At 61.8% G+C, this 226627-nt stretch carries 217 protein-coding genes, 5 pseudogenes and 1 CRISPR repeat array (1 of these 223 cut by a window edge); of the genes and pseudogenes, 127 read left to right on the top strand and 95 right to left on the bottom strand.

What is annotated here, in order from left to right; all coding sequences use genetic code 11:
• Together AC0L3L_RS13930 and AC0L3L_RS13925 are read left to right on the top strand one after the other, a co-directional pair.
• Positions 1 to 1732: the 3' portion of a protein-L-isoaspartate(D-aspartate) O-methyltransferase gene (locus tag AC0L3L_RS13930; protein WP_473637995.1), read on the top strand. The gene continues 263 nt to the left of window position 1, outside the view; the window shows 1732 of its 1995 coding nt (coding positions 264-1995); its start codon lies off the left edge, out of view; the stop codon is at positions 1730 to 1732.
• A 200-nt stretch (positions 1733 to 1932) separates the two neighbouring features.
• On the top strand, positions 1933 to 2139 hold the full coding sequence (locus AC0L3L_RS13925; RefSeq protein WP_027151394.1) for a hypothetical protein: 207 nt from the start codon (positions 1933 to 1935) through the stop codon (positions 2137 to 2139).
• 21 nt (positions 2140 to 2160) lie between these two features.
• On the opposite strand, the gene AC0L3L_RS13920 is transcribed toward AC0L3L_RS13925, so the two are convergent.
• The 4 genes from AC0L3L_RS13920 to AC0L3L_RS13905 all read right to left on the bottom strand — a co-directional run bounded on the left by AC0L3L_RS13920 (position 2161) and on the right by AC0L3L_RS13905 (position 8123).
• Positions 2161 to 2781 (bottom strand): DUF1772 domain-containing protein, encoded by a 621-nt coding sequence (locus tag AC0L3L_RS13920; RefSeq protein WP_473637994.1) that lies wholly within the window; start codon positions 2779 to 2781, stop codon positions 2161 to 2163.
• Between the two features lie 485 nt (positions 2782 to 3266).
• Positions 3267 to 4835 (bottom strand): SpoVR family protein, encoded by a 1569-nt coding sequence (locus AC0L3L_RS13915; protein WP_473637993.1) that lies wholly within the window; start codon positions 4833 to 4835, stop codon positions 3267 to 3269.
• Between the two features lie 11 nt (positions 4836 to 4846).
• Positions 4847 to 6154 (bottom strand): YeaH/YhbH family protein, encoded by a 1308-nt coding sequence (locus tag AC0L3L_RS13910; protein WP_473485551.1) that lies wholly within the window; start codon positions 6152 to 6154, stop codon positions 4847 to 4849.
• Positions 6155 to 6173: 19 nt separating this feature from the next.
• A complete protein-coding gene (locus AC0L3L_RS13905; protein ID WP_473637992.1) occupies positions 6174 to 8123 on the bottom strand; it encodes a PrkA family serine protein kinase in 1950 nt (649 codons plus the stop codon).
• A gap of 394 nt (positions 8124 to 8517) precedes the next feature.
• Here AC0L3L_RS13905 and AC0L3L_RS13900 point away from each other — a divergent pair, with 394 nt between their 5' ends.
• Positions 8518 to 8697, top strand: coding sequence for a hypothetical protein (locus AC0L3L_RS13900; protein WP_473485550.1), 180 nt, complete (start codon positions 8518 to 8520; stop codon positions 8695 to 8697).
• Between the two features lie 141 nt (positions 8698 to 8838).
• Here AC0L3L_RS13900 and AC0L3L_RS13895 read toward each other — a convergent pair whose 3' ends face one another.
• Positions 8839 to 9276 (bottom strand): DUF2267 domain-containing protein, encoded by a 438-nt coding sequence (locus AC0L3L_RS13895; RefSeq protein WP_473485549.1) that lies wholly within the window; start codon positions 9274 to 9276, stop codon positions 8839 to 8841.
• A 210-nt stretch (positions 9277 to 9486) separates the two neighbouring features.
• Between AC0L3L_RS13895 and coxB the strand changes: the two genes are divergently transcribed.
• From coxB to AC0L3L_RS13865, 6 genes are all read left to right on the top strand, one after another.
• On the top strand, positions 9487 to 10464 hold the full coding sequence (gene coxB / locus AC0L3L_RS13890; RefSeq protein WP_473637991.1) for a cytochrome c oxidase subunit II: 978 nt from the start codon (positions 9487 to 9489) through the stop codon (positions 10462 to 10464).
• The gene (gene ctaD / locus AC0L3L_RS13885) at positions 10461 to 12977 is read left to right on the top strand and encodes a cytochrome c oxidase subunit I (protein WP_473637990.1); all 2517 of its coding nucleotides are present in this window, start codon (positions 10461 to 10463) and stop codon (positions 12975 to 12977) included. The genes coxB and ctaD overlap by 4 nt, the downstream gene beginning before the upstream one ends.
• A gap of 7 nt (positions 12978 to 12984) precedes the next feature.
• Positions 12985 to 13365, top strand: a complete 381-nt coding sequence (locus AC0L3L_RS13880) for a hypothetical protein (RefSeq protein ID WP_192362765.1) — start codon at positions 12985 to 12987, stop codon at positions 13363 to 13365.
• On the top strand, positions 13362 to 13985 hold the full coding sequence (locus tag AC0L3L_RS13875) for a cytochrome c oxidase assembly protein (RefSeq protein ID WP_473637989.1): 624 nt from the start codon (positions 13362 to 13364) through the stop codon (positions 13983 to 13985). The genes AC0L3L_RS13880 and AC0L3L_RS13875 overlap by 4 nt, the downstream gene beginning before the upstream one ends.
• Positions 13985 to 15070: a c-type cytochrome gene (locus AC0L3L_RS13870; RefSeq protein ID WP_473637988.1), complete on the top strand. Its 1086-nt coding sequence runs from the start codon at positions 13985 to 13987 to the stop codon at positions 15068 to 15070. The genes AC0L3L_RS13875 and AC0L3L_RS13870 overlap by 1 nt, the downstream gene beginning before the upstream one ends.
• Positions 15071 to 15176: 106 nt before the next feature.
• Entirely contained in the window at positions 15177 to 16451 is a 1275-nt protein-coding gene (locus AC0L3L_RS13865; protein WP_473638006.1) for a PQQ-dependent sugar dehydrogenase, read from the top strand.
• 95 nt (positions 16452 to 16546) lie between these two features.
• Here the strand turns inward: AC0L3L_RS13865 and AC0L3L_RS13860 are convergent, their stop codons facing one another.
• The 3 genes from AC0L3L_RS13860 to AC0L3L_RS13850 form a co-directional block, all read right to left on the bottom strand.
• On the bottom strand, positions 16547 to 17677 hold the full coding sequence (locus AC0L3L_RS13860; protein ID WP_473637986.1) for a GNAT family N-acetyltransferase: 1131 nt from the start codon (positions 17675 to 17677) through the stop codon (positions 16547 to 16549).
• Positions 17674 to 18669: a sterol desaturase family protein gene (locus tag AC0L3L_RS13855; RefSeq protein ID WP_473637985.1), complete on the bottom strand. Its 996-nt coding sequence runs from the start codon at positions 18667 to 18669 to the stop codon at positions 17674 to 17676. The genes AC0L3L_RS13860 and AC0L3L_RS13855 overlap by 4 nt, the downstream gene beginning before the upstream one ends.
• A 245-nt stretch (positions 18670 to 18914) precedes the next feature.
• A complete protein-coding gene (locus AC0L3L_RS13850) occupies positions 18915 to 20816 on the bottom strand; it encodes a heparinase II/III family protein (RefSeq protein ID WP_473637984.1) in 1902 nt (633 codons plus the stop codon).
• A gap of 117 nt (positions 20817 to 20933) precedes the next feature.
• Here AC0L3L_RS13850 and AC0L3L_RS13845 point away from each other — a divergent pair, with 117 nt between their 5' ends.
• Together AC0L3L_RS13845 and asnB are read left to right on the top strand one after the other, a co-directional pair.
• Positions 20934 to 22175: a glycoside hydrolase family 5 protein gene (locus tag AC0L3L_RS13845; RefSeq protein WP_473637983.1), complete on the top strand. Its 1242-nt coding sequence runs from the start codon at positions 20934 to 20936 to the stop codon at positions 22173 to 22175.
• A gap of 327 nt (positions 22176 to 22502) precedes the next feature.
• The gene (gene asnB, locus AC0L3L_RS13840; RefSeq protein ID WP_473637982.1) at positions 22503 to 24392 is read left to right on the top strand and encodes an asparagine synthase (glutamine-hydrolyzing); all 1890 of its coding nucleotides are present in this window, start codon (positions 22503 to 22505) and stop codon (positions 24390 to 24392) included.
• 76 nt (positions 24393 to 24468) lie between these two features.
• Here asnB and AC0L3L_RS13835 read toward each other — a convergent pair whose 3' ends face one another.
• Positions 24469 to 25587: a glycosyltransferase family 4 protein gene (locus tag AC0L3L_RS13835; RefSeq protein WP_473637981.1), complete on the bottom strand. Its 1119-nt coding sequence runs from the start codon at positions 25585 to 25587 to the stop codon at positions 24469 to 24471.
• A 152-nt stretch (positions 25588 to 25739) separates the two neighbouring features.
• Between AC0L3L_RS13835 and AC0L3L_RS13830 the strand changes: the two genes are divergently transcribed.
• Entirely contained in the window at positions 25740 to 27179 is a 1440-nt protein-coding gene (locus AC0L3L_RS13830; protein ID WP_473637980.1) for a lipopolysaccharide biosynthesis protein, read from the top strand.
• A gap of 83 nt (positions 27180 to 27262) precedes the next feature.
• On the opposite strand, the gene AC0L3L_RS13825 is transcribed toward AC0L3L_RS13830, so the two are convergent.
• Genes AC0L3L_RS13825 through wecB form a run of 3 tightly spaced genes read right to left on the bottom strand, consistent with a single transcriptional unit; the run spans position 27263 to position 30547 of the window.
• The gene (locus tag AC0L3L_RS13825; RefSeq protein ID WP_473637979.1) at positions 27263 to 28066 is read right to left on the bottom strand and encodes a WecB/TagA/CpsF family glycosyltransferase; all 804 of its coding nucleotides are present in this window, start codon (positions 28064 to 28066) and stop codon (positions 27263 to 27265) included.
• Positions 28063 to 29400: a UDP-N-acetyl-D-mannosamine dehydrogenase gene (gene wecC / locus AC0L3L_RS13820; RefSeq protein ID WP_473637978.1), complete on the bottom strand. Its 1338-nt coding sequence runs from the start codon at positions 29398 to 29400 to the stop codon at positions 28063 to 28065. The genes AC0L3L_RS13825 and wecC overlap by 4 nt, the downstream gene beginning before the upstream one ends.
• On the bottom strand, positions 29393 to 30547 hold the full coding sequence (wecB, locus tag AC0L3L_RS13815; RefSeq protein ID WP_473637977.1) for a non-hydrolyzing UDP-N-acetylglucosamine 2-epimerase: 1155 nt from the start codon (positions 30545 to 30547) through the stop codon (positions 29393 to 29395). The genes wecC and wecB overlap by 8 nt, the downstream gene beginning before the upstream one ends.
• A gap of 285 nt (positions 30548 to 30832) precedes the next feature.
• Here wecB and AC0L3L_RS13810 point away from each other — a divergent pair, with 285 nt between their 5' ends.
• The gene (locus tag AC0L3L_RS13810) at positions 30833 to 32188 is read left to right on the top strand and encodes a glucosamine inositolphosphorylceramide transferase family protein (RefSeq protein WP_473637976.1); all 1356 of its coding nucleotides are present in this window, start codon (positions 30833 to 30835) and stop codon (positions 32186 to 32188) included.
• Between the two features lie 18 nt (positions 32189 to 32206).
• Here AC0L3L_RS13810 and AC0L3L_RS13805 read toward each other — a convergent pair whose 3' ends face one another.
• Both AC0L3L_RS13805 and AC0L3L_RS13800 read right to left on the bottom strand, forming a co-directional pair.
• Complete coding sequence (locus AC0L3L_RS13805) at positions 32207 to 33520, bottom strand: VpsF family polysaccharide biosynthesis protein (RefSeq protein ID WP_473637975.1); 1314 nt, start codon at positions 33518 to 33520, stop codon at positions 32207 to 32209.
• Positions 33517 to 33813 carry a hypothetical protein gene (locus AC0L3L_RS13800; protein ID WP_473637974.1) on the bottom strand — a complete coding sequence of 99 codons (297 nt, stop codon included), beginning with the start codon at positions 33811 to 33813 and terminating at the stop codon, positions 33517 to 33519. The genes AC0L3L_RS13805 and AC0L3L_RS13800 overlap by 4 nt, the downstream gene beginning before the upstream one ends.
• Here AC0L3L_RS13800 and AC0L3L_RS13795 point away from each other — a divergent pair.
• The 6 genes from AC0L3L_RS13795 (at position 33812) to AC0L3L_RS13770 (ending at position 41003) form a co-directional block, all read left to right on the top strand.
• A complete protein-coding gene (locus tag AC0L3L_RS13795; protein WP_473637973.1) occupies positions 33812 to 35257 on the top strand; it encodes a GumC family protein in 1446 nt (481 codons plus the stop codon). The two genes, AC0L3L_RS13800 and AC0L3L_RS13795, sit on opposite strands and share 2 nt — an antisense overlap.
• Before the next feature lie 8 nt (positions 35258 to 35265).
• The gene (locus tag AC0L3L_RS13790; protein WP_473637972.1) at positions 35266 to 36372 is read left to right on the top strand and encodes a glycosyltransferase; all 1107 of its coding nucleotides are present in this window, start codon (positions 35266 to 35268) and stop codon (positions 36370 to 36372) included.
• A gap of 198 nt (positions 36373 to 36570) precedes the next feature.
• Positions 36571 to 37779 carry a mannonate dehydratase gene (gene uxuA / locus AC0L3L_RS13785; RefSeq protein WP_473637971.1) on the top strand — a complete coding sequence of 403 codons (1209 nt, stop codon included), beginning with the start codon at positions 36571 to 36573 and terminating at the stop codon, positions 37777 to 37779.
• A 181-nt stretch (positions 37780 to 37960) separates the two neighbouring features.
• Complete coding sequence (locus AC0L3L_RS13780) at positions 37961 to 38932, top strand: tripartite tricarboxylate transporter substrate-binding protein (RefSeq protein WP_473637969.1); 972 nt, start codon at positions 37961 to 37963, stop codon at positions 38930 to 38932.
• A 78-nt stretch (positions 38933 to 39010) separates the two neighbouring features.
• Positions 39011 to 39484 (top strand): tripartite tricarboxylate transporter TctB family protein, encoded by a 474-nt coding sequence (locus AC0L3L_RS13775; protein ID WP_473637968.1) that lies wholly within the window; start codon positions 39011 to 39013, stop codon positions 39482 to 39484.
• A gap of 10 nt (positions 39485 to 39494) precedes the next feature.
• Positions 39495 to 41003 carry a tripartite tricarboxylate transporter permease gene (locus AC0L3L_RS13770; protein WP_473637967.1) on the top strand — a complete coding sequence of 503 codons (1509 nt, stop codon included), beginning with the start codon at positions 39495 to 39497 and terminating at the stop codon, positions 41001 to 41003.
• 6 nt (positions 41004 to 41009) lie between these two features.
• On the opposite strand, the gene AC0L3L_RS13765 is transcribed toward AC0L3L_RS13770, so the two are convergent.
• The 10 genes from AC0L3L_RS13765 to AC0L3L_RS13720 all read right to left on the bottom strand — a co-directional run bounded on the left by AC0L3L_RS13765 (position 41010) and on the right by AC0L3L_RS13720 (position 49613).
• Positions 41010 to 42086: an ABC transporter ATP-binding protein gene (locus AC0L3L_RS13765; RefSeq protein ID WP_473637966.1), complete on the bottom strand. Its 1077-nt coding sequence runs from the start codon at positions 42084 to 42086 to the stop codon at positions 41010 to 41012.
• A 5-nt stretch (positions 42087 to 42091) separates the two neighbouring features.
• The gene (locus AC0L3L_RS13760; protein WP_473485525.1) at positions 42092 to 43138 is read right to left on the bottom strand and encodes a carbohydrate ABC transporter permease; all 1047 of its coding nucleotides are present in this window, start codon (positions 43136 to 43138) and stop codon (positions 42092 to 42094) included.
• Entirely contained in the window at positions 43135 to 44271 is a 1137-nt protein-coding gene (locus tag AC0L3L_RS13755) for a carbohydrate ABC transporter permease (RefSeq protein ID WP_473637965.1), read from the bottom strand. The genes AC0L3L_RS13760 and AC0L3L_RS13755 overlap by 4 nt, the downstream gene beginning before the upstream one ends.
• Positions 44272 to 44344: 73 nt before the next feature.
• Positions 44345 to 45817 carry an ABC transporter substrate-binding protein gene (locus AC0L3L_RS13750; protein WP_473637964.1) on the bottom strand — a complete coding sequence of 491 codons (1473 nt, stop codon included), beginning with the start codon at positions 45815 to 45817 and terminating at the stop codon, positions 44345 to 44347.
• A 308-nt stretch (positions 45818 to 46125) separates the two neighbouring features.
• Positions 46126 to 46632, bottom strand: coding sequence for an SIS domain-containing protein (locus AC0L3L_RS13745; protein ID WP_473637963.1), 507 nt, complete (start codon positions 46630 to 46632; stop codon positions 46126 to 46128).
• Positions 46617 to 47357 (bottom strand): orotidine 5'-phosphate decarboxylase / HUMPS family protein, encoded by a 741-nt coding sequence (locus AC0L3L_RS13740; RefSeq protein ID WP_473637962.1) that lies wholly within the window; start codon positions 47355 to 47357, stop codon positions 46617 to 46619. The genes AC0L3L_RS13745 and AC0L3L_RS13740 overlap by 16 nt, the downstream gene beginning before the upstream one ends.
• 309 nt (positions 47358 to 47666) lie before the next feature.
• Entirely contained in the window at positions 47667 to 47996 is a 330-nt protein-coding gene (locus AC0L3L_RS13735) for a DUF3592 domain-containing protein (protein WP_473637961.1), read from the bottom strand.
• A 320-nt stretch (positions 47997 to 48316) separates the two neighbouring features.
• Positions 48317 to 48700 carry a hypothetical protein gene (locus AC0L3L_RS13730; protein ID WP_473637960.1) on the bottom strand — a complete coding sequence of 128 codons (384 nt, stop codon included), beginning with the start codon at positions 48698 to 48700 and terminating at the stop codon, positions 48317 to 48319.
• Positions 48701 to 49079: 379 nt separating this feature from the next.
• Entirely contained in the window at positions 49080 to 49454 is a 375-nt protein-coding gene (locus AC0L3L_RS13725; RefSeq protein WP_473637959.1) for a hypothetical protein, read from the bottom strand.
• A gap of 12 nt (positions 49455 to 49466) precedes the next feature.
• Complete coding sequence (locus tag AC0L3L_RS13720; RefSeq protein ID WP_473637958.1) at positions 49467 to 49613, bottom strand: hypothetical protein; 147 nt, start codon at positions 49611 to 49613, stop codon at positions 49467 to 49469.
• A 62-nt stretch (positions 49614 to 49675) separates the two neighbouring features.
• Here AC0L3L_RS13720 and AC0L3L_RS13715 point away from each other — a divergent pair, with 62 nt between their 5' ends.
• From AC0L3L_RS13715 to AC0L3L_RS13700, 4 genes are all read left to right on the top strand, one after another.
• Positions 49676 to 49846, top strand: coding sequence for a hypothetical protein (locus tag AC0L3L_RS13715; protein ID WP_473637957.1), 171 nt, complete (start codon positions 49676 to 49678; stop codon positions 49844 to 49846).
• Positions 49847 to 50029: 183 nt separating this feature from the next.
• Positions 50030 to 50671, top strand: coding sequence for a glucose-6-phosphate isomerase (locus AC0L3L_RS13710; protein ID WP_473637956.1), 642 nt, complete (start codon positions 50030 to 50032; stop codon positions 50669 to 50671).
• Between the two features lie 73 nt (positions 50672 to 50744).
• A complete protein-coding gene (locus AC0L3L_RS13705) occupies positions 50745 to 51698 on the top strand; it encodes a shikimate dehydrogenase family protein (RefSeq protein ID WP_473637955.1) in 954 nt (317 codons plus the stop codon).
• 72 nt (positions 51699 to 51770) lie between these two features.
• The gene (locus AC0L3L_RS13700) at positions 51771 to 53294 is read left to right on the top strand and encodes a xylulokinase (RefSeq protein WP_473637954.1); all 1524 of its coding nucleotides are present in this window, start codon (positions 51771 to 51773) and stop codon (positions 53292 to 53294) included.
• Between the two features lie 138 nt (positions 53295 to 53432).
• Here AC0L3L_RS13700 and AC0L3L_RS13695 read toward each other — a convergent pair whose 3' ends face one another.
• The 7 genes from AC0L3L_RS13695 to AC0L3L_RS13665 form a co-directional block, all read right to left on the bottom strand.
• Positions 53433 to 56042, bottom strand: a complete 2610-nt coding sequence (locus AC0L3L_RS13695; protein ID WP_473637953.1) for an arsenate reductase (azurin) large subunit — start codon at positions 56040 to 56042, stop codon at positions 53433 to 53435.
• 12 nt (positions 56043 to 56054) lie between these two features.
• Complete coding sequence (locus AC0L3L_RS13690) at positions 56055 to 56582, bottom strand: arsenate reductase (azurin) small subunit (RefSeq protein WP_473637952.1); 528 nt, start codon at positions 56580 to 56582, stop codon at positions 56055 to 56057.
• Positions 56583 to 56734: 152 nt separating this feature from the next.
• On the bottom strand, positions 56735 to 58078 hold the full coding sequence (locus AC0L3L_RS13685) for a sigma-54-dependent transcriptional regulator (RefSeq protein WP_473637951.1): 1344 nt from the start codon (positions 58076 to 58078) through the stop codon (positions 56735 to 56737).
• Positions 58068 to 59525 (bottom strand): sensor histidine kinase, encoded by a 1458-nt coding sequence (locus tag AC0L3L_RS13680; RefSeq protein ID WP_473637950.1) that lies wholly within the window; start codon positions 59523 to 59525, stop codon positions 58068 to 58070. Before AC0L3L_RS13680 ends, AC0L3L_RS13685 begins: the two co-directional genes overlap by 11 nt.
• Positions 59522 to 60424 carry a substrate-binding domain-containing protein gene (locus AC0L3L_RS13675; protein WP_473637949.1) on the bottom strand — a complete coding sequence of 301 codons (903 nt, stop codon included), beginning with the start codon at positions 60422 to 60424 and terminating at the stop codon, positions 59522 to 59524. Before AC0L3L_RS13675 ends, AC0L3L_RS13680 begins: the two co-directional genes overlap by 4 nt.
• A gap of 142 nt (positions 60425 to 60566) precedes the next feature.
• Positions 60567 to 61160, bottom strand: coding sequence for a DJ-1/PfpI family protein (locus tag AC0L3L_RS13670; protein WP_473637948.1), 594 nt, complete (start codon positions 61158 to 61160; stop codon positions 60567 to 60569).
• A 191-nt stretch (positions 61161 to 61351) separates the two neighbouring features.
• The gene (locus tag AC0L3L_RS13665) at positions 61352 to 62053 is read right to left on the bottom strand and encodes a GntR family transcriptional regulator (RefSeq protein ID WP_473637947.1); all 702 of its coding nucleotides are present in this window, start codon (positions 62051 to 62053) and stop codon (positions 61352 to 61354) included.
• A gap of 143 nt (positions 62054 to 62196) precedes the next feature.
• On the opposite strand from AC0L3L_RS13665, the gene AC0L3L_RS13660 reads away from it, so the two are divergent.
• The 3 genes from AC0L3L_RS13660 to AC0L3L_RS13650 are packed head-to-tail and all read left to right on the top strand — an operon-like array spanning position 62197 to position 65765.
• Complete coding sequence (locus AC0L3L_RS13660; protein ID WP_473637946.1) at positions 62197 to 63423, top strand: iron-containing alcohol dehydrogenase; 1227 nt, start codon at positions 62197 to 62199, stop codon at positions 63421 to 63423.
• An 18-nt stretch (positions 63424 to 63441) separates the two neighbouring features.
• Entirely contained in the window at positions 63442 to 64929 is a 1488-nt protein-coding gene (locus AC0L3L_RS13655) for an NAD-dependent succinate-semialdehyde dehydrogenase (RefSeq protein ID WP_473637945.1), read from the top strand.
• 11 nt (positions 64930 to 64940) lie between these two features.
• The gene (locus tag AC0L3L_RS13650; RefSeq protein WP_473637944.1) at positions 64941 to 65765 is read left to right on the top strand and encodes an alpha/beta hydrolase; all 825 of its coding nucleotides are present in this window, start codon (positions 64941 to 64943) and stop codon (positions 65763 to 65765) included.
• A gap of 58 nt (positions 65766 to 65823) precedes the next feature.
• On the opposite strand, the gene AC0L3L_RS13645 is transcribed toward AC0L3L_RS13650, so the two are convergent.
• The 5 genes from AC0L3L_RS13645 to AC0L3L_RS13625 all read right to left on the bottom strand — a co-directional run bounded on the left by AC0L3L_RS13645 (position 65824) and on the right by AC0L3L_RS13625 (position 70750).
• Positions 65824 to 66633, bottom strand: coding sequence for a formylmethanofuran dehydrogenase subunit C (locus tag AC0L3L_RS13645; protein WP_473637943.1), 810 nt, complete (start codon positions 66631 to 66633; stop codon positions 65824 to 65826).
• Entirely contained in the window at positions 66630 to 67538 is a 909-nt protein-coding gene (gene fhcD / locus AC0L3L_RS13640; RefSeq protein WP_473637942.1) for a formylmethanofuran--tetrahydromethanopterin N-formyltransferase, read from the bottom strand. Before fhcD ends, AC0L3L_RS13645 begins: the two co-directional genes overlap by 4 nt.
• Entirely contained in the window at positions 67526 to 69157 is a 1632-nt protein-coding gene (locus tag AC0L3L_RS13635) for a formylmethanofuran dehydrogenase subunit A (RefSeq protein ID WP_473637941.1), read from the bottom strand. Before AC0L3L_RS13635 ends, fhcD begins: the two co-directional genes overlap by 13 nt.
• Positions 69151 to 70251, bottom strand: coding sequence for a tungsten formylmethanofuran dehydrogenase (locus AC0L3L_RS13630; protein ID WP_473637940.1), 1101 nt, complete (start codon positions 70249 to 70251; stop codon positions 69151 to 69153). The genes AC0L3L_RS13635 and AC0L3L_RS13630 overlap by 7 nt, the downstream gene beginning before the upstream one ends.
• 118 nt (positions 70252 to 70369) lie before the next feature.
• Complete coding sequence (locus AC0L3L_RS13625; protein WP_473609305.1) at positions 70370 to 70750, bottom strand: 4a-hydroxytetrahydrobiopterin dehydratase; 381 nt, start codon at positions 70748 to 70750, stop codon at positions 70370 to 70372.
• 160 nt (positions 70751 to 70910) lie between these two features.
• Between AC0L3L_RS13625 and AC0L3L_RS13620 the strand changes: the two genes are divergently transcribed.
• The 7 genes from AC0L3L_RS13620 (at position 70911) to fae (ending at position 77443) form a co-directional block, all read left to right on the top strand.
• Complete coding sequence (locus AC0L3L_RS13620) at positions 70911 to 71879, top strand: beta-ribofuranosylaminobenzene 5'-phosphate synthase family protein (RefSeq protein ID WP_473637939.1); 969 nt, start codon at positions 70911 to 70913, stop codon at positions 71877 to 71879.
• Between the two features lie 41 nt (positions 71880 to 71920).
• Positions 71921 to 72814: an NAD(P)-dependent methylenetetrahydromethanopterin dehydrogenase gene (locus AC0L3L_RS13615; RefSeq protein ID WP_473637938.1), complete on the top strand. Its 894-nt coding sequence runs from the start codon at positions 71921 to 71923 to the stop codon at positions 72812 to 72814.
• A 13-nt stretch (positions 72815 to 72827) separates the two neighbouring features.
• Positions 72828 to 73922: an ATP-grasp domain-containing protein gene (locus tag AC0L3L_RS13610; RefSeq protein ID WP_473637937.1), complete on the top strand. Its 1095-nt coding sequence runs from the start codon at positions 72828 to 72830 to the stop codon at positions 73920 to 73922.
• Positions 73919 to 74875 (top strand): methenyltetrahydromethanopterin cyclohydrolase, encoded by a 957-nt coding sequence (gene mch / locus AC0L3L_RS13605; protein WP_473637936.1) that lies wholly within the window; start codon positions 73919 to 73921, stop codon positions 74873 to 74875. The genes AC0L3L_RS13610 and mch overlap by 4 nt, the downstream gene beginning before the upstream one ends.
• 86 nt (positions 74876 to 74961) lie before the next feature.
• A complete protein-coding gene (locus tag AC0L3L_RS13600) occupies positions 74962 to 75918 on the top strand; it encodes an ATP-grasp domain-containing protein (RefSeq protein WP_473637935.1) in 957 nt (318 codons plus the stop codon).
• The gene (locus AC0L3L_RS13595; protein ID WP_473637934.1) at positions 75915 to 76769 is read left to right on the top strand and encodes a triphosphoribosyl-dephospho-CoA synthase; all 855 of its coding nucleotides are present in this window, start codon (positions 75915 to 75917) and stop codon (positions 76767 to 76769) included. The genes AC0L3L_RS13600 and AC0L3L_RS13595 overlap by 4 nt, the downstream gene beginning before the upstream one ends.
• 167 nt (positions 76770 to 76936) lie before the next feature.
• Entirely contained in the window at positions 76937 to 77443 is a 507-nt protein-coding gene (gene fae / locus AC0L3L_RS13590; protein WP_123148516.1) for a formaldehyde-activating enzyme, read from the top strand.
• 251 nt (positions 77444 to 77694) lie between these two features.
• Here fae and AC0L3L_RS13585 read toward each other — a convergent pair whose 3' ends face one another.
• Positions 77695 to 78393: a HisA/HisF-related TIM barrel protein gene (locus tag AC0L3L_RS13585; protein ID WP_473526834.1), complete on the bottom strand. Its 699-nt coding sequence runs from the start codon at positions 78391 to 78393 to the stop codon at positions 77695 to 77697.
• Between the two features lie 56 nt (positions 78394 to 78449).
• Between AC0L3L_RS13585 and AC0L3L_RS13580 the strand changes: the two genes are divergently transcribed.
• A complete protein-coding gene (locus AC0L3L_RS13580) occupies positions 78450 to 79499 on the top strand; it encodes a hydantoinase/oxoprolinase family protein (protein WP_473637933.1) in 1050 nt (349 codons plus the stop codon).
• A gap of 14 nt (positions 79500 to 79513) precedes the next feature.
• On the opposite strand, the gene AC0L3L_RS13575 is transcribed toward AC0L3L_RS13580, so the two are convergent.
• Genes AC0L3L_RS13575 through AC0L3L_RS13560 form a run of 4 tightly spaced genes read right to left on the bottom strand, consistent with a single transcriptional unit; the run spans position 79514 to position 83891 of the window.
• On the bottom strand, positions 79514 to 80104 hold the full coding sequence (locus tag AC0L3L_RS13575; protein ID WP_473637932.1) for a DUF447 domain-containing protein: 591 nt from the start codon (positions 80102 to 80104) through the stop codon (positions 79514 to 79516).
• Between the two features lie 3 nt (positions 80105 to 80107).
• Complete coding sequence (locus AC0L3L_RS13570) at positions 80108 to 81502, bottom strand: DUF6513 domain-containing protein (protein ID WP_473638005.1); 1395 nt, start codon at positions 81500 to 81502, stop codon at positions 80108 to 80110.
• A complete protein-coding gene (locus AC0L3L_RS13565) occupies positions 81495 to 82046 on the bottom strand; it encodes a flavoprotein (RefSeq protein WP_473637931.1) in 552 nt (183 codons plus the stop codon). Before AC0L3L_RS13565 ends, AC0L3L_RS13570 begins: the two co-directional genes overlap by 8 nt.
• Before the next feature lie 3 nt (positions 82047 to 82049).
• On the bottom strand, positions 82050 to 83891 hold the full coding sequence (locus AC0L3L_RS13560) for a (5-formylfuran-3-yl)methyl phosphate synthase (protein ID WP_473637930.1): 1842 nt from the start codon (positions 83889 to 83891) through the stop codon (positions 82050 to 82052).
• A 222-nt stretch (positions 83892 to 84113) separates the two neighbouring features.
• Between AC0L3L_RS13560 and AC0L3L_RS13555 the strand changes: the two genes are divergently transcribed.
• The 6 genes from AC0L3L_RS13555 (at position 84114) to AC0L3L_RS13530 (ending at position 89298) form a co-directional block, all read left to right on the top strand.
• On the top strand, positions 84114 to 85364 hold the full coding sequence (locus tag AC0L3L_RS13555) for an ABC transporter substrate-binding protein (protein WP_473637929.1): 1251 nt from the start codon (positions 84114 to 84116) through the stop codon (positions 85362 to 85364).
• Between the two features lie 66 nt (positions 85365 to 85430).
• Positions 85431 to 86357: a YVTN family beta-propeller repeat protein gene (locus AC0L3L_RS13550; RefSeq protein ID WP_473526999.1), complete on the top strand. Its 927-nt coding sequence runs from the start codon at positions 85431 to 85433 to the stop codon at positions 86355 to 86357.
• 95 nt (positions 86358 to 86452) lie between these two features.
• Entirely contained in the window at positions 86453 to 86908 is a 456-nt protein-coding gene (locus tag AC0L3L_RS13545) for a cupredoxin domain-containing protein (RefSeq protein ID WP_473637928.1), read from the top strand.
• Between the two features lie 100 nt (positions 86909 to 87008).
• A complete protein-coding gene (locus tag AC0L3L_RS13540; protein ID WP_473485495.1) occupies positions 87009 to 87797 on the top strand; it encodes an ATP-binding cassette domain-containing protein in 789 nt (262 codons plus the stop codon).
• Between the two features lie 41 nt (positions 87798 to 87838).
• A complete protein-coding gene (locus tag AC0L3L_RS13535; protein WP_292185303.1) occupies positions 87839 to 88669 on the top strand; it encodes an ABC transporter permease in 831 nt (276 codons plus the stop codon).
• A complete protein-coding gene (locus tag AC0L3L_RS13530) occupies positions 88669 to 89298 on the top strand; it encodes a hypothetical protein (protein WP_473485494.1) in 630 nt (209 codons plus the stop codon). The genes AC0L3L_RS13535 and AC0L3L_RS13530 overlap by 1 nt, the downstream gene beginning before the upstream one ends.
• A gap of 27 nt (positions 89299 to 89325) precedes the next feature.
• Here the strand turns inward: AC0L3L_RS13530 and AC0L3L_RS13525 are convergent, their stop codons facing one another.
• From AC0L3L_RS13525 to AC0L3L_RS13510, 4 genes are all read right to left on the bottom strand, one after another.
• Positions 89326 to 89526: a hypothetical protein gene (locus AC0L3L_RS13525; RefSeq protein WP_095518885.1), complete on the bottom strand. Its 201-nt coding sequence runs from the start codon at positions 89524 to 89526 to the stop codon at positions 89326 to 89328.
• Between the two features lie 269 nt (positions 89527 to 89795).
• Positions 89796 to 90608 (bottom strand): oxidoreductase, encoded by an 813-nt coding sequence (locus AC0L3L_RS13520; RefSeq protein WP_473485493.1) that lies wholly within the window; start codon positions 90606 to 90608, stop codon positions 89796 to 89798.
• Positions 90609 to 90677: 69 nt separating this feature from the next.
• Positions 90678 to 91982, bottom strand: coding sequence for a beta-ketoacyl-ACP synthase II (gene fabF / locus AC0L3L_RS13515; protein ID WP_473485492.1), 1305 nt, complete (start codon positions 91980 to 91982; stop codon positions 90678 to 90680).
• A gap of 47 nt (positions 91983 to 92029) precedes the next feature.
• Positions 92030 to 92608, bottom strand: coding sequence for a TetR/AcrR family transcriptional regulator (locus AC0L3L_RS13510; protein ID WP_473637927.1), 579 nt, complete (start codon positions 92606 to 92608; stop codon positions 92030 to 92032).
• Between the two features lie 124 nt (positions 92609 to 92732).
• Here AC0L3L_RS13510 and AC0L3L_RS13505 point away from each other — a divergent pair, with 124 nt between their 5' ends.
• The 5 genes from AC0L3L_RS13505 (at position 92733) to AC0L3L_RS13485 (ending at position 99076) form a co-directional block, all read left to right on the top strand.
• Positions 92733 to 93191: a nuclear transport factor 2 family protein gene (locus tag AC0L3L_RS13505; protein ID WP_473485490.1), complete on the top strand. Its 459-nt coding sequence runs from the start codon at positions 92733 to 92735 to the stop codon at positions 93189 to 93191.
• Positions 93192 to 93636: 445 nt separating this feature from the next.
• Entirely contained in the window at positions 93637 to 94062 is a 426-nt protein-coding gene (locus AC0L3L_RS13500; protein ID WP_473637926.1) for a hypothetical protein, read from the top strand.
• A 79-nt stretch (positions 94063 to 94141) separates the two neighbouring features.
• The gene (locus AC0L3L_RS13495) at positions 94142 to 95206 is read left to right on the top strand and encodes an efflux RND transporter periplasmic adaptor subunit (protein WP_473638004.1); all 1065 of its coding nucleotides are present in this window, start codon (positions 94142 to 94144) and stop codon (positions 95204 to 95206) included.
• Positions 95207 to 95208: 2 nt separating this feature from the next.
• Positions 95209 to 98319 (top strand): efflux RND transporter permease subunit, encoded by a 3111-nt coding sequence (locus AC0L3L_RS13490; RefSeq protein ID WP_473638003.1) that lies wholly within the window; start codon positions 95209 to 95211, stop codon positions 98317 to 98319.
• A 142-nt stretch (positions 98320 to 98461) separates the two neighbouring features.
• Positions 98462 to 99076 carry a TetR/AcrR family transcriptional regulator gene (locus AC0L3L_RS13485; RefSeq protein ID WP_473485488.1) on the top strand — a complete coding sequence of 205 codons (615 nt, stop codon included), beginning with the start codon at positions 98462 to 98464 and terminating at the stop codon, positions 99074 to 99076.
• A 41-nt stretch (positions 99077 to 99117) separates the two neighbouring features.
• Here AC0L3L_RS13485 and AC0L3L_RS13480 read toward each other — a convergent pair whose 3' ends face one another.
• A complete protein-coding gene (locus AC0L3L_RS13480; protein ID WP_473526825.1) occupies positions 99118 to 100074 on the bottom strand; it encodes a LysR family transcriptional regulator in 957 nt (318 codons plus the stop codon).
• Between the two features lie 123 nt (positions 100075 to 100197).
• Between AC0L3L_RS13480 and AC0L3L_RS13475 the strand changes: the two genes are divergently transcribed.
• The 10 genes from AC0L3L_RS13475 to gph all read left to right on the top strand — a co-directional run bounded on the left by AC0L3L_RS13475 (position 100198) and on the right by gph (position 110193).
• The gene (locus AC0L3L_RS13475; RefSeq protein WP_258122936.1) at positions 100198 to 101244 is read left to right on the top strand and encodes a class 1 fructose-bisphosphatase; all 1047 of its coding nucleotides are present in this window, start codon (positions 100198 to 100200) and stop codon (positions 101242 to 101244) included.
• A gap of 5 nt (positions 101245 to 101249) precedes the next feature.
• A complete protein-coding gene (locus tag AC0L3L_RS13470; protein ID WP_473485486.1) occupies positions 101250 to 102122 on the top strand; it encodes a phosphoribulokinase in 873 nt (290 codons plus the stop codon).
• Between the two features lie 10 nt (positions 102123 to 102132).
• Positions 102133 to 104139, top strand: a complete 2007-nt coding sequence (tkt, locus tag AC0L3L_RS13465) for a transketolase (RefSeq protein WP_473637925.1) — start codon at positions 102133 to 102135, stop codon at positions 104137 to 104139.
• Between the two features lie 14 nt (positions 104140 to 104153).
• Complete coding sequence (gene fba, locus AC0L3L_RS13460) at positions 104154 to 105233, top strand: class II fructose-bisphosphate aldolase (RefSeq protein ID WP_287076246.1); 1080 nt, start codon at positions 104154 to 104156, stop codon at positions 105231 to 105233.
• 21 nt (positions 105234 to 105254) lie between these two features.
• Positions 105255 to 106748, top strand: coding sequence for a ribulose-bisphosphate carboxylase large subunit (locus tag AC0L3L_RS13455; protein ID WP_095496323.1), 1494 nt, complete (start codon positions 105255 to 105257; stop codon positions 106746 to 106748).
• Positions 106749 to 106766: 18 nt separating this feature from the next.
• The gene (locus AC0L3L_RS13450; RefSeq protein WP_473485484.1) at positions 106767 to 107201 is read left to right on the top strand and encodes a ribulose bisphosphate carboxylase small subunit; all 435 of its coding nucleotides are present in this window, start codon (positions 106767 to 106769) and stop codon (positions 107199 to 107201) included.
• Positions 107202 to 107209: 8 nt separating this feature from the next.
• Positions 107210 to 108148, top strand: coding sequence for a CbbX protein (gene cbbX / locus AC0L3L_RS13445; RefSeq protein WP_473637924.1), 939 nt, complete (start codon positions 107210 to 107212; stop codon positions 108146 to 108148).
• Between the two features lie 62 nt (positions 108149 to 108210).
• Positions 108211 to 108897: a ribulose-phosphate 3-epimerase gene (rpe, locus tag AC0L3L_RS13440; protein ID WP_473637923.1), complete on the top strand. Its 687-nt coding sequence runs from the start codon at positions 108211 to 108213 to the stop codon at positions 108895 to 108897.
• A 40-nt stretch (positions 108898 to 108937) separates the two neighbouring features.
• On the top strand, positions 108938 to 109495 hold the full coding sequence (locus AC0L3L_RS13435; RefSeq protein WP_123148281.1) for a thioredoxin family protein: 558 nt from the start codon (positions 108938 to 108940) through the stop codon (positions 109493 to 109495).
• Positions 109492 to 110193 carry a phosphoglycolate phosphatase gene (gph, locus tag AC0L3L_RS13430; RefSeq protein WP_473637922.1) on the top strand — a complete coding sequence of 234 codons (702 nt, stop codon included), beginning with the start codon at positions 109492 to 109494 and terminating at the stop codon, positions 110191 to 110193. Before AC0L3L_RS13435 ends, gph begins: the two co-directional genes overlap by 4 nt.
• 110 nt (positions 110194 to 110303) lie before the next feature.
• Here gph and AC0L3L_RS13425 read toward each other — a convergent pair whose 3' ends face one another.
• Entirely contained in the window at positions 110304 to 110684 is a 381-nt protein-coding gene (locus tag AC0L3L_RS13425; RefSeq protein ID WP_473637921.1) for a c-type cytochrome, read from the bottom strand.
• A 507-nt stretch (positions 110685 to 111191) separates the two neighbouring features.
• Between AC0L3L_RS13425 and AC0L3L_RS13420 the strand changes: the two genes are divergently transcribed.
• From AC0L3L_RS13420 to AC0L3L_RS13385, 8 genes are all read left to right on the top strand, one after another.
• Entirely contained in the window at positions 111192 to 112814 is a 1623-nt protein-coding gene (locus AC0L3L_RS13420) for a DUF1254 domain-containing protein (RefSeq protein ID WP_473637920.1), read from the top strand.
• 56 nt (positions 112815 to 112870) lie between these two features.
• Positions 112871 to 113749 (top strand): alpha/beta fold hydrolase, encoded by an 879-nt coding sequence (locus AC0L3L_RS13415; RefSeq protein ID WP_473637919.1) that lies wholly within the window; start codon positions 112871 to 112873, stop codon positions 113747 to 113749.
• Between the two features lie 469 nt (positions 113750 to 114218).
• Positions 114219 to 114428, top strand: a complete 210-nt coding sequence (locus tag AC0L3L_RS13410; protein WP_473637918.1) for a hypothetical protein — start codon at positions 114219 to 114221, stop codon at positions 114426 to 114428.
• A gap of 38 nt (positions 114429 to 114466) precedes the next feature.
• Positions 114467 to 115453, top strand: a complete 987-nt coding sequence (locus AC0L3L_RS13405; RefSeq protein ID WP_473637917.1) for an ABC transporter substrate-binding protein — start codon at positions 114467 to 114469, stop codon at positions 115451 to 115453.
• A complete protein-coding gene (locus AC0L3L_RS13400; protein WP_473637916.1) occupies positions 115450 to 116277 on the top strand; it encodes an ABC transporter permease in 828 nt (275 codons plus the stop codon). The genes AC0L3L_RS13405 and AC0L3L_RS13400 overlap by 4 nt, the downstream gene beginning before the upstream one ends.
• Positions 116246 to 116986 carry an ABC transporter ATP-binding protein gene (locus AC0L3L_RS13395; RefSeq protein ID WP_473638002.1) on the top strand — a complete coding sequence of 247 codons (741 nt, stop codon included), beginning with the start codon at positions 116246 to 116248 and terminating at the stop codon, positions 116984 to 116986. The genes AC0L3L_RS13400 and AC0L3L_RS13395 overlap by 32 nt, the downstream gene beginning before the upstream one ends.
• Before the next feature lie 37 nt (positions 116987 to 117023).
• Positions 117024 to 117995, top strand: coding sequence for a quinoprotein relay system zinc metallohydrolase 2 (locus tag AC0L3L_RS13390; RefSeq protein WP_473637915.1), 972 nt, complete (start codon positions 117024 to 117026; stop codon positions 117993 to 117995).
• A gap of 117 nt (positions 117996 to 118112) precedes the next feature.
• Positions 118113 to 118970, top strand: coding sequence for a quinoprotein dehydrogenase-associated SoxYZ-like carrier (locus AC0L3L_RS13385; protein ID WP_473637914.1), 858 nt, complete (start codon positions 118113 to 118115; stop codon positions 118968 to 118970).
• A gap of 187 nt (positions 118971 to 119157) precedes the next feature.
• Here the strand turns inward: AC0L3L_RS13385 and AC0L3L_RS13380 are convergent, their stop codons facing one another.
• Positions 119158 to 119511 carry a hypothetical protein gene (locus AC0L3L_RS13380; RefSeq protein ID WP_473637913.1) on the bottom strand — a complete coding sequence of 118 codons (354 nt, stop codon included), beginning with the start codon at positions 119509 to 119511 and terminating at the stop codon, positions 119158 to 119160.
• Between the two features lie 673 nt (positions 119512 to 120184).
• Here AC0L3L_RS13380 and AC0L3L_RS13375 point away from each other — a divergent pair.
• From AC0L3L_RS13375 to AC0L3L_RS13360, 4 genes are all read left to right on the top strand, one after another.
• Positions 120185 to 122083 (top strand): methanol/ethanol family PQQ-dependent dehydrogenase, encoded by a 1899-nt coding sequence (locus tag AC0L3L_RS13375; RefSeq protein ID WP_473637912.1) that lies wholly within the window; start codon positions 120185 to 120187, stop codon positions 122081 to 122083.
• Between the two features lie 180 nt (positions 122084 to 122263).
• Positions 122264 to 122788: a c-type cytochrome, methanol metabolism-related gene (locus tag AC0L3L_RS13370; RefSeq protein WP_473637911.1), complete on the top strand. Its 525-nt coding sequence runs from the start codon at positions 122264 to 122266 to the stop codon at positions 122786 to 122788.
• 1 nt (position 122789) lies between these two features.
• Positions 122790 to 123653 (top strand): quinoprotein dehydrogenase-associated putative ABC transporter substrate-binding protein, encoded by an 864-nt coding sequence (locus tag AC0L3L_RS13365; RefSeq protein ID WP_473637910.1) that lies wholly within the window; start codon positions 122790 to 122792, stop codon positions 123651 to 123653.
• A gap of 10 nt (positions 123654 to 123663) precedes the next feature.
• A complete protein-coding gene (locus AC0L3L_RS13360) occupies positions 123664 to 124221 on the top strand; it encodes a PQQ-dependent catabolism-associated CXXCW motif protein (protein ID WP_473637908.1) in 558 nt (185 codons plus the stop codon).
• Positions 124222 to 124279: 58 nt separating this feature from the next.
• Here AC0L3L_RS13360 and AC0L3L_RS13355 read toward each other — a convergent pair whose 3' ends face one another.
• Positions 124280 to 124417, bottom strand: a complete 138-nt coding sequence (locus AC0L3L_RS13355) for a hypothetical protein (protein WP_165848570.1) — start codon at positions 124415 to 124417, stop codon at positions 124280 to 124282.
• Between the two features lie 202 nt (positions 124418 to 124619).
• On the opposite strand from AC0L3L_RS13355, the gene pqqB reads away from it, so the two are divergent.
• The 4 genes from pqqB to pqqE are packed head-to-tail and all read left to right on the top strand — an operon-like array spanning position 124620 to position 127724.
• Positions 124620 to 125558, top strand: a complete 939-nt coding sequence (gene pqqB, locus AC0L3L_RS13350) for a pyrroloquinoline quinone biosynthesis protein PqqB (protein WP_473637907.1) — start codon at positions 124620 to 124622, stop codon at positions 125556 to 125558.
• A complete protein-coding gene (gene pqqC, locus AC0L3L_RS13345; RefSeq protein ID WP_473637905.1) occupies positions 125555 to 126313 on the top strand; it encodes a pyrroloquinoline-quinone synthase PqqC in 759 nt (252 codons plus the stop codon). Before pqqB ends, pqqC begins: the two co-directional genes overlap by 4 nt.
• Entirely contained in the window at positions 126310 to 126606 is a 297-nt protein-coding gene (pqqD, locus tag AC0L3L_RS13340) for a pyrroloquinoline quinone biosynthesis peptide chaperone PqqD (RefSeq protein WP_123148295.1), read from the top strand. The genes pqqC and pqqD overlap by 4 nt, the downstream gene beginning before the upstream one ends.
• Entirely contained in the window at positions 126603 to 127724 is a 1122-nt protein-coding gene (gene pqqE / locus AC0L3L_RS13335) for a pyrroloquinoline quinone biosynthesis protein PqqE (RefSeq protein ID WP_473637904.1), read from the top strand. Before pqqD ends, pqqE begins: the two co-directional genes overlap by 4 nt.
• Before the next feature lie 9 nt (positions 127725 to 127733).
• Here the strand turns inward: pqqE and folP are convergent, their stop codons facing one another.
• Positions 127734 to 128567, bottom strand: coding sequence for a dihydropteroate synthase (folP, locus tag AC0L3L_RS13330; RefSeq protein ID WP_473637903.1), 834 nt, complete (start codon positions 128565 to 128567; stop codon positions 127734 to 127736).
• 209 nt (positions 128568 to 128776) lie between these two features.
• Here folP and AC0L3L_RS13325 point away from each other — a divergent pair, with 209 nt between their 5' ends.
• Entirely contained in the window at positions 128777 to 129247 is a 471-nt protein-coding gene (locus tag AC0L3L_RS13325) for an SRPBCC family protein (protein ID WP_473637902.1), read from the top strand.
• A 24-nt stretch (positions 129248 to 129271) separates the two neighbouring features.
• Entirely contained in the window at positions 129272 to 129688 is a 417-nt protein-coding gene (locus AC0L3L_RS13320) for a GFA family protein (protein ID WP_473637901.1), read from the top strand.
• 323 nt (positions 129689 to 130011) lie between these two features.
• A CRISPR array of direct repeats spans positions 130012 to 131764; the repeat unit is 32 nt; unit sequence GTTTCGATCCACGCCCCCGCGAGAGGGGCGAC.
• A gap of 200 nt (positions 131765 to 131964) precedes the next feature.
• Here the strand turns inward: AC0L3L_RS13320 and cas2 are convergent.
• The 7 genes from cas2 to cas3 are packed head-to-tail and all read right to left on the bottom strand — an operon-like array spanning position 131965 to position 139761.
• Positions 131965 to 132255, bottom strand: coding sequence for a CRISPR-associated endonuclease Cas2 (cas2, locus tag AC0L3L_RS13315; protein WP_473637900.1), 291 nt, complete (start codon positions 132253 to 132255; stop codon positions 131965 to 131967).
• 8 nt (positions 132256 to 132263) lie between these two features.
• Positions 132264 to 133298, bottom strand: a complete 1035-nt coding sequence (gene cas1c, locus AC0L3L_RS13310; protein ID WP_473637899.1) for a type I-C CRISPR-associated endonuclease Cas1c — start codon at positions 133296 to 133298, stop codon at positions 132264 to 132266.
• Complete coding sequence (gene cas4 / locus AC0L3L_RS13305) at positions 133295 to 133975, bottom strand: CRISPR-associated protein Cas4 (protein ID WP_473638001.1); 681 nt, start codon at positions 133973 to 133975, stop codon at positions 133295 to 133297. The genes cas1c and cas4 overlap by 4 nt, the downstream gene beginning before the upstream one ends.
• 2 nt (positions 133976 to 133977) lie before the next feature.
• Entirely contained in the window at positions 133978 to 134934 is a 957-nt protein-coding gene (cas7c, locus tag AC0L3L_RS13300; RefSeq protein ID WP_473637898.1) for a type I-C CRISPR-associated protein Cas7/Csd2, read from the bottom strand.
• Positions 134931 to 136679, bottom strand: a complete 1749-nt coding sequence (gene cas8c, locus AC0L3L_RS13295; protein WP_473637897.1) for a type I-C CRISPR-associated protein Cas8c/Csd1 — start codon at positions 136677 to 136679, stop codon at positions 134931 to 134933. Before cas8c ends, cas7c begins: the two co-directional genes overlap by 4 nt.
• Positions 136676 to 137344 (bottom strand): type I-C CRISPR-associated protein Cas5c, encoded by a 669-nt coding sequence (gene cas5c, locus AC0L3L_RS13290; protein ID WP_473637896.1) that lies wholly within the window; start codon positions 137342 to 137344, stop codon positions 136676 to 136678. Before cas5c ends, cas8c begins: the two co-directional genes overlap by 4 nt.
• A gap of 47 nt (positions 137345 to 137391) precedes the next feature.
• Positions 137392 to 139761 carry a CRISPR-associated helicase Cas3' gene (gene cas3, locus AC0L3L_RS13285; RefSeq protein WP_473637895.1) on the bottom strand — a complete coding sequence of 790 codons (2370 nt, stop codon included), beginning with the start codon at positions 139759 to 139761 and terminating at the stop codon, positions 137392 to 137394.
• A gap of 174 nt (positions 139762 to 139935) precedes the next feature.
• Here cas3 and AC0L3L_RS13280 point away from each other — a divergent pair, with 174 nt between their 5' ends.
• The gene (locus AC0L3L_RS13280) at positions 139936 to 140628 is read left to right on the top strand and encodes a hypothetical protein (protein WP_473637894.1); all 693 of its coding nucleotides are present in this window, start codon (positions 139936 to 139938) and stop codon (positions 140626 to 140628) included.
• A 566-nt stretch (positions 140629 to 141194) separates the two neighbouring features.
• On the opposite strand, the gene AC0L3L_RS13275 is transcribed toward AC0L3L_RS13280, so the two are convergent.
• Positions 141195 to 141914: a DUF899 domain-containing protein gene (locus tag AC0L3L_RS13275; protein ID WP_473637893.1), complete on the bottom strand. Its 720-nt coding sequence runs from the start codon at positions 141912 to 141914 to the stop codon at positions 141195 to 141197.
• A 456-nt stretch (positions 141915 to 142370) separates the two neighbouring features.
• Here AC0L3L_RS13275 and AC0L3L_RS13270 point away from each other — a divergent pair, with 456 nt between their 5' ends.
• Positions 142371 to 142955, top strand: a complete 585-nt coding sequence (locus AC0L3L_RS13270; RefSeq protein WP_473637892.1) for a GNAT family N-acetyltransferase — start codon at positions 142371 to 142373, stop codon at positions 142953 to 142955.
• Here the strand turns inward: AC0L3L_RS13270 and AC0L3L_RS13265 are convergent.
• Complete coding sequence (locus AC0L3L_RS13265) at positions 142914 to 143996, bottom strand: S-adenosylmethionine:tRNA ribosyltransferase-isomerase (protein ID WP_473637891.1); 1083 nt, start codon at positions 143994 to 143996, stop codon at positions 142914 to 142916. The genes AC0L3L_RS13270 and AC0L3L_RS13265 overlap by 42 nt on opposite strands.
• Entirely contained in the window at positions 143993 to 144715 is a 723-nt protein-coding gene (locus AC0L3L_RS13260; RefSeq protein ID WP_473637890.1) for an SDR family NAD(P)-dependent oxidoreductase, read from the bottom strand. The genes AC0L3L_RS13265 and AC0L3L_RS13260 overlap by 4 nt, the downstream gene beginning before the upstream one ends.
• An 86-nt stretch (positions 144716 to 144801) precedes the next feature.
• Here AC0L3L_RS13260 and soxR point away from each other — a divergent pair, with 86 nt between their 5' ends.
• Entirely contained in the window at positions 144802 to 145236 is a 435-nt protein-coding gene (gene soxR, locus AC0L3L_RS13255) for a redox-sensitive transcriptional activator SoxR (RefSeq protein WP_095518917.1), read from the top strand.
• Positions 145237 to 145491: 255 nt separating this feature from the next.
• On the opposite strand, the gene AC0L3L_RS13250 is transcribed toward soxR, so the two are convergent.
• From AC0L3L_RS13250 to AC0L3L_RS13225, 6 genes are all read right to left on the bottom strand, one after another.
• Positions 145492 to 146328, bottom strand: coding sequence for a 3-oxoadipate:acetyl-CoA acetyltransferase (locus AC0L3L_RS13250; RefSeq protein WP_473637889.1), 837 nt, complete (start codon positions 146326 to 146328; stop codon positions 145492 to 145494).
• 9 nt (positions 146329 to 146337) lie between these two features.
• The gene (locus tag AC0L3L_RS13245) at positions 146338 to 146772 is read right to left on the bottom strand and encodes a type II 3-dehydroquinate dehydratase (RefSeq protein ID WP_473485449.1); all 435 of its coding nucleotides are present in this window, start codon (positions 146770 to 146772) and stop codon (positions 146338 to 146340) included.
• Positions 146769 to 148079, bottom strand: coding sequence for a TRAP transporter large permease (locus tag AC0L3L_RS13240; protein ID WP_473637888.1), 1311 nt, complete (start codon positions 148077 to 148079; stop codon positions 146769 to 146771). The genes AC0L3L_RS13245 and AC0L3L_RS13240 overlap by 4 nt, the downstream gene beginning before the upstream one ends.
• Positions 148076 to 148594: a TRAP transporter small permease gene (locus AC0L3L_RS13235; RefSeq protein ID WP_473485447.1), complete on the bottom strand. Its 519-nt coding sequence runs from the start codon at positions 148592 to 148594 to the stop codon at positions 148076 to 148078. Before AC0L3L_RS13235 ends, AC0L3L_RS13240 begins: the two co-directional genes overlap by 4 nt.
• A gap of 80 nt (positions 148595 to 148674) precedes the next feature.
• Positions 148675 to 149661 (bottom strand): TRAP transporter substrate-binding protein DctP, encoded by a 987-nt coding sequence (gene dctP / locus AC0L3L_RS13230; protein ID WP_473637887.1) that lies wholly within the window; start codon positions 149659 to 149661, stop codon positions 148675 to 148677.
• A gap of 48 nt (positions 149662 to 149709) precedes the next feature.
• Positions 149710 to 150618, bottom strand: coding sequence for a shikimate dehydrogenase (locus AC0L3L_RS13225; RefSeq protein ID WP_473637886.1), 909 nt, complete (start codon positions 150616 to 150618; stop codon positions 149710 to 149712).
• 176 nt (positions 150619 to 150794) lie between these two features.
• Between AC0L3L_RS13225 and AC0L3L_RS13220 the strand changes: the two genes are divergently transcribed.
• From AC0L3L_RS13220 to AC0L3L_RS13190, 7 genes are all read left to right on the top strand, one after another.
• Positions 150795 to 151481 (top strand): TetR/AcrR family transcriptional regulator, encoded by a 687-nt coding sequence (locus AC0L3L_RS13220; protein ID WP_473637885.1) that lies wholly within the window; start codon positions 150795 to 150797, stop codon positions 151479 to 151481.
• An 85-nt stretch (positions 151482 to 151566) separates the two neighbouring features.
• Positions 151567 to 153459 (top strand): bifunctional sugar phosphate isomerase/epimerase/4-hydroxyphenylpyruvate dioxygenase family protein, encoded by a 1893-nt coding sequence (locus tag AC0L3L_RS13215; protein ID WP_473637884.1) that lies wholly within the window; start codon positions 151567 to 151569, stop codon positions 153457 to 153459.
• Positions 153460 to 153464: 5 nt separating this feature from the next.
• The gene (gene pcaD / locus AC0L3L_RS13210) at positions 153465 to 154265 is read left to right on the top strand and encodes a 3-oxoadipate enol-lactonase (protein WP_473638000.1); all 801 of its coding nucleotides are present in this window, start codon (positions 153465 to 153467) and stop codon (positions 154263 to 154265) included.
• Complete coding sequence (gene pcaC / locus AC0L3L_RS13205) at positions 154262 to 154666, top strand: 4-carboxymuconolactone decarboxylase (RefSeq protein WP_473637883.1); 405 nt, start codon at positions 154262 to 154264, stop codon at positions 154664 to 154666. Before pcaD ends, pcaC begins: the two co-directional genes overlap by 4 nt.
• Positions 154663 to 155421, top strand: a complete 759-nt coding sequence (gene pcaH, locus AC0L3L_RS13200; protein WP_473637882.1) for a protocatechuate 3,4-dioxygenase subunit beta — start codon at positions 154663 to 154665, stop codon at positions 155419 to 155421. Before pcaC ends, pcaH begins: the two co-directional genes overlap by 4 nt.
• Positions 155421 to 156035, top strand: coding sequence for a protocatechuate 3,4-dioxygenase subunit alpha (gene pcaG, locus AC0L3L_RS13195; protein ID WP_192355342.1), 615 nt, complete (start codon positions 155421 to 155423; stop codon positions 156033 to 156035). Before pcaH ends, pcaG begins: the two co-directional genes overlap by 1 nt.
• Positions 156032 to 157090, top strand: coding sequence for a 3-carboxy-cis,cis-muconate cycloisomerase (locus tag AC0L3L_RS13190; protein WP_473637881.1), 1059 nt, complete (start codon positions 156032 to 156034; stop codon positions 157088 to 157090). Before pcaG ends, AC0L3L_RS13190 begins: the two co-directional genes overlap by 4 nt.
• A 193-nt stretch (positions 157091 to 157283) precedes the next feature.
• Here AC0L3L_RS13190 and AC0L3L_RS13185 read toward each other — a convergent pair whose 3' ends face one another.
• Positions 157284 to 158408: a Gfo/Idh/MocA family protein gene (locus AC0L3L_RS13185; protein ID WP_473637880.1), complete on the bottom strand. Its 1125-nt coding sequence runs from the start codon at positions 158406 to 158408 to the stop codon at positions 157284 to 157286.
• 9 nt (positions 158409 to 158417) lie between these two features.
• A complete protein-coding gene (locus AC0L3L_RS13180) occupies positions 158418 to 159095 on the bottom strand; it encodes a GntR family transcriptional regulator (RefSeq protein ID WP_473637999.1) in 678 nt (225 codons plus the stop codon).
• A gap of 131 nt (positions 159096 to 159226) precedes the next feature.
• Here AC0L3L_RS13180 and AC0L3L_RS13175 point away from each other — a divergent pair, with 131 nt between their 5' ends.
• Positions 159227 to 160384 (top strand): LLM class flavin-dependent oxidoreductase, encoded by a 1158-nt coding sequence (locus tag AC0L3L_RS13175; RefSeq protein WP_473637879.1) that lies wholly within the window; start codon positions 159227 to 159229, stop codon positions 160382 to 160384.
• A gap of 67 nt (positions 160385 to 160451) precedes the next feature.
• Entirely contained in the window at positions 160452 to 160997 is a 546-nt protein-coding gene (locus AC0L3L_RS13170) for a flavin reductase family protein (protein ID WP_473637878.1), read from the top strand.
• 38 nt (positions 160998 to 161035) lie between these two features.
• On the opposite strand, the gene AC0L3L_RS13165 is transcribed toward AC0L3L_RS13170, so the two are convergent.
• A complete protein-coding gene (locus AC0L3L_RS13165; protein ID WP_473637877.1) occupies positions 161036 to 162079 on the bottom strand; it encodes a LacI family DNA-binding transcriptional regulator in 1044 nt (347 codons plus the stop codon).
• 129 nt (positions 162080 to 162208) lie between these two features.
• Between AC0L3L_RS13165 and bglB the strand changes: the two genes are divergently transcribed.
• The 11 genes from bglB to AC0L3L_RS13110 all read left to right on the top strand — a co-directional run bounded on the left by bglB (position 162209) and on the right by AC0L3L_RS13110 (position 175053).
• Positions 162209 to 163288 carry a beta-galactosidase BglB gene (gene bglB / locus AC0L3L_RS13160; protein ID WP_473637876.1) on the top strand — a complete coding sequence of 360 codons (1080 nt, stop codon included), beginning with the start codon at positions 162209 to 162211 and terminating at the stop codon, positions 163286 to 163288.
• Positions 163285 to 164121, top strand: coding sequence for a 5-dehydro-4-deoxy-D-glucuronate isomerase (gene kduI, locus AC0L3L_RS13155; RefSeq protein ID WP_473637875.1), 837 nt, complete (start codon positions 163285 to 163287; stop codon positions 164119 to 164121). Before bglB ends, kduI begins: the two co-directional genes overlap by 4 nt.
• Positions 164118 to 166643, top strand: coding sequence for a hypothetical protein (locus tag AC0L3L_RS13150; RefSeq protein WP_473637874.1), 2526 nt, complete (start codon positions 164118 to 164120; stop codon positions 166641 to 166643). The genes kduI and AC0L3L_RS13150 overlap by 4 nt, the downstream gene beginning before the upstream one ends.
• An 82-nt stretch (positions 166644 to 166725) precedes the next feature.
• Positions 166726 to 167988 carry an ABC transporter substrate-binding protein gene (locus AC0L3L_RS13145; protein WP_473637873.1) on the top strand — a complete coding sequence of 421 codons (1263 nt, stop codon included), beginning with the start codon at positions 166726 to 166728 and terminating at the stop codon, positions 167986 to 167988.
• 15 nt (positions 167989 to 168003) lie between these two features.
• On the top strand, positions 168004 to 169029 hold the full coding sequence (locus AC0L3L_RS13140; protein ID WP_473637872.1) for a carbohydrate ABC transporter permease: 1026 nt from the start codon (positions 168004 to 168006) through the stop codon (positions 169027 to 169029).
• Positions 169026 to 170078, top strand: a complete 1053-nt coding sequence (locus tag AC0L3L_RS13135) for a carbohydrate ABC transporter permease (protein ID WP_473637871.1) — start codon at positions 169026 to 169028, stop codon at positions 170076 to 170078. Before AC0L3L_RS13140 ends, AC0L3L_RS13135 begins: the two co-directional genes overlap by 4 nt.
• Before the next feature lie 8 nt (positions 170079 to 170086).
• Entirely contained in the window at positions 170087 to 171169 is a 1083-nt protein-coding gene (locus AC0L3L_RS13130; protein WP_473637870.1) for an ABC transporter ATP-binding protein, read from the top strand.
• A gap of 536 nt (positions 171170 to 171705) precedes the next feature.
• Positions 171706 to 172674, top strand: coding sequence for a helix-turn-helix domain-containing protein (locus AC0L3L_RS13125; protein ID WP_473637869.1), 969 nt, complete (start codon positions 171706 to 171708; stop codon positions 172672 to 172674).
• 146 nt (positions 172675 to 172820) lie between these two features.
• A complete protein-coding gene (gene adh / locus AC0L3L_RS13120; RefSeq protein WP_473637867.1) occupies positions 172821 to 174338 on the top strand; it encodes an aldehyde dehydrogenase in 1518 nt (505 codons plus the stop codon).
• A gap of 65 nt (positions 174339 to 174403) precedes the next feature.
• Complete coding sequence (locus AC0L3L_RS13115; RefSeq protein WP_473637866.1) at positions 174404 to 174742, top strand: DUF779 domain-containing protein; 339 nt, start codon at positions 174404 to 174406, stop codon at positions 174740 to 174742.
• Between the two features lie 95 nt (positions 174743 to 174837).
• Positions 174838 to 175053 carry a DUF1858 domain-containing protein gene (locus AC0L3L_RS13110; RefSeq protein WP_473637865.1) on the top strand — a complete coding sequence of 72 codons (216 nt, stop codon included), beginning with the start codon at positions 174838 to 174840 and terminating at the stop codon, positions 175051 to 175053.
• Here the strand turns inward: AC0L3L_RS13110 and AC0L3L_RS13105 are convergent.
• Complete coding sequence (locus AC0L3L_RS13105) at positions 175050 to 175754, bottom strand: Crp/Fnr family transcriptional regulator (RefSeq protein WP_473637864.1); 705 nt, start codon at positions 175752 to 175754, stop codon at positions 175050 to 175052. The genes AC0L3L_RS13110 and AC0L3L_RS13105 overlap by 4 nt on opposite strands.
• A gap of 238 nt (positions 175755 to 175992) precedes the next feature.
• Between AC0L3L_RS13105 and AC0L3L_RS13100 the strand changes: the two genes are divergently transcribed.
• From AC0L3L_RS13100 to AC0L3L_RS13075, 6 genes are all read left to right on the top strand, one after another.
• The gene (locus tag AC0L3L_RS13100; RefSeq protein WP_473637863.1) at positions 175993 to 177228 is read left to right on the top strand and encodes an NnrS family protein; all 1236 of its coding nucleotides are present in this window, start codon (positions 175993 to 175995) and stop codon (positions 177226 to 177228) included.
• A gap of 124 nt (positions 177229 to 177352) precedes the next feature.
• The gene (locus AC0L3L_RS13095; RefSeq protein ID WP_473637862.1) at positions 177353 to 177799 is read left to right on the top strand and encodes a pseudoazurin; all 447 of its coding nucleotides are present in this window, start codon (positions 177353 to 177355) and stop codon (positions 177797 to 177799) included.
• A gap of 233 nt (positions 177800 to 178032) precedes the next feature.
• Positions 178033 to 179136, top strand: coding sequence for a copper-containing nitrite reductase (gene nirK / locus AC0L3L_RS13090; protein ID WP_473637860.1), 1104 nt, complete (start codon positions 178033 to 178035; stop codon positions 179134 to 179136).
• Between the two features lie 72 nt (positions 179137 to 179208).
• Positions 179209 to 180081: an SUMF1/EgtB/PvdO family nonheme iron enzyme gene (locus tag AC0L3L_RS13085; RefSeq protein WP_473637859.1), complete on the top strand. Its 873-nt coding sequence runs from the start codon at positions 179209 to 179211 to the stop codon at positions 180079 to 180081.
• Between the two features lie 22 nt (positions 180082 to 180103).
• Complete coding sequence (locus AC0L3L_RS13080) at positions 180104 to 180613, top strand: group III truncated hemoglobin (protein ID WP_473637858.1); 510 nt, start codon at positions 180104 to 180106, stop codon at positions 180611 to 180613.
• Between the two features lie 9 nt (positions 180614 to 180622).
• Positions 180623 to 181051 carry an ion channel gene (locus tag AC0L3L_RS13075; protein ID WP_473637857.1) on the top strand — a complete coding sequence of 143 codons (429 nt, stop codon included), beginning with the start codon at positions 180623 to 180625 and terminating at the stop codon, positions 181049 to 181051.
• Between the two features lie 12 nt (positions 181052 to 181063).
• Here AC0L3L_RS13075 and hemN read toward each other — a convergent pair whose 3' ends face one another.
• Positions 181064 to 182413 (bottom strand): oxygen-independent coproporphyrinogen III oxidase, encoded by a 1350-nt coding sequence (hemN, locus tag AC0L3L_RS13070; protein ID WP_473637856.1) that lies wholly within the window; start codon positions 182411 to 182413, stop codon positions 181064 to 181066.
• A 152-nt stretch (positions 182414 to 182565) separates the two neighbouring features.
• Between hemN and AC0L3L_RS13065 the strand changes: the two genes are divergently transcribed.
• Complete coding sequence (locus tag AC0L3L_RS13065; protein ID WP_473637855.1) at positions 182566 to 183294, top strand: Crp/Fnr family transcriptional regulator; 729 nt, start codon at positions 182566 to 182568, stop codon at positions 183292 to 183294.
• Here AC0L3L_RS13065 and AC0L3L_RS13060 read toward each other — a convergent pair.
• On the bottom strand, positions 183291 to 183710 hold the full coding sequence (locus AC0L3L_RS13060) for a hemerythrin domain-containing protein (protein ID WP_473637998.1): 420 nt from the start codon (positions 183708 to 183710) through the stop codon (positions 183291 to 183293). The two genes, AC0L3L_RS13065 and AC0L3L_RS13060, sit on opposite strands and share 4 nt — an antisense overlap.
• 274 nt (positions 183711 to 183984) lie before the next feature.
• Here AC0L3L_RS13060 and ccoN point away from each other — a divergent pair, with 274 nt between their 5' ends.
• The 9 genes from ccoN to AC0L3L_RS13015 all read left to right on the top strand — a co-directional run bounded on the left by ccoN (position 183985) and on the right by AC0L3L_RS13015 (position 192859).
• Positions 183985 to 185595 carry a cytochrome-c oxidase, cbb3-type subunit I gene (gene ccoN / locus AC0L3L_RS13055; protein ID WP_473637854.1) on the top strand — a complete coding sequence of 537 codons (1611 nt, stop codon included), beginning with the start codon at positions 183985 to 183987 and terminating at the stop codon, positions 185593 to 185595.
• A gap of 11 nt (positions 185596 to 185606) precedes the next feature.
• The gene (gene ccoO / locus AC0L3L_RS13050) at positions 185607 to 186338 is read left to right on the top strand and encodes a cytochrome-c oxidase, cbb3-type subunit II (protein WP_473637853.1); all 732 of its coding nucleotides are present in this window, start codon (positions 185607 to 185609) and stop codon (positions 186336 to 186338) included.
• Between the two features lie 11 nt (positions 186339 to 186349).
• Positions 186350 to 186499, top strand: a complete 150-nt coding sequence (locus AC0L3L_RS13045) for a cbb3-type cytochrome c oxidase subunit 3 (protein ID WP_473637852.1) — start codon at positions 186350 to 186352, stop codon at positions 186497 to 186499.
• A 2-nt stretch (positions 186500 to 186501) separates the two neighbouring features.
• Complete coding sequence (gene ccoP, locus AC0L3L_RS13040) at positions 186502 to 187365, top strand: cytochrome-c oxidase, cbb3-type subunit III (protein ID WP_473637851.1); 864 nt, start codon at positions 186502 to 186504, stop codon at positions 187363 to 187365.
• 215 nt (positions 187366 to 187580) lie between these two features.
• Positions 187581 to 189140 carry a cytochrome c oxidase accessory protein CcoG gene (gene ccoG / locus AC0L3L_RS13035; RefSeq protein WP_473637850.1) on the top strand — a complete coding sequence of 520 codons (1560 nt, stop codon included), beginning with the start codon at positions 187581 to 187583 and terminating at the stop codon, positions 189138 to 189140.
• The gene (locus tag AC0L3L_RS13030) at positions 189137 to 189634 is read left to right on the top strand and encodes a FixH family protein (RefSeq protein WP_473637849.1); all 498 of its coding nucleotides are present in this window, start codon (positions 189137 to 189139) and stop codon (positions 189632 to 189634) included. The genes ccoG and AC0L3L_RS13030 overlap by 4 nt, the downstream gene beginning before the upstream one ends.
• The gene (locus AC0L3L_RS13025) at positions 189631 to 191919 is read left to right on the top strand and encodes a heavy metal translocating P-type ATPase (protein WP_473637848.1); all 2289 of its coding nucleotides are present in this window, start codon (positions 189631 to 189633) and stop codon (positions 191917 to 191919) included. Before AC0L3L_RS13030 ends, AC0L3L_RS13025 begins: the two co-directional genes overlap by 4 nt.
• Positions 191916 to 192068 carry a cbb3-type cytochrome oxidase assembly protein CcoS gene (gene ccoS / locus AC0L3L_RS13020; RefSeq protein WP_258122836.1) on the top strand — a complete coding sequence of 51 codons (153 nt, stop codon included), beginning with the start codon at positions 191916 to 191918 and terminating at the stop codon, positions 192066 to 192068. Before AC0L3L_RS13025 ends, ccoS begins: the two co-directional genes overlap by 4 nt.
• Before the next feature lie 92 nt (positions 192069 to 192160).
• Complete coding sequence (locus AC0L3L_RS13015) at positions 192161 to 192859, top strand: CBS domain-containing protein (RefSeq protein ID WP_473637847.1); 699 nt, start codon at positions 192161 to 192163, stop codon at positions 192857 to 192859.
• Positions 192860 to 192935: 76 nt separating this feature from the next.
• On the opposite strand, the gene AC0L3L_RS13010 is transcribed toward AC0L3L_RS13015, so the two are convergent.
• The 3 genes and pseudogenes from AC0L3L_RS13010 to AC0L3L_RS13000 form a co-directional block, all read right to left on the bottom strand.
• Positions 192936 to 193586: a hypothetical protein gene (locus tag AC0L3L_RS13010; RefSeq protein WP_473637846.1), complete on the bottom strand. Its 651-nt coding sequence runs from the start codon at positions 193584 to 193586 to the stop codon at positions 192936 to 192938.
• Positions 193567 to 193836, bottom strand: a complete 270-nt coding sequence (locus tag AC0L3L_RS13005; RefSeq protein ID WP_473637845.1) for a DUF6455 family protein — start codon at positions 193834 to 193836, stop codon at positions 193567 to 193569. The genes AC0L3L_RS13010 and AC0L3L_RS13005 overlap by 20 nt, the downstream gene beginning before the upstream one ends.
• Positions 193837 to 193979: 143 nt before the next feature.
• A pseudogene (locus AC0L3L_RS13000) lies at positions 193980 to 194812 on the bottom strand (universal stress protein).
• A 112-nt stretch (positions 194813 to 194924) separates the two neighbouring features.
• Here AC0L3L_RS13000 and AC0L3L_RS12995 point away from each other — a divergent pair.
• Complete coding sequence (locus AC0L3L_RS12995) at positions 194925 to 196439, top strand: PAS domain S-box protein (RefSeq protein WP_473637844.1); 1515 nt, start codon at positions 194925 to 194927, stop codon at positions 196437 to 196439.
• Entirely contained in the window at positions 196426 to 197040 is a 615-nt protein-coding gene (gene fixJ / locus AC0L3L_RS12990; protein ID WP_473637843.1) for a response regulator FixJ, read from the top strand. The genes AC0L3L_RS12995 and fixJ overlap by 14 nt, the downstream gene beginning before the upstream one ends.
• Here fixJ and AC0L3L_RS12985 read toward each other — a convergent pair.
• On the bottom strand, positions 197037 to 197261 hold the full coding sequence (locus AC0L3L_RS12985) for a hypothetical protein (protein ID WP_473637842.1): 225 nt from the start codon (positions 197259 to 197261) through the stop codon (positions 197037 to 197039). The genes fixJ and AC0L3L_RS12985 overlap by 4 nt on opposite strands.
• Positions 197262 to 197470: 209 nt before the next feature.
• On the opposite strand from AC0L3L_RS12985, the gene AC0L3L_RS12980 reads away from it, so the two are divergent.
• The 3 genes from AC0L3L_RS12980 to AC0L3L_RS12970 all read left to right on the top strand — a co-directional run bounded on the left by AC0L3L_RS12980 (position 197471) and on the right by AC0L3L_RS12970 (position 200050).
• Positions 197471 to 197917 (top strand): pyridoxamine 5'-phosphate oxidase family protein, encoded by a 447-nt coding sequence (locus AC0L3L_RS12980; RefSeq protein WP_473637841.1) that lies wholly within the window; start codon positions 197471 to 197473, stop codon positions 197915 to 197917.
• Between the two features lie 107 nt (positions 197918 to 198024).
• Positions 198025 to 199278: an MgtC/SapB family protein gene (locus tag AC0L3L_RS12975; RefSeq protein ID WP_473637840.1), complete on the top strand. Its 1254-nt coding sequence runs from the start codon at positions 198025 to 198027 to the stop codon at positions 199276 to 199278.
• A gap of 124 nt (positions 199279 to 199402) precedes the next feature.
• Positions 199403 to 200050: a helix-turn-helix domain-containing protein gene (locus AC0L3L_RS12970; RefSeq protein ID WP_473637839.1), complete on the top strand. Its 648-nt coding sequence runs from the start codon at positions 199403 to 199405 to the stop codon at positions 200048 to 200050.
• Positions 200051 to 200553: 503 nt separating this feature from the next.
• Here AC0L3L_RS12970 and AC0L3L_RS12965 read toward each other — a convergent pair.
• The gene (locus AC0L3L_RS12965; RefSeq protein ID WP_473637838.1) at positions 200554 to 200709 is read right to left on the bottom strand and encodes a YjiS-like domain-containing protein; all 156 of its coding nucleotides are present in this window, start codon (positions 200707 to 200709) and stop codon (positions 200554 to 200556) included.
• A 234-nt stretch (positions 200710 to 200943) separates the two neighbouring features.
• Between AC0L3L_RS12965 and AC0L3L_RS12960 the strand changes: the two genes are divergently transcribed.
• Positions 200944 to 201813, top strand: coding sequence for a LysR family transcriptional regulator (locus AC0L3L_RS12960; RefSeq protein ID WP_473637837.1), 870 nt, complete (start codon positions 200944 to 200946; stop codon positions 201811 to 201813).
• Positions 201814 to 201816: 3 nt separating this feature from the next.
• Here the strand turns inward: AC0L3L_RS12960 and AC0L3L_RS12955 are convergent, their stop codons facing one another.
• Positions 201817 to 202002, bottom strand: a complete 186-nt coding sequence (locus AC0L3L_RS12955; protein WP_473637836.1) for a hypothetical protein — start codon at positions 202000 to 202002, stop codon at positions 201817 to 201819.
• 71 nt (positions 202003 to 202073) lie between these two features.
• On the opposite strand from AC0L3L_RS12955, the gene AC0L3L_RS12950 reads away from it, so the two are divergent.
• Entirely contained in the window at positions 202074 to 202325 is a 252-nt protein-coding gene (locus AC0L3L_RS12950; RefSeq protein ID WP_023797634.1) for a DUF6074 family protein, read from the top strand.
• A gap of 240 nt (positions 202326 to 202565) precedes the next feature.
• On the opposite strand, the gene AC0L3L_RS12945 is transcribed toward AC0L3L_RS12950, so the two are convergent.
• The 9 genes and pseudogenes from AC0L3L_RS12945 to AC0L3L_RS12905 form a co-directional block, all read right to left on the bottom strand.
• The gene (locus tag AC0L3L_RS12945; protein ID WP_473637835.1) at positions 202566 to 204071 is read right to left on the bottom strand and encodes an Ig-like domain-containing protein; all 1506 of its coding nucleotides are present in this window, start codon (positions 204069 to 204071) and stop codon (positions 202566 to 202568) included.
• Positions 204072 to 204600: 529 nt separating this feature from the next.
• Positions 204601 to 205593, bottom strand: coding sequence for an FAD binding domain-containing protein (locus AC0L3L_RS12940; RefSeq protein ID WP_473637834.1), 993 nt, complete (start codon positions 205591 to 205593; stop codon positions 204601 to 204603).
• A gap of 22 nt (positions 205594 to 205615) precedes the next feature.
• Entirely contained in the window at positions 205616 to 208024 is a 2409-nt protein-coding gene (locus AC0L3L_RS12935; protein WP_473637833.1) for a xanthine dehydrogenase family protein molybdopterin-binding subunit, read from the bottom strand.
• Positions 208024 to 208683 carry a 2Fe-2S iron-sulfur cluster-binding protein gene (locus tag AC0L3L_RS12930; protein WP_473485402.1) on the bottom strand — a complete coding sequence of 220 codons (660 nt, stop codon included), beginning with the start codon at positions 208681 to 208683 and terminating at the stop codon, positions 208024 to 208026. Before AC0L3L_RS12930 ends, AC0L3L_RS12935 begins: the two co-directional genes overlap by 1 nt.
• A 487-nt stretch (positions 208684 to 209170) precedes the next feature.
• Complete coding sequence (locus AC0L3L_RS12925) at positions 209171 to 209737, bottom strand: type II toxin-antitoxin system VapC family toxin (RefSeq protein ID WP_473637832.1); 567 nt, start codon at positions 209735 to 209737, stop codon at positions 209171 to 209173.
• Complete coding sequence (locus AC0L3L_RS12920; protein ID WP_473637831.1) at positions 209727 to 210017, bottom strand: hypothetical protein; 291 nt, start codon at positions 210015 to 210017, stop codon at positions 209727 to 209729. Before AC0L3L_RS12920 ends, AC0L3L_RS12925 begins: the two co-directional genes overlap by 11 nt.
• A gap of 245 nt (positions 210018 to 210262) precedes the next feature.
• Positions 210263 to 210715, bottom strand: a complete 453-nt coding sequence (locus AC0L3L_RS12915) for a hypothetical protein (RefSeq protein ID WP_473637830.1) — start codon at positions 210713 to 210715, stop codon at positions 210263 to 210265.
• Positions 210716 to 210910: 195 nt separating this feature from the next.
• Positions 210911 to 212521, bottom strand: coding sequence for a 2OG-Fe(II) oxygenase (locus AC0L3L_RS12910; protein ID WP_473637829.1), 1611 nt, complete (start codon positions 212519 to 212521; stop codon positions 210911 to 210913).
• 259 nt (positions 212522 to 212780) lie between these two features.
• Positions 212781 to 212974, bottom strand: a pseudogene (locus AC0L3L_RS12905) (transposase); the annotation flags it as partial.
• A gap of 849 nt (positions 212975 to 213823) precedes the next feature.
• On the opposite strand from AC0L3L_RS12905, the pseudogene AC0L3L_RS12900 reads away from it, so the two are divergent.
• Together AC0L3L_RS12900 and AC0L3L_RS12895 are read left to right on the top strand one after the other, a co-directional pair.
• Positions 213824 to 214990 (top strand): annotated as a pseudogene (locus AC0L3L_RS12900) (efflux RND transporter periplasmic adaptor subunit); the annotation flags it as partial.
• Positions 214991 to 215030: 40 nt separating this feature from the next.
• The gene (locus AC0L3L_RS12895; protein ID WP_473637828.1) at positions 215031 to 218213 is read left to right on the top strand and encodes an efflux RND transporter permease subunit; all 3183 of its coding nucleotides are present in this window, start codon (positions 215031 to 215033) and stop codon (positions 218211 to 218213) included.
• A gap of 810 nt (positions 218214 to 219023) precedes the next feature.
• On the opposite strand, the gene AC0L3L_RS12890 is transcribed toward AC0L3L_RS12895, so the two are convergent.
• From AC0L3L_RS12890 to AC0L3L_RS12880, 3 genes are all read right to left on the bottom strand, one after another.
• Positions 219024 to 219236 (bottom strand): KTSC domain-containing protein, encoded by a 213-nt coding sequence (locus tag AC0L3L_RS12890; protein ID WP_473637827.1) that lies wholly within the window; start codon positions 219234 to 219236, stop codon positions 219024 to 219026.
• Positions 219237 to 219514: 278 nt separating this feature from the next.
• Positions 219515 to 219763 carry a DUF982 domain-containing protein gene (locus AC0L3L_RS12885; RefSeq protein ID WP_473637826.1) on the bottom strand — a complete coding sequence of 83 codons (249 nt, stop codon included), beginning with the start codon at positions 219761 to 219763 and terminating at the stop codon, positions 219515 to 219517.
• A gap of 8 nt (positions 219764 to 219771) precedes the next feature.
• Entirely contained in the window at positions 219772 to 219918 is a 147-nt protein-coding gene (locus AC0L3L_RS12880) for a DUF982 domain-containing protein (RefSeq protein WP_473637825.1), read from the bottom strand.
• A gap of 607 nt (positions 219919 to 220525) precedes the next feature.
• On the opposite strand from AC0L3L_RS12880, the gene AC0L3L_RS12875 reads away from it, so the two are divergent.
• Positions 220526 to 221350: a class I SAM-dependent methyltransferase gene (locus AC0L3L_RS12875; protein ID WP_473637824.1), complete on the top strand. Its 825-nt coding sequence runs from the start codon at positions 220526 to 220528 to the stop codon at positions 221348 to 221350.
• 154 nt (positions 221351 to 221504) lie between these two features.
• Here the strand turns inward: AC0L3L_RS12875 and AC0L3L_RS12870 are convergent, their stop codons facing one another.
• Together AC0L3L_RS12870 and AC0L3L_RS12865 are read right to left on the bottom strand one after the other, a co-directional pair.
• Positions 221505 to 221633: a hypothetical protein gene (locus AC0L3L_RS12870; protein ID WP_473637823.1), complete on the bottom strand. Its 129-nt coding sequence runs from the start codon at positions 221631 to 221633 to the stop codon at positions 221505 to 221507.
• Between the two features lie 8 nt (positions 221634 to 221641).
• The gene (locus tag AC0L3L_RS12865; RefSeq protein ID WP_473637822.1) at positions 221642 to 221893 is read right to left on the bottom strand and encodes a DUF982 domain-containing protein; all 252 of its coding nucleotides are present in this window, start codon (positions 221891 to 221893) and stop codon (positions 221642 to 221644) included.
• A 48-nt stretch (positions 221894 to 221941) separates the two neighbouring features.
• Between AC0L3L_RS12865 and AC0L3L_RS12860 the strand changes: the two genes are divergently transcribed.
• The 4 genes from AC0L3L_RS12860 to AC0L3L_RS12845 all read left to right on the top strand — a co-directional run bounded on the left by AC0L3L_RS12860 (position 221942) and on the right by AC0L3L_RS12845 (position 224378).
• Positions 221942 to 222139 carry a hypothetical protein gene (locus tag AC0L3L_RS12860; RefSeq protein ID WP_473637821.1) on the top strand — a complete coding sequence of 66 codons (198 nt, stop codon included), beginning with the start codon at positions 221942 to 221944 and terminating at the stop codon, positions 222137 to 222139.
• Between the two features lie 197 nt (positions 222140 to 222336).
• Positions 222337 to 223035: a Crp/Fnr family transcriptional regulator gene (locus AC0L3L_RS12855; RefSeq protein ID WP_473637820.1), complete on the top strand. Its 699-nt coding sequence runs from the start codon at positions 222337 to 222339 to the stop codon at positions 223033 to 223035.
• Positions 223036 to 223220: 185 nt separating this feature from the next.
• The gene (locus AC0L3L_RS12850; protein WP_473637819.1) at positions 223221 to 224084 is read left to right on the top strand and encodes a LuxR C-terminal-related transcriptional regulator; all 864 of its coding nucleotides are present in this window, start codon (positions 223221 to 223223) and stop codon (positions 224082 to 224084) included.
• A 168-nt stretch (positions 224085 to 224252) separates the two neighbouring features.
• A complete protein-coding gene (locus AC0L3L_RS12845; RefSeq protein WP_473529444.1) occupies positions 224253 to 224378 on the top strand; it encodes a hypothetical protein in 126 nt (41 codons plus the stop codon).
• Here AC0L3L_RS12845 and AC0L3L_RS12840 read toward each other — a convergent pair.
• The 3 genes and pseudogenes from AC0L3L_RS12840 to AC0L3L_RS12830 form a co-directional block, all read right to left on the bottom strand.
• Positions 224379 to 224767: pseudogene (locus AC0L3L_RS12840) on the bottom strand (transposase); the annotation flags it as partial. It abuts the gene before it with no gap.
• Positions 224766 to 225076 (bottom strand): annotated as a pseudogene (locus tag AC0L3L_RS12835) (DegT/DnrJ/EryC1/StrS family aminotransferase); the annotation flags it as partial. The pseudogenes AC0L3L_RS12840 and AC0L3L_RS12835, both read right to left, overlap by 2 nt.
• Positions 225077 to 225340: 264 nt before the next feature.
• Positions 225341 to 225577 (bottom strand): hypothetical protein, encoded by a 237-nt coding sequence (locus tag AC0L3L_RS12830; RefSeq protein ID WP_473489131.1) that lies wholly within the window; start codon positions 225575 to 225577, stop codon positions 225341 to 225343.
• Between AC0L3L_RS12830 and AC0L3L_RS12825 the strand changes: the two genes are divergently transcribed.
• Complete coding sequence (locus tag AC0L3L_RS12825) at positions 225558 to 226544, top strand: right-handed parallel beta-helix repeat-containing protein (RefSeq protein ID WP_473489132.1); 987 nt, start codon at positions 225558 to 225560, stop codon at positions 226542 to 226544. The genes AC0L3L_RS12830 and AC0L3L_RS12825 overlap by 20 nt on opposite strands.
• Positions 226545 to 226627: the final 83 nt, after the last annotated feature.

The raw sequence follows: 226627 nt of genomic DNA, 5'->3' as shown, positions 1-226627 counted from the left end.
CTCAGGGTACGCGGCTGCCGTGTTGAGCCGGATCGTCGAACGCGTTTACACGATCGAACGCCACGCCGGGTTGGCGGAAACGGCGAAACAGCGGTTCGAAGAGCTTGGCTATGACAATATCGAAGTCCGCACCGGCGATGGCACTAAAGGCTGGCCCGACGCAGCGCCCTTCGACGCCATTCTGGTCGCAGCCGGCGGACCCGGTGCGCCGCTTGCCCTTCAGGAACAGCTCGACGTCGGCGGCAGGCTCGTCATCCCGGTCGGCGACGAACCGCATGATCAGCGCCTTCTCAAGGTCACCCGAACCGGCGCTGCAACTTACAGCGAGGAGGATTTCGGCGGTGTGCGGTTTGTCCCGCTCATCGGCGAGCAGGGCTGGCCCGAGAGCGGCAACCGTATCGCGAACGATCGTCCGTCCCGACGCGCACGCACGCGCAGTCTGCCGGAGTTGATCGCGGCAGCGGCCGAACCGTTGCCGGGCTTCGACGATCCGGCGTTCGGCGAATTGTTCGATCGGTTTGGCGACCGGCGCGTCGTCCTGCTCGGTGAAGCGAGCCACGGCACGTCGGAGTTCTACCGGGCCCGCGCAGCGATCACCCGCAGGCTCATCGAGAAGCACGGCTTCACCATCGTCGCTGTCGAGGCCGATTGGCCGGATGCAGCGGCGATCGATCGCTATGTCCGCCACCGGCCGCCACGGGTCAACGCCGATCCGCCGTTCCAGCGGTTTCCCACCTGGATGTGGCGCAACACCGACGTTGCCGCATTCGTCGACTGGATGGGACATCACAATATGCGCATCAGGCTATCGTCCCGACTGGCGGGGTTCTATGGCCTCGACATCTACAATATGAGCGGATCGATCGCCGCGGTTCTCCAATATCTCGATCGGGTCGATCCGCAGGCAGCAAAGATCGCGCGTGAACGCTATGGCTGCCTGACGCCTTGGCAACATGAACCATCCACCTACGGCCGTGTCGCGCTCACATCGGGTTTCGAGAAATGCGAGGAGGCCGTGCTTGAACAATGCCGCGAGCTGCTTGCCAAGCAGCTCGACTATGCCCAGCAGGACGGCGTCGATTTCATGGATGCCACCCAGAATGCCCGGCTGATCGCCTCCGCAGAACGCTATTATCGGATCATGTACTATGGCGGCGCGCAGTCCTGGAACCTGCGTGACACCCATATGTTCGAGACGCTCGAGCATCTGCTGGAGGCCCGCGGGCCGAACGCCAAGGCGGTCGTGTGGGCGCATAATTCCCATATTGGCGACGCCCGCTATACCGAAATGGGAATTGTCAGGGACGAAGTGAATATCGGCCAGCTCTGCCGCCAGCGTTTCGGCGACGAGGCAGCCTTGATCGGGCTCAGTACCCATTCCGGGACAGTCGCCGCAGCCTCCGACTGGGACAGCGAGATGGAAATCAAGCGGGTGCGGCCTTCCCATAGCGATAGCTACGAACGGCTTTGCCATGATTGCGGCGTCTCGCGTTTCCTGCTCGACATCAAGCGCGACGACGATCTTCGCGATCGGCTTCTGGAGCGTCGGCTGGAGCGCTTCATCGGCGTGATCTATCGGCCGGAAACCGAACTGCGCAGCCATTACGCGGATGCCTCACTTTCCCAGCAGTTTGACGCGTTCGTCTGGTTTGACGAAACCGTCGCGGTGACGCCGCTTGGGCCGGAGCATGTGGGAACGGGCGTTCCTGACACCTATCCGTTCGGGCTCTAATGCATGTCGTGCAAAAGTGTGCAGCGGTTTTGCGATAACGACATGCATAAAACAACAAACTAAAGCGCGTCGCGTGAGGCCGGTCAAATGCGGCGCGCTTTAGCCGCCTCTCGGACAGGCCGCGTCAAGGTGAGTTTCGGCGGAACATTCATCGCGCCCTGCTGTTTCTGGAACAGGACCCTTTTCGAAGGAGTTGTGCCATGAGCGGAACCAAACATCCAAAGTGGAAAAAGCCGAGCGATGCCGATCTGAGGAACAATCCCGGTATCGGGACCTCGAAAGGCACGATCAAGGAAGGCGACGAACTCGTACTCGAAGGCGAAAACACGATCGAGGGCGACGTCGAGAACGACACCAACGCCCTTGGCGGGATCAATCCAAGGCAAAAGATGCGGACGAACAAGTAGCGTCGCTGCGCATCCCGCGCGCTATTCACTCCCAGCAAAAAATGTCGCGGCGACAGTTATTGAGATCAGGCTCAGCATCGCCAGGCCTGCCCTGGCGACGTGCGAGGCTTCCCAAACATCGCGCAAGTCTTTCCAGTCGCCGCTTTGCTTCCGACGGAGCATTGAAAAAAACGTCGCGGCTGGTTTCGACACAGCGACATCCTGCAGCCAGAAATTGTTGACGGGATGCGTTACCAGCCAATAGGTCGCATGCTCCGCCACCAAGAAGACAAGGGCCGCCAAGGTCCACCAGAATCGAGCGCCTGGATAAGGCGTGAGGTAAAGCAGGATGGCGAGTGCAATGATGCCGCCGATCTCGGCAAACCCGCCGATCGTGAAGCCGGGATAGTAGATCGCCTGCACAGATTTGTAGGTGGCCTCCTTGAGGCGCAACTTGCCGGGCAACTCCAACGCGTGCGCGAGCGAGAGCGCCATTGTGATTGCGACCAGAAGAAGGGTGACAACCATGAACGCGCGCATGCTGTTGCTCCCTGAACCGTCCTGGTAATACGCGGCGTAGATAGCGTGCTCGCCGACACGGTAAAATGCGACGAAGGTGGAGCCGCCGCTCCATTTTTCAACGCCGCTGGCATTGAGCCCCACCGCAACGGCAGGGAACCATCGTTAGGCGCGATGGTTGTCACCCTGGATGATCCTCCTCCGAGGAAATCCCGCTGCGAACGACCCACGTCCACGCCGGGGTCGACAGCAAAAACGAGCTACTCATGGGCGCCGGAGCTGTTGAATTGGAAACACATTGGCGCCGAGGAGATGTGAAGCAAGCTTCGGGGAGTGTCCATGACCGATCCTGATCCTGATCCGAACAATCCCGTGCCGATACCGGATAATCCCAATCCTGAGCCTGCCCGGCCGCCTGCTCCGCCGGAAACTCCGCCGGATGAACCTCCGGGCGTTCCTCCGCCTTCTCCTGATCCCGTTCCCAGCCCGCAAAGGCAGCCCGTCGAAATTCCTCCCGAGACACCATCCGAAATTCCCACGGAACCGACCTTCCCGGGTCCGACGGCCAGAGCATTGGACCCAAAAGCGGAAATCGGCTAGGAGGCCGTCGCCGGCCATCCCGGTTTTGGTCATTCGCCGATTTGGCTGGTCGAACGTTCGTTGAGCGTCCCGCCCGTTTGTGCATCGATCGCCGCCAGGCTGACCTCATAGCCCCACAGGCGACGGATATGGCGCAGTGTCGCGTCGCGACTGGCCTCCTCCAGCACGATGCCGTCCTTCACCTTGTGCTCCAGTCGCAACTGTCGGTCGCCGAGCAGATCGACATCCACCACCTGGATATCCGGCCGGCTCGCGCCGATGTCGTAGCTTTGGGCGAGCCCGGCGCGTATTTTTTCGTAGCCACGCTCATTGTGTATCGACGCAACTTCGTAATGCGGTTCGCTGGCGGCATCGGCGAGGATAAAGAACCGCCACTTCCGCATCAGAGCGGGGCTCAGATACTGGCGGATGAAAGATTCGTCGCGATGGTTCGCCCATGCGTAGAGCAGGGTTTCGCGCCAATTGCCGTTGCCGGCGATATCGGGGAACCAGTCACGATCCTCGGCGGTCGGCTCAGTCGATATGCGCTGGATGTCCTGCATCATGTCGAGGCCCAGGGCATAGGGATTGATGCCGGAAAAACGCGGGTCGTCGAAGCCCGGCTGAAAGATCACGTTCGAATGGTTGCGCAGGATTTCCAGCATCGCGCCTTCGGTGATCAGACCGCGATCGAACAGCATGTTCATGAGTGTGTAGTGCACAAACGTGGCGCAACCTTCGTTCATCACCTGCGTTTGCCGCTGCGGATAGAAGTATTGCGCGACGACGCGGACGATCCTGATGATTTCACGTTGCCAAGGCTCCAGGACCAGGCTGTTTTTTTCCAGGAAGTAGAGCAGGTTTTCCTCTGGCAGGTTGAGCGTTTTCTTCCGCTCCGCCATGCCGAGGTCCGTCTCGCTGGCCTTGGTCCCGTCCTTCGAACGCGGGAGCGTGCGCCACAGGTCATTGTAGGAACGCTCTTCGTACTCCAGGCGCTCGCGAACGCCTTCACGCTGCCGCTCCGACGACAGCTTCGGCGGCCGATGGTATCTGAACACGCCCTGTTCCATCAGCGCGTGGGCCGAGTCGAGGATCGCCTCCACCGCGGCCACACCGTGCCGCTCCTCGCAACGGGCAATGTAACCCTTGGCGAAATCGAGATAGCTCAGGATCGCGCTGGCGTCCGTCCACTGCCGGAACAGATGATTGTTCTTGAAGAAATGATTATGGCCAAGCGCTGCATGAGCTGTCACCAGGGCCTGCAGGGCCATGGTGTTTTCCTCCATCAGGTAGACGATGCAAGGATTGGAATTGATGACCAGTTCATAGGCGAGCCCCCGTCCGCCTTTGCGATAGAGCATTTCCTGGTAGAGGAAATGCTTGCCGAAAGACCAGTGGCGATACATCAGCGGCATGCCGACCGAGGAATAGGCGTCGAGCATCTGCTGGGACGAGATGATCTCCATCTGCACCGGATAGACGTCGAGGTGAAGCTCTTCGATCGCGATCGCCTCGATTGCTTCGTAGGCGCGCGACAGTGTCTTGAAATCCCAGTCGGACCCTGAAAAGAGCAAACCGGAGTTGCTGGTTTGGCTGGATTTGCTGGCCTGGTTCGCCATCAGTTCCCCCCTCAAGCACTTTTCTGGAAGGCCGGCTGCCTGGCAAAGAGCTGGCGAAAGACCGGATAGATGTCGGCTGCGTTGGCGATACGGCTCATCTGGAAATTCGGCCATCTCTGGTTGACAGCGCTGTAGGCGCGCCAGAGCGAGGTTCCATTGTCGGTGCTGCCGAAAATATGGCTCTCGCGTTCGTCAATGATCTCGACATAGGCGAAATACTGGCACAGGCGCATGATCTGGCCGTCCATGAGACCGATGCAGCGCTCGGAATCGGTTACGAAATTGTCGCCGTCCGATGCCTGGGCGGCATAGATGTTCCACTCGTTGGAGGGATAGCGTTGCGCGATGATGCGATGCATCTCCTCGAGTGCCGTGGAAACGACCGTACCGCCGCTTTGGGTATTGTAGAAGAAGGTCTCCTCGTCCACCTCCTGCGCCTCGTGCGTATGGCGGATGAAGACGATTTCGGTGCGGTCGTAGCGCCGTTTCAGGAAGAGGTGCAACAGCACGAAGAAGCGCTTGGCCAGATCCTTCTCGCGTTCGCCCATCGAGCCGGATACGTCCATGAGACAGAACATGACCGCATTGGCATTCGGCACAGGCTGGGCGTCGAAACGGTTGAAGCGGATGTCGACGGGGTCGACATAGGCGATCCGCTTGCGGCGGCGCTCAAGTCGCTCAAGCTCTTCCCGCAACGCTGTAATGCGCTGGTGTGCCGCCGCGCTCTGGGGCTCTGCCTCCAGGATTGCGAGTTCCTTCTCAATCGCATCAAGTTCCTCGCGCCTAGGACGCCTGAGCGCAATCCGGCGACCATGGCTGTGTCGCATCGTGCGCCCGACATTGATATTGGTCGGGGAACCGGTCGCGGCGAATCCGGCCCGGCGCGGCTTAAAGGCAAGTATCTCCTTGAGGTTGAGCTTGACCATGTCGGGAAGTTCGAGATCCTCGAAAAAGAGGTCGAGCACCTCCTCGCGTGAGAGCACGAAACGAAAATCGTCCTCCGAGACCGTTTTCCCCGGAGACGAGCCGCCGCCGCCCTGGCCGGGCTTGGGAACCCGGTCGCCCGGGGCGAAATGCTTGTTGCCCGGCAGGATGTGCTGCCGCCTGCCGCTGTCCTTCGCATCGCTGAAGCTCGGCTCTGCTGTGCCCCTCGCCGGCATCGAGACGGCGTGCTCGCTATCGACATCGGCGATCTTGCCGATACGGATCCGATCCCGGATGCTTCGCTTCAGCTCTTCGCGCGCACGCTTCAGGAAGCGCTGGCGGTTGCCGAGGCTCTTGTCCTTCGGGTTCAGTCGGCGATCGACAAAGATCGGCATGAAACCATCCCGGCCGGACTCAGCCCGCCTTGTTCACCCGCATGTACCAGTCCACCAGCCGGCGGACCTGACGTTCGGTGTAACCGCGTCCGACCATCCGATGCACGAACTCGGTATGCCGCTTCTCCGTTACGCTGTCCTGCTTGGAGCCGAAGCTGATCACCGGGAGCAGATCCTCGACTTGGCCGAACATCCGCTTCTCGATGACTTCGCGCAGCTTTTCATAGCTTGTCCATGACGGGTTGCGGCCATGGTTCCTCGCCCGGGCGCGCAACGTGAACTTCACGACCTCGTTGCGGAAGTCCTTGGGATTGGCAATGCCGGCCGGCTTTTCGACTTGCGACAGTTCGTTGTCTAGCACCTCGCGGTTGAGGATCTGGCCTGTATCGGGGTCTTTGTAGTCCTGATCCTCGATCCAGGCATCGGCGTACGCGATGTAGCGGTCGAACAGGTTCTGGCCGTATTCGCTGTAGGATTCCAGATAGGCCTTCTGAATCTCGTGTCCGATGAACTCGGCATAACGCGTCGCCAGTTCCGACTTTATGAAGTCGAGATAGGCGGCTTCCGTTTCCTTCGGGAACTGCTCGCGCTTGATAGCCTCCTCCAGAATGTACATCAGATGCACAGGATCGGCGGCCACTTCCTTGGTGTCGTAGTTGAATGTCTGCGACAGGATCTTGAAAGCAAAGCGTGTGCTGACGCCGGTCATGCCCTCGTCGACTCCAGCGGCATCGCGGTATTCCTGAACCGACTTCGCCTTGGGATCTATGTCCTTGAGGTTCTCGCCGTCATAAACGCGCATCTTCGTGTAAAGCGGCGAATTGTCGTGCTCGGCCAGACGGGTCGAGACCGTGAACCGGCTGAGAATGTCCAGCACCTCCGGTGCACAGGGACTGGAAGCCAACTCGCTTTCGCGCAGCAGCTTTTCGTAGATCTGCCTTTCTTCGGTGACCTGCAGGCAGTACGGCACCTTGACCACCAGGATACGGTCGAGGAACGCCTCGTTGTTCTTGTTGTTCTTGAACTGCAGCCATTCCGACTCGTTGGAATGGGCTACGACGATGCCCTGATAAGGGAAAGATCCGAAGTTTTCCGTACCGTTGTAGCTGCCTTCCTGGGTAGCGGTCAGCAACGGATGGAGGACCTTGATCGGCGCCTTGAACATCTCGACGAACTCAAGCAACCCTTGCGTGGTCCGGTTCAGGCCGCCGCTGTAGGAATAGGCGTCCGGATCGGATTGGCTGAAATGCTCGAGTTGTCTTATGTCGACCTTGCCGACCAGGGCCGAAACGTCCTGGTTGTTCTCATCGCCCGGCTCGGTCTTGGCGATGCCGATCTGGCGCAGCCGCGAAGGCGTCAGCTTCACGACGCTGAACTTGGAGATGTCGCCGGACAGTTCATCGAGACGCTTGGCCGCCCACGGCGAGATCAGGCCGTTCAGCCGGCGCCGCGCGATGCCGTATTTGTCCTCCAAAAGGTCGCCCATGCGGTCAGGATTGAAAAGCCCGAGCGGCGATTCGAAAACCGGGCTGATCTGGCCGCCCACCTTCAGCGTATAGATTGGACGCTGCTCCATCAGCTTCTTCAGCCGTTCGGCGAGCGAGGACTTACCGCCGCCGACAGGGCCAAGCAGGTAGAGGATCTGCTTGCGTTCCTCGAGCCCTTGAGAGGCATAGCGGAAATAGCCGGCTATGCGCTCGATCGTGTCCTCCATGCCATAAAACTCGGAGAAGGTGGGATAAATCTTGATTGTCCTGTTCGCGAAAATGCGGCCGAGCCGCTCATCCATGCTGGTGTCGACCAGGGTAGGCTCGCCGATCGCCTCGACCATCCGTTCGGGTGCCGAGGCATACATCGATTTATCCTCGCGGCAGGCAAGGAGATATTGCTGGATGCTTATCTCCTCCTGCGCCACATTCGTGTAAATCTCCGAAAACAGATCGAAGACGTCGGACTGATTCTCACGCATGGTATCCTCGCCCCGGCCGGTCTGGTTGCTGTCGCCCTTCATTCAACTGTCGGAAAGCCTTTGTGGTTCCCTATCATCACGTAGTGCGTCTGCGACCGGATGTTAGGGGTCCAGACAGATATAGTGAACGCCTGGAAGCCAGCCAGCGAATGGCTCGCACAATGGAACGTTTCCGAGGGATGTCCATTCTTCCATCAGCGCTTGCCGAGTGCAACAGCCCGCTGTGAACAAGCTGTTTTTCTGGAGGAATGAACCATGCCGCCTGCGCCCAGCAGTTGAATTGGCGGCGCACGGGTCATTCGGTGAAGGTATCGACGCCGCGCTGTCCACCCCTGCACCGGGAGGGAGCAACGGTTTCGCTCCTTCTCGGTAACGAGGGGAAAGGAGATGTTCCATGTTCGAGAACAGCATGTGGTTGATCGTCGTTGCTGGCGGCCCGCTACTGCTGGCAATCCTGATCGCCTACGCCCTCCTCACGTGGCGCCATCGGGGGCCTGCAGAGCGCAGAGAAAGCGATCGGGCCACTGAGCGACTGTATCGCGAGGAAAAAGACCGGCCGGGCGGAGGCAGCTGAGAACCGTATCGGCAGCCCGACTTTTGTCTTGCTGCCGCTAATGCATGTCGCGCAAAAGTGTGCAGCGGTTTTGCGACAACGACATGCATGAAAAAAACAACCTAAAGCGCGTCGCATGAGGCCGGTCGAACGCGACGCGCTTTAGACTCCGACACTTTCGGGCCAAAGCGCCCGGATCTGCTTCGGCAACGCGTCCCGCACCTTGGCCGACTGGCCGAGGTCGACATGCCTGGCGAGTACCTTGAACACGGATCTCGTCGCATCCTCGGGATTCACGGGTCGAGTGGATTTCATCTCCTCGGCCACCCGCTGGAGGAATTCCTCCAATGAACGGCTGGTGGCCGGCAGATCACGCGGCCTATACCGATCATAATAGGCTCCGCGCACGAGAAGCGGCAGTTCCGCTCCCAAATTGGCAGCCAGTTCGATCTGCAGCCAATCCCGCAAGGTGCGTAAAACGGCTCCCAGCATATGCCAGGCAACGCGCCTATCGGGCCCGTGGTCGGCCATGATCTCGTCCAGCCAGATGTTTGTCGTCTGCAGGGTTTTGTCAAAAACTTCCAAGCCGGTTGCGCTCATCGTCGCCTCCTTTGGCATGGGCGATCCCAACACCCGCCCCCAACATTCCCCCCAACACTCGCTATGACGGGCAAACGGGGATCGAGCGCAATTGTTTCGTCACACGTTGAAAAATTGCCCAAAGAGCAGCGGCGAATGCAGCTTGGTTCGAAAGCTCAGTTGCCCGGAACCTTCCGCCCCTCTCGCCGGTTTACGGCGGAGGGGTTGGAAATGGGTCAATATTTCAGCCTGTCCGCTGCGTCATTATTGCTCGCGAGCGGCTATGCCGGCGCCCGGTCGGTACTTGAGCCCGCGGGAGCGGAAGCGCAGCAGATAGCCATATTGTTCTGGGTAATGCTAAGCGGCGGCGCCGTCATCTGGCTGGGCGTGGTCGGCCTGCTTCTTCATTCAGCCCTATTCAATCGCCGCAGGCTGGCCGAAAAGTCTGCCAGCAGCATCATCCTTTGGGGCGGCGTGGTCTTCCCGTCGGTCACGCTTTGTGCCCTGCTCGCCTATGCACTGTGGCTGATGCCTGGCCTTCGGCCCTTCGCGCAGGCGAGCTCCGCCGCCCTGCGGATTGAAGTCACCGGCAGGCAGTTCTGGTGGGAAGTTGTCTACCGCCCATCTCAGCGTCCGCCGATCGCTTCCGCCAACGAGATCAGGCTGCCGGTCGGCGAGCGGGTCGAATTGACCCTGAAAAGTGCCGATGTGATCCATTCCTTCTGGATCCCACCGCTCGGCGGCAAGATGGACATGATCCCCGGCCGCACCAACAGGCTTTCGCTCATGGCCACGAAACCCGGTATCTTCCGCGGGCCCTGTACGGAATATTGCGGCACGTCTCACGCGCTGATGGCGTTCTCGGCCGTGGCGATGGAGCCCGAAGCATTCCGGTCCTGGCTCGCCGCCCAGGCAATTCCCGCGGAAGGGGCCGGCGCGAGCGGCGGCGCGCTATTCCTGCGCCATGGCTGCGGGTCGTGCCATTTCGTCGCGGGCACCGATGCGCGCGGCCTGATCGGCCCGGATCTTTCGCATCTCGGTTCCCGCGTTACCGTCGGAGCCGGCATCCTGCCCAACACCGAAGACGCCGTCGCCCGCTTCATCGCCCGGCCCGACCTGATCAAGCCCGGCTCCAGCATGCCGGCCTTCGAGATGTTGCCGCCGGACGACATTCGCGCCATAGCCGCCTGGCTGAGAGGCCTGCAATGAGCGCTGCGATCAAGGAGCGTTCGCGGGAGGAATACAAGGCGCAGGAAGAGCGGCTGCGCGCCGTCTGGGCCAATCCGGCCGGCTGGCGCTACTGGACCTCGGTGAACAATTTCCAGATCGGCCTCTGGTACGGCTCGGCCGCCTTCGCCTTCATGCTGTTCGCCGGCGCGCTCGCGCTGCTGATGCGGCTGCAGCTCGCCGTGCCCGACAACGACTTCCTGTCGGCCGACTTCTTCAACCAGGCGTTCACCCTGCATGGCACGGTGATGATGTTCCTGTTCGCGGTGCCGATCTTCGAGGCGGTCGCGATCTTCCTGCTGCCGCCGATGCTGGGCGCGCGCGAGATGCCGTTCCCGCGCCTCGGGGCGTTCAGTTTTTGGAGCTTTCTCCTCGGCGGTATCTTCGTCTGCGGCTCGATCTTCTTCAATGCGGCGCCGTCGGCAGGCTGGTTCATGTATCCGCCGCTCGCCACCGACAAGCAGCTCTCCGGCATCGGCGCCGATATCTGGCTGCTCGGCCTTTCCTTCATCGAAGTCGCCTCGATCGCGGCCGCCGTCGAACTCATCGTCGGCATCATGAAATGCCGCGCGCCGGGCATGCGCATCAACCTGATGCCGCTCTTCGCCTGGTACCTGCTGATCGTTGCCGGAATGATCCTGTTCGCCTTCCCGCCGCTGATCGCCGGCGACCTCCTTTTCGAGATGGAACGGATGTTCGACTGGCCGTTCTTCGACGCAGCGCGCGGCGGCGACCCGCTGCTGTGGCAGCATCTGTTCTGGATATTCGGCCATCCGGAAGTCTACATCATCTTCCTGCCGGCGATCGCGCTGATGGCGATGATCGTGCCGACTTTTTCCCAGCGTCCGATCGTCGGTTATTCCTGGATCGTGCTCGCGGCAGTGGGGACGGGGTTCCTCTCCTTCGGCCTGTGGGTGCACCATATGTTTGCCACAGGCCTGCCGCAGATCTCGCTGGCCTTCTTCTCGGCGGCCTCCGAGGCGGTGGCGATCCCGACGGGCGTGCAGATCTTCGTCTTCATCGCCACCATGCTGGCCGGCCGGGTGATCTTCTCGACCCCGATGCTGTTCGGCACCGGAGGATTGGCCATCTTCGTCATCGGTGGCCTGACGGGCGTCATGGTGGCGCTCGCACCCTTCGACTGGCAGGCGCACGACACGTATTTTGTCGTCGCGCACCTCCATTATGTGCTGATCGGAGGCATGCTTTTTCCGGTCGTGGCCGGGCTCTATTACTACTATCCGCTGATCGACGCGAAGAAGCTCTCCGACCGTCTCGGGCGGCTCGCCTTCTGGCTGATGTTCTGCGGCTTCAACATCGCCTTCTTTCCGATGCATCTGAGCGGGCTGCGCAGCATGCCCCGGCGCGTCTTCACCTATCCGGCCGAAATCGGCTTGGACTGGCTGAACCTGATCTCGACGGCCGGAGCCTTCATCTTCGCCGCCGGCGTGCTGGTGGTCGTCTTCGACGTGCTCAGGCCGAAGCACAGGGAGCCGCGCGGCGAATTCAACCCATGGAACGCCGGCACGCTGGAATGGATCTCCGAGCCGGAGGAGAACTGGGGCGTCCGCTCGATACCCATCGTTCGCAGCCGCTACCCCCTCTGGGACCAGAAGGATCTTGCGCGCAAGGTCAATGGCGGCCGCTATTACCTGCCCGACGCGGAAGAGGGATGGCGCGAAGGCCTGGTCACCTCCGTGCTCGACGCCGAGCCCATCCAGGTGCTGCGGGTCGGCGGCACGTCCCATGTCACGATCGTCTCGGCCCTCACGCTCGGGGCCGCCTTCATCGCGCTTACCTTCCACTGGTGGATCGCGACGGCGCTGGCCGCAATCACCTGCTTTTGCGCCGTCATCTATTGGCTCTGGACGGGCACCGGAGAAATCCCAGAGAAGCCGGAAAAGGATGTCGGTCTGGGGCTCAGCCTGCCGCTTTATGCCTCCGGCCCCGATTCGGTCGGCTGGTGGGCGATGTTCATCACCATGGTGGGCGACGGCACGGCCTTCGCCAGCCTCGTCTTCGGCTATTTCTTCTACTGGACGATCCATATCGACTTCACCGCGGGGATTGCCGGGCCTGACGCAGCCTGGTCGCTGGCGGCTGCCATCCTGTTCGCTGCAGCGTGGGGATTGATGGTGGCGGCCCGCATGTTCAACAGGCGCGGCGCCACGGCCGCTATGCGCGGCTTGCTGCTGCTGTCCCTGCTGACGACCGTTGCCGCGTCCGCCGCAGGCTTGGCCGCGCCGTGGTCTCGCGGCATGGACCCGACGCGCCACGTCTATCCCGCAATCGTGTGGATCCTCGTGATCTGGGTGCTCGCCCATGCGGCGCTCGGCACGGTCATGCAGGCCTATTGCCTGGCTCGCTCGCTGGCCGGCCGACTGACGCCGAAGCATGACATGGATCTAAGCAATGTGGTGCTCTACTGGCATTTCCTGCTAATTACCGCCGTCATCACCTTTGCCACTATTGGCCTCTTTCCGGCAGCGATGTGAGGCGGCGATGCGGCTCATTCCGAGAGAGATCGAAACGCTCTGGACGCTGTTTACCGCGCCCGTGGTGTGGGTTGCGCATTTCCTCGTTTGCTACATAGGCGCGGCGATCTATTGCGCTAAGCCCGAGCTTGTCGGGCTGAGTTTCAGCGCTGTGCGCGCGGGCATCGCCGCCGCCACTGTGATCGCCCTTTCACTCATCGCGCTGTCCGCATGGCTCGCTTGGCGGCAATGGGGCTTCGGCACCGACGATCCGCCGCATGACGATCCGACGAGGCGGGACCGGACCCTGTTCCAGGGTTTTGCGACGCTGCTGCTCTCGGGTCTCAGCTTCATCGCCGTGATCTTCACCGCGATGCCCGCGTTGTTCCTGACGGAGTGTATCCGGTGAGACGCGCATGCCTCATCCTCGGTCTCTTTGTCCTTGCCCTGGTCTGGCTCGGACCGCTGCTCGACGCCTGGCAGGATTCGTTTTCGGCGCACATGCTGGCGCATATGGGAGTGGTGGCGATCGCTGCGCCGCTGATGGCGATTGGGATCCCGCTCGGCCCGACACCAGATGCAAGCCGGGCGTTCACCCTCGCCCTTCCCGCCTCCCTCGTCGAACTCATCGTCGTCTGGTCCTGGCACGCGCCGGCCTTGCGGACGCTGGCGGAAAGCTCGCTGTTTGCGACCGCCATCGAGCAGGCCACGTTCCTCGCCGCCGGGCTGTTCTTGTGGCTGACCTGCCTGCCGCGCCGCGACTCGGATACCGCAGGCAATGCCGCCGGCGCTTTCGCCCTGCTTCTCACGTCCATCCATATGACCTTGCTCGGCGCGCTGCTGGCGCTGACCCCAAGGCCGCTTTATGGGACAGGCGAGGTAAGCTGCCTCGGCGTCGCGCTTTCCGCGCAGCAGGATCAGGAGCTTGGCGGCGTAGTCATGCTTGTGGTCGGCGCCGCGGTCTATCTGGCCGGCGGTGTGACGCTTTTTGCGCGCATGCTCGCCGCCCCGCCGCGAAAGGCGGTCTGATGCATATCAGCTGGAAGAAGCTCGCCATCGCGCTTGCCATTCTGCCCTTTGTCGTGGTGCTGGCGGCCTGGATCGGCTTTTTCAATGTCGGTGCCTCAAGCGGCCATTGGAAGATCACGGAATGGTTTCTCCATTTCGCCATGCGATCGGCTGTGCGCACCTATGCCCTGGCGGTCGATGTTCCGGAAGCTTTGCCGCGCCATGCGGTCCAGCCGGCCGCCGGGCATTTCGCGCGCGGCTGCGCCATCTGTCACGGTGCGCCGGGCGAACCGCGATCTCCTGTCGTCATGAGGATGCTGCCGCAGCCGCCTGACCTTGCCGGGACCGTCGGCGAATGGTCCGACGCGGAGCTTTTCCGCATCGTCAAGCACGGCGTGCGCTTTACCGGCATGCCGGCTTGGCCGACTCAGGAACGCGACGACGAGGTCTGGGCGATGGTCGCCTTCCTACGCGAACTGCCGTCGATGGACGAAGCCATCTATCGTGATCTCGCCTATGGAGAAAGGCTTGCGCCTCCTGCAGGCGCAGCCGGAGCCCTCAGGCAGGCGCTCGCGGATTGCGCCCGCTGCCACGGTGCGGACGGGCTCGGGCGCGCTCCCGCGATACCCGTTCTCGCCGGGCAGAGCGAGGCCTATCTCCTTGAAAGCCTGCGTGCCTATGCCGAGGGAGGCCGGGCAAGCGGGTTGATGAGCCTGCCCGCAACTGAGGCAAAGCCTCAGTTCTGGCCGGACCTGGCCAAGCATTTCGCCGCCCTGCCGACGATGCACCCCGGCGTCGGGGGCGATCCCGCACTTGTGCGGCGCGGCAGGGAAATCGCCGAGAAAGGGGTGAAGGACGCCGGCGTGCCTGCCTGTCTCGGCTGTCACCGGAGACACGACCGCAGCCCGCTCTATCCCTCCATTGCCGGCCAGCCGGAGCGCTATATCGAGGCGCAGCTTGGGCTGTTCAGGGCGGGAAAGCGTGGCGGAACGCGCTTCGGCCATCTCATGGCCAATGCCGCGAAGGGCCTGACAGACGACGACGTCCGTGCGCTTGCGGCCTACTTCTCCCTATCGGCCGCTCCGTCCGCAACCGGAACGCGATAAGCGCGTTTGCGTTCATTCGACCTTCCGAGGTCTGGTGAAAAACTTGCTTACCGCCCTTCTCGTGCTGATCATTCTTCTTGTCGTCGCCGGCGGGGCCGTCTTCTTCCTGTCCCGCGAAGAGGCGACAGTTCCGATCGCGGAGACCTATGGCCCCAACCCGACCCTGCCGGACCCCAATCCGACCTGGCTGCCGACCGTCCATGTCGCCAAGGCCAGGCCGTGGCCGCAGGGCACGAAGCCGACGGCGGCCCAGGGATTTGCGGTCAACGAGTTTGCCGGCGGGCTCGACCATCCGCGCTGGCTGTACGTGCTGCCAAACGGCGACGTGCTGGTGGCCGAGAGCAATGCGCCGCCCAAGCCGGACGAGGGCTTCAGCATACGCCGCTTCTTCGTAGATTTCTTCCAGAGTCAGGCCGGCGCGGGAACGCATAGCGCCAATCGCATTTCGCTGCTGCGCGATCAGGATGGCGACGGGGTGGCTGAAACCAAAACCGCCTTTCTCACAGGGCTGTTCTCGCCATTCGGCATGACCCTGCTCAACGGCAAGCTCTATGTCGCCAACGCCAATGCAATTGTGGCCTTTCCCTACCAGGAGGGCGCGACCGAGGTCACCGCACCGGCGGAGAAGATCGTCGACCTGCCTGCGGGGAGGAACCACCACTGGACCAAGGACGTGACCGCCTCGCAGGACGGGACAAAGCTCTATGCGACGGTCGGATCCAATTCCAATGTCGGCGAGAACGGCTTGGAGGAAGAGGAGAACCGCGCCGCCGTGCTGGAAATCGATCTCGCCTCGAAACAGACGCGTCTCTTCGCCTCCGGGCTGCGCAATCCGAACGGCCTGTCCTGGAATCCGGAAAGCGGCGAGCTCTGGGTCGCCGTCAATGAGCGTGACGAGATCGGCAGCGATCTCGTGCCGGACTACATGACTTCGGTGCGGGATGGCGGCTTCTACGGCTGGCCCTACGGCTATTTTGGCCAGCATGTCGACGATCGCGTCGAGCCGCAGCGGCCCGACCTCGTCGCCGAGGCGATCAAGCCGGACTATGCGCTCGGGGCGCACACGGCTTCATTGGGCCTGACCTTCAACACGGGCGACCTGTTCGGTCCTCAATACAGGAATGGCGCCTTCGTCGGGCAGCATGGCTCGTGGAACCGCAAGCCGCACAGCGGCTACAAGGTGATTTTCGTACCGTTTACCGGCGGCAGGCCCTCCGGTCCGCCTCAAGACATCCTCACCGGCTTCCTCAGCGAGGACAACAAGGCTTTTGGCCGTCCTGTGGGGGTGGCGATAGACCGGAGCGGCGCCCTGCTGGTGGCGGATGACGTCGGCAACAAGGTCTGGCGGGCTGTTCCATCTCAGACACAATCGACACTTTGAGCGGTTGGTGCTGCCGGCGACCCGATGAGGAAGCGATAGGACACCGCTTGCCATTGCCTGTCGGACACGGTGTTCCGGCGCCGATCAAGCCGAAATCAAGATGTCGGCACCGGTCCGCGCCCGCGTACGTGCCGGACCCTCTGACGCATACGATCGGCAAGGGAAGCGATCGAGCCTTGCGCCGTACGCGCCCCAAGAACGGATTGCAGGACGACACCCTGCGTTGCGAATTTGTGCTTGAACGACTCTGCGCCGCACAGGAAATCGACCGTGCCCAGGCCGTGATCGATCGACCACTGTATGTAGTCCATCATCAGGATCATGCCGGGCGACGCCTGGCTGAAATCCGGATCGAAAGTGGTCACGAACGCCATCATGGTGTGGTGCTGGACGAAGTTGATGGAGACCGCGACCATCGCGCCATCGCATTCAAGTACGAAAATGCGCAGCACGCCGGCGCGCGCCAGCGCCTCGACGAGTGCCGCGAGCACTGGCGCTCCCTCTTCAAAAAGTTGGGATTCACGCTTGCGCTCCACCAGCCATCTGCGCTTCAGGGCAGAGAGCCGGTCTAGTACCGGCTGCAATGGCTCGTCTGGCGCAAGCAGGCGAAATTTTATTTTCCCCGCTTCTTCCAACGTCTTGACGCCGCGCCGATAGTTCTGCCGCGTCTTTTTCGATTGCTCCGCGAACCACGCGGCTCCGCTCTGCCACTGTCCAGCCACGCGATAACTGACTTCCTCTCTGTGATTGGGGCGAAGCCTGATCCCGCCGGAGGTATCCGGAGTGAAAATTTTGCGAACCGCCGCACCCGGCAAGAGATGATTGAGAAAGGCAATATCGAAGCCACCGGCGTCACAGATCTGGGCCCATACGTCCTGCAGGGCCGATAACGAGCATTCCGGAGCAACGAGGATATCCCCGTAATCGGTATAGCTGCTGGCCGCCCATTCGAGAAACCGCAGCCCTTTGCGCTTGCCGATCGTCAGGGGAACGACGGCAACCAGCCTGTCACCGTTCCAGACCAGGCCGATCCGCAGTGCGCGCTGGTCACGGTCCGCCACGGTACTCCACCATGCCGAAATCCAGGCATGACTCTGAAAGATCAGCCCGTCGGTGCGATGCCAAAGATGCATCCAATCGGCTTCGATCGCAGCCAGGCGATCCGCCGAACGGACAACTTCCAGGCGCTCTGCGCTCGAAGCGTCAATCGAAACAATGGTGTTCATGAAGGGGAACGATCCTGTGGCTGAGCGATGACATCGGGACGCCTCGGGAACAGTCGGACGACATGCCCTCCCATCTTCTTGAGCGGCAGGATGTAAAGCCCAAAGAGCGACTGATAGTCGCGCACATCGCGATCTATCAGGCCAAATTTGAGGTCTTCATCCGGATCCGGGACAAACTGCGTCCCGAAGAGGCGATCCCAGAACGAAAACAGCAGGCCAAAATTTTTGTCGTAGTGGCGAGGGTCGATGCTGTGGTGCACCTGGTGCCAGTGCGGACACAAGATGATGCTGTTCAGCGGGCCGAAGGAAATCTTGAAATGGGTATGGCGAACGAAGTCCATCATCAGGATGTTACGGATGACATAGACGTTGATGCCGAAGATAGCGATCTCTACTGGATCGAGCGCGATCAGGCTCCAGATGCCGAAGCAGATCCCCGGGATGACGCCATCCCAGATACGGTTCATCAGGTCGTCCAGCGGATGAACTCGATCCTTGGTGATTCCCACCATCACCTCGGCCGAATGATGCACTTTGTGCAATTCCCACAGGAACGGGAAGTGGTGCTGGGCGACATGGTAGAGATAGTACGAAATATCGTAGGCGATCAGCATGGTTGCGGTGAAGATGACGATCGTCACCGGTCCGGCCGGGCCGTCGATGAGAGGCGCCTGGATATCAAAGAGCCAGCCGATTGCCTGGTGTGTCCCATAGCCCACGGCGGCAACGAAGGTGACGCCGGCAGGGATGAGCAGGAAAGGCATTATCGCCCGTTTGGTGACCCAAAATAGAACATCCACTCGCGCCGACGGGTGCAGGATGACTTCCGCCGGGAAAGCGAAATCGAAAAAGTCCCTGAGGGATTTATGCTCGACGGTTCGCCAGTAAGCAATGACCGCGCTGCCCAGTGCTGTGAAAAAAAGCAGGCCGAGCGTCAGCAGATTGACGTTCGCAAGCTTTTCCACAATCAATCTGGCGAATTCAGAAAACATCGGTGCAGTGGCTCCTGGGCCGTGAGATGGCGATCCGGCGAATTGCGAAGCAAAAAACTTGCCAAATCCACTGCATGTTGCCCGCAACCAGGTGGCTATTGCGGCTGCAACGAGCAAAGCACGCCGGATTTGTGCCAGAACTAGCAGATCAACCGTAACAAAACGCTAAATGCCCTGATGTAATTAATCTCGAATACGGCCGGAACACCGGATAGGCCGCTCTGCAGCGGCGCCGGGCGCTGTCTTTACGACGGGGGGATTGCCGCCAGGTGGATCTTAATTCCGTCTTCGCCCACTTCGCCGTGCCAGGCGATGCGTTCGGCTGGCTGCCTGGCGCCAAAACGCGGTGAAACCCAGCCGCCTTGCCCCGGTGCGTCGCCGCCGGCGCGGATCTCGACCGCAGCGTCCGGAAAGCGAATGGCCATCAGCGGCTCATCGCCGCGCAGCACCATGATCGTGCTTCCGTCCCGGTTGGTGCCGAGGCCGGCTGCGAGTTGAAAGACGACCTCGGCCACGCGCCTGCCGCCGAGTAGTTGGTCGGTCACGACGATCCCGTCGGCCTGGTGCATCACGGTGCGCTGATGCACAACGCCGAAGCGGCTTCTATACCCGTCATGCTGGGCGCGCAGCCTCCAGTGCGTTCCCGGCTCGCTCTCTACCAATGCCGCAGCCGCCTTGTGCGACCAGTTGAACATCCCGGCGATGATGCTTTGGCTTTTGCCCTCGATATTCAGCGTGTTATGCGCCGGTGTAGAGCGGAGCCAGTCGCGCCAGACGCCCCCCGAACCGTAGAGCCAGGTGCCGGGGTCGACCAGCACCGGCTCGCCATCGACGCACAAGGTGAGCGACAGCGCGTCGGCATGGCCGTGAGCCGCTATCGAGAGATAGCCGAGCGGGCCGTGGTCGAATGTCAGATCGATGCTGCGGCCGTTCATCTCACCGCGCCAGACGGAGAGCCCGCCTTGCGTGAACGTTTGCAGCCCATGCGACGCCGGTGCCGGTTCCGACGGCGTGCCAAAGAAAAGCGCACGAAAATCGTCTGGCGCCGCCGCGTTGCCCGGCATCCATAGAAAGCCAAGGATGGCGGCGGCGACGGATCGGACATAGTCCGGCTCATCCCCGAGCGTCAGCACGCGACCTTCATCGTTGTCGCCAAAGCCGGCGGCTGGTGGGAGCCAGGCGACGAAGTTGGCAAATGCGGCCAGACGCGCTTCGACGGGCGAGGGAAATGGCGTTCCGGCCTGGCGTGCCGCAGCGGCGCACAGCAAGATGAGTTCGACGGTGAAGGCCGCATATGTCGGGGTCTGCTCGGCACCGGCGCCATCGGCGAGAATCTGCTTGCGCGCCTCAGCCAGGAGGGCCCCGCGTGCAGCGTCGGGTGCGGTCCCCAACGCCAGGCCGACCAAATACTCGCCAGCCAGTTCTGCGACGAGATGGTTGTTGGCGGAGGAAAATCGAGAAGGGAACCGTGGCAGCCAATAGGCGCTTGCCGCCAGTATTTCACCCACTTGCTGCCGTGTCGCCGCGCCCAGTCGGTCGCCGACGAGGTCCATGGTGACAATCAGGCTGATGGCTCGCAGCGCTACTTCGATGCCGGAGGCCCAGCCAACCCCTCGAAACGGCGGATTGGCTGAATGCCAGCTGCCGATCGCCGCCTCTATGGCCATCCGGGACCGGTCGTCGCCGGCGAGAAGCAGGTGGGCGGCCAGTGGCGGCAGCTGCTGCAGCCGGTTGATCTCCCAAACGTATTTTACATCGCCGCGGCCGCCGCCATGGCGAAAATCGATATCGAAAGTATAGGTCTCGGGGCCCGGCCAAAGCCTGCCGGTCACCGGATCAAGGCGCCAAAGCTCGGGAGGAAACAGCCGATCGCTGTCGCGCCGTGGCCATGTCCGCCCAAGTGCGGAAAACTGGCCCGCAAGCGTGTTTTGCGCCGCCGCCGCTATGGCTTGCCGTTGTGCCGGTATCGCAGCCAGCGCGGCATCGCGCAATCCATGCAGCACCGGGTGCAACTGGGGCGAAGCAAAGCGCTCCCAGCCATCGTCTTGACGGCGCGAAGCGATCCTTCGACGCTGCTCGCCCAGCCGGTGCAACACCTCAGCCAGCTCCATGCTGCGCAACCGGTTGATGTACCAGCCGATTCTCATACGCGCTCCGCCAAGGTTTCGATTCTTATATACCATGCTGTCGAAAAGCCCTGCGACGGCAATCCTCCTTTTCCGATCCTGCGGTTAATATCTCCGACCATGAGACGGAGAGTGGCGATGAGAAGGATGGCGTGTGTTGCAGCGTGGGTGCTCGGCATGGCGATAGCCGCCAACGCTGCGCCGATCCCGCTCCAGCGCGGCGTCGGCGTGCATGAATGGCTGAACTGGTCGTCGGTAGACGACGATGGATCCTACCGTTGGCCGCCCTATCGCAGCGAGGAGGAGTGGCGCGCTGGACATAGGCCGCTCACCGATTGGCCCGGCGGCGACGCGTTTGCGCGCATTCGATCGATGGGCTTCGACTTCGTCCGGCTGAGCGTCGACCCCGGCCCTCTGCTTGCCAGCGAGGGCGCCAAACGGCAGCAGGCGTTGGACATACTTGCCGCCGCGGTCGAGCGGGTCACGTCGGCCGGCCTCAAGGTGGTTTTCGACCTGCACGGCGTCACCCAGGTTCCGGCCTACAGCATGGAGATGATCTATGACGGTGCCGACAGCGAGGGCGTTGCCAGCTATCGCGAAATGGTTGTGGCGGTCGCCACCATGCTGGTCAAGGTTGGCACCGACAAGGTAGCCCTCGAGCCTTATAACGAGCCGGCGTATTACCCTTGTGATTCGAGCGGGAGCAATGACTGGCAGCGGATCATGGCAGACACGGTCCGCGATATTCGCGCAGTCAGCAGCGAACTCACCATCGTCGCAACAGGCGCCTGTGGCGGCAGCATTGCCGGACTGGTCAATCTCACCCCGGGGTTTGACGATCCGAACCTCTACTACAGCTTCCACATGTATGAGCCGCACAGTTTCACGCACCAGCGGCCCGACGGGACAGGTGCCTTCGCCTCGGGCCTGCCCTGGCCGGCCGACAGCAGCACGCCCGAAAAGGTGACCGAAACCCTTAAGGCGCAGATGGACGCGGCCGGCTTGAGCCCGGTCGAACAGGTGATGAACATGGTCGCGGCGCGTGAAGCAATCACCCGATATTTCGAGCACAATTGGGGCCCGAGCCAACTCGAAGCGAGCTTCCGTCAGGCGGTCGACTGGGCCGAGGCGCAGGGCATCCCAAGCCGGCGGCTCTTCATGGGCGAATTCGGCGCCATCCTCATGTCTTCGGACGGCCGAATGGGCGCGTTCGACGCTGACCGTCTGCGCTATCTCACGGCGGTGCGCCAGCTGGCGGAACGCTTCGCGATACCATGGTCTGTCTGGGAATTCTCTAATCCCTATGGAATGACCGTCATCCGGCCCGAAGGACCTGCGGTCCCGGACCAGGAGATGTTGCGGGCACTGGGCCTGCCATAGGTGCCATTACCCTCTGCGGGTAGGCAGCCGGGCGGCAACGCCACCTGTCCCCGCCGCATTGGATCGAGATCGGTCTGCCTTCGTTAAATGGCCCGTCTAGCCAGCATTCTCGCTGGCTATCAATCAAGCGACGGCAGGAGCTACGGTCTGCGGCCGCAACGGTCGGTGGTACTTAAATAAGGCCGGCAGAGTCTGATCGAACCGATCAACCTCTGCCTTGAATCACCTTGGCGGCTTTTTCCTCGCGATCCGGTTTCGTCGGCAACCAAGTGTTTAATACATTCGTCGTAAATAGCGGCGCCAATACGCGCGCCCAGGGAAGAGATAATGTGTGGAATTGCCGGCTGGATCGGGCCGAGGGTCGAGAATCCACAAGATCGGGCCGCCGGAATGTCCAACGCATTGCGGCATCGTGGTCCCGATGCCGAAGGCACCGAGTTCTTGGACTTGAACACCGGCGAGAACCAATTGGCATTGGTGCATCGCCGGCTGGCGATTATTGACCTAAACGCCGAATCAAATCAGCCGATGCATATCGACGACGGCCGTCTCAGAATTATTTTCAACGGCGAAATATACAACTATATCGAGTTGCGCCAGGAACTGATCGGCCTCGGTCACCAATTTCGAACGCGCTCCGATACCGAGGTGCTGCTCAGAGCTTATGATCAGTGGCACTTGTCCATGTTTGACCGATTGAGCGGCATGTTCGCCTTTGCGCTCTGGGATGCTCAGAGGCACGAATTGATCCTCGGCCGGGATCCCTTCGGCAAAAAGCCACTTTACCTCATGCAAAGCAAGAAATTGCTGTCCTTTGCCTCAGAGATCAATGCGTTGCTGTCATCGCAGGCAAATGCGCAGCAGCTCGATCTGGACGCCGTGCACGAGTATCTGCGCTGGCGTTACGTGCCTGGACCACGCACGCTTTTTAAACAGATCCGCAAACTTAACCCCGGAAGCTATGCCGTTTGGTCGCAAGGGACAGTGACGGAAACGCGCTATTATACGCCTCCAGATCAAACGGAGCTGACCGAGGATATCGACGACGAAACCGCCAAGCGACGATTCCTGGAACTGTTCGACCATTCCGTCGAAATCAGAATGCGCAGCGATGCACCCTTTGGCGCCTTTCTCTCCGGAGGCCTCGACTCGTCAGCAATCGTCGCCCTTATGACCAAGCACAGCGACAAGCCCATTCGTACATTTTCGGTCGGATTCAGCGAACCGGCTTATAGCGAACTCCCATTCGCCCGACGCGTCGCCGACCATTTCAAGACTGATCATTGCGACCTGGTCATTGAAGCGGACGACCTGATTGACCACCTGCCCAAGTTGATTCGCCATCTGGGGGCGCCGGTTTCACAAAGTTCGGATATTCCAATTTACCTGATGTCGGAGCGAGCCTCGCAGGACGTCAAGATGGTGCTCACAGGGGAAGGGGCAGACGAGGTCCTCGGCGGGTATCCCAAACATCGCGCAGAGTCGCTGGCTGGAATCTACCGGTCGCTCGTTCCAGTCTTGCTCCACGACAACCTCCTCGCCCCTTTGATCCGCGCTATGCCTGGCGCATCGGCCAAGTTCGATACATTTGCCCGAAGCGCGGGCGAAAGGGACTTTGCCACCCGGATGATCTCCTGGTTTGGAGCCATGACGGCGCGGCAACACGGTCGCCTCACCGGTGCGCCGGCCAATTGCCGCAATCAGCGTAACAACCTCCCGTTCTCCTCAAGCGCGAAGGCATCCCATCTTCGCCGGGCGCTGTTTTTCGATCAGACATCGTGGTTGCCCGACAATCTCTTGGAACGAGGCGACCGGATGATGATGGCCGGTTCAATCGAAGGAAGAATGCCGTTCCTCGATCGCGATCTGGTTGCGTTCGTCAGCAAATTGCCGGATCGCTACAAGGTGGGTTGGCGGATGGGTAAGCTGATCTTGCGCAACAGCATGGCCAACATGCTTCCTGAGGAAATTCTCAACCGCCGCAAGATCGGGTTCAAGGTGCCCGTCGCCGAATGGTTCCGCGGGTCGATGAGGAACTACGTGCACGACCATCTTTGCTCCTCTCATTCCGTCATTCGCAGCTATTTGAGCGCGAAATACCTTGATCAAATCGTCTCGGAGCACACCAAGGGCGCCGCAGACCACGAAAAGCTGATATGGGCGCTGTTGAATTTGGAGATATTCCATCGCGAGTTCGAGCTTGGGGCGCCGCAGTGACGCCAATGGGATCGGATGTCGCACTCGACCTACAGCTGCTCGTCGTAACCTCAGCGTCCGCGTTTACAGGACAGCGTCAGCGCTTGACCGATTGAGCCTTTAACGCGACCGACCTCCAGACGTCGCAGATCGCGCCGACAAATGGTGCGAGCTCAAGCCGTTCCCGATGCACGGCCATCGCGGCAGCACCAAGCCTGGCTCTCAATGCCGGATTCTCGACCAGCCGTGTCAGCGCCTCGGTCAACGCCGCAACATCGCCGGGCGGCACCAGCAACCCGGATTGCTCGTTGGTGATGATGTCCTCCACGGCGCCGACAGGCGTCGTCACTACCGCGAGACCTGCAGCCATGCCTTCGATGACCGAGACGGGCAGGTTTTCGGCAAAGGAGGGCAGCACCAGAATGTCCGCCGAAGCGATCAGCGAAGCGACCTCGTCGGGCCCGACCCAGCCAGGAAGGGCAACGCGCTCGGCAAGGCCCAGTTCGGCCGTTCTCATCCGTGCCGCCTCGACGTCGCCATCGCCGGCGATCGTGGCGCGCCAACCCTCGATGGGTTTCATGCGGTGTAGCGCATCGATCAATTGCGGCACGCCCTTGCGGTCGCCGATGCGGCCAAGGAACAGGATATGGACATGGTCGCCGCCACCGACATGCGCCAAGGAGGGAACCGCCGTGGCGTTGGGAATGATGACAATATTTCCGGCCGCCCTCGGTGCCCGGCTGGCGACGAAGTCGCGCCAAAGCCCGCCTAAGACGATCACCCGACCGGCACGCTCGAACAGAGCCTCGATGCGGCGGCTCATGAAACTGCGATCGTCCTTCCAGAATGTCTCATACTGCGCCCCGTGCAGATGCAGGACATAGGGTATCGACAGCAGCCGTGCGCAGGCGGCGATCACCAACTTGCGATAGGTGCTGCCGGAGACCGATATATTGATGTGGATGACATCGGCGCGCTTGGCCAAACGCGCCGTGAGCATCCGCAAGCAAAAGTCCAACATATAGAAGATCGAAAATCCGACATGCCCAGGGCCGCGGCTGGCAAGGAAGCGCACATCGATGTCGGCGATCTCCTGCCGCTCGAACTCCTGCTTCAGCGCCCCCATGATGCGGTCGATGCCTCCCTGCCCCGAAACGCCCGAAGGCGTCGCGACAAGCACATGGACTTTTCGATTGTGAACCAGACGCTGCAACATGAGCCCATTTCAGAACGACAAGGCAAAGGTTTCAAATAGGTCTACGACGAATCCGTTAGTTCAAACTGAATCTGTTCACCCTTTGCCGTCATCGCACTGGATTTTCCGCCGGTCGACGGTTAATCGAAGATGAATTTCCCGGGGACAACCCTTTGCTGCTCCGCTCCACGCTCATCTATGCCCCGGCGATCCTGCTGACGCGGATTTCCGCGCTGCTCCTGCTGGTCATCGTGACGCGGTTGATCGATCAGACCGAGTATGGCCTGCTGACCCTGGTGGTGACCGTCGGCGAAATGACCGACATTGCCGTCACCAACTGGCTGCGCATCGCTTTGCTCAGGCTTGGCGGCAAAGGCGACGTCAGCCGCGGCAGCCTGATGCTGGCCGGGCGGGTGTTGCTTGCCAGCACCGCACTGGCGCTGATTATATCCGTGGTCGCCTCCGCAGTGATCGTGCCGGAGCGCTGGGTCGGGTTCGCGATCGCCGTCTGCAGCTACCTGATCGCCGGCTCCATCGGCCGCTTCGCGCTGACGGTGCTGCAGATGCAGCAGCGTCATTCGGTCTATTCGATGCTCGAGTTCCTGCGCGCCGTGCTGCAACTCGCGCTGCCGATCGGCGCCATCGTCATGTTTCAAGACTCCTTTCTGACGGTATCGCTCGGCTCGAGCCTCGGCGTTTTAATCGCCGGAATCGTGGCGGGCCTAATGGCATCCCGACGCGTCGTTGCCGGTCCGCCACGCTTCACCCAAAAGGAGTTCTTCGTCCTCGGTGTGCCCCTGGTCATCATGGCGCTGGTAGGCTTCGGCCTGCACAGCGCCGAGCGTGTGTTCCTCAAGATCTACTACGATGCCGGCGCAGTGGCGATCTTCGCGGCCGCCTACGCACTGGCCCGCCAGCCCATCGATATGGTCGCCAACTCCATCAACATGGGCGCCTTTCCCGAGGTGGTCAGCCGGTTCGACGACGACGGGCCTGCGGCGTCGGGCCGGCTGCTGTCGCAATTGATGGCCTTGATGATCCGCCTTTGCCTGCCGGTTGCGGCAATGCTGGTCGCACTCAGCAGCGATATCACGCAACTCCTGCTGCCCTCCGAATATCACGGTCGTTTCGGCCTGCTCTTTCCGATCATCGCCTTCAGCGTGCTGTGTGCCAATCTCGCGAGCTTCGTCTATGGCACCGTGGTGCATGCGCACAAGCGTCCGTGGCTGCTGATCATCGCCAATTCCTTCGGCTCGGTGGCGACAATCGCACTGTCCGTGCTGTTGATCCCTCCAATGGCGGAGGTCGGCGCTGCTTTAGCGCTGGCGGGCGGATCGCTGGCAGGCCTTTTAGCCTGCATCATCATCAGCGAACGGCTCACGCCGGTGCCGGTGCCATGGCGCGACATCGGCGTTTCGGTCGCCATCTCGCTCAGCACGGGGCTGGCCGCCAGCCTTGCCAGCGCTCTGCTCGGTGATATGCCGGCCATCTTCTCGCTCGTCGCCGGCGGCACCGCTGGCGCAGTGGTTTTCTTCGGGCTGACCTGGCTGTTCTACCCTGCCGCCGCGATGCAATTCGTAGCCAAGCTGAGGGCGCGGCTACGGCTCGCATAGACCCGCGATGGCATTTTGAATTTGCCGTTCGGACCGATGCTGTAGCCCCAGGCGGTCGCCCTGTTTGCTGGGGAAATCGCTACTTAAAGATCGACCTTTCGGCGTCCCCGACGGTCCCTTAGCTCCCGGCACAGCAGCGCTGCGTAGGCAGTGTTGGTGTCATAGTAGCGGCGCCACAAGCGTCGCGGCTCCTGTGCCACGCGAAACAACCACTCCAGACCGGCCGCCTGAACCACTCTTGGCGCCCGGGCAACCTTGCCGCCATAGACGTCGAAACTGCCGCCCACGCCCATGACGAAACTCGGGGTGAGTTCGTCACGATAGCGCTTGAGAAAGCGCTCCTTGCGCGGCGTCGGCATCGCCACCAACAGGCAGTCGGCGCCCGAGGCGTTGATCGCCTCGACGATGCCGGCCTCGTCTTCCGGTTTGAAATAGCCATTGCGCATGCCGGCGACGACGAGGCCCGGATGATCCCTGGCAAGTCTCATTCTAACGGCATCGAGAACGGATTGTTCGGCGCCGAGAAGGAAGGGCCTGAAGCCACGCTTCGCGCAGAGGCTCAACAGATTGATCATGATGTCGACGCCCGCCACCCGCTCCGGCAGCACGACGCCGCAAAGACGCGCCCCCCAAAGCACGCCGATGCCGTCGACGTTAATCACATCCGCCGTCGCAACATCCTCCCGCAGCTCGGTATTGTTGCGCATGTTCACAAGCTTGGCGACATTCACCACCACATGATGCAGCGGCCGCCGCAGGGTCATCGCCTCATCGGCGATGGCCAGCGTCTCGGCCATGGTCAGCGCATGGATCGGCGCGCCAAGGAACTCCCGGCGCCGCGACGCCAACAGGCGATGCTGCGCCCATGCCGGGTCGTGCGCGGTCATGCGGCCTCCTCTGCATTTGCAGGAAGCGCCAGGTGTTCGATCGTCGATTTCTTGCCTTCGATGCGGGCGTCGGGCTTACGTGCCTTGCGCCAGGTCCACAAACCCCTTGTGTCGATGAGCTTCTTGTCCTTGAGCGCTTCGGGATCAACCAGATTGAACTGCCGATGGTCGACCAGCAGGACGACGATATCGCACTGGTCGATGGCGGAAAGCGCATCGGAAAAGACGATGCCTTTGCCCTCGAGCTCATGCGGCAGCCTGTGTGCGTTGGGTTCAGCCGCAATGATCTTCAGGTTGGGAATATCTGACAAAAGCTTCACCACCTCGACAGCCGGGCTCTCGCGCATATCGTCGATATTGGGTTTGAAGCTGAGGCCAAGGCAAGCGATCGTCTGCTTGCGGGAAGGATCGAGCAAGGCTTCTATGTCCCTGACCACCGACAAGGGACGCTCGGAATTGATCCGGCGTGCCGAAGCCATCAGCCGCGTGCTGTTAGGCGCGGCGTCGATGATAAAATACGGATCGACCGCAATGCAGTGGCCGCCAACGCCCGGGCTCGGCTGGAGGATGTTCACGCGGGGATGCCGGTTAGCCAGATCGATCACCTCCCAGACGTTGAGCGACAGATCCTGGCACACCGCCGCAAGCTCGTTGGCAAAGGCGATATTGACATCGCGGAACGCGTTCTCTGTCAGCTTCACCAGTTCCGCGCTTTCGGCCTGGGTCGTGAACAGGTCGCCGGCAACAAAGGTCGAATAGAGTGCCGCGGTGCGTTCCGACGACTTGCGCGACAGGCCGCCGATCGAGCGATCATTGTTGATCAGTTCGGTAAGGACCTTTCCCGGCAACACGCGCTCGGGCGAATAGGCGACCAGGACATCGGCCTGTTCGCCATGCACGACAGGAAATTTGAGATCGGGCCGCAACTCGGCAAGCAGTCCCGCCATGATGCGCGTCGTGCCGACCGGTGACGTCGATTCCAGCACCACAAGATCTCCCCGTTTCAGCACGGAGGCGATGCTTCGTGCCGCCGCGAGCACATAGCTCACGTCAGGCTTGTGGTGCTCTGTCATCGGGGTCGGCACTGCGATGATAAAGGCGTCCGCCGGCTGCGGCGTACTGAAAGCCCTAAGCTTGCCGTTGGCTACAACCTTCTGGATCAAACCATCGAGGTCCGGCTCGACGATGTGGATTTCGCCGCGATTGACTTTCTCGACCACCGCTTCGTTGACGTCGACGCCAATGACGTCGAGCCCGCGACTGGCGAAGATGGCACAGGTCGGCAGGCCGATATAGCCCATGCCGATAACGGAAACGGTCTTGATCTCAGCCATGATGCAGCAGTTCCTCAACGATCCGGTTACCGGCCCGGCCATCGCCATACGGGTTGTGTCGTTCCGCCATGCCGCGATAGGCGGCCTGATCGTCGAGCAGGCTGTTGGCATTCAACAGGATTTTTTGGATATCGGTGCCGACGAGACGGGCGGTACCCGCCGCGATCCCCTCGGGCCGCTCGGTATTCTCACGCATCACCAGCACCGGCTTGCCCAGCGAAGGCGCCTCTTCCTGCACGCCGCCGCTGTCGGTCAGCACCAGATAGCTCTGCTTCTGCAGAAACAGGAACGGCAGATAATCCTGCGGGTCGACGAGATGGATGTTCGACACGCCGCCCAGTTCTGCGTTGACCACCGAGCGAACATTGGGGTTGGGATGGACCGGATAGACGATCTGCACGTCCTGGCGCATTGCCAGCCCCTTCAGCGCCGTACAGATACGATGGATACCGCCGTCGAAATTCTCACGGCGATGTCCGGTGACGAGGATCATTTTCTTGGCGGGATCGAGGAACGGGAAGCGGGCGGCGAGTTTTGCCCTCATCAGCTTGTCGGCGTCGATTGCGCCGGAAAAATGCAACAGCGTGTCGATCACCGTATTGCCGGTCACGAAGATGGTGCTCGCAGCCTTTCCTTCGGCGATGAGATTGTCGCGCGCCTGGATGGTCGGCGCGAAATGCCAGGTCGCGATGTCGCCGGCAATCTTGCGGTTCAGTTCTTCCGGAAAGGGAGAGTTGATGTCGTGGCTGCGTAACCCTGCCTCGATATGGGCGACCGGGATGCGCTTGTAGAAGGCAGCCAGGGCCGCGGTCATCGCCGTGGTCGTGTCGCCTTGCACGAGGACGATGTCGGGCTTAGCCTTGTCCAGCACTTCGGCCATGCCCAGCAGCACGCGCGAGGTCACGTCGAACAATGTTTGGCCGGGTTGCATGATGTTGAGGTCGTGATGCACCGGCAGGCCGGTCAGTTCAATGACCTGGTCGACCATCTCGCGATGCTGGCCGGTGATGCATGTCTCGGTAACGAAACCTGGATGGGCAAGCGCGGCACGCACTACCGGAAAGCACTTGAGCGCCTCTGGCCTCGTGCCGAACACGATCAGCAATTTTTGCCTGGATGGCAGTTTCGGACGTGAAAAGACGTTCATTGCTGATCCTGGTCGCTGGAAGGCGTCGCGACCTGCTGATTATTCGCTACAAGAGCTATAGCGGCAGAAGCCGCCTTCGTGACCTTAAATCTTAATATATGATTAACAGCCAAGCCCACGATCTCCTGAGGTAACTCTTATGAAAGCCTAAACCGGTAGGTAACCTGGCACAGTAGTCTTGAAAAAGAACATATTCGATTGACTAATATTTTAATCATCGGCCACATCGCCGGATCTTGGCGTTGGGAAAATGAGCTTCTGCTTCGGTTGAACGCAGCTGGTCACGTGGTTTCCAGCAGCCGCGCGGAAACGCCTGCGCCGCTCGCACGCGGCCTGGATATTGTGCTGGCGATCGAGAGCCGGCGTTTCGGTCCCTCATTGGCAAGCCGCTCCGAGTCGTTGCCGTCTGGCGGTTCTGGTCCAGCCGACCTCATAATCGATCTCACCGGCACTGCCGCACGACGTGGCACGCCGGTTCTGACGCTCGAATTTTGCGGCCACAGCACCTTCCCCGCTGGGGTGGCCGAGATGCTGGCGAGCGGGCGATTGCCCGAACTTGCCGTTCGCCTCGATGGCGTCACAGTCGCTCGGGGGCGACCGATGCTCAGCGATCGGCTCTGGCTGTCTCGCAGTTGCAACGACCTGCTCGCCGGGGCCATCTCGCTGGTTGCGCAAAGCGTCGCCCGTTTTTCCGCGGGCGAACTTGTTCCGGTTGCCGATAGCCCGGCACCGATCCTCAGGAACGGCGGTTTTGTCCGGCACTACCTGCCCTTTTTCTGCAAGGGATTGATCGATCGCGCCGCGCAAAAGCTCGGACGTGGACGGCGTCCCTTCTATTGGCAGGTTGCCTATCGGCTGATCGACGGGCCAGGTGTCGCCGAAACCGGGCAACTCGACGGTAAGCCGTTCACCGTCCTCGCGGACGATGGTCGGCGATTCTACGCCGATCCATTCGTCATCGAGCGCGATGGCCGCCATTATCTGTTTGTCGAGGAATTTCCCTACGCTACCGGTCGCGGCGTGATTTCTGTCGCCGAACTGGGTGACGACGGCACCTTCGGTGTGCCGAGGGTGGTGCTGGAGGAAGCGCACCACCTGTCGTATCCGCAGGTGTTCGCTCAGGCCGGCGAGATTTTCATGATTCCTGAAAGTGGAGCGGCACGCGAGCTTGTGCTCTACCGCGCCGCGCAGTTTCCCGATCGCTGGGTACGCGATACCGTGCTGATGACGGACAAGGATTTCAATGACGCCACGCTGCTCGAATCGGATGGGCGCTTCTGGCTGTTGGGGACGGAGCGGTTCGGTTACGGCAGCGCGTCGGATACGATGACGGTCTATTCCTCACCCTCGCTGCGCGGGCCGTGGGTTGCGCATGCGCTCAATCCCATCGCCGTCGATCACTCGGCCGCTCGGCCCGGCGGCGCCTTTATTCGCCGGGGTGACGCCGTAGTTCTGCCGGTGCAAAACGGGTCGAGAGCCTATGGCGGCGGTCTCGGGTTGATGCGCCTGGACCCGCTTGACGATTTCGACGTCCGTTTTGCGCCGCCCCGCCCGATCGGCCCGGGACCGGCATGGGCCCGCACGGGCATTCACACGCTTAATCGCGCAGGCAATGTCGAGGTTGTGGATAGCGCCGGCTGACGCGTCCGGAGGTTGCGCTTAGTCGAGCCGATCCAGTTTCGGCTCGGATGCAACCGCGGCCGAGGAAATGCCCTTCGGCTGCTTTCTATACGGCGCGTTTCTATAGGCAAGCAGCAGCACCACGATGATCGCGATCTCCGGCGATTTTGACGAGAGCGCGTTGTTCGACAGCGCAGCAAGCAGGAACGTCATGGTGCCGATCCATGCCGGCAGCGCCGCCGCGCGCAGCAGCCGAAAAATGAACCAGAATACCAGCACGATGAAGAGCACGGCTATGGGCAAGCCGAAGAGCATGATGATGACCACCGGCGCGCTCTCGATGTAGGGCAGATGCAACTTCTCGTTGACGATCGCCAGCAGGTCGTCGACGTTCATGCCAAACAGGACGTCTTTCCAGCTCACAAGTCCGAACACCTGGTAGATCGTCACCCGCGCCATGAAATTTTCGTCAAAGATCGTGTTGCCGAATCGATTCAGCAGCCCGCCCGAAAACAGTATCGCCATCAGCACTGCGCCGCCAGCCAGGGCGAACAGCAGCACGACGGACTTGGCCTGCCGCTGATGCTTGAGAGTCAGGCGCGGCCAAGGCACGAACATCAGCAGAATGAGGGTTTCTGCGGCAGCGAGCATCAGCGCGGCGCGAGCGCCTGACGCAGCACAACCGACGAGCAATACGAAGATCGCCAGCACCCGCACCCATATGCGCCAGCGCGTCAGCGGCACGAACCCGATGGCTGTGGCGCAGAGCGCACCTAGTGCCAGCGGGTGCGCCGACAGGCCGATTGGCCTGAACTGCAGTTCGTTGAGACCATAAGGCAGAAATCGATGTTGCGTCACCGCTTCGATCGTGCCCATCACGGCGCTGACGATCACCATTCCAAGCACGACGTCGCCCAACGCCCGCCGCACTTCTGCGTTCAAGGCCAGCATCAACAGGCCTGCGGCGCCCGCCACCAGATAGGTATCGATGATGAACCCGGAGGAGCCCGCACGGCGGGTGATGAACAGATACGGCACCAGCGCGAAAATCAGCGCGGAATAGAGCATCAATGCCTTGAATATTCCAATTTCGTCGCCCTGCAGCAGAAACGGTCGGCTGAAAAGAACGACAGGAAGCAGCAGAAAGATAGCATAGGTGCCGAAATGCAGTTTCTCGTAGAATGAGCCACCGTCGGCGGTATAGTCGACGACCATGTTCATAATCTGCGGCGACACCGTGAAGCGAAGCAGGAACGCGAACGCCGCGCATAGGAAAAACAGAAGCGACAGTGCGTTCTGACGGCGCGCCTGGCTGGACAACAATCGTTCCGATGCGGCAGCGGGATAGCTCATGGCCCATCCAAGTCGGGGTATTCAAACGGCATTCCGGCCAACGAGATCCATTCAGAGGCCCGCCGAACGGACGCCGTGCGCGAAGCGGCAAAATATGCCAACTTGGAAAATGACATATTAACGATCTTTCTGTAGTGCTGGCCCGCAAAGCGAATAACCAGAGTTAGCATCATGTCCGCCGCTTCCGGCACAACCCCTCCCTCTGCAGCGGATTCCGATATCAGCGCACTCGAGCGGATCGCGAATGCGCGGCGCGCCAGCAGGGCAAGGCTGCAACAGGATGCCCCAGTCATGGCACGCACCCCCGCCCCTGTCACTCCGCACACGCCCGAGCCTGTCCCGACGGTGACGCTTGACAAGATCGGCGATTTCCTTGAGCTCGATTTTCGACGCCTGTTTGTCTGGCTGCGTGCCGGGCTCGTCGTGGCATTGATGCTGGCAGTGGCCGGCGGCGTCATCGGCGCCGCCTATGGGTTGCTGAGCAAACAGCGTTATACCGTTACGACGGAAATCCTCATCAATCCCGCCAATTTGCAAGTTGTGGAAAACGATCTCTACACGCAACCGGGCCAGGTCGACAGCCAACTGCTCAATGCGCGCAGCAAGCAGCGCATCTTGACCTCGGGCAACGTGCTTGCACGTGTAGTGGACGAACTCGGTCTGGCCAGGGATCCGGAGTTTTTCGACCCGGACCAGAGCGCCGCCACGTCTGGTGCTGCAGCGAGTGGCGGCAAGTCCGATCCGAAGCTTATCGCCCAGAAAAGCCTGGCGGAGCGGGTCAGCGTCGCTGCAGATGAAACCTCGTTCGTCACAACCCTCTCGGTGTCAGCAGAAACCAGCGGCAAGGCGATCCTGATCTCGCAGGCCATAGTCAAGGTTTTCCAGGAAGAACTGGCCAAGGCCGAAGCCGCTGGTGCCAGCCGTGCCGCAGCCGCTCTTGAGGGCCGGCTCGGCCAACTCAAGCGCGACGTGCAGGCGGCCGAAGAGAAGGTCGAGAGCTACAGGCGCAGCCACAACCTGTCCTCCAGCAATGGCCAGCTTGTCAGTTCGCAGACGATGACGCAGCTCAATAGCGAAATTGGACAGGCGCAATCGCGCGTCATCGCTGCGCAGGCAAGTTACGACGCCTTGGTTGCTTCCGGTGTCAATGGAGCCAATCCTGACCCCGCGGTTTCGGCAGCACTCGCGGCGCTGCGCGACAAGGCAAATAGCTTGCGGCAGCAAATCGATTCACAGTCCATGACCTTTGGTCCGCGCCACCCGACGATCGTCAGGCTGAGGACAGAATTCGAAACCGTCAGTTCTCAACTCAGGGCGGAGTTCTCCCGCACGGTCGGCACGGCAAAAGCCAACCTGGATAAAGCCAACGCCTCATTGGCTTCTCTCAGCGCCAAGATGAACGATCTGAAGGGCAATGTTTTCACCGACAGCGAGTCCCAGGTCGCCCTGCGTGAGCTTGAACGCGATGCCGCCTCGAGGAGGACGATCTATGAAAGCTTCGTGGCTCGTGCGCGCCAAATCACCGAGCGCGAGCAGATCGACACCACCAATGTACAGGTGATTTCCACCGCAGTGCCGCCAAAGGGGCGCTCGTGGCCGCCCCGCACCCCGCTGGTGGCAGGCCTGGGAGCTTTCGCTGGCTTTGCTCTAGGCATGCTGCTCGCCCTTGCCATGGGAATAGTGCGCGACCTGCGCCAACCGCCGAACCGATCAGGCATCGACGTCAGCCGAGCCTGAATCCAGGTATGGCGAAGCGCATTGTTTTTCATATTGCCAGTTTCAGGGGCGGCGGCGCCGAGCGTGTCTTCGTCCTCATGGCGAATGAATTGGCATCGCGTGGGCACGATGTCACACTCTTTACCTGGAACGCGGAAGGGCCCAACGACGCGCTGCGCTCCCCTGCCGTGCATCTGGTCGATTTCGACCTTCCCATCCGGGGCGAGGGTTACGGCAAGTGGGCGACGCTGAAAGGCATCGTGCGAAGCGCGCGTTTGCTCAGCCGCCTTGATCCCCAAGCGGTCTATAGCGCCCCGGAATTTGCCAATCTGGTCGTGGCGCTGGCGCTTCTCTTGGCGCGAAGCCGAGCGCGGTTCTTTCCAAGCTTCCACGCAGCGGCCTCACTGCCTTCCAGCAGCCTCGGCGCGAGAATAGCAGTCTGGCTTTCCGCGCTGGTTGCAGCGCGCGCAACCAAGGCGATCGCCGTCTCAATGGGTGTCGGCCGCGACATTGCCGCCCGCGGCTTTCCAAAGTCCAAGGTTGTCGTCATCAACAATCCGCTGCCGCCGGTTGCGGCGCTCCAGCAAGTTTCCTATGCATGGCAGGCCAGGCTGGCGACGATGGGCGACGGCCCGGTCATCGCCACCGCCGGGCGTCTGGTGCCGGTCAAGGATCATTGGACCTTGCTCCAGGCTTTCGCTCTCCTGCGCGCCGGCCGCCGCGCCCGGCTAGTCATCTTCGGCGAAGGTCCGCTGGCTGCCGAGCTGCGCACCTATGCCCAGGAAACCGGTATCGGCGCGGATGTGCTCTTTGCCGGCTACGTCAACGACCCCGCGGCCTGTTATGCCGCAGCCGATCTGTTCGTCCTTTCCTCGACGAGCGAGGGGTTTGGCAATGTGCTGGTCGAGGCCATGGCTGCTGGTGTTCCCGTAGTCTCCACAGATGCGCCACATGGCCCGCGCGAGATTCTCGGTGACGGTCGTTTCGGCGCCTTGGTGCCGGTCGGCGATGCCGCGGCCCTGGCAAAGGCGATGGCTGATATGCTGGACCACCCCACTTCTGCCGCCATCCTGAAAAGCAGGGCAGCGGATTTCGAAGTTGAAAAGATCGGGGATCTATACGACGCGCTGCTCTAGCCAGGGAATTTCGCGCTGGCGTTCGTTGAGGCAGCCGCTTATTGCCATTCGCGTCGATGGATCAGCATCCGTGCATCGCCGTCGCCGGCCGAGCAGGATGGATGTCAGATACACCGGAATCTGATAGCAGCCGCTGAAAGAGGAGCAGCGGGTCCGGCACGGCGGTGGGAAGCGATTCCCTTTTAAAGAGGTGTTCGAATGAGACATGTGTGGCGTTGGTTCGGCCCGGTCGACAAGGTGACGATCGCAGATGCGCGTCAAGCCGGGGCGCAAGGCATCGTCTCGGCGCTTCACCACGTTCCTCACGGCGCGGTCTGGCTGCCCGCCGAAATCGAAAAGCGTCAGCGCGAAGTCGCGTCTTTGCCGGATGGAAGCGCAAGCGATCTGAACTGGGAGATTGTCGAGAGCCTGCCGGTTTCCGAAGCGATCAAGACGCAGGTCGGCGAATGGCGCAGCCATATTGCCAACTACAGGATATCGCTGGAAAACTTGGCGCGGGCCGGCATTTCGGTCATCTGCTACAATTTCATGCCGGTGCTCGATTGGACCCGCACCGATCTTGCCTGGCGCCTGCCGCATGGCGGCACCACCATGCGCTTCGATCTGATCGACTTCGCCGCATTCGACATCCATATCCTGAAACGCCTAGGGGCGCTCGGCGACTACACACCGGAGATCGCCTCCGAGGCGGAGCGCCGATATGCGCAGATGGATGACGGTGCGCGGAAGATCCTGGCGAGAAGCGTCAATTCCGGTCTGCCCGGCTCGACCGAAGACACGTCTCTCGACGGTCTCGCGGCTCAACTGTCAAGTTATGACCGCATCGACGCAACGACCCTGCGCCGGCATTTCGTCGATTTCCTGGCGGAGGTCGTGCCCACGGCCGAACGTCTCGGCCTGCGTCTCTGCTGCCACCCGGATGATCCGCCGTTTCCCCTGCTGGGGCTGCCGCGCGTCATGTCGACCGAGGCCGACTACAGGTACATTCTGGGGGCAGTCGACAGCCCGGCCAACGGCGCGACACTGTGTACGGGATCGCTCGGCGCAAGACCCGATAATGATCTGCCCGGCATGATCGGGCGGATGGGGCCGAAAATCCACTTCGCCCATCTGCGCAATGTGCGCAAGGAAGCGGCCAGCACTCCCTGCTCGTTCCACGAGGACGAGCATCTTGCCGGCGACACCGACATGGTGGCGGTGGTGGCGGCGCTGCTCCACGAGGAAGCGCGGCGCAAGAAGGAAGATCGCCCGGACGCCGTCATTCCGATGCGCCCCGACCATGGCCAGGATATCCTCGATGACCTGACGCGCGGAGCCCAGCCCGGCTATCCCGCCATCGGTCGGCTCAAGGGATTGGCCGAACTTCGCGGGGTCGAACATGCCATTCGAGAGTCGACAAGAGCTTAATTCACCGCGGGTCGGCCTCGCCCCCGGCCCATTGTGCGCGGACGGTTGTACATAATCGCAGTTTGCGGTTTCAGTCCGATTGCAATCCGCTAACATGCGCTAGTTATTGGTCCATCCACAGCCGGTATTGAGAGAAACTCTAGGCGGCGGTTGGGAATTCATATCCTGGGAGGAAATCACGATGAGAAAGTTCGCCGCCGCTCTGGCCGCCGCCGCTACGCTGTATTCGTTCGCAGCGGGCGCGCAAACCTATCCCGAACGCACCATCACCGTCGTGGTGCCGTTTTCGGCCGGCGGCCCGACCGACACGGTCACGCGCCTCGTCGCGGAAGCCATGTCGAAGGATCTCGGCCAGCAGATCATCGTCGAGAATGTCGGCGGCGCCGGCGGCACGCTGGGCGCCGGTCGCGTCGCGCAAGCCGATCCCGACGGCTATACGCTGCTCCTCCACCATATCGGCATGGCGACAAGCGCGACGCTATACAGAAAGCTCGCATATGACACGCTGAACAGCTTCGAGTATATCGGCCTCGTTACCGAAGTGCCGATGACCATCGTCGGCCGCAAGGACCTCGAGCCGACAGATCTGAAGGGGCTGGTCGACTACGCCAAGGCCAACAAGGACACCGTCACCGTCGCCAACGCCGGCATAGGCGCGGCCTCGCATCTGTGCGGCATGCTGTTCATGAGCGCCATCGGCACGCCGCTGGTCACCGTCCCCTACAAGGGCACCGGCCCGGCCATGACCGATCTTCTCGGCGGCCAGGTCGACATCATGTGCGATCAGACGACGAACACCACCAAGCAGATCCAGGGCGGCACGATCAAGGCCTACGCCGTCACCTCGCCGGAACGCCTCGATGTGCTGCCGGACGTGCCGACCACGACGGAAGCCGGTCTCCCAGAAGTGCAGGTCGGCATCTGGCATGGCATCTATGCACCCAAGGGCACGCCGGCCGAGATCACCGAACGCCTGTCGAAATCGCTTCAGGTCGCGCTGAAGGACCAGAATGTCGTCGCCCGCTTCGCCGAACTCGGCACCAAGCCGTCGTCCGACGCAGACGCGACGCCAGCCGCGCTGAAGGCCAAGCTGGAAAGCGAGATCGCGCGCTGGAAGCCGATCATCGAAGCCGCCGGCCAATACGCCGACTGAGGTTTTGAACGGGGCGCCACCAGCGCCCCGTTTTCGCACTGCAACGGCGCGCCCGCGGCACGGGCCTGGGAGGACGTCATGAGACCTTTCACAATCGACACGACCAACGGCATATGCGCCGCGCTGTTCATCTTTCTCGGTGGATTTTTCGCGCTGCAGTCGCTCAATCTCGAAATCGGCACCGCCTTCCGGATGGGACCGGGCTATTTCCCCCTGGTGCTGGCAATCGTGCTGATCCTGCTTGGCGTCGTCATCCTCATCGAAGCGGTGCGCTTCGAGAGCGAGCCGATCGGCCATATAGCCTGGCGCGGCATGCTGTTCATCCTCCCTGCCCCGATCTTCTTCGGCCTGACCGTGCGAGGCCTCGGCTTCATCCCCTCGATCTTCCTGACGGCGCTGATCGCATCTTTTGCCAGCGGCCGCATGAGGCCGCTGACCGCGCTCGTGCTCTCCGCCGGCCTGACGCTGTTTGCGTTCCTCGTCTTCAGCTATGCGCTCGGCCTGCCGTTCCGACGCTTCGGCCCGTGGCTGCCCGCATGGCCGGCATTGTGAGGCGATGAACATGGAACTCCTCGACAACCTCGCGCTCGGCTTTTCGACGGCAACGACGTTGGTAAACCTCGGTTTCTGCCTGATCGGCGTCCTTCTCGGCACGCTGATCGGCGTCCTGCCCGGCATCGGCGCCACCGCGACCATCGCCATGCTGTTGCCGATCACCTTCCAGATCGGCGATCCGGTTTCCTCCCTGATCATGCTCGCCGGCATCTATTACGGCGCGCAATACGGCGGCTCGACCACCGCCATCCTCATCAACATGCCCGGCGAATCCTCGTCAGCCGTCACCGCAATCGACGGCTACCAGATGGCCAAGAACGGCCGCGCCGGGGCGGCACTCGCCATCGCGGCGATAGGCTCGTTCTTCGCCGGCACCGTGTCGACCTTCCTCGTCGCCATCTTCGCTCCGCCGCTGACGGCGATTGCGCTGCAATTCGGCGCGGCCGAGTATTTTTCGCTGATGGTCGTCGGCCTCGTCTCGTCCGTCGCGCTCGCCCACGGCTCGATTGTCAAAGCGTTGGCGATGGTTGTGCTCGGCCTGCTGCTCGGCATTGTCGGCACCGACATCTACACCGGCACACCGCGCTTCACGCTCGGCATCCGCGAATATGCCGACGGGCTGAATTTCGTTGCGGTGGCGGTCGGCGTCTTCGGCATCGCCGAGATACTGCGCAATCTCGAAAACGAACACGAGCGCTCCGTGATGATACGAAAGGTCTCCGGCCTTATGCCGACGCGCGAGGACTTTCGGCGCATGGCAGCACCCATCGTGCGCGGAACGATCATCGGTTCGGCGCTCGGCATCCTGCCGGGAGGCGGCGCGATCCTTGCAGCCTTTGCCTCCTACACAGTCGAAAAGCGCGTATCGAAAAACCCGGGGGGATTCGGCAAGGGCGCCATCGAAGGCGTCGCCGGACCGGAATCGGCCAACAATGCCGGCGCGCAGACCTCCTTCATCCCGATGCTGACACTTGGCATTCCGGCCAACCCGGTAATGGCGCTGATGATCGGCGCGATGATCATCCAGGGCATCGTGCCCGGCCCCAATGTCGCGATCGAACAGCCGGCGCTGTTTTGGGGCATAATCGCCTCGATGTGGATCGGCAATCTGATGCTGATAATCTTGAACCTGCCGCTGATCGGGCTTTGGGTAAAACTCCTGACGATCCCCTATTACGTGCTCTTCCCGATCATCATGGCGTTCTGCTCGATCGGCGTTTACAGCGTCAACACCAACATCTACGACCTCTACGCCGTCGCCTTCTTCGGCTTCCTCGGCTATCTCCTGACCAAGCTGCGCTGCGAACCGGCGCCGCTGCTGCTCGGCTTCGTGCTCGGCCCGCTGCTCGAGGAAAACCTGCGCCGCGCCATGATTCTCGCGCGCGGCGACCCGAGCACCTTCGTGACGAGGCCGATCAGCGCCGGCCTGCTTTTCATCGCGTTCGCCGTCCTCGTCATCGTCTTCCTGCCGGCGGTCAAGAAGAAGCGCGAAGAGGTGTTTGTGGAGGAGAATTAGCGAGAGTCACGCGGCCGCCTGTCGACCGGCGCGGCCGCCGATGCGGGCCCCGGTTTCCGAATCGAACAGGAAGACGGCGGTGTCCTGGAAGGTGATGCCGATCGGCTCGTCCATATCGTAATGCGCCGATTTGTCGGCCTTGACGGTTACGGTGGCGCCACCGAACTGGCAGGTGATCAAGGTATGATCGCCGATCAGTTCCACAGCATAGACCCGCGCCGCAATCTTGCCCTCCGATGGGCCCGTGACCCGGCAATCCTCGGGCCGGAGGCCGGCAGTGACCTTTTTCCGGCTTTCGGCAACGCTGGTCGTAAATCGCCCTTCCGCACAGGCGAAGGTACCCTCGATCAGCTCGCCCTGGAGAAAATTCATCGGCGGCGAACCGATGAAGCCGGCGACGAACAGGTTCGCCGGATCGTCGTAGATCTGTCGGGGCGTCGCGATCTGCTGCACGACGCCACGGTTCATGATGGCAACACGGTGAGCCAGGGTCATGGCCTCGATTTGATCGTGGGTGACGTAGATCGTCGTCACGCCCAGGTCGGCCTGCAGGCGTTTCAGCTCCGAGCGCATGTGGCCGCGCAGCTTGGCGTCTAGATTGGAGAGCGGCTCGTCCATCAGGAAGACGCTCGGCCGCCGCACCATGGCGCGGGCGAGCGCGATGCGCTGCCGCTGACCGCCGGAAAGCTGCCGCGGATAGCGGTCGAGGAACTCCTCAAGGTGGACCTTGACGGCGGCGCTGCGGACGGAGGCGTCGCGTTCGGCGCGCGGCACGCCCCGCAGCTTCAGCGGATATGCGATGTTCTCCGCTACCGTCATGTGCGGATAGAGCGCGTAGGACTGGAATACCATCGCCACGTCGCGATATTTGGGCAGCACGTGGGTGACGTCGCGGTCGCCGATGAGGACGCGGCCGGAACTCACCGATTCAAGCCCGGCCACCATGCGCAGCGCCGTCGTCTTGCCGCAGCCCGAAGGGCCGAGCAGCACCAGGAACTCGCCGTCCTCTATCTCCAGGTCGAGCCCTTTGACCACCTCGACCGCGCCGAAGGACTTGTAGATATCGGACAGGGTGACCCGCATATCGACTAGCCCTTCACTGCGCCGACCAGCAGTCCGCGCGCGATGTGCTTCTGCAGGATGCTGGAGATGACGATCACGGGAGCGATCATCACGGTGATCAACACCGACATGTTCCACCATTGCGGCCCGCGCGTCGTGTTCTGCGCCGATACCAGCACCGGCATCGTCTGCGCATCGACATTGGAAAGGAACAGGGCCAGCAGATACTCGTTCCAGGCAAGGATCAGCACCAGCAGGAAGGTCGCGACCAGGCCGGACCGCACCAGCGGCAGCGCGATGGTGAAGAACACGCGGAACTTGGAGGCTCCGTCTATCTGTGCGCTCTCCTCAAGGTCGAGCGGGATGCCGGCGAAGAAATCACGCGTCAGCCACACAACGATCGGCAGGTTGATGGCGGTGTAGGTGGCGATCAGCGCCACCTGTGTGTCAAGCAGGCGCATCTGCTGGAACATCACATAGATCGGCAACACGGCGACGATCGGCGGCATGATACGGTTCGAGATGATCCAGAACTCGATGTCGTTGTTGCCTACGGCAAGCTTCGTGCGTCCAACGAGCGTGAACAGCGCAATGATGAAGAGAGCGGCCGCCACGACAATGGCGATCTCCCACCGCACGCCGAAAGTGGCCACCGCCACGATGATTGCGGTGAGCAGGATCAGGAAGATTCCAACGGCGGCGAGCTTCACCTGGAAGCGGATACGCACGAGAGCGTAGGCCGCCAGCGAACCGATCAGGACGGCGAGCACCGTGCTGCCGAACGCGACAACGACCGAATTCATGTAAGGGCGCAGCGTGTAATTCTGCACGAGCATGAAATGCCATGCCTGCAGCGAAGGGGCAAAGTCGACGAACGGGAGATAGAACGGCCCATTGTCGACCTCGCCAGGCCCCTTGAAGGAGGTGATCAACACCCAGTAGAGAGGAACCACCACAACCAGCGCCCACAGGAACAGAAGCGCATAGGTCACGACCCTGGCGACCGGCGCCTGGCTGTCGATCGAAGCCGGCTCGAACAGCCGGCGCGCCAGTGAGCGCGGCTCGGCGCTCATGCTTCGAACCGGCGCGCCGGCCGGACCACGAAGTTGAAGAACGAGACGCATACGATGGTCGAGATGAAGAGCAGCATGTAGCCGATAGCGGCCGAGCCGCCGAGATCCTGGGTGCGCCAGGAAATGAAGGAATGGAGCGTCATCGATTCCGTCGCTAGACCGGGGCCGCCGCCGGTGAGCACGTTCGGCAGGTCGATGATCTTGAAAGCCTCGATGAGCCGGATCAGCACGACGGTAGCGGCAATCGGCGCGATCGCCGGCCAGGTAATGTCGCGAAAAATCTGAAAGCCGTTGGCGCCGTCGAGCCGCGCCGCCTCGACCTGATCGCGCGGCTGGTTCTCAATGGCCGCCAGCAGCACGATGAACATGAACGGCGTCCACTGCCAGGTGTCGCCGACCAATACCATCAGCCGTGCCGACCAGGCCTCCGTGGCCCACGACCACTCGCTGATGCCGAAAGCGCGCACGAGCGGGGCGAAGGGCCCCTTCTGCATGTCGGCGAGCATGCGAAATGTGTAGGCGATGCCGACCGGGGTCACCATCAGCGGGATGAAGAAGAGGACACGAAAGAAATTCCGGCCGCGGATAGGCTGCCCGCAGAGGAGCGCAAGGCCCAGCCCCAGTGCGAACTGCACGGATACGCCGACGAACACGTAGAGAAGCGTGTTGACGACAGTCCCTGGCACGCCGCCAGGCGCCATGGTGGCCAGCGCAAGTACCGCCAGGCCCATAGCCATTGCCGTCGCGAGAAGGCGACCAACCGTGCCGACGATGGTCGGCCTGCCACGCCGGAGATAGCGGGCGAGAAGAAACAGCAGCCCTGCCGCGATCAATACCAGCACCGCGGATTGGACAAAGCCGAACGTGCCGAACTTGCCGAGCAGGTGATACTGCTGCGAGCCGACCAGCAGCTTGCGGAAGTTCAAAAGTCCGATGAATTTCAGCGTGAATCCGCCCGACGCGAGCGCAAAGCGCGAAAGCGCGAGATAGGCCGAGATGATGAGCGGAAAAATCGCGAAGCAGAGAAGCACGATGACGGCTGGCAGCACCATGATCCGGCCCGAGTGACCGTCCAGCCATTCGGCCCAGCTACGGCGGTCGGCAGCTTCTGGCATCGTGTCGGTTGCGGTCATCATAACCCGGGAAAGTGTGGCAGGCACGAGACCCGGCGCGGACCGATGCCACGCCGGGTCGATTGCTTGATGCCTATTTGGCGCCGATAGTCGCCTTGTAAAGTTTGAGCTGCTCGTCTTTGCCAATCTCTTCGTTCAGCTCATTCCAGCCTTCCTCGACCGCAGCGACGGTCGCTTCCTTGTCGATTTCGCCGGCGAGGAAGCGCGAGACCGCCTCGTCGAGCACGACCTGCTGGTACTTCTGATTTTGCGGTATGCGCAGGTCGAGGATCATGTTCGGGCTGCTCATGCTGTCATTGATCGCGCCCAGGTAGACTTTGGCCTCCTCCTCGCTCATCCCGGCCTTCTTCCAAAGGTCGCTGTAGCCGAGCTGCGAGGTGCGATACGGGTTGAAGCCGGTGCCGCCGACGGTCACGTCGGCGTTCGACTGTGCCGGCTGCGTCATGAATGAGAAGTACGCGTAGGCGGCGTCCTTTACCTTCGGATCGGCCGCCGCGTTGATGCCGCCGCCCCAGCCGCCAAAGGCGGCGAACGGTGCATGGTTCACGCCGTCGATCGCGTGCGGGCAGTTTTCTGCCGTGCAGGCCTCAAGCTTGCCGGTGTCCCAGTTCAGGACCTCCTTGGATCCGGGCATGATCGCCGCGCCCCATTTGCCCATCACCTTGGACTGCGCCGGATCGATCGAGATCGTGCCCACATCACCCCAGTCGAGGTTCAGCGCGCAGCGGCCGGAAGCGAAGAGCGGCCTTGTGTCGCTGACGTCGAGGTTCAGCTCGTCCGGCGGGCCGTACTTGGTCGATTCAGACAGGAAGTCGAGCGCCTTGCGGAAGGCGTCGTTGTTGACGAGCGGCGTCATGTCCTTGGTGTTGAAGAAGGTGCCCTGGCTGGTTCCCTTGGACTGGGTCATCGAGCCGACCACATCGGTGACGAACCAGTAGCTCTGCGCGTTGCGCTTCTTGGCGATGCACGAGCCGAAATCCGGTGTGCCATCGCCGCTCATGTCCTTGCCATGCGTGGCCTTGGCGACTTCGAGATATTCGTCCCAGGTTTTCGGCACCGCCAGGCCGGCCGCTTCCAGCACGTCCTTGCGGTAGTACATCATATGGAAGTCGCCATCGAGCGTGATCATGTAGGTCTTGCCGCTGTACTTTTCGGAGAAGTCCCGGAAGAACGCGCCCACATCGTCCTGCTGGATGTCCTTGTCGGCCTCGACCCGCGGCGTCAGGTCCTCGAGGTAGCCGCCGGCAATGTAGTCGACCATCCACTGCGGGGCGAACACCCCGGCGTCGACCGAGTTGGTGCCGCTCGCCCAGTCGGTGAGAATCTTTTGATAGAGATCCGAGAAGGGCACCGCGATAACGTTGATCTTGGCGCCGGTGAGCGCTTCGAACTCGGGCGCGCGCCTCTGCAGCGGCTCCTGAATCGCACCAGTCTGTGTAATGACGTTCACGGTAACTCCCGCAAACGGCTTGTCCTGCGCAAAGGCAGGTGCGCCAACCAGCGCGGCAAAAGCCGAAAAGCCAGCCAGAAAGACCCCAATTCTCATCAGACTTCCTCCCGTGTTGACCGGGACTTGTTCCTGCGAAAACCAAGCCGCCGGTATCTCCCCGTCGGCTGCCGTCGCCAGAGCACGGCACCAACGCTCCTCAAGCACAATATCGGCATCGCGCAGCGAGTCCAGTGCCTTGCCGCAACGGAAGATGAGGTGCCCAGCCAAGCTTCCCGGCTAATGCATGTCGCCCAAAAGCATGCAGCGGTTTTAGCGCGCCGCCGCCAGGAAGCCCCTCGATCTTGGCTGAGAAAACTTCACCGCATCGACAATCCCGTCACCGGTGCTCACCACCGGCATGGGCGTCACTGCAGGTTGGTGTGGCGCTGCAACATCAGTCTGTGCGCTTCGGGTATCTGCTTCGCCAGGCCGAGCACAACGCTGTCGAGCAGGATCAGGCAGGCTTGCTCGAACAGGCTGCCGCCAAACTGTTTCGATTCCTCGATGGGTACATGCAGCGTGACGTCGGCAATGCCGGCCAGGGTCCCGGCCGGCTTATGCGTCAGCGTAACGACCTTGGCGCCCTCCGCCTTGGCGATGCGGGCAAAGCCTGTGCTGACCGGCGTCTCTCCAGAGCCGGAGACGATCAGCAGCGCATCGCCCTTGCGGATCGATGGCGCCGATGCCTCACCGACGAAATGCACCGTTCGGCCAAGATGCATGAAGCGCATCGCACCCATCTGCGCGACAAGGCCGGAGCGTCCCTGACCGGAAAAGAACCATCGCTGGTGGGGGTCATCGAACGCCTGCACCAGCCTTGCAAAGGCGTCGGCGTCGATCCGGCCAAGAACGTCGGTTATCTCCTGTCCCACGGCCAGCCACGGCCTGGATTGGGCAATCTGTCGCGAATCCATCGGGCTACCTCTTTCGGACTTGCGGATTCTGTGATGGCGCTGCCCACCACCAGGATTTCAGGCTCGACTGCGATCACCGCTTCCAGCGTGTCGGGGCCGATCCCGCCGGCGAGCGAAACCAGAAAGCCGCGATCATGCATCTTTCTCACGGCGTCGATATGTGACGTGGAGGTGTTGCCCGCCAGCCGCGCATCGGTTGGCGAGTGGACCGCGATGTAGCAGAAGCTTTCGGGGAAGACAGCATTCAAGGGAAGCAATTCTGCCTTGCCCGCCTCGGTGATGGTATCAACGATGACCGTCGCGCCGAAGGCGGCGGCACGTCTTCCCACCGCCTCATGCGTGGCGGACGAAGCACACGACAGGACCGTCATGAATGCGGCACCGGCGCCGAACACCATATCAGCCTCAAGCTGGCCGCCGTCGACGGTTTTGGTATCAGCCAACACCATGACTTCAGGGCAGAGCTCGCGCGCCGTGGCGATGGCAGAGAGGCCGAGGCGTTTCAGCAACGGCGTGCCGATCTCGACAATGTCGGCGAACGCCTTCATCTGCGGGAGCAGGGCCAGGTGTTCAGGCTTGTCGAAGGCGACTTGGAGGAGCAAGACGGTTCTCTCGGATTGCTTAAGACAGCGGCATGACGACAACGGCCAACTTACTGTCGTGCGCTTCTGGGACCAGCGCACAGTAGATTTGATAGGTCGAGCTAATCAACGGCGAACATCGACAATTCCGTTCAGTGGCAGACCGCAAAGCTCTAGGATTGGCCGAACCGCCCCTAGCTTCGACCGCGGCACGGACTCGAAAAAACCCAGATCCAACCTCGGCTCTGGCAGTTAAAATCCCAGGCTGGTTTAATGACTGCTGCATTACTAGTCTCCCGTTTAGGGAGAAACTGCCAATGCTTAAATCCCTTTTCTCAATATCCCAATTGAAATTCCAGAATTAAGAGAATAATCTTTTCCACTTGCTTCCCCTACCTTGCCGACCGGCTCCTACGAAAACAGTACGCATTCATCCGGTTTTCTTGGATTTACCTTTATGAGCACAGTGTCTCCGACATGTTTATTGGTCGTCTTTTTTCCATAAAAATTCCTAGCTACTGAGTCGTATTTCTTGCCATCGAACAAGTAACTCACTTTTATATCATAAGTTACAGGATCAACAGCGGCAGTCAATCTATCTACTACCATGGACTCAACCACCGGCCAATCTATCGCCTTCTCTGCAAATCTATTCTCCTGAATAGTTGCAAGAACAAAAACAAGGACCCCAATTCCAAAGCACACGAAGACAAAAATAAAACCAGCATGATAATTATCCATTCTTTCTCACGCCGACCATTGCTAGAAGATATTAACATTACCTATAAGTTTATGATCATTCATCTTCTCATGATGCCCTGCCCTGCGGCGCCCGCTGTCTCGCCCTGGTCCGGCAACCATGCTTCGGTTGCACGCCACAACGCCATCATTTCGGTGGCTTGGAATTACGGTGACAGTGCACCTTTTTTCTTTCCGCCTGCCGCGATCCATATTTCACTGTCACCGTAAGCCCGAACGTCGGAAGTCCTAAGTCGTGAACCCATAAATGCGGAATGACCAGATGGGTGAAATGGGAAGCTGTCCTTAAAGGTTGCGGAGGTTCAGCCGGGGATAGGGGTGCGGAAGCCGTGAGTGTCGCAAAGCTTTTTGGCCCTGTCATCGATTTTAGAGTCACTATCAATTTCTTCGACTTCGATAGCCCCGTCCGCCTTCTTTGCAAAGAAGAGAATGGAGGTCGACACGCTGCCACCATCCGTAAGCCCACAAAGGTAGACAACCCGACTTTCTCCTATGCGAGCCATCGCGATCCACACGGTTGGTTCCGCCGAGATGGCAAGGTGCTTCCGGATTGCAAGCTTCAAGGGAGCTAAATCGCTAAGCGTGATGTCGTGCGGAAAGGTTTTCTCGGCGGCATCTTGAGCCAATGCCGAACTTGTCCACGTTCCGACGATAATCCATGCAAGAAGAATCAAACCTCGCGTCATCAGAAATCCACCGGTGCAAGTTGCCTTTTGTGATTAGGATGTTTGCGAAGGGGAAGGTATTACAAGTCGGAAAGCGTCAGCAATGGGTCGCTATCCGACTGAGGCTTTGCGGCGCACGCAGAGATCGCGTGCAAAGCGGCCCTCTAGGTGGAAGCGGGGGTTAACTTCTGCAGCGTCGATTACCAGAGAATCAGGTGACTCTGGCGCCGCTCGATGAAGCCCTATTCCGCTCACGGCTACGGCCGCACCGGGGACCACTTCAGCCGGTGTCGGACCCATGTTCATGGCAGCCAAGCCAAACGAAATGATTAGCTGCCATTTCCCTTCATGCAATCCTGCTTGCTTGTCCAGACCGCAACTAATGCCCCCTGACAGCTATCTACCGGTAGAGTCTCGGGTACTTGGCCTTCTCAGTCTGGCAATCATCCCTGCGCCGCACCGCTTTGTTGTAAGCGGCTTCATAGGTGCGGATGGCCCTCTTGAACTTAGGTGGATTGGGTGTCAGGTGTTTATCCAGACCGTCGTACAAAAGGACTGGAACAGCTATAATGGCTTTTCCATTTTCGTTCAGCTTCAGCGCCCGGCATCTTTGCGCAACGCCGTTGACGTTACCTGCCATTGTAGCGGCCAAATTCAACCTGGCGTCGGCCATCCGAGCCAGGAAGTTAATGTTTTGCTGCCCTCCCTGTCCGGCTGAAGCAGCCGAAGATAGGACGCAAACTGCCGCGCCGAGGGTAATCAAAATGCGGTTCAAAAGTTGCCCCCCTCAATATTTGGCCATCTCGACCCAAGCATCGCCCGTTCCCGCAAAGCGAGGTTGAAATAATTCAATTCGAAAAACAATTGGCGTTACGCGACATTGCAAGGAGTGGTAAGCCGCCATCATGTTTTCGCGGCTGAGGATCATCTCCATCAGTCGCTCGTCTGCCTCCGGTCGAGAGGGTGACGGTCCTGCCGTGGGGCTCGATGCGACCAATGCCTGCTTCCGCGGCTTCCAAGGCGTTTCAGCAATGGCGTGCCGATCTCGACAATGTCGGCGAACGCCTCCATCTGCGGGAGCAGAGCCAGGTGTTCAGGCTTGTCGAAGGCGACTTGAAGGAGCAAAGCGGTTCTCTCGGATTGCTTAATGCAGCGGGTGCGGCATGACCACAACGGTCAACCTGCCGTCGTACGCGTAGTCGAGATCTACCATAATCCAGCAATCTCCAAGCGGGTCTGCATAGGGAGAGCAAATCGTATCCTGCAAAGCAAGTGTGGTTCTTATCGAAAGCAGGAGGTGCGGGCCAGATCAGCGCCGATGCCACCTGCAACGCAATATGAGGTAGTCCTTTGACGAGATTGTTTGAGCCCATTGGATGCAAGGTCGACCTGTCGACTGGTGCGATGGCAAATGCAACCGGCAGCTACCAGAAGCGCTTGCGCGATCTGGACGGGCTCTATGCTGACGCCGCGGCGTTCGAAGCCATGCGCGCGACATGGGGCGAGCGCATCGCCTACGAAGTCTCCGAGTTCCGGCCGACCGAGCAGTCGGGCGACCTGATTTTCGGCGTCACGCGCATGGCGCCCGGCAAAGTCGGCGACGAGTATTTCATGACGCGCGGTCATATCCACAAGCAGGCCGACCGGCCCGAAATCTATTACGGACAGAAAGGGCACGGTCTCATGCTGATGGAGTCGCTGGAGGGCGAGGTTCGCATCGTGCCGGTCGACGCGCAGACCGTCTGTTACGTTCCGCCGTTCTGGATCCACCGCTCGATCAATGTCGGAGACGACGATCTGGTGATGCTGTTCTGCTACCCCGCCGATTCAGGGCAGGACTACGAGATCATCGCGAGATCGGGAGGGATGCGCTCGCGTGTGGTCGCCGGCGATGGAGGCTGGAGGCAAGTCGACAACCCGGATTGGCGACCGCGTGACGCAAAGCTGATCTCCGCCCTCTATGGGCTGCGATCCCGCCCGGTGTCGGCATGAACGCTCGCTTCGAGATCGCTGCTTCACTTCGCGGTGCTGCACTGCGCGCGGAGAAAATCCGGGAGAGTGGCGAATGAGCCGCTACCGGCCGGCTACCCAGCCGACATTCTATTTTGTCGGCGTCACGACGAGGAGCAGCTCGATCATGCGGGTTTTCCCGGCATGGGCACGCCACCTCGGACTGAAGGATGCGGTTCTTAGGGGCATCGACTTTCCGCTCCATGCCGATCCGGACGCCTACCGTGAGGTCGTTTCCTTCATAAAATCCGACCCGCTGTCGCTTGGCGCCCTCGTCACCACGCACAAGATCGATCTTTTCAACGCAGCGCGCGACCTGTTCGATGTGATCGATCCGCACGCCCGCCTGATGCACGAGACCAGTTGCCTGTCGAAGCGGGGCGGCAAGCTCATCTGCCATGCCAAGGATCCGATCTCTTCGGGCCTTGCGATAGATGGCTTCATCCCGGCGCGACATTTCGCAGACACCGGCGCCGAAGTCCTGTCGATAGGCGCCGGTGGATCGACGATTGCGATCACCTGGCACCTGATGCGCAAGCAACGTGGCGCCGACGTGCCTTCGCGCATCATTGTCACCGACCGTTCACAGCCGCGTCTCGATGAAATCGAGCGCACCCACAAAGACATGATGTCGACGGTCGAGATCCAGTATGTCCTGGCAGACCGCCCCGAGATCAATGACGAGGCGTTGGCGGCGCTGAAACCAGGCTCGCTGGTGATCAACGCGACAGGCCTTGGCAAGGACGCGCCGGGCTCGCCGATCACCGATGACGCCGTGTTCCCCAAGCGCGGCATTGCCTGGGATCTCAATTATCGAGGCGACCTGATCTTCCTCGACCAGGCAAGGCGGCAGCAGGCCCGGCAGCAGTTGCAGATCGAGGATGGTTGGACGTATTTCCTGCATGGCTGGACGCAGGTGATCGCAGAGGTCTTCGACATCGCGATTCCTGTGTCGGGGCCGGATTTCGACAAGATATCGCGCATCGCCATCGAAGCGGCGAAGGGCTAATGCCGTGGAACGCATTCTCGTCACCCGATAGACAGAGGATCACATGCTTGCCCATCTCAGGACTGTGTCGAAATGAGCGGCGAGCTTTTCCTCGCCATCGATGTCGGCACCGGCAGCGTCCGCGCCGCACTGGTCGATGTCACCGGCAAGATCCTCGAACTTGCGTCGCGAGAGCACGACCAGATCGTGCCGGAGTTCGGCTGGGCCGAACAGCGGCCGGTCGACTGGTGGGAGGGTGCGCGAGCGAGCGTCAAGACGGTGCTGGACCGTGTCGAAGGCGCCCGCGAACACATCTCCGCCATCTGCGTCTGCGGGCAGATGCACGGGCTGGTCCTGCTCGACGCGCACGGAACGCTGACGCGCGACACAGCACCGCTCTGGAACGACAAGCGCACCATCGATCTCGTCCGTCGATTCGAGGAAGCGAACGAGCCGGACAGCTACCTGCCCGAAAGCGGCAACACGCCGACCCCCGCATGGCCGGGCTTCAAACTGCAATGGGTCCGAGACAACGATCCCGCCGCATACGCCCGCAGCGCAGTCGTCATCATGCCGAAAGATTACATCAACTACCGGCTGACCGGCGAGATTGCTATGGATACAGGCGACGCGTCCTGCAGTTTCCTGATGAACCCAGAGCGGCTCGACTGGTCGCCGGTGATGATCGAGCGCATGGGTCTTGACGCCGCCAAGCTGCCGCCGATCCGCAACCCGCTGGATGTCGTCGGCCACGTCTCCAAACAGGCGGCGCGCTACACCGGCCTGCGCTCTGGAACCCCCGTGCTCGTCGGTGGTGCCGACTACCCGGTGGCACTGCTCGGCTCAGGCGCTTGTCGCCCGGGAATGGGTTCCGACAGCACCGGCACGGGCGCCATCATCACTGTTATCGCGGAGAAGCCGCTGCTTGACCCGGAAATCTCGAACGTTGCGACGATCGAAGGCAATTGGGCGCAGTTCGTGCTGCTGGAAACTGGCGGCGACGGCATGCGCTGGGCACGCCGCGCCTTCCACGACAACGCGCTGTCCTATGACGAGATCGTCGCCCGCGCTGCCGAGGCGCCAGCCGGTTGCGACGCGCTGCTCTTCATGCCCTTTCTCACCGGCGAGCGCCTGGGGCGCCACCGCAACGCTCGCGCACAGTTCTTCGGACTGGGCGCCGCGCATGGCATGGAGCATCTGCACCGCTCGATCCTGGAAGGCGTCGCCTTTGCCATGACGCGCCACATCCGCATCATGGAACAGGCGTCGAACAAGCCGCTGGAGCGCGTCATCGCCGCCGGTGGCGGGGCGCGCGCCGAACTCTGGCTGAAGATCAAGGCAAGCGCCTTCAACATTCCGATCCTGGTTCCGCGGGAGCCCGAATGCGGCATTATCGGCTGTGCCGCGATGGCCGCGACGGCGACAGGCCGCTTCTCGCGCGTCGAACAGGCGGCCGAGCGATTCGTGAGCTACGGCGCCGAAATCCTGCCGGACCCCAGATGGGCCGAGACCTACAGGCGCACCCAACCCGTTTTCGACAAGCTCTACTATCACAGCCAGGCGATCTACGACGACATCGACACGCTCGCGGCGGCGACGCGGCCGAAGCAGCCGTGACGTCTGCGATCGGCCCGGCGCTCGTGCAGGTTTTGCACGCCTCGGAGACTCGGTCGTGGCGCCCGGCAGTTCCGAGGCCGCCGCTGCCTGATGGCATTGGTCGGCGGCCTCGACAGCCAGATGCGTGCCCGAGCCGCCTCAGACGGCTTGATACTCCTGCGACTTGAACGACAGGTGCTTCACGCCTTCCGGCGCATCCGAGATCTTCCGGATATTCGCCCAGGTCTGCTTGTAGTTCGGAATGATGAACTCGTTCACCCCTGGCGACACGACGTTGCCCTGCACCCCAGTGGGAAACGCGAACAGCATGAATGTCTCTTTCCGCTTTGCCGTGGGTGTCGGATACACGGCCGCCTGGGTCGCGCCGTTGTCATTGTAGACTTCGACCAGATCCCCCTGGTTCAGCGATAGTTCTGCCATGTCGGCAGGATTCATCTCGATGAAGGGATAGGGCCAGCGGTCCATGACCAGCTCGTTCTGCTGGTCGAGGTAGGCACTCTGCCAGACGTGGTTGGTGCGGCCATTGTTGATGAGGAAGCTGAACTTGTCCTTCTCCTCCTGCTTGCCAGCAGCTTGGAGGCCCCTCCACTGAGTCTCGGCAAAAACGGCCTTGCCGTCCTCCTTGTTAAATTTGCCGTCGGCGTAAAGGCGCTTGGTTCCAATGATGCGCTCGGTCCCCGCAGCCGGTTCGGGGGGCGATCCCGCATTGGTCGGCGCTGCCTTCTGCACGGGCTCCTTGCCGCGCGCACCCTCGATGGCCGGGCCGCCGAGGACCTCACCGGGTTCACCCGTCGAAGTTCCAGCTGCCAGCGGCTCGGTCTCCCCAAGGCCGGTTGCCGGCTCCTGGAAACCGTTGGTCCCCATCGCGCGCAGCCGCGCGTAGGTGACGAACTCTCCCCCCTTTTCGTGCTGGTGATAGCCGTCCATGAAGGCGTCTTCTTCGGTCTGCCAGTCGAATCCCTTGAACTGGTCCGCGACGGCGTTGTCGCCCGCTTCGCGGAAAACCCGTTCCAGGTGGTTGGCCAAGCGCGCGGCGATCAGACAGTCGGGCATCGACTGGCCGGGCGGGTCCATGTAGCGCTCCGTCAGCCGCATGCGCCGTTCGCCGTTCATCGAGGTGAGGTTCATCTCGCCGGATGTCGCGGCAGGCAGCCAGACATGGCTCGCCTGACCGATCTTGGTCGGGATGATGTCCACATCGACCGAGAACAGGCCGCCTTTGCCAACCGCACCGACAATCGCATCGACAGTCGCCTGCCGGTCGCCGTAGGGGACGGAGGACATGGCGTCCTTCACCATATCGGTGCGCTCCTTGTACCGCCGCTTGAACTGGTGTGCGTTGAGCGTGGTCTTGTAGTGATCGCATCCCCAGATGTGATGTACGCCACCCTTGCCCTCGATCAGCAACTGGTCGACGTAAGCCGCTGGTCGACCGACATGAGCGTCCGACGGCCGGGAATAGCCCTCCTGGTGGCCGCCCAGGCGGACACAGCCGCCGCCGGGGCGGCCAATGTTTCCGGTCGCCAGCGCGAGGTTCACGAGCGAGCCATTGGTTCGGTAGTTGTCGTTGCCCCAGATCAGGCCTTTTTCGTAGGCGAACATGGTGCGTCGACGCTTGCCGTCTTTCGGCTCGGCGATCCAGGCCGCCGCCTGCTTGATCTGGTCGACGGTGAGGCCGGTGATCTCAGCGGCTTGTTCCAGCGTCGTCCGGTTGGCGGCCAGCGCCTTGTCGAAGCCATTGGTTGACGCCGCGATGAAATCCTTGTCCGTCCAGCCCTGATCGGCGATGTGGGTCACCAGGGCGTTGAACAGCGCCAGATCCGTACCGGAGTTGATCGCCAGGTGCAGGACACGCTCCTTGCCCGCCTCGACTTCGCACGCGTTCACGGTCACCGTTCGCCGCGGATCGACGATGATGACGCGAACTGGCTCGTGCGGCTCGCCCGGCAACTCCTTGTTCTTCTTTTCCATGGAGGTCCCGCGCAGGTTCGGAATCCAATGGTTCAGGAAATAGTTTGTCTGCGTCTCCAGGGGATTTGCGCCGACCACCATGATCGTGTCGGCAAGCTCCGCATCCTCGTAGCAGTTATTGAGTTCGCCGACGCCCATGTCGCGTGTGGCGTGGACCTCGGAATTGTAGGCCGGACGGTTATGGATCCGGATGTTCTTGACCTTCATGGCCCCGAAATAGAGCTTCCCCGTGCCCCAGGTGTTCTCGTAGCCGCCGCCGGCACCGCCGTGGTCGAACGCCGAGACGAAGACGCCGTCATCGCCCTGTTCCTTCATTACGGCCGCTGTCACTCGCGCGACGAGGTCGAATGCATCGTCCCATGAGGTGGGCTGCATCTGTCCATAGCGCCAGACCATCGGATCGGTGAGGCGCTGAAGCTGCGTATTGCGCGCCCGGCTGAAGCTCATCTCAGCCATGCGGGCGCCACGGATCGAGCCGAGGCCGGAGTTCACTACGCATTCGCGATCCGGCTTGATGACGATGTGAACGTCTTTCCCGTCCTGCTTGACGATGTTGTACATGGCCGGGGAATACCAGGCAGCTGTCTCCGGCTCCTGTTGCTGGGAAAGGTCCACACCGAAGACGTTCTGGTCGGGCGCTGTGCCGCCCTGGCGGTTTGTGTCCCAGGTATAGGCGTGATAGCCGCAGCCGACGATGCAGTAGTGGCAGACGACGTTGTGAACCTTCGCGTCCGCCGGGATAATCGGCAGGCGGCCGATTTGACGTTTGTAGGCCATGACAGGTCTCCTCTAGAGCACGTTCGACAGGCGGCCGTAGATGAGCTCGTCGAGCCCCTCCGCGAACACATCGCCTTTGTCATCCACGCGAAGCAGGTACTGCGGCAGGTTCTGCGTCGCCTGCCCCCAGATTTGCTGGCCTCCCGCCTCGCAGTCGAAGCGGGAATAATGCCCCGGACAGTTCAGCGTGCGGTCCTTGGCGTTGTAATTCAGCGGAAAGCCCTTGTGCGGGCAGATGGTGCAGAAGCCGACGATGTCGCCGTCAGGGCCGGCGCCACCTTCCACTTTCATTCCAAGTTTCAGCAGCACACCGGGCGCGTTCTCATCGGGGTAGTCGACATCGAAAGGCTCGTTCGGCTTCAAATCGGCTATATTGGCCAACTTGTTCGACGGGTATTCGACCAGTGCCAGACCGGGTGCAGCCTTGGTCTGAGCTTGCGCCGGCAGCGCCACTGCTGTGGCCACGCCGGCGGCGGCGAACGCCCCTCCCCTTAGAAATTGACGGCGGCCGACGTCGACCAGTCTGTTGCAGCGATCCATGCATTCCTCCCATTGGCGAAATCGTCGCAAGCGGCCTTGCAACGCCTGTGCCAACCGGAGAAGCCGTCGATTTCATTCGAGAAACTGCTGGAAAGCCAGCGCCAAGGGGGCCTGCACGTTCGGAAATCCGAACATGCTGCAGTGCCGAAGGTTCAGGTTTCCGAACGCGCTCGCTCGGCAAGACCGAAGCGCGTCATCTTCTCCCAAAGGGTCGTTCTCGAAATGGATAGAAGCGCTGCTGCCTTTGCGATCTGGCCTCCAGTTTCTTCAAGCGCGCGCTCAATCTGGCGGCGTTCGGCAGCATCGCGGACGTCGGCGAGCGGCACGAATGCGGCACCGCCAAGCTTGGATGCGTGTTCTGGAAACAGGTCACCGGGCATGATCCATTCGTTGGTCGCCAGCGCCACCGCCCGGTCGACGCGGTTTCTGAGTTCCCGAACGTTCCCTGGCCAAGGGTGGACGAGTGCTGCTTCCTTGGCCAGCGCGCTAAATCCACGGATGCAGGTGTCCGAGCGGGCGGCGGCATTCTGAAGAAACCGATCCATCAGCCAGTCGATGTCTTCAGAACGTTCTCTAAGCGGCGGAATATGGATCGGCAGGACAGCCAGTCGGAAGTAGAGGTCCTCTCGGAAACCTGTGGGGCCGCCGCGTTGGGCAAGATCACCATGCGTCGCGGTCACAATGCGCGCACGGAAGACGACGGGCGTTTCACCACCGACGCGATGAAAACTTCCATCCTCGATCAGCCTGAGAAGTTTCGCCTGGAGGGGCAAAGGCATGTCACCGATCTCGTCGAGAAACAGTGTCCCCTTGCCTGCACGTTCAGCGTAGCCGAGATGGCGAGCTTGAGCGCCCGTGAATGCACCCTTCTCATGTCCGAATATCTCGCTCTCGAGGAGCTCTGCAGGAATCGCTGCGCAATTGACCGCGATGAACGGCTCGGTGCCACGCGAAGAAATCTGGTGAAGCAGCCGGGCCGCCACCTCCTTGCCGGACCCGGTTTCCCCGGTGATCAGCACCGGCAGGTCATGCGCGGCGTAACGATGGAGCAGATCTTCGGCACGTTGAATGCCGGCAGACTCTCCGAGACAGTAACCGTTCAGCCGGAGTTGGCTTTGCGTCGTCCGTCGTCCGGCATCGATGCGGCGAAGGAACTCGTCCATCGCGAAGGGCTTGGTCATGAAGTCGACTGCGCCTGACCGCATTAGGCGGACCGCCTGATCGATTTCGCCGTGGCCAGTGACGAACATGAAGGGCGGAATGTTCGGCAGTTTGGCGAGTTCGTTGAATACCACCTCTCCAGAGACATCGGGGAGGCAGACGTCGCAAATAACAAGATCGAGCGAGTCGGACTCGCCAGCGATTTCAGAAATCGCCTCACAGCCTGACTGCCACCACGTCACCCGCCAGCCCTCGAGCTCGAGGCGCTGGACAATCGAGCCTCCCATGACGAGATCGTCCTCGACGAGGCCTATCCGGGCGCGCTCAGGCAGCATGGGCTTTGGCGTCCTCCCTGTCGAACGGAATTGTCAGCGTGACCGCCGTCCCTCCCCCTCTTTTGGCTGCGATACTGGCACGTCCGCCGAGATCGTCAACCACGCGGCGGACCATCCAGAGACCGAGACCACGCCCCGCGCGTACGGCCGGACCGGGGTCCTGATCGATGAGAATCCCCGCTATGTCGGCCGGCATTCCGGAGCCCTGGTCACCAATTTCGATGTGCAACCGATCTTCCCAGCTCATCGCCTTCAGCGAGACCGTCCCGTCTTCCGGGGTGACCGCGCTCGCATTGAGGAGGAGATTGAGGACCGCCTGACGGACCGGACCGCCTCGGATGGGCAACTCTCGCGCACCGCTCCATGCGACGCTCCAATCCAGCCGCTGCCGCTTCCGGCGCAATTCCGGCTTGAGCAACAGACTGATATCATCCAGATCGGCAGCAGTCATGGGGCGCTTCGATCGTTCAGGCCGGTAAGTCGCAAGCGCAGCCTCGACCACGTCGCGGATACCGGCGAGGCCGCGCTCGATCAGGCTGATCGATGTGTCGCGAACACCGGGGGTTTCGCCATGGGTCTTCAACGTGTCCAAAGCGTTGAACAGGCCGCCAAGCGGATTGTTGATCTCGTGCGCCATGCCGGAAGCGAGACGCCCGAGGCTCGACAGCTTCTCTTCCTCGGCGAGTTGCATGGCGAAGTTCGCACGCTCACGCTCGGCATGAACAAGGGCATTGTAACCGCGGAACAGGCCTGCGACCTCGGAGTCCCCGGCGGGGATTTCCCGAGGTGCGATCGGCTCGGCCGCGCCATGCGCTGCAGAGCGCATGTGGTCCTCCAGCACCCGCATCGGGCCGATCATCTGCCTCACCAGTAAGAAGCCACCCAGCGCGAACAAAGCCGCGAGGACGCCGTTGGTAACGAGCAGGGTGACGAGAATCTCACGTCGCTCGGCAAAGAGATGCGAAACATCGAATGTGGCGTGGATCGTCCCGATTGGCTGACCCTGATAGACGAGATCGCGGTGGGCGAACCCGGTCAACTTGGCCTCGTCGATCGTGACGACGTCCGGACCATAGCGATTGAGGTAATCCGCCGACAATTCTGAATAAGTCGCGATCCGGTTCGGATCGCTCGCTGCGAGTACCCTGCCGTCGGAGCCGGTCACCACGGTTTCGATTGGAGCGAGCGATTTATAGGACGCCGAGGATCTGTCGAGCGCATCGAACACCTCCCAGACGTCCGCCCGCAACACGGCCGGCACGACCGCCGACGAAAGGCCGTCCAGATAGGTTTCGGCAAGGCCGTTGAGGGAGCTTTCCTGTGTCCGCGACAGCCGGTTGAGCACTTGCTCGGAAATGGCTGCGCTGATGACCACCATGAGCAAAGCCACAAAGACCGGCACGCGGTAGGAGACAGGAATCGATCGCAAACGCCGGAGCAGTTTCATCCAAACTGCCTCACGGTTTCCACTTTCGCCGCAATCGCGTCGAAGAGCGACGGATCGGTTGCCACGAACCCGTCCAGACGAAGCAGGGCAAGGACTTTCCGACCTTCGGCATCATCCTGCATGGAAATCAAGGCCTGCTGCAAGGCTTTGACGCGTCGATCGTTGGAGACGGACTTCGGCGACGCTATTGGCGGAAAGCCCAGCCATTCCGACTTGCGGACGATCCTGGTCTGCTTCACCAAATCCGCCTCGGTCTCACGCATGACCTCGTAGACGTAGCCGTCCACGCTGCCCGATTGAGCGAGGCCGGAGGCGACGGCCCTGATGACGTTTCGGTGCCCATAGGTGAAAAAGCTTCGCGCGAAGAACCTGCCGGGAAGCTGGCGGTTTTCCGCGAGGAGCGCACGCGTCACCAGAAAACCCGAATTCGAATCTGGGTCCGAGAACGCATGCACGTCCCCTTTCAATCCGGTCCAGTCATCCATTTTACGATCGGCCGAAGCGATCAGGTACGACTGGTAGAGCGGCTCGCCGTGCCAGACCGGGGTTGCGACAAGGTCGAGATCGGCCTTGAACTGCACGTAGGGATAGCCGCAGATCCATGCCGACTGTATCTGCCCGGAAACCAGCAGCGCCGTGATCTCCTGATACGTCCGGCGCGTCACAAGCTCGACCCGGCCACCGATCCTGGCGCTGAGATAGCTGCGCAGATGGCCAAGCAGTTCGAGATCGTTGGAGAGGAAGACCGGCGTCAGGCCGAATTTGAAACTCTCTTCCTCGGCGCCAAGCGCAACAGGAGCGAATAGGGTCGCCGCACCCGAAACAGCGGCCGCAATCAGATCACGCCGCGTGATCGGAACGCCGTCGGTGGCCCTGTGCGGGTTGCCTAGGTTGCTCAAGAAGTGCCTCCCGACCGGAGCGAGAGCGCGCCCGGTCGATCCGATCATATCCGAAAATGTAGAAGTCTAGGAACTGCAAAAGCGGAACCGGATTTTTGGAGCGAACCGACGCATCCCGTCTGGAACGCATCGGACGATTGACTCAGTTGTGGCGGATTTCCGTTCCCAGCACCTTCAGGCACTCGCGGATGAACGCGGCGAGTGCGGTCCAGCCCTTTGCCGAGACCATCGTTCCGTCGACATAGGCCTCGGTCGGCGACAGGTCGATATAGGTTCCGCCGGCCAGCGTCACTTCCGGCTCGCAGGCGGCCAGCGCACCGACTTTCTTGCCACGCACGACGCCGTCGACCGCGATCAGGATCTGGACGCCATGGCAGATCGTAAAGATCGGCTTCTTGTTTTGGTGGAAATGGCGGACCATCGCCTGCACGCGCTTATCCGTGCGAATGTACTCGGGGCCACGACCGCCCGCGCAATAGACGGCATGATACTGGTCAAGCTGTTTTTCCGCCTCCGAAAAGGTCTTGTTCAGCAAGGCATAGTGGCCGGGTTTTTCGGTGTAGGTCTGGTCACCCTCGAAATCGTGAAGCGACGTCTTGATCAGGTCGCCAGCGTTCTTGTCTGGACAGACGACGTGGACGATGTGGCCGACGGCCTCCATCGCCTGCTGATAGACGAAGATCTCGTATTCTTCGGTGAACTCACCGGTCAACATCAGTATTTTCTTGCCTGGCATGGTCGGTTCCTCGTTTTGTGAATAGAAGGGTCTTGTGAATGGAAGTCCGGCGGGCATTGCACTCACCCGGCGGCGCGGGTCTCAGAAAAGGCGATCCGGGATGTCCCGGTGCATTTGCTTGCGTGATCGACGGTGCGTCCAACTTGACGGCGCCGCTTCCGACGCGGACGGTGACGGACATCGTGACAGTCTCAATCGAACGCCGGCAGCAAACGATCACGAGAATGCTCGATATGGCGGCGCATCGCCTGTTCCGCTGCAGCGGGATCGGAGGCAGCGAAGGCGGCCAGGATGGCCTCATGCTCGTCGAGCGCTTCCTCGGTGACGCGCGAATGGAACATCAGGCGGAAGATGTGGAAGTGCGTATGCTGGAACGCGAGCGTCTCGCGCACGAGATCATTGTTTGCAAATTCCATGATCCTGTCGTGGAAAATGGCGTCCTGCCGCGCAAAGTTGGAGTAACGCAGGCGTTCATCCTTGCCTTCGCGGCGCGCCATGCCCCCTGCCGACTCCCGAAGCACCGCAAGTTTCGTCTCATCCATCGATGCGGCTGCTTTGGCCGCCCCATGCGGCTCGAGCAGCAGGCGAAGCTCATAAAGTTCGTCAAATCGGCGCTTGGTTATCTGCGGCGCGGCGCGGTAGCCGATCAAATGTGTCTTCAGCACAAGGCCTTCGCCTTCGAGGCGGCCAAGCGCTTCACGGATTGGCGTGTGGGATACATCGAGTTCCTTGACCAGACTGTCGACGGTGATCCGTGAGCCAGGCGCGATCTTCAGCGACATGAGTTGCGCGAAGATCGCTTCATACACGTCCTCCACCAGGCTGTTGGATCGCTGGATGCGTCCGCTAGCCGGGCCGACTTCTCGGGCATTGCTTACGTTCGTGACCTGCATCTTTGCCTCTTGACAGGATCACTGGCTAACACGATGCTTCGTTCAATACAATCCTATATCCTATACGATTTAATAGAGGATATTTTTTGGAGCCTCAACGAGCTTTCGCTTTCCACTCCCAACATGGTCGAGAGACGCTGAACATGAGCCTTTTCGCTGCAATAAGGCTGCCGCGTGAAATCCTCTTCGGGAAGGGCCAGCGCCATGTCATTCCAACCGTGGCGGCCAGGCTGGGCCGTCGCGCTCTTGTCTGTACGGACGAGCGCTTTACCGCCACCGTCGCCTTCGCAGAGATCATGGCGGCGCTCGAGGGCGCATCGATCGATGTGCTGGTGCACGACCGGGTGCTGCCCGATGTGCCACGCGACACGGTTGCCGTCTGCGTCGAGGAGGCGCGGGATTTTGCGCCCGACATGGTGATCGGCATCGGCGGCGGCAGTTGTCTCGACATGGCCAAATGCGCCGCGTTGCTCATCAGTCACGGCGGCCAGCTCCAGGACTACTACGGCGAGTTCAAGGTGCCTGGTCCGACGCTGCCGTTGATCGCGGTGCCAACGACAGCCGGCACCGGCTCGGAAGTGACCCCTGTCGCGGTGATTTCCGATCCGGATCGCACCATGAAGGTCGGCATCTCCAGCCCGCATCTGATCGCGGCAGCCGCCATCTGCGACCCGGAACTGACGATGACATGTCCCCCGGGACTGACGGCGATTGCGGGCGCAGACGCGCTGACACATGCGATCGAGGCTTTTACCGCCGTCAGGCGCGGCACTGACCCCAGCCTGCCGCAGAGCCATGTCTTCATCGGCAAGAGCGCGCTGACCGATCATTTTGCGCTGCTCGCGATCAAGCTGCTTGGCCGCAGTCTCGAGAAGGCCTGCCGCGACCCCGCCGACGAGGACGCTCGGGCCGATGTGATGATGGGCGCGCTTGCAGCCGGCTGCGCGTTCGGCACGGCCGGAACTGCGGCGGCGCACGCGGTGCAATATCCGGTCGGCGCCCTTACCCACACAGCTCACGGGCTGGGTGTCGCCACCATGTTGCCGTATGTCATGAAGTACAACCGGGCCGCCGCGGCCGCCGAGATGACCGAGATCGGCCTTGCCCTTGGTCTCGGCGGGAGGGACCGGAGTACCGGTGAGATGGCCGACGCGGCGATCGACGAGATCGGCCGGCTGTTTGGAGCGATCGGGATCACGCCTACGCTGGCCAAGCTCGGGCTTCCCGCCGACAAGCTCGATTGGACGGCCGAACAGGCGCTCGGCATCGACCGTCTCATCAAGAACAATCCGCGTCCATTCGATCTGGCAGCCATGCGGGGCCTGATCCAGGCTGCCTATGATGGCGACCTCGCCGCCTGTGTCATGTGAGCAATCGAGGAGCAGGCCATGAACATATCGCATCAGGTGCTGGGCGACGATCAGGACACTGCCGATTTCCATAGATTCTCCCACGGCTTGTATATCGGCGGCCAATGGCGGCAATCCGCCGACGGCACGGAAATCCAGGTCGTGGACCCTTCCACGGAAGCGGTGATCGCCGCCGTTCCCGATGCGACGATCGAAGATGCCGCGGCCGCCGTCGAGGCTGCGGCCAAGGCCGCCGATGGCTGGCGCACAACGGCGCCCCGCAAGCGTTCCGAAATCCTCAGACGCTGCTTCGAGTTGATGACGCAACGTTCCGAGACGCTGGCAACCCTGATCTCGCTGGAAAACGGCAAGGCACTCCGGGACGCGCGTGGCGAGATCGCCTATGCTGCGGAATTCTTTCGCTGGAATGCCGAGGAAGCCGTTCGCATCACCGGTGAATTCGGGATGGCGCCTTCCGGCACCAACCGGATCGTGGTCGACTACGAGCCCATCGGCATCTGCGTCCTTGTCACACCCTGGAACTTCCCTGCCGCGATGGCGACGCGCAAGATCGCGCCCGCTTTGGCTGCCGGATGCACGGTAATTTTGAAGCCAGCCAGCGAGACCCCGCTCACCGCCTACGCGCTCGCCGCGCTTTACCAGGAAGCAGGCGTTCCGCCAGGTGTGGTGAACGTTCTGACAACCTCCAATCCCGGCCCTGTGACGGCCGCGATGCTGGCCGATCCGCGGGTGCGCAAACTCTCCTTTACCGGCTCGACTTGTGTCGGGCGCGTTCTGCTGGCCGAGGCCGCAAAGCACGTGGTTTCGTGTTCGATGGAACTTGGCGGCAACGCGCCATTCCTTGTGTTCGATGACGCGGATCTCGACGCGGCGGTCGATGGGGCGATGGTGGCGAAGATGCGCAACGCCGGCGAGGCCTGCTCGGCTGCAAACCGCATCTATGTCCAGTCTGGGGTTTACGATGCCTTTGGCGAAAGCCTCGCCAGGCGGATGTCGGCACTCAAGATCGGCGCTGGCACGGACGCGGCCACGGAGTGCGGGCCGATGATCACCAGGAAGGCCGTCGACAAGATCGACCGTCTGGTCGGCGATGCTGTCGCCCGTGGCGCGCGGGTGCTGTGCGGAGGCAAGGCAGGCTCGGGAACGGGATTCTACTATCCACCGACCGTGCTCTGCGACGTCCCGGCCGAGGCGCAGATGGCGCACGAGGAGATTTTTGGGCCGGTGGCGCCGATCTCGAGATTCGAAACGGAAGCCGAAATCATCGCGCGCGCCAACGACACCGAATACGGCCTTGCCGCCTACATCTACACGCGCGATCTTGCGCGTGGAATGCGGGTGGCATCCAGGATCGAAGCCGGGATGATCGCTCTCAACCGCGGCTTGATGTCCGATCCGGCAGCACCGTTCGGCGGGGTAAAGCAGAGCGGCCTCGGCCGCGAGGGCGGCCAGCATCACGGCATTGCCGAGTTCATGGAGGCGAAATACCTCGCCATCAGCATCTGAGCGGAGGAAGAGTGCAAAGCGATCCATTCCGCATCCGCGACCATGTCGCCGATTTTGACAAAATCGTCCAGGACATCGTTCACCGCAGCGAGGCCGTCCGCGCAACCATTCCGATGACAGCGGACATTGCCTATGGGCCGGATCAGACCGAAACCATCGACCTGTTCTTTCCCTCCGGCAAAAGAAGCGGCCTGCCGGTGCACATGTTCATCCATGGCGGCTACTGGAGAATGTTCTCCAAGCGCGACTACTCATACGTCGCAGCGACGATTACCCAGGCCGGTGCGATTGCCGTCATCGTCGACTATGCTCTGATGCCCAAGGTGAGAATGGCGACGATCGTCGACCAGGTGCGCCGCGCGAAGCAGTGGGTTCTGGACAATATCGCCGACCATGGCGGAGACCCGGCAGAACTGACGGTCAGCGGCCATTCGGCCGGAGCACATCTTTCAACGTTTCTGTTCAACAGCGTGCATACCCCTTCGAATGTGCGGGCCGCCCTTCTGCTCGGCGGGCTCTACGATCTGAAACCGCTCCAGAACTCCTTTCTCGCCAACGAGATTGCAATCACCGATGAGGAAGTCGCCAGGTTTACACCGCTTGCCTACCGGCATGATCCTCAAACCAGGGCGACGGTTCTGGTCGGAGCCAATGAGACGCCGCCTTTCCATCAGCAAGCAGATCGATTCAAAGAGAACCTGCTGCAGCAGGGTTCGCCGGTAATGTCGCTTGTTCTAACGAACCGTAATCACATGGACAGTGTCAGAGATCTCGGCGTGCCGGAGAGCCAGGCGGGGGATTGCCTGACGAAACTGATTGCCAACGACAGCCGCTAACCCTCCCGCAGCCATGCCGGCCATGGCGGCTTAACCGCAATGCCGTCTGCCGAGCGCCTCAGCGAGGGAAAAGCACCTCACCCATTCCAAGCACCGCGTTGTCACCGCCATATTTCTGCGGCGCGTTGCCCAGCAGCGGCCGTTTCAAAATACCCTCGGCGATCAGATAGCGATCGACGACGGCGGCGAAAACGCTCTCCGGCGCGCCGCATTCGACGAAGCTCGGCGACAGGCTTTTCGGCGCGCGGTCGAGGAGGATCGAACCCCGACGCATCAGATAGCCGGGCGTCTCGCCGGCGCCGCCGGCCACCACCAGCGTGCCGGCGATCATGCGACAGCCGGCATTGTCGCCTGCGCCTTTCAACACCGCGATCAGGCCGCGCCGCATCCGGTCGGCTGCAAAAGCGCCCGTTTTGCCCCTGACGATCAGCACGCCGCCATTCATGCCGGCCAGTTCCCCGGCGAGCGGCGCCCCAAGGTGATCACCGGCATTGCCCGATATTTCAAGCCTGCCGCCGCGCATGCCGGAGCCTGCATGCGGACCGGCATTGCCTTCGATCGTCAGCGTGCCGCCGCGCATGGCGCGCCCGGCCTGGGCGCCGGCATTACCGACGACGCGAACCGAACCGCCCCGCATGCCTTCCGCCACGCGGTCGAGGCGCGCGCTCCCACCTTCGAAGACGATGTCCAGCGGATCGTTGCCGGCGACGCGAAAGATATCGCCGACCTTCGATCCATGCTTCGACATGCCGATCTGGATTTTTTCGATATCGCGCCTTTCGATCCCGGCAAGCCGCTCCGGCGTCAGCCGCGACAGGTCAAGGCGCTCGGGCGGCTCGGCGACAAGGGTGAAGGTCAGCGCTTTCACGGCAGCATGTCCTTCAGCGAATAGATGAACTTGCCGAGCTTGCCGCCGTAATTGCCGGCGCTTATGCGAACCGCGCCTCGCTTCGGCCCAAGCTCGATGACGGTCTTGATGCCGGCCTTCATCGCGGCGGCAACGGCATCGTTGGTCTCGCCATCGATGACGATTTCCAGGACAGCGTTGATGTCGGAACCGAGCTCACTCCTGACAACACCGCGCAATGTCGGCGCGTAGGCTTCGTTGGCCGAGGCGATCATGCCCTTGTATTTGCCACCGATCTTGGAACCCGAACGGGCGATGCCGCCCGGAAACGGCACGATCGCGCCCGGCACCAGGCCTATCGCCGCAACCGCGGCCTCGGCGGCAACCAAGGCCTTGGCGCTGCTTTCAGCCATGACGAAGAAATTGCCGCCGCCGACGGCAGCCTTCGTCAGCCCGGTCGTCGCTTCGCACAGGAATTCGCCATCCATGACGGGAACGCGCCAAAAATGCCTGCCGCCGATTTTCTTGGAGATCTGCCAGCCGTCACCAAAATAACGCAGCGCCGAACCGAGCTTCAACTCGGCGCTGCCCTCCAGTCCGGCGAAGCAGGCGGAACCCGGCGAGGTCAAGACACACTGGCCGACGCGATTGAGCAGTTGTTTCTGCAACTCGTCTGTTCCCATCGCAAAGATCATCACGCGGCAGCCGGGCCGGCCATCCGGTGTGGCCGATGGCGGCAGTTCGACATCGATTGCCGCTTCGCAGCCGCAGCCGATCACCGAGGTGGCAAAGCCGGTCATCGTGATTGCCGCCTGGCGGGCCCATTTCCGGTTCGGCGCGGTGATGATGATGGCGGTCGCGCGCATGCCGAAGGCCTCGGCAAAGGTATCGTCGATCACTATGCCATTTACGCTCACGTTCGGCATGCAACCTCGCCGAATGGCTGTTCGCGCGCGATCGCGGAATCCGGGAAATTGAACCAGTCCAGCGACAGGCCGTAGCGCTGCTGGTGATAATCCTCCAGGCGCCGCACCATCGCCTTGTCCGGCGACGGATTGAGCCTGAGCGCCTTGCCCCAGCGGTAATGGGTGATCTCTCCGTCCTGCACGACGAGATCGCCATCCTTGAAGACATACGCCGCCTGCCCCAGCATTTTCGCGATACTCCCGTCCCTGCGGTAGACAGCGATGTCGGCGATAGCGCCGGCGCCGAGATGGCCCCGGTCTGTCAGCCCGAGCAGCTTGGCTGGGGCCGCGCGCGTCATGATGGCGATTTCCTCGAACGTGTATTCGCGGTCGACTGCGGCCAGGGTGGAGAGCGCCATGGCGGATTTTGGAAGTCCGGCAATCATTTCGGTGCGCGCTTCCCGGCTCATCAGCAACTCGAACAGGGCTGGATAGACGGTAAAGGGCGCGCCGTTGGGATGATCGGTGGTGAAGAAGACACGCCACGGATCGTCGATCAGGAGAAAAAGCTCGAGTCCGATCGCCCACTGCATCGTGCCATAGAAATCCTTGCCATAGCTGTAGGGCACGACGCCGCCGCCATTGCCGTCGCCGTCATGAATGACGGATTTTTTCGGCTGCGCACTGCCACGCGCCGAAAACTGCCGCATGACGTCGGAGGAGACGGTGACCGTCTGGCCGAACATCACCTGGCCGATATCAATGGTGACTTCCGGCGTCGCATTGACCAGTTCGGCAAGACGCGCCGCGGCCGACGAAAACTTGCGCTTGCCTTCCGTGCCATAGCCGTAGAACTGGAGATGGGCGAGGTGCAGCGGCAATCCTTCCGCCGCCGCGATCGTCGCGGCCGCCGTGTCCGCCGATCCGGGGCTGCCCAGATTGTTGCAATGGACATGCAGAGGATGCGGGACCCCAAGGCTGTCGACGGCCGCCTGTAGCGTCTTGACGATCTTGCGCGAGCTGACGCCATAGGAAGGCACCACATCGTCCAGCGAGAAGGTGCGGACGTTTTCCTTGAAGGCGGCCGCCGCACCGGCGTTGATCACCTTGACCCCAAGCGCCCGCGTCGAGGCGACCGTCCAGGCGACATAGTCCTCGATCATTTGAGACGAAGCGTCGTCGCGGATCATTGACAGCAGGAAATCGTCGTTGCCGAGAATGGCGAGCGTCGCCTTGTCGATGATCGGGATGTCGGCCAGTTCGAGATGGGTGTGAAGTGCGGCTCCCGGCGACATCGCCGGCTCGACCACCGTGGTGAAACCCATCTTGGCGTAGAGGCAGCCGGTCTGGAAGGTCGACCAGCCGGCGTTGGAGAGCGGCGTCGTCGCCGGCCGCGCCTGGTGCGCGGCATGCTGCTCGGGCAAGAGCAGCCGTGCGGTATTCACGTTGCCGCCGCCGATGTGGGAATGGATGTCAATGGCGCCCGCCATGACTATGCAGCCGGCAGCGTCGATGGTCCGGTCGGCGGCGCCCCCCGCCGGCGCCGCAACGATCTTGTCGTCCCTGATCCACAGATCGCCTTTGCCGAGCCGGCCATTGACGGGATCGATGATGTCGCCGCCGGCAATTTTCGTCAGCATGGCAACGCGGCCTCGGCGGAGACATGACTGGCGACCAGGCGGATAACAGTCGCAGCGGAGGGCAATTCGGACGCCGCTCGCGCATCGATTGACTTCAGCGAACCGGTGCGGCTGGAATAGACCACCGCCTCGTGATCGACGCCCGCTTCGCCGATGGCGATGGTGACCGCAGCGCCAGCGACCGGCTCCTGCGTTTTCGCCAAGGCGATCAGTGCCATGCGGTTCTTTCTCGTCTGCTTCTTCTGCGGCTGCACAATTGAGGAGGAGATCCGCAGGTGCAAGTCGGCTTCGCCGGCGGCGATCATGCGCGCGACATCGTAACGCCAGGGGTCGAATTCCGGGAAGCCACGCGCAAACCCCGTGCGCAGCGGAAAACCCGTCATCCAGGTCGAGGCGAGCGCGCTACCCCATCCGTTTTCGCTTGCCGGCAGATGCAGGCCGGATGCGCGCGACTTGCGGTTGAGATCAGTGATCAGTCCTTGCAGCATCTCAAGCGCCAGCCCTTCGGTGGCGTCGCCTGAAAACAGGAAGACGGGAAAATGCGCAGCCTCCAGGGCTTTGCTGAAATCGTCGAAATTCGACACCGGCTGCGATGTCTGGCGCCCCTTCCACTGCGCCCTCACAGCCGCCAGCGTCGCGCCGAGGCTTGCCTCGCCGCAGGACAGGAGCGTCGCCGTCCGCCCGTTGCTCAACGGCGGCGCAGACGCCCCGTTCGACCCGACCAGAAAGATCTCGCGTTGATTCTTGGCCGAGAGATCGGGAACCGTGGCTGAGAGTTCGCCGACAAATTCATGATGGATTTGCGGGAGTTCGCCGACAATCACCACGACATCGGCGCGCCGGCGCGTCTCGCCGGGCGCAACGGTCATCGCGCCTTTGTCGGTAAAGAGCGCGGTCTCCCGGGAAACTGCCGCGCCATCGGCATGATCGTATGCCGCGCCAACTCGCTCAGCCAGCGCGATCGCCGCCCTGGTGCCGTGTATATCCGTATCCAGGCTGAAAACCGGGCACCGGCTCGACCCCAACAGCGCGGCGGCATGTGCAGCCGCGCGCTCGACCAGCGTTTCCCGGTTGCCGATCCAAGCAACCGCCATTCACTACGCTACTTTCTGGTGCCGGCCTGATCCTAGACGAAACTGGATCGGCCGTGAACCCCGCCAGCCAGCAGATTAGCGAATGTTTTCATGCGCTATCAACAAATTCCGACCGCGCTTAATCATATTTGATGTAAGCGAAGCGCTGATCGGTCGGCGGAGTGCCTTCCAGCGCGCCGCCTTCCCTGGCCGGCTGCCACTGGACGACATCCTCGATCTTTTTGGCCAGCTCGAAGTCTTTGTCGGTGATGCCCTTCGCTGCATGGTTCATCAGGCGCACCTCGACCCAGGCATAGGAGGCGGTGATATCGGGATGGTGCCACGCCGCCTCGGCGAGATGGCCGACCGTGTTGATGACCATCAGTGTCGATTTCCAGCTATGGGTCTTGTATTTGCGCCGGATCCAGCCGTTCTCGTAATACCATTTCGGCAGTTCCTTCTCGAGCCGGTCGGCAATCTCGGCTTCCGAATAGACTTTTTCCTTAGGCGTCTCGTTCATCTCGACCTCCGCGACTTGCCCGGTCCGTTTTGCGCCGGGGCCAAAAGAAGATAAAACGAATGCACTCTCTCCGGCTTGCCCCGTCGACGAAAACAGCTATCATGGCGAACGGGCACCTAAACTTCCATGATGCGTCTATGATGCACCCATCGGGGGGTAGATGTCGAATTCTGTTACCATACGAGTGCCCGCCCGCCTGCACCTTGGCTTCCTCGATCTCAATGGCGATACCGGACGTCGCTTTGGCAGCGTCGGGCTACCGCTGAGCGAACCCGAAACCGTCGTCACCCTGTCGCGGTCCAGCGAAACCATCGTCGAAGGCACCGAGAGCCGGCGCGCCGGCGAACATTTGTCGATGCTCTGCAGGCATCTCGGCATTCGCGGCCAGCACCGTCTGGTGGTCGAACAGTCGATCCCGAGCCATGCCGGCCTGGGCTCCGGCACGCAGATCGCCCTTGCCGTCGCCTCGGCGCTGCGCACGCTCCACAAACTGCCCCTCGATATTGGCGGCGACGCGACCCTGCTCGATCGCGGCGGCCGATCCGGCATCGGCATCGCCAGTTTCGAAAGCGGTGGTGTCATTGTCGACGCCGGCAAGGACGACAGCGGCAGGCCGCCGCCGGTCGTGGCGCGACTGCAGTTTCCGGAACAGTGGCGCGTCGTCCTGATCCTCGACCATGGCGGGCATGGGCTGCATGGCGACGCCGAGATCGCGGCGTTTCGGTCGCTGCCGCCCTTCCCGGCGTCCGGCAGCGGCGAGATCTGCCGGCGGGTGCTGATGGGCATCATGCCGGCTCTGGTCGAACATGACCTTCCAGCCTTCGGCGCCGCCGTCGCCGCGATCCAGATGCTGATCGGCACCCATTTCGCCCCGGCGCAAGGTGGCGTGTTCACCTCGAAGCGGGTCGAGAGGTTGGCCCACGGTCTCAATGAAGCAGGCGCCGTCGGCATCGGCCAGAGCTCGTGGGGACCAACAGGGTTTGCCTTCGCCCCATCGCAGGACGCTGCAGTCAGCTTCGTCAGCGCCGTTCGGCAGACAGTTGAAGACGGCATCGAGATCAGGATCGTCAAGGGCCGGAATTCCGGCGCGAAGATCAGTTCGACCAAACTTGATCTCGTCGGCAGCTGACGGCCCGGCAACGCGATCAGGTTCAAGAGGAAAGGCGAGAAATGGCCCGCAAACATATCCTGCACATGCTGACGCCGTTGAAGCATATGAGCCCTTTCGACGTGAACATGGCTCTCGATGCAGGTTTCGACGCCGTCGTCCCCTATGTCGATGTAAGCCTGGGAGAGGTGACAGGCCTCGTGCAGGACGCGATCTTCTCGCGCCCGCCCGATGCGGGCGTCGATACCGGCATTTTTATCGCCGGCAAGGATGCCTCGCTGGCGCTAGACATGTTCGACGAAGCGCGAAAAGCGATGGTGCCGCCTTTCCAGGTTTCGGTATTCGCCGATCCTGCCGGCTCGTTCACCACGGCCGCGGCGATGGTGGCAAAGGTCGAAAAAGCGCTGGAGAAGAAATTCGAGCGCAGGCTGAGGGACACGAGGATCGCTGTTTTCGGCGCCACCGGCGTCGTCGGCTTCTGCACTGCCGTCATCGCAGCCAGGGAAGGCGCCCGGGTCACGCTTGTTGGTCATGACGGCATCGAAAGGGTCGAGCAGATCGCGGCCGAGATCAAAAGCCGTTTCAACATCGCCGTGGATGCGGCCGACGGGTCGAGCGACGCCCGCAAGACGAAGCTGGTCGAGGCGAGCGAGGTGATCCTGGCGTGCGCCAAGGCCGGCGTCCAGGTGGTCTCGAAAGCGCAGTTGAAAGGTGACGGCCTGCTCATTGCCGCCGACGTCAACGCGGTCCCGCCGGCCGGCATCGAAGGCGTGGCCGTCAATGCCAATAGCGATCCGCTCGAAGCGGCAAAGGCTGTCGGCATTGGTCCGCTTGCCATCGGCAACGTGAAATACAAGGTCGAATTCGGCCTCTTCAAAAGAATGATCGAAGCCGAAAAAACCATCACGCTCGATTTCCAGGAAGCATTTTCCCTTGCACGCGAAATCGCCAAATAACGCCGGATCTCTATTGATCGCGGCGATTTCAGGCCGGGCGCTGGCTGCCGCTGCGCGCCGAGCCGGCTATCGTCCGCTGGTCGCCGATTTCTTTTGCGATACCGACACGGTCGCGCTTGCCGAACGCGCGACGATGCTGCCGGGCGACCTGCAACGCGGCATCGACGGCGAGCGCATCATGGAGACGCTTCAGCAATTGGCAGGAGACGACCAGCCGGTCGCCATCGTCCTGGGTTCGGGCTTCGAGCGGATGACGGAGACCGTCGATGAGATTGCGCGCCATTTTCCGCTCGCCGGCAATGGCGGCGGCGCGATCCGCAGGATCAAGGACCCGCAATTGCTGGCCGCCGATTGCGCCGAACTCGGCATTCCGCATCCGCAATTCCGATGGGACCGGCCGCCCGATCCGGAGAACTGGGTGGTCAAGACCGCGGGCGGCGCCGGCGGCACGCATATCAGACGGGCCGGCGGAGAAACCCCGGCCACCGGCCGTTATTTCCAGCGTTTCGTTCCCGGCCGCAGCGCCTCGGCCCTGTTCGTCGGCGACGGCCAAACCGCTGATATCGTCGGCTTCAGCCAACAATGGGCGTCCCCCGCCCCGGCAGCGCCCTATCGCTATGGCGGCGCCGTGCGGTTGAGACGCTTCGATCGCAGGCAGGCGGCAATGATCCGCGGCTGGCTTTCAGGTCTGGCGGGCCGCGCCGGCCTGGTTGGATTGTGCAGCGCCGATCTCATTCGCGGACCGGATGGCTACAAGCTCATCGAGATCAATCCGAGGCCAGGCGCCACCCTCGACATATTCGACGATGCCGACGCGCCGCTGATCGAAGCGCATCTGCGCGCCGCGGCAGGCAGGGCTTACCACCTGCCGCGCTTCGTCGATTCGATGGCGTCGATGGTGACCTATGCGACGGCGCCGATCGCCCGGTTTCCATCGATTGCCTGGCCTGAATGGACTGCCGACCATCAGTCGCCCGGCACCCGTCTGATCGCTGGCGATCCTGTCTGCACCATCTTCGCGCGCGGTCCGAGCGCCGATTTGACGAGGCGGCTCATCAAGGGACAAGCCAGCCGATTGCAACACCAATGGGAAGGAGACCGGACATGAAAGACGGTTCGGCATTCCTGAACGATAATGCGCAGCGCATCATAGACGGCATGATCGGCAACGCCGAACGCCTGCGTATCGCCGTTGCCAGGGGGCCATTGGGCGAGTGCCTGATCGATGCCGGCGCCAAGGCCGCCGGCGGCGTCGAGGCCGGGCTGCACATGGCGGAAGCCGCGATGGGCGGGCTCGGCAGCGTTTCGGTCTGCATGGACCGCGCGTCGCAGAAATGGCCGCTCACCGTCGAAGTGCGGTCTTCGCAGCCGGTACTTGCCTGCCTGGGCAGCCAGTATGCGGGCTGGAACCTGTCAAGCCAAGGCTATTTCGCCATGGGATCGGGACCGGCGCGGGCGCTCGCCCGCGTCGAACCGCTGTTCGAAGCACTTTCCTATCGCGACATTGCGTCATCCGCGGTGCTTATCCTGGAGACCGCCGAACCGCCGCCCCAGGCGATTGTCGAGAAGGTCGGCAAGGCAACCGGATTGCCAACCGAAAAGCTCACCTTCCTCTATGCGCCGACACAAAGCCTTGCGGGCAGCGTGCAGATCGTTGCGCGCGCGCTCGAAGTCGCCTTGCACAAGAGCAACGATCTCAAGTTTCCGCTGGAGAATATCGTCGACGGCATCGGCACGGCGCCTATCCCTGCCCCCCATCCGGATTTCCTGACCGCAATGGGCAGAACCAACGACGCCATCATCTATGGCGGCAGCGTCCAGCTCTTCGTCAAAGGCTCGTCGAAAGACGCCAGCGAGCTCGCGGAGCGACTGCCGAGCCGCGCCTCGCGGGACCACGGCCACCCCTTCGCCGAGGTCTTCAAGCGGTTCAACGGTGATTTCTATGCCATTGATCCGCTGCTGTTCAGCCCGGCCGAAGTGATCGTCACGGCGATCGAGACCGGCGATACGTTTCGCGCCGGCGAGCGTGATCTGCGGATGCTCGAACGGAGCCTCGGTTAGGCCATGGCGCTGCAATGGATTCGTCTGTCATCCGCCTGCCGGGCCGCCCGCTCGCGCCTTCGGTATACCGGTATCCGAGGCGCCATATGATCCCCCGCATCCTGATCGTCAGCGACAATTCGGACGCCCGCGCCAAGGGCCTGGCAGCAAGGCTGGACCGGCGCGGCGCCGTGGTCGCAACCGTGCCGTTGGCGGCGATCGCGTTCGACACCGGCAGCCCGAGCGGACTGTCGATCCCCGGTTTCGATGGCGCGCTGCCCGACGCCGTGCTGGTCCGTTCGATCGCCGCCGGATCGTTCGAAGCCGTCACCCGGCGCCTTGGCGTGCTGCACGCATTCGGCAAGCTTTCCATTCCGGTGTGGAATTCCGCGCAGGCGATAGAACGCTGCGTCGACAAGTCGATGACGACCTTCCTTCTGAAGAATGCCGGCCTGCCGACGCCGCCGACATTCGCGGTCGAGGGACGTGCCATGGCCGAAACGATCGCCGAACGCGAACTGCCGTTCACGCCGCTGGTGCTAAAACCGCTTTTCGGCGCACAGGGCCGAGGCATCCGGCTGATCGAAACACTGTCCGATCTCCCCGCCGAGGACGAGGTAAACAGCGTCTACTATCTTCAGCATTACGTGCCGCGCCCCGGCCCTCCTTTCCGCGATTTTCGCGTTTTCGTCTGCGCCGGCGAGGTCCTGGCGATGATGAGCCGCCGCGGCGACGACTGGATCACCAACGTCAATCGCGGGGCAGTGCCAGAGCTGGTTTCGAGGCAGGTTTCGCTGCACGGCGAAACCGAATTGGCGACGCTGGCACGGGCCGCCGCCGCCGCTATCGGCGCCGATTTCGCCGGCGTCGACATCGTGCCGTCGGCCGACGGCACGATGTTCGTGCTTGAGGTCAACAGCATGCCCGCCTGGTCCGGGCTTCAATCGGTCGTCGCGGTGAACATCGCCGATGCGATTGCAGACGCCCTGCTGAAATTCCTGGCCGATCGTACCGAGGCGGCGGCAGCGCGACCCTACCGCCTCACTGCGCCGGCGAATTCGTGACCGACGGCATGGCGCTTTCGCGAGAACGCCTCCGGGCTGCCTATAAGGACGCCTGCCGGATGGAGATCGAGGCGCTGAAACCGGGCAATGTCCATCTGTTCGCCGACGGGCACGGCATGTCCGCCGCCCAGTTCATGACGAGCGCAGAGGTCTCGTCCGCGCCGCTGACCGATCCGCGACTGCCGGTCGGACAGCGCATGCTGGAAGCAGTCCGCGCGACACGTCTGGCAGTCGCGACCAATACCAATCTCGGTATCATTCTTCTGGCAGGGCCTCTGCTATGCGCCGCCGAAATGGCGGGCGGCAGCCTCCACGACAATGTCGACGCGGTGCTGCGCGCGATGACCATGGACGACACCAGAGCGGTGTTCGAGGCGATCGTCGCGGCCGCGCCGGGCGGGCTCGGAGAGGCCGCGAACGATGTGCGGCAGGAGCCGAAGGTTCATCTGCTCGAAGCAATGAGGGAGGCGGCCGACCGCGACATGATCGCCCGCCAGTATGTTACCGGTTTCGGCGACGTGTTCGGCGTCGGGCTTGCGGCTCTGAAAACGGCGTTGGCACGCGGCGAAGGCGGCATGTGGCCGACGGTGTTCGCCTATATGGCGTTTCTCGCCAGCTTCCCCGACAGTCATGTGGTGCGCAACCATGGAACTGACGTCGCAGATCAGACGCGGCAAGAAGCCCTTGCCGTTGAGGCGGCGCTGCATGCCAACGATGACGAGACGTCACGCATTCGTCTGCTCATGGAGCTTGACCGCCGGCTGAAGGCGGACAACGTCAACCCCGGCACCTCGGCCGACCTGACCGTGGCTACTCTTTTAGTCCACACCCTCGGCGTTCAGCTTGCATAATCGCAACGTTGGTGGTTGACTTTCAGGAGCGGAAGCTGGGCTTCCGCGGCTATCCAGCCAACCGGTCCGGATGTCCGGGCGCTGCCAACAAGGATAGCTGTCCATCGAGCGCTCGCTCGGTATGCGGCGTCTTTGGACACCATAACTGTGTCTTGGAGGAAATTGGCATGGCAAAAATCTCGAAAGTAATGGTCGGTGAATCGCTGGTAGGAGACGGCAACGAAGTGGCGCATGTTGACCTGCTCATCGGCCCACGGGGGAGCGCAGTCGAAACAGCATTTTGCAACGCGCTTACCAACAACAAGGACGGTTTTACCTCCCTTTTGGCGGTGATCGCACCCAATCTTCAGTGCAAGCCCAACACCGTGATGTTCAACAAGGTCACGATCAAGGGCGCTAAACAGGCCGTGCAGATGTTCGGCCCGGCCCAGCATGCGGTTGCAAAGGCCGTGCAGGACAGCGTCGCCGAGGGGGTCATTCCTGCCAGTGAGGCGGACGATCTGTTCATCTGCGTCGGCGTTTTCATCCACTGGGACGCGGCGGACGACGCCAAGATTCAGAAGTACAATTACGAAGCGACAAAGGAAGCCATCCAACGCGCGGTCGCGGGAACACCGACCGCCGCCGAAGCCACGGATAAGCGGGACCAGGTGAAGCATCCGTTCGCGGCTTAGACAAGAGACAGCCCCGCACAGGCAAAACCCTCCGCTGAGTCGGATGGTCTGTTGCGCCGCCTGAAAAAACTTCTGGGCCTTTAGAGCATCGGACCCCAAAACCTGCCCTCGGAATTGACCCGAGGGTTGGGAACCGGTTTTGGGAAATCCGATGCTCCAGCAAAGAGATAGAGCGGCGAGACGATCGACTTGAGAGTTCGCCGCTCTAATCCAAGGCAGTTTCCGAGGCCGAAGTTCGAGATCACGCGATGTCAGGTGCCAAGCGTTGCGAGGTGCCCCGGGGTGAGCGTGCCGTCATGCAGCGAGGTCGCGACCAGCGCCGCGGCGATACCGAGTGACGAAAGGGCGCGAATGTCAGCCTCGTTGCGCACCCCGCCGGCCGCGATGACGGAGCGGCTTCCAGCCTTCGCCTTGATTGCCTCAAGCCGCGTGAAATCGGGACCGGAGGCGGAGCCGACCTTGGCCAATGTCATGACGATCACCTTTTGCGGCCAAAGCTCCGGCTCGTCGAGAAATGATGCCGGACCGCGAAACCCGTCGTCGAAGAAATCCAGCGACAGGATAAGCTCCGGATGATTGCAAAAACGCCGCAACAACGCGTCGTCTTGCTGCGATTCGGAACCCAGCACCGGGTAAAGCCAGGGCTGGGCAAGTGCTGCCGAAAGGGTTTTCTCGTCGGCGAAGCCGGCATCGACCCAAAGCTCCGGCGGCTCCGCCATCGCCTTCAGCCGGGCAAGCGCGCCGCTGTTTGGCGTTCCGCCTTCGATGGCATCGAGATCGGCGATATAGAAGGCCGGAAAAGGATAAAGCCGGCGCAGCCCTTCGGCGACCGCGACGGCATCGGAACTTTGACTGAGCGGCGTGACGATCGGCCTGTAGCGATCGCGTTTTCCTTGCTGGGCGCGGACCACCTCGCCGCCTTTCAGGTCAAGAACCGGAATGATACGCAACGCTCTTTTTCTCGCTGACCAACTGCCCCTGACCAACTGTGATGAAAGCTTGAACCGTGGAAAAAAGAAAGAGCATCGTTGCCGGCTTCGATATTGGCGGAGCCCATCTGAAGGTGACGCGTGCGCAAGACGGCCGCATCGTCGAGGCAGTAACGATCGCCACGCCGCTCTGGCAAGGGCTCCATTCCCTGACCTCGGCATTCGAGGAAACGGCTCCTATCTATGCCGGCGCCGACCTCAACGCATTCACCATGACCGGCGAACTGGTGGATGTCTTTCCGTCCCGCGATGCAGGCGTCGCGGCTCTGCTGGATGAGATTTCAACCCGTGTCGCAGGCGAAAACTTGATCTATGCCGGGCCGTCCGGCTTTGTCGGGGTCGAGCAGGCAGCGCGGCTGAGCAGCGATGTCGCCTCCGCCAACTGGCACGCGACAGCGTCGTTGGTGGCGAAGCTCGCTGGCGATGCTCTGTTCGTCGACATGGGCTCGACCACCACCGACATTATCGCCATCAAAAATGGCTCCGTCGCCAATGACGGCTACACCGATGCCGGACGGCTTCTGAGCGGCGAACTGGTCTATACCGGCTTCACCAGGACGTTCCTGTTCGGCGTCGCCTCGTCGGCCCCCGTCCGCGGCAGGCTGACACCGCTGATGAACGAGTATTTCGCCTCGATCGCCGATGCGCACCGTATCCTGGGGGTGCTCGACGAGAAGGACGACAGGCACGCGTCCGCCGACGGCAAGGAAAAGACCGTCGATGGTTCGATAGCGCGGCTGGCGCGCATGATCGGGCGCGACGCCGCCGAGCTGACCCTGCCGGAATGGCATGAAGTCGCACGCTGGTTCAGCGAACGGCAATTGCGCAAGATCCACGACGCTGCGTCCCTGGTTGCCGGGTCCCTGGTCGCCGGGTCCCTGGCCCGGGATGCGCCGATCGTCGGCGCCGGAACCGGCCGCTGGCAGATCAGGCGGCTGGCCGAACGCATGGAACGCCGCTTCGTCGATTTCGCCGAGATCGTCCCCGCAGATGACGCCGTTCGCGGCGAAGCCAGCAGCGTCGCGCCTGCGTCAGCGGTGGCGCTGTTGGCGGGATCTCCATCATAGGCGCTCTACCTGGTTCAGCCCCGCGCCTCCTCGCCGGGAGACCCCTTGACCGACAGGTGATCGCCGACACGCTGCATCAGCCAGTCCCAGGCTTCCTTTTCGCCCTCGCCCGCGGTCTTTTCGATGGCAATCGAAAGGTAGGCGATCTCCGCCTCGATCTTGTCGCGCGGCAGCATGCCGAGCCGGCTGACCAGGATGGCCAGTTCCAGCACCGCCGCCTTGGCGCGGTTGAAGCCGGTGAACGGCGCATGCGTTTCCTCCCGCACCACGCGGCAGAAATGGCGAGGTCGCATGCCATCGTCATCGACACTCTCGACTTCGAGGACCGAATGCGCGAGCGCCGCCTCGAGCCGCGGCACCGAACACCCGTCGACCGCAACGGTTGGCCAATCCTTGCGCCCGGTCAGGCAGCCGGCAAAGATACGCACGTCATCGGTGTAATTGGCGATGGCGAACGGCACTTCGGCGAGATTGTCGAGCGTGATCGATGGCCGGAACGGCGCAATGATCCAGCCGTCCTTCTCGGCGATGATGCCGATCGGCGCGATGTGGACATCCCCGGTCTTGTTGACGGTGGTGACGATCGATTCGCGAATGTAGGACATGGTTTAGCGCTCTTTCTTCGCGCGAAGCGTGTGGCCCGCTTCCGCGAGACGGCTGCGGTCGGTTTCGGGAGCCGGCGCAGCAACGCCCCATGCGAGCGGCTCGTCCTGCACATAGCGCTTGCCGAGTCGCCACGCGATCTCGGCCTTCATCAGTTCCGCGCCGAGATAGAACGCGTGTGCGCCATCCGCCTCAACGCCAAGCCCGGTAAAGAGTTCAAACGCATCAGTGGCAACCGCATGCCCCTTGCCGTTGAAAACATGGATGCCGTCCTCGGCAGTCATGATGCGGAAGTTGGTGTCGCGCACCTCGGCCGCGAGTGCTGCGATATCCTCGGTCGAGGCCGTAAACGGCTTGCGGTCGTGAACCTGCAGCAGCCCTGGATGGTAACTCCGCGGCAGCGCACCGTCATTTTTCGCGGCAAACAGGATCCGGCGGGCAATATCGTGCTCCTCGATCGTTCGCAGCGTGTGCGGGCTGACATGCACGGCAAGCACGTTTTTGATCTGAAGTTCCGAGCAGAGCCCGGCCAGAACGGCGGTGACGCCGGAACTGTCGGCGTCGGTCAATTCGGTGAGATTGCCGGTGCCCATCAGCAGTTCGACCTCGGGCCAGCGCCGCCGCGCCTCGATGAAGCGCGCAAGTGACGCCGCAAAGCCGAAATGGATCGGGTCGAGCACCGGATCGGCGATGAAGGCGACGCCGGCCTTTTGCGCCGCTTCGATGGCCCGTCCGAGCGAATCCAGGTCGCCGGGTGCTGACGGGATCAGCACTGGTACTGCCTTGCAATCGAAGGCCAGCGGCAGCGTGTTCTCATCGAGGCTAAGAAGATAGTCCGCACCGGCGCGTGCGCCGATCGACAGTTCGTCCGTGCTGGCCGAATCGACGCTGATCAGAAACCCCCGTGCCTTCAGTTCGCGCACCGCCTCTTCCAGCAACGGAAACGGCGTTTCCGGCAGGCAGCCGAGATCGATGACGTCGGCGCCGACCGCAGCCAGCGTCCGTGCCCTCGCCACCAGCGCCTCGATCGACAGCATCGGCGCATCGACGATTTCGGCGAAGATGCGCATGTCGTGACGCGAAAGGTCAGGCGGCTCGCCCGTCCGGCCGAGAAAGGCCGGCAGATCGGCGATCTCGTCAGGACCACGTACGAAGTGCACGCCGAAATGGTTCGATAGATGCTCGAGGTCCCCGCGATAGCGGCCGGGCAGGATGACGCGGTCGATGGCGCCTGTCAGGCTGAGCCGCCGCTTGATGATGTCTTCGCTCATCAGCGCCGCGACCTTGACGCCGATGTCGATGATCTCCCACGCAAATTCGGTTTCGCCCAGTCCGGCCAGCAGCCTTTCCAGCCGGACCTTGGCCAGATGGCCGGTAAGAAAGGCCAGCCGCTCAGCCATGGCTTGCGAGTTCGGCATGGCGCCGTCTGACCGAGGCTTCGAGATCGGCAAGCGACTCGACCACCTGGGTCCGCTCAAAACTCTTCAGCTGGTTGGTATTCTCCAGGTCGATCCTGCGCGGATAGACCTTGACCAGCCCGTGCGGCGCCATGGTTTCGAGTTCCGGCGCGGTGTCGCAAGCAAAGACGATAGCCGGCACCCGGCATTTTCCAGCCTGGGCAAAGACATTGGTGGCGAGCGTGTCGGAAATGCCGTGCACGCATTTTGCGACCGTGTTGGAACTGGCCGGCGCCACCACGACCGTATGATAGACACCGTGATAGAATTCGCCGACCGGGATCGCGCTCGCCGTCTTGTCATGCAGCACGCGCGTCGTCTCCGGGAAATCGAGTCTGAGCTTGTACATGCGCAGCACTTCGTTGGCGGCTTTCGACACAAAGACATCGCAATGCTCTAGCTGGTGAATGAGTGCGAAGCTCTCCGTAAAAAAATGACCGGAACCGGTCAAAACCCATGCCCAGCGCGGCGTATGCAGCGTCGCCATCGCCTACCCTGCTTTTCTTGCCGACCGGATCGGAGCCGCGATCCGGATGCCGGGCAGATTGCCCGACGCGAGCAGCACCCCGGCTTCGGCTGCATCTTTCGGACCGGCGAGATGGAAATCGACACCGTCGGGCAGCATGGCGGCGAAGCCGGCGTCGACGATGCCTCTGACTGCCAGGCTGTCGATCGTGTCGCTGCCGAAGAAGGCGCCGGTCTGCTTGATCAGCAGCAGCGCATTCGAGCCGAGCTTGCGGGCAAGCCAGGCGGCAAGGGAATCGGAGGTAATGTCCCAGGACGCCGGAATGTCCGGCGCCGACAGGGCCAAGGACGACGGCAGCCACACCGGCACCTTCCCCACGTCCAACGTCCGCAGCATTTCTTCCAGCGACCGTGCCGGCGCCAGCCTTTCGTCACGGTCGAGGATGACCTGGGCGAACTGCTCCATGGCGAGGATCGCCATGGCGTGGGCAGCGGTGTCGGAAAAATCCATGCGGAACTGCGTCTCACGTACCTGGTCGGCGAACAGGCCGCCGCCGGGCACGATGACGATCGGCAGCTTGGAACCCGCCAGCGCCGCGATCCAGCTTTCCATTTCTGCCGCATGGACCGTGCTGCCGCCAAGCTTGACGACGGCTGGCTTGACGGCGGCTCGCCTCACGACCTCAGGCCTTTCCTGTCGCGGCTGGGAAGCAGCGCTTTGCTCTTTTCGGCCGGCAGGGCCGGAGGCAACGCCGCGGCCTGCCGCTTGGCGCTTGCGTTCGATCTCGACGCCGACGCCGCCTGGGCCGAGTTCGAGTTTTTCCACCCTTACCGTGACGCGCACGACACGCGGGTTCTCCAGAATGTAGGTCGCCACCTGCTCGGCCAAGGCCTCGCTAAGCTGGATGTGGCCTCGCGCGACGATGGTGCGAATGCCATCCATGATGATGTCGTAGGAGAACACATGGCGCATGTCTTCGGGATGGTCGGTGACTTGCAGCACGTCGGCGGTCACGTCGAAACGCACCTTCTGTGTATGGCCGTGCTCGAAACTGTAAGCGCCGATCTGGACCGGCAGGACAAAGTCCCGCACGAATATCTTGTCGGTGCCCAGTGTCGGGTCGGTGCCCGGCGAATAGCCCCTCGCCGCCAGCAGGCGGTAGTCGACGCTCGACGCGCCGCCGGCCCGGGATGCTTCCGGGACCAGCTCGCGGATCTGCGAAACCGCCTCGGCACTGATCGAACCCACGCGGCCGGAGTCGCCGCACAGCGCCCCGCGAAAGCCGAGAAAATCGGGAGCAAAGGGCAGCAGGCGCGGAATGTCCGGGGCTTCCAGCGATCCGCTCAGGCCAACAATCAGACCGAGCGATTTCGTTCGATCGATGAATCCCGGGATACGCTCGGGCGGCAGATGGTCGAGCAGCCGCCCGTTTGCCTTGTTCGCAGTGTCGACCATGGCGCCGTAGAAGCGATGTTTGGCAAAGTTCGGCAGAAGCTCGAAATCCGGCGCCAGATCGGCGAAAAGCACGGCGATCAGCTTCGTTCGCGCGGCGAGCGGTTCGAGCGCTGCCGCGCAGGCGGCGGCATTTGCCGACGGAAAAAAGCCTATCTTGACGTAATCGACACCGGTCGCAGCGATCTCTTCGGCCTTGGCGCGGATCGTCTCCGGTTCCATCGGCAGGTCGCCGCAGACCGCGCTGACCGGCGCCCGGCCGGCGATGAATGAAATCGTGCGGCGGATGGTTTGCGTGGATACCGCGCCCAGCGCTCCCGCCTTCGGCTCCTTCAGGTCGACGATGTCGACGCCGCCCGAAAGCGCGATCTCCGCCTCGTCGACGCCGGTGACACTGGCCAGCATTCTGGTCATTGGACTTTCTCCGGCATGAGGGACAGGACGCTCTCGGGCCCGAATACCGAAATCCGCTCGGTTGCCGTTTCGGCGAGCAGGCATGGCACTAAAGCAGACGCGAGACGTCCACTTTCAGGGTTTGATAAAGTTTGCGGGTCAGCTAAGCTCATCACGGGCACCTTGACTTCGCGCCGCTCCGACAACAATCGGACTTTAGCGCAAGATGGGTAATTTTTATCGATGACAAGCGCGGTGCCGGGCACTCTCGCGGCCTTTTTGTGCTTTTTTTCCCTGACCGTCAACGTTCCGCGCGCGCCAGCCCAGGAGGCGACGGGCGGGCAACCGGCTGCAACGGCCAAGCCTGAAAAAAAGCTGACCGAAATCAAGATAGGCTATTTGCGCGCTTATGCGCCGCAGCTGGCCTTGTCGGTGCTCGACGTCCCGCCGCGCGATGAAGGCGTTGCCGGCGGCAATGTGGCGATTGCCGACAACAACACGACCGGCAGCTTCCTCGGCCAGAAATTCAGCCTCGACGTGACCGAGGTAAAGCCGGACGCGGATGTCGTTGCGGCCTTCCAGGAAATGATCGCCAGAGGCGACCGCTATGTGGTCGCAGACGTCTCGGCCAGGCAATTGCTGTCGATCGCCGATCTTGCCCGCGACGACGGCGTTTTGATCTTCAATGCCGGCGCCACCGACGACAGTCTCCGCGAAGAGGAATGCCGCGCCAACATCTTCCACACCATCCCGACGCGCAGCATGCTGGCCGACGGGCTGGCGCAATATCTCATCTGGAAGCAATGGCGGCGCTGGGTGCTGATCTACGGCTCGCACGAGCGCGACCAGCTTTTTGCCGAGGCGCTGCGCCGGGCGGCGACGCGCTTCGGCGGCGAGATCGTCGGCGAAAAGCTGTTCGAGGATACCGGCACGGCACGGCGGACCGATTCCGGCGTCGTCCAGATCCAGCGGCAGATGCCTGTCTTCACCCAGGACCTGCCGGAGCACGATGTGTTGCTGGTCGCCGATGAAAGCGAGGTGTTCGGCACCTATGTTCCGTTCCGCACCTGGACTCCGCGGCCGGTCGCGGGCACCGCCGGCCTCACCCCGTCGGCCTGGCATCCGGCCAGCGAGCAATGGGGCGGCACCCAGATCCAGAACCGCTTCGCCAAGGCAAACGGCCGCCGCATGATGTCGAAGGACATGGCGGCGTGGACCGCGGTGCGCATTCTCGGCGAGGCGGCGACCCGCACGCAGGGCGCCGACCCGCGCAAGATGGCCGACTTCATCCGCTCAGACGATTTTTCGATCGCCGCCTTCAAGGGGCAGAAACTGACTTTCCGCAAGTGGAACCAGCAGTTGCGGCAGCCGATCTTCATCGGCGACAACAGGTCGGTCGTCTCGACATCGCCGCAGGAAGGTTTTTTGCACCAGGTGTCGGAGCTCGATACGCTCGGGGTCGATGAGCCGGAAACAAAATGCGTGCTTGAGTAGAACCAATTGGGAGGAATTTCGGTGCAGAGACGAGCTTGCGCACTCGCCATTCTCGCGACCGGCTTCATGGCCGGCCCGGCGTCGGCCTACATGGCTTATGTTTCCAACGAAAAGGACAACACGATGAGCGTCGTCGACACCGCGACGATGCAGGTGGTGAAGACCGTCAACGTCGGGCAGCGTCCGCGCGGCATCACCATCTCGCATGACGGCAAGCACATTTATCTCTGCGCCAGCGACGACGATTCGATCGAGGTGATCGACACGGCAACCCTGGAGATCGTCGATACCTTGCCCTCCGGGCCTGACCCGGAGCTCTTCGTGCTCTCGCCTGACGGCAAGACACTCTATGTCGCCAATGAGGACGACAATCTAGTCACCGTCATCGACATAGAGAGTAAGAAGGTGCTGTCTGAGATTCCGGTCGGCGTCGAACCGGAAGGCATGGGCGTCAGCCCGGACGGAAAGACCATGGTCAATACGTCGGAAACGACAAACATGGCGCATTTCATCGATACGACGACCCACGAGATCACCGACAACGTGCTGGTGGATACGCGTCCGCGCTTCGTCGAGTTCACCCCCGACGGCAAGCAGGCCTGGGTGAGTGCCGAGATCGGCGGCACTGTTTCGGTGATCGACAATCAAACGCGCGAAGTTGTCCAGAAGATCACCTTCGAGATATCAGGCCTGAGGGCCGAATCCATCCAGCCGGTCGGCGTGCGCATCACCGCCGACGGCAAGAAAGCCTATGTGGCGCTCGGACCGGCCAACCGCGTCGCGGTAATCAACACGCAGACATACGAGGTCGAGAAATACGTGCTGGTCGGCCAACGCGTCTGGCAGCTCGCCTTCACCCCGGACCAGAAAACCATCATCTCGACCAACGGCGTGTCGAACGACATCACCTTCATCGACGTGGAGACCGACGAGCCGGTGCAGTCGGTGACCGTCGGCGCGTTGCCGTGGGGCGTCGTCGTCTCGCCCAATTGAACCAGCCCAATTGAATCAACACAGCCAGAAAAACAGCAGAAGGGCAGGAAATCATGCGGAAATTTCGGGTAGTCGCATTCGCTGCATTGGTGGGTATGGCACTCACGCAGGGCCAGGTCTGGGCGCAGGACGGCGATGACGATGACGCAGCCGCCGGTGCGGCCACCAAAAACGATGCCAGCCCCGAAGCCGAGAAGGCAACCCGGGCCAGCAAGGACGTGCCGGAACTTATCCTCGGCACAAAGCAAGACCAGTTCACCGCCAACCAGAAGGATTTTCAGCTGATCGCCGGCCAGGGCTATCGCTGGAAGATCACCGCGGCGGGCAGGCTGGAGTACAAATTCCATACCGACCTGTTCCGCAATGTGTGGAACAACCAGATCGTCATCAACGACCTCGAGGTGCACATGAACGGCGCACCTGCATGGCTCGAATTCGACGCCGACGGCACCATCCAGGTACAGTTCACCACCGTGAGGCCCGGCATCTACACATGGTCGGTGCCCGACCTCGCCGACAGGGGCATGAAGGGCACGATCACGATCAAGTAGGATCACCGGAAAGCGAGACCTTCGCGATCGGGCCCGGTGCGCTAGACTCCTGGTGCGCCAGGTGCGCTAGATTATCGTCGACGACAAGGAGCCAGCCGGCGTGCAGCATGTGAGGACAAGCGGACCAGGAGATGAGGTGGCGGCGCTCGATGTCGCCGGCGTCAGCCATTCCTATGGTTCGAAGCGGGCGCTCAACGACGTCTCATTCTCGATCGCGCCGGCGACCTTCACCGTTCTTCTCGGCCTCAACGGCGCTGGCAAGACAACCCTGTTCTCGCTGATCAGCCATCTTTACGACACGCGCCGCGGGTCGATCCGCATCTTCGGCCATGACGTCAGCCGCGCTTCGGGCGAAGCGCTCAGGCGTGTCGGTATCGTGTTCCAGGCACGCACGCTCGACCTCGATCTCAGCGTCCACCAGAACCTCTCCTACCACGCCGCGCTGCATGGCATCGGAGGACGTGAGGCCCGGCAGCGCATTGCCGCGCTGCTCGATATGGTCGACATGCAGGACCGGCAGCATGACAAGGCACGCAGCCTTTCCGGCGGCCAGATGCGGCGCATCGAGATCGCCAGGGCGCTGCTCCACCGCCCGTCCCTGCTGCTGCTCGACGAGGCGACGGTCGGTCTCGACATCCAGTCGCGCGCCGGCATTCTCGCCACCATCCGCAAGCTCGTCGAAACCGAGGGCATCGGCGTGCTGTGGGCGACGCATCTGATCGATGAGGTTGAAGACGGCGACCATGTCGTCGTGCTGCGGCAGGGCGAACTGGTCGCCAACGGCAAGGTGGCCGACGTCGTCAGGACGAGCGGCGCCGGTTCGATCCGCGACGCCTTTTCGAGGCTCAGCCGCATCGAGGCCGCCGGCATCGCGGAGATATCGCCATGAGCGCTCCCGCAATCCCCGAAAAAGTCGCCGGCATCGTGCCGATGAAGTTCGAAAAATTCGGCCTGCGCCACTATCTCATTTGCCTCAAGGGCGTCGTCCTGCGGGAGTGCCTGCGCTTCCTGCACCAGCGCGAGCGCTTCATATCCTCGCTGGTTCGGCCGCTCATCTGGCTGTTCATTTTTGCCGCCGGATTCCGGCAGGTGCTCGGCGTGTCGATCATCCCGCCCTACAAGACCTATGTCCTCTACGAGGTCTACATCACGCCGGGTTTGTGCGGCATGATCCTGCTGTTCTCGGGCATGCAGTCTTCGTTGTCGATGGTTTATGACCGCGAGATGGGCAACATGCGCACCCTTTTGGTCAGCCCCTTCCCGCGCTGGTTCCTGCTGGTGTCGAAGATGCTCGCCGGCGTCTCCGTATCGATCGCGCAAGTCTACGCGTTCCTGATCGTTGCCTGGTTCTGGGGCGTCAAGGCGCCGCCGATCGGCTATCTCATGGTTCTGCCGGCGCTGTTCCTGTCGGGCATGATGCTTTGCGCGCTCGGCATGCTTTTGTCGTCGATGATCAAGCAGCTCGAAAATTTCGCCGGCATCATGAACTTCGTCATCTTTCCCGGCTATTTCGCTTCGCCGGCGCTCTATCCTTTGTGGCGCATCCAGGAGGCGAGCCCGCTGCTTTACAAAATCTGCCTCGCCAACCCGTTCACCTATGCCGTCGAACTGATCCGCTTCGCCTTCTACGGCCAGATTAACTGGCTGTCGCTGGGCGTCGTCGCCGGCTGCACGCTGCTGTTCCTTGCCGCCGCAATCATCGCCTATGACCCTTCGCGCGGCCTGATGACCCGCAAACAGGACACGGGAGGAAATGCCTGATGGCACGAATGAGCCTTGTTCGCAGCCTGGCTGTGGTTGCCATGCTCGCGCCGGGCGTGAACGCCATGGCTGCGAACACCGATCCGGACTGGCCTTGCATACAGCGCAAGGTGCCGCAACTCTCGCTCGGCCAGATCTGGAACGGGCCGGAGCTGCCGCCAGCGGCGAAGGACTTGTCGAAAGACCCCGGTATCTCCGCCCTGGTCGAGGAGGTGGCAGCCCGGCGGATACCGATTGCCGAAGCCCAAAAGAAGATCAAGGATTTCGCCGCCTCGCTGCCGGCCGAGCAGCTTGCGCCGAAGATGGCGATGCTGGTGCAGGGCATGTTCGATCACATGGACGCCGAGCGTTCTCACGTGATCTCAGGCATTTCCCGTTACGCTCACAAGCAGCTCGAAATGGCCGCCGCGTTGCGCAAGGAAGCGTCCGACGTCGATGCGTTGCGAGCAAAGCCCGATGCAGATCCAGACGAGATCGAACGGCGAACCGAACAGCTGAAATTCGCAACGCGAATTTTCAACGAACGCGTCCAATCACTGACTTACGTCTGTGACGTGCCGACGATCATCGAGCAGCGGCTTTATCAATTGTCCAAAGTCGTCTCGGAAACGCTCGCCGCGAAGAAGTAAAACCTCATTTGCTCTTCGCGGCGGATCTCACGATCCCCGGCCGGGCAGCACGCGCCAGCGCTGCACGAAATAACCGGGATGCGTCTCGATCCACTGGGCTACCAGCGGCTGCGCCTGCATGAAGGCGGTCCCGGGATTCATTGCCAGGCCGTCCACCATCTGTTCGCGTTGTTCACAGGTCTGCGGCACATCCGTCAGGCAGACCATCATAACCAGCGTGTAAAGCATTACCCCTTGTCCCCATCGAATCCCGAACCCCATGCCCGGGAGGTTTCAGTGATACCGACCAGTCTGCAGGGGTCGCACATACAGATCGCTTACGGGTGTGAAAGCACGTGCCCCCGCTCTTTCGCACTGCAACATAACATGTCGCTTATCTAACTCCAACGACCGCCGGGCGTTTTCCAGAGCAATCGCGTCAGGCTGCGCCGCGCCAACGTGGCGCCAATGTTTCCAGCCCCGATCATTCCGATCATCACGGGGTGTCGTCGATGTCGTCAGACCGGCAACCCGTTCTGCTTTCGCAGGCTTTTGTCGAATGCCGATGCGGGGACGAAACGGCGCAGGAAACTGACCTGGCGCGCCATTTTTCCCGCCGCATAGCGCCTCTTCGGAGCGCGATCGGTCGCAGCCGCCAAAACCGTCTTGGCTACCACTTCGGGCGAATCGCCTTTTTCCATTGCTTTCCGCACGACTGCGTTCATGCCAGCGCGCGCAGCGTCATAGATATCAAGCAACTGGTCCGGCTTGGCGAGATTATCCTCGAAGGACGTGCGGGTATAGGCGGGTTCGACCAAGGCAACGCGAATCCCGAACGGGCGCAGTTCATGGTCGAGCGATTCGGAATAGCCTTCGATGGCATGTTTGGTCGACGCATAAAGCGCGAAATAGGGAGCTGGAATGAACCCCTGCACCGAACTCAAATTGACAATTCTACCCTTGCCTTGACGGCGCATTATCGGCAGGACCGCGTTGGTCACGCGGAGCACGCCGAAGACGTTCACATCGAACAGTGCCTGAGCCTGGACCATTGAGGACTCTTCCGCGCCACCAAACAGACCCATACCGGCATTGTTGACGAGCAGGTCGATGCGCCCGGTCTCGGCCAGAACGTCATCGACCAGTTTCGCCACGGACGCGTCATCGGTCACGTCACTGGCCAGCATGGTTAGGCCGTCGGAGTTTTTGGCTGCGCGACGGCTGGTGCCGAACACGCGGAAACCGGCGCTTTGCAAAGCTATGGCCGTCGCGCGTCCGATGCCGGAAGACGCCCCCGTCACCAGGGCGACGCCAGGATTGGTCTTGTTCATGGAAATCATTTCTTTCTTTGGGTTGGACTGATTTTGGATTGGCATGGAAGAAGCACGAAAAGGTCGGAGTCAGTTATGAGCGCCTCTGGCGTTCGCACCGGCCAACTCGTCCGTCCAGCGCCTGAACAGCGCGCTGGCGTTGACGCCGCCAAAGCCGAAGCCGTTGGCGATCGCGTAGTCCATTGCCATCGGCCGGGCTTGGTTTGCGACGAAGTCGATGCCGTCACCGGCCGGATCCGGCGCGCTCAGATTGAGAGTTGGCGGCGCCACCTGATCCCTGAGCGCCAGCATGGCGAAGATGGCTCCAAGCCCGCCGGCGGCTCCGAGCAGGTGTCCGGTCGCCGATTTCGTTGCGCTGACGGCGATGGTGGAATCTGCGCCGAAGAGTGTTTTGATCGCCGCGATTTCCCCGAGATCACCGACCGGCGTGGAGGTCGCGTGCGCATTGAGGTGGCCAACCTCACGCGGCGAAATACCGGCTTGGGCAATTGCGATCTGCATGGCTCGGCGCGCCCCGTCGCCATCCTCGGGACCGGAGGTGACGTGATGCGCATCTGCCGTCGTGCCGTAGCCGACGAGCTCGGCGAGCGGTTTCGCGCCGCGCGCCAGCGCGTGGCTCAACGCCTCGATGACCAGCACGCCGGCTCCTTCGCCCATGACGAAGCCGTCCCGCGACACGTCGAAAGGCCGTGACGCCTGAGCCGGCGCCCAATTGAAGCCGGTTGAAAGAGAGCGTGCGGCAGCAAAACCACCGAGACTGACGATGTTCATGCAGGCTTCGGTTCCGCCGCACACGGCGATATCGGCCTCGTTGGCGCGGATGAGGCGGGCCGCATCGCCGATCGCCTGGATGCCGGCCGCGCACGCCGTCACCGGCGCGCCGAGTGGCCCCTTGAAGCCATGGCGGATCGAGATGTGGCCCGCCGCGAGGTTTACCAGGAAGGACGGCACCGTAAACGGCGACAGGCGGCGGACGCCGCGCTGGTCGACCGTGCGCACCGCCTCGGTTATGGCGGGGAACCCGCCGATGCCGGACGCGATGATCGTGGCCGTGCGCAGGCGATCCGCTTCAGAGACGGGCGCCCACCCTGCTTGCGCGAGGGCCTCTTGTGCAGCGGCGAGCCCGAAGAGGATGAACCGGTCTACCTTGCGCTGGTCTTTTGGCGCCAGAACGGCATCCGGATCGAAACCAGCATCCGGATCGTCTTCCAGCGAGGGAACCACCCCGCCGATCTTCGCCGGCAGCTCTCCCACCACATCGTCCGGAAGCCTGCGGATGCCGGAGCGACCGGCCAGGAGCCGCGACCACGACGCGTCGACATCGGCTGCAAGGGGCGTGACTGCTCCCATGCCTGTAACAACAATCCGTCGCATCTATTTTCCTATCAATTTGGGTGCGCCGCCAGCGCTGCGCACGCCGTTCAAGCGGCGGCTGCTTCGCGGACCTGTTCGGTCGCCGCGTCCAGAAAGGCCTGGGCGAGGTCCGCGTCGTTGACGACGCGCGATAGCGTCAGTGCACCGACCATCGTCGAGAGAATGGCCATGGCCTTTCTATCGGGCTCCTCACCATTGGCCTCGGCAATGAAACGGCCGAGGATTTCGAGATGCTCCTTGATCCCGGCTTCGAACGACGCTTTCACGTCGCTGCCCTGTCTGGCGGCATCCGAACCGAGCGCGACAATCGGGCAGCCGTCCATCTTTTCTCCGCGATGGTCCATACTGAGGTAGAATGCGATCACCGCGCCAAGCGGATCCTCGGATTTTGCCGCAGTCGCGGCCGACCACCGCAGCGTGGCGCTCTCCATCGCCCGCCTGGATGCCTGCGCCGCCAGATCGTCTTTGGATGCGAACTGCTTGTAAAACGCGCCTTGGGTCAGCCCGGCAGCCTGCATCAGGTCCTTTAGGCCGATGCCGTCAAAGCCGCGCTCCCGAAAAAGCCGGCTTGCCACATTGATCACTGTTTCGCGGTTTTCCGCCGCCTGAATGCGACTCACACGCATGTCGACCTCCTTGAATTAGCTTGCGTTCGACATCTATAGCAGGTATAGAGTTCGAACGCAATCCAATTTGGCTACGCGCCGGTCCCTTGGTCAAGCCATCGAACAAATTTGGAGGAGAGGTCAAATGCTATACAGTTATGTTGTCGAGAAATCGATCCGGCAGAGCTTCGACCACGTCAACAACCATCGCTGGGATGAGGCGGTGAAAGCACTCGTGCCGCATGTCCATCACCGCGTTTCCGGCTCCCACGCGCTTGGTGGTGAGCGCCACGACAAGCAAGCCGTGCGCCGCTGGTTTGAGCGCCTCGGCCGCGTCCTGCCCAATCTCCATCTCACGGTCAATCACGTCTGGGTGAAGGGCTGGCCGTGGCATACCACCGTGTTTGCCCAGTGGGACGGCACCGCAACGCTGCTCAACGGCGACGCCTCCTACGTCAACAGTGGTCTCCACGTGTTCACCCTGCGGTGGGGCAAGGTCTATGCCCTTGAGGAATTCTACGATTCACAAGCTGCGGCCCGCGGTCTTGCCGCCCAGGCCGCAACTGGCCTCGAAGAAGCTGCCGCCGAACCAATTGTAGGCTAGCAGAAGCGCAGTCAGCGGCCCGCAGCGTAACCGCGGGTACGCTACCCGTGGCCATGCCGGGCATCGCCCGCAGACGACCCCATCAGCGCGCTCCCGGCCGCCGCTTGCAGGAACCGTTCGACAGCCGCTCGTCGTTGACGGCCCGCGAGACCGCCGGCGGGTGGCGTTCTCCATCGCCCGCCTGGACGCCTGCGCCGCCAGATCGGATGCGAACTGGTTGAAAACGCGCCCTGGGTGAGTTCGGGCAGCCGCCATCAAAGTCCTTTAAGGCCGATGCCGTCCAAGCCGCGCTACCGAAAAAGCCGGCCTGCCGCATTGATCGCCGTTTCGCGGTTTTCTGCAAGCGACTCACACGCATCATCACTTTTTCTCTTTTTTTAGATTGCATTCGTAATCTATCTTCGATATAGAGTTCGAACGCAATCTAAAAAGAAGGAGATACGAGATGATCCGCAGAACCCTGAGCGCCTCGGTTTTGGCCGCGCTGTTTCTTGCCGCCCCGGCGTTTGCCGAGGAAGCCACCATAGGACGCCCGATCGAAGCCGGCAGCCTGCACGAGGGACACCTCGACATGGTCGTCTATTACGTCCCGGTCGAGGGCGACCTCCTGGAGGTCACCGCCACCTTCGCGCCGAAGATCGGCGGCGATCCGCAGCGCGTCGTCATGGGCCTCGCCGACGGCGACTCCGTGGCCTTTTCGATGCCGGGCCACCGCGGCCCGCTCTACGCGTTCTCGAGGTCCGGCGAGCAGGTGACGGTGTCGTCCGAGACCGACGTGCACTTGCGAGCCGATGCCAATGCACTGACCCGCCTTGCAGACGGCAGCCTGCGTGCTGCTGGCCGAGAACTCGCGTCCGTCGGGCCGATGTAAAGGTCAAACGCAATCTTTTTGAGAGGCGACGAACGTGAAAAAGAGACCCGCTGTTGTGCTGGGGGGCGTGCTGATCGCGATGTCAGGAGCGGCGGCATTCGCCACACTTGCCATTCCTACGCAGGGAGCCTCCGCCGTAGGCGACCCGAGGCAGGAACCGCCGATCGTCAGACTGGTGACGGCAGCGCCGGTGAAAGGATCCGAACGCGGGTTCACCGGTATTATCGGCGCGAGGGTGCAGAGCGATCTCGGCTTTCGGGTCCCCGGCAAGATCGTGGAGCGACTCGTGGATGTGGGTCAGGAGGTCAAAGCTGGTCAGCCACTGATGCGCATCGACGACACCGACCTTCGCCTCGCGCTCACGGCGAAGCGCAACGCCGTTGCCGCAGCGCGCGCAACAGTCGTTCAGACGGAACCGGATGAACGGCGATACGCCAGTTTGCTCAAGGATGGATGGGTCCCCCGACAGCGCTACGAGCAGGCGAAGGCCGCGGTGGATACGGCCGAGGCGCAACTCGCCGCCGCCGAAGCCGAAGCACGGGTCGCCGAGAACGAAGCGATCTACGCGGTCCTGCTGGCGGACGCGGATGGAACGGTGGTCGAAACGCTTGGCGAGCCGGGGCAGGTCGTCTCCGCCGGCCAGAAAGTGGTCCGGATCGCCAAGGCCGGCTCCCGCGAAGCGGTGGTCGCGCTTCCCGAAACAATCCGGCCGGCGATTGGGTCGGCGGCCGAGGCCAGCGTGTATGGCGGCGATGGGCGTCGTTATACGGCACATCTCCGGCAATTATCGAACTCCGCCGATGCCCAGACCCGTACCTATGAGGCCCGTTATGTGCTCGACGGTGAGGCCGCGGCAGCACTGCTTGGCGCGACGGTAACCATTCGGCTTGCAAGCCAGGCACGCCAGCGCGAAGTCCAGGTGCCGCTGGGAGCCGTGCTCGATGACGGCGAGAAGACTGGTGTTTGGGTCCTGGACAGCGCCACCTCGACCGTACAGTTTCAGCCCGTCAAGCTTGTTCGTGTGACCAGCGAAACCGCTGTGGTCTCCGGACTGAACTCCAGCGATCCGATTGTTTCGCTCGGCGCTCATCTCCTGCAGGAGGGCGCTCGCGTCAGGACTGCGTCCGAAAGCGGGGGCAACTGATGATGAACCTAAATCTCTCCGCGATCGCAGTTCGCGAACGCGCCGTTACCCTGTTCTTCATCCTCCTGCTGGTGGCCGCCGGCGCCTACGCTTTCGTCATGCTCGGGCGGGCGGAGGACCCCAACTTCACCATCAAGACCCTGACGGTCACGACGGCATGGCCGGGCGCAACGGCGCGCGAGATGCAGGACCTCGTCGCCGAACCGTTGGAGAAGCGGCTTCAGGAGATGACCTGGTACGATCGGGTCGAGACGACCACACGGCCAGGTTACGCGTATATGACGGTCACGCTGAAGGACAGCACACCGCCATCTGTCGTCCAGGAGGAGTTCTACCAGGCTCGTAAGAAGCTCGGGGATGAAGCCCGCAACCTGCCGTCCGGCGTCTTCGGCCCCTTCGTCAACGACGAATATTCGGATGTAAGCTTCGCCCTTTATGCGCTGAAGGCCAAGGGCATGCCGATGCGTGAGTTGGCGAGACAGGCCGAGGCGATCCGCCAGGACCTCCTGCACGTGCCCGGCGTCAAGAAGATCAACATCCTTGGTGAACGTCCCGAACAGATATTCGTCGAATTTTCCTACGCCAAGCTGGCTACCCTCGGCGTGTCGGCACAGGACATCGTCGCCGCCTTGCAGCGGCAGAACACCCTCACGCCGGCAGGCTCGATCGACACCCAGGGGCCGCGGGTCTTCATCCGGGTCGACGGCGCTTATGACAGCGTTCAGGCGATCGCCGACACGCCGATTGCCGCTGCGGGGCGGACGCTAAAGCTCTCCGATATCGCCGAAGTCCGGCGCGGCTATGAAGATCCTCCTACCTACCTCATCCGACGTCAGGGTGAGCCCACCATCATGCTCGCGGCTGTCATGCAGGAGGGCTGGGATGGTCTCGCGCTCGGCAAGGCGCTGGAGGACAGGACAGCAGCTATCGCACAGACACTGCCACTTGGGATGACGCTCGACAAGGTCACTGACCAGGCCGTCAACATCACCTCTGCGGTCGACGAATTCATGATGAAGTTTGCGATGGCGCTCGGTGTGGTGCTCTTGGTGAGCCTGTTGAGCCTCGGCTGGCGCGTCGGCATCGTCGTGGCGGCTGCCGTCCCTCTGACGCTTGCCGTCGTGTTCCTCATCATGCTGGAGACCGGCCGGTTCTTCGACCGCATCACGCTCGGCGCCCTCATCCTGGCGCTCGGTCTTCTCGTGGACGACGCCATCATTGCCATCGAGGTGATGGTGGTGAAGATGGAAGAAGGCATGGACCGCACCAAGGCGGCGGCCTATGCGTGGAGCCACACTGCGGCGCCGATGCTGTCCGGAACGCTGGTGACGATCGCCGGCTTCCTGCCGGTGGGCTTCGCGCGCTCGACGGCCGGCGAATACGCCGGCAACATCTTTTGGGTCGTAGGGTTCGCCCTCATCGTCTCCTGGATCGTAGCGGTGGTCTTCACACCTTACCTCGGCGTCAAGATGCTGCCCGCGATCAAACCGGTCGAAGGCGGTCACCACGCGATCTACGACACACCCAATTATCGGCGCTTGCGGCGGCTCATCACCTTCGCCGTGCGCCACAAGTTCATAATCAGCGGTGTCGTGGGCATCGCCTTTGTGCTTTCCGTTGTCGGCATGGGCTCTCTCAAACAGCAGTTCTTCCCGACATCCGACCGCCCCGAAGTGCTGGTGGAGGTTCGCCTGCCTGAAGGCACCAGCATCGAGACGACGACCGCTACGGTCGAGAAGCTCGAAGGCTGGCTGGACGACCAAGCCGAGGCTAAGATCGTCACGAGCTATGTCGGTCAGGGCGCACCCCGCTTCTTTTTCGCAATGGCGCCGGAACTGCCTGATCCTGCCTTCGCCAAGATCGTCGTGCTGACCCAGGACGCCGAGGCGCGTGAGGTGTTGAAGCACCGCCTCCGCGAGGCGGTGGCAGAGGGGCTTGCACCCGAGGCCAATGTCCGCGTCACGCAACTCGTGTTCGGCCCCTACACGCCATTCCCGGTCGAGTTCCGGATTATCGGACCCGATCCCGTGCAACTCTACAGTATATCCGAGAAGGCGCTCGACATCATGCGGGGCGTCCCGGACGTGCGTCAGGCCAACCGCGATTGGGGCAATCGCACACCCGTGCTCCGCTTCGTCCCGGATCAGGATCGACTGAACCTGATCGGCCTGTCGCCGGCGGAGGTGGGCCAGCAACTCCAGTTCTTGCTCACCGGCATCCCCGTTACGCAGGTTCGCGAGGACATCCGCAACGTCCCCATCGTCGCACGCAGCGCCGGCGGCGAGCGGCTGGATCCGACACGTTTGGCGGATTTCTCACTGATGAGCCGGGACGGTCGCCCGATTCCGCTCGACCAGATCGGCCATTCGGAAATCCGTCTGGAAGAGCCGATCCTGAAGCGCCGCGATCGCACGCCTGTCATCACGATCCGCTCGGATGTCAACGAAGCGACTCAGCCTCCAGAGGTTTCCAAGGAGATCGTGAAGGCCCTTCAGCCGCTGATTGCATCCCTTCCGGCCAGCTATCGCATCGAATTGGGCGGATCGATCGAGGAGGCCGAAAAGGCCAACACCGCGCTGGCTAAAGTCTTTCCGGCAATGATAGCCGCCATGCTGATTGTTATCATGCTGCAGGTGCGATCCTTCTCGACGATGGCCATGGTGATGCTGACGGCGCCACTTGGCCTCGTCGGCGTCGTGCCGATGCTGCTCACCTTCAACCAGCCCTTCGGATTCAATGCCATTCTGGGCATGATAGGACTGGCCGGCATCCTGATGCGCAACACGCTGATCCTGACCGAACAGATCAAGGAGAACCGTGCTGCCGGCCTTGACGACTATCACGCCGTGATCGAGGCCACGGTGCAACGCACGAGGCCCGTGATCCTGACGGCACTCGCCGCCGTGCTGGCCTTCATCCCGCTCACGCACTCCGTCTTCTGGGGATCGATGGCCTATACGCTGATCGGCGGCACGGCGGTCGGCACGGTGCTGATCCTGCTCTTCCTTCCCGCGCTCTATGCCGCGTGGTTCGGCATCAGGCCGACTGCTGACGAGGTCCGTGAGGGCGCGGCGGAGGAACTGGAAATGCACACGGCAATTGCTGCTGAATAGGGCCCTGTTGTCGAGCAGGCGGATCAAGATTTCGCCGCTGGCTTTGCCTGAACATACGCAGGGCCAGTCGCACGACCTTACCGCTTGCAAATGATCGTTCAGGGCGAGCCCAGCAGATCCATCATCAGTTCTGGAGACATCCATGAATCATCCGGTCGGAACGCAAACGGATCCCGACGAGGTGCGCGCTCGCATCCTGGAGGTGGCGGAGGAGCATTTTCGCCGCATCGGCTACCATAAGACGTCGATAGCCGACATCGCCTCCGAACTCGGCATGAGCCGGGCGAACGTCTACCGTTTCTTTTCCTCCAGGGATGCAATCAACGAGTCCATCTGCAGGCTGGTCGTGAACGAGGTCGCGGACATCGCCGTTGCGATCGCACGCACCAACGCGCCGGCCTTGGAGAAACTCGACCGGCTCCTGACCGCCGTTCACCAGCACAACAAGACGAAATTGATCAAGGAAAGAAGCATGCACGACTTGATCGTCGCCGCCATGCACGAGAATCGGGCGGTCATTAAGGCGCATGTCGAGCAAATGCTGAAAATCCTTGAGGCGATCATTCGCGAGGGGACCGAGGCGGGCGAACTCAAGGTCGAGGACCCGGCAGAAGCGGCGCGTGCGGTCAACACCGCGTTCACGCCGTTCTTCCACCCGATTCTGATCGAGCACTGCGTTCAACACGGCGAAGACACCGAAGAGGGCCTGCGCGCGCAGATTCGCTTTATCCTGAAAGCTCTCGGCAAATCGGACTAGGCGTCCTGGTAGGTGGCTGCCAGCGGCATTCCGCCCTCAATTCAGGCGCGACCTCTAGTGTCCGGTCCTTCGTGCGGATAGAGCTTGCCGAACAGCGGCAGATACATCGCGCCCTTGCGCATCAGGAAATCGTGGAACGTCGCCATCGCCGGCGAGATCGCGTGATCGCTGCGCATCACCGAAAACCATTGCCGGCGGATCGGCATGCCGACGACGTCGAGGATGACCAGCCGGCCGGCTTCGGTTTCTGCAGCGATGGTGTGGGCAGAGATGAAGGCGATGCCGAGCCCGGCCATCACCGCCTGCTTGATCGTCTCGTTCGAGCCCATCTCGACGCCGAGGTCGTCGATGCGCCCGGGCACGTCGCTCAGGAATATCTCCAGCGAGATGCGTGTACCGGAGCCGGGCTCGCGGATGAGGAAATGCTCTTCGGCGATCCGCTCCTTGGATATCTCGCGCGCTGACGCCAGCGGGTGGTCGGGCGGCGCGATGATGACCAGCGGGTGATCGCCGAACACCGAGGCACGCACCGGGACTTCCTTCGCCGGGCGCCCCATCAGCGCGATGTCGATGTCGTGGTTCTTCAGACTGTCGATCGTTTCGGCGCGGTTGCCGATGGCGAGCCGCATGTCGATGTCGGGATGTTCTTTCATGAAGCCGGCCATGAGCCGCGGCGCGAAATATTTGGCGGTGGAAACGACGCCGAGCCGCAAGCTGCCGATACGCACGCCCTTGATCGCATCCATCTTGTCTTCGAGCAGGCGAAGCCGCTCCTCGATGGCTTGCGCCGTCTCGACGAAGGCCAACCCTGCGGCAGTCGGACGCATGCCGTCCGACGTCCGGTCGAACAAGGCCAGTTGAAACTCCTCCTCGACCTGCCGCAACTGGATCGTCACCGCTGGAGGAGACAGGCCCAACACTTTGGCCGCGCTGACGATTTTTCCGTGGCTGACGATTGCCTGAACGGTCTTGAATTGCCTGAGCGTGAGATTCCTCATGCGTCATATTAAATTTTTTTTAGTGCGAAAGTAAAGTTATTGAATTTTACTTATCCCGCTTCGTTTGTTCTCATTCCCCTATCCGGCCGATCCGAGGAGAGGCGGCTGGATCGGGAGGTTACGATGCCAGCGGCAACGCTCGACGCTTTTCTGAATTCCTATCTCGGCCCGCCGGACGAACTGCGCTCTGCGGTCGTAGCGACTGTCCGTCAGCTGACGCAGGCCGCCACCAAGATCCGCAACACCATCAATCAAGGGGTGCTCGGCACCGCCTTTGCCGGAACCCGCGGCGCCAATGCCGACGGCGACATCCAGAAGGATCTCGACATCTTCGCCGACGACATCTTCCTCGACGCCATGCGCCACGCTCCGGTCGCGCTCTACGCCTCCGAGGAACTGGAGCAGCCGGTCCTGCTCGACAGGCAGGCGCCTCTCGCCATCGCCATCGACCCGCTCGACGGCTCTTCCAACATCGACACCAACGTGTCGATCGGAACGATTTTCTCGCTCCTCCCTGCAACTGGCGCGCCGGACGAAAATCCGGCCGCCTCTTTTTTGCAGCCAGGGGTGAACCAGTTGGGCGCCGGTTTCTTCATCTATGGGCCGCAGCTGGCGCTGGTTCTGTCGCTCGGCAGCGGCACGCATGTCTTCGTTCTCTCGACCAGGCTCGGCACCTTCGTCCAGGCCTATGAAAGCCGGATCATCCCGCAGCGTACCCAGGAGTTCGCCATCAACGCCGCCAACTACCGGCATTGGGACGAGGCGGTGCGGCTCTACATCGACGACTGCCTCGAAGGCACCGAAGGCCCACGCGGAAAGGACTTCAACATGCGCTGGATCGCCTCTCTGGTCGCCGACTGCTATCGTATACTGATGCGCGGCGGTGTATTCCTGTATCCAGGCGACAAGCGCAAGGGTTACCGCCAGGGTCGGCTGCGCCTCGTCTACGAGGCCAACCCGATCGCCTTTCTCATCGAACAGGCCGCCGGCGCCGCTACCGACACGATCACCCGCATCCTCGAAATCGAACCCGAGAGCCTGCACCAGCGCGTGCCCATGGTGTTCGGATCGGCGCGGGAAGTCGCGCGCATCACCCGCTACCACATCGAGCCCAGCGCGATCGGCGAGCGTGCGCCGCTGTTCAGCCGCCGCGGCCTGTTCAGGGCCTGAGCACCATGTCGGCGAAGCACCCCATCATCACCATCACCGGGTCGTCGGGCGCAGGCACCACCTCGGTCAAGCGCATCTTCGAGCTGATCTTCCGGCGCGAGAACATCGACGCCGCCTTCATCGAGGGCGATGCCTTTCACCGCTACGACCGCGCCACGATGAAGACAAAGGTGGCCGAGGAGGAGAAGGCGGGCAATCCGAACTTCACCCACTTCCATGCCGAGGCCAACGAACTCGCAATCCTCGAAGAGGTTTTTGAGGAATATGGCCGCCGCGGAACCGGGAAGACCCGCACCTACATCCATGACGAGGACGAGGAGAAGCAGTACGGCACGCCGCCGGGACAATTTACCGAATGGCGCGAATTCCCGCCGAGCGACCTGCTGTTCTACGAGGGCCTGCATGGCTGCGTCGTCACCGACAAGATCAACCTGGCCCGGCACGCTGACCTCAGGATCGGCGTGGTGCCGGTCATCAATCTCGAATGGATCCAGAAGATCCATCGCGACCGCGCAACCCGCGGCTATTCCACCGAGGCGGTGATGGATGTGATCCTGCGCCGTATGCCGGACTATGTCCGCTACATCGTCCCGCAGTTCTCGCAGACCGCCATCAACTTCCAGCGCGTGCCGATCGTCGACACGTCCAACCCGTTCATCGCGCGCTGGATTCCGACGCCCGACGAATCGATGCTGGTCATCCGCTTCGCCAATCCCCGCGGCATCGATTTCCCCTACCTGCTTTCGATGATCCACGACTCGTTCATGTCGCGGCCGAATTCCATAGTGGTGCCAGGCAACAAGCTCGATCTTGCCATGCAGCTGATCCTGACGCCGCTCATCCTGCAATTGATCGAACGCAAGAACCGTGTGTCGTGAGGAGGACGCCATGAACAGCCAAGCAGCAGCCCTGAAGCCCGTCGCCGCCGTCTCGGAACGCGACATGGCGAACGCCATTCGCGCACTGGCGATGGACAGCGTCCAAAAGGCCAATTCCGGTCATCCGGGCATGCCGATGGGCATGGCCGATGTCGCGACGGTGCTGTTCAGCCGCTTCATCAATATCGATCCGTCGGCGCCCAACTGGCCCGATCGCGACCGCTTCGTGCTTTCGGCCGGGCACGGCTCGATGCTGCAATATGCGCTGCATTACCTGCTCGGCTACGAAGACATGCCGATCGAGGAGTTGCAGCGGTTTCGCCAGCTGGGCAGCCGCACCGCCGGACATCCCGAATATGGCCATGCGCTTGGCATCGAGACGACGACCGGTCCGCTTGGACAAGGCATTTCGAACGCCGTCGGCATGGCGCTGGCCGAGCGCATGCTTGCCGCCCGCCACGGCGCCGATCTCGTCGACCATTTCACCTACGTGATCGCCGGCGACGGCTGCCTGCAGGAAGGCATCAGCCACGAGGCGATCGACCTTGCTGGCCATCTGAAGCTGTCCCGGCTGATCGTCTTCTGGGACGACAATGCGATCTCGATCGACGGACCGACCTCGCTGTCGACATCGATGGACCAGCCGGCACGGTTCAAAGCCGCCGGATGGCATGTCCAATCGGTGGACGGCCACGACACGGAAGCCGTTGCAGCGGCAATCGAAGCGGCGCAGCAGTCTGACCGGCCCTCGCTGATTGCCTGCCGCACGGTGATCGGCAAGGGCGCGCCCAATCTGGGCGGCTCGGAAAAGACGCATGGCGCGCCGCTGGGCGACGCGGAGATCGCCGCGACGCGTGAAAACATCGGCTGGGCCTACGCGCCGTTCGAGGTGCCGGACGACATCTTGTTCGCCTGGCGCGAAATTGCCGAGCGCGGGCAAGCAGCACGGCACGCCTGGGAGCAGCAGCTTGCCGCCTCGCCGCAGCGCGACGCCTTCGAGAGCGCGGTCGCCGGCACCCTGCCCGACGCGGTCTTCGAAGCGCTCCACGCCTTCCGCAACGAGCATGTCGAAAAGGCGACCAAGGTCGCAACGCGAAAAGCCTCCGAAATGGCGCTCGGCGCCATCAACGCCGCAACCGAGCTGACCGTCGGTGGCTCCGCCGACCTGACGCATTCGAACCTGACGATCACCAAGGGCATGGATCGCATAGCGCCTGGTGCCTATGCCGGCCGCTACATCCACTACGGCATCCGCGAGCATGGCATGGCCGCGGCCATGAACGGCATCGCGCTGCATGGCGGCTTCGTGCCTTATGGCGGCACCTTCCTGTGCTTCGCCGACTATGCGCGCGGCGCCATGCGGCTCTCGGCGCTGATGGGCCAGCGCGTCATCTATGTGATGACGCATGATTCCATCGGTCTCGGCGAGGACGGCCCGACCCACCAGCCCATCGAGCACCTGGCGATGCTGCGGGCGACGCCCAACCTCAACGTCTTCCGGCCGGCAGACATCATCGAAACGGCGGAGTGCTGGGAACTGGCGCTGAAGAGCAAGAATCGGCCGAGCGTGCTGGTGCTCTCGCGGCAGAACCTGCCGATGCTGCGCCAGGCATATAGCGACGAGAACCGGTCGAGCCAGGGCGCCTACGTCCTGCGCGAGCCAGCCGGGCACCGCGCCGTGACGCTGATCGCCACCGGCTCGGAGGTCGAGATCGCCGTTGCCGCCGCTGAACGGCTGGAGACCGAGCACGGCATCGCCGCCGCCGTCGTCTCGATGCCGTGCTGGGAGCTGTTCGAGGAACAGGATACCGACACCCGCAAGGCCGTCCTCGGCTCGGCGCCGCGCATTGCGGTCGAAGCCGCAGCACGGCTCGGCTGGGATCGCTGGACCGGCGACACCGGCGTGTTCGTCGGCATGGCCGGTTTCGGTGCCAGCGCCCCTGCCCCGGATCTCTACCGGCATTTCGACATCACGCCCGAAGCCGTCGCCGCAGCGGCGCTGAAGCTCATCATCTAGGAAGGACCCCAAAAATGGCCCGCATCACCCTTCGCCAGCTTCTCGACCATGCCGCCGAGCATGGCTACGGCGTTCCGGCATTCAACATCAACAACATGGAACAGGGCCTTGCCATCATGGAGGCAGCCAGGGCCTGCGACGCGCCAGTCATCATCCAGGCCTCGCGCGGCGCTCGCTCCTATGCCAACGACATCATGCTGGCCAAGATGATGGAGGCGTTGACCGAAATGCATCCGGCCATTCCGCTCTGCATCCATCAGGACCACGGCAACAACGAAGCCACCTGCCTTTCGGCGATCCGCCACGGCTTCACCTCGGTGATGATGGACGGGTCGCTGATGGCGGACGCCAAGACGCCGGCGAGCTACGACTACAACGTCGCCATCACCGAACGTGTCGCACGCATGGCGCATTGGGTCGGCGCTTCCGTCGAAGGCGAGCTCGGCGTGCTCGGCTCGCTGGAGACCGGCCAGGGCGAGGCCGAGGACGGCCACGGCGCCGAAGGCGCGCTTTCCCACGACCAGCTTTTGACTGATCCCGATCAGGCGGTCGACTTCGTCACCGCCACCCAGGTCGACGCGCTGGCGATCGCCTGCGGCACTTCGCACGGCGCCTACAAATTCAGCCGCAAGCCCGACGGCGGCATCCTGGCCATGCAGGTGATCGAGGCGATCCACGAAAAGCTGCCCAACACGCATCTGGTCATGCATGGCTCTTCCTCGGTGCCGCAGGAACTGCAGGACGTCATCAACCGATATGGCGGCGAGATGCCCCAGACCTTTGGCGTTCCGGTCGAGGAGATCGAGCGCGGCATCCGCTACGGCGTGCGCAAGGTCAACATCGACACCGATTGCCGCATGGCCATGGCCGGGCAGTTCCGCCGCGTCGCGACGGAGGATCCGCGCGAATTTGATCCGCGCAAATTCCTGAAACCCGCCATGGACGCCCTGCGCGATCTTTGCCGCGATCGCTTTGAACGCTTCGGCACGGCGGGCAACGCCTCGAAGATCAGGGTCATCGCCATGGACGAGATGGCGAAACGTTACGCCGCGGGAAAACTCGACCCGCAAATCGCAACCGCGAAAGCCGCCTGAGCGGCAAACAGGAGACCTGTCATGAACAAGATCGACATGCCGTCAGCAGGCACGCTCAAGGAAGGCAAGGAACGCTACAAGTCGGGCGTCATCCCCTACAAGAAGATGGGCTACTGGGAGCCGGACTACCGGCCCAAGGAGACCGACCTGATCGCCATGTTTCGGATCACGCCGCAGCCTGGCGTCGACCACGAGGAGGCGGCCGCCGCCATCGCCGGTGAATCCTCTACAGCAACATGGACCGTGGTGTGGACCGACAGACTGACCGCCTGCGAGCTCTACCGCGCCAAGGCGTTCAAATCCGAGCCGGTGCCGAACACAGGTCCCGGCACCAAGACCGAGCAGCAGTACTTCGCCTACATCGCCTACGACCTCGACCTGTTCGAGCCGGGCTCAATCGCCAACCTGACTGCATCGATCATCGGCAACGTGTTCGGCTTCAAGGCAGTCAAGGCCTTGCGGCTCGAGGACATGCGCATCCCGGTGGCTTACCTCAAAACCTTCCAGGGCCCGGCTACCGGCATCGTGGTGGAGCGCGAGCGGCTCGACAAGTTCGGCCGGCCGCTGCTCGGCGCGACGACGAAGCCAAAGCTTGGCCTGTCAGGCCGCAACTACGGCCGCGTCGTCTACGAGGCGCTGAAGGGTGGACTAGACTTCGTCAAGGACGACGAGAACATCAACTCGCAGCCCTTCATGCACTGGCGCGACCGCTTCCTCTACTGCATGGAGGCTGTGAACAAGGCGTCGGCCGCCACCGGTGAAGTCAAGGGCCATTATCTCAACGTCACCGCCGGCACGATGGAGGAGATGTATGAGCGCGCCGAATTCGCAAAACAGCTTGGCTCCTGCATCGTCATGATCGACCTCGTCATTGGCTACACGGCGATCCAGTCGATGGCCAAATGGGCACGCCGCAACGACATGATCCTGCACCTGCACCGCGCCGGCAACTCGACCTATTCGCGCCAGAAGAACCATGGCATGAATTTTCGCGTCATCTGCAAATGGATGCGGATGGCCGGCGTCGATCACATCCATGCCGGCACGGTGGTCGGCAAGCTGGAAGGCGACCCGCTAATGATCAAGGGTTTTTATGACACGCTGCGCGAGGAGCGCACGCCGCAGAACCTCGAAACCGGGCTGTTCTTCGATCAGGACTGGGCCTCGCTCAACAAGGTGATGCCCGTCGCCTCGGGCGGCATCCATGCCGGCCAGATGCACCAGCTGATCCATTATCTCGGCGAGGACGTCGTCCTGCAGTTCGGCGGCGGCACGATCGGCCATCCGGATGGCATCCAGGCCGGCGCGACGGCCAATCGTGTCGCCTTGGAGGCGATGATCCTCGCCCGCAACGAGGGCCGCGACTATCTGCGCGAAGGGACCAAAATCCTCGAACAGGCGGCCAGATGGTGCACGCCGCTGAAGGCGGCCCTGGAGACCTGGAAGGACGTCACCTTCAACTACGAATCGACCGACACGGCCGACTTCGTGCCAACCGCAACGCCCAGCTTCTAGACGAAAGGAACCGTCGCCATGATGACAAATCCGGGAAACAAGGTCACGCAGGGACAGTTTTCGTTCCTCCCCGACCTGACCGATGAGCAGATTTCGGCGCAGATCAAATATGCGCTGAAAAACCACTGGGCAGTCAGCGTCGAGTACACCGACGATCCGCATCCGCGAAACACCTATTGGGAAATGTACGGCAACCCGATGTTCGACCTGAAGGACCCGGCGGGCATCCTGCTTGAAATCAACAGCTGCCGGAAAGCCATGCCCAACATGTATGTCCGGGTCACCGCCTTCGATTCGAGCAAGGGCTGGGAAGCGCCGCGCATGTCGTTCATCGTCAACCGGCCGCCCAACGAACCCGGGTTCCGGCTGCTGCGCCAGGAGCGCGACGGCCGCAGCCAGGGCTATTCGATCGTGCCTTATGCGACCGACAGGCCCGAAGGCGAGCGGAGCTAGCCGAAACCATGCTGGACGCGATAGCAAAGGGCACTGCCGCGCAGGACGAATCGGTTGATCTGCAGGCCGAGTTCGAGGCGTCCAACATCGACGAGGTGATGGACAAGCTCGACCGCGAACTCGTTGGCCTGAAGCCCATCAAGACCCGCATCCGCGAGATCGCGGCGCTGCTCCTGGTCGACCGGCTTCGCCGCAAGTTCGGCCTGACCTCGGGCGCGCCGACGCTGCACATGAACTTTACCGGAAATCCCGGCACCGGAAAGACCACCGTCGCGCTGAGGATGGCCGAAATCCTGCATCGTCTCGGCTATGTCCGCGAAGGCCACATGGTCGCGGTGACGCGAGACGATCTCGTCGGCCAGTATGTCGGCCACACCGCGCCCAAAACCCGCGAAGTGATCAAGCGCGCCATGGGCGGGGTGCTTTTCATCGACGAGGCCTACTATCTCTACAAGCCCGAGAACGAACGCGACTACGGCCAGGAATCGATTGAGATCCTGCTACAATGCATGGAAAACAACCGTGACGATCTGGTTGTGATTCTTGCCGGCTACAAGAACAAGATGGACCGCTTCTTCGATAGCAATCCCGGCATGCGCTCGCGCATCGCCCACCACCTCGATTTTCCCGACTACGGCGTCAGCGAACTCAAATCGATCGCCGAGATCATGCTGGCGGAACAGAATTACTGTCTCAGCGAGGCGGCGGCCAAGGCGCTCGAGGAGTATCTCCCGATCCGCATGCGGCTGCCGCATTTCTCCAACGCCCGCTCGGTTCGCAATGGGCTCGACCGGGCGCGGCTTCGCCAGGCCAACCGGCTTTTCGCGTCGCGCGACCGGGTGTTGACGAAGACCGACCTTATCACCATTGAAGAATCCGATATTCGCGGCAGCCGCGTGTTTGCGGAAGGTAAGCTCGAAGGCGAACCGGAGACGAAGGCGCGCTGACAAGATGACGCCGGTTGGTGTGCAGCGACCGGAAACGGAAGACAGAACGGGAGCCGACGACCATGGGTACCAAGACAATCATCGCGCCCTCGGTGCTTTCTGCGGACTTCTCGCGGCTCGGCGACGAGGTCGAAGCGGTCGTCCGGGCGGGCGCCGACTGGATCCATCTCGACGTGATGGACGGTCATTTCGTGCCCAACATCACCTTCGGTCCGCCGGTGATCAAGGCGATCCGTGATCGAACGGACAAGATCTTCGACTGCCACCTGATGATCGCGCCGGCCGACGCCTATCTCGCCGCCTTCGCCGATGCCGGCTGCGACATCATCACGGTGCATGCCGAGGCCGGGCCGCATCTCGACCGTTCGCTGCAGGCGATCAGGAATCTCGGCAGGAAGGCCGGCGTGTCGCTGAACCCGTCGACGCCGGAAAGCGTCATCGAGTATGTGCTCGACCGGCTCGATCTGGTGCTGCTGATGACCGTCAATCCGGGTTTCGGTGGCCAGGCGTTCATTCCGGCTGTGGTCGACAAGGTCAGGCGGGTCAAGGCACTGATCGGCAGCCGCCCGATCGACATCGAGATCGACGGCGGCGTCACGCCCGAGACCGCTCCGCTGGTCACCGCAGCCGGCGCCAATGTGCTAGTCGCCGGCTCGGCCATCTTCAAGGGCGGCACCGAAGCTGCCTATCGCGCCAATATCGGCGCCATCAGACAGGCAGCCGACGGGGCGATCCGGAAAGCCGCGTAAACCGTCTCATCGGAGGCCAAACATTTCATCGGAGGAAACCTTGGCGGCAATCCCACCTGTCTGCGATTTCGGCTGGCAAGCCATCGATGCCGTTTTGCCCGGCGTCGACGGCAAATCGCATTCGATCTTCAGCCACGCCGGCCCGAACGGGCTGGTCGTGGCCTTCATCTGCAACCATTGCCCTTATGTGAAGGCGGCGATTTCCCGCATCGTCCGCGATGCCAACGACCTCAAGCCCGAAGGCATCGGCTTTGTCGCGATCAATTCCAACGATGCCGACGCCTATCCGGATGATTCCTTCGACAACATGAAGCTCTTCGCCAGGACGAACGGCTTCACTTTCCCCTACCTCCACGACGAGCGCCAGACGGTGGCGCGTGCCTATGGAGCCGTTTGCACTCCGGATTTCTTCGGGCTCAACAGCGACTTGACGCTGCAATATCGCGGCCGGCTGGACGCGGCGCGACGCGACGCCGGACCGCCCGGGCTGAGGCGCGACCTGTTCGAGGCGATGAAGCAAATTGCCAGAACCGGCGACGGACCGCTGGACCAGATCGCTTCGATCGGCTGCTCGATCAAGTGGAAGGACGCCGCATGAACGTCGGCATGAGTAGGCCGTTTCGATCGTCGAAAGCGATCCTGTTCGATCTCGACGGCACGCTGGTCGATTCGGCGCCTGATATAACGGCCGCCGTCAACGAGTTGCTGGCCGGCCGCGATCTGCCGCCGCTGCGCCTGCTACAGGTCAAGGCGATGATCGGCGGCGGCGTCAGGAAACTGGTCGAGCGAGTCTTCGCCGCTTCCGGTATGCCGCTCCTCGGCAGCGCGCTTGACGAGGCCAACCGCGCCATGGCGCCGATCTACCGCAAACATCTGACCGGCCTGACGACGCTGATGCCTGGCGTCAGGGAGGTTCTCACCCACTTCCACTTGAGCGGAATAGCCATGGGCGTGGTGACCAACAAGCCGCAGTTGGCGGCTCGCGAAATCCTGCTGCATTTTGGGCTGACGGAACATCTCGGCGCGATCGTCGGCGGAGACGCGGTGACATGCCTGAAACCGGCGCCCGACGCTCTGCTGCTGGCGCTCGGCCAGCTTCAGGTCGAGCCTTGCGACACGCTGATGGTCGGAGACAGCAGCGCCGACGTGGTCGCCGCCCGCTCCGCCGGCATGCCCGTCATTCTGCTGCGCGGCGGCTACACCCAAATTGCCGTTGAAGAGCTTGGCGCCGACCTCGTTTGCGACGGCCTGCTCGACCTGCCTTCCGCCATGCGGAGGCTGCAAGACGCCGCTTGACCGGCGGCGCCGGCCATCAGCGCGGCGCCGGCCGAACGCAGTTAGAACGGCCGGCGAAGTCGCGCTACTTCCTGCGGAAGAGCCGGGCTACTTCCTGCGGAAGAACCGCGTTATTTCGAGAATTGCTTCAGATAGGCGATGACGTTGGCGAGATCCTCATCCTTCTTGAGGCCGGCAAACGCCATCTTCGTACCTTTGACCATGGCCTTGGGATCGCGAAGGTAGGTCGTCAGCGTGGCTTCATCCCATTTGACGCCGGATTTACCCGCCTCGGTCATGGCTTTGGAATATTTGAACCCCGGATGCGTGCCGGCCGTTCGACCGATAACGCCGCTCAACGACGGACCGACTTTGTTCTGGTCCTTGTCCACGACGTGACAGACCTTGCATTTGGTGAAGACCTTCTCACCGGCGGCGGCATCCTGTGCCTGCGATTGGTTTGTGATGAACGTCGCAACAGACACGACGGCGAAAAATGCGATTGCACGCATGGCGTTTCCTCATTGATCGTCAAGGTGCCCTGGACGATTTGCGCACGCCTTTGTTTGATCATCGGCATGCGTCGTTTTATGGCAGAGCGAAAACTTCTCCCCAGCGGAGTTGCGGCGCCTGCATCCTGGAAGCTACCCGGCAGATGAGCGATGTCAACCACGCAGCGGTTCGCAGAACGCAAGACAGGCAATCGCTTCAGACACATGACGGCGTCCAACCCCATGGTGAAATGACCAATTGTCGATGCCGGCAGGGTGATGACGGGCAGTACAAACCTGAAGCGATTACCGTGTTGCGACCTCGGGTAGTGCCTCAGTTTGAATTTCGGCTCACGACCCAATGTCGACATTCGTCGAGATCAAGAGATGGCAGTCGGACGCGGCTCTTGGATCAAATATGATTCTGCTGCGAGCGCAACTCTCTCTAAGCCGTAGCCTACCGTAATTTACCTTGCCGGCAGTTCGCATATGCCGCAACGTAAGGTGGTACCCCCAGGAGGAACGGCCATGAAGCTCTCAAGACGCACCCGGCTGATGATATTTCTTGCGGCATCCAGTTTCCTCGCCGGCGCGTTTGAGGTTACTGCCCAAACAGCCGCCGAAATTCCACCCTCACTGGTTACGCCCGACAAGGTCGAGTCGCCTCTTGGCACGCTCGACTTCAAGGACGGCGTGCCGAGCAAAGCGACGGCCGAGAAACTCTACGACAACCTCGACTTCACCTACGCCTACCGCGCATTCATGGACAATCTGCGTGGCGTCAGCATTCAGGGCTTCCGCAAGGGTCTGGAAAGCGTTGGCGTCAAGGACAACGAGGTCATTGTTTTCGAAGAGTTGATGGATGCCAAGTCGCTGTTCCTGACCGCGAATGCCGATACGATCTACGTGATGGGCACCCTCGATCTCAACAAGGGACCGGTGGTGCTGGAGACTCCGCCCAAGTTTCTCGGCGCTGTGCAGGACGCCTGGTTCCGGTGGGTCATCGACCTCGGCGGGCCTGGGCCCGACCGCGGAGAAGGCGGCAAATATCTGATCGTCGGGCCGGACTACACGGGTCCACTGCCGCAAGGCGGATTCTTCGTCGCGCACGCCCGCACCAATTCCATCGTGTGGTTCGGCCGGTCGTTCCTGGAAAACAACGATCCCAAGCCGGCGGTCGAAGTAATCAAGAAGTTCACCAAGGTCTATCCTTACGAAGTCGGCGGTGTCGGCACTCCCGTCGCCGACTTCCTGGCCGGCAAGACCAAGCTCGGCAAGATCGCCCCGCCCCCGCCGACCGTGTTCCACAACGGAAGCGGCAAGGTGATGAACACCCTTCCGCCGAATGATTGGAGCTTCTACGAAATGCTCAACGAGGTTGTGCAGAACGAGCCAGCCACCTCGCTCGACCCGGAGCTGATGGGCCCGATCGCGGCGATCGGCATCGTCAAGGGCAAACCGTTTGCACCCGACGAGCGCATGAAAAAGATCATGACCGAGGCGCTGGCCGTCGCCAACGCAACCTCGCGCAGCCTGTTCATGTCCCCGCGCGATCCCAACTGGTTCTACTATCCCAACTCAGCCTGGATGAATTACTTGTTCCAGACCGGTTACGAGTTCGAGACGCCGATCCCTGAAATAACGCCCGAGGGTGTCAAGCCCTATCCAGCCACCGGCTATCGCACCATGGATGCGCGCACCAATTTCTTCTACGGCATCACCGGCATCACGCCCGGCATGGCTATGCGCCTGACTGGTATCGGGTCGCAGTATCTGTTTGCCTTCACGGATGCCGACAAGAACTACTTTGACGGCGCCAAGACCTACAAGGTGACCTTGCCGAAGGACATTCCGGAAGCAAACTTCTGGTCGTTCACGCTCTACGACAACATGACTCGCTCGATGCTCGACACGCCGCAAGGCTATCCGCGCGCCGGCAGCCAGAGCTTCCCTTCGCCTGCAGCCGAGGCCGCTGCCGACGGCTCCACGACCATCTACTTCGGCCCGACCCAGCCCGACGGCGTCGCTCGGGGCAACTGGATCCAGACCGACCCGAAGAAAGGCTGGTTTACGCTTCTGCGCCTCTACAGCCCGCTTGAGCCATTCTTCACCAAGCAATGGCGGCCGAGTGAGATCGAACTGGTCCAGTGACGGCCGCTGACTGTTGAAGGATCGTATCCCTTAACCCTGCACGGGAGTGTGCTCACATGAACCCGACAAGGCACTTGGCAAAGCTCGCCCTGTTTATCGCCTGGCTGGCGCTACCGATATCGGCAACGGTTGCCCGAGCGCAGACTGTCGAAACGGGCCTCGTCGAGCTGACGGACTCAAAGATCGAGTATTTCAGCCGGGGAGAAGGCGAACCCATAGTCTTGCTGCCGGGCGGAACCCTGACCGTGGGCTACCTGGATGGCCTGGCCGATGCCCTCGCCAAGGCCGGCCATCGGGTGGTCGGCATCAACTTCCGGGGTTCGGGCAAGAGCACGGGTCCAAGCGAGGGTGTCACGCTTCAGACGATGGCGGACGATGTCGCGGGAGTGATCAAGGCCCTCAACCTTGAGCCGGTGAACGTGGCTGGCAACGACTTCGGCAATCGCGTTGCGCGTATGTTGGCCGCGTCTCATCCCGAGCTGACGCGCAGCGTCATTTTGTTGGCCGCTGGCGGGAAGGTCCAACCCGCACCGCCCGCGGCCAAAGCCTTGGGGATTATCTTCAACCCCGCATCCACAGACGCCGATATCCTGGCGGTCTTTCCATACCTGGTTTCCAACCCTGCCGATTCCGCCCGCGTCTGGAAGCTTTTCAAGCCGTCTCTCGATCCGGGAGCGGCGGCTATCGAAAGGGCGGCTGCGGAAAGCACTCCGCTAGACGCTTGGTGGGCGCCTCCGGGAGAAACCAAATATCTGATCCTGCAGGGAGCGGAGGATCAGATCGCGCCCCCTGAAAACGGCGAGCAGCTTCAGAAGGAACTCGGCGACCGGGCGACGCTCGTCAATGTCTCGGGGGCGGCGCACCTCCTGCCCTTGGAACAGCCCGAGGAAGCCGCGTCTCGAATAGTCGACTTCCTCCGAAAACTTGACGGCTAGTGCCATCTATCCTCATGCCGTAGTGCAGTATGCCGGGTGCGTGCGAGGGGCTCTTGCGCGCTGACGCTGTGGTCGCTTTTGGCACGAAGCGGAAGTTGGCCAGTGACCGCTTTCGACCCACAGCCGAAATTCAAACTGAGACACTCCCGACCTCGCGATCGATTGCTTTTTGCCGGCACTTATGCTACTAATCTCGACATGGTGCTGATTTGCGCCAACGACCCGCCCCCGAGGCGGGTTTTTTTGTTTCAGGCTTCGGCAGCGCCCTTCCCGCGGTTCAGACGAGCTCGGCTCCGGTAGACCCCATTCTTTCGCCTTTATTGACGGCCATCAGGCGAACGCGTAGCCTCAAGCCATTCCGGTTTCCATGGGCACCTCGGGACTCCGGCAGTTGGCGATTTTGTCCAGGCTCGCAGATCGGGCCGGATCTCGCCGAAGCGGGCGTCTTCAAGCGCGCAAGAGGTGCTGAATGGATATGGTCGACCTCATATTGACGGTTTGCCTGATTGCCAATCCGGGCAATTGCCGAGACGAGCATCTCTATTTCGAGAGCCGTGGCTCTCTGTTCCAATGTATGATGCTGGCGCCCAGCGAAATCGCGAAATGGTCGCAGGAACACCCGACCCTCAAGGTCAAGCGCTGGAAATGCGCTTTCCCGAACAAAGACCATGCGATCTGATCGCGCCCCGGTCTATTACGGCCCCGGGAGGAGGCATCATGATGATTTCGCGTCGAGCAACGCTCCGTCTGGCAGCTCTTGGAACAGCTGCGGCTCTTGTCTCAAGGCCCTCCTTCGCTACGACCAAAGTTCGCATTGGTGTGCTGAAGTTCGGCACCGTGAGCTGGGCGCTTGACACGCTGAAGCAGCACAAGTTCGACACAGCCAACGGCATCGATCTGCAGATCATCGATTTCGCCGGCGAGGATGCGACCAACGTCGCCATGCTGGCCGGCGCGATCGACATCATCGTCTCCGACTGGCTGTGGGTCTCGCGCCAGCGCTCGGAAGGCGTCGATCTCACATTGGTCCCCTATTCGACCGCCGTGGGGGCGATCATGGTGAAGGCTGAATCGCCGATCCGGACGATCATAGATCTCAAGGGAAAAAAGATCGGCGTCGCCGGCGGGCCTCTCGATAAAAGCTGGCTGCTGATCCAGGCGCTGGCCAGACGCGATCACGGCCTCGACCTGCCGGCAACCAGCGACATCGTCTTTGGCGCGCCGCCGCTGATTTCGGAAAAGGCGATGCAAGGCGAACTCGATGCGGTGCTCAATTTCTGGCATTTTTGCGCCCGGCTCGAGGCCAACGGCTTTCGTCGGCTGATCGGCGCCGATGATGCGGCGAAAGCGCTCGGGGCCTCGGGCGCCGTATCGGCGCTCGGCTATGTCTTTCATGACAAATGGGCGAACGAAAATCCGGACGCCGTCAGGGGCTTCATCAAGGCTTCGGCGCAGGCCAAGGGCTTGCTGGCCAGATCCGACGACGAGTGGCTGCGCCTGGCACCGATTATCCGCGCGCAAGGCAAGGAATTGGCCAAACTGCGTGACCGCTATCGCGAAGGCATTCCCAGACGCCCCGTCGCCGAGGATGCGGCCGACGCGGGCAGGCTCTACCGCGTGCTGGCCGAGATCGGCGGCGACAAGCTGGTCGGCCGCGCGCCCGAGATGGCGCCCGGCACGTTCTGGCAGGAGCTGCCGAAATGACCGCACCTGACACCGGCGATCGCCCGCCTGGCGCTGCAGCCGACATCTCCAGCCAATCCGGCCTTGCAGCGGCGCTGACACCCGTGCTGACGGTTGCGGTCTCTCTGCTCGGGCTTTGTCTGCTGTGGGGTCTTGCGGCAAATGCCTGGCCGAGCCGTGCTTTTCCTGGGCCGGGACGGGTCTGGCAGGTGCTGCTCGCAGAGGCGGCGAACGGCGACCTTTTCTACCATCTCGGCGCGACACTCGGCCGGGTTGCCGCGGCATATGTCGTCGCGATGGTCGTTGGCTCGGTCATCGGCGTTCTCCTCGGCAGCCACCGCAGCGCAGACCGGTTCTTCAGCCCCTGGCTGGTCCTGTTTCTCAACATTCCCGCGCTGGTCGTCATCGTGCTCGCCTACATCTGGTTCGGCCTCAACGAGGCGGCGGCGATTGGCGCCGTTGCCGTCAACAAGATCCCCAATGTCGTGGTGACGATGCGCGAAGGCGCCAGGGCGCTTGATCCGAGCTACGGCGAAATGGCCGCCGTCTACCGCTTCGGTCCCCTCGAACGCATCCGCCATGTCCTGCTGCCGCAATTGCAGCCCTATCTTGCCGCCGCCTCACGATCCGGCATCGCCCTCGTCTGGAAGATCGTCCTTGTGGTCGAACTGCTCGGCCGCTCCAACGGTGTCGGCTTCCAGATCTATCTTTATTTCCAGCTTTTCGACGTCGCCGCCATTCTTGCCTACACGCTGGCTTTCGTTGCGGTGATGCTTGTCATCGAACTCCTTCTGGTGCAGCCCATTGAACGACATGCAACCCGTTGGCGCCGTCGTCCCGCTTAGGGTCGCCATCGCCGAAAAGACCTTCAGGTCCGCGCAAGGCGTCTCGATCACGGCGCTCCAGGACCTTTCCTTCGAGGTCCGGCAAGGCGAATTCGCCTGTCTGCTGGGACCGTCGGGCTGCGGCAAGACCACGACGCTGCGCATCCTGCTTGGATTGGACAAAGACTTTTCCGGCTCCTTCCAACTGCCTGAAGGCGGCTCCAACCGGATCGCCGCCGTGTTCCAGGAGCCGATCTTGCTGCCGTGGCGGACGGTGGAGCAGAATGTCAGGCTGGCGCTGCCGAAAAGCCTGAGAGCGAAGAACCTCGACGGGCTCTTCGACACGCTCGGCCTCGCCGGCATGCGCTCGCTCTACCCGGCGGAGCTTTCGCTCGGCCTTGCGCGCAGGGCAGCACTTGCCAGGGCCTTCGCCACCGAACCGGCGGTGCTTTTCCTGGACGAACCCTTTGCCTCGCTCGACGAACGCACTGCCGAGCGGCTTCGGCACCTGCTTTTGACCGTGTGGTCGGCGCGGCCTACGACCGCCCTGATGGTAACGCACAATCTCCGCGAGGCGCTGATGCTGTCGGACCGCATCATCGTTCTCGCACAGCGGCCAGCCCATGTGCTCGGCATGTTCGACGTAAGGCTGCCGCGGCAATATCGCAATCCACAGGTGATGAGCGACCTTTTGCGGTCGTTCCACCAAAAATTTCCGGGCGTGGCCTGATCGCCTTACAGTTCGGAATGCATATCGGGGGGAAGCCATGCCGATCGATAGGCTACGACGTAAACTCGTGAATGGCTTCGCCTGCACGGCGGTCAGTGCCGCGATGCTGCCCTGTTGCCCCGGGCGGGCCGCTCTCGCCGCTGCCGGCGGGCTTGAATTCAAGCTCAGGAAAATCGCCGACGGCGTCTTCGCTTTCCAGGGCGTCGATGAATTGATGAGCGCCGCCAACCAGGGCGCGATTTCGAACCTGGGCGTCGTCGTCGGGACCGACGCCGTTGCCGTCATCGACAGCGGCGGCAGCCTGATCGAGGCGAACGCCCTCATCGCCGCGATCGGCAAAATAAGCGCCAAGCCGGTTCGCTACCTGATCAACACCCATATGCACCCCGACCACATCTTCGGCAATGCGGCGTTCCGGGAGATCGGCGCCACCATTGTCGGCCATCGCAATCTGCCGCGCGCGCTCGAGGCACGCGGCGCCTTCTACCTGCAAAGCTTTCGCGAACAGATCGGCGACGCGCTGATGGAAGGGATCGAGATCATACCGCCGACGATGCTGGTCGATGATCGCCTGCAGCTCGAACTCGGTGGACGCGTGCTCGAATTGCAGGCATGGAAGGCGGCTCACACCGACAACGACCTGACCGTCTTCGACAGCGCGACCCGCACGCTGTTCGCCGGCGATCTCGTGTTCATAGGTTCCCTGCCGACGCTCGACGGGTCGCTGCTCGGCTGGCTGCGCCAGATGGATGCGCTGGCCGCGATCGGCGCCGCGCGCGTCGTGCCGGGTCATGGCCCGGTGCCGGCCGACTGGCCTGAGGCACTGACGGCGGAGCGGCGCTATTTCGAAGTTCTGGCGCGCGATATTCGCAAGGCGATCACCGACGGGGTGCCGCTCAGCGAGGCGGTCAAAACCGCCGGCCTGAGAGAACGGGGCAATTGGCAGCTGTTCGACGACTACAACGAACGCAATGCAACGGCCGCCTTTGCCGAACTCGAATGGGAATAGATCACACCGACAAGCGCTGGACGTGATCAAGTGGATCGATTTGCCAACACATGGTCGAGGGCTTATCCTTCGACATCGGCCTGGGCACCACCTCTCTGACATTGGTGGAGGCATGAAATGCAGAACCACGCTTACCGGAGCCGGCAGCTCGCCTTGCCGCTCGCAGCCATCTTCGCCGCGATCATCCTCGGCACGTTCTTTGGCTCCTCCGGAGCCGCCCACGCCCAGCAAACAACCGCATCTTCGGACAGGATCTGGCAGGATTTGAAAGGCGACGTGTTCGGCGATCGGGCAATTCTGGTCGATACCGGCGTCGTCAGGGTCGAGGCGCCGAAGCGGGCGCAGGATGCCGCGATCGTGCCGGTCGACATCTACATCGACCCGGCCAAGGCGCCCGACGGCATCAAATCCGTCACCTTGATCATCGACGTCAATCCAGCACCGGTGGCAGCGACGTTCCAGATCGGCAAGGACGCCGGCGTGACGCATCTATCGACGCGCGTGCGCGTCAACGACTATTCCTATTTGCGCGCCATAGCAGAGACGCAGGGCGGCGAACTCCACATGGCGCAGACCTTCGTCAAGGCGTCAGGCGGATGCTCCGCCCCGGCGGTCAAGAACCAGGACGAGGCGATAGCGACGATGGGGCAGATGAAGCTGCGCCAATTCCCACCGCAAGAGACGATGACAAAGGCGCAGGAATTGCAGCTGATGATCCGGCATCCGAACAATTCGGGCCTGCAGCGGAATCCACAGACCCAGTATTTCATCCCCGCGCATTTTGTTCAGAAACTGTCGATCTCGCAGGCAGACCGGCCGATCCTCTCGATGGAAGGTGGAATATCGATTTCGGAAGATCCCAATTTCCGGTTCGATTTCACCGCGCACGGCACTGGCGACATCCAGGTCGAAGCGATCGATACCGACGGCAAGGTATTTCGCAATCAATGGCCACTGGAGGCTACAGGACTCTGAAGCCTCGAAATCGCATACAGCGGTTGTCTCCCCCGTCGCCGCTCTTACCAGGGCACGCTCTAAAGCGCGTCGCGTTTGACCGGCCTTATGCGACGCGCTTTAGGTTGTTGTTTTATGCATGTCGTTATCGCAAAACCGCTGCACACCCTCGGTTCAAGCCCGAGGGCATGCTTTTGCGCGACATGCATTAAAAGCAGCGCACGTCGGCTTCCGCCTGCGCGCGCTTCAGTTCCGTGCTTGCGGCTTTTGCCGGCGCGCTTTCGCGAAACAGTCCCGAACGCTCCCCTGTCGTCAGGGACATGCTCTTGAAGGTCTCGGCCCTTTCATAATCCTCGAATGGAAGGATCGAGGCGATGACGTCGATCGAGCAGGAACAGTTCTCCAGCGCCTGACGTGTCTGGCCATTCGTCTGCATGCAGCCAAGCACATAGTCGACAATCGTCGCCGTCGGATAATCTCCGGCGGCGCCGGCCGGATTGGCGAAGGCCAGGGCCGATGCAAGCAACAGCGGCAAGGTCGAAAAGCCGACATATCTGACCATGGGGAACCCTCCGATTGGCGCGGACGTGACAGATCGAGCCCGATGGATCGAGACAGATCACCGCACCAGTTGGCCTCGTGCCACCACGCCAGTCAAGTTCTCATGCAGGCCATATAGTACCAAAGGAGCAAGGCCGTACCGGCCGGCAAAAGGCCTCCCCGACAGCACGAACATCCGCTCCGAAACCCGGTGCTGACCTTCATTTCATGTCTCTTTCACTATCGGCACCCGGAGCGACGCTCGCATACTTAAACCCATATGCTCTAAGGAATATTTCCAAATATAAATCAATACATTTTGCCCAAAAAATACGCCAAATTTGGCAACTTATATAAATCTCGCTTCATTCACAGTCGATCAATAGCTTTCTGTATGGGTTTTTTCATATCTATTTCTCTATATTGCAGTGCAACATAGACGGAAGTGATTTTTCTTGCCTTCCGCCTGGGGATGACATAGCTTCATCCTGTTTCCGGCTTCAAGGGCGTCACCGTCATTAGGGAGCGGCGACAGTCTTTCGTAGGCCAAGTGGGATGGGCAGTAACGGTGCCCTCTGCTCATTCGGCTTAGGTCGTGACACGCTGCCGGAAATACTTCCCCCACATGAATCGCTTGGGCAAGCCCTCGTGGGCGCGACGGACGATTCGTCATTGTGAACCCTGGGAGGACTTTGATGCGTGTACTTGCGAAAACTGCCTACCTACTAACGACCGCGGCGCTCATGTCGTTCGGCGCGGTCCACATGACGTCGGCCAATGAAGAACTGATGAAAATGGCCGAAAACCCCAAGGACTGGGTGATGCAGACGGGTGACTACGCCAACACCCGCTTTTCCAAACTTAACCAGATCACCAAGGACAATGTGAAGAACCTGCAGGTCAAGTGGAGCTTCTCCACTGGCGTGCTGCGCGGCCATGAAGGCGGGCCGCTGATCATCGGCGATGTGATGTATGTTCACGCGCCGTTCCCGAACACCGTCTATGCTCTCGATCTCAACAATGATGGAAAGATCCTCTGGAAATACGAACCCAAGCAAGACCCCAATGTGATTGGGATCATGTGCTGCGACACGGTCAATCGTGGCGTCGCCTATGGTGACGGCAAGATCATTCTCAACCAGGCCGACACCACCGTCGTGGCGCTCGATGCCAAGTCCGGCAAGGTCGTCTGGTCGGTCAAGAACGGCGATCAGATCGACGGCGGAAAGGGCGAATCCGGCACGTCAGCGCCTGTGGTCGTCAAGGACAAGGTTATCGTCGGCGTCTCCGGCGCCGAATATGGTGTTCGCGGCCACATCTCGGCCTACAATCTGACGGATGGCAAGCTTGCCTGGCGGGCCTATTCGACGGGACCCGATGCAGAAACCCTGATCGATCCCGAGAAGACAACCCATCTCGGCAAACCAGTCGGCGCGGACTCGGGCACGAACACCTGGGAAGGCGAGCAGTGGAAGACCGGTGGCGGCACGACTTGGGGATGGTACGCCTATGATCCCAAGCTTAACTTGATCTACTACGGCACCGGCAATCCATCGACCTGGAACCCGGTCCAGAGGCCGGGCGACAATCGCTGGTCGATGACGATCATGGCTCGCGATGCGGATACGGGCATGGCCAAGTGGCTCTACCAGATGACCCCGCATGACGAGTGGGATTATGACGGCGTCAACGAGATGATCCTTGTCGACGGCATGGACATCAAAGGCGCCAAGCGCGATGTGCTGGTGCACTTCGACCGCAACGGCTTTGCCTACACCATGGATCGCGCCAATGGCGAGCTTCTCGTCGCCAAGAAATACGATCCGGCAGTGAACTGGGCGACGGAAGTCAACATGGACCCCAGCAGCGACCAGTATGGCCGCCCGCAGGTCGTGGCCAAATATTCGACCCAGGCGAACGGCGAAGACACCAACTCGACGGGCATCTGCCCGGCCGCGCTTGGAACCAAGGACCAGCAACCGGCGACCTATTCGCCGAAGACCGGTCTGTTCTACGTGCCGACAAACCATGTCTGCATGGACTATGAGCCCTACAAGGTGAGCTACACCGCCGGTCAGCCTTACGTGGGCGCCACCGTGTCGATGTATCCTCCCCCTGGAGCCGACCACATGGGCAACTTCATTGCCTGGGATGCTGCCAAGGGCGAGATCGTCTGGTCTAAGCCCGAGAAGTTCTCGGTCTGGTCGGGCGCGCTGGCGACCGACGGCGACGTCGTCTTCTACGGCACGCTCGAGGGCTACATCAAGGCGGTCGATCATGACGGGAATGAACTCTACAAGTTCAAGACCCCGTCCGGCATCATCGGCGACATCACGGCCTACGAGCATGGCGGCAAGCAGTACATCGCCGTTCTGTCCGGCGTCGGCGGATGGGCCGGTATCGGTCTGGCAGGTGGACTGCTTTCGCCCGAAAACGCCGCTGCCTGGCATGGCGCCGTCGATCAGGGCCGTGAGCAAGGCGACGAGACCGCGGTCGTTGGGACTGCTGGTCTGGGAGCGGTCGGTGGCTACGCAGCACTTGCCGACTACACGACGCTCGGCGGCCAGCTCACCGTCTTCGGTCTCCCGGACTGATACACGGGAACCTTAGGCACGCCTCGGGTCTTGTGAAAAAGACCAAGGCTTGAAAAGCGAGAGCCCGGATCACCGGGAAGCCAGGACCGGGCTCTCGATTTCGCCGCGCACCCAAAACATCGATCAATGCCGCTTCACGACTGCAAACCCGTGTCCGTGGCAAATGAAGGAAGAGTCTGAATGTCCGTTCGCATTGTAATTTCCGCTCTCGCTCTGGCTCTGCTGCCTCTGGCAAGCTCAAGTCTCGCGCAGGCCTCGGACAGCGCGGAAAAAGCCAAGGCGGTGACGGAAGAGGACGGCAAGCATTTGGATGCGGAGGGTAATCCGACCTACAAGATCGAAAACGGAACCGTCGATTGGTATACGTTCAGCGGTTACCGCCGGTATCACTCCGATTGCCATGTCTGTCACGGACCGGACGGCACAGGTTCGAGCTATGCGCCGGCCCTGGTCAACAGCCTGAAAACCATGGATTACGCCACGTTCCTCTCGATCGTCGCCGAAGGCCGCAAGAACGTCGGCGGCGGCAAGGAGAACGTCATGCCCGCTTTTGGCGACAACAAGAACGTCTATTGCTACATGGATGATCTCTACGTCTATCTGCGTGCCCGCGCCGACGGTGCGGCGCCCCGCGGCAGGCCGCCGAAGAAATCAAACAAGCCACAGGCAGCGAAGGATGCCGAAGCATCCTGTATGGGTGGATGATATGATTGGCCGTGATGCGTTGAAACTGCGCTTTGTCCTGCCGATGCTCGGCGCACTCGCCTTGCTGCCTTCGAACGCCCAGTCGCAGGACGCCGGCCTTGGTGCCGCGGGAGAACTGATCGACCCCGACATTCTGCGCGTCTGCGCCGATCCTTCGAACATGCCCTTCACCGACAAGAGCGGCGAAGGTTTCGAAAACCGGCTGGCCGAACTGGTTGCCGCGAAAACCGGCCGGAAGTCCGTCGCCTATACATGGTTCCCTCTTGTCGCCGGCTTCGTGCGCAACACGCTGGCCGCCAACCGATGCGACATCATCATGGGTTACGCCCAGGGCGATGAACTGGTGCAGAACACCAACGCCTACTATCGCTCGTCCTATGTGCTGGTGCACCCGAAGGGCAACGGCATGGAAGGCGTCGAGACCATCGAGGATCCGAAACTCACCGGCAAGAGGATCGGTGTCGTCGAAAGCACGCCGCCGACTGCCAACATGGCCGCCAACAAGCTCTTGCGAACGGCAAAGATCTATCCGCTGGCGGTGGATACGCGCCTCACCCCTTCCATGGGGGAGGTCATGATCAAGGACATGCTGGCCGGCAAGATCGATGCGGCTGTCATGTGGGGACCGATGGCAGGCTACTATGCCAAGCAACTCGGCGCCGATCTTACGATCGTTCCGCTGGTGAAGGAAAAAACCGGCTCGCGCATGTCCTACCGCATCACCATGGGCGTGCGTCCATCCGACCAGGAATGGAAGCGGACACTCAACCGGGTGATCAGGGAAAACCAGGCGGAGATCAACAGGATCCTGCTGGACTACAACGTGCCGCTGATCGACGAACACGATAATCCGATCACGCAATGACGAAACCGTTATGACGGGAAAGGAGACGATTTTGCTGGTCGCTGCGGGCCTTCTGGGTCTGACCCAACCGATGTGGGCTGGCGATGTCGCCGAGCCCGACGGCTACCGGATGGACGAATATCGGGCGCCGGTGCCGCAGACGCTGCGGGGCGCAAGCGTGGTGACGACGGCAGAGGCGGAGGCGCTGTGGCGGGAGAAGAAGGCGGTGTTCTTCGACGTCATGCCGAACACGCCGAAGCCGGCTAATTTGCCGGCAGGAACGATTTGGAGAGACACGATCAGAAAGGATATCCCAGGCAGCACCTGGCTCGCCAATGTCGGTTACGGCGCTATCTCCGAGGAGACCGCCAGTTATTTTCGCCAGGGCCTCGCGGCCGAAGCCGGTGCCGACAAGTCGCGCGCTATTCTGTTCTATTGCATGACGAATTGCTGGATGTCGTGGAATGCCGCGAAACGGGCCGTCGAATGGGGCTACAGCGCGGTGATCTGGTATCCGCCCGGCGCCGATGGATGGGAGCGTGAAAACCTTCCGCTGGAGGAGAAGAAGCCTTACGTGATCAGCAATTGAAGCATGAGCACTGTTATTTTCGATCGTCTTGTTTTCGAGTTTTCAGAACCTACCGTTTTCATTTGTCCATTTTGAGAGCTGATGGACGAGCCATTGCAATGGTGCCCAGCAATGGTTGACTGAGAAAAAGATCGGCCCCTTCGGGCTGGTAGAAGAGGAGAAATGCCATGAAGAAGAGCTGGACGAAACCGACCATGTGCCAGGTTGCTGCGGGCTTCGAAATTTCGCGGTATCTGCCTGCTGAAATTCCTCCCAAGAAGTAGGCCGCAGAGGTGCGTGTCCCTGGCAACGGGGGCACGCACTGCCTTGCCGCGCGAGGTTTTCGGGAAAGGCTTTGGGAAGCCATTCGCGGTCCAAAACTTGCTGTTGGTTGAATGAGCCGCAGAGCGGGCATTGCAATGCGCTTGAAAATCATCGGCTCGGCGGCAGGCGGCGGCTTTCCGCAATGGAATTGCAACTATCGCCTGAGCCGCGCGGCTCGCACCGGGATGGCTGGCGTGCATTCGCGAACCCAATCAAGCATCGCCGCGTCAGTGGATGGCGCCGGCTGGGTGCTCTTCAACGCCTCGCCCGATATCCGCCAGCAGATTGCGCAAACGCCTGAATTGCAGCCCGCGCATGATGCGCCGCTGCGTTCGACGCCTATCCGTGCGGTGGTGCTGACCAATGCCGATGTCGATCATGTCGCCGGCCTGCTCAGCCTGCGTGAGCGGCAACCCTTCGCCATCTATGCAACGACACAGGTTCTGGCGACGCTGGAGGCGAATTCGATTTTCAATGTTCTCGATCCGGCGCTCGTGCCGCGACGCACCTTGCCGCCGGCGGAAGAACTGGCGATCTGCGACGCAGACGGCCACGACACCGGCGTGACTGTCGAGAGCTTTCCCGTGCCCGGAAAGATAGCGCTCTATCTCGAGGAAAGAAGCCAGCCGGATGCCAATTTCAGCTCCGAGTCCGGCGACACGGTCGGCGTCCGTATCACTGGTACCGGCAGTCGCGGCTCCGTCTTCTATATCCCGGGCTGCGCGCGCATCGATGCGACGCTGCGCACGCGTCTAGCCGATGCCGCCTGCCTTCTGTTCGACGGCACGGTCTATACCGACGACGAGATGATTGCTGCCGGGGTCGGCCAAAAAACCGGGGCGCGCATGGGGCATCTGGCAATGTCGGGAGACACAGGTTCGATCGCCGGCCTGGCCGATGTGAGGATCGGCCGCCGTGTCTTCGTCCACATCAACAACACCAACCCTGTTCTGGACGAGAATTCTGCCGAATACGTAGCAGTGAAAGCCGCCGGCTGGGAAGTCGCCCGCGACGGGATGGAGATGGAATTTTGAGTGATTTCCACGACGCGGCCAGGAACGGCCTGTCCTCCAGCGAACTCGAAGCCGTGCTGCGGCAAGTCGGTGCCGAGCGCTATCACAACCGCCATCCTTTCCATCACAGGATGACCAGCGGTGCGCTGTCGCGGACCGAGATGCAGGCCTGGGCGCTGAACCGCTATTGCTACCAGGCTGTCATCCCGCGCAAGGATGCCATGATCCTCGCACATGCCGAGGACCCGGCGTTTCGCGCCGCCTGGCGCAAACGCATCGAGGACCATGACGGCGAGGACGGCTGGAGCGGCGGTATCGCGCGCTGGCTGCATCTGGCGACCTCGCTCGGCCTCAATCCCGATGACGTGAAGAGCGAAAGGCTGGCACTGCCGGCGACACGTTTCGCGGTCGGCGCTTACCTCTCCTTTTGCACGAACCGGACGCTGTTCGAGGCGGTCGCGTCGTCGCTGACCGAGATGTTCTCGCCGCTCATCATCGGCGAGCGGGTGCCGGCCATGCTGGCCAAATACGATTACATCACCGAGGATACGCTGGCCTATTTCAGCCGACGGCCCGAACAGGCCTCGCGCGACGCCGACTTCGCCCTCGCCTACGTGCTCGGCCATGCCGATACGGCGGAACGCCAGCAGCAGGCGATCGATGCGCTGGTGTTCAAATGCGATATACTGTGGGCCATGCTCGATGCGCTTCAACACGCCTATGCCGAGCCCGGAAACATCCCGCCCGGCGCCTTCCGTCCGGAGCCAGCCCAATGATGGCGCTGCGCGAAAGAGCCCTGGTGTCGCCGCAGTCGGTGCCATCGCTGCCGAAGCACGTGCGCATTCAGTACGACCCTGTGCGGCAGGCGTTCGCCGTGCTTTCGCCGGAAAAAGTATTTTGGCCCAACGACATCAGCCTCGACATATTGCGCCGCTGCGATGGACGGTCCACGGTCGGCCACATCATTGCCGGCCTTGCCGCGGATTATGACGCCGAACAGGAGGCCGTGGCCGCCGACGTCGTCGCCTTCCTGCAGGAATGGTCGGACAAGCTGCTGGTGAAGCTATGAGCGAGCCCCTTCTCCCTCCGATCGGCATGCTGGCGGAACTGACGCATCGCTGCCCGCTGCAATGCCCTTATTGCTCCAATCCGCTCGAATTGCTGAAGGCCAATCGCGAACTCGATACACAGACCTGGCTCGACCTGTTCTCGCAGGCGGCCGATCTCGGCGTTCTCCAGGTGCATCTGTCCGGCGGCGAACCGACGCTGCGCCGCGACCTCGAGCAATTGATCGCCGGGCTTTCGGCGCGCGGCGTCTATACCAACCTGATCACCGCCGGCGTCGGCATTGCCGAAGCCCGCATCGAGGCGTTTGCCGAAGCCGGGCTCGACCATCTGCAGCTGAGCTTCCAAGGCGCACGGCCGGCGACCACAGACCGCATCGGCAACCACAAAGGCGGCCACGAAAAGAAGCTGGAGACGGCACGCCGCGCCCGCGCGGCCGGCCTGCCGCTTACCATCAACGCGCCGATCCATCGCCACAACATCGAGGAGGTGCCGGAATTCATCGATCTGGCGCTTTCGCTGGGCGCGGAGCGGCTCGAGATCGCCAACGTGCAGTACGCCGGCTGGGCGCTGACCAATCGCGATCAACTGATGCCCGAGCGTGCTGCGGTCGACCGGCAGGCGGAGATCGTCGCGGCGGCGCGCGAACGGCTCACCGGCATCATGAACATCGATTTCGTCCCACCGGATTATTTCGCCATCTATCCCAAGCCGTGCATGGGCGGCTGGGCGCGCGACGCCTTCATGGTGACGCCGGACGGCACCATGCTGCCATGCCATGCCGCACAGACCATCCCGTCGCTCAGTTTTGAGCGTTTCGGACCGCGCAGCCTGGCCGAGATCTGGACGGATTCGCCGGCATTCAACGCCTTTCGCGGCACCGACTGGATGCAGCAGCCCTGTCGCAGTTGCGAACGGCGTGAGATCGACTGGGGCGGCTGCCGCTGCCAGGCGATGGCGATCGCCGGCGATGCCGCCGCCACGGATCCGGCTTGCGCGAAATCGCCGATCCATGCGCGCATGGCAATGCTGATCGACGAAGCCCAGCGTGCTGCGGCAGTTCCTTCGCAGGACGAACCATTCGTCTACCGGCGGATCGGCGTCGTCACCGAGCCCGCCTGACGCGTTGTTCTATTCCCCGGTCTCGCGCTCGCGCACCGCGTCGGCGAAAGCCAGTGCATCGCGATTGACCGCGACATTGTGCACGCGGAAGATCGAAGCGCCCTTCAACCGCAGGATGACGCTTGTCGCCGCTGTGCCGACGTCCCGCCCCTCGTCAGTTTCGCCGACCAGGTGCCGGGCAAGACGCTTGCGGGACGTGCCGACCAGCAATGGAAAACCGAGCGCGCGCAATTCACCGAAGCGAGCCATGAGCTCGAGGTTTTCCTCGCCGTCCTTGGCGAAAGCGAAGCCCGGGTCGAGCACGATCCGATCGTCCGGGATGCCGGCGTCGCGCGCGATCTCCAGCGATCTGTTCAGGAACAGGAACTGGTCGGCGATCACATCCGCCAGTTTTTCGCGGCCGCGCCCGGTGTGCATGATGACGAGGCCGGCGCCGGTTTCCGCTGCGACGTGGGCGATGTCGGGTTCGCGCTGCAGGCCATGCACGTCGTTGACGATATGCGCGCCCGCCGCGACCGCCAGGCGCGCCGTCTCGGCCCGATAGGTGTCGACCGAAACCAGGCTGCCGCCTTCGGACGACAGCGCCTCGATGACCGGCAGGATGCGCGCTTGTTCCTCGCGCGCCGAAACCGCGTCGGCGCCGGGCCGGGTGGACTCGCCACCGACATCGATGATCGCCGCGCCCTCGTCGATCATGCGCCGCGCCTGCTGGAGCGCCCGCTCGGGCCGGTCGAATTCTCCGCCGTCGGAAAAACTGTCCGGCGTGAGGTTCAAAATCCCCATCAGCAACGATTTCGCGCCAAGATCGAGATGCCGTCCGTGAGCAAGATGCCAGCGCGTCATGCATCAACCTTCCGTCATATTAATGCATGTCGCGCAAAAGTGTGCAGCGGTTTTGCGATAACGACATGCATAAAATAACAACCTAAAGCGCGTCGCGTGAGGCCGGTCAAACGCGACGCGCTTTAGAAGCCATTCGCGACACGATTGTCACTCACACGAACCCGGTTTCCCCATCTACCTATGCTCGCGAAACAAGAAGGAGCGTAGCAATGACCAAGGAAAGCTTTATCTACACGACCTATATCGTCTCGACACCGGGAAAGGTGTTCGAGGCCATAACCAAGCCAGACCTCGCACGGCGCTACTGGGGCCACGAGAACGTCTCCGACTGGAAGCCCGGCTCGAGCTGGGAGCATATCCGCGCCAATGATGAACGGAGCGTCGAGCTCGTCGGCAAGGTCGTCGAGGTCTCCCCGCCAACCCGTCTCGTCATCACCTGGGCAAACGCTTCGCAGGCGTCCGATCCGGCGAGCTACAGCCGGGTGACCTTCGAGCTCGAGGAATACGAGGCCATGGTCCGGCTGACCGTCACCCATGACGAGCTCGAAGCCGGCAGCGGGATGGCGAACGGCATCAAGCGCGGTTGGCCGATCGTCCTCTCCAGCCTGAAATCCTTCCTCGAAACGGGTCAGGCGATCGATGTCTTCGCCAAGCCGCGCGCCTCCGAACTGGCGGCCTGAACCCGGGAACTAGGAGCCGAGCAGATGAGCACTCTCTACACCGGCGGATGCGCGTGCGGCGCGGTCCGCTACGAGACAAAGGCAGCCCCGATCTTCGAGAACCACTGCCAATGCCGCGATTGCCAGAAAAGAAGCGGCACCGGTCATGGATCCTATCTGACGTTTCCGTCGCGAGCGGACGTGAAGATCACCGGCACGGCGACGGACTGGCGCATTGCGGGTGACAGCGGCAACGATAACATCCATTCGTTCTGCCCGGTCTGCGGAACGCCGGTCTACCTGACATTCGCCGCCATGCCGGAGCCGATCGCGGTCTATGCCGGAAGTCTCGACGATCCGGGCCGGTTCAAGCCGACGGTTGTCACCTACGGTATCCGGGCTCTCCCCTGGGACAAGATGGATACCGCGCTGAAGACGTTCGAGAAGATGCCGCCAGGCTAACCGGCCCGGCGGCACATGGAATGAAGTATCTTGTCGGCTTCGGCTCGATCTCGTTGGCCCAGCTGGGAACACCGCAAATATTACGGTGACAGTGCACTTTTGCCGTGCTCGGCTGTCGCTGTGTGTAGATTGAAGGCAATGGCTCGACTTGCATTTGCCGCGCCGCCGATGTCGGTATCTGGGCGGCCGGCCGGTGGGCAGCGAAGCACTTCTGGACCGGAATTGCCGAGCATCCCAGTTTTCCCCCTCATCGCGGTTTCGATCCACGCCCCGCGAGAGGGGGGCGACATGATCATGCCGGTGTTTCCTGGTGAGGGGCTGAAGTTTCGATCCACGCCCCCGCGAGAAGGGCGACCCGAGCTCGAACACATGATGTTCGTCATGAACCAGTTTCGATCCACGCCCCCGCGAGAGGGGCGACATGCGCTCGGCCAGGATGGTCCACTCGGCCTTGTCGTTTCGATCCACGCCCCCGCGAGAGGGGCGACGCGAGCGGGGCCGCGAGATCATCCAGCTTTACCGGTTTCGATCCACGCCCCCGCGAGAGGGGCGACCGTTCACCATCGTTCCACGCAGCACGAAGCTGTAGTTTCGATCCACGCCCCCGCGAGAGGGGCGACCTGACCTGCTCGACGACGATCCCCACCCTGCCGCGTTTCGATCCACGCCCCCGCGAGAGGGGCGACGCCACCGCCAACGCCACCGGCCCCTACGAGCCGAAGTTTCGATCCACGCCCCCGCGAGAGGGGCGACTGAGCGCCTGATCAAAGTCAGGCACGATATGCTTGTTTCGATCCACGCCCCCGCGAGAGGGGCGACCTAAGAGCCCCGTAGGCGCAGCCCGCAAGTGTAGCGTTTCGATCCACGCCCCCGCGAGAGGGGCGACTCGTCACGAAGTCGATACCGAGCACTTTGAACGCGTTTCGATCCACGCCCCCGCGAGAGGGGCGACGCCGTGATCTGGAAAAACGAGCCCTCATCGGCAAAGTTTCGATCCACGCCCCCGCGAGAGGGCGACTTGTTGATGATCTGCCCAAGATAGACGGTGTTACAGTTTCGATCCACGCCCCCGCGAGAGGGGCGACTTCGGCCATGGTGAAGGTGCCGCTCAATCAGAATGTTTCGATCCACGCCCCCGCGAGAGGAGCGACCCCCGGCGACGATCCACAGAAACCCGAATCGCCGGTTTCGATCCACGCCCCCGCGAGAGGGGCGACCGCACCGCCGGGAGAACCAAACGTCCAAGTCACAGTTTCGATCCACGCCCCCGCGAGAGGGGCGACACGGGCGACGGCACGACTGCCGCGTTCCAGATCAAGTTTCGATCCACGCCCCCGCGAGAGGGGCGACCCGATTCGGCGAGCTCTTCCGGCGTCGTGAATTGGTTTCGATCCACGCCCCCGCGAGAGGGGCGACCAAGGCAAATGGCCACGAAGAGCGCTTCATGTGGTTTGGATCCACGCCCCCGCGAGAAGGGCGACAAAAAGCGAGGAAAGAACATGCCGCATTCATCGAGTTTCGATCCACGCCCCCGCGAGAGGGGCGACCTGCTGCAATGGCGGCTTGGGTCTGCGCCTTGTAGTTTCGATCCACGCCCCCGCGAGAGGGGCGACATGATAATGCCGGTGTTTCCGGGGGAAGGTTTGAAGTTTCGATCCACGCCCCCGCGAGAGGGGCGACGCGTTGGATGTGCTGTTGCAGCAGACCCCTTGGGGTTTCGATCCACGCCCCCGCGAGAGGGGCGACCATTGGCGTGTGGTGGCCATTCTATCGTGCGATGGTTTCGATCCACGCCCCCGCGAGAGGGGCGACGCGGCTGCACGTTCGCATCGCCGGTGTGTCTGGTGGTTTCGATCCACGCCCCCGCGAGAGGGGCGACGTATTGGCGGCCAGTAGCCTCACGCGTCTGTGACGTTTCGATCCACGCCCCCGCGAGAGGGGCGACCATAGCGTACGGCTTCCGGCGTTGCCCGCTGCCAGTTTCGATCCACGCCCCCGCGAGAGGGGCGACGGTGTCCTTGTCGAACAGCCCGTCACGCGTGTTGTTTCGATCCACGCCCCCGCGAGAGGGGCGACAGTGCCTCAGCTAACAGATTGCCATGATTGAAGAAAGATGAGCTAGATCGCGAACATAGCCCCACGACTGAGCAAGAGGTCGGGCGAAAACCCAGCTTGACGCACATAGTTTCACGATTTCAAAGAACCAGCGCCGGCGCGAATCCGTCGGAATTTTCCGGCACGCTCCATGTTCGCGCTGTGTCGCGCTTGCAATGGATTCAGATGATGAGGGTACCGCCGAGGTCGGCCACAGGCTTCGCGCCGACGTGCTCCAGCCGCCGCTGCCAGTTGGCGCCTAGATAATAGTAGCGCAGGCTGTCGTGCTGAAGATCGATAATTCGCTCCAATCCAGCCTTCACTTTGATCCACTGGGCAGGGTCGACCTCGATTTCGAACACTGAAAACTGAACTCTTTGACCGAAGTCCTGGCAAGCCTTGGCTACTCTGCGGAGTCTGCGAGCACCGTCGCCTTCCGTCGTGCTCACGTCATAGGTCACCAGTACCATCATCGTACGAGCTACTTCCAGAACCAAGGCGGATAGGCGTCAAGATCACCGCGCAGATGACGGGCCAGAAGCTGCGCTTGAAGGTGGGGCACCAAGCCAAGCCGAGCATTTTCCTCAATGAATGGATGATGGCGTTCCTGTTTCTTGCGTTCCTGCCAGGCAGCAAGCACGGTCTTGCGGCCGTCGTTGGTAAGCCAGACCGCGCCGCCGTCGCGGACCTCGAAGTCGGCGGCGCGTAGCTGGCGCCGGTTGATCAACGACAAGGCAAGTCGATCGGCCAAGACCGGGCGTAATTCTTCCATCAGATCGAGTGCCAGGCTCGGTCGCCCTGGCCTATCACGGTGTAAGAACCCGACTGCAGGGTCGAGGCCCACCCCTTCTGCCGCACTGCGGCAGTCGTGAGTCAGAAGTGTGTAAAGGAACGAGAGCAGTGCATTGACTGGGTCGAGCGGTGGTCGGCGCGAGCGGCCGCGAAAACGCATTTGCGCATCAGGTGAACGGATCAGGGTATCGAAAACGCTGAAATAGAGCGCGGCAGCTTCGCCTTCGGCACCGCGCAACTGACTCAAGTCAAGCCCAGCAAGGCTTACCCCGCGCAAAATATGCACCTGACGCCTCGTCGCATCAGCGACACGGTCGCGCGCTTCCGGTGCCAGTTCCTCGCCATAGTCGCGAAGCCCACGCATCAGCACCGCCCGTTGGTTGGATATCTTGCCGGCGACAAGCCCGCGCACAATATCTTCGGGCGCCTCAGACGCGCGATACTGCGCCCGCCGCAACAGCACATTCCCAGCGACAGGTCCCTCGACCCTAGCTTGAAACCGGCCGGCACGGTCGAGCATCACCAATGTGATACCGGTGCCGGCACAAGCGCCAATGAGAGCCGGCGAAATATAGATTGCCCCGAAGACGACGACGGATCCGAGCATGTGCAACGGAACACGGGTGCGTTCGACACCATCGACCTCGGCTACCAGATTCTCGCCGTCCTTCTTCAGACTGGCGCCTTCCGTAGTGACATACACCGTGTTGAGAAATTTCTTCACGACGCGGCATCTTCCTCCAGGAGTAGAGCTAGCGTTCGGTTGCGCCAGTCGCGCGCCGACTTCGCCATGGTCTTTGGGCGGCAGAGATCGGCAAGCGAGCAGGCCCGGCAGCGATCAGCACGGTAGATCGCCTTCGGCGTCTGGCGTGTTGCGAAGATTTCGCGCAGCCGGGCGACTGTTTCCTCCGTCAGCAGACGCAGTTCCGCATCGAACGGTACCGTGAGCCTGCGCTTTGTCTCGCCATAGAACAGTGCACCCTCCGGCACCGGTCGTCCGGTCATCTCCTCGAGGCAGAGCCCCTGCGCGCAGAGCTGCACCTCGTCGGCGCGATGCAGCTTCGGCTTACCTCGCTTGAACTCGACAGGGTAAGGCGTTTCGCCATTCTTGCCCGCATGAAATTCCACCACGTCTGCGACGCCGGCGATGCCGAGACGTTTCGAAGCAATCGAAAGCGCAGATTCGCGACGTACGCTGCGCACGCGCCGCATGCCCGGCCTGTCGGCGGCGATATGCATGACATGGCCTTCTGCCGTAAACCGGTTCTCTTGCCAAATTCGCTCGACATGGATGAGTGCGGCTTGCCGCAGACAATAGACAGCGTGCTGCAACGCCGAGAGCGGAATTGGATCGGCATCCCGTTCGTCGGGCTGGGTGGCCAGAGTTTCGGCCGGCGCCATGCTCACAGACGCTCGATAATCTCCACGCCGTCAGGTAGCCCTTCACGATCGATCTCGATTTTGTAGTCACTGAATTTACGGGCCGGTGGATAGTTGCCAATGCCGGAATCGTCGACATCGCGGAGCACGCCGTCGATGCTGCGGCCAACCCTTACGCGATCAAAGAGCACATGGGCTGGTGCGTTGCCGAGCGAATTCGCGTGTTTGAAGACGACGAGCTTGCGGCTTGCCATTTCTCCGCGCGCTGCCGACCGATCGTGCTCGAACATCGTTGAGAGCGCCTCGAAGAGCAAGTCAAGGTCTGCATCGGAAAAGCCAGTGCGTTCGGCAAGTTTCGCGGAGACGAAACCGTGGGCGCGGTAGAGACCATAGGGTACAATATGCTTGCGACCCATGGTGCGATTGTCGATGCGGTCATTGCCTTCCTCGCTGCCCTCCACTCTTTGCTTTTTCTCTGCCTCATTGGTTGCAGCCATGCGGGTGATGGAGATTTCCTGGGGCACGATCGGCTCGATGGAACTCGCAAAGGTCATCTGCACCGGCCCACGCACCTGGCCAGCATTGATGCCGGTCGACATGACCGCGCCGAAGGTGCGAACATCGAAGAAATTCGCGCACATAAATCTTGTCAGAGCTCGCCCGTCACCGTCGTCTTTGGGATTTAGCTTCGCGTCCTTGGCGGCTTTTCCGTCGTCGGGGCGTAGCGCGACATAGGCCTTGCGGTGCTGTTCATTCAGGATCGCGCCTTCCTTGACGTAGATGTTGTAGCTCTGATGTTCGCCTCTGGCGAACTCGACATAGTTCCGCACCTTGCGCTTGAGGCTGACGTCCGACACCAGACCATGATTGGTCTCGGGATCGAGCCGCGGCATGTTGCCGGCATCCGGGTCGCCGTTCGGGTTGCCTTTGGATACATCAAACAGCAGGACGAAATCATAGCGGTTGGAAAGGGCGTTCATGATGCGGCATCCTGTGTGTCGACGGTTTCGGGTTTGCGGAAGAATTCGCCACGCTGATGGTAGTAGCCGAGGCCGAACAGTGCCTGCTCTTCGGCGGAAAGGGAGGCCGGGAAGGGATCGCTGTCGGGCGACATGCGTTCGAGGATAGCGCCGATGGTTTTTTCGAGATTGACCCTGTGTCCAGGCCTTTGCTTGCCGACCTTCGAAAGATGGTTGGCTGATCCCCGGTCTAGCAGGGCGAACACCTTGCGAGGTTGGGCGGATGCCGAACTGTAGAATTTATCCTTGATGGTGGCGTTGACGTTGCGACCGAGCGCGGCCGTTTGTATTTGTTCATACGCAGCAAACAGCCGCCCGAGCAGATAGCCCTTGTTCCTATTCTCCGGTTGGAATGACACAGGAACCTCCCCAATTGCCTTGTTGAAATTTCGAACGAGCAGCGCTTTCAGGATACTGACCCTGAGCGCGTTCACCTCTCCGTCCGCGCAAATGCGCATCAGCACCGTCGAGAGTAACGACAGAGGGTAACGGGTGCCCGTCAGGATCGAGCGCATCCATTCGCCGGCGAGATTCGGCGGCACGTTTTCGCGCTTGCCCAGCACCGCGGTTTCGGCAAGATATTTCCATAGCGCGGTGTTCGCGTCGCGCGGCGGCGGATCGACCTCCATTTCGGCAACGAAGCGCTGGTAGTTTTTCGCCAGCACGCCGAAATCGTTCTCGAACCAGAACCGGATCGAAAGCCGAGCGGCATTCGGCGCAAGACCAAGGACATAAAAGCGGACGCCGTTTTCAAGTTCCGGGGCGACCACCTTGAGTGGCAGGCCCTTGCGAATGCGTGCGAGGATATCGCCGACCTTGCCGGCTTGGGTGACTTCGTCGACTTCCGAAAACATCGCGCCGAACGTGCCTTCCGCCGTACGCGCCACCTCGGCGTTCGAGGCATCAGCCCAGAAAACGGTGGAGGCATCGCCGACCTGGATCCGGTTGGTCTTGCCAGCAAGGAATGTGTTGAGCGCCGTGGAATATTTGAAGGCCGCACCTTCGGAGACAGGAGCATTGTCGCCCTGCTCGTGTTCATAGGACGTGAAGGCGTCGAGATTGAACGATACGATGGAAGCGCCGGAGGATTGCGCACCCCATACGCCTTTGATCGCCGGGTGGAGGCGCGCAACCGCTCCATTCGAGCCGGTCACGAGGCAGATCGAGGCGGCATCCCCGCCGCCGCTGCTCCGGTCCACCCACAAATCCTTGGCGGCTGGCCGATCATGAAGATATATGCCCTGGCGCCTCTCGCTTTCGAGCGCGAAGACCACGTTCTGGTCTTTCATCTCGTCAAGCCATGTTGGTCCCACGAACCGTCCGGGCGCCCAACCTTCAAGGAATAGAGAAAGCGCCCGCAGGCCCGCGTCCTCCGAGTCTTCTAGCGCATCGCGGTGGCGTTTTACGAAAGCGGCATGCTCGTCGGCTGTGCGCTTGCCCTCTCCTGCCGTGACGCCAAGCACGTAGGAAGTCTTATCCCAGAGGAAATTAGGCGCGATGCCCGCGGTGCGTTTGGTCGGTTGCGGCACCTGCATCATGCGCGGCAGTTTTTTCTTGCCCGTGCCATCACGCAGATCAGTAACGCTAGCCACCTTTCCGTCTGGGTTGAGCGAGATGACAAAACCGATCTTTTCCGTGGAGTAGCCGAAAGGCGGTGCATCGGGCAGACGGTCGTAGGCCTTGGCAAGTGAAGCCAAAATGCTCATCTCCGGATCTCCGAAGAATTGGGAGCCGGAACGGGCATCACCCCGTTGTTGAGGCAAGCACGGAAAAACAGCGAAGGCTTGTCCGGCGCCCCGTGGTCGATGTCCCACAGCATGAAGCCAAGGTCGCGCGTTTCATTGATCGCGTCCGGCAACGGTGCACCGGGCGGCAGCAGTTCGAAGGCTGCCGCGAACTCGCGTGTGCCGAGGCAGGGCTGGTGGAAGCATTGCCCGCGCGCCGCGCGACGGTTGAACGTGTCGAGATGCTTGCCCTCGTTGTCATCGGGGCCGGCCTTGTCGGTCATCTCGAAATGCGCTTCGATGAGATAGGCGACGTCGACGAGCACGGTGGCGGCGCGCTGCTGGCGATCCTCATCGACGAGAAGGTGCAACCCTTCGAGGTTGCCGCGGTTGATGGCGGTCTTGACGTTTCGAGCAGAGACCTTGCTGCCAACTTCGTTGCGCCGGATGGACTGGAAACGAATGGCCTTCAGGACGTGGATATTGTCCACCACCCATCTGATGGCCGGCTTCCAGTGGATCGCCTCCAGAATTCCACGTGCCGCCGAGGGCGTCATCACGTCATAGGAGACGCGCTCAACCTTCATCTCCGGTCGCGTAAAGCAGGCGTGACTCCCTGAAACCCTCAGCCTGACGCCAAATGACATTCGCCCCTCCCCCAGAGACATTTGATACGCAAGGAACATATCAGGAACTAAATGACAATAGCCTCTTGCGATAAATATTCGGCGTCCTCCCAAACGAGGCCAACTTCCGGGTCATAGAGACCCGGCGTCATGAGCACCGCAAACTGGTCACCGCGCAGCCTCTCCTCGGCAAATTTCACATGGCCGCAGGCGATAAGCCGCGCCCGCGCCTTCGGCGGCACCTGTACGACATAGGTCTGCAAGTCACGGGCGATCACGCCGGACGGAATCGTCTCGATCCTCAGCTTTGCAATCGCCGCTTTCGCTTGTTCGGCTCGGGCGACAATCACCGGAACCATGCCGCTCTCGATCACGCGAAAATTCTCGGCGACCGAGCGATAGGCAAAGTTCGTGCCGCTGCCGCCGATACGAAACTTGTCCACGATAGGCAATCTGTCGTTGCGTCCACGATCCAGCCCTTCGGGGCCGACGCGCCAATAGACCTCGCCGAAGAAATCCTCGATCGCGGCGGGTGACAGAAGTTTTTCGTGGCTTGCCATCATCCGGGCCATGTCGCTCGAAAGCCCCGCGATCTCCGGTGGTGGCGGGTTTTCAGGTGCCTTGAACACAGTGACAATGCTGTCCTCCACCGGTCGCCGCCCCTCGCGATTGCAGCGCCCGGCGGCCTGCGCTATTTGATCCAATCCTGCTTCCGCGCGCCAAAGCCTCGGGAAATCGAGATCCACGCCGGCCTCTACCAGCGAGGTCGCGATCATGCGACAGGGCTCGTCGTTCAGAAGTCTCTGCTTGACCGCCGCCAGAATCTCGCGCCGGTGCGCCGCATATTGGCGCGTCGTCAGATGGACGAGGCCCTGGAGGCGAGTCTCCTTCGCCTGGTGATACAGCGCCAGGGCATGCTTGCGGCTGTTGACGATGACGAGGCCCTGATTGGTCTTGCTGAGTTCGGCCAGAACGGTCATGTCGTCCATCGCGCCACCATGGACCAGCCTGACGCGTTCCAGTTTTTCTGCCAAGTCATCGGGGTCCGGCGCCAATTCGCGGCCTGCCAGCGACAGGCCGGCCGGATGCTTTGACGGGAAATTTCGCTGGTCGAGCGCCGGTTGGGTCGCGGTACATAGAATAATGCTGCAGCCATAATTCTCGGCAAGTTCGCGCAGCGCCCAAACGGCAGGGATGAGAAGCTGGCGCGGCAATGTCTGCGCCTCATCGAGAATGATGACGCTGTTGGCGATGTTGTGCAGTTTGCGGCAGCGCGACGTTCGCGCAGCAAACAGGCTCTCGAACAATTGCACGTTGGTCGTGACCACGATAGGCGCCGCCCAGTCTTCCATGGCGAGCTTGAGCTTGTGTTTGTCGGCCTTCGTGCTGTCGGCATCCCGTGGTTCACGTGGGCGGCGCTCCTCATCCTCGATTGCGGAGTGGTGTTCCAGCACGACATCATCACCAAGTATTTCGCGAAAGATCGCCGCCGCCTGGTCAATGATCGATGTAAACGGGATGGCATATATGATGCGATCAAGCCCGTGTGCTTTGGCGTGATCGAGGGCGAACCCGAGTGAGGCGAGCGTCTTGCCGCCGCCGGTCGGCACCGTCAGCGTGAAGAGGCCCGGCTTTTCGGTTGCGCGCGAACGGACATGGTCGAGAATGTTCGCTCGCAACACGTTGACCGATGTGTCCGATCTACGCTGTTGGCCCATATGGACGTCGAAAGCCTCGGTAAGGCTGTGCAGGATCAATTGCAATTCTGGCCAACTGCGGTCGACGTGCCTTCCCTCAGTGCGAGCATAGAATTGTTCAGTATCCTTGAAATCCGCATCAACGAGGCAGGAAAAAATCATTCGGCCAAGAAAGCCGAGCTGGAAGGCGGCTCTTGCCTTGTCCGTCTTTTCCCAGTCGGGGAACGGCGGCAAGAGATTGGCAATCTCTGGCGCGATTTGGGACTTCCAGACAGGGTCGAGTCCCTCGTCCGAAAAGCCATTGAGGCGTTCGGACAATGTGGAAAGAGCCTCGCCCTGTTGATCCGGGAGACCGGCATGGTGACCGGCAATGCAATAGGCAATTAGTTCGGCAACGATCCTGTCGTCCGCTTTGGCTGCCCGCGCCAGTTGGACAACAGTGGCAGCGCCTGCGGTGGAATGATCGACTCGCTCCTCCGCACCGGACAATCGCGCCTGGAATTGCGGCGTGTATTTCCCGAGATCATGAAGCAGGCCAGCAAGCCAGGCTGCACGTCCGATGCCGATCCGCGCGCCAAATTGTTGCGCGACCGCGGCGACAGCGATGAGATGGTCGTTCAAGGGTTGCCAGTTGGAGCGAACGGGCTCGACGGTCGAATGCGCGTAGTACATCGTGCCTCTGCGAAAATTGAGCGCCGTTCGACTGGAGACGCGCAAAGTGAAGCCATTGCGTGAAATCATGGGCTTCGTGTACCTCGCGAAGCGCTACGCGTTCCAATCGGCCGATGCCTTGATAATCCACTACTGCCCCTCCAGTCGAACAACCTAGCTGGCACTATTCAACGCGAACCGTAAACGAACCGATCACATTGCTGGCGTTACAATCAATCGGACGAACAATGCGGAGGAAGGCATATGACGCGCGTGCGGCAGCCCATTGGCAAAAGAGGTAGCCTGAAATGGATACAGCGCGCAGTAAATCGGCATCCCCAAATTCTCGACGATCAGATCACTTCACTGCTGGGCGAAACAGGGCAGATCACATGGCTGTCGCCTCGGAGTGATGACGACTACGCTGAATACCGCGATGACGCGTTTCTCGATCTGATAGGTCACGGAGAACTGCGAGATCGGCTCTTAGAATTTTGGCCCCGGCGTGGACCTCAATGGGACGCACTCGGCAGGACATCATCCGGTAGCATCCTACTTGTTGAGGCCAAAGCACATGTCGGTGAAATCTGCTCGCCTGGATCCAGCGCCAGCTCGTTGACTCGCTCGATCATCGAACGGTCTTTGGAAGCCACGGCCGACGGCATGGGCGCGAAACCGAAAGCGCCCTGGATCGAGACATTCTACCAACTGGCCAATCGCTATGCGCACCTGAATTTCTTGCGTACAAACGGCGTCAGTGCCTGGCTCATCCTTGTCAACTTCATCGACGACACCGAAATGAACGGCCCTAGCAGCGCGGCAGAGTGGCGGGCTGTCTATCAGATCGTGGACCACGTCATGGGCGTGCCAAAGCGCAACCCGATGGGTAAATTCGTGCTCCACATCCATCCATCCGTTGCTGAAGTCACTCCATGGGATCAGAGACTCGGCGTTTGACAGTTCGAGCGAACCGATTCGCGACCTTCGCGGACTTCCCGGCCCGGCACCTAGAACCGGCAGCAGACCCACCTGAACACTGTCCTTGCCGAGGAAAAAAGGTCACCCGGAAAAGCGGTTGTTAGTTTCGTCAAATGGCTCGAGGTCGTGGGACACGCCGGTCCGACTCGGTGTCCGGGGCGTGCCGTCCTCGCTCGCCGATGCGGACCCCGGCGGCCGAAGCCATCCGGGCCGAGCGAGAGACCTCCCGGTTCCCGTGCAAGGAGCGTCCGTACATGCCAGGGTCTGTGACCGCGCGGAGCCGCTCCCACACTCGCAATGGCGCGTGCGACCTCTCGCCTTCCGCCTGACAGACGGCGTCGGCGCTCCGATTGTACCTTTCGCGGCTCAATGGCTGGCCTATGCGTTCCCCTGCCGACGCTTCGTTCCCGGCCTCGCGACCGACAACGCACGGCTCGGGGCCGATGCGGGTTGCTAATCCTTCATCGTAGTGGACTTCCACCACCTACTCCTTGCCGGTCTCCCGGCGCACCTGCCACCGTAATTAGCGGTTGTGCCCATGCCGCTCAGCGATTGCCGTACTCGTCATGGCGGCGCCACCATGCCTGGGGGAATTCGAGCCCGTTCTCGTTCCTTCCCCACGGAGCCAGGTCGAGGAAACGGTAGACCCCCATAAACACCTCGGTGCCACGGGCGTAGGTCGAGTAGGTGTGGTAGACGGCACCGTCCTGGAGCGCGAAGACGCTCATTCCCTCCTTCTGCGGCTCGGCCCTGTCGACATGCTGATAGTTGTAGTTGGCGCCGTCTCTCTGCTGCTCTTCGGTGAAGGCGGCGCCGAAGTCGTATTTGAAATCGCTCCCGAGCGACGAAACCCACGGGAAGCGCCAGCCCATTTGCTGCTTGTAATCCTGGATGTCCTGCAACGGGGCGATCGATTCGCAAACGAGGGTAATGTCGCGGCCGTTCAAGTGGGGGATTACGCAGTCGAAGTGATCGGCGATCAAGGAGCATCCGGTGCATCCTTGGCGCTCATCGGTGAGCCGGTATCCGTAGCCGAACATGAAATGATAGACGAAGAGTTGCGAGCGCCCTTGGAAAAGGTCGGCGAGCGAGGCGCTTCCCTCCTCGGTCTCGAATAGATACTCCTTATCGATCCGAACCCACGGCAGCTCCTGTCGCTGTCGCGCCAGCTCGTCGCTCTGCCGTATGAGCCGTTTCTCCGCCCCGAGCAGTGCGAGCCGCGCTCGCAGCCATTCCTCGCGTGTTCCGGTCTTGTGTTTCGTCATCGCTCCCGTCTCCTTCCTCGGGGTTTCCTTTCCGTTTCTCGAAACAACTTGTTGCGTCAGGAGATAAACTTAACGCCGGAGGCGAAACATGGTAGCCTGATGTGGGGCGGGTTTCCGATGGACTCCCTGATCACGGATGCCAATGATGTCACCTTGGCCTTCGAAGACTACAAGCTGGAAATGGATAGCGCTCCCGCTCGAACACCTCTGCTCGATGCGTTGCGGACCGCAGGTTGAAAAAGAAGGACGGAGTCACAAGGCGAGGGTGCTGATGTTCCCTCGCGGCGGGCATTTCCTGCTTGAGACGCACGCCGAACCCGCGCTCTCCCTCTTGATGGAGTTCATCAAGCGAACACAGCGGCGCAATTTGCCTGAGCGGACTCCTGCCCGCTTGTTGCGGAGCCAGTTGAGGGCGCGGGCGCCTCGTCGAACCACCTGCGTCACTTGGAGGGCAGCATGAAATCGCCGACAGTGAGAGTTATGGCCGCGGCCGATGAAGATCCGGCGGTCGGAACCATCGTGCTGGCGTTTGCAGAGGATCCCATGGCGCGATGGACCTGGCCGCATGCACACCAGTACCTTGCCGCCATGCCGCGACTGGTCCGCGCGTTCGGGGCCAGGGCATTCTCAAACGGAAGCGCCTTTTGCACCGATGGCTACGCCGGGGCGGCGCTGTGGCTGTCGCCCGGTGTGCATCCCGACGAGGAAGGGCTTGGTGCGGTTGTCGAGAGCACGGTTGCGCCCTCTCTTGCCCCTGAAGTCGCCGCTGTATTCGAGCAGATGGCCAAGTACCACCCGGCCGAACCGCATTGGTACTTGCCCGTGATCGGCGTCGACCCGGCGCATCAGGGCGAAGGTCTCGGCGAAGCCTTGATGGCATACGCGCTCGCGCAGTGCGATCGCGATCACGCGCCTGCCTATCTGGAATCCTCGAACCCGCGCAACATTCCGTTCTACCGACGCCACGGCTTCGAACCGCTCGGCGCGATCCAGGTCGGTTCATCGCCGACGCTCGTCCCGATGCTGCGGCGACCGCGTTGAGCCTGCCATTAGATGCAGCGGTTGGCGATTGAGCAGCAGGGAATCGCCGAATTCATGCGTGCGGTATCGGTACGCGGCGAAGGTTGCCGAGGCCTTGGCGAGCAGAGCATCGTCGGCAAAAGCGCGCAGGAGCTCGAAATGGCTTTCGCCCGGCTGGTGGACGCCTGTGAGAATAGCATCGACCACGTGAAGCCGCGTGTCCCGCGCGATGCGCCCTGTCGCAATGCCATTTCCGGCACGCACCCTGCCATCGGGATTGGCAGCTGCCTCAAGCGCGCGCACTACACTCGTGCCGATCGCGATGATGCGGCTGCCGCGCAACTTCGCCCGCGCGACCTGCGCCGCGACGCGCTCAGGGATGCGGTACGGCTCGTCGAAAGGGAGGCGCAGGTCGAGCGCGGGATCGCCGGTGGAAGAAACGCCCGCGGCATGGGTGAGTGTTGCGAAGCTGACGTCGCGCCGACGCCAGGCTTGGAGCGTGCGCCAGTCGAGCGCAAAGCCTGCCGACGGCGCCTCGAACGCGACCGGCCCGGCGGCAATCTTCGTCCAGACATCCCACAGTGCCAACGGCTCGGCAACATGCGCGTATTGAATCGGCCGGCCGTGCTGCGCCAGGCCTGCAAGCACCGGTGTGCGGTTGCCTGGGAATCGCAGCTCGAGAAGGCGAGGATGGTCGAGAAGGCGCTCTACGACGGCTTCCAGCGGGCCGAGCCGGAGGCAGTCGCCTGGTGACAGCGGCGGCGGAGGCAGCCGGTCTTCCGTGCGCGTGCGGTGATCGCCCGCGCCGAAGGCAATAGCCACGAAGCGGGTTGGATCGGGAAGTGACAGCCAACCTGCCAGGCGAATCTCGATCGCCTTGTCGCTGGGGACATGCGTTCCGTGCAAGCTGGCAGGCAAGGTCGCGGCGTCGTTGCCGACGACCAGATCGCCGGGATCGAATAGCGTCGCGAGTCCAGCGCGCGGCAGGTCGTGCATCGCGCCGTCTGCCTCGACGACGAACAGCCTGGCGGAGCGCCGATCGGGACGGTCGGCGGCAATCATCCGTGTGTCCCGGCGAGAATCGTTGCGCTGACCGGCAACGCGTCGAGCATCTTTTCGATGATCTCGGCAGCAGCCACTTCGGGGCGCTTCAATGTCGACGGATCGGCGTCAGGCAGCGCCAGCGCGTGCAGCGGAGTGTCCATATCGCCGGGGTCGAGCGCGAGGAGCCGGATGCCGTCGGCTTTCGCCTCCTCGTCCCAAATCGCCGTGAGATGGGCAAGAGCAGCCTTGCTCGCACCATACGCGCCCCAGCCGGGATAGGCGTTCACCGCTGCGTCGCTGGAGATGTTGATCACCAGCGCGCCACGGCCCTCGCGTGCGGACGCGGCAAGCGCACCGAACAGGGCTTTCGTCAGCCGGAACGCGCCGACGAGATTGACCGCGAGCGCTTTTTCCAGCTCCTCGCACTCGGTATCGGCAAGGAGCGCCAGAGGAACAGGTCCAAGGCTCGACGCATTGTTGATCAGAACGTCGAGCCCGCCGAGGCTGGCGGTGACTTGCAACGCGATCGGGTAGATGTCTTCCTTCTTGCCGACGTCGCCGACAATGCCGTGCGCGCCGGTCTCGCCGGCGATGCGTTCGACGTCGGCGGTGGTGCGGGCGACGAAGGCGACGGACGCACCCTGCTCGGCAAGCTGCCCCACAAGCGCCAGTCCGAGGCCGGACGTGCCGCCCGTGACCGCCACGCGAAGTCCCCGAAGATCGATATTCGTCTGCATTGCCGGTGCTCCTTCAATCTGCACGGCCTGTTGCTACAAGTTCAAGTTAACTTGAAGTCAAGCGGGAATTGTGCTTTCGTTCACGCATGGAATCCATGCTGACCATCACCGACGTGTCGCGGCGCAGCGGCGTCGCCTCATCGGCATTGCGTTTCTACGAGGAGCGCGGGCTGATCGCTTCCGAGCGGGCCGGCTCGGGGCATAGGCGCTATCCGCGCTCGGTGCTGCGCCGGATCGCCTTCATCGTCTTCGCGCAGCGAATTGGGCTGACTCTTGAGGAGATTGGCGGCGAACTCGCCAAGTTGCCAGCCGATCGCGTGCCGTCACGTCGGGATTGGTCGCGTTTGTCGGGCCGGTGGACCAAGCGCATCGACCAGCGCATCGCCGAGTTGCAGCGTCTGAGGTCCGGGCTTACCGAGTGCATCGGTTGCGGCTGCCTGTCAATCGACCGGTGTAGCCTTGCGAACCCTGCCGATATGGCAGGTCGCAAGGGGCCGGGGCCGAGGTATTGGCTGGGATAAGTTGGCAGCGTGCCTGTCAGAGCAGCTTGTCCGGTGTGATGGGCAGTTCGCGGATGCGTTTGAATTACAGAATTAAATTACGGTGACAGTGCACCTTTTGTCGTGCTCGGTGGCAAAAGCCGGCCTATTGATGTCAGGGCGCGCCAGGATGTCGAGCTCCCTCCTTGTCGCAGATAGCGATGTCTGAAGGATCGACGAGGACGGTGGCCAAGGCGCAACAGGTCCGACAGCGCGGCGCGAAGTTGCGGCCGGGAATTACGATCCTGACGGCAGACCAAGCGTTTGGCGCGCCTCGTTGACGGTGGCGACACGCCGACCAAACTTCTCGACTGAGGCCGCCGCGAGTTCGACGAGCTCCGCGTTGCTGCGCGCCAGGCGTTCCCTAGTGATCCTGATATTATCCTCAAGTCCGGTACGCACTGCGTCTGCTCCGCGCGCCAACGCCCATTGCATTACGATCGTCTGGTTGCGGCCTATTCCGGCCGCTGTCCAGGTGGATTGTGGAAACAGGAGTTTCGCTTCCCTGAGGAGCACGTCGAGCAATCTCTCCTCCGCAGGCAGTGCGTTTTGCACGCCCATGACAAACTGGATGTGCGGGCACTCACCTATAAGTCCCCCGTCGGCCAGCCGCCTGGCAGTGTGAAGGTGCGACAGGTCGAAGATCTCGATCTCCGGCAGCACGCCATTTGCCTTCATCGCGGCTGCGAGATCACCGATCAGGGCGGGATGGTTCTCGTAGACTATGGATGGGAAGTTGACCGAACCGGTCGAGAGCGAGGCCATGTCCGGCTTCAGATAAAGCGCCGAGCCACGCGCGGCAGGATCACGACCGCGCCCGCCGGTCGAGAACTGGACGATCATCCCGGGGCAGTGCCTACGCACCCCCGCCTGAACGGAAGCGAAGCGCGTTGGTTCAGACGATGAACTCTGATCGTCATTGCGCACGTGGATGTGCACCAGCGACGCACCTGCTTCAAAGGCTTCCTGGGTCGACTCGATCTGTTCGGCCACGCTGATTGGCACCGCAGGATTGTCTTCCTTGCGCGGCAGCGAGCCGGTGATCGCAACGGCGATGATACAGGGTTCAGGCATGGCGATACACTATCGGTCGACCTGGTCCATGAGCCAGCGGATCGCGAGCGGATACCCCTCGGCGCCGAGCCCCGCGATCACGCCGGTGGCGACCTTCGATACCAGCGACCGATGATAGATCTCCTCGCGGCGATGGATGTTCGAGATATGCAGTTCGACGATCGGGCCTGGAAACATTTTGAGCGCATCGAGCACCGGGATCGAAATGAAGCTCAAACCCGCGGGATTGATCAGAATGCCCGCGCCGTCGTCGATCGCCTCATGCACCCAGTTGACGATTTCGCCCTCAATGTTCGACTGGTGAAAACGGATCGGATGGTCGCCGGCGGCGTCACGGCACATCCCCTCGATTTCTGCGAGTGTCGTCCTCCCATAGATCTCCGGCTCGCGCATGCCGAGCCGGTTGAGATTTGGGCCGTTGAGGACGAAGATTGGCTTGGTCATGGTCCTATTCCTTGATAGCCCAGCAGGCGCGGCAGCCACAGCACCAGCGATGGGAAGAAGGTGATCAGCATCAGGGCGGCAATCATGGCGTAGAGAAACGGCATTACGTCGTGCACCAGGTCGCGCAGCGATACCTCTGCGATACGAGTCATGATGAACAGCAGCAACCCGTAGGGCGGGGTGACGAGCCCGAGCATGATGTTGACGACGACCATTACGCCGAAATGCACCATGTCGACGCCGAGCGCCTTCGCCGTCGGAATCAACACCGGCACGATCACCAGCAGGATAGTCGTCCCCTCCAGCACGCAGCCCAGGATCAGCAGCAGGATGTTGACGAGGATCAGGAAACCCATCGGCGAAAGATCCCAGGACTGCAGGATCACCGACAGGGACTGCGGAATGTTCTCAACCGTGACGACGTAGTTGAACACCAGGGCGCCGGCGATGAGCATGCCGATCGAGGCGGTGGTGCGGGCGCTGTTGAGAAGCGCATGGTAGAGCTGACCCGGCGTCACGCTGCGATAGATCGCGACCGAGATGAGCAGCGCGTAGCCGGCGGCGACCGCCGCCGCCTCGGTCGGGGTCATCACGCCGCCCCTTATGCCGACCAGCAGAACGACCGGCAGCATCAGCGCCGGAAATGCGCGAAAGGTGATCCCCGGAAGTTCCCTGAGCGGCACCGGCTTCTCGACCGGAAAGTTTTTCCGGCGCGCGTCGATGGCGACGATGATCATCTGCGTCAGGGCGAGAAGAAGGCCCGGCACGATACCAGCAATGAAGAGGTAGCCGATGGATGCATCCGAGATTAGCGCGTAGATGACCAGCGGAATTGACGGAGGAATGATCGGGCCGATGACGGAGGTGACGGCTGTCAGCGCAGCGGCATAGCTCGCCGGGTACTTGCCATCCTTAGTCATGAGTTGCTGCATCATCTTGCCGGTGCCCGCGGCGTCGGCGATGGCCGAGCCGGACATGCCGGCGAAGATGATCGACTGCAGCACGTTGACTTGCGCCAGGCCGCCGCGAAAACGGCCGACGACGGCGTTGCAGAATTGCAGCAGCCGGTCGGTCATTGTTCCGGCGTTCATCAACTCCGCGGCGAGAATGAACATCGGTACGGCAAGCAGAATGTAGCTTGTGTAGAGCCCGTTGAGGAGCTGCTCGGCGGAGGTGCCCATGTCGAGCCCTGCAAGCCAGAGATAGAGGATCGACCCGGCGATCATCGAGTGACCGATCGGCAGGCCAAGCAAGGCCAGCGCTGTGATCGCAACGACTGACAGCGAAAAGGGACTCGCGAGATTCATACGCCGGAGCTCGCTTTCGTGGGGTCAAATTCCGCCGGTGCTTCGCCGCGGAGAGCACGCCACGCGAGCCATAGGTAGCGGGCGATCACGGCGACCACGAAGACGAGATAGATCGAGAACAGCCAGTCGAAGCGTATCTTGAGGTAGGCGGTGCTCTCGACCTTCATGAAGGTCACGTAGTCGAAGACGGCCGGAAAGGACCAGCCATAGAGCGCGACGAGAGCGATTGCGAAGGCAAGCGTCATTACCCGCCTTATGTCCGGACCGACTGTGGCGTAGAGGAGATCAAAACGGATTTCCTCTTCTTCACGAACGACGAACGCTGCGCCGAACAGCACAACCCAGATCCAGAGCACGACGGTGAGCTCGTTGCTCCAGCCCGTCGGCCAGTTGAGAAGATAGCGAAAAACAACCTGCAGCAGAAACGCGGCGAACATGGCGCCGATTGCGATGGCGATGGCGTTCTCGGCGCGCCGGTAGAGCCAGCCGCCGACCTTTCTCAATCCCGGGTTCATGATGCCTCCCTGGCAGGCGTCTGGCTAAACGAGTTTGGGCCAGCCGGTCACAAGCGGACCGGCTGGCGAGTTTTGTCGCGTCAAAGCGCGTTGATCTTGTCGACCATCCCGGCCGGCCATTCCTTGGCCAGGTCGGAGGCAAGATATTGCTCCTGCACATGCTTGCGAAATGCTGCGACATCGGGCTCGTAAATCTTCAAACCCTTGCCCTTGAATGTTTCAACAAGTTCCTTCTCGCGCGTCAGGTGTTTCTCTGTCGAGAAGTCGATCGCCTTGTCCGCCGCGGCCTGGACTTTTGCCTGCTTCTCGGCCCCCATCTCATCCCACACCTTTTTCGAGATGCTGAGAAGGTCGAATCCGACAAGGTGCGAGGTAAGTACGATCTGCGACATGACCTCGTAGAATTTCATGTTCTCCACGTTGGGCAGAGGGTTGTCCTGCCCGTCGATCGCGCCTGTCTGCAGGCCGGTATAGACCTCGGCGTATGCCATTGGCGTAGGGTTCGCGCCGAGCGCCTGGCCGAGGAATTGCCAGGCGTCGCCACCCGGCATGCGCAGCTTGATGCCGGCCATGTCGGCGGGAGTCTTGATTTCCTTGTCTGGCTTCAGGCCGACCTGGCGCAGGCCGAAATAGGTGGGACCAAGCACCCTCACGCCGAGCTGGTCCTCGGTCATCTTCTTCAGCTCCGCACCGGCATCGCTGGCAAAGAAGGCCTTCACGTGCGCGGCGTCACGGAACAAGTAACCGGCGGTGACGATAGACCACGCCGGAATCTGCTTGGAGATGTCCTGCGGGGCAACGTTGCCCATCTCAAGATTGCCGCGCTGGATGGCGACAAGTTCGGTGCCCTGCTTGAACAGGTTGCCGCCGTAATAACCCTCGAAGGCAAAGTCGTCCTTGATGGCGTCGGCGAACATTTTCATCATCTCGGCCCGGATGTCCTGTTCCGAGAACACGGCCGAGAAACGCAGCTTCGGTTTGTCCTGCGCGAAGGCGGGAACGGCGGTCCCGGCGGCGAGTGCGCCGACGGCGACCATAAACAGGCGTCGGTTCATTTCAGCTTTCATGTCGATTTCCTCCCTATGGTCTTCATATGGTTATAGGCGTCATTGCCTTCATGCGGCGGCCTCGAAATGATCTGCCATGGCGCGGCGGTCGGCCTTGCACCCGGTGAAGAGTTCGAACGCGCGGACGGCCTGATAGATCGCCATGCCGATGCCCGGCAGCGTTCTGCAGCCGATCGTACGGGCCGCGACCAACAACTCTGTTTCGGTCGGAAAGTAGATTATGTCGGCGACCCATTTTTCGGCTGTCAGAAGAGCCGTGTCGAACGGTGTTCCGGGGTATTTCGCCATGCCCACCGGGGTCGTGTTGACGATGCCGTTTGCCATGCGCACGGCTGCGGCCGGGTCCGGCCACGTCTCGACGCGACCGCCGAACAAGGCGCCCATGCGCGACGCAAGATCCGAGGCGCGACTGGGTTGGCTGTCGAGGACGAACAGCCGGCCAACGCCCATTTCCATCAGCGCGTTTGCGACTGCGGCGCCCGCTCCGCCGGCGCCAAACATCGCGACACTGCCCATCGATGCGCCTGTCATCGCTTCGCGAAAACTCTCCGCGAAACCCCAGCTGTCGGTGTTGTGGCCTTCCTTGCGTCCGCCAGCGAAGACGACCGTATTTACCGCGCCTATTGCGCGCGCTGCCGGCGACAGCGCATCCAGGACAGGCATAACAGCCTGTTTAAACGGATGAGTGACGTTGAGGCCGTGAAAGCCTGCAATTTCCGCCGCCACGATCAAGTCGCCGATCGCCGCGTCCGGAAATCCGAGCCGGTCGAAATCGAGCAAAAGGTACGAATAGCCGATGCCGAGGCGCCGGGCTTCACGCTCGTGCATGCCGGGAGTGCGCGAGGACTGAATGCCGCGTCCGACAAGGCCAATCACGACCTTTTCGCTGTCGCCGCTGGCGGCGCCCTTATGCTCGTCCGCAAGACGGCAAAGGAGATCGACAAGGCTGTCGTCCATCTCCGAAATTCCTCCCTGTGGCGGGCCGCCTCCCAGCCCAAATGCGGCAATTCCTGGATCGCCCTTGTGTTCACGCCAAACGCGCCGGTAAATGAGTCCGTCGCGATTTGCGAATGATGTACTAACTGGTTAGTTTAGTCAAATGCCGGCTGCGCCGGGGCGGGAACTCAAACTGCATGGCCGTTATCAAGAAAGAACGAAAGCCGAAGCCGGACGCGAGCACGACGCGTGTCCAGGACCCTGAGGGCACGCGCCGCAACATCCTGGAGATCGCCTCCAAGGAGTTTGCCCTGAACGGCTTGTCGGGCGCACGCATAGACGAGATTGCAGCGCGCACGCGCTTCAGCAAACGCATGATCTACTACTACTTCGGCGACAAGGAAGGCCTCTACCTGCGCGCGCTCGAGAACGCCTATCGCCAGGTGCGCGAGGGCGAGGCTCAACTTGATACCGAAGGTCTGCCCCCCGTGGCGGCACTGGCACGCCTAGTGGAGTTCACGTTCGACCACCATCACCGACACGAGGAATTCATCCGCATGGTGATGATCGAGAACATCCATCACGGCCAGTACCTCGAACAATCGGATGCGATCCGCGAACTGAACGTGACTGCGATCGACCATATCTCTCGCATCTATTCACGCGGTGTCGAAGAGGGGGTCTTCCGGCCGGGACTCGACGCGGTCGAACTCCATTGGCAGGTAAGCGCGCTGTGCTTCTTCAACGTTTCCAATCGCACCACCTTTTCGATGATCTTCGGACGCGACTTCGGCGCGCCGGCACAACTCGAGCGGCTCAAACGCAACAGCGTGGAGATGCTGTTGCGTTTTGTCGCGAAGGACGAAGCTCCCGCAGAACGCTGAGCGCGCCGAAACTTGCGGTGCTGCCAGCGTTGCCCTAATTATGTACGAACTGGTTCGTTCACAACAAACCAGGGAGGAGGCGCGTTTGAAGACTTCGATCGCGACGGTGTCGATCGCCGGTGATCTGGCGGAGAAATTCGCGGCAATTTCCGCCGCTGGCTTCGACGGTGTCGAAATCTTCGAGAACGATTTCCTCGCCTTTGACGGCTCGCCGCGCGACGTCGGCCGAATGGCTGGCGACGCAGGTCTGACCATAACGCTCTTCCAGCCGTTCAGGGACTTCGAGGGTTTGCCGGAGCCCCAGCGCAACCGCGCCTTTGATCGTGCCGAGCGCAAGTTCGACGTCATGCAGGAACTCGGCACCGACCTGATGCTGGTATGCTCGTCGGTGTCGCCAGTCTCGCTTGGCGGGATCGACCGGGCGGCCATGGATTTTCACGAGCTTGGCGAGCGCGCCGCCAAGCGCGGTCTGCGCGTCGGCTACGAGGCATTGGCCTGGGGGCGTCACGTCAACGATCATCGCGATGCGTGGGAAATCGTGCGCAGGACTGACCATCCGAACGTCGGGCTGGTTCTCGATTCCTTCCACACGCTGGCCCGCAGGATTGAACTCGGCTCCATCCGTTCGATACCCGCTGACAAGATCTTCATCGTCCAACTCGCCGACGCGCCGCTGATCGAAATGGACTTGCTCTATTGGAGCCGGCACTTCCGCAACATGCCAGGCGAAGGCGATCTGCCGGTGCGACAGTTCATGCAGGCGGTCGCGGCAACCGGTTATGACGGCTATCTGTCGCTCGAGATTTTCAACGACCAGTTCCGTGGCGGGTCGGCAAAGGCGATCTCCGTCGACGGACGGCGTTCGCTCGTATGGTTGATGGATCAGGTGCGGCGCGAAGAACCGGCACTTGACATGGCTATCCCGCCCATGCCCGACCGCATCGGGGTTGGAGGGGTCGAGTTCATCGAGTTCGCGGCCGATCGCCAGGACGCTGGACAGCTTGGATCGCTGTTGCGCATGCTCGGCTTTGTCGCGGCCGGTCGGCACGTCTCGAAGGACGTCACGCTCTACCGCCAGGGTGAGATCAATATTGTCATCAACACCGAGCGGCAGGGCTTTGCCCATTCTTCCTTTGTTGTCCATGGCACGTCGGCATACGCGATGGGCCTGAAGGTCGAGGACGCCGCCGCCACGGTCGCGCGCGCCGAGGCGCTGGGCGCGGAGATCTTTCACCAGCGGGTCGGGCCCGGCGAGTTGTCGATCCCGGCGATCCGCGGCGTCGGCGGCGGACTGATCTACTTCCTCGATGCCAAGACCGACTTGGCAAAGGTCTGGGACATAGAGTTCACGCCGGTCATGCCGGCAACTTCCGGCAATGGCGTCGGCCTCACCCGCATCGATCATGTCGGGCAGACCATGGCACAGGAGGAGATGCCGAGCTGGCTGCTGTTCTATGTCTCGATCTTCAGGACGGCCAAGACCCCCATGGTCGACATCGTCGATCCGGCCGGCCTCGTGCGTAGCCAGGTGATCGAAGGTCTGGACAAGCGCTTCCGCCTGACGCTGAACGGCGCCGAGAGTCACCGCACGCTGGCAGGCCATTTCATCGCCGAAACCTTTGGTTCCGGCGTCCAGCATCTGGCACTCGCAACGGATGACATCTTTGCGACGGCGGCGAAGCTGCAGGCCAACGGCTTCGAACCGCTTCAGATATCGATGAACTACTACGACGACGTAGAAGCGCGCTTCGGTTTGGATCCGGAGGTAGCCGATCGGTTACGCTCAGCCAACATCCTTTATGACCGCGACGACAACGGCGAGTTTTTCCAGCTCTATGCGCCGACATTCGGAGAGGGGTTCATTATCGAGTTTGTTGAACGGCGCGGCGCTTATGCAGGATATGGTGCGCCGAACGCACCATTCCGCATCGCCGCGCAAAAACGGCTGATGCGGCCCAAAGGAATGCCAAAGGTATGACGGGTATGAACTTTGCTCGCATTAATGGCGCGACGATCCACTACCGGCATCGTCCCACACCCGGCAGGCCAACGGTCGTCTTAACGAACTCGCTCGGCACGGATATGCGCATCTGGAACGAGGTCGAGCAAAGGCTCGCCGACGACTGTACGTTCGTTGCGTTTGACAAACGCGGACACGGCCTGAGTGAACTGGGTGGCGCGCCGCAAACAATCGAGACCCATGCGACGGACCTTGCAGGACTACTCGACCATCTTGGCGTAAAGCGCGCGGTGATCTGCGGGCTTTCGATCGGCGGCGTCATTGCGCAATGCCTTTACAAGACGCGGTCGGATTTGATCGAGGGGTTGATCCTTTGCGATACGGCAGCGAAAATCGGTACGGCCGAGATGTGGAACGGGCGCATCAACGCGGCCCTGTCGGAGGGCATCGCGAGCTTTGCCGACGACGTGATGCGAAAATGGTTCACACCGGATTTCCATAAGAATCGCGGCGAGGAACTGGCGGGATATAAAACGATGCTGACGCGCCAGGATCCGGCCGGCTACGCTGCTGCCTGCGCGGCTATCCGCGACGCCGATTTCACCGCGACGACCGCCGCGATCAAAGTGCCGACACTCTGCATTGTCGGCGATCAGGACGGATCGACGCCGCCTGAACTGGTGGAATCGCTGGCCCGCTCAATCCCCGCCGCACGGTTCGAAGTCATCACCGGTGCGGGCCATATCCCATGCGTCGAGCAGCCGGAAAGGCTCGCTGGGCTGATCCGTGGCTTCCTGAACGACATGCGAAGAGAGCGCAAATGAACAAGCCACAAGACGGCAACCGATACGTCGAAGGCATGGCGACGCGCCGTTCGGTGCTGGGTGACGCCCATGTCGACCGCGCAGAGGCGGCCAAGACCGAATTCGACATTCCTTTCCAGGAACTGATGACGGAGGCTGCATGGAGCCACGTCTGGTCGCGGCCGAGCATCACCAAGCGCGAGCGTTCCATGATCACCATCGCGCTGCTCGCCGCGCTGAAGCAGGACGAAGAGGTTGCGATGCATATCCGCGCCAGCGTCAATACCGGGGCGACGCGCGACGACATACGCGAGGCACTGCTCCATGTGGCAATCTATGCCGGGGTACCGGCGGCAAATCATGCGATGAAGATCGCCAGGAAGACGTTCGACGAAATGGACGCTCAGGCCGGCAAATCATGACCAACTCGCGCTTTCCCGCCAACCGCACGCCGGAAATCGGCACCTTCTTTCAGCGCGACCGCAACTGGCATCCGCCGGCCTTCACGCCAGCCTACAAGACTTCCGTGCTGCGCTCGCCGCAACGGCCGCTTCTTTCCCTCGACAACACCCTGTCGGAGCTTACGGGGCCGGTCTTCGGCCACAATATTCTCGGTGAACTGGACAATGACCTCATACACAATTTTGCCGGGCCGGGCGAAAGCGCGATCGGGCCGCGCATCCTCGTCTATGGCCGCGTACTCGACGAGCGCGGCATCGGCGTCGCCGGTGCGCTGCTGGAGGTATGGCAGGCCAACGCCGGCGGACGCTATCGACACAAGAAGGAGACTTATCTCGCGCCACTCGATCCGAACTTCGGCGGCTGCGGCCGCACCATCACCGGCAAGGATGGCTCCTATTGTTTCCGCACGATCCAGCCGGGGCCATATCCCTGGCCCAACGGACCCAACGACTGGCGTCCAGCTCACATCCATTTCTCGATTTTCGGGCACGGCTTCGCGCAGCGCTTGATCACCCAGATGTATTTCGAGGGCGACCCGATGATCTGGAGGTGCCCGATCGTGCGGACCATCAACGACCGCCGCGCTATTGAAGGCCTCACCGCCGCGCTCGATATGGAGGCAACGATACCGATGGATGCGCGGGCATACAAATTCGACATTGTACTGCGCGGCCGCCGCTCGACGCTGTTCGAAAACCGCATCGAGGGCAACTGATGGTCCAGGCTCTCGGTCGGCTGAAGGAAAGCGCCTCGCAGACCGCGGGACCCTACGTCCATATAGGGCTGACGCCCAACTTTGCCGGTATTTCGGGCGTCTATGAACGCGACCTTGGCACCGCGATGGTCAACGACAAGACGAGGGGCGAACGCATCAGGGTCAACATCCGGGTGATCGACGGCGCCGGCTCGCCGCTGAAGGACGCGCTTGTGGAGATCTGGCAGGCGGACGCTGCCGGCATCTACAATTCGCCCTCGGATCTGCGCGGCTCCGCCGACCCCAATTTTACCGGCTGGGGCCGGCTGCCCACCGACATGACGACGGGCGAATGCATGTTCGAGACCATCAAACCCGGCCGTGTGCCTTTTTTCGACGGCCGCAAGATGGCGCCGCATTTAACGGTCTGGATCGTCGCGCGTGGAATCAACATTGGCCTTCACACCCGCATGTATTTCAGCGACGAGGAAACCGCCAACGCCGAGGATCCCGTCCTGATGCGCATTGAGCAAAGAGAGCGGGTGTCAACGCTGGTCGCGCCGCGCGATGGCGACATCTATAAGTTCGACATTCATCTCCAGGGCATCAACGAGACGGTCTTCTTCGACATATGATCGCAGCATTCGACAATCCCCTCCTGTCCGGGCTTCTCGGCGATGAGAAGATGGCGACGCTGCTCGGCGTTGAGGCCGAACTTGCGACGATGCTGCAATTCGAGAAAGCGCTCGCCGACGCAGAAGCTGCGCTCGGCATCGTCCCGGCGGCTGCAGCAAGCGCAATCGGACGTGTCCTCGACAACTTCCGGCCGGAAATCCAGGCCCTGAGGGACGCGACGGCGCGCGACGGCGTCATGGTGCCGGAGCTCGTGCGGCAGATCAGGCATGCTGTGGGAGAGCCGCATTCGGAGCATGTGCATTTCGGTGCGACTAGCCAGGACGTGATCGACACGGCCATGATCCTGAGAATTCGCGCCTGTATCGACCTGTTGGAAGAACGGCTTTCGGCTCTGGTGGTCGCCTTCGCCGATCTCGGCCATCGGTTTGGCAATCGCCCGCTGATGGCCCGAACCCGAATGCAGGCAGCGATTCCGATTTCCGTAGCCGACCGCGTCACAAGCTGGCGCGAACCGCTGGTGCGCCACCACGAGCGGCTTCAATCGGTGCGAGGATCGGTTCTCGTCATCCAGTTCGGCGGCGCCGTCGGGACACTCGAGAAGTTCGCAGACAAGGGCGCCGCCATCCGTGCCGCGCTGGCCCGGCGGCTAAGCCTCGGCGACGCGTCGCAATGGCACAGCCAGCGCGACCGCATCGCTGAGCTGGCCAACTGGCTGTCGCTTGTGACGGGCGGCCTCGGCAAGTTCGGGCAGGACATTGCGCTGATGGCGCAGGCAGGCGACGAGCTCCAACGGGCGGGCGGCGGTTCATCATCCGCCATGGCGCACAAGCGCAATCCCATTGACGCCGAGATGCTGGTGACGCTTGCCCGCTACAACGCAGTTCAATTGTCGGGAATGCATCATGCGCTGATCCATGAGCAAGAGCGCTCTGGTGCAGCCTGGACGCTGGAATGGTTGATCTTGCCGCAGATGCTCATGGCGGCTGGAGTATCGACCTGTGTCGCGGACAGGCTGGTCCGAACCATAGCGGCAATCGGAGGCAAGGTTGACTGATCCCACTAGAGCGGGATGCGTTCAAATTGAACTAGGCATCCCCTCTATCTATTTGTTTTAGCCGCATTTTCTGCGACGCCAAGTGATTCCACTTGGCTGCAAAATGCTCTAGGCGGCTCACGCGTGGATCTTGCGATTTAGCCGTCTCCGCTGCCACTTAGTCAGTAAGATCAAGCGGTCACCTGAGCTACCATCAGCCACACTGAGCGCTCTCGCAGGCATCGAGTGGGTTGGCAATGGCCGTGCCCTGGTTTGCCGACAATTGTGCGGCCACACCCATGGCGACGGCTTTCCAGCCATCGTCCAACGTCACCTCAACCTGCCCTTCGCCTCGCAGGGCGGCGCAGAACCGCTGATGCTGATAGAAAGTCGAGCCGTTGTGATCGCCGGCCGTCAACAATTGCAGGTCGACCGGGATCTCGACGGTGTACGGTCCCTGCGGAAAGCGCGGGCTGACGATCAACTGCGGCGTCGGCGCCGCGCCGAGATGAGCTGGCCAGAAGCGGCCGGGACCCGGCACCAGGCATTCGACTTTACCTCGCGCACCGACGGCGCTGATCTCCTCCTGATAGCGGCTGCCCTCTGCATACATGCACAGTTCCAGCATGGCGCGCGCGCCGCTGGCGAAATCGACCAGCACGTAGCCGCAATCCCAGATATCGGGTGTCTCGCCATCATAACGCTCGTCGAGATGGTTCACTTCCTGTCCGGCCGACGCCATGATCCTCACCGGTTCCGATTTCAGGATCAGCCGCATGAGATCGAAGAAATGGCAGCATTTTTCGACGAACGTGCCTCCCGATCGACGGTTGAAGCGGTTCCAGTGGGCCACCTTGTCCAGGAACGGATAGCGATGTTCGCGGATTGTCAGCATCCGGATGCCGCCGGTGGCGTTCTGCGCCTGCTCGATGAATCGAGCGACCGGTGGCATATAGCGGTATTCCATCGCGACCCAGACTGGTGCGGCATAGGTCGCGGCGAACGCCTTCACCGCGGCTGCGTCGACCGGATCGGTGAAAAGCGGCTTCTCGACCAGGATGGGCAGCGCACGGATAGCAGCGATTTCCTTGAGCTGCGCGAAGTGCACATAGTTCGGACTGGCGATGAGCAGACAGTCGACGCGCGGATCGGCCGCCACCTCCGCGACCGAGCCGGCGATCGACGCTTGCGGGGTGAGGACTGCCGCGCGTGCGCGCATCATCGCGTCGGGCTCGAAGATCGCCGCGACGCCGACATCGGGCAGCAGCGCGATATTGCGAAGATGCTCCTGCCCCATCATGCCGCAGCCGATGATGCCGTAGGAAATGTGCTTCGCCATATCAGTTCCCTATCGCAGCCGCGCGACATAGCGCGCGACGCCATGATCAAACCAGGTCCTGGAAAACTCCGCGCTGGCGCCGTCCTGCATCCAGCCGGTACGCTCGATGAAGCCGGCGGCGGCGCCCGGCGCGAGGCCGAACTCAGGCAGCGCCCATCCCGGCACCTGGCCGACCCCGACGCGGTCCTCTGCACGTAAGATCCAGATGCCGAGCGCCTTGCGGTAGTAGAGATAGAGCGAATCCGACAGTTCTTCGATAGCAACCGTCTCCGCACGGGAACCGTCGAGCCAGATCTCCTCCAGCGCCGCCGGCTTGCCGCCGAGGCTCCGCAGCCGCCTTATTCTATGGGCCTCGCTGCTCGACCCGAACACCGGCAGGTCCATCGGTTTCGCCAGCCGATCGACTGACAGAACGCGCGCCGTCGGCAGCCCGCCTCCCTCCAGGAGTTCCAGCCGGAACATGGAATAGACACTGGCCACGTCTGGTTGCGACCGCACATAGTTGCCGGAACCCTGGATGCGACTGAGCAAGCCCTTGCGCTCGAGATCGCCGAGCGCCTTGCGCAATGTACCGACCGCTATTCCGAGGCTTGCCGCCATGTCGCGCTCCGGCGGAAGCTTCTCGCCCTCGATCATCCTCCCGGCCGCGATCTCGCGGATCAGCATTTCGCTGACCTTTTGATGCATCGGAAGCGCGTAGGCGTTTCTGGACGTGGTCACATTGCCTCCAACCCGAAATTGATACACTATTGATCTACACAAACACGAATGATATGCAACAGGGAAATCCAGTCTCTGACAACGAGGGAGTGCCGACATTGACGGTCGTTCCAGTGACGTCCGCAGATCTCGATGCTGCTGAAGTGTCGTGGTTTTCCGCTTTGTGCTCCGATGATTTCCGCTATCTCGGCGTACCGGATGGTACGCTGCGGTCGAGTTGGGAGCACTGCTCCGATATCGTCAAGACAGCTGAAGGACTGGGCTTTCGCAATATCCTGTGTCCCTCGTCCTATCAGGTTGGCCAGGATACTCTGTCCTTCGTGGCGGGCTGCGCTCCGATAACCCATTCGATCAACCTTCTCGCGGCGGTGCGTTGCGGCGAAATGCAACCGATCATGCTGGCGCGCACGCTCGCAACGCTCGACCACATGCTGAAGGGCAGATTGACTGTAAACGTCATCTCTTCCGACTTTCCCGGCGAATTGGCCGACAGCCGCTTCCGCTATCAGCGTTCGCGCGAGGTCATCGAGATCCTGCGTCAGGCCTGGACGCGCGACGAAATCAACCATCAGGGCGAAGTCTACCAATTCAAGAAAGTAACCGCCGACCCCGCAAAGCCCTACCAACGGAATGGCGGGCCGCTACTCTATTTCGGCGGTTATTCGCCCGACGCGCTCGAACTCTGCGGCGCACAGTGTGACGTGTATCTGATGTGGCCGGAGGCGAAGGACGTGTTGGCGCACCGCATGCGTGATGTTCACGAGCGTGCAGCCGCCCATGGCCGCACATTGGATTATGGCCTGCGCGTCCACGTGATTGTGCGCGACACCGAAGCCGAAGCCCGCGACTATGCCGAGGAGTTGGTTTCGAAACTCGACGACGAGCAGGGCAGAGTTATCCGCGCCCGCGCACTGGACGCGACATCCCTGGGCGTCGCGCACCAGGCAAAGAACCGCGCCGGCGCCGACGCACACGGCTATGTCGAGCGGCATCTGTGGACCGGCGTTGGCCGCGCACGCTCTGGTTGCGGCGCCGCGATCGTCGGCTCGACCGACCAAGTCATGGGCGAGATCGAGGAATACCGGAAAATGGGCATCCGCGCCTTCATCTTCTCCGGCTATCCGCATCTCGACGAGGCCTTGTCCTTCGGCAAGCGCGTGCTGCCGAACATCAACACCTGCTCGCTGCCGCATGCCTATGGCCGGGTGCCGGAAATCACCCCGGCGACGCCGCTCGGAACCGGGGAGCGGCGATGATGATGCTGCGAATGCGCCTCAACGAGATTGAAGCTTCCACCGCAGCCCTTGGCCAGGAGGGCGCCTGATGTACCACTTCCTCAACCCCGAGCAGCAACCGATGAAAAGCTTCGTGCCCGGCCCCGACCGCAAGCGCGAGTTCCGCGACGCGCTCGGCCGGTTTGCGACTGGTATCACCGTCGTCACCACGATGACGCCTGATGGTCCCGTCGGCATCACCGCGAACAGCTTTGCATCGGTGTCCCTCGACCCGCCGATCGTGCTCTGGTCGATCGGCCGGCATTCGAGGCGCTTTGCCGCCTTCGCAGGTTGCGAGCATTTCGCGGTTCATGTCTTGGGCGCGGAGCAGATGGAGCTGAGCCAGCGCTTTGCTCGCGTCGGTCAAGCCTTCGACGGCCTCCCGCACGACCTGAACGATGCCGGCGTGCCGCTGCTGGGTGGCTGCCTGTCGCGGTTCGAATGCGTGCGGATCTCCGGGCATGAGGGCGGCGACCATTTGATCGTCGTTGCCCGCGTAACCGGCGCGACCTTGCGAGACGGCGAGCCCCTGCTTTTCTTCGGCGGAGGTTACGGACGCTTCGAGGACGGTTCGAACGTGACCCCATCGATGTAGCGATGGCCTGGTCCGGACAGCGGTGTGAACCATACAACTCAGGCGCGAACCGGGCCGGTCGACTGGCGTTGGACGATATGGCAGGCGAATTCGATACGGCGCGGCGGCAGGTCCCCGCCGAGATCGGCGAGCAGGAGGTCGAGCGACGCCGCGCCAATCTCGCGCATCGGGATATGCATGGTCGTGAGGGGCGGGTTTTGGAAAGCCGCCTGCGGAAGGTCATCCATGCCCATGACCGACACGTCGGCAGGCACCTCGTAACCCGACTTGCGGATCGCCATCATCGCGCCGATAGCGAGGCTGTCGCCCGCGGCGAGCACAGCTGTGAAGTCGAGGCCACGAGCCTCAATGCGCCGCGCGATCGCTTCCGCCGCAAGGTCCGGCAGCCAGTCCGTCACCTCCACAGCCAGGTCGCCGGCCGCCAGGCCGCGCTCTCGCAGTGCGTCCTGCCAGCCCTCGAAGCGACGCTCGATCGTGCGCCGCCCGCGCCGCATCAGGAACAGGATGCGCCGGTGGCCGAGGTCGAGCAGGTGCTGCGTCGCGAGATGCGCCGCGGAGCGGTTGCATGGCGTCAGGCTCGAATGGTGCATCGCCGGGTCGTCGCCGTTTATGAGCACGATCGGCTTGCCGAAACCGCCGGTCAGCGTCAGCACCGCCTCGTCGTCAAGCGTCAGAAACAGGCAGCCGACGACGCTCTTGTCTTGCCTGGCCTCATTGAGCAGAGCGATCTGCTCACCGGCGTCGGCGATGGAGCGCGACACCAGCTCGACGCCGAGAGTTCGTGCACGCTCGTTCAGTCCGTCGAGGACATAGAAGGTGAACTGGTTGCGGACATAGTCGATCCTGGCAGCGTTGCTTGCGGCGAGGAAGACCTTGCGGCCGGCGATCGAAGTCGCGACCGTGTAGTTCAGCTTCTTGGCGGTTTCGATGATCATCGACCGAAGGTCGCCGCGCACGCCCTTGCCGCCGGCAAGCGCCCGCGACGCCGTGCTGACGGAAACGCCACAGCGCGCGGCGATGTCTTCGAGCCGCACGCGCCGGCTGAGCGTGCCGCGCTTCCCGCTTTCGACCTTCACGACCATCGGCTGTTTCCTCGCCAGACCTTCATGCTGCAAAAAAATTTCAGATTGCGCAACAAAAATGCCTGTGGCACCCATTTGCCCGGCATCGCGCAAAACCTGGGAGGAGTAGTGGCGTCGTCAACGAGAGATATGCGCTCAAAGCTCGACCTGCTCGTGCGCGGCATGACGGGCCTGCGCCATGACGGCCGTTTCGACGAGCCCAACCTCGACGGCACGGCCGGCGACTACATCAGCTTCGATTCCTGGGAATGGCCGCAGGGTGTGGGGCTCTACGGCCTCGTTTGCCTCTGGCGGCACAATCGCGACCCGAAGCTTCTGAAGACAATCGAAGACTGGTACGGGCGCCATTTAAGGGCGGGCCTGCCGCCGATGAACATCAACACCACCGCTCCGATGATGGCGCTGGCATTGCTCTGGGGCGAGACACGCGATCCGCGCTGGGAAACGCCTCTCGGCCAATGGGCCGAAAGGCTGCTTCGCGACATGCCCCGCACGCCCGAGGGCGGGTTCCAGCACAATGTCTCAGACAAGATCAACGACGACGAATTGTGGGACGACACGTTGTTCATGGCTGGCCTGTTCCTCGCTTTCCACGGACGCGCGGCCGGCCGGCAATCTTGCATCGACGAGGCTGTTCGCCAGTTCCTCGTCCATGCTCGCTATCTCGCCGACACGAAAACGGGCTTGTGGTTCCATGGCTGGACATTTGCCGGCCGACATAATTTTGCCCGCGCTCTCTGGGCCCGCGGCAACGCCTGGATCACAGTCGGCATCCTCGACCTGATCGAAAATGGCGGTATCGGCAAGCCGGTCGAAGCCTATCTGCTCGGCGTACTGGAAGCGCAGATCGAAGCGCTGCTGCGCCTGCAGGCGCCATCGGGAGCATGGCACACTTTGCTCGATGACCCGACGTCCTATGAGGAGATGTCGGCCACCGCCGGCATCGGCTATGGTCTCATGAAAGCTGCGCGCATAGGCTTCGGGCCCAAGGCGTGCGGTCCGGCGGGCCGGCGCGCACTCGACGCGGTGCTGGCCAGCATCGACGAAAACGGCGTGCTCGGAAACGTTTCCTATGGCACCCGCATGGGCCATGATCTCCAGTTCTACCGCGACATCCCGATCCAGCCAACCGGCTACGGCCAGGCCCTGGCGATCCTCTGCCTCACAGAGGGGATGATCCATGCCGAAGCTGCCGAGGCGGCGGCATGACGATGCGCGTTCTCTTCGGCGCCGGTCCGGGCGATATCAACGGCTACGGGACGGAGCGGCTACGCGCCGAGTTTCTGGTGGAGCGGCTGTTCGAGCCCGGCCGCATCGCCTTCGCTTACACCCATGTCGACCGCATGATCGTCGGCGGCGCGTGCCCAACCGGAGAGCCGCTGAGTTTCGGCGATGGCGCGGACGTCGGCACGCCTCATCTGTTCACCGCGCGCGAGATGGGCATCGCCAATCTCGGCGGCGCAGGAACGGTGAGCATCGACCAGCAGCGCTTCGCACTCGCCAACCGCGATGTGCTCTATGTCGGGCGCGGCGCTAAACAAGTGACGCTCGAAAGCGACAGCGCCGCGCACCCCGCCTGTTTCTATATGAACTCGGTTCCGGCCGGCGTAGACATCAAGCATCGGCTGATCACGAAATCCGAGGCGAAGCCGCTTGAACTCGGCGAGGAGCGACGCGCCAACAAGCGCACACTGCGCATGTACATTCATCCGGAAGTCGCGCCTTCCTGTCTGCTGCTGATGGGCATCACGGATCTCGCTCCGGGCAGCGTCTGGAACACCATGCCCCCTCACCTGCATGAGCGGCGCATGGAAGCCTATCTCTATTTCGATCTCGCGGCGGAAGATCGGGTGGTCCATCTGATGGGACGGCCGGACAATACCCGCCATCTGATCGTGGCCAATGGCGACTGTGTCATCTCGCCGGCCTGGTCGATCCATATGGGCAGCGGAACCGGCCCCTACGCCTTCGTCTGGGGCATGACGGGCGAGAACCAGGCCTATAACGACGTGTCGCCCGTGCCTGTTGAGACGCTGCGATGAACACCGTGGAACCGATCACGCACGATCTTACGCTGCGCCGGCCGCTCGCATTCGGCGGCCCGGTCGTTTACTGGCTCGTCGGCACGACGTCTGAGCAGCGCTACGATGTTGCAGATCAGCCGATGCAAGGGGAGATGGATCCCTTCTTCTTCCTGACCAAGCACAAGAATTTCATCCCGCACGAATATCCCTGCCGAACCGAGTTTGCCGCCGAACGCCGCGGGAAACGGCCTAAGCCGCAGGGAGTGTTCGAGCCGGACCGCGTTTGGCTTCCGTTCGGCTCGCCGCGCGTCGACCTGTCGGGCTTCTGGTTCCGCCCGACCGTGATCGCCACCTGGGCAAATACCGTGCTCGACGCAGGCTCGGACGGCCGGGCGCGGCTGCGGCTGCGCACCTGCGGCGGCGCCGTTTTGTTCGTCAACGGGATAGAAGCCGGCTGGATGGCGCCCTACGGGCGCAATCTCGAGGCTTCTCAGGATTTCGAGGTCGATCTCGTCGCCGGCGCCAACGAGATCAGCATCTGGTTCGATGATCTCGCCGAGCGTGACGCACGCTACTTCTTCCAACTCGACTATCTGTCGGGCCCAACTGCCGAACAGGTCTTGCCTACGACCGTCAAAGGCGACGTCGCAGCGGCCATGGAAGCCGCTCTCGACGCGATGCATTTCGAGCGTCCATTTTATTCCGGCGGCGAAGTGGCGCTGGTGACGGATGTCGCGCTGCCGGTTGCGGTGGATGTAGCGATCGTGATCGAGGGCGACTTCATGTCGATCGAGGCGCCCGTGATCTACCGCCGCCGCATCGAAGCAGGGGCAAGACGCATCGCTATTGCCGCCACGGAAGACCTTCCCGCCGACTTCCGGCATTTTGCCGTATCCCTCTCATCTTCAGGCTTTGTTGCCCAGCGGGTCTTCGGCGTGGAGATCTGTCATGCGGCGCGTCAGGGCCGCGCCCCTGCGATCCTTGCCGACAGGATCGGCGAAGCCCTGGAACAGGTCTCCAATTTCGCAGAGGCCGATACCGTGCGGGCGCTGGCGCGACTGGCGACCGGCCGCGGCGGCGCCGAAACCGACGCCATCATTGCTGCTGCACTGCCGGCGATCGAAGATTGCCACGACTGCGCCGATTTCATCCTGGTTCCACTGCTCTGGTGCCGTCGTGCCTATGGCGACTCGATCGCGGTCGATCTCCGTCACCGCATTGACGAGGCGATCCTCAATTACCGCTATTGGATGGATGAGCCGGGTAACGACGTGCAGTGGTACTTCTCCGAAAACCACGCGCTTCTGTTTCACACCGCGGCTTATCTCGGCGGCCATCTCTTGCCCGAAGCCCGCTTTGTCCGCTCGGGGCGCACCGGCGCGGAGCAGTCGACCGTGGGCCTTGCGCGCGTGCGCGCTTGGCTCGATCATTTCGAGGAATGGGAAATGGCGGAATTCAACTCCGCCCCTTATTTCCCGATCGATCTCAAGGGGTTGACGATCCTATACGCGCTTGGGCCAGATGCCGACGTCCGCCGGCGCGCCGGGGCTGCGATCAACCGCCTGCTCGAGATCGTCGCCCGCTCCGCTCAGCAGGGCATGCTTACCGGCGCGCAGGGACGCTCCTACGAACACACGCTGCGCGCCGCCCGTTCGCTAGAACTTTCCGGCATTGCACGCATGCTGTGGGGCAAAGGTTTCTACGGCATGCGCTTCCATGCCCTGCCGCAGCTTGCGCTCTGCCTGCGCGACCATGGGCTCCACGTCCCGCAAGAGCTGACCGGCATCGCTTGCATGGCCGGCGACGACGCGCAGGAATGGTGCTTCGCGCAGGGCCAGAACCGAATCGCCAAGCTCTACCACTACAAGACCCGCGATTTCGCCATGGGAAGCGCAGCAGCCTATCGCTGGAACGAATGGGGGTATCAGGAAACGGTGCTGCACCTGCGCCTCGGCGGCAATCCCGACGCGCAGATATGGATCAACCATCCGGGCGAGACAATTCATTCGGGCTATGGCCGGCCGTCCTACTGGGGCGGCTCCGGATCTCTGCCGCGCGTGCATCAATACCGCGACCTGGCAGTTGTGCTGTTCAGCTGCGCTGCCGAGCAACCCGATTTTACCCATGCCTGGTTCCCACAGAGCGCGTTCGATGAAGCGTGGGTCAAGGAAAATTTGGCTTCGGCGCGCGGCGGCGATGGGCTCGCGATGCTGAAGGCCGACAGCGCCTTCGAGCTGGTCGGTCGCGGGCCGACAGCTGGAAACGAGTTGCGCGTGCCGGGCCATCAAGCCGCATGGATCATCCGCTTGGGCCGGCGCCGGCAATACGGGTCGCTGGAGGAATTCGAGGCGCGGTTTTGTCAGCTCGCGCTCGGCCATGGAAAAAACGACCTTCTGCATGTCAATGACCCGGAATACGGCGACGTGCTGTTCCATCCGGATGGCCGCATAGAGGCTGAGAACCGTGTCATCGATCCGGCCGACTGGCAGGTCACGGGCGAAGCCACGTTCTTCACAGCCGACGCCATCGCAACCAGGTGAGGATCGGATCAAAAGGAGCAGGACAAGCAGCTCGGACAGCGACAATCAAGCGGTGGAAACCGCAAAAGCGGAGGAGTGAACCATGAGAATGAATTCGATAATCCTGGGCCTTTCGGCGGGCCTTCTGTCGTCGACCGCGTTCGCAGGCGACGTTCGCGTGATGTGGTACTCGGATGGCGTCGAGGGCGAGGTTATACAGGACCTGCTCAACCGCTTCATGAAAGACAATCCGGACATCAACGTCATTCTCGACAACGTCGCCTACAAGGTTGTCCAGGAACAGCTTCCGGTCGAACTCGAGGCAGGACGGGGTCCCGATATCGCCCGCGTCACCAATATCAAGGAACTCGCCGATCATTGGCTCGACCTGACGCCTGTGGTTGCCGATCCAGCATACTGGCAGACGAATTTCGGCGACCAGTTCGACTGGATGCGCCCTGACGGTTCCAAGGTCATTCCGGGCTTCATGACCCAGATCACGCTGACCGGCGGCTTCGTCAACAAGACGCTTTTCGAACAGGCCGGCGTGCCGATCCCGGCCGACACCGCAACCTGGGACGAATGGATCGACGCCGCCGGCAAGGTGCAGCAGAGCCAGCAGCTCAACGCTGCCTTTGCCATCGACCGCAGCGGCCATCGTATCTCGGCGCCGAACATCTCTTATGGCGCCAACTACATCGGCGGCGATCGACTGCCGGCGCCGATCGATGCCGGCACAAAAGCTTTCGCCGAAAAGCTGGTCAATTGGGTTGCCGACGGCCGCATGAACAAGGAGATCTGGGTGTCGGCGTCGGGCACCACCTATCGCGCCGGGGCCGACGACTTCATCAATGGGCAGATTGCCTACTACTATTCGGGCAGCTGGCAGGTCGCCAACCTCGCCAGCAAGATCGGCAAGAACTTCGACTGGGTGGCGACGGGCTCGCCGTGCGGCACCGCCGCCTGCACCGGCATGCCGGGCGGCGCCGCGCTGGTCGCCGTCAAATACACGAAGAACGCCGCTGAAGTCGGCAAGGTGATGGACTTCCTGGGACGCGAGGACATCATGCGCGAATTCACCGAGCGCACCCTGTTCTTGCCCGCACACAAGGGCGTTCTCGCCGGCAAGATCGATTACAAGACCGATGACGAGAACGTCAAGGCGTCGCTCGAAGCCTTCCTGAAGGCGTCGGGCAAGATCGCGCCGAATGCCGCCGCCCTGCCGGCATGGAAATGGGGAACTCCGGTTTATGGCGCGCTGGTGACCCGCATCAGTCAGGTCATGGCCGGCGAGATGAAGCTCGACGAGGCTTTCGTCCGCATCGACGAGGACATCAAGGCAAAGGTGGCCGAGGCATCGAAGTAGCGTCGCGGCAGTGTCATGGGAGACGTCCGAAACGGCATAGCAACCCGCGCCGGCGCCATGATCCTGGCGCCGGTCGGCTGGCTTGCGAATGTTTTCGATGCGCCACTGCGCATGTTGCAACGGCGCACGGGCAGCAATGGCATGGCCGTGTTCTTCCTGGCGCCGAACATGCTGGTGTTCGGCATTTTCGTGCTGTTTCCGCTGGTCATCAACATCCTCTATTCGATGACCGGTGGCGGGGCGCTGTTCCTCGGCGACCGCACCTTCGTCGGCGCCGATCAGTATGGGCGGCTGTTCAGTTGCGGCAGCTATCTCGATCCGAAGAGCTGCACCGAGGACCTGTTCTGGATCGCGGTTTGGAACACCCTGACCTTCGTTGTGCTGCAAGTGGCGATGATGGTCGCCGTGGCGCTTGTCACCGCACTCGTGCTCAACCGTGAGTTGCGTGCGCGCGGTTTCTGGCGCGCCGTGTTCTTCTTCCCTGTGCTTTTGTCGCCGGTCGTGGTCGGTCTCATCTGGCGCTGGATCCTGCAGCGGCAGGGGCTGCTCAACCTGATGGTGTTCGAGGCGGGCGGAACCCCGGTCAACTGGCTGGTGGAGCGCAACTGGGCCTTCGCGGCCACGATCATGGTGTCGGTATGGGCCCATGTTGGCTTCTATGCGCTGATCCTTCTCGCCGGCCTTCAGGCCATTCCGAAAGACCTCTATGAGGCCGCCGAGATGGACGGCACCCGGCCCATGCGCGTCTTCTGGCGCATAACGCTGCCCTTGCTGGCGCCCAACCTCCTGGTCGTGCTGGTGCTGACGCTCATCCGCGCCGTGCAGATATTCGACGAAGTCTATGTGCTGACCGGCGGCGGTCCCGGGACCAGCACGCTGTTCCTCACGCAGTACATCTACGAGGTCGGCTTCGCCTCGCTGCTGCGCAATCCGGGGCTCGCCTCCGCGGCCTCGATTCTCATGGGAGCGGTGCTGGTCGTGCTGACCTTGATCCAGCTGGGCATCGCAAGGCGCAACGAGCAGCGGGGCAAAGCGCGATGAGCAGGATTGCGGAATTCCTGTTTCGCCGGCGCGGCGGCGCCGGCTGGCACTGGACGGACGTCTTCACCTGGTTCTGGCTGGTCGGCGGGCTGCTTGTCATGTTCGGCCCGGCGCTCTGGCTGGTCAACTCCTCGTTCAAGACGCCTGCCGCGCTGGCGGAGTTCCCCCCGACTGTTTTGCCCTATGTCACCGCCGAAGCGATCGTGGAAGGGTATCAGGAGCCGCTGGAGCTCTTCGAAGTGCGCAATGACGACGGCAGCGTGCGCGTGCTCGCCGAAGTGCGCCGCCTCGGCACCGTCGCGCAGATGGTCGATCCCGCCAACCCGGGCGAGATCATACGCGTCAACATCCGCAACCGTACGCCCAAGCGCAGCATCGCCTTCGCGCTCGACAATTATGTCCAGCCTTTCCTCGCCTTTGACTTCTTCCTCTATCTGCGCAACTCGGTCTTCGTCACCGTGGTCGCCACCCTGATTACGCTCCTGACCAATTCGATGGCTGCGTTCGCACTGTCGAAGTACAATTTTCGGGGACGCTCGGCTGTGATGATGCTCATCGTCGCGACGCTGATGGTACCGCTCTCCGTCATTCTGGTGCCGCTCTATTCGGTCATCTCGGCAATGGGACTGTTCAATTCGCTATGGGGCGTGATCCTGCCCACAGTGGCGACGCCCACGGGCGTCTTCATGCTGCGCCAGTACATGCTGACGATTCCCGACGAGCTGATCGAGGCAGCGCGCATGGACAAAGCGTCCGAATGGCAGATCTACTGGCGCATCATCCTGCCGCTGACCGCCCCCGCGCTGGCGGTACTCGCGATCTTTTCCGTCGTCTGGCGCTGGAACGACTTCCTCTGGCCACTGATCGTCTTGTCGCGCAAGGAGGTCTATACGCTGCAGGTTGGTCTCAACACCTATGCCGGCGAACTCAACGTGCAGTGGCATTACATCCTGGCCATGACTGTCGTCACCATGATCCCGGTCGTGCTGGTGTTCATTTTCCTTCAGCGCTTCATCACCACCGGCATTGCCGGCTCCGGTCTGAAATAGAGGCTACCATGAGCCAGATCACACTCACCGGCGTATCGAGGGCATTCGGCAAGGTCGGCGTGCTGCACGACATAAATCTCGACATCCTTGACGGTGAGCTGATCGTCTTCGTCGGCCCCTCCGGCTGCGGCAAGTCCACGCTGCTGCGGCTCATCGCCGGGCTGGACCGGCCGACAGGCGGCGCCATCGCGATCGACGGCAAGGACGTGACCACCGTTCCGGCCGCCGACAGGGGATTGGCGATGGTGTTCCAATCCTACGCGCTGTACCCGCACATGAGCGTGCGCCAGAACCTGGCCTTCGGACTGGAGAACGCCCGTATGGCGCGGGCCGAAATCGATGCGCGCATCGCCGAAGCCGCGCGGATGCTGGAAATCGCGCCGTATCTCGACCGGCGCCCCGGCCAGCTCTCCGGCGGCCAGCGCCAGCGCGTCGCGATCGGCCGCGCCATCGTGCGCAATCCAACCGCCTTCCTGCTTGACGAGCCGCTGTCCAATCTCGACGCCGAACTGCGCATCTCGACACGCGCCGAACTGGCCGCGCTGCACGAGCGGCTGTCGGCGACGATGGTCTATGTCACGCACGACCAGATCGAGGCGATGACGCTTGCCGACCGCATCGTCGTGCTGCGCGCCGGCCGCATCGAGCAGATTGGCACACCGCTCGACCTCTACAATCATCCGGCCAATCTGTTCGTCGCCGGTTTCATCGGCGCACCGCGTATGAACCTCCTGCCGGTAAAGGTGGCACCCGGGGGCACTGGCCGGTCAAGCCTCACCCTGGACGGTTCAGCTGGATTCGAGATCGACGGGAACGTCAGCGCGGCCAATGGCGACGTGACGCTCGGGCTGCGGCCGCATCACATCAGCCTCGCCGATGCCGGCAAGGGAAACATTGCGGCGCGCGTCGCGCTGGTCGAAGCCCTCGGCTCCGAGACAATCGTCCACACCAAGACAAGCGGCGGCCAGACCATGCTTGCGGTTGTCGCCGGACAATGCCCGGTGGCTTCAGGCGACACGGTGGATCTGAAGTTCGACACCAGCCATCTGCATCTTTTCGATGACACCGGCCTGCGCATCGCTGTGAGTTAGAAGTCGGCTAACCCCGTCCGGGATCGCGTTGGAGAATGAATGGGCGTCCCGGCATGGCCCTGGATCGCGTTCGTGCGAGAATAATCCAACTGGGCGCTGTAGGGATAGCGAAGCTCGATTGGCCGACTTCAGAGCTAAGTTGGCTATAAGGTATTGACCTTGATAGGTTTTGGTGGGCCCGGAGGATGTAACAAAATCGTTGATTTCATTGGGCTTTTCGTGGGCTAAGATAAGAAATCATCCCGCATCGTTCCGCACGGTCCCGGCGCTGAAAATAGTCGCTCGTCTTTGCTCTCGATCAATGAATGCCAAATTCGTGCTGGTAGGCTTCGGAAGGTGCCTGGGAGAGAGAATGCACCGGCGAGGAACGACTATCGATTGCCAAACGTCACTAGGATGTCCCCTTTCTGATTCTTCTGTCGAATTGACAATGCGGTGATTGAAAGCGGAACCTGGCACGACACCAGCGTTGCCTTGTCTTGAAGCAGCCATGGGCCAGGAGCCGAAAGGAAGAAATTGGCGTTTGGGAGGATAGCATGGGCGAGGATTTATCCGGTCATCATGCCGACCGCATTCAGGCCGCGATCGCTTCGGACGCGGCGGCGAAGTCCGCGCTGGTCGCCTCCTGGCGACGGTCTTCCAATTTGCACCGGCTTGATCCGACCGATTGCAGCCCGCCACGCCATCTGACAGAGGCGGAATTGGGGGAGGCCCGGCAACGCATTGAACCGCTCGTCCGGGCCGCCCAATCGAGCCTGGACCGGCTCTATCTTGCGGTGGGCGGTGTCGGATGCTGCGTCCTCCTCGCCGATTGTGACGGCGTGCCGGTCGAACGGCGCGGTGCGCCTGTGGATGACGAGACTTTTCATTCCTGGGGTTTGTGGACCGGCGCCGTCTGGAACGAAGAGAGCCAGGGCACCAATGGGATCGGCACCTGCCTGGTTGAACAGCGCGCGCTGACGATCCACCGCGACCAGCATTTTCACACGCGCAACACGGGGCTCAGTTGCACCACTGCACCGATCTACGATCATGAGGGGGATCTTGTGGCCGCGCTTGACGTCTCCTCCTGCCGGGCCGATCTGACCGAAGCCTTCGCCAATCTTATCTCGGTGGCCGTGGTCGACGCGGCGCGTCGGATCGAGGCGGAGAACTTCAGGATGGCCTTCCCCAAGGCGCGAATTCTTCTGGCGCCGGTGACCGACAAGGGTTCCGGCGCGCTGATCGCGGTCGATGCGGATGACCTTGTGGTCGGCGCAACGCGGCCGGCTCGCTTGGCGCTTGGAATTACGCGGCAGGGTCTCGACAAGCCGATGCCGGCGGCCGATCTGCTCGGTTGGGCGGAGAGCGGCCCCGCGGTCCTCGCCGAGGCGGAGCGCGGCGTTCTCCAGCGGGCGCTCGCTCGCGCAGACGGAAATGTCTCGGCTGCGGCTCAGGCGCTTGGCATCAGCCGCGCGACGCTTCATCGCAAGCTCAACCGCCTGGATGTCCACCGGTCGCACTGACCATTCGAAACCTCACATGACTGTCGCAATTCTGCGACACATCCCGCCCGGCCACTGTCCTCGGCACGGTGACAATAGCGGCGGAAAACGCAAGTCTCTCTTCCGAAGCGTCGCATCCCGCGACGTCAGCTTTGGGAGGAAAACACATGAACAAGGTTGAATTCTCACGCTCGGTCAAGGCGCCGTTCGACAAGCGTTACGGCAATTTCATCGGTGGCAAATGGGCCGAGCCACGCTCCGGCCGCTACTTCGAAAACTACTCGCCGGTGAACGGTCAGCTGCTGTGCGAAGTGGCGCGCTCTGATGCCCACGACATCGAGGCGGCGCTTGACGCGGCCCATGCCGCCAAGGACGCCTGGGGGCGCACCAGCGTGGCCGAGCGGTCGCTCATACTCAATCGCATCGCCGACCTCATGGAGGAAAACCTCGATCTCCTCGCGTGCGCCGAAACCTGGGACAACGGCAAGCCGATCCGCGAAACGACCGCGGCCGACCTGCCTTTAGCCATCGACCATTTCCGCTATTTCGCCGGCGCGGTGCGTGGCCAGGAAGGCAGCCTTTCCCAGATCGACGACGATACCGTCGCCTATCATTTCCATGAGCCGCTCGGCGTGGTCGGCCAGATCATCCCCTGGAACTTCCCGCTGCTGATGGCCTGCTGGAAACTTGCACCCGCACTTGCCGCCGGAAACTGCGTGGTGCTGAAACCTGCCGAGCAGACACCCGCTGCCATTCTGCTGTGGGCTGATTTGATTGGCGATCTGCTCCCGCCCGGCGTGCTTAATATCGTCAATGGCTTCGGCCTCGAGGCCGGCAAGCCGCTCGCGTCGTCGCCGCGCATCGCCAAGATCGCCTTTACCGGCGAGACCACGACGGGCCGGCTGATCATGCAATACGCCAGCCAGAACCTGATTCCCGTCACACTGGAACTCGGCGGCAAGTCGCCCAACATCTTCTTTAAGGATGTCGTCGCCGAGGACGACGATTTCTTCGACAAGGCGATCGAAGGCTTCGTCATGTTCGCGCTGAACCAGGGCGAAGTCTGCACTTGCCCAAGCCGCGCGCTCATTCACGAATCGATCTACGACACCTTCATGGAACGTGCGCTGAAGCGCGTCGAGGCGATCGTGCAGGGCGATCCGCTCGATCCGGCGACGATGATCGGTGCCCAGGCCTCCTCCGAACAGCTGGAAAAGATCCTGTCCTACATCGACATCGGCCGCCAGGAAGGAGCCGAGGTACTGACCGGCGGCGCCCGCAATGTGCTGCCCGGCGACCTGGCGGGCGGCTATTACGTCAAGCCGACCGTGTTCAAAGGCCACAACAAGATGCGCATCTTCCAGGAGGAGATTTTCGGGCCGGTGGTTTCGGTGACCACCTTCAAGGATGATGACGAAGCGCTCAGCATAGCCAACGATACGCTCTACGGCCTCGGCGCTGGCGTCTGGACGCGCGACAGCAACCGTGCCTATCGCTTCGGTCGCGCGATCCAGGCTGGTCGCGTCTGGACGAATTGTTACCACGCCTATCCCGCGCATGCGGCTTTCGGCGGCTACAAGCAGTCCGGCATCGGCCGCGAGACACACAAGATGATGCTCGACCACTACCAGCAGACCAAGAACATGCTGGTCAGCTATAGCCCGAAGAAGCTCGGCTTCTTCTAATCGCCTCTTGGCTCACAGGCGCGGCTCCGCAGGGCCGCGCCTCAAGCTGGAAATCGAAAAAAGCCATGCTTGCGAAGGTCACGGCAACGCCGGCAGCGCTTGAATTGATTGCGGAGATCGTTGCCGAGCACGGTCCGGTGCTGTTCCATCAATCCGGCGGCTGCTGCGACGGATCTTCGCCGATGTGCTATCCGCGTGCCGGCTTCATCGTCGGCGACCATGATGTGCTGCTCGGCCACATCGGCGAAACGCCGTTCTACATCGGTGGGTCGCAATTCGAGGCCTGGAAACATACCGACCTCATTATCGACGTGGTGCCTGGCCGCGGCGGCATGTTCTCGCTGGACAACGGGCGGGAGAAGCGGTTCCTGACGCGGTCGACGATCTGCGCCGTTCAGCCGTGATGAGGGTGCATCGGGCTGTTTCCTCTTTGTCTCAGCGCAACGAGCATCCGGCGAAGCCGATGCAACATGTCCGCTTCCAAGCGCGGACAAGCAGCATGAAACACAAATTCAGCGACGATGCGACGATGGACGAAATCATGAGTAGGTCGCCGGCGGCCATCCGGGTCGTGCTCCAGCACGGCATGCTTTGCGTCGGCTGCCCGATTGCTTCCTTTCACACAGTTTCCGACGCGGCACGGGAGCACGATCTGAGCGAAGAAGAACTTCGTTGCAACCTGCTGGCGGTGATGAACGCCGGCGACGCGGATTAGCCTTTTTCTTCACGGCCCTCCGCGATCAGAAGGAGCCGGTGAGGTTCGACGACGGTCACCCGCTGGCGTCCGCTTTTAACCAAGCCCTGGCCTTCCCACGCCGAGAGCAGCCGGCTCACCGTATGGAGCGTTGTTCCCGTCATCTCGGCAATATCCTGGCGTGAGATCGGGAAGTCGATCAGGATGCCTTCCTCGGTCTTTTTGCCCGTCTGCTTGACCAGCTTGAGCAGCGCATGGGCGACGCGCTGATCCACCTGCTCGGTGGACATTTCGACGACGCGCGTATGGGCATCCTGCAGCCTGCTGCCCACGGCCTTGTATGTGTTGGCACTGAAACTGGAGAAATCGGCGGCGAACGCCGGCCACAGGCGGCTCGGCCAGGCAAGAACCACGCAATCGACGGCAGCTATCGCATTTGCCGGATAGGTGGTGCGGCCAAGCGCGTGGGCGATGCCCATCAACTCGCCCGGACTTATATATCGAACCGTTACCTCGTGCCCGTGAGGCGTCGATTTGACGACGCGCACATGTCCGTCGAGCAGCAGGAAAAAGGAATGTGCTTCCTGCTCCTGCTCGAACACCGGCTGGTCCTTGGCGATCCTCAGTGACCGGGCCTGGCCGACAATGCGGTCGAGATCTGTTGCGGCTATGCCTTCAAAGACAGACAGCCCGGCAATCAGCGAGCGATCGAGGCTACCCAACTCTATCTCCTCCGTTTTTGGCGGCCGCTGGTGCACCCCGAGCCCGTTTGGTCAGAGAATGTCTCATGGGCGACCGGCGGGCGGCAAGGGGGCGCTTCCGCGGCCCTCCCCCCGAAAATTTTCAATCTTGTTTGCGCAGCGGCAAATTCCGTCTGCCAGGCCAGGATAGAACGACCGAAGTGGCAGCCGTCGACATCACTTGTCACGTCCGCCCGTAGCTTCCATTTCAGGGGATGTCATGGCAATTCCACGCACGCGGCCAAGCGCCTATCCGGCTGTTCTCTCCTACGGTTTCCGGCCATTCTTTCTCCTCGGCTCCCTGCAGGCCGGCGCAGCGGTCCTGTTCTGGCTGCCTTTGTTCTACGGCAAACTCGAAGCCTCCAGCGTCTTCTCGCCCGTGGACTGGCATGTCCACGAATTGCTGTTTGGTTATCTGGCGGCTGTTGTGACGGGTTTCCTGCTGACCGCAATCCCGAACTGGACCGGACGTCTTCCCGTGCAGGGCCTTCCCCTGCTGGCGCTCGCATTGCTTTGGTGCGCGGGACGGTTCGCCGTCTTCTTTTCGGCGGAGACAGGCTGGTTGCTCTGCGCCGTCATAGACTGCGCCTTTCTTCTCGCGGTGGTCGCCGCCGCCGCAACGGAAATCATCGCCGGCCGAAACTGGCGAAACCTCAAGGTTCTTCTGCCCGTTACGGCGCTTCTGGCAGCGAATATGACGTTTCATGCTGAGGCGCACTATCAAGGCGTGTCCGACATCAGCCGCCGCCTCGGCCTTGGCGCCGCGGTCGTCCTCATCATGATCATAGGTGGCCGCATCGTTCCCTCCTTCACCCGCAACTGGCTGGCGCGCGAGAGACCGGGACGGCTGCCGGTCCCGTTCGGCAGGTTCGACGTGGGAGCGATCGCGCTCTCCGCAGCGGGATTGACGGCCTGGGCATTTCTTCCAGACAGTGCTGGCACCGGGACAATGCTGATCTTGGGGGCGATTCTCAATACCATTCGGGTCGCCCGGTGGGCCGGAGACCGAGCGCTGCGCGATCCTCTGGTGCTGATCCTGCATGTCGCGTTCGCCTTCGTGCCGATCGGCCTCCTGATTGCCGGCCTCGCTGTCTTCGTGCCCGAGAAAGTGCCCGCAGTAGCCGGCATTCATGCGTTCGGCGTCGGAGCGGTGGCCTGCATGACGCTCGCCGTCATGACCCGCGCCACGCTCGGACACACAGGGCGCGAACTGCGGGCAGGCATTGGCACATGTGCGGTCTTTGTCGCGATCGTGCTTGCGGCCCTTTTTCGCATCGGAGCTGCATTCGCACCGGCGCAAGCGATGCTCCTCCATATGTCGGCGGCGCTATGGATCGCATCCTTCATCGGCTATGCGGGGCTGTTCGGCGGGATGCTCATTCGACCACGTTTGCAAGCGAGGCAGCCGAGAACCGCCGTTTCAAGGCCGGAGCTCGGCAGGAACCCGGCTCCTTAGACGCGGCAACTCTCTTCCATGCACATTTCGCTCGCCAATTTGCGCCAGCGCAAATTTCCAAGTCTCCCGGTCACGTAGAAGAGCGCAACGGTTGATGACGTGATGAACCAAGAAAGGATGCCCCATGAAACTGCCACTGATCGCCGCGGCCGTCGCCCTGCTCTCCATCAGCGGTGCGGCAAATGCCGAAGAACATGTCGTGCAGATGCTGAACAAGGGAGAGAAAGGCTCAATGGTCTACCAGCCTGCTTTTGTTCGGGCGGCGCCAGGAGACACGATCAAGTTCGTGCCGACCGACAAGTCCCACAACGCCGAAAGCATCAAGGGCATGATTCCGGACGGAGCTGAAGCTTTCAAGGGCAAACCCAACGCGGAAATTGCTGTGACCGTGACCAAGGAGGGGGTCTATGGCGTGAAGTGCGCTCCGCACTACGGCATGGGCATGGTTGCGCTGATCGTGGTCGGCAAGCCCGTCAACCTGGCAGCAGCGGAAGCCGTCAAGCAGGTCGGAAAAGCCAAACCGGTATTCGCCGAACTGTTCGCAGAAGTGACCAAGACCGCCTCTAACTAACCTTCCTCACAGATCCCCTCCGGTTCGGCGGCCGGAGGGAAGGCCGGGTGGACCAGGGGAGAGGTCCAGCCCGGCCTATTTCATTGCCGATCCGGTTCGGCGTCCACATTGGTACATGCGGTCTCCAAAACACAGAAAATGCATCAACGTATTGGATTTGCGTTAGCGCAAAGACTTGGCCGGAGCCGAGACTATTCTGACGACATCGAATGGCCGAAACCAAGGAGATGGAAATGCTTACGAGACGCGAAGCTTTGTTGGGTTCTGTTCTTACTGCAGCCGCGGTCGCCACCGTTGGTGCAATGCCGGCCGTGGCAAGCGCCAAGGATGTCGCCGGACTGCCCCGTGAAAAGGTAACCCTGGTTCCGCCGCCGTTCGTCCATGCTCATGATCAGGTCGCCAAGGGCGGTCCAAAGGTCGTCGAATTCACCATGACGATCGAGGAGAAGCCGGTGGTCATCGACGCCGACGGCACCCAGCTCAATGCAATGACCTACAACGGCTCGATTCCCGGCCCTCTGATGGTCGTGCATGAAGGCGACTATCTCGAGCTCACGCTCGTCAACCCCGACACCAATACCCTCGCCCACAACATCGATTTCCACGCCGCCACTGGCGCGCTTGGCGGTGGCGAATTGACGCTGGTCAATCCGGGCGAACAGGTCACGCTGCGCTTCAAGGCGACCCGGAGTGGAACGTTCGTCTACCACTGCGCACCCGGCGGCGCGATGATCCCATGGCACGTGGTCTCGGGCATGAGTGGGGCGATTATGGTGCTGCCGCGTGACGGTCTCAAGGACGACAAGGGCAGGCCGGTCCGCTACGACCGCATCTACTACATCGGCGAGAACGACTTCTACATCCCGCGCGACGAGCAAGGGCAATTCAAGAAGTACGAGTCGGCCGGCGACAACTACGATGAGACCATGAAGGTCATGCGCGGGCTGATCCCGACGCATGTGGTGTTCAACGGCAAGGCCGGTTCGCTAACCGGTGACAATGCCATGAAGGCGAAGGTCGGCGAAACGATATTGATCGTTCATTCGCAGGCCAACCGCGACACTCGTCCGCACCTGATCGGCGGTCATGGCGACTTTGTCTGGGAACAAGGCAAGTTCGCCAACCCTCCCGCGAAAGACCTGGAAACCTGGTTCATTCGTGGCGGATCGGCTGGCGCGGCGCTCTACACGTTCCTGCAGCCAGGCATCTACGCCTATGTGAACCACAATCTGATCGAGGCCGTCGAACTCGGCGCGACTGCGCACTTTACGGTCGAGGGAAACTGGGACGACGATCTGATGATGCAGGTCGAAGCGCCCAAGGCGATCGCCTCGTAGACGGGAGATCCGATCCTCAGTGCAACCCGGCGGCGGAGCCAAGGGGTTGCACTCGCGGCCGGACTTGATGCCATGTCCTTCGATCCTGTCTTCACCTTCGGAACAATCGCGGCTGCCGCGCTGATCGGCATGGGCATAACCCATATGTTCGAGGAGAGTCCTCTGGAGTTCTCCCAACCGGCGGCCGTTAGCGAACTGGTGGTCCTGGGACCCGGCTCGTTTGAGCACCCACAGGCTGGGGAATTCCTCAAGGAGAACCATCCTGTCGCAGCGCCCGTCGTGCAAACCTCCATCGACGCGCCACTGGAAATCATGAAATACCAGGTAAGCGTATCGGAATATGGACGTTGTGTGGCGGACGGCGCCTGCAAACCAGCAGATGCACGCAATGTCGGTGACCTTCCGGTCACCGGTGTGAGCTATCTCGATGCCGAAGCCTACGCGAGGTGGTTCTCGGCGCGGATAGGAGAGGCATGGCGGTTGCCGACGGACGTGGAGTGGGCTTATGCGGCCAGCGAACGGTTCCGAGGTGACATTGAGGGCGGCGAAAGCGACCCGAACAACCCGGCGCGCCGGTGGCTGACACAGTATCGCCTGGAGGCCTCGCTCGGAAGAAAACCTGATCCAGAGCCGAGGGCTCAAGGGTCCTTCGGCACCAATTCAAAAGGCCTGGCCGATATTGCGGGAAATGTCTGGGAATGGACCTCGACATGTTATTCCCACGCCACGATGGATATTGACGGTAAGCGGACCGCGAGTTCGATCGACAATTGCGGCGTGCACGTCGTTGAGGGGTTCCACCGCACCTACATGTCGAACTTCATCCGGGACGGAAAGAGCGGCGGTTGCGCAGTCGGCACGCCGCCCGACAATCTGGGTTTCCGGCTTGTCCGCGACCAGCCCAGTCTCGTGCAGGTTGCCCTTCGACGCCTGGGCTTCTCCTGACAGCATAAAACAAGAGTGCATGATGACATTGAAATCAGCTTTGGTCGATCGGGCGCGCCCGGTCGCGGAACAGCCCCTGAGCCATACTGGCGTCGATCGAATATCGATCGGAAAACTGGTCCGCGAATTCTACGCAAAAGTCAGGAGCGACGAGCGTTTGGGGCCGATTTTCGCGCGCGAGATCACCGGCGACTGGGAGCCACATTTCGAGAAAATGACCGACTTCTGGTGTTCCGTCATCCTCAAGAGCGGCGACTATCACGGCCGACCGGTGCCGGCGCACCTCAAACTCAAGGATGTCACCGAGGCCGATTTCGATGTCTGGCAGGCCCTGTTCGGTCAAACGGCGGCTGAACTCTTCGCCCCAGAAACGGCGGCGGTGTTTGTCGACCGGGCCGAACGGATCGCAACAAGTCTGAAGCTGGCGATGTTCTTCCGTCTCGGTCCCGTTGCGACGGCCGAACAGGCTGGCTTCGGCGAAACTCGGCCGGTTTTGATTTCGCGCAAGGAACGCACTCCGAGAGATTCCTAATTTCGTTGCATGGCCCTCAATCTCTTCGTCGGCACGGTCGTCATAAGCCTGACGGTCCTGATTCACACCTTCGGTCTGATCGCCGTTACCCATGCGATGGGGTATCTGGTCGCACGGTTTCGCATGCATGGCCGCCGCAGCCGTATAGTCGCTATGATCAGCGTCGTGATGGGGCTCTTCGCCGTCATCACAACGGAGGTCTGGCTTTGGGCCGGGCTTTACCTGTTGCTCGACATCTTCGACTTCGAAACCGCACTGTATTTCTCGACCATTACCTTTTCGACGGTCGGCTATGGCGACGTCGTACCCGCTCACGGGTGGCGCGTGCTGGCGGCGCTCGAGGGCGTCAACGGGTTTCTGCTGATCGGCTGGTCGACCGCCTATCTGATCGCGGCAGGAACGCGGATCGGCCCATTCAAGACCGGGGAGCATTTCTAACCGGGCCGGCGCTCAGACTGCCACCGAATGCTTGGCTTTGCCGGTTTCGAAATATTTGTCGAACCTGGCCGCAATGCTGCGGACAAAAGGACGATTGTCGGCCGGCACTACGAAACTGTCGCCATCGAGTTCCAGCAACCGAGCAGGATCACGAAGGGCGACGGAACTCGCCTGGAGCAGAAGCTTCTGGCCGATTTCGCCGAAGCGTTCGACCAGATCGATCGCCGAGAAGGCGAAATCGCACATCAGCCGTTCGATAATCCAGCCGCGCACGCGGTCATCATCGGACAATTCAATGCCGCGCACGGCAGCCAGGCCTCCCTGCTCCACCATGCGTCCGTATTCGGCGGTCGCCGGCATGTTCTGTGCATAGCCCTGGCGAAACTGGCTGATCGAAGAAGGACCAAGCCCGATCAGTGTCTCACAGCGGTCCTCGGTATAGCCCTGGAAGTTCCGGTGCAAGGTTCCGGTGCGTGCCGCAACGGCCAGCGCATCACCGGATCTGGCGAAATGATCGAAGCCCACCGCTTGATATCCTGCCTTCAGCATAAGGCCGGCGGCAATTTGCGATTGAGCAAAGCGTTCGATCGAATCCGGCAGCCACGCTTCGTCGATCATCGTCTGGTGTTTCTTGAACCACGGCACATGCGCATAGCCGAACAGCGCCATCCTGTCCGGCTCCAGGGTCAGGGCCTGCGAGACGGTGGCGGAGATGCCCTGCCTGGTCTGGTGCGGCAAGCCGTAGAGCAGGTCGAGGTTGACGGACGCGACGCCGCGCGAACGGACCCCGTCGACGACAGCCTTTGTCTGCAGGAAGCTTTGCTCCCGGTTGATCGCCTTCTGCACTCTCGGATCGAAGTCCTGCACGCCGAGGCTCGCCCGCGTCATGCCGATCTCGGCGAGCGCGTCGAGGCGTGCCTCATCCATGTCGTTCGGATCGATCTCGACGCTGACGCTGGCGTCCGGAAGAAAATCGAAGCTGCCCCGCAAGACGGCTCCTAGTGCCATCATGTCCTTGGACTTCAGCATGGTGGGCGAACCGCCGCCGAAATGGACGGCGCGGACATGGCCCTTGCCGCTGACGAGGGCGGCGACTGTTGCGATCTCCGCATGCAGCGAGCGGAGATAAGCAGTCACCGGTTCGTAGTGGCGGGTCTGCTTGGTGTGGCACGCACAGAACCAGCAGAGCCGATCGCAGTAGGGGATGTGCAGGTAGAGCGAAATCTCGTCACCGCCTTGGATCGCTTCCAACCAGCCTCTATGGACGGCAGCGTCAACGCCTGCGTGGAAATGCGGCGCGGTCGGGTAACTGGTATAGCGCGGCACATTTTCGCCAAGTCTGACAGCCAATTCCGGTCGCATGTCGCCTTCCATCTCTTTTGCAGGATTGAATCTGACTGCAGCGGCATGCCGATGCCTTGATTTCGGTCAAAGCCCTGCGGACAAACTGCCGCAAGGATTTTCCTGACGCCGATGCTATCTTACCTGCACTTGGAATCCCTCGGACGATCATGATGACAGTGCGCCAGGACGTTCACAGTTCAGGCATTCCGGTGCTTTGCCAATCCTGCGAGGCACGGCATCGCGGCGTCTGCGGCGCGCTGAACCCCAACCAGCTGGTCGGGCTTGCCAAGACCTCGTCAAAACACAAGGTCGAGCCAGGAGTAGAACTGATAGGCGACGCCGAGACCGTCGACAGCTACTCGAACGTGCTCTCAGGCGTTGTGAAGCTGACAAAAAGCCTTTCGGACGGACGCCAGCAGATTGTCGGCCTGCAGTTCGCACCCGATTTTCTGGGGCGGCCTTTCAAGGTGGAAAGCGCGATCAACGCGGAGGCGGCAACGGACGTCTCGCTGTGCTCGTTCCCAAAGGCAGCTGTCGAAAGGATGATGAGGGAATCGCCGGAGCTCGAGCATCGCCTGCTGAAGCAGACGCTGAATGAGCTCGACGAGGCACGCGACTGGATGGTGACGCTGGGACGCAAGACCGCTTCGGAGAAAGTGGCCAGCTTTCTCCTGATGATCGCCAGGAACATAGACCCCACGGTTGATCCTGCCACCAGGTCGGCGACCTTCGATCTGCCGCTGACGCGCGCTGATATCGCCGATTTCCTCGGCCTGACAATCGAGACTGTGAGCCGTCAGTTGACCAGGCTGCGGACAGAAGGCGTGATCCGGATCGACAACAACCGCCATGTGACAGTGGACAGCCTTGCACGGTTGGAGAGTCGCTCCGGCGCCTAGGATGTGTCAACGATCCCGATCATCGGCAAGACATGCTCGCGTTCAAATGCTATATGCCGGCGCAAGTTCTCGAACAGGCCGCGCAGCATGAAACCGATGGCTTCGGGGTTCTCGACAGTCTTGCCGTGACCGACGGTCAGCAGAATTTCGGTCACCTCGCCGGCAAAGCATTCATCTTCTACATGCTCGGCCCGCAATCGCCTAGTTGAGGCAAGGTTCGCGTTGCTGCCGATTACGGCCTCCTCCTCGTAAGCAGGGAAAATGATCGTCTCTTCGTACTGATGAATGCTGCGCAAAAGCGGCACGATCGCGTTGGCCGTGCTGAGGCACGTCAGACGGTCGACGCCTGGTAACGCGTCGGCGATTCTTTCCAAAGCGTCGCAGAGCCGCAGTTTCTCGTCATGCGCGCGCCTCATCACGGCCGCCGGGACTGCCTCTCTGGCTGATCGGTCAGTTAGAATCGAAATCTCACGGCGTGTTTCGAACAGCGACGATCCCCGCCCTTTGTCTCCGTTCAACTGGTTCCTCCCTTCAACCAACTGGCAACCTCCTGACTGTTTGCGAGACCACGCTGCCCAATCTGAAAGTGGTGAGCTTTGACCTGGATCAAGGCGGCGACGAAGCGGCTGCGGAATTGGTGTCGCTGCGGATTGGTGTTCGCAGATCGGAATTCAACGTCGGGGACATGCCATGAAATTTGGCACGGAAATTGTCTTGTTGTGCTTCTTCACCTTCCTGGCGCTGGTGGCAGCCGGCTTCGGCGTGGACGAACCGTTTCGTCAGCACATGTGGGTGCTTTTCTTCTTGCTCCTTGGTTTTGTCATCGTCCTCCTGCGCAACACCAGCTTTGCGCCGGCCGCATCGGTCGATCCTTCTGCCTACATGGACGGGCCAATCCGCTACGGCGCCATCGCCACTATGTTCTGGGGTGTTGTCGGCATGCTTGTGGGTGTGGTCATCGCGCTGCAGCTCGCCTATCCGGATCTCAACATCGAGCCATGGTTCAACTTCGGCCGCCTGCGGCCATTGCACACATCCGGCGTCGTTTTTGCCTTCGGCGGCAACGCGCTCATCTGCACGTCCATGTATGTCGTGCAGCGCACCAGCCGCGCCCGGCTGTTCGGCGGCAATCTCGCCTGGTTCGTGTTCTGGGGTTATCAGTTTTTCATCGTCATGGCCGCGACCGGCTACCTGCTCGGCATCACAGAGAGCCGCGAATACGCTGAGCCTGAATGGTATGTGGACATATGGCTGACCATCGTCTGGGTCGCCTACCTCGTCCTGTTCCTCGGCACCATCCTGAAGCGCAAGGAACCGCATATCTACGTCGCCAACTGGTTCTATCTGTCCTTCATCGTGACCATCGCGATGCTGCACCTGATCAACAACCTGTCGATGCCGGCGTCTCTACTGGGCTCGAAGAGCTACTCCGCCTTCTCCGGCGTCCAGGACGCCTTGACGCAATGGTGGTACGGCCACAATGCCGTCGGCTTCTTCCTCACAGCCGGCTTCCTTGGCATGATGTATTATTTCGTGCCCAAGCAGGCGAACCGGCCAGTCTATTCCTACCGGCTGTCGATCATCCACTTCTGGGCGATCATCTTTCTCTACATCTGGGCCGGGCCGCATCACCTGCACTACACCGCCCTGCCCGACTGGGCGCAGACGCTCGGCATGGTGTTTTCGATCATGCTTTGGATGCCCTCCTGGGGAGGCATGATCAACGGCCTGATGACGCTGTCCGGCGCCTGGGACAAGCTGCGCACCGATCCGATCATCCGCATGATGGTGATGGCCATCGCCTTCTACGGCATGTCGACGTTCGAAGGTCCGATGATGTCGATCAAGGCGGTCAATTCGCTGTCGCACTACACCGACTGGACCATCGGGCATGTCCATTCCGGCGCGCTCGGCTGGGTAGGCATGATCTCATTCGGCGCGATCTATTACATGGTGCCGAAGCTGTGGAACCGTGAACGGCTCTATTCGCTGCGGCTCGTCACCTGGCACTTCTGGCTGGCGACGCTCGGGATCGTTGTCTACGCCGCGGTGATGTGGGTTTCCGGCATCATGCAGGGCCTGATGTGGCGCGAATACGACGAGCAGGGCTTCCTGGTCTACTCCTTCGCCGAAACCGTGGCCGCCATGCATCCCTACTACGTCATGCGCGCCGTGGGTGGCGCGATGTATCTCGCCGGCGCCGTCATCATGACCTGGAACATTGCCATGACCATCCTCGGCTACCAACGCGAGGAGGAGCCGATGCCAGGCGCCATCCCCGCCCTTCAGCCCGCACAATAAGGAGCCAAAAAATGGGCTTGATGGACAAACACGCGATCATCGAGAAGAACGCCACGCTTCTTCTCGTTGGTTCCCTCCTGGTGGTGACGGTCGGTGGTATCGTCGAAATCGCACCGCTCTTCTATCTCGACAACACGATCGAGAAGGTCGAGGGCATGCGTCCCTATTCGCCGCTCGAACTCGCCGGGCGCAATATCTATGTGCGTGAGGGCTGCTACCTCTGTCACAGCCAGATGATCAGACCGTTCCGTGACGAGGTCGAGCGCTATGGTCACTACAGCCTGGCGGCCGAGTCGATGTACGATCACCCGTTCCAGTGGGGGTCGAAGCGCACGGGGCCGGACCTCGCCAGGGTCGGAGATCGCTATTCGAACGAATGGCACGTTCAGCATCTTGTCGAGCCGCGCTCGGTGGTGCCGGAATCGATCATGCCGAGCTATGCCTTCCTGAAGGATACGGCGATCGAGGTGAAGGACTTTTCGACGCACCTTATCGCAAACAGGCGCGTCGGCGTTCCCTATTCCGATGACATGATCGCTCACGCCAGAGGTGACCTGATGGCGCAGTCCGATCCCAATGCCGACACATCCGACCTGGAAGGCCGCTACCCGAAGGCCAAGCTCGGCGATTTCGACGGCAACCCGCAACAGGTCACCGAGATGGATGCCCTGGTCGCTTACCTGCAGATGCTCGGCACGCTGGTCGATTTCAAGACCTACGACGAAGCCGCCGGCTACCGCTGAGGAGAAGGACCATGGATTACAACTGGATGAGAGAGTTCGCCGACAGTTGGGCCCTGCTCGCCATGGCACTCTTCTTCGTCGGCACGGTCGCCTTCGCATTCCGTCCCGGGAGTAGCAAGCAGGCCGTTGAAGCCGCCCGCATTCCTCTGAAGGACGACTGATCATGAGCGATGAACATATGGACGAAGTGTCGGGCATCTCCACCACCGGCCACGAGTGGGATGGTATCAGGGAGCTCAACAACCCACTTCCGCGCTGGTGGGTCATAACGTTCTACATCACCATCGTCTGGGCGATCGGCTACACCATCGCCTATCCGGCATGGCCGATGCTGACCTCGGCGACCAAGGGCGTGCTCGGCTATTCGAGCCGCAACGATGTCAAGAAGGAACTTGCCGCCGCCGAAGTCGCCAAAGCCAAGTATGCCGCGGCGATACAATCGAAAACCGTTTCGGAGATTGCCGGCGACGACGCCTTGCGCGAATTTGCCGCTGCCGCCGGCAGCGCTGCCTACAAGGTCAATTGCGTGCAGTGCCACGCTTCCGGCGCCCAGGGATCCAAGGGCTTTCCCAACCTCAATGACGACGACTGGTTGTGGGGCGGCACGGCCGAGCAGATCCAGCAAACGATCACGCACGGCATCCGCTTCGCATCCGCCCCGGATACACGCCTGTCGGAAATGCCGGCGTTTGGCGAGATCATCACCGGCGACCAGGTCGCACAGGTCAGCACCTATGTCGCCAGCCTGTCCGGCCCGGTTCAAGATGCAAAACTGGTCGAGCCGGGCGCCAAGGTTTTCGCCGAAAACTGCGTGGCCTGCCATGGCGACAATGCAAAAGGCAACAAAGAGCTCGGCGCGCCCGATCTGACTGATGCGATCTGGCTCTACGGGTCCAACGAAACGGCAATCGCCGCGCAGGTCCGCGCACCCAAGCACGGCGTTATGCCGGCCTGGATTGAGCGTCTCGGCGAGACCAAGGTCAAGGAGCTCGCGGTCTACATCCATTCGCTTGGTGGTGGGGAATAGAGGGGGGTCCTATTCCCGGCCCTTCGCCAGCCAAGCGACGAGGCCCGGCTTGCGCCGGGCCTCGATTGCATTCGATGTCCGACGATTGACTTGCATCAACGCGCAGCAGGCTACCCTACGGCAAGGCTTGTTCAACGCGGCCTTTCGCGCACCGGCCGAAGAACGAAGTCCGACTGCGCGCGCCGAAATCATAAGCTGCGCGACTGGAGTTTCTCGTGCTGGATAATACGCAGGTAGAACGGCTCGAAGCCGAGGCGGTCAACTCCGCCAAGGTCCGCCAGCCGCTGTATGCACCGCGCAAGAAGATCTTTCCCAAGCGCGCCTCGGGCAGCTTTCGCCGCTTCAAGTGGCTGGTGATGGCGATCACGCTGGGCATCTACTACCTGACGCCCTGGCTGCGCTGGGATCGAGGTCCGTTTGCTCCCGATCAGGCCGTGCTGATCGATCTTGCCAACCGCCGCTTCTATTTCTTCTTCATCGAGATTTGGCCGCAGGAATTCTTCTATGTCGCCGGCCTTCTCGTTATGGCCGGCATCGGCCTTTTCCTAATCACATCCACAGTTGGCAGAGCCTGGTGCGGCTATACCTGTCCGCAGACCGTATGGGTCGATCTGTTTCTGGTTGTGGAGCGCGCGATCGAGGGAGATCGCAATGCCCGCATGAAACTCGACGCCGGACCGTGGACCGCGCGCAAGCTTGTGCTGCGTGTATCGAAACACGCGATCTGGCTGGCCATAGCGGCAGCGACCGGCGGCGCCTGGATCTTCTATTTCGCCGATGCGCCATCGCTGATTGGCGAGGTCTTCGCTGGCACCGCTGCGCCGGTCGCCTACATCACCATCGGCGTGCTGACGGCTACCACCTACACATTCGGCGGGCTGATGCGCGAGCAGGTCTGCACCTATATGTGCCCGTGGCCGCGCATCCAGGCGGCCATGCTCGACGAAAATTCGCTCACCGTGACCTACAATGACTGGCGCGGCGAACCTCGGTCGCGGCACGCCAAGAAGGTCCAGGCCGCGGGGCAGCCGGTCGGAGACTGCGTCGATTGCAATGCCTGTGTCGCCGTCTGCCCGATGGGGATCGACATTCGCGATGGCCAGCAGCTCGAATGCATCACTTGCGCGCTGTGCATCGATGCCTGCGACGGCGTCATGGACAAACTCGGCAAGGAGCGCGGGCTGATCTCCTATGCGACGCTGTCCGATTACAACGCCAACATGGCGGTGGCGACTGCAGGCGGCTCTTGCTCGGTGAACCCGTCGCTCGTCCGAACCGACGGCGGCGCTTTCTCCGATAAATTGGCCCATTTCCATATCCGCAAGATCTTCGGGCCCCGCACCTTCATCTACATGGGCGCGTGGTCGGCGGTCGGCATTGCGCTGCTCTATTCGCTGCTGACGCGCGACCGGCTCGAGGTCAACGTTCTGCACGACCGCAACCCGCAATTCGTCACGTTGTCCGACGGTTCAATCCGCAACGGCTACACCGTCAAGCTGCTCAACATGATCCCCGAGCCAAGGACGATCGTTGTCACGATGCAGGGCCTGCGGGGAGCCGAAATGAGCGTCGTTGGTATTGATCTTCCGGCAGACCGGTCCTTCGCCGTCGCGGTCGAACCCGACCGCCTGAAGATGCTGAAGGTCTTCGTGCGCCAGCCGACGGACCAGGTCGGAAGCGCAACACAAACGTTCAAATTCCTGGTCGAGGACAAGGCGAGTTTCGAAACGGACGAATACACCGCCACCTTCAACGCCCCGGAGATCGCCAGATGAGCGCCAATACGCAAAAAACCCGCGAATTCACCGGCAGGCATATGTTGCTCATCATTCTCAGTTTTTTCGGCGTGATCGTTGGCGTGAATCTGACCATGGCAACGCTCGCCAGCACGAGCTGGACCGGCCTCGTCGTCGAAAACACCTATGTGGCCAGCCAGCAATTCAACCAAAAAGCCGGGGAAGGGCGCGCGCAGGCGGCGCTCGGCTGGACTGGCAAATTGACGATCTCTTGGGGCGAAGTCCGCTACAGTCTCAGCGATGCCGCCGGCAAGCCGGTTCCCTTGCGTAGTGTCAAGGTGCTGTTTCGTCATCCCGCCTACGAGGCCGCGGACAAAGCCGTCACTCTCGCCGTTGCCTCGGGCCAGGAATTTGCCGCGCAGCACACACCAAGGGATGGCGTCTGGATCGTCGAGGTCGACGCCGATGCCGGTCTGACGGAGTCCTATCGCGACGTTCGCCGGATCATGATTTCCCAGGGAGCACTGCGATGAGCTGCTGTGCACCGGGCGCTGAAATGGCGCTGGATCTGGGCGGAGCCACATCCAGTCTGCCGTCGGGCCAGGAGATCAGGCTGGCAAGCGGCTCGCTTGGCGATGACCTTCGCCAGACCGATCTCTCAGTACCGACCGCTCATTGCGCGGCCTGCATCCAGGCCATCGAGACAGCTCTCGGAAAGCTCGATCGCGTCGAAGGCGCTCGTGTCAACCTGTCGACGAAACGCGTGTCGATCCGGTGGCGTGGGGATGAGGCTCCGCCATTCGTCGCCGCGCTTGGGCGGCTGGGCTACCCAGCTCATCTTTTCGACCCCGAGGTTGGTGAAAAGGACAAGACGCTCTCGGAGCTGATCCGGGCCGTCGCCGTTGCCGGTTTTGCCGCGGGCAACATCATGCTGCTTTCGGTCTCGGTCTGGTCCGGGGCCGAAGGCGCGACCCGCGACCTGTTCCATTGGGTATCGGCACTGATCGCCATCCCGGCACTCGCCTTCGCTGGCGGCATCTATTTCCGCTCGGCATGGAACGCGTTGCGTCACGGTCGCATGAACATGGATGTGCCGATTGCGGTTGGCGTTTCGCTCGCCTACGCAATGAGCCTCTACGAGACCATCAACCATGGCGACCACGCCTATTTCGACGCGTCGGTGTCGCTGCTGTTCTTCCTGTTGATCGGCCGTACGCTGGATCATGTGATGCGGGAGCGCGCCCGGACTGCCGTGAAAGGCCTGTCGCTGCTAGCGGCGCGTGGCGCCTTGGTGCTGCGCGGTGATGGCGCGCGCGACTACCTGCCGATTGGCGAGATCGAACCAGGCATGCAGCTGCTGATCGCGGCCGGCGAAAGGGTTCCCGTCGATGGCAAGATCGTGCGGGGGGCGTCGGATCTCGACTGTTCGCTGGTCTCAGGCGAGAGCACGCCCAGAAACGGAGCGCCGAGCGATACTGTGCAGGCTGGCGTGCTCAACCTTACCGGCCCGCTGACTATCGAGGCGACAGCCGCCGCAAAAGATTCGTTCCTGGCGGAAATGGTTCGGCTGATGGAGGCGGCTGAGGGCGGCCGCGCGCATTATCGCCGGATTGCCGATCGCGTTTCAGCGCTCTATGCCCCGGTGGTTCATCTCACCGCCTTCGTGACGTTCCTTGGCTGGATGGCGGCAACCGGCGACTGGCACAAGGCTATCACCATCGCCATCGCCGTTCTGATTATCACATGTCCATGCGCGCTCGGCCTCGCCGTGCCGATCGTGCAAGTGGTCGCGGCGCGTCGCCTGTTCGAGGCCGGCGTCATGGTCAAGGACGGGTCGGCCATGGAGCGCCTGGCAGCGATAGACACAGCGGTGTTCGACAAGACAGGCACGCTGACGCTCGGCCAACCCAAGTTGCTCAATGCGTCGTCCGTCGACCCAGCGATGCTGGCGATCGCAGCCGACATGGCCGCGCACTCCCGCCATCCGTTCTCAAAGGCCATAGCCGCTTTCATGGGTTTTACCGGACAACCGAAGCTGGACGCCGTCAGCGAGCACCCCGGCTTCGGCATCGAAGCCACGGCCGCGGGCGACACATGGCGTCTCGGCCGGCGTGGCTGGGCCGGATGGAAGGCCCGGACCGGCGGCGAAGGCAAGCATGGATTTGGTGGGACGGTGCTCTCGAGGAATGGGATGATCGTCGCGTCTTTCACGTTCGAGGATGCTACGCGCTCCGATGCCAAGGCGGCGGTTCGGCAACTGAAGGATGCGAGCGTGTCGGTCGAGATGCTGTCCGGTGATATCGCCAATGCCTGCGGCGAAGTCGCCAGGACGTTGAGTATCGAGAGCTTCGTTCCGGCGCTGCTCCCCGCTGGCAAGGTTGAGCGGATCGAAGCACTGACCAAGGCGGGCCACAAGGTTCTGATGGTTGGCGACGGTCTCAACGACACGCCCGCGCTGGGCGCGGCGCACGTATCGTTCGCCCCGGCCACCGCAGCCGACATCGGGCGCAACGCCGCCGATTTCGTCTTCCTGCGTGAAAGCCTCATGGCGGTGCCTCTCGCCCTCGACATCTCGCGAAAGGCCGGACGGCTGATCCGCCAGAACCTTGCAATCGCGATCATCTACAACGCCGTTGCAGTGCCGATCGCCATTCTCGGCCATGTCACGCCGTTGATCGCGGCGATCGCGATGTCCGCCTCATCACTGCTGGTCATTGCAAACGCGCTGCGGCTGCAGGGGTCTGGGCCGCACGCTCCAGCAAGAATCGCCGCGCCCGACAGGCGCTCCAGCGTCGGCACACTGGCACGATCCTCATGACGACGCTCGTCTACCTCATACCTGTGGCACTGTTCCTCGGCGCGCTTGGGCTATCAGGCTTCCTGTGGGCCTTGAGGAGCGGCCAGTACGAAGATCTTGATGGAGCGGCCGAGCGGATTCTGATCGACCGGGACGACAAGCCAAAGTGACATCCGTCGTCGTTGTCGGAAGTGATGCAGATCAAGGCCTGTCCCGCACGGGACCTCGATAATGGCCCCGATAGATGTCGGAGGAGTTAGGCATGCAAGTCGAAGCCATAATGACCGCACCGGTGATCGGGATAGAACCAACGGCATCGATTTCCGATGCGGCAGGGTTGATGCTCTCCAAAAAGATCAGCGGCCTTCCCGTCATTCGCAGCGACGGCACTCTGGTCGGCATTGTCAGCGAGGGCGATTTCCTGCGCCGTGGAGAACTCGGCTCCAAGCGCAAGCGCTCGCGTTGGCTGGAGTTTCTTGTCAGCCCAGGAAGAGCCGCCGATGAATATGTTCGGGCCAACGGACGCAGAGTCGAGGAGGTGATGATGGCGGATGTCGTCACGGTATCCCCTGGCGCATCGCTGCCCGAGATCGTCGAGCTGATGACGCGCCATCACGTCAAACGCGTTCCGGTCATCGACGGTGGCAAAGTTGTCGGCATCGTCACCCGTGCCGATCTTCTGCGTGCATTGCTCCGTGTCCTGCCGGACGCTGTCTCGACAGTCACTGACGACGAGCAGATCCGACAGAATGTCCTTGCCGAGCTTGCGAGGCAGAAATGGGCCGGCAAGGACATGATCGACGTGACAGTGGACAAGGGGGTGGTGAAGCTGAGCGGCGCGATCTTCGACGAACGCGAGCGCCAGGCAGCCATTGTCGCCGCCGAAAACGTCGCCGGCGTAAGGGCCGTCAAGGATAACCTTTTCTGCGCGGGGCCGCTGTCGGTGGTGCTTGTCTCTTAGTTCAGCACTACAAGAATTTGCGGACTCCGCATTGCGTGACCCCAACATTCGAATTGGAAGAATGTCCGCGTTGAACCTAAGTCGCAGCTACCGTTATTAGTGGTCGAAGCAGCAACAAGGCGAATGCGATAAGCGCCGCGCCCGCGACCCGGTCTGCCATCTCTCTGCCTCCGTTCAGCCGCCTACCGAGCAAAAGCCACATCGACCCGGTGGCAGCTGTGGTCATCAAGAGTACGATCCAGAAGATGCCCAGTTCGTACGGCCTCGCGCCCACCGGCACGATTGCCAGACAATAGATAAAGGCTTTCGGATTGAGGGCAGTAGTTACTATAATAGAAAGGCTATCCCCGTCTTCGGATGCGTCGATCTGGTCGCTGCCTATCAGACGCAGGCCAAGAATTACGAGCCGTAGGGCTGCGACCAGCTTGAGTACCTGGATGGCGCCGGACGGCAGCAAGGGTCGCAGCGAAAACCAGCAGGCGGCTGCGATCCCGTATCCGCAGGCCTGTGCGACCAAGAGTGCAATCGCCTTCTCTCGCTTGGCCGCACCCGCCATCAAAAGAGCATTGGTTGGCCCGGGCGCAATAAAGAGCAGAAATGCTTCCAGAAGAAATAGATTGTCCAAACTGCCTGGTCCCATGGGATGCAAATCTATCGGCATAAGTTCCGTTTGCGTTGACTCGTCTGACCCATTTGTGGTGACCTTTCTAGCGTTGACCAGCGGCATGCTGCAGTCGCGCGATCAGGTCGCGGTTGCGGCAATAGTCCGGTGGGTTGTCGGCTTGCTGGTGTTCGTCGAGCCAGATCGTGCATTCGTCCTGATGGCCGCACGAGCGGCAGCGGTCTACTGCACGATTGGTGACGGCCACATGGTCCGCCACGACTTTCAATTGTTTGTCGACGCCGAGCTTCTGCATCATGCGACCCATCAAAGCGGTCCTGGCGTCACCTGAAATCAGGTAATCGAGAAAGGTCATGTCGGTCACTCCTGTTTCTCGGCCATCATTGCGATGTTGGCGACCGCTGCATTGATCTCGGTCAACAGGCGACTCGCCCGGAACCATGAATCTGGCGTCCAGACCGCATGTGTCGGACTTGAAGTTCCCGATGCGGCTGGCGGTCAATACGACATGAAGCGGTTAATGCCGTTGTCTTCGATCAACGTGCGCGTGACGCCGCCGAAGGCCCATTCCCGCAGGCGACTATGGCCGTAGGCACCGGAGACGATAAGATCCGCATGGATCGAGCGCGCGAATGCCAGCAGCCGGTCACCATCAGCCTCGTCACCGATCAGTTCGGTTCGCGCCATGATGCCATGATGTTCGAGATAGACCGCGACGTCGGCGAGGCTGTCGCGGATGCTTTCGTGGCGGTCGGCATCTATGGTGGCAACGACAACCTCGTTGGCCTCGGCCAAGAAAGGCAATGCATCCGCTATCGCCCTTCGCGCCTCCCTGGTATCCTTCCAGGCGACCAGCACGGTCTTTGCCATGACATGTTCGACATTGCTTGCGGCGACGAGGACTGGCCGGCCTGTGCCGAGGGCAAGGCTGCCGATATCGACGGCGCGGTAGATATTTTCTCCCTCCTCGCCGCCGGTAACGATGAGGTCCGCCGCACGGGCGGAAACGCTGAGGAAGCGGGTCGGACTGCTGACCGCCTGCCCCATTCGCTGCTGACCGATGCCGGAACCAGCCTTTCGAATTCGGCCCGCAGTTCGGTAAGCCGCTTTTCGATCTCGGTTCGCTGAACCTGCATGATCTCGCCTTCGTAGACCATGCTGTTGCCGGTGGCGACCAGCGGCGGAACATCCGCTGCCGCCAGGCCGATAAGGTGCGCTCCGAAACGCTCGGCCAGTTCGACCCCCAGTTTCACAATGGGCGCAGGTGCTGCATCTATCGCAAGGTTTGCGATAATTGACCGCCAGTTGCATCCGAAGACTTCGCCCTCGATCCGTTTTGCGTGCGCGGCGAGGAGTGATAACTAGCCTTTGTTGCAGGCGTGCCGAACCCAGGGATCTCAGGTGAGCCAAAGCGAAGCGGGTATTTTGTCGGCCGGCGGGACGATGCTGAAATCAGTCTTGTCGCAAATGTTCGAGCAGGCTCCGGGCTTCATGGCTCTCATGCGTGGGCCGGATCATGTCTTCGAACTGACCAATGCCGCATACCAACGACTGATCGGCCACAGGTCGGTGATTGGAAAGTCGGTGCGCGCGGCCCTTCCCGAGCTCGAAGGTCAAGGCTTCTTCGAACAGCTGGACCATGTGTACAGGACCGGCGAGCCGTATAGGGGCCAAGGCGTGAAGGTAGCCCTTCGCAACAAGGACGATGGGCCGATAGAAGAGCGCATCCTGGATTTCGTCTATCAGCCGATCAAGATCGACGATAGTCGGGTCGCTGCCATCTTCGTCGAAGGCACGGATGTCAGCGAACTCTCCTTTGCGAACGCCGAACTTCGGCTGCGGGAGGATCATCTGCGTTCGATCCTGGCAACGGTGCCCGATGCGATGGTCGTCATCGACGAACAAGGCCACATCCAATCCTTCAGCACGGCCGCGGAGATGCTGTTCGGTTACAAGTCCGGCGAAGTCATAGGTCAGAATGTCAGCCTGCTGATGCCGGCACCCTATCGCGAGCAGCATGACGCCTACCTGCACCGCTATCTGACGACCGGAGAGCGCCGGATCATCGGACTTGGCCGCACCGTCACGGGAATGCGCAAGGATGGTTCCACCTTTCCGATGGAGCTTTCCGTCGGCGAGATGCATCCGGGAACCGGACGCTTCTTTACCGGCTTCTGTCGCGACCTGACCGAACGTCACCGGGCGGAAGCAAGAATACAGGAGCAGCAGCAGGAGCTTCTCCACATGGCACGATTTACCGCGCTCGGCGAAATGGCCTCGACGCTTGCGCATGAGATCAACCAGCCGCTCACCGCGATCACGAACTATCTCAAGGGCAGCCGCCGGCTGCTTGAGAAGAGCGAGGAAGAGAGCGCGCCGATGTTGAGGGAAGCTGTCGAAAAGGCCGCGGAACAGGCCTTGAGAGCAGGAGATGTCATCCGACACCTTCGCGACTTCGTTTCAAGAGGTGAAAGCGAGCGTCAGGTCGAGCGCTTGCCGGCATTGATCGAGGAAGCATCGTCCCTGGCCCTGGTAGGGGCAAGAGAAGCCAATGTGCGCGTCAGCTACAAACTCGATCCTGCAGCCGAACTGGTCTTGACCAACCGCATCCAAATTCAGCAGGTTCTGCTCAACTTGATGCGCAATGCGGTGGAGGCCATGCAGGGAGCACCGCACCGTGAGTTGCATGTGATGACCATTGCCAAGGACGACGGCATGGCCGAAGTGAGCGTGATCGATACAGGCACGGGCCTCGCGCCGGAGATCTCGGCCCAGCTTTTCCAACCTTTCGTCACCACCAAGAAGCAGGGTATGGGTGTCGGCCTCTCCATTTGCCGGACCATCGTCGAATCGCACGGCGGTCGTATCTGGGCCGAGGCAATGCCGTCTGGAGGAACCGCTTTCCGGTTCACCTTGCGCATCGTGGACAAGGAAGAGGTCCTCAATGGCCGGGAATGATGTTGTGCATGTGGTCGACGACGACGTCGAGGTTCGCAAGTCGCTCGGTTTTCTTCTGGCAACCGCCGACTTTGCCGTACGCCTGCACGAATCGGCGACAGCGTTTCTGTCAACGGCGACAAACACTATCGACGGCTGCATCGTGACCGATGTGCGTATGCCCGGCATAGACGGCATCGAGTTCCTGCGCCAACTCAGGACCCGCGGTCATTCGGTTCCGGTTATTGTCATGACAGGCCATGCCGATGTGGCGCTTGCCGTTCAGGCGATGAAGGAAGGAGCGGCGGATTTCATCGAAAAGCCGTTTGACGACGACATTCTGATCGATGCGGTCCGCTCAGCATTGGGCAATCGCAATCGGGTTGATGCAACGCACCCGCAATCCACGGAGATCCGCGGGCGTCTGTCAACGCTTTCGGAGCGGGAGCGGCAAGTGCTGGATGGGCTTGTGTCAGGTCTGCCTAATAAGACGATCGCCTATGATTTGGGAATCAGCCCGCGCACAGTCGAAATCCATCGCGCCAATGTCATGAGCAAGATGGCCGCCAGCAGCCTGTCGCATCTGGTTCGTATGGCGCTGATCGTGGACGCCAAGCACTAAGGTGATTGAGGAAGGGAATTGCAGATATCTGTCAGCGCTCTCTCCGCGTCCCAGTCGCGCCAATGGGTCGGGTGGATGTCGACATAGCTACCGGTCGCGGCATTCTTCCACCCATTGCATGTCTTCTTGCAGGGAAATACAAGCGCATGCTCGCCATCCTCGTCGAGGACGGCCAGTTCGAGATCGCGGTCGAACGGAGCGCTTAGGATCGGCTTCCACATCCCCCTAGGATGCGCAAGCTGGCAAGCCTCGCCTTGATTTGAATCATTTCCCGCGAACCAAATGCCACATCGCTGGCAGCCATGCGCGCTGCCGAACCGATCCCTTGATCGCGATCAATGTCCGCTTCGGCGGCATGATTATGACTCCTGGCTCAAAGCTGGCGAAACCTCCGCCCAGCGTAGCCACGAAAAAGCAGGAGATCACGCCAATGTTGATCCGCACACTTTCTACCCTGGAATGCACGAAATTGCTGATCGCCAATCGAGTCGGCCACTTGGCCTGCGCGAAGGATGGGCGGCCCTATGTTGTGCCTATCCACTACGCCCATGCGGACAATCATCTTTATGCGTTTTCGATGCCCGGCAAGAAGATCGAGTGGATGCGTGCCAATCCACTGGTTTCCCTTCAGGTCGACGAACGCGGCCAAGGGCGAGCATGGAGAAGCGTGGTGGTCGACGGCCACTATGAGGAATTGCCGGATCAGATCGGCTACATGGTCGAGCGCGATCGTGCATGGTCGATGCTGAGCAAGCATGTCGATTGGTGGGAGCCTGGCGCCTTGACGCCGGTCATACCTCCCGTTTCCGACAGCATGCCGCATGTATTCTTCCGGATCCGCATCGAACAATTGTCCGGCCGGCAAGCACTGGAATAGATTGTTACGCTCTAGATTTGCGCGCACACCCAGGCAATGAGTGGGAGACAAATCGTGGGTGGGTTCGCGACCACCTGACGATGGCCGCGGCTTGAAAGCACCACATCATGGATTCGCTCATAACCCGGCTCGGACTCGCCTTGGCAATAGGCCTGCTCGTCGGGCTGGAGCGTGGGTGGCGTGAGCGGGACGCGCCCGATCGCAGCCGGACAGCTGGCATTCGCACGTACGGCATATCCGGTCTGCTCGGGGGCATTCTCGCAGCGCTGGCCAACGCGCTCGGCGCGGTATCCGTGCTAGTCGGAGGGTTCATTGCTTTTGCCGCGATCTTCGCCTGGTACAAGGCGCGCGAGGCGGCGCATGACGAGGATTTCAGCGTCACAGCCGTCATCGCCGGCCTTGCTGTGTTCGCGCTTGGCGCGCTTTGTGTAGCCGGCGACGTTCGGGCTGCTTGCGCCGGAGGAGCAGCGCTCGCGGCGGTCCTTGCCAGTCGCGAGATCCTGCACTCTCTCTTGAAGCGATTGACCTGGATCGAGCTCCGCTCGGCGCTGATTCTGGCGGTGATGACCGCGATCGTTCTGCCCCTGCTGCCAAACCGGACGCTGGATCCATGGGGCGGCTTCAATCCCTGGGAGGTCTGGTTCCTTACGGTGCTGATGGCGTCGATATCGTTCGCTGGTTATGTCGCCGTTCGCGTTCTTGGAACCACGCGCGGTCTGCTCGTCAGCTCGATCATCGGTGCCATCGTCTCCTCCACAGCCGTGACCGTGGCACTTGCCCGCGACGCCACGTCGTCAAGCAATCCCCTACCGCTAGCAGGGGCGGCTTCGCTGGCAGCGATGGTTTCGTTGTTGCGCGTTTGCGTGGTGGTTTTGATCATCGAGCCAAGCATATTCGTCCCAGCCGGCATTCCCGCGATTGCTGCGGCGTTCGTCTTCGCGGCCTGCGGCGCATTTCTGTTGGCGCGCGGCGGCGGGGATCAAAAAGGTGGCGGGCTTACGCGTAATCCATTCGAACTGGGCCCATTGCTGATCTTTGCCGTGCTCTTCGCGGTTGTCGCGACCGCCAGCGCCGCATTGGCGGCTCAATTCGGCGGACGCGGCTTGCTGGCGAGCTCGGCGCTTGCCGGCACGTTCGATGTCGATGTCTCGGTGCTAAGCGCGTTGCGCCTGGTCAAACATTCGGTCCAGGTCGAGACCGTGGGCCAGGCGGTGCTAGCGGCGCTGGCGGCAAACGCGATCGGCCGGCTGTCGCTGGCGGTGTTTGCCGGTCCGATCAGGTTCTGGTTGCCGCTGGCCGGCGCAACCCTGCTGGCTGTCGCCGCCGGCTATTCCGCCATGGCGATACTGTCTGGCCTCTGAACTCATTCAGGTTCTCCGCCACGTCTGTGACTGGTCTAGGTAGTTTCCCGTAGGGACATAACCGAATTTCGTGAGCGACGGATTTGGGCGATTGCTGTTACACCGATAAACCGGGGAGACAGCCATGCACGCCTATACGACCTCCCGAATCGCAGCACAGTCACGGTCGCCAAAGCCGAACCCGCCGGAGGCATTCCATCCCACGCTGCTGCAGCCGCTCAGCTTCTTTGCCGCCGGTGCGGAAATCTATGCCCAGGGCGAAAAGGCCGGGGCCTTCTACCAGGTCGAGTTTGGCGCCGTGCGTATCTACCGCCTGCTTGCCGACGGCCGCCGGCAGATCAGTGCCTTTCACCTAGCTGGAGAGACTTTCGGCTTAGAAGCCGGGACAACGCATCATTTCTTCGCCGAAGCGATCAGCGCCACCGGTATCCGCGTCTTCCGCATTGCTGCCGGTGCTGACATATCGCATCAGTTGTTGCCGTTGGCCCTCAAGGGCCTGACAAGGGCGCAGGAACACCTCCTGGTCCTCGGCCGCCAGAACGCCATCGAGCGCGTCGCCGCGTTCCTGGTCGATATGGCGGAGCGCCAAGGGGGTCTGCGTCAGGTCGAGCTGCCGATGTCGCGCATGGATATCGGCGATTATCTCGGCCTCACCATCGAGACCGTCTCGCGGGTTTTCACTAAGCTGAAGGAGAAGGGCGTCATTCGCTTGCTCAACCTGCGCTGCGTGGAAATCGTTAAGCAGGACGCGTTGCGCGGTATGAGTGAATGAGTCCAACTCTGGTCATGACTTCAACTATGCTGTCTGCAGCGTATTCTCACCCGCCTTCGTCGTATTGCTGCTGGGCCTGCTGGGGGACGCAAATGGTCCCGACCGCGGTGGGTAGGCCCGGAGGTGTGCCGGGATGTTGATTTCATTGGCTTTCTCGTGGACCAAAATCAGAACTCTTCCCGTATCGTTCCGTATGGTTCCGCGACAGCCAAACAGTCGAAGATAGCGACCCTATTCCTCCCTCGCGCCAACAGCCGCCGATCTTGCCCTCATGGTGCAACAGGCCGGAGCGTACCGAACACCTCGCCGGCGCGCTCTATCGGATACTCGTTGATATGCAGCAGCGCGACGTCCATACAATCGCGCTGCAGGCGCTGCCTCGCCATAGATGGTCGCGGTATCGCGGCAGCGCGGCGCCACTCGCCGCCCAGGCGCCGATCCCGATGCGCGGTACCGAGCGGCCATCCCAAAGCTCCATCATCTGCATATCCGCCGCCATTAACTCAACGACGCAGGCTGGCGTGGCGGGCATGCTCGCGGATCTCTTCGCGAGAAATGCCAGCATCCACCAGTGTGCTGTCTGGGGCCTGCCTCAAGCTCGCGAGCGTCTGGCGATAGGCAAGCCAGCGGGCGAAACGGTGTCGAAGTTTATCGAACATGATCGTCTCCTTTGGCGCGCAGAAAGCCCGCGCGCCTGGGTTGGTCGAAAGCGCAAAGCATCTGCGCGAAGCGCTGCGCGATCGAAAGGATTGCGCTGGCTTCTTGGCCAGCCGAGGCGTTTGTCACTGTTGCTCCAAGCAGGATTGTCCAACGCCTCCAATGCCTGCATACTTGCGCGTGATGCCCGCTTCGCGCTACAGCCACGGTCGCAAGGAGTTTTTCATTTCTGCAAAATGGATATCGACTGGGACGATCTGAGGTTGTTTCTCGACGTTGCGCGGCTGGGTGGCTTGAGCGCAGCGACGGGCACCACGCGCCTCAGCGCAGCCACCCTTGGACGACGCGTCACCGCGCTCGAAAAGCAGATCGGCGAACCGCTGTTCGTGCGCCAGCAGACAGGCTACCGGCTGACACCGGTCGGTGAAGAACTGCTGCGGCGCGCCGAAGACGTCGAGGCAGCAATGCAGTCGCTGACCCGCTGGCGCGAGGGAAACCTGCCCGACCGCATTGTCCGCGTCTCGGCCGGACCATGGACCTCAGCCTTCGTTTCCGCCCATATCGGCGAGATCTGGACGGTCGATGACGGCATAAGGGTGGAGCTCGTCACCACCACCGACCGCGTCGACATCGGCCGCCGTGCCGCCGACATCGGCATCCGCAGCGAGCGCCCGACCGAGCAGTGGCTGGCCGGCCGTCAGAGCGGCAAGGTCGCCTACGCCATTTATTCCGGACGCCGCCTGATCAACGGCATCGCTGCCGGGTTGTTCGTCGGCGTCACCGGCGAAGCGGCAAACGTTGCCTCGGCGCGCTGGCTGCAAGCCCATCACGGCGACCGCATCGCCGTGCGCGGCAACAACACCCATTCGGTGCGCGAACTGGTGGCCGCCGGCGCCGGCCTTTCGATCTTTCCGTGCTTCGTCGGTGACAGCGATCCGCGGCTGGTTCGCGTCGCTCAGCCTATCCCCGAACTCGCAACCGACCAATGGATCGTCACCCATCACGAGGAACGTCACTCGCCGCCGGTACGAAAAGTCGCCGACCGGATTGCCGCCTTGATGCGGGCGCACCAGCCGCTGTTTCGCGGCGAGACGCCGATCCGGTAAGCCTCAGGCGTCGATCGGCCACCAGCTGAGCCGCATGTTGGCCCTCATGCCGGACTCCTGCGCCGTCAGGCCGAGGCCGTAATACTTCAACAGGGACTCGAACTCGCCATGCCGCTGCGTCCAGCCGCTATTCGCGGCACCGACCATCGAGCCCAGCGGACGCTTTGTTCCATTGCTGACCACCGTCAAAAAGAGCGCTGTTAACCAAATTTTCTAACCTGCCAATGCTTATTCGCGCGACTGAAGGGGTGAGGTGATCGATGTGCGATTCAAACATAAGCGCATTTCCGCTGCATCGGCGGCGGAAATTGGTCGAAGGGATCGCCCTGGTCCTGGAGTCCAAGAACGGGGAGGACGCGAACGCCTTCTGGCGCAACACCGCCAAGGCAATTCTCGTTCAACTATCCGAATCAGGAATTGCACCCGGGCTGGCCGAACAGGAAGTCGGAACGCTTCTTCATGCTGTCTTGGATGATATAGCCACCCGCAGTGCGGCGAAACTAGCACAATAGCATCGGCTGGCTCACGACGATGGATTGCCGCGTGGCACCACTGCATCCGTCAAATGCAAGGTTTCTCAATGCGGATGAAAAAATAGCCGCGTTCGTCGAAATCATGCCTCACCGTTGCAGACACCAGCATCAAGGGCTCGGATGAGCCCTGACGCCCCCTTACTGCGCAATCGGGGAGGAAATCCTGCGCATGGGCGCGATCACGCCCGGTCTATGTAGCTGCGCCCCACCCATGCGCGCCTATGACACGAAGAAGTCGTCCACTGTGAGGAATGTGCTCGGGTCCAGGGCGGCAAACTTGACAGTCGCCGCTCCTCCTGCCCCGTCCACATCGAACAGCAGATCGCCGGTCTCCTTGTCGTAAATGATGTGGTCGTTGTCATCGATGGCGTGCTTGCCGACGACGAAAACCGCAGCGGAAAGCGAGCCGGCCGACAGCCCGACGAATGCCGAGCTGTCCAGCCAGAACACATCGTCGAGCGCATTGAAGTCTTCTATCCTGTCGTAGTTCGCCGGCCCAAGTGCGTCGAACACGAAGACATCCCTGCCCCCCTCGCCGGCCAGCCGGTCGCGGCCGGCGCCGCCATTGAGGATGTCGTCGCCAGCACCACCTCGCATGTCGTCGGAGCCGGCGCCGCCGTCGAGGACGTCGTCGCCAGTGTCACCGCGGACGCCGTCTGCGCCCTCACCACCACTGATCTCGTCATCGCCAGCGCCGCCCTTCAGCCAATCGGTGCCCGCGCCTCCAATGATGTCGTCCGCGCCGGCGCCGCCGAACAGCTGGTCGTGGCCGGCACCGCCGTCGAGCGTATCGTTGAACGGGGTGCCGCTGATGCGGTCGCCCCCGCCCAGCGCGGCGACGAGCACGGCATGATCATGGCTTGCGTAGCTCGCGATGTTTTTGGCGTCGGTCAGGGTAATGGATTCGGCCGGCGGAGTGACGGTGATCGTAATCGTCGCCACATTGCTGTTGCCCTGGCCGTCCGTAGCGTAAACCGTAAAGCTGTCGGTGCCGATGAAGCCGGCCTCCGGTGTGTAGTCGAACAGGTTTCCGCTCAGAAAATCCGCATGATAGTGCAGGGTAGTGCCATAATGACCCTGGTGAAACGGGTAGTGGTTACCGTCGAAACTCGTCTCCTGCTCCAGGGTGCCGCTGTCCGGCCCGTCAAAGACGATAAAGTTCAAGAGATCGTAGTCGGCATCTGTCGCGCTGAACTTGACGTCATCGAGAGATTGCGCCTGCGAAATCGACAAGTCCAGGTCGGCAACGGTCGGCGCGTGATTAACGAAGGTGTCGGACTGAAGCACGCCCCCTTTCAAGATGATCTGGTGCTGACCGTATTGGGTGTTTTCGCCGCCGAAATATTCGTTCGCCCCGATCCATGTCACCGTGAGGTCGTCGGGGCTGTCGGCGCTGATCGAGACGATCTGGACCGACTGGAAGGCCGCCTGGTCGGACACGGTGCGAAGAAAATTGCCTTCGTTGTCGAAGACCTGCGTTTCCACTGTCGTCCAGGTTTCGGTCCTGCCCTCATGGGTGAAGCTGGTGATGGTGAAGAAGCCGTCGAAGACATCGACCGAAGCCAGTTCGATCCCACCGAAAGGGAAATCCGGCTTTGCGCCTATCGGTCCGATTACGTCGCCGTCTGTTTCCGTGATGCTGAAAAGGACCGAGTCAGGGGTCGGATTGGGATTCTCGGGTTCGTTCCATACGATGAGCTCACTGCCATTGCTTAAGGTCGGCATCTTCCTTACCTTTGCGCCTGGACGTGCTGCGGATGCCCCCAATTCCAACAGTAACATGTTACGCGAGACGGATCGGTGACAAACCCAGCCGCCCTTCGCCTTCTTCGAATGTGGTTAATTCACTTTCTGGCGGCGCCATGCTGAATGGTCGATGGGAGTGACCCAATAGATCTAGCGGCTGCCGCCGCATATTGGGAATGCTTGTCGCCGGCGTGTGCCTACGACAGCTCGTTGTCGCCTTTCCTTCTCCGCTGATGTCATGAAACTTGATCCTGCTCCGATGGACTCAGGAAGCAGATCCGGGCGCTTATGCATACGTGCGGATGGACGTAGGAATCATCGGGCCCGACGACGCCTGCGGTGGCGGTACACCAGAACGTCGCGGTCGAACTGTAGCCTGCGTCGAAGCTGACGCCGCTCCCATAACCCGTTCCCGGCGCACCCTTGGAGCGCAGCCGTCGGCAGACCATGGGCACCGGGTGCTGCAACTGCGAAGTTTCCAAGCCCATTTTGGACGACCCCAAGACAGCTAGCCCGCCGCGGCGGCAGCCAAGATCGTGCGGCGAACGACGGTCTCCAGGACAGGCACCTTGTAGCCGTTCTTAGGCAGCGGAGTAGCATCCGCCACGGCAGCATGGGCTGCCTGTCGCGCCAAGTCGTCAGTAAGCCTGTTACCAATGAGGAGACGTTCGCTTTCGCTCGCGCGACGAGGTGTTGGCGCGACCCATCCCATGACGATCGAGGCATTTTGCACGGTCTGGCCCTCCGTCGTCAAAACCACTGCCACATCGCAGATCGGCCAGTCATAGCTTTCGCGCTCGGTTTGCTTGTGGTAAGCGGCTTTCGCGCCGGCGCTCAACGGCGGAATGGTCACGCGCGTCATGACTTCGCCAGACTCGATCCTGGTGTCGTTGGCGCGTTGCATTTCGGGTGGCAACAAGAAATCCGAGAGCTTCACGACGCGTGAGCCGTTGGAGCCGCCGGCAAGTTCGACGCTCGCGTTATAGGCGACCAGCGCCGTCGCCGGCGTGGAGGCGTGGACCATCGCGTTTTTGTCATTGTCGAAAATCGCATGATGCTGGTTCTCGTCAGCGCCGCTGCTCTCCATCTCATCGGCACCTTCGCCATGGAAATGATCATGCCGAAAATACCAGCAGCGCGGCCGCTGCAGCAGATTGCCGCCGATGGTGGCGGCGTTGCGGACCTGCGGCGTCGCCGCATGGGCGGCGGCGTCCGACAGCGCCACGTAGCGCGAGTGGATCCGCGGATCCTTGTCGATGCGATCGAGCGTCACCAGCGCACCGAGCGTCAGCCCGTTTTCCGTGTCGATCTCGTCGAGGCCGCGGATGGTCTTCAGATTGACAAGCCGCGCCGGCGCCAAAATCCCTTCCTTCATCAAGTCGAGAAGGTCAATCCCGCCTGCCTTGGCGATAACGGGTTTTTGCTCAGTGCTTTCGGCAAGCAGATCGGCTGCCTGCTCGACCGTCGTGGCATCGGCCCATTCGAAGCTGTTCATGGCCATGCTGGACTCCTTCTTGCCGATCTCAGGCGCTGAGCGCCGCCAGCACATTTGCCGGATTCATCGGCAAAGTGCGGATCCGCTTTCCGGTGGCGTTGTAGAATGCATTGGCGATCGCGGCGCTGGTCGCCACATTGCTTGCCTCCGCGATGCCTCGCGCGTCGGTCGACGACTGCGCCCCGATCTGCTCGATGAGCAGCACCTCGATCTCCGGAGTCTCGCGTGATCCGACCATCTTGTATTGATCAACGTTGGCGTTGAGCTGATGGCCGCTCGCCGCGTCCATGATGCGGTCCTCGTAAATCGCGTAGCTGACACCCTGGATGATGCCGCCGATCACCTGGCTCTCCACCAGCTTCGGGTTGATCGGTCTGCCGCAATCGCTGGCAGCTACGACGCGCTCGACCTTGACGACGCCGGTCTCGACGTCGACCGCCACCTCGGCGAACTGGACGCCGCCCAGCCCGTGGCGGCTGATGGAGGTCTCGCCGGATAGCGCAAAACCCTCATAATCGTCGTGGCGCTTGGCGAGTTTTGAGATTTCGCCGAACTTGGCTTCCTTGGCTGCTTCCTTGAGCGGCCTTGCGGCTCCCTCGTTGCCGCGGACGCCCACTTTACCGTCAGCGAAAAAAATGTCGTCGGGATCGGCATCGTCGAAAAGCGGCGCGAGGCGAGCCGCCAGATCGCGTGCCGCCTCATATGCGGCATTGCGGGCCGGCGCAGTCACGGACGCCGTTACCCGGCTGCCGCCGGACGGCGGCCCCCACGGAAAGCGCGTGTCGCCGATATAAACACCGATGTTCTCGGCATCGAGGCCGAACTCTTCGGCGACGACCTGGGCAAGCACCGTCCGGGTCCCGGTGCCGATATCCTGTGCGCTGTTGTAGACAGAAACCGATCCGTCATCGGCGATCCTTACCTCGACGGTTGTCGGAGGGCTGACGACATACACCCACTGCGCCTGCGCCATTCCCATGCCGCGCTTGACAGGGCCCGCGTCGGAGTTTGGCGGACGTCGTCGGTCCCAGCCGAACCGCTCGGCCGCGATCTTGCGTTCATGTGCGCGGGCAAGCATGTCGTCGGTGGGCTTTGTGTCGATGCGATCGCGCAGCATCAGCGGGTCGAGTTGCAGCCGATCCGCAAGTTCGTCCATCGCCTGCTCGAGCGAGAAGATTCCCTGTACCTGGCCAGGAGCCCGGAAAGCCGCGCACGGACCGGCGTTCGTGAATACGTCATACTGCTCGGTACGCATGTTCGGGCACGGATAGAGCGCGTTGTAGCAGAAGCCAATGCCGGCACCCCCCGCGATGCCACCAGTACCCCAGCTTATGACGTCAATTGCCGTGAGCGTGCCATCTTGTTTGGCGCCGATCCGCACCCTCTGCAGGCTGTTCGGGCGATTGCCCGCCGAAACATGCTCTTCACGGCGGTCCAGCATCATGCGCACCGGCGCGCCGGCCTTTTGCGACAAATGAATGGCAAGGAGGCCGAAATTATTGATCCCATATTTGGCGCCGAACCCGCCGCCGGTGAAGTCGCTGATCACCCGGATCTTGCTCTTGGGCAGATCGAAATATTCCGCAGCCTCGTCGCGCACGCTGTGCGTGTGCTGGGTGGAGGCATAGATAGTCAGTTCGTTGTCCCGCCAATCCGCGACGATGCCATGTGTTTCCATCGGCACATGCGTCTGAACCTGAGTGCGATATTCGGCCTCGATGACGACGTCGGCCTCCGCCAGGCCCTGGTCGATATCGCCCGTGGGAGTCATGCCAGGCATACCGAAGTTGGGGCCGCGCACATTGCCCTTCTGCGGCAAGCCTTCCGGCGCACCGCCGCCGCCGGCCGTCGACGGCTGCTCCACCGGTCCGGGAAAGACAATCGGAGCCTCATCGTCCATTGCAGCCGCGAGATCGCTTACGTGCGGCAACCGCTCGTATTCGACCTTGACGAGCTTCGCGGCTTGGTCGGCGATCCGCTGCGTCTCGGCCGCGACGGCGGCAACGGTCTGGCCCGCGAAGCGGACGATCGGATATTTGTTGCTGGCCTCGGCTTCCGAATCGCGAAGTCTGGCAGATTGCAACAGAGTCTCAAGCACATGCACCGCGCGGACGCCGGGGTAACTCTCCGCGGCGGAGGTATCGATCGAAATCACCTTGGCATGCGGCCAAGGGCAGACGACCTGCCGTGCATACAGCATTCCCGGCAACTGAACATCGAATGTATATTTCGCGGTTCCTGTCACCTTCTGCACCGCGTCGAGCCGCCGGATCGGCTTGCCGATGGAGCGCAGTTCAGCGTTCACCGGCAGCTGCGGCGGTTCGTCGGCAGGCACCTGCCGGGTGACTTGCCTCGTCTCCTGCCCGACGATGCCGTAGAGCAAGGACTGGGGGCGCAACGAAGGCTGATCGATCGGTGCCTGGTTGTCGGTAGCCATCAGGTACCCCTCCTTCGATTCTCGTTTGCGACCGCGAGCACCGCCGCAAAGATGTTCGGATAGGTGCCGCAGCGGCAAAGGTGGCCGCTTATCGCGGCCTTCACGTCTTCGATGCCGGCGTCGGGTTTGCGATTTATGAGCGCTGCGCAACTCATAACCATTCCGGGCGTGCAGAACCCGCATTGAAGGGCGTCGTGCTCAACGAACGCCTGCTGCACCGGATGAAGCTTGTCGCCCTCGGCCAGTCCCTCGATCGTGGTGATGCTCCTGCCCCGGGCGTCGAGCGCCAGCGTCATGCAACTGCTGGCGGGCTGACCGTCGAGCCAGACCGTGCAGGCAGAACAGGCTCCACGATCGCAGCCGATTTTGGTGCCGGTGAGGCCGAGGTGATTGCGCAGGATATCAACCAGCGTGGTGGCCGGTTCCGCCTGCACCGGGACTCGTCGTCCGTTTATCGTGAGATCGATTGGGATCGGACCAGGGCCAAGCACTTCGTTGGCATCGTCCTGCATGGAACTATCAACGGCTGCCTGCGCCGCCCCTGCTTCCATCAACGCTGCCCCCACGGCCGACGTGCCGCCGTGCTTCAGGAAAGTCCGACGAGATATGCCCGATCTCGCGAATCCGTCCGTACCGTGACTGCGGCTCGATTCCGCCATGCTGTGCCTCCGGATTTTACTATGGTGGTCACCAAACTATGGTGATCGTCCCATCAAGCTCTGTTTGGATCACAACCAAGCTAGGGGACCGCTCGGTTCCCGCCAGACGCCATCACAACGAAGTGACATCACGAAGATCGAGAGGCTCGCCATGCCGTCGGGTCATGACTTCCGGTTCCGCAAGGGCGCGTCGCGTCGATCGGTTTCGCTGCACCGCCAAGGCAACACGAGCCGCTAACGCCATAGTTAAATTTCGAATGGCGCACTTCATGGCGAAGTTGCGAAGTTGTCCATAAGGCATTGATATTGAAAGATTTTGGTGAGCCCGGAGGACGTGCTCGTAATATTGATTCCATTGACTTTCGTGGGCCAGATTTGGAAATCTTCCCGTATTGTGCCGTACAGTTCCGCGGCTTGCCACGAGACCGAAACTCTCAGCTACTTCTCAGCTGGCAACACATATCGACAACCGATAGGGTCAAATTGGCTACCCCTGCTCGTAGAAAAGAACACGACCCACTGGCAGAAGCTGATCGAAATAGTCGAAGTCGCGCACATTGCGTGTGAGAACGATGCAGCCGCGTTCCAGCGCCTGGAGATATAAGCTCGCATCGTTCAGCAGGGCTGGGCTCTCGCCGCGGGCAGCGCCTGACAGACGCGTCACCAAGCCGGCTAGCATTCCGGCCTCGCCCATGGCGGTCTCCGATGGGGAAAAGAGCCGGTGGCCGGGTATGTCTTCGAGGGTGCGCCGGATTTCGCGTAACACGGTCTTCGTGGCCGGGTGCAACGGATCGAGGCGGCCGAACAGGTGCGTCAGCTCAGCCAGGCAAACGGTGGAGTGATTGACAATCCGGGACTCAAGCAGTTCGTCCACGCTTACGGGAGAGCGCCCTTGGAGTACGTCGATATAGACGCAGGTATCGAGCAACAGCTCAAGGCCAGCTGAAATCGGCTTCCGAAGAATAGGCAGATCGGCGGCCGAGCGGCGTTGGATAGTGTCTGTGGTGCGTTGCGGCTTGATCCGCCGCAGCGCACGGGACAGATCAAAACTCAAGGTCGATTTCTTTCGCGACCCGGCCCTTCCGGCGGACGAACTTCACCCCAAAGTCGTCCTCAAGCGCGACCTTCGCCAAGGCGTATTCCAGTAGCTCTGTATCGGTGGTAATGCCGGACTTTTCCTTGGCAGCCGCTATGAGGTCGCGTCGAATCCGACCGCCGATCCGGCCATTCTCGCCTTCAAGCAGCCCGAGCTGCCGCGCCGTATCAATGACCGTTCGCCGCCGCAGACTTGCCTGAACCGGTGGCGGCTGAGTTTCATGGGACGACTTCAGCATCAAAAATCTCCTTGTCAAACAAAATAGCGATTCTGGCCAACAGATTCAAGATGCGGACTGTTGATCCGCGCTCACCGCCGCGCCTGCAGCAGTTCGGACTGGTTTGAAACCTCCCCTGAAGACTGATCCGGAGCGGCAAGCGCCGCCTCCGCAGCCTCGATGATTCGACTTGCAAGTGGAGTCCGTTTCTTCCGACTCATCGCCCTGTGGCCAGGTTTGCTGTTCCCGCAAACGCAGGTAAGCCTTCATCCCCCCAGCGCCGATACATGTTCCAGATCCTGCCGGCGCTGTTTCGCGCGTCGCTCGTAACTGGCCTGGTTCTTGGTCGCGATCAACGTGTGCGGGCTGCCGCGCCTTTCGGTGGCGAGGTCAAGGTCGCACGCGGCGTTTCGGACGCTCTCCTCGACGTGGGTCCGCCGGTTCTGGGCCGCCCTTAGGCGCCATTGCTGTTGATGAGGGGCAATCAGAAATGCGCCGAGTGCGCGACAGTCGTCGCATGTGCATTTGAGCGGATTGGTACGCGACCAGTCCCGTGGAGCCTCCAGCGGCAGCGCGATGCGACCGCGCAGATGGTCGAGAGCCGCCTCACGCAGCCGGCCGACGGCCGGCCATGCCATGCTCTGCGCCCGCTTGGCGAAGGCCAGTGCCGCCGGGACCAGCACCGCGTCCGGCGTGTAGGTCCGGGGCCAGGCCAGCAAGTTCTCGATCGCGCGCCGCGAGCCCGGCGTCGATCTTGCTCGTCGCCGTCAGGAGATCGACGACGAAGCCAGGCCGTACGGACGCAGGTCGCGTCCAGGGGTCGAGCTTGGCACGTTTGGCCGGGTCACCCGGCAAGACGTCGATCAAAGCTGCGCCGATCTTCGCCGCGTCGCCAACGGACTCGGTCGGCGCCGCTACGCAACGCAGCAGCAAGTCGCCGCAGGCGCCGAGATGGGCCGCGGTATTGCGTCTGACGATCTCGACCAGCAAGTCCGTGGCCCGCCGTGGCGGAAGAAGTGCGGCGGCGCGCACGATGGCGTCGTTATCGGACGCCGCGTAATGGCCGTTGGCAGAAAGCTCCGCAAGGAGCTCATCGATGCGCGCCGCGTTGCCCAGCCGGACCTGCAGGTCGAGCATCCGACCAGCGGCGGTATCACTCTCCCCGCGCCATGTCTCACGGGGCCAGGAGCGCAGCATCTGTCCCGAAAGCTCATCAGCCTCCCCCACACCTGTCGCTTGACGGCGATGTCGCTCGTCTCCCAGCGCTTCGCCAGATCTTCGAGATACGGCAGCGTCGCCCCGTGGCCGGCTTGGTTAAGCACCGCGAGCCGCCGCGCGCGCGGCCACAGCACCAGACCGGCGCGGCGATACGCACGGTCGAAAGAGGCGCCCTCGTTGCCCGTCGCCTCATGGAAATGCTGCTCGTCCGGCGCAAGATCTTCGAACGCATCGGGCGGACAGAGCTCCTCCTCATCGAATGGAAAATCCTGAAACCCGATCTCGCCGCCGTCCGGACGCCGCCACGCGGACAGGGTCAGCGAGCTCTCGAAAACTTCGGCGACTTCGAATTCTTCATCGCCCTCGTCGTCTCGATCCCAGCGCCTGCGGCGATAATTGCCGGTGTGTTCGGCGCTGCCGCTCTCCTCGATCGATACCAGGACAAGATGGAGATCGCACTCCGCCGCCGCTGCCGCCTCGATCAACACCGACGCCACGCCCGCATCGGCCCCCTTGAGGGCGTCGAACGACAGCTCCGCCGGCGTGTAGGCATGCTCGAGCGGCACGATCAGCTTGTCGGGCTCGTCCTCGACGCCCGCCCACCCGCGCAGCAGGTCCGCGACGTGCGCCTCGACCGCGCGATAGTCGGGCGCCGGCAGCGAGCGTCTCTTGCCGAGGAAGCGCAAATTATAGACGAGGATCAGGCGATGTCCGGTGATGACCGGGCGCACTTCATGCAAGCAGTCTGCATAGAAGGCGGCGAATCCAATTTCCGACGGATCTTCGGGGTGCAGATCGAACATCACCTCTCGACCCAGGTGCCGCACGACCAGCTCGCCGCCACGATGAGCAGAGGGAAGCACGATCACCAGGGTCGCGAACATGCCGGGCGTCTTTTCGGTGTCCCGGTGATTAAGGAAGAAGCTGCCGGCGTCATAGACGAGAAGCTTGTAGAAGTCCGCCGCGACCGGCTCTTCGACGCCAAGGCCGCGGGCCGCGTCGGTGACGAGCTCGGCCAGCGTCGTCTCCCAACTACGCCCGCCGATCTGGATCCTGCGCGGGTCGATCTGCCAGGTTCTGCGCACGTCGCGATCGAGCACCGTTTCCTCGCCGCGTCCATGGGGTGCGGCCTCGGCTACGGCGACCAGCCGCTCGGCCTGCGCCTCCGGAAGCGGGAAGGCGATCCTGCCCACGCCCTCCACGTCGATCGTCGGCATGAAGATTTCCCGCAGGCCACCGACGCAGAAGTCGCCGGGGCGCTCGACCGAGCGCAGGCAATCAGGCAGGGCGGCGGCAATCGACGACATGAGTACTCCCGACAGTCTGGAAAATGAACACAGCGTATGGAAAACCTTACCTAGACCCGGCGCGTCGGCCTCTCAAGAAATTTGCACAGCAAAGACACCCGATACTTGTCGTTGCGCTTTATCTGAGAAATGGCCCTCCTCGTTCATCAAAACTCGGATATCAGACTCAGCAGCGCTGTGGAGCGCCCAATGAAGGGCCACGATAGAGAATTTCCGCGGCGCAATGGACGGACAACGGCTTCTGGCAGCTCGCGCAGCCGGCATCGCGGAAGCGACTATGATGCGCCTTCGAGAATGTCGAATGGTCCGGCAAATCGCCTTCCAGGCCGAGCTGGCAAAAGCCACCGCAAGGCCGGTTCAGATGCGCCTCCTACCGAGCCGCCGCTCCGGGCGGATGCCGAAGCAGTAGCCGACGATCAGCATGCGGATCAGCAGCTCCGAGTCGATCGAGGGGTTCGAGTCCAAATCGTGGCGCCAAAGCAAACAAGAAAATCTAGCAAATCAATGAATCAAAGCTTTTGGTGGGCCCGGAGGAGGTTTGGGAACCATGAAAAATCAAGTACTTGGAAATCAGGGGGACTGCCGAGTGTTCAAATCTGCTCCAATGTTTTTTAATGTTTCTGCCCCACTATAGCGATGAACGCCTCGCTCAGGTTCACGCGTGAGCGAGGAAATCCTGCCGGTGTTTCAGTCTCACATGAGGGGTCGCGGTAGCGTCACTTCTCTAATTTCAGAGTGCATCCTTCACGATTGTCACGCCACAGCAGCACGCTTCCGATAAGGTGCTTGACCGGTTCGACCTCACCCTCGTTCGCGCCATACATGCGCCGCTTATCGACGATCTTTTTTCCAAACTGCAGGAGAGACGAGCGGACGTGCGGTTGTCACGTCCCAGTGCTATGCGGGTGGTGCAATAGCGTTTTCGGAGTGTAGCAAATGTCCAATCTGCCGATTTCATCGAAGCCTATATCGCCGCCTATAACCGCAGAATGAGAAGCAGGTCGGACCTCTGCGAGAGCGGCCCTGTTCCTCCCGACAGAACCGCCGCACGTCGGGATGCGCAATGGCTCGTCAGATCCGCTTTAGCTCGAGCGCATGGCGATGCCTACGCAGCGGATAAACGCGAGATGTGCGTTCGCGCTCCCCGGTTAGCCGCTTCCTTGTCAAGGTTGATGATGTTCGATGTTTGTTCTATAGCAAGCTGTCGGTTGTGGTGGTCAGTTCAAAAAATTGATTTGTGCGGCACACCCGCTGCCTAGATGTTACGGACTTCGCATGAAGGGCCGATTACGAGGGGTAACCATGGTTCACACTGCACGCCTCCGCCACGATTCTCTGGCCGCCCCCTCCAGCAGAAACGTCCCGGCAAAATGGCTCGCCGCCGCGGCCTTCGCGGCGATCGGCTTGCTCGCGGCCCCGGCCGCACAGGCGCAGGAAGCGCCTCCCGCGCCCGTCGTCACGGTAGCCAAGCCGCTGGTGCGCGATATCGTCGAGGACGATGAGTTCGTCGGCCGTTTCGAAGCCGTCGACCAGGTTTCGCTGCGCTCTCGCGTCGGCGGCTATCTCGACCAGGTCCATTTCCAGGACGGTACGCTGGTCAAGCAGGGCGACCTCCTGTTCACCATCGACCAGCGGCCGTTCAAGGCGGCGCTGAACCAGGCGCAGGCGCAGGTCGACTCGGCCAAGACCCTGGTCGAATTCAGCAAGATGCAGTTCGAGCGCGCCGAGACCCTGTCGCGCGAAGGCAACATACCGGTTTCGACACTGGACGACCGCCGCCGCGAATATCTCGCCGCCCAAGCGCAACTGGACGGCGCGGAGGCGGCACTTGAAAACGCAAGTCTCGATCTCGAATTCACCGAGATCAAGGCGCCGTTTTCCGGCCGGGTCGACCGCCGGCTCATCTCGCCGGGCAATCTGGTGCAGGCCGACCAGACCGTGCTGACCACCATCGTCTCGATCGACCCGATCGACTTCTATTTCGACATCGATGAGCGGACCTACTTCGCTTATGCGCGCGACGCCCGCGAGCGCGGCGGCGTCATGCAGGAGGGCGCCGGCGGCGTCGATGTTGTCGTCCGTGTCGCCGACCGTGATGAAGCGACGTTCAAGGGCAAGCTCGACTTCGCCGAGAACCGTCTGGACGAAGCTACCGGCACGATGCGGGCCAGGGCGCGCTTCGACAACAAGGACGGCGTGCTGCAGCCGGGCATGTTCGGCCGCATCAACGTGCCCGGCTCACTGCCGCATCCGGGCGTGCTTCTGCCTGACGAGGCGATCGGCGCCGACCAGAACCGCCGCATCGTCTTCGTTGTCGACGAGGCAGGCCTGATCTCGGCCAAGCCGGTCCGCACCGGCCCGCGCATCGACGGCTATCGCGTTATCCGCGAGGGCCTCACCGGCGAAGAGACCGTGGTAATCAACGGGCTGGTGCGAGTGCGGCCGGGCGTCACCGTCAAGTCCGAGATGACCAATTGCCGCCCAAGGTTGAAGCCGAAGGGCAGACGCAATGAACTTCGCCCATTTCTTCGTCAACCGCCCGATCTTCGCGGTGGTGCTGTCGATCGTGCTCGTGCTCGTCGGCGGCATCGCCTATACGCAGCTTCCGGTCGCCCAATATCCCGAAATCGCGCCACCGACCATCGTGGTGCGTGCCTCCTATCCGGGCGCCGACGCCGAGACGGTCGCCGCGACCGTGGCGACGCCGATCGAACAGGAAATCAACGGCGTCGAGCACATGCTCTACATGTCGTCCTATTCCTCCGGCGAAGGCTCGATGTCGCTCACCATCACCTTCCGCCCCGGCACCGATCTCGACGCGGCGCAGGTGCTGGTCCAGAACCGCGTCTCGATCGCCGAAGCGCGCCTGCCGGAAGAGGTGCGCCGGCTCGGCATCACCACGGCGAAAAGTTCGCCCGACCTGATGATGGTCATCCATATGCTGTCGCCCGACGACACATATGATCAGCTCTACGTCTCGAATTATGCGCGTTCGCGCGTGCGCGACGTCCTGCTGAGACTGGACGGCGTCGGCGACGTGCAGATCTTCGGCGAGCGCGAATATTCGCTGCGCGTCTGGCTCGACCCGGAAAAGCTGTCCGCCTACGGCATGACCGCAGGCGACGTAGTCCAGGCGCTGCGCGACCAGAACGTCCAGGTGTCGGGCGGCTCGATCGGCGCGCCGCCGATTGGCGACGGCTCGGCCTTCCAGTATACGGTCACCACGCAAGGGCGCTTCGAAGACGCGCGCGACTTCCGCTACGTCATAGTCAAGTCGACCGAGGACGGCCGCTTGATCTCCCTGCAGGACGTGGCGCGCATAGAGCTCGGCGCCAGGGACTATGTCACCAATTCCTATCTCAACAACAAGGCGGCGGTGGCGCTCGGCATCTTCCAGCGGCCGGGCACCAATGCCTTGGCCTCGGCGGAAGAAATCCAGGAGACCATCGCGGAGCTTTCGGAGGATTTCCCGGAGGGGCTGGCCTACGAGATCATCTACAATCCGACCGAGTTCATCGCCGAATCTATCAACGAGGTCTATGTCACCATCGCCGAGGCGATCCTGCTGGTGGTGATCGTCATCATCGTGTTCCTGCAGTCGTGGCGCATGGCGATCGTGCCGATCGTGGCGATACCGGTCTCGCTGATCGGCACGCTTGCCGTGCTGCTCGCCTTCGGCTTCTCGCTCAACATGCTCACTCTGTTCGGGCTGGTGCTGGCGGTCGGCATCGTTGTCGACGACGCCATCGTGGTTGTGGAAAATATCGAGCGGAACATCCGGCTGGGGCTCGCTCCGCGCGCCGCTGCGCACAAGACCATGGATGAAGTGGGAAACGCGGTCCTCGCGATCTCGCTGGTGCTGATCTCCGTCTTCGTTCCGGCGGCTTTCATTCCCGGGATTTCCGGCCAGTTCTACCTGCAGTTCGCCATCACCATCGCGGTCTCCACCGCGATCTCCGCATTCAACTCGCTGACGCTTTCGCCGGCTCTCGCTGGCGTGCTTTTCAAGCCGCACATCGAGGAACATTCGAACTTCTTTCTGGCAAGGTTCGGCCGCGCTCTGGCGAACGGGTTCAACAACGGGTTCGACAGGATGGCGGACGGCTATGCGTGGCTGGTGCACAGACTGGTCGGCACGACTCTGGCGCTTGCCGCCATGCTGCTCGTCTTCGCAGGCCTGCTCTACGCGACCTATCACATGCTACAGACGGTGCCGCGCGGCTTCATCCCGAACATGGACCAGGGTTATGCGATCGTCGTCGTGCAATTGCCGGAGGGCTCTTCGCTCGCCCGAACGGACGCAGTCATCCAGAAGGCGTCGGATATCATCCGCGAGACGCCGGGTGTCGCCAACGCCGTCGCCTTCGCAGGATTCAACGGCGCGACATTCACCAACGCCAGCAATTCCGGCGTGATCTTCGCGCCATTCAAGAGCTTCGAGGAACGGCTCGAGAGCGGCGATACTTCCGACAAGATCATCGGCACGCTGTTTGGCAGCCTGCAAAGCATCCAGGAGGCCTTCATCATCGCGCTGCCGCCGCCGCCAGTGCGGGGCATCGGCAACTCCGGCGGCTTCAAGATGATGCTCCAGGAGCGCAACAGCGCCGACATGCGGCCGATTCTGGCGCTGGCCAACGAAATCGCCGGCAAGGCCAACCAGACGCCAGGGTTGATGGGCGTCTTCACCACCTTCTCGGCCTCCAGCCCGCAATTCTTCCTGGCGATCGACCGCGACAAGGCGCGCATGCTGAACGTGCCGATCCCCAACATCTTCGAGACGCTGTCGATCAATCTAGGCACCGCCTATGTCAACGATTTCAATGCCTTCGGTCGCGTCTACCAGGTGCGGGCGCAAGCCGACCAGGCTTTCCGCATCGATCGCGACGACATATTGAAGCTGAAGGTGCGCTCGGCGGCCGGCGACCTGGTGCCGCTCGGCACACTGATCGAGATCCGCGACGTCACCGGTCCCTCGCTCGTGCAACGCTACAACATGTATGTCTCCGTGCCGCTTCAGGGCAATGCAGCGCCGGGTGTCGCCACGGGCACGGCGCTCGACCTGATGGAGGGGATCGCAGCCGAATCGCTGCCGCAGGGCACTTCCTTCGAATGGACTGAACTCGCCTTCCAGGAGCGGCAGACCGGCAACACGGCGGTCTTCATCTTCGGCCTGTCGGTTCTGTTCGTCTTTCTGGCGCTCGCCGCGCTATACGAAAGCTGGATTACGCCCTTCGCCATCGTGCTTATCGTCCCGCTCAGCGTGCTGGCCGCCCTCCTGGGCGTCGCCTTCCGCGGTCTCGACAACAACATCCTCGTGCAGATCGGGCTGATCGTGCTCGTCGGCCTGGCGGCGAAGAACGCGATCCTGATCGTCGAGTTCGCGCGCCAAGGTGAGGAGCGCGGCCTTGACGCCGTCGAGGCGGCTGTCGAGGCCTGCCGGCTGCGGCTGCGGCCGATCCTGATGACGGCATTCGCCTTCATCCTGGGCGTGGTGCCGCTAGTGATCGCCAGCGGGCCTGGCGCGGAAATGCGCCAATCGCTCGGCACGGCCGTGTTCTCCGGCATGCTGGGCGTGACGTTGTTCGGCCTCTTCCTGACGCCGGTCTTCTACGTTGCTCTGCGCAGGACATTCCGGCGCAGGCGGCCTGAAGCCGGCCCGACCCTGGCTTCCGAGAGCGGCGCAGCCGAGTAAACGCCGAGCCGATGAGGCGCCGGGTTCAGGCTGGAGCCGGACCGGCGGGTTCCTGGATCTCGCGGAGGGATGGATCGGCGATCCATCCCTCGAGCGGATCGAGATGTTCCGGCGCGCCGTATCGCTCGCTTCGCATCGTCCACGCCCAAGGCGGTTAAACGCGAAGACATGGCGGTGGTTGCATGAACGTGCATCATTGTGAATTCAGAGCGCCGCTGCCCGACTCGAACGGCCATGCAGGCCTTAGCCGCCGCCAAGATCCGGGACGTCGATGCGGTCGAGCAAAGGCGCGAGGCGCCGTTTCGTGGCAGCATGCCCACGTTGCATGCGTGAAAGGGGCTACCCGCTCGAGTTGCCCTTCCAAGGCTAAGGACAGGCATCACGAAACGGATGTGGTGAGAACGCCACATGCAGCAACCGAACAACCCGCCGCACATCGTGCCGATGCGGAGGCGCCACGAGCGCGGCCCTACTGATGCCGCGCGAGCCGGTCTATGGGTGCGTTTGCTTCGGCCAAACTAACCAGCGCTTGCTCGACTTTTTGAGCCGAGGCTTCAGTGCGCTTGATGTGCCGGATCATTTGCTGCCTCAACCGCGCGAGCCTTTCCGCGCGATATAGATCGCCGTATCTCGCAGTTTCAAGGTGGAGGGTCGCGAGCCTCATGGGCGACGATTCCGATTATCTAGCAGTGGAAATTCGCGAATCCGCCTTTCGTTCCGATGTCCGATCTTGCCTCGCAAAGGCTGGCCGGAGGGCCGCGACGAATGAGCCGCATCCCTGCCAAAAGAGAGATCGTCCGCTGATGCTGCTCAGTCGACCGCGGGGTCAACCGGACGGTAGCGGAAGTGATTGCGGATGTGGTCGTTGAAAAAGCGGCCCTTGGCGAAGGCGGCTCGGAACTCGGCGAAGGTCTCCGGCGGCACATCCTCAAACTGGTAGCATTTGCCGCTGGCCACGAACCACACCGAGAGGGTCCTACGGTCCGGATCGTATTCCGTTTTGCGTATCGATGTGGAAGGCATGACGGTTCACGCCTTAGTTCGGCGCGGGAGAGCGCCAGCTTAAGAGTCGACGTCTGCGGCAGACGATGCTCATTCGTCTCGGGCGATAGTCGGCTGTGCCCTGGTCTTCAAGGACGCCCATACAGGCCTCGACCGCCTCCTTCCACTTGGGTCCCCGCTTGGTCCACTTCATGGGTTGCGCAGCGGCCCCCTCGACATTGGTGCAGACGTAGGTGAGCCCAAGTCGGTCGGTTTCGATATAGACCGGAGGGTGAACCAATGGAGAGCCATGACACCTCCTACTCAGGCGAGAGATACATCTCCGCCTCCTTAGCGGCAGCCACGAAAGCCTTTCGGATCACGTGAGGGTCAATCGGATCGCCCTCCAGTGCTGACAGGCAGAGGGTCCACGCCTTGTGCCAGTGAGGTCCTCTCCGGGTCCATGTCTTGAGCTGCTCAAGGGCTGCTCTCGCATTGTTGCAGCCATGCCTGACACCGTTCGTTTCAGACTTCACGAACACCGGAGGGACGAACCAAAGAGTTGCCATGGCACCTCCTACTCAGGCGATAGATACACGCTCGCCTCCCTGGCAGCCGCCTCAAAGGCTTGTCGGACCACTTGGGGCGACACTCTGCCCTCGAACGCGTCCACGCAGGATTGGACCGCCTTCGTCCACTTCGGGCCCTTTGTGTCCCACGCCATGAGTTCCTCAGCGGCTCCCTCGACGTGACTGACCCATGGCGCAGCTTAGGTCGGTCGGTCTTGACGTAGACCTGTGGATGCCGCGCGCCTCGGAGGAAGAGGACGCGGACCTATCGGAGGAGACTATCCAATCTTTCAGCTCAGCAAAGGAGGCAATGCTGCACGATTTGAACTTTTTAGCCCGCTCCGAAGTTCCATGCGGAAATAAAACGCCGTCTTCAACCAGCCCGGCTGGCCACCGACGCCCGCGCCCCGAGGGGAGTGGAAGGACGCGGGCTGACCGGATCGGAGGACTGAGACCCGATCTCTCAACACGGGGACCAGTGCTGCGCGATTCAAACGTCTTGACTCGGCCGGAGTTCCCGGACGGAAGACAAAAAAACCGCCGCACCTTTCGGCACGGCGGGCTTTCAGTCGTTCACCAGGCACGGGGTGTGGGCGGGGGGCATGTGCCCGGATCGTAGGAAATCCTACGCTCGCCAGCTGCATCGCGTCTACCAACCGACGGTTGGCCCGGTTGCTTGTTTGACAGACCCGCGCTTATGATGGCTGCTTAAATCGCCGATTGGGCCTTTTGCCGAGCGGCTCGTTGTGCGGGAGGGACGCGATGGGCCAGCAGGAGCAGTGGCAGCTGGAAGGCAGCGCCGCGGAACTCTACGAGCGCTACCTGGTCCCGGCAATCACAGCCCTGTGGGCTGCCGACCTGGTGGATCGTGCTGCGCCTCAATCTGGTGAGCGGGTTCTGGACGTAGCTTGCGGCACCGGCGTGGTGGCACGCTCGGCGGCCGAGCGTATGGAAAATGGGCAGGTCGTCGGCCTCGACATCAACACGGGCATGCTTGCCGTTGCTCGATCACTCCCGAGAGGCGCTGGACCGCGTATCGGCTGGCACGAGGGAAGCGCGCTCGAAATGCCGTTCCCTGACTCCACCTTCGATCTGGTTCTTTGCCAGCTCGGACTGCAGTTTTTCCCGGACCGGTCGAGTGCGCTACGTGAGATGTTCCGGGTGCTGGTGCCTGACGGCCGACTGGCCTTAAGCGTTTTCAGCGCTATTGAGCGCACTCCTGCGGCAAAGGCGCTGGCGGATGCCTTGGATCGACACCTCGGTCCAGGCGCTTCGGCAACGAAACGGTCCGAGCATTCACTCGCCGATGCGGACGAGCTTTACCGATTGGTGGCCGGGGCGGGATTTCGTCGGGTGACCATCCACACGACGACACAGAACATCCGATTCCCCTCGTCAAAAGAATATGTGCGACTACAGCTGGCAGCGACTCCGCAGGCTGGGCTGGTCAGCGGAATGGATGCCGGACAGCGGGACGCAGTCATCGCAGCGATCATGGGTGATGTAAGTTCCTCGCTGGCAATCTATTCAAATGGAGGAGAGCTGATGTTCCCCCAAGAGGCTCACGTCGTGCTCGCATGCAAATAGCGCAGCTGACTCTGCGGCATCCGGTGTTCAACAGCGTCCACGCCAGTGAGCCTAATTAGAGGAGGAGCGTAGCAAACCCTCCTCCTTGGCAGCAACCTCGAAGGCCTTCCGTACGTCGTCGGCTGTGCCCTCGCCTTCAATGCAGGCCTTAACCTCACTTGGGTCCCCGCTTGGTCCACTTCATGAGTTCCGCAGCGGCCTCCTCGACGTTGTTGCAGCCGTAGGTGAGCCCAGGTCGGTCCGTCTCGATGGAGACCGGAGGGTGATACCAGTGGAGAGTCATGATACCTCCTACTCGGGCGAGAGATATATCTCCGCCTCCTTGGCGGCAGCCACGAAAGCCTTTCGGATCACATGAGGGTCAATCGGATCGCCCTCCAGTGCCGACAGGCAGAGGGTCCACGCCTTGTGCCAGCAAGGCCGCCCTCTCCGGGTCCATCTCTTGAGCTGCTCAAGGGCTGCCCTCGCATTGTTGCAGCCATGCCTGACATCGTTCGTTTCAGACTTCACGAACACCGGAGGGACGAACCAAAGAGTTGCCATGAAGGAGGATGTAGGGCAGCTAAGGGGGTCGACGAGGTTGAGACGGCTGTGGTCGAGGCAGCCTTTGCCCAACACATCGAGCGGAACGTGCTGAAGCCGGTCGGGCTGAGCATGGACCAATGGATGGAACACATCGACGAGGCCGAGCTACCAGCCTTCAGGCGAGCAGCCGTCGAGGGCAACTGGCAGGCATTGATCAACCATGCTCGGGCCGCTGCAAAGATGCGGCTGGACTTGGGCATCTAAACTCCCCGGGCGGGGTCACTTCTAAGCCCCAAGGTGATGGCCCTGCCCGGGTTAGAACCGATTATAGCTCTGCGAACGGCGAGCGCCCGGATTTGCCGTTCGGGTATTTGAGGCCTATGCTTCGATATCGGCCGCCAGTGCTGCGGATGCAGCCGACAGTGAGAGGGTACGTGCTCTTGCCCGTCAGGGAGAGAGCCGTGTCCCAGTCCCTTCCTCGCAATCATGTGTTGAAAGCCCTCTCCCCAGAGGATTTCGCGCTGTTACGCCCGTCAATGCATCATGTCCAACTGAACCTCAAAGCCCAACTGGAGGTCCCGTATCAGTCAATCGAGCATGTGTATTTTCCAGAGGCGGGTATCGCTTCGGTGGTCGCCACCATGACTGGAGGGCGGCAAAGTGAAGTCGGGATCGTTGGCGATGGCATGACTGGCGTTGCCGTCATTCTCGGCCAAGACAGCTCTCCCAATGAGACCTATATCCAAGTCGCAGGCAATGGCTGGTGCCTGCCGGTTGAAAATCTTCGTCCTGTGATTGCAGAAAGCCAGTCCCTTCGCGCGTCGCTGCTTCGCTATGCCCACGCCTTCCTTGTCCAGTCGTCCCGGACGGCACTCGTCAACGGCCATTCCAAGATCGAGGAACGGCTGGCCCGCTGGTTGCTGATGGTCCACGACCGGACCGAAGGAAATAAAATCAACCTGACGCATGAATTTCTGGCGACCATGCTCGGCGCTCGGCGCCCCGGAGTTACCACCGCCCTCCAAATGCTTGAATATCGGGGGCTGGTTCACGCCAGGCGCGGCGAGATCACGATCGTCGACCGGGCCGGAATGATAAAACTCACACATGGCGCCTACGGCGACGAAGAGCAACGTCACTTCGGCCTGGCATCCGCCTGATTGTCCGATATCAGACATTAGCTCGAAAAAGCAACCTATGTTAGAGACTGCTTATAAATAGACGTTACACTGCCCACCCTGTTCTCGCCAAGGAGGGAGTGAGGAAACCGAGGGCATCGAGTGCGGTTGGCGCGTGGAGTGCTCTACTCGACGCGTGTACCTCAATCGCGCCGGAGCGAGAGGCAATGATGACAAGACAATCGTTTGTAACAGTACTTGTCGGGCCGAGCGAGTTACTCCGAGAAGGCCTTAGTCGAATCCTGGATGCGGCAAAGTTTCGTGTCCTTTTCTCTGTGGCTTGTGTTCACGATCTTCTGCAGAAGCCGCTAGCCCAGCACCGGTCCATCTTGCTCATCATAGATGTCGGCGGTACTGATGCGGATGCTGAATTCGCACAAATTGCAGAATTCAAAGCGATTTATCCGACCAGCCATGTCGTCGCGCTAGCCGATCACTGTCGATCGACCGATATAGTTTCAGCTTTTCGTGCGGGGGCAGACGGGTATTTAACAAAAGTCGCTGCTTACGACACCTTCATCAAAGCTATCGAATTGGTTATGCTAGGGCAGACGGTGTTGCCTGCCGAAACTTCAACGGCTATTCAAGAAATAAGGCATGATCTGAAACCTGACGCGGCAGCTGATGAGTTAACAAAGGTGGTTATTAACGTGGAGCATGAGGATCAAGAACCGTCAATTTTGTCAAATCGGGAAAACTGTATTCTACGCCGCTTAATCGAAGGGGAGTCTAACAAAGCCATCGCGCGCGAGATCAACATTGCCGAAGCTACGGTGAAGGTACACGTCAAGGCCATCCTCCGAAAGATCCGGGTCCGCAACCGTACACAGGCTGCAGTTTGGGCGATGAACCATGGCATGCTTACTCCCGCATCTGGCATTGCCCCGTCGGGGAGCGAAAAGATGGCAACTCAGCCGTTTCACAATATATCATCATTCGGGCTGGTGGATTCGCTCTTGCCAAAGCTTCGCCCTGATATGACGCTCCGCTATCAAGAACCATACGCTCAAATCATCCCCCGGCGATGGTAGCGAGCGGTGGAGACGGCATCGCAGGGGCGCATGAGGTGGACCCCGCCAGTGTTACTACCATTTTGAAGTTCAGGGCTTTATCAAAGTGGGCGAAGCAAAAATTACTTCTGGATTTTCGTTCAGCGAAGTGCGGATCGGAACGGTCGAGGGCGGAGAATCGGGGTTCTGGTGTGGAAATGCGACCAACTGGTGGCGGTCCTCACCCAGATCGACGAGGAAGCCTACTCGACGAAAGGCAAATGGTTTCTCGAGACGGGCTTCGGGCTGCTAAGCGGGCAGCACAACGAGCGGTGATCATGACCGATGCGCCCATTCGCGGAGTCCGATGGACATGATCTTCCAGGCTGGTCGACGAGCTTGTTCCTTGCGGCGCAGCAATGGATGACGATGTCGTCGTAGTCCTTGAAGATACGGTTGGAGAGCCAGTTGTCGCGCATGAACTGCCAGACGTTTTCGACTGGGTTCAGTTCCGGTGAGCGCGGCGGCAGGAACATCAGGGTGATGTTGTCCGGCACCTTCGGTTTCGGAGTCACATGCCATCCGGCCTGATCGAGGATGAGCACCGCATGCGCGCCGTCGTCGACGCTCCGGCTGATCTCGGCGAGGTGCTCCCGCATCGCCTCGGTATCGCAATAGGGCAGGACAAGGCCCGCGCCCTTTCCCTTCCGGGGGCAGATGGCCCCGCTGGTCGAACCAGTGGGGGAATTTCACACAATAGCTTTGCCAGTTGCTGCGAGTCCAGCAAGGCTCGGCAGGCGTTTCCAGTTCGGCGATGTCGCGAAGGCGCTCACCATATTGCGCCGCAAGCTGCCTCCGCCGCGTGAAGAGTGCGAGAAGCCGTTGCAGTTGCTCACGCCGATGGCAGCCTGCAGGTCAGTCAGGCGGTAATTGTAGCCGAGTTCAGGATAGCTCTCGTAGATCACCTGTTTCGAGCCATGCCGGACTGTGTCGGTAACGCTCATGCTGTGTTGGCCGACTAGCATGCATGACCTTGTCTCCTACTGCTCGGGGTAGGGTCACGCGTGATCCGAGTACTAGGCGACGTTTGCAATCCGACGTAGGCGCAGGCTTGAATGCAGCGCCGATCGCCCGGGAGAGTCTCAGTATAGCCCTATCCACGCCGTATTCTGGTCATGAAGGTTAGCATTATACCCCCAGATGAAATTTCTGGTTGTATAAGCGGAGTTTCATTAAGACGATAAATTATCGTTTATTGTCGATGGGTGTCCTTCGAGATACTTATAGTGATTAATATTTTAACTGGAGAAACACATGAAGTCGATGAATTCCGACAAGGGAATACTGAGGAAACACTCGGAAGGGTTGAACAACTCACGCGCGTCGACGGAGACAGCCGCGTCGAGCCCGACCTCGACCGTGACGACCGAGGCTCCCACTTCCACCGATTCCGCGTCGACGGCATCCACGGCTTCCACGTCGACGGAGACAGCCGCGTCGAGCCCGACCTCGACCGTGACGACCGAGGCTCCCACTTCCACCGCTTCCGCGTCGACGCCATCCACGCAGCCGGCGCAGGGTCTTACCCACACCACCACACCGATCCAATCGGAGTACGATGGCCAGGTGATTGAAAATCTTGACATCTACGTCACCAACGGGGACGCGGTCACGATTACGCACGACAATGTCATCCTGCGCAATTGTCGTATTCATCACGTCGAAGGCGACGGGGTGACGGTTTCGGGCGCAACCGGCGTCACGATCGAGAACACCGAGGTCATCAACGCCGACCCGCCGGCGGGAATCGACGCCGAGACGAGCCCGAACATCAACAACATCAACGCAGAAAACGCCGCGAACCTGACCGTTCAAAACACCACGGTGCGGGAAGGCTCGACCGGCATCTATCTCCTGAACTCGCCCGGCGCGGATCTTTCGAACGTCGATGGCTACAACTTCCATGGGCCCATGCCGCGCGGTCAGTTCGTCCAGTTCAACAACTCGGGCAATAGTTCGCTGACCGACTTCTATGCCGTCAACGAAGCCGGCAGTTCGCATCCTGAGGACATCGTCTCGGTCTATGGCAGCCCGAATACGACGATCTCTAACGGGGTGATCGACGGTAACAACTCCGTGACCGGCGTCGGCGTCATGTTCGAGAACGCATCAACCGGCGGCAGGGTGCAGAACGTTGACGCCATCCATCAGGGCAATGGCGCGTTCTCGTCCTACGCGAGCGATGTCACCTTCGATGACACGAGGTCGTTCGACGGTATCAACGAGGACCAGGGCCGCGGGCTGTCCTCGTCGAATGGACTGATCTGGAATGTCAGCTCCGGCGGGGTCAGCGTCCTGAACTCGAGCTACACCAACCCTGGCAATCCCAACAACATCATTTGGGACAAGTCAAAGGCGGTCGTAGCCGACGTGCACGAGGATGCCGCCGCCACCCCAATGGCACACATCGATAACCAGTTCGCCTGGGACTACGCAGTCTGAACGGGCGGGGGGGGGGGGGGGGGGGGGGGGGGGGGGGGGGGGGGGGGGGGGGGGCGGGGGGGGGGGGGGGCGGGGGGGGGGGG

The organism is Mesorhizobium sp. WSM4849, assembly GCF_055811385.1.
Note: the sequence above shows the minus strand (reverse complement) of the source record. Positions and strands in the feature narration are given on the sequence as shown.

Bases quoted from the DNA above. Each gene is read 5' to 3' on its own strand.
- AC0L3L_RS13925 (WP_027151394.1), top strand. From the start codon at position 1,933: ATGAGCGGAACCAAACATCCAAAGTGGAAAAAGCCGAGCGATGCCGAT.
- AC0L3L_RS13915 (WP_473637993.1), bottom strand. From the start codon at position 4,835: ATGGCGAACCAGGCCAGCAAATCCAGCCAAACCAGCAACTCCGGTTTG.
- AC0L3L_RS13910 (WP_473485551.1), bottom strand. From the start codon at position 6,154: ATGCCGATCTTTGTCGATCGCCGACTGAACCCGAAGGACAAGAGCCTC.
- AC0L3L_RS13905 (WP_473637992.1), bottom strand. From the start codon at position 8,123: ATGCGTGAGAATCAGTCCGACGTCTTCGATCTGTTTTCGGAGATTTAC.
- AC0L3L_RS13900 (WP_473485550.1), top strand. From the start codon at position 8,518: ATGTTCGAGAACAGCATGTGGTTGATCGTCGTTGCTGGCGGCCCGCTA.
- AC0L3L_RS13895 (WP_473485549.1), bottom strand. From the start codon at position 9,276: ATGAGCGCAACCGGCTTGGAAGTTTTTGACAAAACCCTGCAGACGACA.
- coxB (WP_473637991.1), top strand. From the start codon at position 9,487: ATGGGTCAATATTTCAGCCTGTCCGCTGCGTCATTATTGCTCGCGAGC.
- ctaD (WP_473637990.1), top strand. From the start codon at position 10,461: ATGAGCGCTGCGATCAAGGAGCGTTCGCGGGAGGAATACAAGGCGCAG.
- AC0L3L_RS13880 (WP_192362765.1), top strand. From the start codon at position 12,985: ATGCGGCTCATTCCGAGAGAGATCGAAACGCTCTGGACGCTGTTTACC.
- AC0L3L_RS13870 (WP_473637988.1), top strand. From the start codon at position 13,985: ATGCATATCAGCTGGAAGAAGCTCGCCATCGCGCTTGCCATTCTGCCC.
- AC0L3L_RS13860 (WP_473637986.1), bottom strand. From the start codon at position 17,677: ATGAACACCATTGTTTCGATTGACGCTTCGAGCGCAGAGCGCCTGGAA.
- AC0L3L_RS13855 (WP_473637985.1), bottom strand. From the start codon at position 18,669: ATGTTTTCTGAATTCGCCAGATTGATTGTGGAAAAGCTTGCGAACGTC.
- AC0L3L_RS13850 (WP_473637984.1), bottom strand. From the start codon at position 20,816: ATGAGAATCGGCTGGTACATCAACCGGTTGCGCAGCATGGAGCTGGCT.
- AC0L3L_RS13845 (WP_473637983.1), top strand. From the start codon at position 20,934: ATGAGAAGGATGGCGTGTGTTGCAGCGTGGGTGCTCGGCATGGCGATA.
- asnB (WP_473637982.1), top strand. From the start codon at position 22,503: ATGTGTGGAATTGCCGGCTGGATCGGGCCGAGGGTCGAGAATCCACAA.
- AC0L3L_RS13835 (WP_473637981.1), bottom strand. From the start codon at position 25,587: ATGTTGCAGCGTCTGGTTCACAATCGAAAAGTCCATGTGCTTGTCGCG.
- AC0L3L_RS13825 (WP_473637979.1), bottom strand. From the start codon at position 28,066: ATGACCGCGCACGACCCGGCATGGGCGCAGCATCGCCTGTTGGCGTCG.
- wecC (WP_473637978.1), bottom strand. From the start codon at position 29,400: ATGGCTGAGATCAAGACCGTTTCCGTTATCGGCATGGGCTATATCGGC.
- wecB (WP_473637977.1), bottom strand. From the start codon at position 30,547: ATGAACGTCTTTTCACGTCCGAAACTGCCATCCAGGCAAAAATTGCTG.
- AC0L3L_RS13805 (WP_473637975.1), bottom strand. From the start codon at position 33,520: ATGAGCTATCCCGCTGCCGCATCGGAACGATTGTTGTCCAGCCAGGCG.
- AC0L3L_RS13795 (WP_473637973.1), top strand. From the start codon at position 33,812: ATGGCACGCACCCCCGCCCCTGTCACTCCGCACACGCCCGAGCCTGTC.
- AC0L3L_RS13800 (WP_473637974.1), bottom strand. From the start codon at position 33,813: ATGACTGGGGCATCCTGTTGCAGCCTTGCCCTGCTGGCGCGCCGCGCA.
- AC0L3L_RS13790 (WP_473637972.1), top strand. From the start codon at position 35,266: ATGGCGAAGCGCATTGTTTTTCATATTGCCAGTTTCAGGGGCGGCGGC.
- uxuA (WP_473637971.1), top strand. From the start codon at position 36,571: ATGAGACATGTGTGGCGTTGGTTCGGCCCGGTCGACAAGGTGACGATC.
- AC0L3L_RS13780 (WP_473637969.1), top strand. From the start codon at position 37,961: ATGAGAAAGTTCGCCGCCGCTCTGGCCGCCGCCGCTACGCTGTATTCG.
- AC0L3L_RS13775 (WP_473637968.1), top strand. From the start codon at position 39,011: ATGAGACCTTTCACAATCGACACGACCAACGGCATATGCGCCGCGCTG.
- AC0L3L_RS13770 (WP_473637967.1), top strand. From the start codon at position 39,495: ATGGAACTCCTCGACAACCTCGCGCTCGGCTTTTCGACGGCAACGACG.
- AC0L3L_RS13765 (WP_473637966.1), bottom strand. From the start codon at position 42,086: ATGCGGGTCACCCTGTCCGATATCTACAAGTCCTTCGGCGCGGTCGAG.
- AC0L3L_RS13760 (WP_473485525.1), bottom strand. From the start codon at position 43,138: ATGAGCGCCGAGCCGCGCTCACTGGCGCGCCGGCTGTTCGAGCCGGCT.
- AC0L3L_RS13755 (WP_473637965.1), bottom strand. From the start codon at position 44,271: ATGACCGCAACCGACACGATGCCAGAAGCTGCCGACCGCCGTAGCTGG.
- AC0L3L_RS13750 (WP_473637964.1), bottom strand. From the start codon at position 45,817: ATGAGAATTGGGGTCTTTCTGGCTGGCTTTTCGGCTTTTGCCGCGCTG.
- AC0L3L_RS13735 (WP_473637961.1), bottom strand. From the start codon at position 47,996: ATGGATAATTATCATGCTGGTTTTATTTTTGTCTTCGTGTGCTTTGGA.
- AC0L3L_RS13730 (WP_473637960.1), bottom strand. From the start codon at position 48,700: ATGACGCGAGGTTTGATTCTTCTTGCATGGATTATCGTCGGAACGTGG.
- AC0L3L_RS13720 (WP_473637958.1), bottom strand. From the start codon at position 49,613: ATGGAGATGATCCTCAGCCGCGAAAACATGATGGCGGCTTACCACTCC.
- AC0L3L_RS13715 (WP_473637957.1), top strand. From the start codon at position 49,676: ATGCCTGCTTCCGCGGCTTCCAAGGCGTTTCAGCAATGGCGTGCCGAT.
- AC0L3L_RS13705 (WP_473637955.1), top strand. From the start codon at position 50,745: ATGAGCCGCTACCGGCCGGCTACCCAGCCGACATTCTATTTTGTCGGC.
- AC0L3L_RS13700 (WP_473637954.1), top strand. From the start codon at position 51,771: ATGAGCGGCGAGCTTTTCCTCGCCATCGATGTCGGCACCGGCAGCGTC.
- AC0L3L_RS13695 (WP_473637953.1), bottom strand. From the start codon at position 56,042: ATGGCCTACAAACGTCAAATCGGCCGCCTGCCGATTATCCCGGCGGAC.
- AC0L3L_RS13690 (WP_473637952.1), bottom strand. From the start codon at position 56,582: ATGGATCGCTGCAACAGACTGGTCGACGTCGGCCGCCGTCAATTTCTA.
- AC0L3L_RS13685 (WP_473637951.1), bottom strand. From the start codon at position 58,078: ATGCTGCCTGAGCGCGCCCGGATAGGCCTCGTCGAGGACGATCTCGTC.
- AC0L3L_RS13680 (WP_473637950.1), bottom strand. From the start codon at position 59,525: ATGAAACTGCTCCGGCGTTTGCGATCGATTCCTGTCTCCTACCGCGTG.
- AC0L3L_RS13670 (WP_473637948.1), bottom strand. From the start codon at position 61,160: ATGCCAGGCAAGAAAATACTGATGTTGACCGGTGAGTTCACCGAAGAA.
- AC0L3L_RS13665 (WP_473637947.1), bottom strand. From the start codon at position 62,053: ATGCAGGTCACGAACGTAAGCAATGCCCGAGAAGTCGGCCCGGCTAGC.
- AC0L3L_RS13660 (WP_473637946.1), top strand. From the start codon at position 62,197: ATGAGCCTTTTCGCTGCAATAAGGCTGCCGCGTGAAATCCTCTTCGGG.
- AC0L3L_RS13655 (WP_473637945.1), top strand. From the start codon at position 63,442: ATGAACATATCGCATCAGGTGCTGGGCGACGATCAGGACACTGCCGAT.
- fhcD (WP_473637942.1), bottom strand. From the start codon at position 67,538: ATGCCGAACGTGAGCGTAAATGGCATAGTGATCGACGATACCTTTGCC.
- AC0L3L_RS13635 (WP_473637941.1), bottom strand. From the start codon at position 69,157: ATGCTGACGAAAATTGCCGGCGGCGACATCATCGATCCCGTCAATGGC.
- AC0L3L_RS13630 (WP_473637940.1), bottom strand. From the start codon at position 70,251: ATGGCGGTTGCTTGGATCGGCAACCGGGAAACGCTGGTCGAGCGCGCG.
- AC0L3L_RS13625 (WP_473609305.1), bottom strand. From the start codon at position 70,750: ATGAACGAGACGCCTAAGGAAAAAGTCTATTCGGAAGCCGAGATTGCC.
- AC0L3L_RS13620 (WP_473637939.1), top strand. From the start codon at position 70,911: ATGTCGAATTCTGTTACCATACGAGTGCCCGCCCGCCTGCACCTTGGC.
- AC0L3L_RS13615 (WP_473637938.1), top strand. From the start codon at position 71,921: ATGGCCCGCAAACATATCCTGCACATGCTGACGCCGTTGAAGCATATG.
- mch (WP_473637936.1), top strand. From the start codon at position 73,919: ATGAAAGACGGTTCGGCATTCCTGAACGATAATGCGCAGCGCATCATA.
- AC0L3L_RS13600 (WP_473637935.1), top strand. From the start codon at position 74,962: ATGATCCCCCGCATCCTGATCGTCAGCGACAATTCGGACGCCCGCGCC.
- fae (WP_123148516.1), top strand. From the start codon at position 76,937: ATGGCAAAAATCTCGAAAGTAATGGTCGGTGAATCGCTGGTAGGAGAC.
- AC0L3L_RS13575 (WP_473637932.1), bottom strand. From the start codon at position 80,104: ATGTCCTACATTCGCGAATCGATCGTCACCACCGTCAACAAGACCGGG.
- AC0L3L_RS13570 (WP_473638005.1), bottom strand. From the start codon at position 81,502: ATGGCTGAGCGGCTGGCCTTTCTTACCGGCCATCTGGCCAAGGTCCGG.
- AC0L3L_RS13565 (WP_473637931.1), bottom strand. From the start codon at position 82,046: ATGGCGACGCTGCATACGCCGCGCTGGGCATGGGTTTTGACCGGTTCC.
- AC0L3L_RS13560 (WP_473637930.1), bottom strand. From the start codon at position 83,891: ATGACCAGAATGCTGGCCAGTGTCACCGGCGTCGACGAGGCGGAGATC.
- AC0L3L_RS13555 (WP_473637929.1), top strand. From the start codon at position 84,114: ATGACAAGCGCGGTGCCGGGCACTCTCGCGGCCTTTTTGTGCTTTTTT.
- AC0L3L_RS13550 (WP_473526999.1), top strand. From the start codon at position 85,431: ATGGCCGGCCCGGCGTCGGCCTACATGGCTTATGTTTCCAACGAAAAG.
- AC0L3L_RS13545 (WP_473637928.1), top strand. From the start codon at position 86,453: ATGGCACTCACGCAGGGCCAGGTCTGGGCGCAGGACGGCGATGACGAT.
- AC0L3L_RS13535 (WP_292185303.1), top strand. From the start codon at position 87,839: ATGAAGTTCGAAAAATTCGGCCTGCGCCACTATCTCATTTGCCTCAAG.
- AC0L3L_RS13530 (WP_473485494.1), top strand. From the start codon at position 88,669: ATGGCACGAATGAGCCTTGTTCGCAGCCTGGCTGTGGTTGCCATGCTC.
- AC0L3L_RS13525 (WP_095518885.1), bottom strand. From the start codon at position 89,526: ATGCTTTACACGCTGGTTATGATGGTCTGCCTGACGGATGTGCCGCAG.
- AC0L3L_RS13520 (WP_473485493.1), bottom strand. From the start codon at position 90,608: ATGAACAAGACCAATCCTGGCGTCGCCCTGGTGACGGGGGCGTCTTCC.
- fabF (WP_473485492.1), bottom strand. From the start codon at position 91,982: ATGCGACGGATTGTTGTTACAGGCATGGGAGCAGTCACGCCCCTTGCA.
- AC0L3L_RS13510 (WP_473637927.1), bottom strand. From the start codon at position 92,608: ATGCGTGTGAGTCGCATTCAGGCGGCGGAAAACCGCGAAACAGTGATC.
- AC0L3L_RS13505 (WP_473485490.1), top strand. From the start codon at position 92,733: ATGCTATACAGTTATGTTGTCGAGAAATCGATCCGGCAGAGCTTCGAC.
- AC0L3L_RS13500 (WP_473637926.1), top strand. From the start codon at position 93,637: ATGATCCGCAGAACCCTGAGCGCCTCGGTTTTGGCCGCGCTGTTTCTT.
- AC0L3L_RS13495 (WP_473638004.1), top strand. From the start codon at position 94,142: ATGTCAGGAGCGGCGGCATTCGCCACACTTGCCATTCCTACGCAGGGA.
- AC0L3L_RS13490 (WP_473638003.1), top strand. From the start codon at position 95,209: ATGAACCTAAATCTCTCCGCGATCGCAGTTCGCGAACGCGCCGTTACC.
- AC0L3L_RS13485 (WP_473485488.1), top strand. From the start codon at position 98,462: ATGAATCATCCGGTCGGAACGCAAACGGATCCCGACGAGGTGCGCGCT.
- AC0L3L_RS13480 (WP_473526825.1), bottom strand. From the start codon at position 100,074: ATGAGGAATCTCACGCTCAGGCAATTCAAGACCGTTCAGGCAATCGTC.
- AC0L3L_RS13475 (WP_258122936.1), top strand. From the start codon at position 100,198: ATGCCAGCGGCAACGCTCGACGCTTTTCTGAATTCCTATCTCGGCCCG.
- AC0L3L_RS13470 (WP_473485486.1), top strand. From the start codon at position 101,250: ATGTCGGCGAAGCACCCCATCATCACCATCACCGGGTCGTCGGGCGCA.
- tkt (WP_473637925.1), top strand. From the start codon at position 102,133: ATGAACAGCCAAGCAGCAGCCCTGAAGCCCGTCGCCGCCGTCTCGGAA.
- fba (WP_287076246.1), top strand. From the start codon at position 104,154: ATGGCCCGCATCACCCTTCGCCAGCTTCTCGACCATGCCGCCGAGCAT.
- AC0L3L_RS13455 (WP_095496323.1), top strand. From the start codon at position 105,255: ATGAACAAGATCGACATGCCGTCAGCAGGCACGCTCAAGGAAGGCAAG.
- AC0L3L_RS13450 (WP_473485484.1), top strand. From the start codon at position 106,767: ATGATGACAAATCCGGGAAACAAGGTCACGCAGGGACAGTTTTCGTTC.
- cbbX (WP_473637924.1), top strand. From the start codon at position 107,210: ATGCTGGACGCGATAGCAAAGGGCACTGCCGCGCAGGACGAATCGGTT.
- rpe (WP_473637923.1), top strand. From the start codon at position 108,211: ATGGGTACCAAGACAATCATCGCGCCCTCGGTGCTTTCTGCGGACTTC.
- gph (WP_473637922.1), top strand. From the start codon at position 109,492: ATGAACGTCGGCATGAGTAGGCCGTTTCGATCGTCGAAAGCGATCCTG.
- AC0L3L_RS13425 (WP_473637921.1), bottom strand. From the start codon at position 110,684: ATGCGTGCAATCGCATTTTTCGCCGTCGTGTCTGTTGCGACGTTCATC.
- AC0L3L_RS13420 (WP_473637920.1), top strand. From the start codon at position 111,192: ATGAAGCTCTCAAGACGCACCCGGCTGATGATATTTCTTGCGGCATCC.
- AC0L3L_RS13415 (WP_473637919.1), top strand. From the start codon at position 112,871: ATGAACCCGACAAGGCACTTGGCAAAGCTCGCCCTGTTTATCGCCTGG.
- AC0L3L_RS13410 (WP_473637918.1), top strand. From the start codon at position 114,219: ATGGATATGGTCGACCTCATATTGACGGTTTGCCTGATTGCCAATCCG.
- AC0L3L_RS13405 (WP_473637917.1), top strand. From the start codon at position 114,467: ATGATGATTTCGCGTCGAGCAACGCTCCGTCTGGCAGCTCTTGGAACA.
- AC0L3L_RS13400 (WP_473637916.1), top strand. From the start codon at position 115,450: ATGACCGCACCTGACACCGGCGATCGCCCGCCTGGCGCTGCAGCCGAC.
- AC0L3L_RS13395 (WP_473638002.1), top strand. From the start codon at position 116,246: ATGCAACCCGTTGGCGCCGTCGTCCCGCTTAGGGTCGCCATCGCCGAA.
- AC0L3L_RS13390 (WP_473637915.1), top strand. From the start codon at position 117,024: ATGCCGATCGATAGGCTACGACGTAAACTCGTGAATGGCTTCGCCTGC.
- AC0L3L_RS13385 (WP_473637914.1), top strand. From the start codon at position 118,113: ATGCAGAACCACGCTTACCGGAGCCGGCAGCTCGCCTTGCCGCTCGCA.
- AC0L3L_RS13380 (WP_473637913.1), bottom strand. From the start codon at position 119,511: ATGGTCAGATATGTCGGCTTTTCGACCTTGCCGCTGTTGCTTGCATCG.
- AC0L3L_RS13375 (WP_473637912.1), top strand. From the start codon at position 120,185: ATGCGTGTACTTGCGAAAACTGCCTACCTACTAACGACCGCGGCGCTC.
- AC0L3L_RS13370 (WP_473637911.1), top strand. From the start codon at position 122,264: ATGTCCGTTCGCATTGTAATTTCCGCTCTCGCTCTGGCTCTGCTGCCT.
- AC0L3L_RS13365 (WP_473637910.1), top strand. From the start codon at position 122,790: ATGATTGGCCGTGATGCGTTGAAACTGCGCTTTGTCCTGCCGATGCTC.
- AC0L3L_RS13360 (WP_473637908.1), top strand. From the start codon at position 123,664: ATGACGGGAAAGGAGACGATTTTGCTGGTCGCTGCGGGCCTTCTGGGT.
- AC0L3L_RS13355 (WP_165848570.1), bottom strand. From the start codon at position 124,417: ATGGTCGGTTTCGTCCAGCTCTTCTTCATGGCATTTCTCCTCTTCTAC.
- pqqB (WP_473637907.1), top strand. From the start codon at position 124,620: ATGCGCTTGAAAATCATCGGCTCGGCGGCAGGCGGCGGCTTTCCGCAA.
- pqqD (WP_123148295.1), top strand. From the start codon at position 126,310: ATGATGGCGCTGCGCGAAAGAGCCCTGGTGTCGCCGCAGTCGGTGCCA.
- pqqE (WP_473637904.1), top strand. From the start codon at position 126,603: ATGAGCGAGCCCCTTCTCCCTCCGATCGGCATGCTGGCGGAACTGACG.
- folP (WP_473637903.1), bottom strand. From the start codon at position 128,567: ATGACGCGCTGGCATCTTGCTCACGGACGGCATCTCGATCTTGGCGCG.
- AC0L3L_RS13325 (WP_473637902.1), top strand. From the start codon at position 128,777: ATGACCAAGGAAAGCTTTATCTACACGACCTATATCGTCTCGACACCG.
- AC0L3L_RS13320 (WP_473637901.1), top strand. From the start codon at position 129,272: ATGAGCACTCTCTACACCGGCGGATGCGCGTGCGGCGCGGTCCGCTAC.
- cas2 (WP_473637900.1), bottom strand. From the start codon at position 132,255: ATGATGGTACTGGTGACCTATGACGTGAGCACGACGGAAGGCGACGGT.
- cas4 (WP_473638001.1), bottom strand. From the start codon at position 133,975: ATGGCGCCGGCCGAAACTCTGGCCACCCAGCCCGACGAACGGGATGCC.
- cas7c (WP_473637898.1), bottom strand. From the start codon at position 134,934: ATGAACGCCCTTTCCAACCGCTATGATTTCGTCCTGCTGTTTGATGTA.
- cas8c (WP_473637897.1), bottom strand. From the start codon at position 136,679: ATGAGCATTTTGGCTTCACTTGCCAAGGCCTACGACCGTCTGCCCGAT.
- cas5c (WP_473637896.1), bottom strand. From the start codon at position 137,344: ATGTCATTTGGCGTCAGGCTGAGGGTTTCAGGGAGTCACGCCTGCTTT.
- cas3 (WP_473637895.1), bottom strand. From the start codon at position 139,761: ATGATTTCACGCAATGGCTTCACTTTGCGCGTCTCCAGTCGAACGGCG.
- AC0L3L_RS13280 (WP_473637894.1), top strand. From the start codon at position 139,936: ATGACGCGCGTGCGGCAGCCCATTGGCAAAAGAGGTAGCCTGAAATGG.
- AC0L3L_RS13275 (WP_473637893.1), bottom strand. From the start codon at position 141,914: ATGACGAAACACAAGACCGGAACACGCGAGGAATGGCTGCGAGCGCGG.
- AC0L3L_RS13270 (WP_473637892.1), top strand. From the start codon at position 142,371: ATGAAATCGCCGACAGTGAGAGTTATGGCCGCGGCCGATGAAGATCCG.
- AC0L3L_RS13265 (WP_473637891.1), bottom strand. From the start codon at position 143,996: ATGATTGCCGCCGACCGTCCCGATCGGCGCTCCGCCAGGCTGTTCGTC.
- AC0L3L_RS13260 (WP_473637890.1), bottom strand. From the start codon at position 144,715: ATGCAGACGAATATCGATCTTCGGGGACTTCGCGTGGCGGTCACGGGC.
- soxR (WP_095518917.1), top strand. From the start codon at position 144,802: ATGGAATCCATGCTGACCATCACCGACGTGTCGCGGCGCAGCGGCGTC.
- AC0L3L_RS13250 (WP_473637889.1), bottom strand. From the start codon at position 146,328: ATGCCTGAACCCTGTATCATCGCCGTTGCGATCACCGGCTCGCTGCCG.
- AC0L3L_RS13245 (WP_473485449.1), bottom strand. From the start codon at position 146,772: ATGACCAAGCCAATCTTCGTCCTCAACGGCCCAAATCTCAACCGGCTC.
- AC0L3L_RS13240 (WP_473637888.1), bottom strand. From the start codon at position 148,079: ATGAATCTCGCGAGTCCCTTTTCGCTGTCAGTCGTTGCGATCACAGCG.
- AC0L3L_RS13235 (WP_473485447.1), bottom strand. From the start codon at position 148,594: ATGAACCCGGGATTGAGAAAGGTCGGCGGCTGGCTCTACCGGCGCGCC.
- dctP (WP_473637887.1), bottom strand. From the start codon at position 149,661: ATGAAAGCTGAAATGAACCGACGCCTGTTTATGGTCGCCGTCGGCGCA.
- AC0L3L_RS13225 (WP_473637886.1), bottom strand. From the start codon at position 150,618: ATGGACGACAGCCTTGTCGATCTCCTTTGCCGTCTTGCGGACGAGCAT.
- AC0L3L_RS13220 (WP_473637885.1), top strand. From the start codon at position 150,795: ATGGCCGTTATCAAGAAAGAACGAAAGCCGAAGCCGGACGCGAGCACG.
- pcaD (WP_473638000.1), top strand. From the start codon at position 153,465: ATGAACTTTGCTCGCATTAATGGCGCGACGATCCACTACCGGCATCGT.
- pcaC (WP_473637883.1), top strand. From the start codon at position 154,262: ATGAACAAGCCACAAGACGGCAACCGATACGTCGAAGGCATGGCGACG.
- pcaH (WP_473637882.1), top strand. From the start codon at position 154,663: ATGACCAACTCGCGCTTTCCCGCCAACCGCACGCCGGAAATCGGCACC.
- pcaG (WP_192355342.1), top strand. From the start codon at position 155,421: ATGGTCCAGGCTCTCGGTCGGCTGAAGGAAAGCGCCTCGCAGACCGCG.
- AC0L3L_RS13190 (WP_473637881.1), top strand. From the start codon at position 156,032: ATGATCGCAGCATTCGACAATCCCCTCCTGTCCGGGCTTCTCGGCGAT.
- AC0L3L_RS13185 (WP_473637880.1), bottom strand. From the start codon at position 158,408: ATGGCGAAGCACATTTCCTACGGCATCATCGGCTGCGGCATGATGGGG.
- AC0L3L_RS13180 (WP_473637999.1), bottom strand. From the start codon at position 159,095: ATGCATCAAAAGGTCAGCGAAATGCTGATCCGCGAGATCGCGGCCGGG.
- AC0L3L_RS13170 (WP_473637878.1), top strand. From the start codon at position 160,452: ATGTACCACTTCCTCAACCCCGAGCAGCAACCGATGAAAAGCTTCGTG.
- AC0L3L_RS13165 (WP_473637877.1), bottom strand. From the start codon at position 162,079: ATGGTCGTGAAGGTCGAAAGCGGGAAGCGCGGCACGCTCAGCCGGCGC.
- bglB (WP_473637876.1), top strand. From the start codon at position 162,209: ATGCGCTCAAAGCTCGACCTGCTCGTGCGCGGCATGACGGGCCTGCGC.
- kduI (WP_473637875.1), top strand. From the start codon at position 163,285: ATGACGATGCGCGTTCTCTTCGGCGCCGGTCCGGGCGATATCAACGGC.
- AC0L3L_RS13150 (WP_473637874.1), top strand. From the start codon at position 164,118: ATGAACACCGTGGAACCGATCACGCACGATCTTACGCTGCGCCGGCCG.
- AC0L3L_RS13145 (WP_473637873.1), top strand. From the start codon at position 166,726: ATGAGAATGAATTCGATAATCCTGGGCCTTTCGGCGGGCCTTCTGTCG.
- AC0L3L_RS13140 (WP_473637872.1), top strand. From the start codon at position 168,004: ATGGGAGACGTCCGAAACGGCATAGCAACCCGCGCCGGCGCCATGATC.
- AC0L3L_RS13135 (WP_473637871.1), top strand. From the start codon at position 169,026: ATGAGCAGGATTGCGGAATTCCTGTTTCGCCGGCGCGGCGGCGCCGGC.
- AC0L3L_RS13130 (WP_473637870.1), top strand. From the start codon at position 170,087: ATGAGCCAGATCACACTCACCGGCGTATCGAGGGCATTCGGCAAGGTC.
- AC0L3L_RS13125 (WP_473637869.1), top strand. From the start codon at position 171,706: ATGGGCGAGGATTTATCCGGTCATCATGCCGACCGCATTCAGGCCGCG.
- adh (WP_473637867.1), top strand. From the start codon at position 172,821: ATGAACAAGGTTGAATTCTCACGCTCGGTCAAGGCGCCGTTCGACAAG.
- AC0L3L_RS13115 (WP_473637866.1), top strand. From the start codon at position 174,404: ATGCTTGCGAAGGTCACGGCAACGCCGGCAGCGCTTGAATTGATTGCG.
- AC0L3L_RS13110 (WP_473637865.1), top strand. From the start codon at position 174,838: ATGAAACACAAATTCAGCGACGATGCGACGATGGACGAAATCATGAGT.
- AC0L3L_RS13100 (WP_473637863.1), top strand. From the start codon at position 175,993: ATGGCAATTCCACGCACGCGGCCAAGCGCCTATCCGGCTGTTCTCTCC.
- AC0L3L_RS13095 (WP_473637862.1), top strand. From the start codon at position 177,353: ATGAAACTGCCACTGATCGCCGCGGCCGTCGCCCTGCTCTCCATCAGC.
- nirK (WP_473637860.1), top strand. From the start codon at position 178,033: ATGCTTACGAGACGCGAAGCTTTGTTGGGTTCTGTTCTTACTGCAGCC.
- AC0L3L_RS13085 (WP_473637859.1), top strand. From the start codon at position 179,209: ATGTCCTTCGATCCTGTCTTCACCTTCGGAACAATCGCGGCTGCCGCG.
- AC0L3L_RS13080 (WP_473637858.1), top strand. From the start codon at position 180,104: ATGACATTGAAATCAGCTTTGGTCGATCGGGCGCGCCCGGTCGCGGAA.
- AC0L3L_RS13075 (WP_473637857.1), top strand. From the start codon at position 180,623: ATGGCCCTCAATCTCTTCGTCGGCACGGTCGTCATAAGCCTGACGGTC.
- hemN (WP_473637856.1), bottom strand. From the start codon at position 182,413: ATGCGACCGGAATTGGCTGTCAGACTTGGCGAAAATGTGCCGCGCTAT.
- AC0L3L_RS13065 (WP_473637855.1), top strand. From the start codon at position 182,566: ATGACAGTGCGCCAGGACGTTCACAGTTCAGGCATTCCGGTGCTTTGC.
- AC0L3L_RS13060 (WP_473637998.1), bottom strand. From the start codon at position 183,710: ATGAGGCGCGCGCATGACGAGAAACTGCGGCTCTGCGACGCTTTGGAA.
- ccoN (WP_473637854.1), top strand. From the start codon at position 183,985: ATGAAATTTGGCACGGAAATTGTCTTGTTGTGCTTCTTCACCTTCCTG.
- ccoO (WP_473637853.1), top strand. From the start codon at position 185,607: ATGGGCTTGATGGACAAACACGCGATCATCGAGAAGAACGCCACGCTT.
- AC0L3L_RS13045 (WP_473637852.1), top strand. From the start codon at position 186,350: ATGGATTACAACTGGATGAGAGAGTTCGCCGACAGTTGGGCCCTGCTC.
- ccoP (WP_473637851.1), top strand. From the start codon at position 186,502: ATGAGCGATGAACATATGGACGAAGTGTCGGGCATCTCCACCACCGGC.
- AC0L3L_RS13030 (WP_473637849.1), top strand. From the start codon at position 189,137: ATGAGCGCCAATACGCAAAAAACCCGCGAATTCACCGGCAGGCATATG.
- AC0L3L_RS13025 (WP_473637848.1), top strand. From the start codon at position 189,631: ATGAGCTGCTGTGCACCGGGCGCTGAAATGGCGCTGGATCTGGGCGGA.
- ccoS (WP_258122836.1), top strand. From the start codon at position 191,916: ATGACGACGCTCGTCTACCTCATACCTGTGGCACTGTTCCTCGGCGCG.
- AC0L3L_RS13015 (WP_473637847.1), top strand. From the start codon at position 192,161: ATGCAAGTCGAAGCCATAATGACCGCACCGGTGATCGGGATAGAACCA.
- AC0L3L_RS13010 (WP_473637846.1), bottom strand. From the start codon at position 193,586: ATGCCGCTGGTCAACGCTAGAAAGGTCACCACAAATGGGTCAGACGAG.
- AC0L3L_RS13005 (WP_473637845.1), bottom strand. From the start codon at position 193,836: ATGACCTTTCTCGATTACCTGATTTCAGGTGACGCCAGGACCGCTTTG.
- AC0L3L_RS12995 (WP_473637844.1), top strand. From the start codon at position 194,925: ATGCTGAAATCAGTCTTGTCGCAAATGTTCGAGCAGGCTCCGGGCTTC.
- fixJ (WP_473637843.1), top strand. From the start codon at position 196,426: ATGGCCGGGAATGATGTTGTGCATGTGGTCGACGACGACGTCGAGGTT.
- AC0L3L_RS12985 (WP_473637842.1), bottom strand. From the start codon at position 197,261: ATGTGGAAGCCGATCCTAAGCGCTCCGTTCGACCGCGATCTCGAACTG.
- AC0L3L_RS12980 (WP_473637841.1), top strand. From the start codon at position 197,471: ATGTTGATCCGCACACTTTCTACCCTGGAATGCACGAAATTGCTGATC.
- AC0L3L_RS12975 (WP_473637840.1), top strand. From the start codon at position 198,025: ATGGATTCGCTCATAACCCGGCTCGGACTCGCCTTGGCAATAGGCCTG.
- AC0L3L_RS12970 (WP_473637839.1), top strand. From the start codon at position 199,403: ATGCACGCCTATACGACCTCCCGAATCGCAGCACAGTCACGGTCGCCA.
- AC0L3L_RS12965 (WP_473637838.1), bottom strand. From the start codon at position 200,709: ATGTTCGATAAACTTCGACACCGTTTCGCCCGCTGGCTTGCCTATCGC.
- AC0L3L_RS12960 (WP_473637837.1), top strand. From the start codon at position 200,944: ATGGATATCGACTGGGACGATCTGAGGTTGTTTCTCGACGTTGCGCGG.
- AC0L3L_RS12950 (WP_023797634.1), top strand. From the start codon at position 202,074: ATGTGCGATTCAAACATAAGCGCATTTCCGCTGCATCGGCGGCGGAAA.
- AC0L3L_RS12945 (WP_473637835.1), bottom strand. From the start codon at position 204,071: ATGCCGACCTTAAGCAATGGCAGTGAGCTCATCGTATGGAACGAACCC.
- AC0L3L_RS12940 (WP_473637834.1), bottom strand. From the start codon at position 205,593: ATGGCCATGAACAGCTTCGAATGGGCCGATGCCACGACGGTCGAGCAG.
- AC0L3L_RS12935 (WP_473637833.1), bottom strand. From the start codon at position 208,024: ATGGCTACCGACAACCAGGCACCGATCGATCAGCCTTCGTTGCGCCCC.
- AC0L3L_RS12930 (WP_473485402.1), bottom strand. From the start codon at position 208,683: ATGGCGGAATCGAGCCGCAGTCACGGTACGGACGGATTCGCGAGATCG.
- AC0L3L_RS12920 (WP_473637831.1), bottom strand. From the start codon at position 210,017: ATGCTGAAGTCGTCCCATGAAACTCAGCCGCCACCGGTTCAGGCAAGT.
- AC0L3L_RS12910 (WP_473637829.1), bottom strand. From the start codon at position 212,521: ATGTCGTCGATTGCCGCCGCCCTGCCTGATTGCCTGCGCTCGGTCGAG.
- AC0L3L_RS12895 (WP_473637828.1), top strand. From the start codon at position 215,031: ATGAACTTCGCCCATTTCTTCGTCAACCGCCCGATCTTCGCGGTGGTG.
- AC0L3L_RS12890 (WP_473637827.1), bottom strand. From the start codon at position 219,236: ATGCCTTCCACATCGATACGCAAAACGGAATACGATCCGGACCGTAGG.
- AC0L3L_RS12885 (WP_473637826.1), bottom strand. From the start codon at position 219,763: ATGGCAACTCTTTGGTTCGTCCCTCCGGTGTTCGTGAAGTCTGAAACG.
- AC0L3L_RS12880 (WP_473637825.1), bottom strand. From the start codon at position 219,918: ATGGCGTGGGACACAAAGGGCCCGAAGTGGACGAAGGCGGTCCAATCC.
- AC0L3L_RS12875 (WP_473637824.1), top strand. From the start codon at position 220,526: ATGGGCCAGCAGGAGCAGTGGCAGCTGGAAGGCAGCGCCGCGGAACTC.
- AC0L3L_RS12870 (WP_473637823.1), bottom strand. From the start codon at position 221,633: ATGACTCTCCACTGGTATCACCCTCCGGTCTCCATCGAGACGGACCGA.
- AC0L3L_RS12865 (WP_473637822.1), bottom strand. From the start codon at position 221,893: ATGGCAACTCTTTGGTTCGTCCCTCCGGTGTTCGTGAAGTCTGAAACG.
- AC0L3L_RS12850 (WP_473637819.1), top strand. From the start codon at position 223,221: ATGATGACAAGACAATCGTTTGTAACAGTACTTGTCGGGCCGAGCGAG.